At 38.3% G+C, this 230686-nt stretch carries 198 protein-coding genes, 5 tRNA genes and 3 pseudogenes (2 of these 206 only partly in view); 101 read left to right on the forward strand and 105 right to left on the reverse strand.

Going from position 1 to position 230686, the window contains the following annotated elements:
- Together MSG66_RS13770 and pheA are read right to left on the reverse strand one after the other, a co-directional pair.
- Positions 1-2126, reverse strand: the 5' portion of a protein-coding gene (locus tag MSG66_RS13770) for a bifunctional prephenate dehydrogenase/3-phosphoshikimate 1-carboxyvinyltransferase (RefSeq protein WP_197730993.1). The gene continues 121 nt to the left of window position 1, outside the view; the window shows 2126 of its 2247 coding nt (coding positions 1-2126); its start codon is at positions 2124-2126; the stop codon falls past the left edge of the window.
- A gap of 107 nt (positions 2127-2233) precedes the next feature.
- Complete coding sequence (gene pheA / locus MSG66_RS13775) at positions 2234-3343, reverse strand: prephenate dehydratase (RefSeq protein WP_003650703.1); 1110 nt, start codon at positions 3341-3343, stop codon at positions 2234-2236.
- 184 nt (positions 3344-3527) lie between these two features.
- Here pheA and MSG66_RS13780 point away from each other — a divergent pair, with 184 nt between their 5' ends.
- Positions 3528-4472 (forward strand): alpha/beta hydrolase, encoded by a 945-nt coding sequence (locus MSG66_RS13780; protein ID WP_324654404.1) that lies wholly within the window; start codon positions 3528-3530, stop codon positions 4470-4472.
- A gap of 106 nt (positions 4473-4578) precedes the next feature.
- The gene (locus MSG66_RS13785; RefSeq protein ID WP_202741579.1) at positions 4579-5205 is read left to right on the forward strand and encodes a hypothetical protein; all 627 of its coding nucleotides are present in this window, start codon (positions 4579-4581) and stop codon (positions 5203-5205) included.
- A 48-nt stretch (positions 5206-5253) separates the two neighbouring features.
- Here MSG66_RS13785 and MSG66_RS13790 read toward each other — a convergent pair whose 3' ends face one another.
- Together MSG66_RS13790 and MSG66_RS13795 are read right to left on the reverse strand one after the other, a co-directional pair.
- Positions 5254-6399, reverse strand: a complete 1146-nt coding sequence (locus MSG66_RS13790) for an acyl-CoA dehydrogenase family protein (RefSeq protein WP_324654405.1) — start codon at positions 6397-6399, stop codon at positions 5254-5256.
- Between the two features lie 163 nt (positions 6400-6562).
- The gene (locus tag MSG66_RS13795; protein WP_324654406.1) at positions 6563-7921 is read right to left on the reverse strand and encodes a dicarboxylate/amino acid:cation symporter; all 1359 of its coding nucleotides are present in this window, start codon (positions 7919-7921) and stop codon (positions 6563-6565) included.
- A gap of 503 nt (positions 7922-8424) precedes the next feature.
- Here MSG66_RS13795 and MSG66_RS13800 point away from each other — a divergent pair.
- Positions 8425-9420 carry a glycosyl transferase family protein gene (locus MSG66_RS13800; protein WP_324654407.1) on the forward strand — a complete coding sequence of 332 codons (996 nt, stop codon included), beginning with the start codon at positions 8425-8427 and terminating at the stop codon, positions 9418-9420.
- A 39-nt stretch (positions 9421-9459) separates the two neighbouring features.
- Here the strand turns inward: MSG66_RS13800 and MSG66_RS13805 are convergent, their stop codons facing one another.
- The 3 genes from MSG66_RS13805 to MSG66_RS13815 form a co-directional block, all read right to left on the reverse strand.
- Positions 9460-9867, reverse strand: coding sequence for a hypothetical protein (locus MSG66_RS13805; protein ID WP_003650692.1), 408 nt, complete (start codon positions 9865-9867; stop codon positions 9460-9462).
- 61 nt (positions 9868-9928) lie between these two features.
- The gene (locus MSG66_RS13810; RefSeq protein WP_202741576.1) at positions 9929-10201 is read right to left on the reverse strand and encodes a YeaC family protein; all 273 of its coding nucleotides are present in this window, start codon (positions 10199-10201) and stop codon (positions 9929-9931) included.
- A complete protein-coding gene (locus MSG66_RS13815) occupies positions 10198-11106 on the reverse strand; it encodes an NAD(+) kinase (RefSeq protein WP_003650688.1) in 909 nt (302 codons plus the stop codon). The genes MSG66_RS13810 and MSG66_RS13815 overlap by 4 nt, the downstream gene beginning before the upstream one ends.
- Positions 11107-11292: 186 nt before the next feature.
- Here MSG66_RS13815 and mrcB point away from each other — a divergent pair, with 186 nt between their 5' ends.
- Entirely contained in the window at positions 11293-13689 is a 2397-nt protein-coding gene (gene mrcB / locus MSG66_RS13820) for a penicillin-binding protein 1B (RefSeq protein ID WP_133972531.1), read from the forward strand.
- Positions 13690-13710: 21 nt separating this feature from the next.
- On the forward strand, positions 13711-14262 hold the full coding sequence (locus MSG66_RS13825; RefSeq protein WP_133972529.1) for a tetratricopeptide repeat protein: 552 nt from the start codon (positions 13711-13713) through the stop codon (positions 14260-14262).
- Positions 14263-14286: 24 nt separating this feature from the next.
- On the opposite strand, the gene MSG66_RS13830 is transcribed toward MSG66_RS13825, so the two are convergent.
- Positions 14287-15186, reverse strand: coding sequence for an NUDIX domain-containing protein (locus MSG66_RS13830; protein ID WP_324654409.1), 900 nt, complete (start codon positions 15184-15186; stop codon positions 14287-14289).
- Between the two features lie 136 nt (positions 15187-15322).
- Between MSG66_RS13830 and hemP the strand changes: the two genes are divergently transcribed.
- Complete coding sequence (hemP, locus tag MSG66_RS13835; protein WP_004643472.1) at positions 15323-15493, forward strand: hemin uptake protein HemP; 171 nt, start codon at positions 15323-15325, stop codon at positions 15491-15493.
- A gap of 73 nt (positions 15494-15566) precedes the next feature.
- Here the strand turns inward: hemP and MSG66_RS13840 are convergent, their stop codons facing one another.
- The 4 genes from MSG66_RS13840 to MSG66_RS13855 all read right to left on the reverse strand — a co-directional run bounded on the left by MSG66_RS13840 (position 15567) and on the right by MSG66_RS13855 (position 19869).
- On the reverse strand, positions 15567-16907 hold the full coding sequence (locus MSG66_RS13840; protein ID WP_324654410.1) for a sensor histidine kinase: 1341 nt from the start codon (positions 16905-16907) through the stop codon (positions 15567-15569).
- Complete coding sequence (locus MSG66_RS13845; RefSeq protein ID WP_209734034.1) at positions 16904-17566, reverse strand: response regulator transcription factor; 663 nt, start codon at positions 17564-17566, stop codon at positions 16904-16906. Before MSG66_RS13845 ends, MSG66_RS13840 begins: the two co-directional genes overlap by 4 nt.
- 105 nt (positions 17567-17671) lie before the next feature.
- Positions 17672-18031 carry a NirD/YgiW/YdeI family stress tolerance protein gene (locus MSG66_RS13850; protein ID WP_202741571.1) on the reverse strand — a complete coding sequence of 120 codons (360 nt, stop codon included), beginning with the start codon at positions 18029-18031 and terminating at the stop codon, positions 17672-17674.
- 80 nt (positions 18032-18111) lie between these two features.
- On the reverse strand, positions 18112-19869 hold the full coding sequence (locus MSG66_RS13855; RefSeq protein ID WP_202741570.1) for a GspE/PulE family protein: 1758 nt from the start codon (positions 19867-19869) through the stop codon (positions 18112-18114).
- 288 nt (positions 19870-20157) lie between these two features.
- Here MSG66_RS13855 and MSG66_RS13860 point away from each other — a divergent pair, with 288 nt between their 5' ends.
- Positions 20158-21429, forward strand: coding sequence for an MgtC/SapB family protein (locus MSG66_RS13860; protein WP_324654411.1), 1272 nt, complete (start codon positions 20158-20160; stop codon positions 21427-21429).
- Between the two features lie 9 nt (positions 21430-21438).
- Here the strand turns inward: MSG66_RS13860 and tsaA are convergent, their stop codons facing one another.
- Positions 21439-22173, reverse strand: coding sequence for a tRNA (N6-threonylcarbamoyladenosine(37)-N6)-methyltransferase TrmO (gene tsaA / locus MSG66_RS13865; protein WP_324654412.1), 735 nt, complete (start codon positions 22171-22173; stop codon positions 21439-21441).
- Positions 22174-22274: 101 nt separating this feature from the next.
- On the opposite strand from tsaA, the gene MSG66_RS13870 reads away from it, so the two are divergent.
- On the forward strand, positions 22275-23054 hold the full coding sequence (locus MSG66_RS13870; protein ID WP_005039353.1) for a ferredoxin--NADP reductase: 780 nt from the start codon (positions 22275-22277) through the stop codon (positions 23052-23054).
- A gap of 53 nt (positions 23055-23107) precedes the next feature.
- On the opposite strand, the gene MSG66_RS13875 is transcribed toward MSG66_RS13870, so the two are convergent.
- The gene (locus MSG66_RS13875; protein WP_324654413.1) at positions 23108-23977 is read right to left on the reverse strand and encodes a PhzF family phenazine biosynthesis protein; all 870 of its coding nucleotides are present in this window, start codon (positions 23975-23977) and stop codon (positions 23108-23110) included.
- Positions 23978-24207: 230 nt separating this feature from the next.
- Here MSG66_RS13875 and MSG66_RS13880 point away from each other — a divergent pair, with 230 nt between their 5' ends.
- Both MSG66_RS13880 and abeS read left to right on the forward strand, forming a co-directional pair.
- Positions 24208-25668 carry a PLP-dependent aminotransferase family protein gene (locus tag MSG66_RS13880; RefSeq protein ID WP_324654548.1) on the forward strand — a complete coding sequence of 487 codons (1461 nt, stop codon included), beginning with the start codon at positions 24208-24210 and terminating at the stop codon, positions 25666-25668.
- Between the two features lie 253 nt (positions 25669-25921).
- Complete coding sequence (gene abeS, locus MSG66_RS13885; RefSeq protein ID WP_004791191.1) at positions 25922-26251, forward strand: multidrug efflux SMR transporter AbeS; 330 nt, start codon at positions 25922-25924, stop codon at positions 26249-26251.
- 73 nt (positions 26252-26324) lie between these two features.
- On the opposite strand, the gene MSG66_RS13890 is transcribed toward abeS, so the two are convergent.
- The 5 genes from MSG66_RS13890 to MSG66_RS13910 all read right to left on the reverse strand — a co-directional run bounded on the left by MSG66_RS13890 (position 26325) and on the right by MSG66_RS13910 (position 30589).
- Positions 26325-27101 carry an ABC transporter ATP-binding protein gene (locus MSG66_RS13890; RefSeq protein ID WP_324654414.1) on the reverse strand — a complete coding sequence of 259 codons (777 nt, stop codon included), beginning with the start codon at positions 27099-27101 and terminating at the stop codon, positions 26325-26327.
- A gap of 9 nt (positions 27102-27110) precedes the next feature.
- Entirely contained in the window at positions 27111-27824 is a 714-nt protein-coding gene (locus MSG66_RS13895) for an ABC transporter permease (protein ID WP_324654415.1), read from the reverse strand.
- Positions 27821-28510, reverse strand: coding sequence for an ABC transporter permease (locus MSG66_RS13900; protein ID WP_080027501.1), 690 nt, complete (start codon positions 28508-28510; stop codon positions 27821-27823). The genes MSG66_RS13895 and MSG66_RS13900 overlap by 4 nt, the downstream gene beginning before the upstream one ends.
- A gap of 91 nt (positions 28511-28601) precedes the next feature.
- Positions 28602-29387 carry an ABC transporter substrate-binding protein gene (locus MSG66_RS13905; protein ID WP_324654416.1) on the reverse strand — a complete coding sequence of 262 codons (786 nt, stop codon included), beginning with the start codon at positions 29385-29387 and terminating at the stop codon, positions 28602-28604.
- A 173-nt stretch (positions 29388-29560) separates the two neighbouring features.
- Positions 29561-30589, reverse strand: coding sequence for a LysR family transcriptional regulator (locus MSG66_RS13910; RefSeq protein WP_324654417.1), 1029 nt, complete (start codon positions 30587-30589; stop codon positions 29561-29563).
- Positions 30590-30786: 197 nt separating this feature from the next.
- Between MSG66_RS13910 and MSG66_RS13915 the strand changes: the two genes are divergently transcribed.
- Genes MSG66_RS13915 through MSG66_RS13925 form a run of 3 tightly spaced genes read left to right on the forward strand, consistent with a single transcriptional unit; the run spans position 30787 to position 36678 of the window.
- Positions 30787-32007, forward strand: a complete 1221-nt coding sequence (locus MSG66_RS13915; protein ID WP_262474295.1) for an efflux RND transporter periplasmic adaptor subunit — start codon at positions 30787-30789, stop codon at positions 32005-32007.
- Between the two features lie 6 nt (positions 32008-32013).
- A complete protein-coding gene (gene adeG / locus MSG66_RS13920) occupies positions 32014-35190 on the forward strand; it encodes a multidrug efflux RND transporter permease subunit AdeG (RefSeq protein ID WP_324654418.1) in 3177 nt (1058 codons plus the stop codon).
- Between the two features lie 12 nt (positions 35191-35202).
- Positions 35203-36678, forward strand: a complete 1476-nt coding sequence (locus tag MSG66_RS13925; RefSeq protein WP_324654419.1) for an efflux transporter outer membrane subunit — start codon at positions 35203-35205, stop codon at positions 36676-36678.
- 62 nt (positions 36679-36740) lie between these two features.
- Here MSG66_RS13925 and glyA read toward each other — a convergent pair whose 3' ends face one another.
- Positions 36741-37994 (reverse strand): serine hydroxymethyltransferase, encoded by a 1254-nt coding sequence (glyA, locus tag MSG66_RS13930; RefSeq protein ID WP_324654420.1) that lies wholly within the window; start codon positions 37992-37994, stop codon positions 36741-36743.
- 59 nt (positions 37995-38053) lie between these two features.
- Between glyA and MSG66_RS13935 the strand changes: the two genes are divergently transcribed.
- Positions 38054-38215 carry a hypothetical protein gene (locus MSG66_RS13935; protein ID WP_133972494.1) on the forward strand — a complete coding sequence of 54 codons (162 nt, stop codon included), beginning with the start codon at positions 38054-38056 and terminating at the stop codon, positions 38213-38215.
- A 23-nt stretch (positions 38216-38238) separates the two neighbouring features.
- Here the strand turns inward: MSG66_RS13935 and MSG66_RS13940 are convergent, their stop codons facing one another.
- Positions 38239-39468, reverse strand: coding sequence for an alpha/beta hydrolase (locus tag MSG66_RS13940; RefSeq protein ID WP_133972492.1), 1230 nt, complete (start codon positions 39466-39468; stop codon positions 38239-38241).
- A 247-nt stretch (positions 39469-39715) separates the two neighbouring features.
- Between MSG66_RS13940 and MSG66_RS13945 the strand changes: the two genes are divergently transcribed.
- The 11 genes and pseudogenes from MSG66_RS13945 to MSG66_RS13995 all read left to right on the forward strand — a co-directional run bounded on the left by MSG66_RS13945 (position 39716) and on the right by MSG66_RS13995 (position 48875).
- Positions 39716-40402, forward strand: coding sequence for a 3'-5' exonuclease (locus MSG66_RS13945; protein ID WP_133972490.1), 687 nt, complete (start codon positions 39716-39718; stop codon positions 40400-40402).
- 148 nt (positions 40403-40550) lie between these two features.
- A pseudogene (locus MSG66_RS13950) lies at positions 40551-41182 on the forward strand (hypothetical protein).
- A gap of 99 nt (positions 41183-41281) precedes the next feature.
- Positions 41282-41358 (forward strand) — tRNA-Arg (locus tag MSG66_RS13955).
- Between the two features lie 116 nt (positions 41359-41474).
- On the forward strand, positions 41475-42410 hold the full coding sequence (locus tag MSG66_RS13960) for an ABC transporter ATP-binding protein (RefSeq protein ID WP_003650650.1): 936 nt from the start codon (positions 41475-41477) through the stop codon (positions 42408-42410).
- Positions 42407-43180, forward strand: coding sequence for an ABC transporter permease (locus MSG66_RS13965; RefSeq protein ID WP_262474307.1), 774 nt, complete (start codon positions 42407-42409; stop codon positions 43178-43180). Before MSG66_RS13960 ends, MSG66_RS13965 begins: the two co-directional genes overlap by 4 nt.
- On the forward strand, positions 43177-43989 hold the full coding sequence (gene queF / locus MSG66_RS13970) for an NADPH-dependent 7-cyano-7-deazaguanine reductase QueF (protein ID WP_324654421.1): 813 nt from the start codon (positions 43177-43179) through the stop codon (positions 43987-43989). The genes MSG66_RS13965 and queF overlap by 4 nt, the downstream gene beginning before the upstream one ends.
- A gap of 23 nt (positions 43990-44012) precedes the next feature.
- Positions 44013-44663, forward strand: coding sequence for a hypothetical protein (locus MSG66_RS13975; protein ID WP_003650645.1), 651 nt, complete (start codon positions 44013-44015; stop codon positions 44661-44663).
- Between the two features lie 127 nt (positions 44664-44790).
- Positions 44791-45933: a rod shape-determining protein RodA gene (gene rodA, locus MSG66_RS13980; RefSeq protein ID WP_042897214.1), complete on the forward strand. Its 1143-nt coding sequence runs from the start codon at positions 44791-44793 to the stop codon at positions 45931-45933.
- Positions 45934-45952: 19 nt separating this feature from the next.
- Positions 45953-46954 carry a lytic murein transglycosylase B gene (mltB, locus tag MSG66_RS13985; protein ID WP_262474313.1) on the forward strand — a complete coding sequence of 334 codons (1002 nt, stop codon included), beginning with the start codon at positions 45953-45955 and terminating at the stop codon, positions 46952-46954.
- Between the two features lie 289 nt (positions 46955-47243).
- Positions 47244-47855: a septal ring lytic transglycosylase RlpA family protein gene (locus tag MSG66_RS13990; RefSeq protein WP_003650639.1), complete on the forward strand. Its 612-nt coding sequence runs from the start codon at positions 47244-47246 to the stop codon at positions 47853-47855.
- Between the two features lie 570 nt (positions 47856-48425).
- A complete protein-coding gene (locus tag MSG66_RS13995) occupies positions 48426-48875 on the forward strand; it encodes a DUF962 domain-containing protein (protein WP_133972478.1) in 450 nt (149 codons plus the stop codon).
- 47 nt (positions 48876-48922) lie between these two features.
- Here the strand turns inward: MSG66_RS13995 and MSG66_RS14000 are convergent, their stop codons facing one another.
- The 6 genes from MSG66_RS14000 to rpsB form a co-directional block, all read right to left on the reverse strand.
- The gene (locus tag MSG66_RS14000; protein WP_133972476.1) at positions 48923-49237 is read right to left on the reverse strand and encodes an AzlD domain-containing protein; all 315 of its coding nucleotides are present in this window, start codon (positions 49235-49237) and stop codon (positions 48923-48925) included.
- Position 49238: 1 nt separating this feature from the next.
- The gene (locus MSG66_RS14005) at positions 49239-49955 is read right to left on the reverse strand and encodes an AzlC family ABC transporter permease (RefSeq protein WP_133972474.1); all 717 of its coding nucleotides are present in this window, start codon (positions 49953-49955) and stop codon (positions 49239-49241) included.
- Between the two features lie 93 nt (positions 49956-50048).
- The gene (locus MSG66_RS14010) at positions 50049-50873 is read right to left on the reverse strand and encodes an AraC family transcriptional regulator (RefSeq protein WP_324654422.1); all 825 of its coding nucleotides are present in this window, start codon (positions 50871-50873) and stop codon (positions 50049-50051) included.
- Between the two features lie 105 nt (positions 50874-50978).
- The gene (locus MSG66_RS14015; RefSeq protein WP_324654423.1) at positions 50979-51467 is read right to left on the reverse strand and encodes a DUF3465 domain-containing protein; all 489 of its coding nucleotides are present in this window, start codon (positions 51465-51467) and stop codon (positions 50979-50981) included.
- Positions 51468-51532: 65 nt separating this feature from the next.
- On the reverse strand, positions 51533-52408 hold the full coding sequence (gene tsf / locus MSG66_RS14020; RefSeq protein ID WP_324654424.1) for a translation elongation factor Ts: 876 nt from the start codon (positions 52406-52408) through the stop codon (positions 51533-51535).
- Positions 52409-52546: 138 nt separating this feature from the next.
- Positions 52547-53299, reverse strand: a complete 753-nt coding sequence (gene rpsB / locus MSG66_RS14025) for a 30S ribosomal protein S2 (RefSeq protein WP_003650626.1) — start codon at positions 53297-53299, stop codon at positions 52547-52549.
- Positions 53300-53508: 209 nt separating this feature from the next.
- On the opposite strand from rpsB, the gene map reads away from it, so the two are divergent.
- From map to MSG66_RS14045, 4 genes are all read left to right on the forward strand, one after another.
- Positions 53509-54333 (forward strand): type I methionyl aminopeptidase, encoded by an 825-nt coding sequence (map, locus tag MSG66_RS14030; protein WP_042897223.1) that lies wholly within the window; start codon positions 53509-53511, stop codon positions 54331-54333.
- 206 nt (positions 54334-54539) lie between these two features.
- Positions 54540-55613: an OmpW/AlkL family protein gene (locus MSG66_RS14035; protein WP_324654425.1), complete on the forward strand. Its 1074-nt coding sequence runs from the start codon at positions 54540-54542 to the stop codon at positions 55611-55613.
- Positions 55614-56027: 414 nt separating this feature from the next.
- The gene (locus MSG66_RS14040; protein ID WP_202741550.1) at positions 56028-57374 is read left to right on the forward strand and encodes an MFS transporter; all 1347 of its coding nucleotides are present in this window, start codon (positions 56028-56030) and stop codon (positions 57372-57374) included.
- A gap of 172 nt (positions 57375-57546) precedes the next feature.
- Complete coding sequence (locus tag MSG66_RS14045) at positions 57547-58761, forward strand: MFS transporter (RefSeq protein ID WP_324654426.1); 1215 nt, start codon at positions 57547-57549, stop codon at positions 58759-58761.
- 248 nt (positions 58762-59009) lie between these two features.
- On the opposite strand, the gene sthA is transcribed toward MSG66_RS14045, so the two are convergent.
- Complete coding sequence (gene sthA / locus MSG66_RS14050; protein ID WP_017387960.1) at positions 59010-60422, reverse strand: Si-specific NAD(P)(+) transhydrogenase; 1413 nt, start codon at positions 60420-60422, stop codon at positions 59010-59012.
- A gap of 196 nt (positions 60423-60618) precedes the next feature.
- On the opposite strand from sthA, the gene lipA reads away from it, so the two are divergent.
- The 3 genes from lipA (at position 60619) to MSG66_RS14065 (ending at position 64866) form a co-directional block, all read left to right on the forward strand.
- Positions 60619-61632, forward strand: coding sequence for a lipoyl synthase (gene lipA / locus MSG66_RS14055; protein WP_004790988.1), 1014 nt, complete (start codon positions 60619-60621; stop codon positions 61630-61632).
- A 281-nt stretch (positions 61633-61913) separates the two neighbouring features.
- The gene (locus tag MSG66_RS14060) at positions 61914-64376 is read left to right on the forward strand and encodes an acyl-CoA dehydrogenase (protein WP_324654427.1); all 2463 of its coding nucleotides are present in this window, start codon (positions 61914-61916) and stop codon (positions 64374-64376) included.
- 106 nt (positions 64377-64482) lie between these two features.
- Complete coding sequence (locus MSG66_RS14065) at positions 64483-64866, forward strand: carboxymuconolactone decarboxylase family protein (protein WP_042897233.1); 384 nt, start codon at positions 64483-64485, stop codon at positions 64864-64866.
- 38 nt (positions 64867-64904) lie between these two features.
- On the opposite strand, the gene MSG66_RS14070 is transcribed toward MSG66_RS14065, so the two are convergent.
- On the reverse strand, positions 64905-65441 hold the full coding sequence (locus MSG66_RS14070) for a cysteine peptidase family C39 domain-containing protein (protein WP_324654428.1): 537 nt from the start codon (positions 65439-65441) through the stop codon (positions 64905-64907).
- A 222-nt stretch (positions 65442-65663) separates the two neighbouring features.
- On the opposite strand from MSG66_RS14070, the gene ahcY reads away from it, so the two are divergent.
- The 6 genes from ahcY to MSG66_RS14100 all read left to right on the forward strand — a co-directional run bounded on the left by ahcY (position 65664) and on the right by MSG66_RS14100 (position 75523).
- Positions 65664-67046, forward strand: coding sequence for an adenosylhomocysteinase (gene ahcY / locus MSG66_RS14075; RefSeq protein ID WP_042897237.1), 1383 nt, complete (start codon positions 65664-65666; stop codon positions 67044-67046).
- Positions 67047-67120: 74 nt separating this feature from the next.
- Positions 67121-67957: a methylenetetrahydrofolate reductase [NAD(P)H] gene (metF, locus tag MSG66_RS14080; protein ID WP_202741545.1), complete on the forward strand. Its 837-nt coding sequence runs from the start codon at positions 67121-67123 to the stop codon at positions 67955-67957.
- An 18-nt stretch (positions 67958-67975) separates the two neighbouring features.
- Positions 67976-68698: a 16S rRNA (uracil(1498)-N(3))-methyltransferase gene (locus tag MSG66_RS14085; RefSeq protein ID WP_324654429.1), complete on the forward strand. Its 723-nt coding sequence runs from the start codon at positions 67976-67978 to the stop codon at positions 68696-68698.
- A 134-nt stretch (positions 68699-68832) separates the two neighbouring features.
- On the forward strand, positions 68833-71685 hold the full coding sequence (locus tag MSG66_RS14090; protein ID WP_133972456.1) for a putative bifunctional diguanylate cyclase/phosphodiesterase: 2853 nt from the start codon (positions 68833-68835) through the stop codon (positions 71683-71685).
- Between the two features lie 237 nt (positions 71686-71922).
- Entirely contained in the window at positions 71923-74193 is a 2271-nt protein-coding gene (locus MSG66_RS14095) for an NADP-dependent malic enzyme (RefSeq protein ID WP_324654431.1), read from the forward strand.
- 91 nt (positions 74194-74284) lie between these two features.
- The gene (locus MSG66_RS14100; protein ID WP_324654432.1) at positions 74285-75523 is read left to right on the forward strand and encodes a multifunctional CCA addition/repair protein; all 1239 of its coding nucleotides are present in this window, start codon (positions 74285-74287) and stop codon (positions 75521-75523) included.
- A gap of 42 nt (positions 75524-75565) precedes the next feature.
- Here the strand turns inward: MSG66_RS14100 and MSG66_RS14105 are convergent, their stop codons facing one another.
- Complete coding sequence (locus MSG66_RS14105; RefSeq protein ID WP_133972452.1) at positions 75566-76741, reverse strand: S1C family serine protease; 1176 nt, start codon at positions 76739-76741, stop codon at positions 75566-75568.
- A 194-nt stretch (positions 76742-76935) separates the two neighbouring features.
- On the opposite strand from MSG66_RS14105, the gene MSG66_RS14110 reads away from it, so the two are divergent.
- The 6 genes from MSG66_RS14110 (at position 76936) to MSG66_RS14135 (ending at position 79529) form a co-directional block, all read left to right on the forward strand.
- A complete protein-coding gene (locus MSG66_RS14110) occupies positions 76936-77694 on the forward strand; it encodes a Nif3-like dinuclear metal center hexameric protein (protein WP_262474335.1) in 759 nt (252 codons plus the stop codon).
- 145 nt (positions 77695-77839) lie between these two features.
- Positions 77840-78466 carry a superoxide dismutase gene (locus tag MSG66_RS14115; RefSeq protein WP_133972448.1) on the forward strand — a complete coding sequence of 209 codons (627 nt, stop codon included), beginning with the start codon at positions 77840-77842 and terminating at the stop codon, positions 78464-78466.
- A 146-nt stretch (positions 78467-78612) separates the two neighbouring features.
- Positions 78613-78688 (forward strand) — tRNA-Asn (locus tag MSG66_RS14120).
- Positions 78689-78696: 8 nt separating this feature from the next.
- A tRNA-Asn gene (locus MSG66_RS14125) sits at positions 78697-78772 on the forward strand.
- Between the two features lie 181 nt (positions 78773-78953).
- Positions 78954-79029: transfer RNA gene (locus MSG66_RS14130), tRNA-Asn, on the forward strand.
- 56 nt (positions 79030-79085) lie between these two features.
- Complete coding sequence (locus MSG66_RS14135) at positions 79086-79529, forward strand: DUF2726 domain-containing protein (RefSeq protein ID WP_042898000.1); 444 nt, start codon at positions 79086-79088, stop codon at positions 79527-79529.
- A gap of 10 nt (positions 79530-79539) precedes the next feature.
- Here the strand turns inward: MSG66_RS14135 and MSG66_RS14140 are convergent, their stop codons facing one another.
- From MSG66_RS14140 to glnA, 5 genes are all read right to left on the reverse strand, one after another.
- The gene (locus tag MSG66_RS14140) at positions 79540-79740 is read right to left on the reverse strand and encodes a hypothetical protein (RefSeq protein WP_004643520.1); all 201 of its coding nucleotides are present in this window, start codon (positions 79738-79740) and stop codon (positions 79540-79542) included.
- Between the two features lie 106 nt (positions 79741-79846).
- A complete protein-coding gene (locus tag MSG66_RS14145; protein ID WP_324654433.1) occupies positions 79847-81184 on the reverse strand; it encodes an alpha/beta hydrolase in 1338 nt (445 codons plus the stop codon).
- A 114-nt stretch (positions 81185-81298) separates the two neighbouring features.
- Entirely contained in the window at positions 81299-82177 is an 879-nt protein-coding gene (gene ubiA, locus MSG66_RS14150) for a 4-hydroxybenzoate octaprenyltransferase (RefSeq protein WP_133972442.1), read from the reverse strand.
- Complete coding sequence (locus tag MSG66_RS14155) at positions 82174-82683, reverse strand: chorismate--pyruvate lyase family protein (RefSeq protein WP_133972440.1); 510 nt, start codon at positions 82681-82683, stop codon at positions 82174-82176. The genes ubiA and MSG66_RS14155 overlap by 4 nt, the downstream gene beginning before the upstream one ends.
- A gap of 125 nt (positions 82684-82808) precedes the next feature.
- Positions 82809-84224, reverse strand: a complete 1416-nt coding sequence (gene glnA / locus MSG66_RS14160) for a type I glutamate--ammonia ligase (RefSeq protein ID WP_003650573.1) — start codon at positions 84222-84224, stop codon at positions 82809-82811.
- Between the two features lie 729 nt (positions 84225-84953).
- Between glnA and MSG66_RS14165 the strand changes: the two genes are divergently transcribed.
- The 9 genes from MSG66_RS14165 (at position 84954) to blaADC (ending at position 94487) form a co-directional block, all read left to right on the forward strand.
- Positions 84954-86513: a peptide MFS transporter gene (locus MSG66_RS14165; RefSeq protein WP_324654434.1), complete on the forward strand. Its 1560-nt coding sequence runs from the start codon at positions 84954-84956 to the stop codon at positions 86511-86513.
- Entirely contained in the window at positions 86510-88312 is a 1803-nt protein-coding gene (locus MSG66_RS14170; protein ID WP_324654435.1) for an aminopeptidase P family protein, read from the forward strand. Before MSG66_RS14165 ends, MSG66_RS14170 begins: the two co-directional genes overlap by 4 nt.
- 370 nt (positions 88313-88682) lie before the next feature.
- A complete protein-coding gene (locus tag MSG66_RS14175) occupies positions 88683-89144 on the forward strand; it encodes a GNAT family N-acetyltransferase (RefSeq protein ID WP_324654436.1) in 462 nt (153 codons plus the stop codon).
- A 243-nt stretch (positions 89145-89387) separates the two neighbouring features.
- Positions 89388-89972, forward strand: a complete 585-nt coding sequence (locus MSG66_RS14180) for an aminodeoxychorismate/anthranilate synthase component II (RefSeq protein WP_324654437.1) — start codon at positions 89388-89390, stop codon at positions 89970-89972.
- A 9-nt stretch (positions 89973-89981) separates the two neighbouring features.
- A complete protein-coding gene (gene trpD, locus MSG66_RS14185; protein WP_133972430.1) occupies positions 89982-91031 on the forward strand; it encodes an anthranilate phosphoribosyltransferase in 1050 nt (349 codons plus the stop codon).
- A gap of 9 nt (positions 91032-91040) precedes the next feature.
- On the forward strand, positions 91041-91847 hold the full coding sequence (gene trpC, locus MSG66_RS14190; protein WP_133972428.1) for an indole-3-glycerol phosphate synthase TrpC: 807 nt from the start codon (positions 91041-91043) through the stop codon (positions 91845-91847).
- A 9-nt stretch (positions 91848-91856) separates the two neighbouring features.
- Complete coding sequence (locus MSG66_RS14195) at positions 91857-92546, forward strand: Smr/MutS family protein (RefSeq protein WP_133972426.1); 690 nt, start codon at positions 91857-91859, stop codon at positions 92544-92546.
- Between the two features lie 90 nt (positions 92547-92636).
- On the forward strand, positions 92637-93185 hold the full coding sequence (gene folE, locus MSG66_RS14200) for a GTP cyclohydrolase I FolE (RefSeq protein WP_262472765.1): 549 nt from the start codon (positions 92637-92639) through the stop codon (positions 93183-93185).
- Positions 93186-93335: 150 nt separating this feature from the next.
- Entirely contained in the window at positions 93336-94487 is a 1152-nt protein-coding gene (gene blaADC, locus MSG66_RS14205; protein WP_324654438.1) for an ADC family extended-spectrum class C beta-lactamase, read from the forward strand.
- Positions 94488-94558: 71 nt separating this feature from the next.
- Here blaADC and MSG66_RS14210 read toward each other — a convergent pair whose 3' ends face one another.
- The 4 genes from MSG66_RS14210 to hemE form a co-directional block, all read right to left on the reverse strand.
- On the reverse strand, positions 94559-96451 hold the full coding sequence (locus tag MSG66_RS14210) for a DUF4105 domain-containing protein (RefSeq protein ID WP_324654439.1): 1893 nt from the start codon (positions 96449-96451) through the stop codon (positions 94559-94561).
- Between the two features lie 62 nt (positions 96452-96513).
- On the reverse strand, positions 96514-96984 hold the full coding sequence (locus tag MSG66_RS14215) for a DUF3015 family protein (RefSeq protein WP_324654440.1): 471 nt from the start codon (positions 96982-96984) through the stop codon (positions 96514-96516).
- Between the two features lie 150 nt (positions 96985-97134).
- Positions 97135-97929: a DUF817 domain-containing protein gene (locus tag MSG66_RS14220; protein WP_324654441.1), complete on the reverse strand. Its 795-nt coding sequence runs from the start codon at positions 97927-97929 to the stop codon at positions 97135-97137.
- A 5-nt stretch (positions 97930-97934) separates the two neighbouring features.
- A complete protein-coding gene (gene hemE, locus MSG66_RS14225; protein WP_262472759.1) occupies positions 97935-99008 on the reverse strand; it encodes a uroporphyrinogen decarboxylase in 1074 nt (357 codons plus the stop codon).
- A 301-nt stretch (positions 99009-99309) separates the two neighbouring features.
- Between hemE and MSG66_RS14230 the strand changes: the two genes are divergently transcribed.
- Entirely contained in the window at positions 99310-100551 is a 1242-nt protein-coding gene (locus tag MSG66_RS14230; protein ID WP_324654442.1) for a L,D-transpeptidase, read from the forward strand.
- 191 nt (positions 100552-100742) lie between these two features.
- Positions 100743-101429 carry a pirin family protein gene (locus tag MSG66_RS14235; RefSeq protein WP_202741528.1) on the forward strand — a complete coding sequence of 229 codons (687 nt, stop codon included), beginning with the start codon at positions 100743-100745 and terminating at the stop codon, positions 101427-101429.
- A gap of 34 nt (positions 101430-101463) precedes the next feature.
- Here the strand turns inward: MSG66_RS14235 and MSG66_RS14240 are convergent, their stop codons facing one another.
- Both MSG66_RS14240 and MSG66_RS14245 read right to left on the reverse strand, forming a co-directional pair.
- A complete protein-coding gene (locus tag MSG66_RS14240; protein ID WP_324654443.1) occupies positions 101464-101694 on the reverse strand; it encodes a hypothetical protein in 231 nt (76 codons plus the stop codon).
- 75 nt (positions 101695-101769) lie between these two features.
- Entirely contained in the window at positions 101770-102393 is a 624-nt protein-coding gene (locus MSG66_RS14245) for a helix-turn-helix transcriptional regulator (RefSeq protein ID WP_092706340.1), read from the reverse strand.
- 255 nt (positions 102394-102648) lie between these two features.
- Here MSG66_RS14245 and MSG66_RS14250 point away from each other — a divergent pair, with 255 nt between their 5' ends.
- On the forward strand, positions 102649-103617 hold the full coding sequence (locus tag MSG66_RS14250; RefSeq protein ID WP_133972408.1) for a threo-3-hydroxy-L-aspartate ammonia-lyase: 969 nt from the start codon (positions 102649-102651) through the stop codon (positions 103615-103617).
- A gap of 116 nt (positions 103618-103733) precedes the next feature.
- On the forward strand, positions 103734-104645 hold the full coding sequence (locus MSG66_RS14255; protein ID WP_324654444.1) for an ornithine cyclodeaminase family protein: 912 nt from the start codon (positions 103734-103736) through the stop codon (positions 104643-104645).
- Positions 104646-104713: 68 nt separating this feature from the next.
- On the opposite strand, the gene MSG66_RS14260 is transcribed toward MSG66_RS14255, so the two are convergent.
- The 4 genes from MSG66_RS14260 to MSG66_RS14275 all read right to left on the reverse strand — a co-directional run bounded on the left by MSG66_RS14260 (position 104714) and on the right by MSG66_RS14275 (position 106891).
- Positions 104714-105268, reverse strand: coding sequence for a helix-turn-helix domain-containing protein (locus MSG66_RS14260; protein WP_324654445.1), 555 nt, complete (start codon positions 105266-105268; stop codon positions 104714-104716).
- Between the two features lie 791 nt (positions 105269-106059).
- A complete protein-coding gene (locus tag MSG66_RS14265; protein WP_003650534.1) occupies positions 106060-106266 on the reverse strand; it encodes a hypothetical protein in 207 nt (68 codons plus the stop codon).
- A 70-nt stretch (positions 106267-106336) separates the two neighbouring features.
- Complete coding sequence (locus tag MSG66_RS14270; RefSeq protein WP_324654446.1) at positions 106337-106564, reverse strand: hypothetical protein; 228 nt, start codon at positions 106562-106564, stop codon at positions 106337-106339.
- Positions 106565-106675: 111 nt separating this feature from the next.
- Positions 106676-106891, reverse strand: coding sequence for a cold-shock protein (locus tag MSG66_RS14275; protein ID WP_003650532.1), 216 nt, complete (start codon positions 106889-106891; stop codon positions 106676-106678).
- A gap of 1006 nt (positions 106892-107897) precedes the next feature.
- Here MSG66_RS14275 and MSG66_RS14280 point away from each other — a divergent pair.
- The 3 genes from MSG66_RS14280 (at position 107898) to yddG (ending at position 110127) form a co-directional block, all read left to right on the forward strand.
- Positions 107898-108104 carry a type II toxin-antitoxin system Phd/YefM family antitoxin gene (locus MSG66_RS14280; protein ID WP_262472738.1) on the forward strand — a complete coding sequence of 69 codons (207 nt, stop codon included), beginning with the start codon at positions 107898-107900 and terminating at the stop codon, positions 108102-108104.
- Positions 108105-108145: 41 nt separating this feature from the next.
- Entirely contained in the window at positions 108146-109072 is a 927-nt protein-coding gene (locus MSG66_RS14285) for a DMT family transporter (RefSeq protein WP_324654447.1), read from the forward strand.
- A gap of 146 nt (positions 109073-109218) precedes the next feature.
- The gene (yddG, locus tag MSG66_RS14290; protein ID WP_262472735.1) at positions 109219-110127 is read left to right on the forward strand and encodes an aromatic amino acid DMT transporter YddG; all 909 of its coding nucleotides are present in this window, start codon (positions 109219-109221) and stop codon (positions 110125-110127) included.
- Positions 110128-110175: 48 nt separating this feature from the next.
- Here yddG and MSG66_RS14295 read toward each other — a convergent pair whose 3' ends face one another.
- The 8 genes and pseudogenes from MSG66_RS14295 to MSG66_RS14330 form a co-directional block, all read right to left on the reverse strand.
- Entirely contained in the window at positions 110176-110790 is a 615-nt protein-coding gene (locus MSG66_RS14295; RefSeq protein ID WP_003650503.1) for a MarC family protein, read from the reverse strand.
- 79 nt (positions 110791-110869) lie between these two features.
- Positions 110870-112042, reverse strand: coding sequence for a hypothetical protein (locus MSG66_RS14300; RefSeq protein WP_202742945.1), 1173 nt, complete (start codon positions 112040-112042; stop codon positions 110870-110872).
- A gap of 205 nt (positions 112043-112247) precedes the next feature.
- Complete coding sequence (locus MSG66_RS14305) at positions 112248-112601, reverse strand: ethanolamine utilization protein EutQ (RefSeq protein WP_202742946.1); 354 nt, start codon at positions 112599-112601, stop codon at positions 112248-112250.
- 13 nt (positions 112602-112614) lie between these two features.
- A complete protein-coding gene (locus MSG66_RS14310) occupies positions 112615-113931 on the reverse strand; it encodes an FAD-binding oxidoreductase (protein WP_324654449.1) in 1317 nt (438 codons plus the stop codon).
- Positions 113932-113948: 17 nt separating this feature from the next.
- On the reverse strand, positions 113949-115154 hold the full coding sequence (locus MSG66_RS14315; RefSeq protein ID WP_324654549.1) for an FAD-dependent oxidoreductase: 1206 nt from the start codon (positions 115152-115154) through the stop codon (positions 113949-113951).
- Positions 115143-115304, reverse strand: a pseudogene (locus MSG66_RS14320) (rubredoxin); the annotation flags it as partial. The gene MSG66_RS14315 and the pseudogene MSG66_RS14320, both read right to left, overlap by 12 nt.
- A 28-nt stretch (positions 115305-115332) precedes the next feature.
- Positions 115333-116763, reverse strand: a complete 1431-nt coding sequence (locus MSG66_RS14325) for an aldehyde dehydrogenase family protein (RefSeq protein WP_202742949.1) — start codon at positions 116761-116763, stop codon at positions 115333-115335.
- Position 116764: 1 nt separating this feature from the next.
- On the reverse strand, positions 116765-117955 hold the full coding sequence (locus MSG66_RS14330; protein WP_202742950.1) for an aromatic ring-hydroxylating oxygenase subunit alpha: 1191 nt from the start codon (positions 117953-117955) through the stop codon (positions 116765-116767).
- Between the two features lie 327 nt (positions 117956-118282).
- Between MSG66_RS14330 and MSG66_RS14335 the strand changes: the two genes are divergently transcribed.
- From MSG66_RS14335 to MSG66_RS14345, 3 genes and pseudogenes are all read left to right on the forward strand, one after another.
- Positions 118283-119986 (forward strand): BCCT family transporter, encoded by a 1704-nt coding sequence (locus tag MSG66_RS14335; RefSeq protein WP_202742951.1) that lies wholly within the window; start codon positions 118283-118285, stop codon positions 119984-119986.
- A gap of 247 nt (positions 119987-120233) precedes the next feature.
- Positions 120234-121955, forward strand: coding sequence for a BCCT family transporter (locus MSG66_RS14340; RefSeq protein ID WP_262472722.1), 1722 nt, complete (start codon positions 120234-120236; stop codon positions 121953-121955).
- A 193-nt stretch (positions 121956-122148) separates the two neighbouring features.
- Positions 122149-123521, forward strand: a pseudogene (locus MSG66_RS14345) (M24 family metallopeptidase).
- Between the two features lie 50 nt (positions 123522-123571).
- Here the strand turns inward: MSG66_RS14345 and MSG66_RS14350 are convergent.
- The 3 genes from MSG66_RS14350 to MSG66_RS14360 all read right to left on the reverse strand — a co-directional run bounded on the left by MSG66_RS14350 (position 123572) and on the right by MSG66_RS14360 (position 126710).
- Positions 123572-124498: a LysR substrate-binding domain-containing protein gene (locus MSG66_RS14350; protein WP_202742954.1), complete on the reverse strand. Its 927-nt coding sequence runs from the start codon at positions 124496-124498 to the stop codon at positions 123572-123574.
- Between the two features lie 1328 nt (positions 124499-125826).
- Positions 125827-126369 carry a cysteine hydrolase family protein gene (locus MSG66_RS14355; RefSeq protein WP_202742955.1) on the reverse strand — a complete coding sequence of 181 codons (543 nt, stop codon included), beginning with the start codon at positions 126367-126369 and terminating at the stop codon, positions 125827-125829.
- Positions 126370-126410: 41 nt separating this feature from the next.
- Positions 126411-126710 (reverse strand): carboxymuconolactone decarboxylase family protein, encoded by a 300-nt coding sequence (locus MSG66_RS14360; RefSeq protein ID WP_032063006.1) that lies wholly within the window; start codon positions 126708-126710, stop codon positions 126411-126413.
- A gap of 107 nt (positions 126711-126817) precedes the next feature.
- Here MSG66_RS14360 and MSG66_RS14365 point away from each other — a divergent pair, with 107 nt between their 5' ends.
- Complete coding sequence (locus MSG66_RS14365; RefSeq protein ID WP_262472687.1) at positions 126818-127765, forward strand: GlxA family transcriptional regulator; 948 nt, start codon at positions 126818-126820, stop codon at positions 127763-127765.
- A 415-nt stretch (positions 127766-128180) separates the two neighbouring features.
- On the opposite strand, the gene MSG66_RS14370 is transcribed toward MSG66_RS14365, so the two are convergent.
- The 4 genes from MSG66_RS14370 to efp form a co-directional block, all read right to left on the reverse strand.
- Positions 128181-128257, reverse strand: a tRNA-Val gene (locus MSG66_RS14370).
- 168 nt (positions 128258-128425) lie between these two features.
- Positions 128426-128731, reverse strand: coding sequence for a YbdD/YjiX family protein (locus MSG66_RS14375; protein WP_004643555.1), 306 nt, complete (start codon positions 128729-128731; stop codon positions 128426-128428).
- Positions 128731-130827 carry a carbon starvation CstA family protein gene (locus MSG66_RS14380; protein WP_202742957.1) on the reverse strand — a complete coding sequence of 699 codons (2097 nt, stop codon included), beginning with the start codon at positions 130825-130827 and terminating at the stop codon, positions 128731-128733. The genes MSG66_RS14375 and MSG66_RS14380 overlap by 1 nt, the downstream gene beginning before the upstream one ends.
- A 166-nt stretch (positions 130828-130993) precedes the next feature.
- Positions 130994-131563, reverse strand: a complete 570-nt coding sequence (gene efp, locus MSG66_RS14385; protein ID WP_004643557.1) for an elongation factor P — start codon at positions 131561-131563, stop codon at positions 130994-130996.
- Positions 131564-131636: 73 nt separating this feature from the next.
- Between efp and epmB the strand changes: the two genes are divergently transcribed.
- From epmB to MSG66_RS14400, 3 genes are read left to right on the forward strand one after another with little or no spacing between them, the layout of a single operon-like run.
- The gene (gene epmB / locus MSG66_RS14390) at positions 131637-132653 is read left to right on the forward strand and encodes an EF-P beta-lysylation protein EpmB (protein ID WP_324654451.1); all 1017 of its coding nucleotides are present in this window, start codon (positions 131637-131639) and stop codon (positions 132651-132653) included.
- A 15-nt stretch (positions 132654-132668) separates the two neighbouring features.
- Entirely contained in the window at positions 132669-134414 is a 1746-nt protein-coding gene (locus tag MSG66_RS14395) for a GTPase (protein ID WP_202742959.1), read from the forward strand.
- On the forward strand, positions 134411-136504 hold the full coding sequence (locus tag MSG66_RS14400; RefSeq protein ID WP_324654452.1) for an EAL domain-containing protein: 2094 nt from the start codon (positions 134411-134413) through the stop codon (positions 136502-136504). Before MSG66_RS14395 ends, MSG66_RS14400 begins: the two co-directional genes overlap by 4 nt.
- A 63-nt stretch (positions 136505-136567) precedes the next feature.
- Here MSG66_RS14400 and rpmE read toward each other — a convergent pair whose 3' ends face one another.
- From rpmE to MSG66_RS14420, 4 genes are all read right to left on the reverse strand, one after another.
- Positions 136568-136792 (reverse strand): 50S ribosomal protein L31, encoded by a 225-nt coding sequence (gene rpmE, locus MSG66_RS14405; RefSeq protein WP_003650476.1) that lies wholly within the window; start codon positions 136790-136792, stop codon positions 136568-136570.
- Positions 136793-136985: 193 nt separating this feature from the next.
- Positions 136986-137957 carry a bile acid:sodium symporter family protein gene (locus MSG66_RS14410; protein ID WP_202742961.1) on the reverse strand — a complete coding sequence of 324 codons (972 nt, stop codon included), beginning with the start codon at positions 137955-137957 and terminating at the stop codon, positions 136986-136988.
- A 133-nt stretch (positions 137958-138090) separates the two neighbouring features.
- A complete protein-coding gene (gloA, locus tag MSG66_RS14415) occupies positions 138091-138492 on the reverse strand; it encodes a lactoylglutathione lyase (protein WP_003650472.1) in 402 nt (133 codons plus the stop codon).
- A gap of 22 nt (positions 138493-138514) precedes the next feature.
- Positions 138515-140686 (reverse strand): AmpG family muropeptide MFS transporter, encoded by a 2172-nt coding sequence (locus tag MSG66_RS14420; protein WP_324654453.1) that lies wholly within the window; start codon positions 140684-140686, stop codon positions 138515-138517.
- Between the two features lie 165 nt (positions 140687-140851).
- On the opposite strand from MSG66_RS14420, the gene MSG66_RS14425 reads away from it, so the two are divergent.
- Entirely contained in the window at positions 140852-143470 is a 2619-nt protein-coding gene (locus MSG66_RS14425; protein WP_324654454.1) for an ATP-binding protein, read from the forward strand.
- Positions 143471-143521: 51 nt separating this feature from the next.
- Here MSG66_RS14425 and MSG66_RS14430 read toward each other — a convergent pair whose 3' ends face one another.
- The 3 genes from MSG66_RS14430 to surE form a co-directional block, all read right to left on the reverse strand.
- Complete coding sequence (locus MSG66_RS14430; RefSeq protein WP_042898042.1) at positions 143522-144451, reverse strand: LysR family transcriptional regulator; 930 nt, start codon at positions 144449-144451, stop codon at positions 143522-143524.
- A 101-nt stretch (positions 144452-144552) separates the two neighbouring features.
- Positions 144553-145380 (reverse strand): peptidoglycan DD-metalloendopeptidase family protein, encoded by an 828-nt coding sequence (locus MSG66_RS14435; RefSeq protein ID WP_133972380.1) that lies wholly within the window; start codon positions 145378-145380, stop codon positions 144553-144555.
- Between the two features lie 111 nt (positions 145381-145491).
- Complete coding sequence (surE, locus tag MSG66_RS14440) at positions 145492-146262, reverse strand: 5'/3'-nucleotidase SurE (protein WP_324654455.1); 771 nt, start codon at positions 146260-146262, stop codon at positions 145492-145494.
- A 101-nt stretch (positions 146263-146363) separates the two neighbouring features.
- Here surE and MSG66_RS14445 point away from each other — a divergent pair, with 101 nt between their 5' ends.
- The 9 genes from MSG66_RS14445 to MSG66_RS14485 all read left to right on the forward strand — a co-directional run bounded on the left by MSG66_RS14445 (position 146364) and on the right by MSG66_RS14485 (position 153906).
- Entirely contained in the window at positions 146364-146735 is a 372-nt protein-coding gene (locus tag MSG66_RS14445) for an MCR_0457 family protein (RefSeq protein WP_324654456.1), read from the forward strand.
- Positions 146736-146888: 153 nt separating this feature from the next.
- Positions 146889-147311, forward strand: a complete 423-nt coding sequence (locus tag MSG66_RS14450; protein WP_262472675.1) for an MCR_0457 family protein — start codon at positions 146889-146891, stop codon at positions 147309-147311.
- A 126-nt stretch (positions 147312-147437) separates the two neighbouring features.
- Positions 147438-148586, forward strand: coding sequence for a D-alanyl-D-alanine carboxypeptidase PBP5/6 (gene dacC, locus MSG66_RS14455; protein ID WP_042898045.1), 1149 nt, complete (start codon positions 147438-147440; stop codon positions 148584-148586).
- Positions 148587-148676: 90 nt separating this feature from the next.
- Positions 148677-149228, forward strand: a complete 552-nt coding sequence (locus tag MSG66_RS14460) for a gamma carbonic anhydrase family protein (RefSeq protein ID WP_324654457.1) — start codon at positions 148677-148679, stop codon at positions 149226-149228.
- Between the two features lie 144 nt (positions 149229-149372).
- On the forward strand, positions 149373-149861 hold the full coding sequence (locus MSG66_RS14465; RefSeq protein WP_324654459.1) for an NUDIX hydrolase: 489 nt from the start codon (positions 149373-149375) through the stop codon (positions 149859-149861).
- 4 nt (positions 149862-149865) lie between these two features.
- Positions 149866-150999, forward strand: coding sequence for a tRNA 2-thiouridine(34) synthase MnmA (gene mnmA, locus MSG66_RS14470; RefSeq protein WP_324654460.1), 1134 nt, complete (start codon positions 149866-149868; stop codon positions 150997-150999).
- A 13-nt stretch (positions 151000-151012) separates the two neighbouring features.
- The gene (gene hflD, locus MSG66_RS14475; RefSeq protein ID WP_004643577.1) at positions 151013-151744 is read left to right on the forward strand and encodes a high frequency lysogenization protein HflD; all 732 of its coding nucleotides are present in this window, start codon (positions 151013-151015) and stop codon (positions 151742-151744) included.
- Between the two features lie 55 nt (positions 151745-151799).
- A complete protein-coding gene (purB, locus tag MSG66_RS14480) occupies positions 151800-153188 on the forward strand; it encodes an adenylosuccinate lyase (RefSeq protein ID WP_042898047.1) in 1389 nt (462 codons plus the stop codon).
- Positions 153189-153267: 79 nt separating this feature from the next.
- Positions 153268-153906 carry a DUF2238 domain-containing protein gene (locus MSG66_RS14485; protein ID WP_324654461.1) on the forward strand — a complete coding sequence of 213 codons (639 nt, stop codon included), beginning with the start codon at positions 153268-153270 and terminating at the stop codon, positions 153904-153906.
- 39 nt (positions 153907-153945) lie between these two features.
- On the opposite strand, the gene blp2 is transcribed toward MSG66_RS14485, so the two are convergent.
- From blp2 to MSG66_RS14525, 8 genes are all read right to left on the reverse strand, one after another.
- A complete protein-coding gene (gene blp2 / locus MSG66_RS14490; protein WP_324654462.1) occupies positions 153946-156129 on the reverse strand; it encodes an Ig-like repeat protein Blp2 in 2184 nt (727 codons plus the stop codon).
- Positions 156130-156383: 254 nt separating this feature from the next.
- Positions 156384-157346 (reverse strand): protease SohB, encoded by a 963-nt coding sequence (gene sohB, locus MSG66_RS14495; RefSeq protein ID WP_075431488.1) that lies wholly within the window; start codon positions 157344-157346, stop codon positions 156384-156386.
- A 147-nt stretch (positions 157347-157493) separates the two neighbouring features.
- Positions 157494-158396, reverse strand: coding sequence for a phosphate ABC transporter ATP-binding protein PstB (gene pstB / locus MSG66_RS14500; protein ID WP_042898050.1), 903 nt, complete (start codon positions 158394-158396; stop codon positions 157494-157496).
- Between the two features lie 13 nt (positions 158397-158409).
- Complete coding sequence (gene pstA / locus MSG66_RS14505) at positions 158410-159807, reverse strand: phosphate ABC transporter permease PstA (protein ID WP_324654463.1); 1398 nt, start codon at positions 159805-159807, stop codon at positions 158410-158412.
- Positions 159804-161183 (reverse strand): phosphate ABC transporter permease subunit PstC, encoded by a 1380-nt coding sequence (gene pstC / locus MSG66_RS14510; RefSeq protein WP_133972360.1) that lies wholly within the window; start codon positions 161181-161183, stop codon positions 159804-159806. Before pstC ends, pstA begins: the two co-directional genes overlap by 4 nt.
- A gap of 99 nt (positions 161184-161282) precedes the next feature.
- The gene (locus MSG66_RS14515) at positions 161283-162314 is read right to left on the reverse strand and encodes a substrate-binding domain-containing protein (protein WP_133972358.1); all 1032 of its coding nucleotides are present in this window, start codon (positions 162312-162314) and stop codon (positions 161283-161285) included.
- Between the two features lie 476 nt (positions 162315-162790).
- Complete coding sequence (locus MSG66_RS14520; protein ID WP_262472667.1) at positions 162791-164170, reverse strand: amino acid permease; 1380 nt, start codon at positions 164168-164170, stop codon at positions 162791-162793.
- 140 nt (positions 164171-164310) lie between these two features.
- A complete protein-coding gene (locus MSG66_RS14525) occupies positions 164311-166032 on the reverse strand; it encodes an alpha-keto acid decarboxylase family protein (protein WP_324654464.1) in 1722 nt (573 codons plus the stop codon).
- Between the two features lie 134 nt (positions 166033-166166).
- Here MSG66_RS14525 and MSG66_RS14530 point away from each other — a divergent pair, with 134 nt between their 5' ends.
- Entirely contained in the window at positions 166167-166652 is a 486-nt protein-coding gene (locus MSG66_RS14530; protein ID WP_324654465.1) for an Lrp/AsnC family transcriptional regulator, read from the forward strand.
- Between the two features lie 70 nt (positions 166653-166722).
- Here the strand turns inward: MSG66_RS14530 and MSG66_RS14535 are convergent, their stop codons facing one another.
- From MSG66_RS14535 to MSG66_RS14545, 3 genes are all read right to left on the reverse strand, one after another.
- Complete coding sequence (locus MSG66_RS14535) at positions 166723-168153, reverse strand: aldehyde dehydrogenase family protein (protein ID WP_324654466.1); 1431 nt, start codon at positions 168151-168153, stop codon at positions 166723-166725.
- Between the two features lie 285 nt (positions 168154-168438).
- The gene (locus tag MSG66_RS14540) at positions 168439-169971 is read right to left on the reverse strand and encodes an aspartate aminotransferase family protein (protein WP_324654467.1); all 1533 of its coding nucleotides are present in this window, start codon (positions 169969-169971) and stop codon (positions 168439-168441) included.
- 2 nt (positions 169972-169973) lie between these two features.
- Positions 169974-171347: a diaminobutyrate--2-oxoglutarate transaminase gene (locus MSG66_RS14545; protein WP_133972349.1), complete on the reverse strand. Its 1374-nt coding sequence runs from the start codon at positions 171345-171347 to the stop codon at positions 169974-169976.
- A 464-nt stretch (positions 171348-171811) separates the two neighbouring features.
- Here MSG66_RS14545 and MSG66_RS14550 point away from each other — a divergent pair, with 464 nt between their 5' ends.
- Positions 171812-172516: an SIMPL domain-containing protein gene (locus MSG66_RS14550; RefSeq protein ID WP_324654468.1), complete on the forward strand. Its 705-nt coding sequence runs from the start codon at positions 171812-171814 to the stop codon at positions 172514-172516.
- A 65-nt stretch (positions 172517-172581) separates the two neighbouring features.
- Here MSG66_RS14550 and MSG66_RS14555 read toward each other — a convergent pair whose 3' ends face one another.
- The gene (locus tag MSG66_RS14555) at positions 172582-173205 is read right to left on the reverse strand and encodes a TetR/AcrR family transcriptional regulator (RefSeq protein WP_324654469.1); all 624 of its coding nucleotides are present in this window, start codon (positions 173203-173205) and stop codon (positions 172582-172584) included.
- 118 nt (positions 173206-173323) lie between these two features.
- Between MSG66_RS14555 and MSG66_RS14560 the strand changes: the two genes are divergently transcribed.
- Entirely contained in the window at positions 173324-173788 is a 465-nt protein-coding gene (locus MSG66_RS14560) for a hotdog fold domain-containing protein (RefSeq protein WP_324654470.1), read from the forward strand.
- Positions 173789-173822: 34 nt separating this feature from the next.
- Here MSG66_RS14560 and MSG66_RS14565 read toward each other — a convergent pair whose 3' ends face one another.
- Entirely contained in the window at positions 173823-174917 is a 1095-nt protein-coding gene (locus MSG66_RS14565) for a fatty acid desaturase family protein (protein ID WP_042898060.1), read from the reverse strand.
- A 12-nt stretch (positions 174918-174929) separates the two neighbouring features.
- On the reverse strand, positions 174930-175997 hold the full coding sequence (locus MSG66_RS14570; RefSeq protein ID WP_133972340.1) for a ferredoxin reductase: 1068 nt from the start codon (positions 175995-175997) through the stop codon (positions 174930-174932).
- Between the two features lie 139 nt (positions 175998-176136).
- On the opposite strand from MSG66_RS14570, the gene fabR reads away from it, so the two are divergent.
- Positions 176137-176832 (forward strand): HTH-type transcriptional repressor FabR, encoded by a 696-nt coding sequence (fabR, locus tag MSG66_RS14575; protein WP_003650423.1) that lies wholly within the window; start codon positions 176137-176139, stop codon positions 176830-176832.
- Positions 176833-176998: 166 nt separating this feature from the next.
- On the forward strand, positions 176999-178015 hold the full coding sequence (locus tag MSG66_RS14580; RefSeq protein ID WP_133972338.1) for an AI-2E family transporter: 1017 nt from the start codon (positions 176999-177001) through the stop codon (positions 178013-178015).
- Between the two features lie 57 nt (positions 178016-178072).
- On the opposite strand, the gene rapA is transcribed toward MSG66_RS14580, so the two are convergent.
- The 6 genes from rapA to MSG66_RS14610 form a co-directional block, all read right to left on the reverse strand.
- Positions 178073-180910 carry an RNA polymerase-associated protein RapA gene (rapA, locus tag MSG66_RS14585; protein ID WP_324654471.1) on the reverse strand — a complete coding sequence of 946 codons (2838 nt, stop codon included), beginning with the start codon at positions 180908-180910 and terminating at the stop codon, positions 178073-178075.
- 153 nt (positions 180911-181063) lie between these two features.
- On the reverse strand, positions 181064-181702 hold the full coding sequence (locus MSG66_RS14590) for an RluA family pseudouridine synthase (protein ID WP_133972334.1): 639 nt from the start codon (positions 181700-181702) through the stop codon (positions 181064-181066).
- A gap of 132 nt (positions 181703-181834) precedes the next feature.
- On the reverse strand, positions 181835-182539 hold the full coding sequence (locus MSG66_RS14595; RefSeq protein ID WP_324654472.1) for an acyl carrier protein: 705 nt from the start codon (positions 182537-182539) through the stop codon (positions 181835-181837).
- A gap of 63 nt (positions 182540-182602) precedes the next feature.
- Positions 182603-183901: a glutamate-1-semialdehyde 2,1-aminomutase gene (gene hemL, locus MSG66_RS14600; protein WP_202742983.1), complete on the reverse strand. Its 1299-nt coding sequence runs from the start codon at positions 183899-183901 to the stop codon at positions 182603-182605.
- A 42-nt stretch (positions 183902-183943) separates the two neighbouring features.
- Entirely contained in the window at positions 183944-184555 is a 612-nt protein-coding gene (gene thiE / locus MSG66_RS14605; RefSeq protein ID WP_133972330.1) for a thiamine phosphate synthase, read from the reverse strand.
- A 116-nt stretch (positions 184556-184671) separates the two neighbouring features.
- Positions 184672-185055, reverse strand: a complete 384-nt coding sequence (locus MSG66_RS14610) for a DUF962 domain-containing protein (protein ID WP_262472650.1) — start codon at positions 185053-185055, stop codon at positions 184672-184674.
- Positions 185056-185222: 167 nt separating this feature from the next.
- Here MSG66_RS14610 and MSG66_RS14615 point away from each other — a divergent pair, with 167 nt between their 5' ends.
- Positions 185223-186686, forward strand: coding sequence for a CYTH and CHAD domain-containing protein (locus tag MSG66_RS14615; protein ID WP_262472649.1), 1464 nt, complete (start codon positions 185223-185225; stop codon positions 186684-186686).
- Between the two features lie 34 nt (positions 186687-186720).
- On the opposite strand, the gene MSG66_RS14620 is transcribed toward MSG66_RS14615, so the two are convergent.
- Positions 186721-187353, reverse strand: coding sequence for a hypothetical protein (locus MSG66_RS14620; protein ID WP_324654473.1), 633 nt, complete (start codon positions 187351-187353; stop codon positions 186721-186723).
- A 107-nt stretch (positions 187354-187460) separates the two neighbouring features.
- On the opposite strand from MSG66_RS14620, the gene MSG66_RS14625 reads away from it, so the two are divergent.
- Entirely contained in the window at positions 187461-187844 is a 384-nt protein-coding gene (locus tag MSG66_RS14625) for a DUF3144 domain-containing protein (protein ID WP_017387905.1), read from the forward strand.
- Positions 187845-187905: 61 nt separating this feature from the next.
- Here MSG66_RS14625 and MSG66_RS14630 read toward each other — a convergent pair whose 3' ends face one another.
- The 4 genes from MSG66_RS14630 to MSG66_RS14645 all read right to left on the reverse strand — a co-directional run bounded on the left by MSG66_RS14630 (position 187906) and on the right by MSG66_RS14645 (position 194241).
- The gene (locus MSG66_RS14630; RefSeq protein WP_324654474.1) at positions 187906-190668 is read right to left on the reverse strand and encodes a pitrilysin family protein; all 2763 of its coding nucleotides are present in this window, start codon (positions 190666-190668) and stop codon (positions 187906-187908) included.
- A 128-nt stretch (positions 190669-190796) separates the two neighbouring features.
- Positions 190797-191612 carry a PhzF family phenazine biosynthesis protein gene (locus MSG66_RS14635; RefSeq protein WP_202742989.1) on the reverse strand — a complete coding sequence of 272 codons (816 nt, stop codon included), beginning with the start codon at positions 191610-191612 and terminating at the stop codon, positions 190797-190799.
- 147 nt (positions 191613-191759) lie between these two features.
- Positions 191760-193151, reverse strand: coding sequence for an L-cystine transporter (locus MSG66_RS14640; protein ID WP_324654475.1), 1392 nt, complete (start codon positions 193149-193151; stop codon positions 191760-191762).
- Between the two features lie 208 nt (positions 193152-193359).
- Entirely contained in the window at positions 193360-194241 is an 882-nt protein-coding gene (locus MSG66_RS14645) for a LysR family transcriptional regulator (RefSeq protein WP_324654476.1), read from the reverse strand.
- 48 nt (positions 194242-194289) lie between these two features.
- On the opposite strand from MSG66_RS14645, the gene MSG66_RS14650 reads away from it, so the two are divergent.
- Both MSG66_RS14650 and MSG66_RS14655 read left to right on the forward strand, forming a co-directional pair.
- Positions 194290-195516 carry a YbfB/YjiJ family MFS transporter gene (locus MSG66_RS14650; protein ID WP_324654477.1) on the forward strand — a complete coding sequence of 409 codons (1227 nt, stop codon included), beginning with the start codon at positions 194290-194292 and terminating at the stop codon, positions 195514-195516.
- The gene (locus MSG66_RS14655; RefSeq protein WP_227549229.1) at positions 195513-195638 is read left to right on the forward strand and encodes a hypothetical protein; all 126 of its coding nucleotides are present in this window, start codon (positions 195513-195515) and stop codon (positions 195636-195638) included. The genes MSG66_RS14650 and MSG66_RS14655 overlap by 4 nt, the downstream gene beginning before the upstream one ends.
- 40 nt (positions 195639-195678) lie before the next feature.
- Here the strand turns inward: MSG66_RS14655 and icd are convergent, their stop codons facing one another.
- The gene (gene icd / locus MSG66_RS14660) at positions 195679-196935 is read right to left on the reverse strand and encodes an NADP-dependent isocitrate dehydrogenase (protein WP_202742992.1); all 1257 of its coding nucleotides are present in this window, start codon (positions 196933-196935) and stop codon (positions 195679-195681) included.
- A gap of 196 nt (positions 196936-197131) precedes the next feature.
- Here icd and MSG66_RS14665 point away from each other — a divergent pair, with 196 nt between their 5' ends.
- Positions 197132-197920 carry an rRNA large subunit pseudouridine synthase E gene (locus tag MSG66_RS14665; RefSeq protein WP_075431495.1) on the forward strand — a complete coding sequence of 263 codons (789 nt, stop codon included), beginning with the start codon at positions 197132-197134 and terminating at the stop codon, positions 197918-197920.
- A gap of 117 nt (positions 197921-198037) precedes the next feature.
- On the opposite strand, the gene MSG66_RS14670 is transcribed toward MSG66_RS14665, so the two are convergent.
- On the reverse strand, positions 198038-200275 hold the full coding sequence (locus MSG66_RS14670) for an NADP-dependent isocitrate dehydrogenase (protein ID WP_324654478.1): 2238 nt from the start codon (positions 200273-200275) through the stop codon (positions 198038-198040).
- A gap of 398 nt (positions 200276-200673) precedes the next feature.
- A complete protein-coding gene (locus MSG66_RS14675; protein ID WP_324654479.1) occupies positions 200674-202377 on the reverse strand; it encodes a M61 family peptidase in 1704 nt (567 codons plus the stop codon).
- Positions 202378-202547: 170 nt separating this feature from the next.
- Between MSG66_RS14675 and MSG66_RS14680 the strand changes: the two genes are divergently transcribed.
- The 9 genes from MSG66_RS14680 to MSG66_RS14720 all read left to right on the forward strand — a co-directional run bounded on the left by MSG66_RS14680 (position 202548) and on the right by MSG66_RS14720 (position 213250).
- Positions 202548-203867, forward strand: coding sequence for a D-alanyl-D-alanine carboxypeptidase PBP6B (locus tag MSG66_RS14680; RefSeq protein WP_042898075.1), 1320 nt, complete (start codon positions 202548-202550; stop codon positions 203865-203867).
- 99 nt (positions 203868-203966) lie between these two features.
- Entirely contained in the window at positions 203967-205253 is a 1287-nt protein-coding gene (locus MSG66_RS14685) for an NAD(P)/FAD-dependent oxidoreductase (RefSeq protein ID WP_324654480.1), read from the forward strand.
- Between the two features lie 136 nt (positions 205254-205389).
- Entirely contained in the window at positions 205390-205872 is a 483-nt protein-coding gene (locus MSG66_RS14690; RefSeq protein ID WP_003650377.1) for an FKBP-type peptidyl-prolyl cis-trans isomerase, read from the forward strand.
- Positions 205873-205989: 117 nt separating this feature from the next.
- The gene (locus tag MSG66_RS14695) at positions 205990-207432 is read left to right on the forward strand and encodes a deoxyribodipyrimidine photo-lyase (RefSeq protein WP_324654481.1); all 1443 of its coding nucleotides are present in this window, start codon (positions 205990-205992) and stop codon (positions 207430-207432) included.
- 196 nt (positions 207433-207628) lie between these two features.
- Positions 207629-208372 carry a hypothetical protein gene (locus tag MSG66_RS14700; protein ID WP_324654482.1) on the forward strand — a complete coding sequence of 248 codons (744 nt, stop codon included), beginning with the start codon at positions 207629-207631 and terminating at the stop codon, positions 208370-208372.
- Entirely contained in the window at positions 208372-209268 is an 897-nt protein-coding gene (locus tag MSG66_RS14705) for a hypothetical protein (protein ID WP_324654483.1), read from the forward strand. Before MSG66_RS14700 ends, MSG66_RS14705 begins: the two co-directional genes overlap by 1 nt.
- Positions 209255-210508: a glycosyltransferase family 2 protein gene (locus MSG66_RS14710; RefSeq protein ID WP_133972297.1), complete on the forward strand. Its 1254-nt coding sequence runs from the start codon at positions 209255-209257 to the stop codon at positions 210506-210508. The genes MSG66_RS14705 and MSG66_RS14710 overlap by 14 nt, the downstream gene beginning before the upstream one ends.
- Entirely contained in the window at positions 210505-212349 is a 1845-nt protein-coding gene (locus tag MSG66_RS14715; protein ID WP_133972295.1) for a hypothetical protein, read from the forward strand. The genes MSG66_RS14710 and MSG66_RS14715 overlap by 4 nt, the downstream gene beginning before the upstream one ends.
- Entirely contained in the window at positions 212327-213250 is a 924-nt protein-coding gene (locus tag MSG66_RS14720) for a hypothetical protein (protein ID WP_262472627.1), read from the forward strand. Before MSG66_RS14715 ends, MSG66_RS14720 begins: the two co-directional genes overlap by 23 nt.
- On the opposite strand, the gene wecB is transcribed toward MSG66_RS14720, so the two are convergent.
- Entirely contained in the window at positions 213235-214377 is a 1143-nt protein-coding gene (wecB, locus tag MSG66_RS14725) for a non-hydrolyzing UDP-N-acetylglucosamine 2-epimerase (RefSeq protein ID WP_133972291.1), read from the reverse strand. The two genes, MSG66_RS14720 and wecB, sit on opposite strands and share 16 nt — an antisense overlap.
- 1 nt (position 214378) lies before the next feature.
- A complete protein-coding gene (locus MSG66_RS14730; RefSeq protein ID WP_324654484.1) occupies positions 214379-215599 on the reverse strand; it encodes a hypothetical protein in 1221 nt (406 codons plus the stop codon).
- 251 nt (positions 215600-215850) lie between these two features.
- Between MSG66_RS14730 and MSG66_RS14735 the strand changes: the two genes are divergently transcribed.
- Entirely contained in the window at positions 215851-216552 is a 702-nt protein-coding gene (locus tag MSG66_RS14735; protein ID WP_133972289.1) for a VIT1/CCC1 transporter family protein, read from the forward strand.
- 114 nt (positions 216553-216666) lie between these two features.
- Positions 216667-217713, forward strand: coding sequence for a nitronate monooxygenase (locus MSG66_RS14740; RefSeq protein ID WP_324654485.1), 1047 nt, complete (start codon positions 216667-216669; stop codon positions 217711-217713).
- A 36-nt stretch (positions 217714-217749) separates the two neighbouring features.
- Here MSG66_RS14740 and dusB read toward each other — a convergent pair whose 3' ends face one another.
- Positions 217750-218775 carry a tRNA dihydrouridine synthase DusB gene (dusB, locus tag MSG66_RS14745; RefSeq protein ID WP_133972285.1) on the reverse strand — a complete coding sequence of 342 codons (1026 nt, stop codon included), beginning with the start codon at positions 218773-218775 and terminating at the stop codon, positions 217750-217752.
- Positions 218776-218859: 84 nt separating this feature from the next.
- Here dusB and MSG66_RS14750 point away from each other — a divergent pair, with 84 nt between their 5' ends.
- A complete protein-coding gene (locus MSG66_RS14750) occupies positions 218860-220068 on the forward strand; it encodes a DUF1615 domain-containing protein (protein ID WP_202743006.1) in 1209 nt (402 codons plus the stop codon).
- Complete coding sequence (locus MSG66_RS14755; protein WP_324654486.1) at positions 220035-220691, forward strand: HAD-IB family hydrolase; 657 nt, start codon at positions 220035-220037, stop codon at positions 220689-220691. The genes MSG66_RS14750 and MSG66_RS14755 overlap by 34 nt, the downstream gene beginning before the upstream one ends.
- A gap of 45 nt (positions 220692-220736) precedes the next feature.
- Here the strand turns inward: MSG66_RS14755 and MSG66_RS14760 are convergent, their stop codons facing one another.
- A complete protein-coding gene (locus tag MSG66_RS14760; protein WP_324654487.1) occupies positions 220737-221108 on the reverse strand; it encodes a hypothetical protein in 372 nt (123 codons plus the stop codon).
- Between the two features lie 117 nt (positions 221109-221225).
- On the opposite strand from MSG66_RS14760, the gene MSG66_RS14765 reads away from it, so the two are divergent.
- Positions 221226-223940: a TrlF family AAA-like ATPase gene (locus MSG66_RS14765; RefSeq protein ID WP_324654488.1), complete on the forward strand. Its 2715-nt coding sequence runs from the start codon at positions 221226-221228 to the stop codon at positions 223938-223940.
- A gap of 121 nt (positions 223941-224061) precedes the next feature.
- On the opposite strand, the gene proB is transcribed toward MSG66_RS14765, so the two are convergent.
- The 6 genes from proB to rarD all read right to left on the reverse strand — a co-directional run.
- On the reverse strand, positions 224062-225195 hold the full coding sequence (proB, locus tag MSG66_RS14770) for a glutamate 5-kinase (protein ID WP_133972281.1): 1134 nt from the start codon (positions 225193-225195) through the stop codon (positions 224062-224064).
- Between the two features lie 15 nt (positions 225196-225210).
- Positions 225211-226431, reverse strand: a complete 1221-nt coding sequence (cgtA, locus tag MSG66_RS14775; protein WP_133972279.1) for an Obg family GTPase CgtA — start codon at positions 226429-226431, stop codon at positions 225211-225213.
- Positions 226432-226613: 182 nt separating this feature from the next.
- Positions 226614-227288, reverse strand: coding sequence for a hypothetical protein (locus MSG66_RS14780; protein WP_202743007.1), 675 nt, complete (start codon positions 227286-227288; stop codon positions 226614-226616).
- An 11-nt stretch (positions 227289-227299) separates the two neighbouring features.
- Positions 227300-228025 carry a hypothetical protein gene (locus MSG66_RS14785; protein ID WP_042898092.1) on the reverse strand — a complete coding sequence of 242 codons (726 nt, stop codon included), beginning with the start codon at positions 228023-228025 and terminating at the stop codon, positions 227300-227302.
- Positions 228026-228174: 149 nt separating this feature from the next.
- Positions 228175-229632 (reverse strand): glyceraldehyde-3-phosphate dehydrogenase, encoded by a 1458-nt coding sequence (locus MSG66_RS14790; protein WP_003650341.1) that lies wholly within the window; start codon positions 229630-229632, stop codon positions 228175-228177.
- Positions 229633-229848: 216 nt separating this feature from the next.
- Positions 229849-230686: the 3' portion of an EamA family transporter RarD gene (gene rarD, locus MSG66_RS14795; protein ID WP_127492705.1), read on the reverse strand. Its footprint extends 110 nt past the window's final position; only the last 838 of its 948 coding nucleotides appear in the window; its start codon lies beyond the right edge, outside the window; the stop codon is at positions 229849-229851.

Raw genomic sequence — 230686 nt, forward strand, 5'->3', positions numbered from 1 at the left:
ATACTAAAGCTCATGGCAATACGATGGTCATGGTGTGATTCAACTTCACCACCTGTAAAGATTGGTGACCAATCGCCAGACTTACCCTTGCCTTCGATAATAATGCCATCTTCAGTTGGTGTGCAGTCAATGCCCATGATTTTTAAGCCATCTGCCATCACTTGAATGCGGTCAGACTCTTTCACGCGAAGCTCTGCTGCGCCAGTTAATACGGTCTGTCCTTCTGCACAAGCTGCTGCAATAAATAAAGCTGGGAATTCATCAATTGCTAAAGGCACTTGGTCTTCTGGCATATGAATGCCTTTAAGTGTACGCGAGCCTTTAATATGAATATCAGCAATAGGTTCACCGCCTGCAATACGCTCATTTTCAACAGTTAGGTCAGCACCCATTTGTTTTAAAATTTCGATTACACCAGTACGCGTTGGGTTAATACCTACGGCCTCTAGAACAACATCGGCACCTTCAGTAATTGCAGCACCTACCATGAAGAAAGCAGCTGATGAAATATCTGATGGTACTTGAATATCAGTACCTACTAATTTGCCGCCACCAACTAGAGAAATTTTGTTGCCTTCAGTTTTAACATCATAACCAAATGCACGAAGCATACGTTCAGTATGGTCACGTGTTGGCTCTGGTTCTGTCACAGAAATTTCACCTTCAGCCCATAAGCCAGCCAGTAAAATACCAGACTTCACTTGAGCAGATGCCATTGGTAAATCGTATTGAATCGCTTTTAATTGTTGACCGCCAGTAATGCTGACAGGTGGTGTACCTTTTTCACCCGTAGTTCGAATTTGTGCGCCCATTAAACGCAATGGTTTAGCAATACGCTCCATTGGACGTTTAGAAAGTGAAGCATCACCTGTCATGACAGAATCAAACTTTTGAGCTGATAACATACCTGAAAGCAAACGCATGCTTGTTCCAGAGTTGCCCATATATAAAGCACTTACTGGTGCTTTTAAACCATGCATGCCTACACCATGAATAGTCACTTCACCATTGTTAGGACCTTCAATACTTACTCCCATATCACGGAAAGCTTGCAAAGTTGCTAATGCATCTTCACCTTCAAGGAAGCCAGTGACATGAGTAGTGCCTTCGGCAATAGCACCAAACATAATGGAGCGATGTGACACAGATTTGTCACCCGGTACGGTAAATTTACCTTTAAAAGTTTTATTTCCCGGTAAGATACTGAATTGCTGTGTCACCTTATTTTTCTCCATTAAAGGTTTTTTGGCTAACATATGATTGAAGTGCTGACGTGCTGCTTGAGCATGGCCGAGTAAACCCATTAATGCATGAGAATCTTCGTTTTCAATCAATTTTCTAAGTACTGTAAGCTGTTTTTCAAAACCATCTACAGCATTTAATATGGCTGTTTTATTGGCAAAGAAAATGTCATGCCACATTTGTGGATCACTGGCAGCAATCCGCGAAAAGTCACGAAAACCACCTGCTGCATAACGGAAAATATCGAGATTATCTTCACGATTCGCAAGTTGCTCGACCAGATTAAATGCCATTAAATGTGGTAGATGACTCGTATGTGCCAGCACTTCATCATGCTTGGCAACATCCATACAAATGACTTCAGCTTTTGCTGCCGACCAAAGTTGAATCAGTTTATTAACAGCCCATTCTGCACTTGTTGGTAACGGCGTTAAAATCACTTTATGATTTGCAAATAAGTCAACTTTACCCGCGTGAACACCTGTGTGTTCACTACCCGCAATAGGATGCCCCGGTACAAAACCTTCTGGTAAATCTTCACCAAATACAGCTTTCGCTGCATCAACGACATTACCTTTTGTGCTTCCTACATCGGTTAAAATTGTGGTTGCCGACAAATAAGGTTTAATTTGCTCAAGCACTTTTTGTGTAGCACGCACTGGCAAGGCTAAAACGACTAAATCTGCCCCTTTCACGGCTTCAACCGGATCAGAAAATCCTTCGTGTATTAAACCAAGTGATTTTGCATCTTCTAAAGTTTTATGTGAGCGTGTAGATGCCACAATAGTTGTCGCCAACTTTTCTGCAACAATAACACGAGCTAAACTCGACCCGATGAGTCCTAAACCAATAAATGCAACTTTTTTAAATAGGGGTTGTGACATAACTTCAACTTTGCTTTTGCTCAAAGATATTTAAACCATTGAGCAATTTGTTTTTAAGCATAATGACATGCTTATCTTCATGCATGTCATTATTCCAACATAAGTGATTACAGAACAGCGGCAGGATAAGAACCTAAAATACGGATCTCTTTCACCATTGGGCGAATATCATTAATCGCAGCAGCAACATTCTCTTGTTCGATATGCCCTTCTAAATCGATAAAGAATACATATGCCCATTTTTCAGGTAATGCTGGACGAGTCTCAATACTTGTTAAGCTAATATTATGTTTTGCAAATGGCGCTAAAATTTCTAATAAAGCACCCGCACGGTCATGCGCTGAAATCAATAACGATGTTTTATCATTGCCACTTTGTGGAATTTTTTCACGGCCAATGACTAAGAATCGTGTTGTGTTTTCCGGATTATCTTCAATATTGCTATGTAAGATTTCAAGGTTATACATGCCTGCTGCAATATCAGATGCAATCGCTGCCGAATGCCATTCATTACGAATACGACGTGCAGCTTCTGCATTTGAGTTTAAAGCAACGCGCTCAACACCCGGATAATGCGCATCTAACCATTGGCGACATTGAGCCAAAGTTTGTTGATGAGCATAAATCTGCTTAATACTGTCTTTACGTGTATTTTCAGAAACAAGAAATTGATGATGAATACGTAATTCAACTTCACCAATCACATTTAAATTCGATGTTTTGAAGCAATCTAAAGTATGGTTCACAACACCTTCAGATGAGTTCTCGACTGGAACCACACCGTAATGTGCACTGCCTGCTTCCACTTCACGGAAGACTTCATCAATGGTTGGAAGTGGACGTACAACCGCATCTTTACCAAAATGCTTAAGCACAGCAGACTGAGTAAAAGTCCCTTCTGGTCCTAAAAATGCAATACTTTGCGGCGCTTCTAAAGCAAGGCAAGCAGACATAATTTCACGGAACAAACGCGCCATGGTTACATCAGACAAAGGACCTTGGTTGCGCTCCATGACTTTACGTAATACCTGCGCTTCACGCTCAGGACGATAAAACAAAGGATTCTCTTCAGAAGCAAATTTAGCTTTTGCAACAGCTTCAGCAAGGCTTGCGCGTCGATTTAATAATTCTTGAATCTGTTGATCTACGCTATCAATATCTTCGCGAATTTGTTCTAAACTAAGAGAAGTCGTTTTGTTTTGATCATCGTTGATCATTAGAATGCAGCCTCAGTAAAATCATCTTTTAAACGAGAGTATAACAATAGTCTGCTTTGATTTGTTAGGCAATATGGCTGTAAGAGCTTTTTTCATTAACCTTTTTGCTCACATTTCTTTGATCACTTTATTTGATAATGATTTTCATTTATCATTTGTGTTATAAATTTTACTATTGTCCATTATGCATAACTCATTTTTCTTTTTACCTTGCTGTTTTCTTCTGAGCTCTTTAATAAGTTGTGCTGCTTTAGCTCAAAATCCTATACAAAATCAATCAAAAATCGTTTTTCAAAATAATCAGGCACAATTTCAAATTAAATCTAAAAATACAGGCCATGATTATTTAATTCAAATCTATAAACCACCCGTTGCCCCACCACAACATGGTTATCCGGTACTTTATATTTTAGATGGAAATGCAACCTTTCCAAGTGCAGTCAATATCGCTCAATCTATTGGCGCTGGTTCTACAAAATTAGGTTTAGGCCCGCTGATGATCGTCGCGGTCGGTTACCCTAAACAAAAAACTTTTGATGCACAAAAACGTGCTTATGATTACACGCCAAAACCTTCTGCTGAATTTCAGGCACAAGGTAAATATAAATATGGTGGTGCTGACCAGTTCATCGCATTTTTAAACGATGAGCTCAAACCAGAAATCGCCAAACAGTTTCCAATGAATAGCCAACAACAGAGCCTATATGGACATTCTTTTGGCGGCTTATTTGTGCTTTATCATTTTTTTCAAAAGCCTGCTGCGTTCCAGCGTTACTTTGCTGCAAGCCCATCTCTCTGGTTTGATCAAGGCATGCTATTTCAAAAGTTGAATCAATGGCAAACTCAAAAACCACTCACAGCGCCAATGCTCATGACCACAGTCGGTACACACGAACAAGGCGGGCCTCGCACTCAACTTACAAATAGATTTAACGAAACAGATTTCTTTAAAGCTCTTGAAAATAAACGTTCAGATCAGTTTACTTATTGGCATTTTTACAATCCTGCTGAACAGCATATTACTAATTTATATAGTAGCTTACCGAAAGCACTTATGTTTGCTTCGTGCCAAAACTTAGAAAGCTGTAAGTCTTTATTTGATGAGCCTACAAAGCAAGCTGCTAAATAAAACATACCTAAATGAAAGAGAAGCATGCCACCTCTCTTAAAGATAGATCTATCAAAGCATAGATTGGTTATACTGCTTAAAGATGTCATAACAACAGTAAAATAGAATGAATAAAATTATTGTTTTAGGTCTGCTAAGTTTTATGAGTATCAGCTTAACTGCCTGTGGGGGATGTTCAACACTTGCGGGTTGTAATGGTAGTGATCGTTCCCCGTACTATATCACTTCTGTGAGCAATCAAATCCGAGGTATTACTTTACCGCCTAAAACCAAACTCACTTATCAATCACAACATTTTAAGCAGGAATATGAACAAGCGCATGCATTAAAAGAGAAAAATTTAACTAGCATCACTTTGCCAGAACATACTGCAATCGTTTGGGGTGGTATGCCTGTAGACATGTTTGTGCAATTTGCCAATCCCGAGATGAAAGGATTTTCGGTTTATCCAGTACGAGGATTTAGAACAGAATTATCAAATGAGTTTTTACGTTTATGGAAAAGCTGTGAAAGCGATTTAAATATTAATTTAAAGAATCCAAATGACTGGACTTTTAATCCTGAAAATATGGAAATAATTGGTTGTAGTGTCAATATTCAAAAGCGTAGCACCTACACCGAAGATTCAGTTCGTCAAGATGAAGCCGATGAGTTTTTAAGAAAGATTAATCATGCATTACACCAACTACCGAAACAACAAAACTATCCTGTACTTCATCGACCTACAAAGTAACCCAAAAAAGCCTGCTCGAAGACAGGCTTTTTTTTTAAACCTATTTAATTAGGCTTTACCAATTAATCCACGTGCTACGATTTCTTTCATAATCTCGTTTGTACCACCGTAAATACGTTGAATACGAGCATCTACAAAGAAACGTGAAATTGGATATTCGGTCATATAGCCATAACCACCAAAAAGTTGGAGCAAATTATCTGCGACTTTCATTTGCATATCGCTACTGAAACTTTTCAATGCCGCAGCCGTTTCAACATCAAGTTTGCCTTCTTGATATAAAGCAACGTTTCTTTCATAAAAAGCCGCTGTAGCAAGTTCATCAATTTTTGCTTGTGCCAAAACAAAACGGGTATTTTGGAATTGTGAAATGGGTTGACCAAATGCTTGGCGTTCTTTTACATACGCTGTTGCCAAATCAATTGCACCGCGAATTGCCCCAATTGCAGTAGATGCAATGGCAGTACGTTCACGTGGTAATTCTTGCATTAAATAAGCAAAACCTTGCCCCGCTTGACCAAGCAACTGATCTTTCGGTACTTTCACATTATCAAAAAACAGCTCAGAGGTATCTTGAGAATGTAGGCCGATTTTGTCGAGGTTGGTTCCTTTTTTAAAGCCTTCTAAGTGAGTGTCAGCTAATAATAATGAAACACCTTTTGCACGCGCTTGAGGATCTGTTTTTACTGCAAGTACAACAAGATCAGCATGTTGTCCATTTGAAATAAATGTTTTTGAACCATTTAATAAATAATAATCGTCTTGCAAGATGGCACTGGTACGCATTGATTGTAAATCCGAACCTGCTCCAGGTTCAGTCATACCAATTGCACCAACGACTTCACCTGTTACCATTTTCGGTAGCCAGTATTGTTTTTGCTCTTCTGTCCCGATGTGTAAAATATAGGGTGCAGCAATTTCAGAGTGGCAAGAAATGGCTGTTGATAATGCACAAAAACCAGCACGTGCAGACTCTTCAACGAGCATTAACGAATAGTATGTTGGAACGCCATAACCACCATATTCTTCTGGAATATCCACGCATAAATAGCCATTTTCACCCAGTTGATTCCAAACTGAACGAGGCATGATTCCTTCGCGTTCCCATTGGTCGTAGTGAGGCGCAATATGCTCACTCATAAAACGTTTAAAATTATCACGGAATAATTCTAAATCTGCATCGTATGCCAACATAATATTTTCCTTCAGCTTTATTGTTTTATCAAATCTCGTTGTTGTGCATGCTAATCATTTTTTTAGCAACTGTCATGGCATAGCCGCTCATTAAAACTGTACTTTTCAGTCAGCCAATAAAAAAGGAAGCTTTAGCTTCCTTTTTTATATAGATTTATTTGAATTAATCTAGACCTTCAGCGACTTGAGGACTTTTTGGTTCCATCATTTTTCTGTCGACTTCATCCGGATTATTTAAGGCATCGTTGAGCTTATCTTTATCTAAAGCACCAACCCATTTAGCTACCACAATCGTTGCTAAAGAGTTACCAACAAGGTTAGTTAAAGCACGGGCTTCTGACATGAAGCGGTCAATACCTAAAATCAATGCCAAACCTGCAACTGGAATATGTCCTACTGCAGATAAAGTTGCTGCCATCACAATAAAACCAGAGCCAGTTACACCTGCCGCACCCTTAGATGAAATTAAGAGGACCAGCAATAAAGTGATCTGATGTTGAATATCAAGCTGGGTATTCGTTGCCTGAGCAATAAAGATTGCAGCCATAGTCAAATAAATTGACGTACCATCAAGGTTAAATGAATAACCTGTTGGAATGACTAAACCGACAACTGATTTTTCACAGCCTGCAATTTCGAGTTTACGCAACATGCGAGGCAGAACAGATTCAGAAGAAGATGTACCCAGTACAATTAATAGCTCTTCGCGAATCAGGCGAATCATTTTGAGGATACTGAATCCACTCATACGGCTGATTGTACCCAAAATCAAGAAGATAAAGAGTAGACACGTAATATAGAAGCAGAGAATTAATTGCCCTAATTGTACAAGTGAACCAACGCCATATTTACCGATGGTGAATGCCATCGCACCAAATGCACCAATTGGAGCCAGTTTCATGACCATATTCACAATGTTAAAGAACACATGTGCAACTTGATCAATAAATTTTAAAACTGGACGTCCAGCATCACCTAACTTATGTAAAGCAAACCCAAAAAGAATTGCAAAAAGAAGGACTTGTAAGATTTCACCATTTGCAAATGCGCCAACAACCGTATCAGGAATGATGTGCATTAAGAAATCAATGGTAGATTGTGACTCACCAGAACTGACGTATTTTTGAATGCCCGAGGTGTCTAGCGTTGTAGGATCGATATTCATTCCTACACCTGGTTTAGCAATGTTAATTACAACAAGGCCAATCAGAAGTGCAACTGTTGAAACGATCTCAAAGTATAATAATGCAACACCGCCCGTTTTCCCGACTGACTTCATGCTTTCCATGCCAGCAATACCGCTTACCACGGTACAGAAAATAACAGGGGCAATGATCATCTTGATCAAACGAATAAAGGCATCACCTAATGGCTTGAGTTGCTCACCTAAACCTGGGATATGTTGTTCGACACCATTGACAATTTGCGTTGTGCTTGGGGAAAAATGCCCCACCAAAACACCCGCAATAATTGCAACAATCACTTGAAAATAAAGTGATTTATAAATCGGTTTTTTAGCCATAACTTTACTTCAATCTATATTTCCAAGTCCGTTGGAAATACCAAAATGAAACGTCTATTCTTTACGAATACACAGCCCTAACCTTTTACAATAACACCGCAAAAGGGAAACGGTTCTTTGTAAACAAAAAACCTTCCTACTACCTCAATGAAAACAAAAAAGTTGTTTTCTAAAACAGGAGAATACCTGAAGTTTCTAACCACTTTGAGTAGTTAGAAATAACCTCTTACTCTTTCAATAAAAAGCTGAAGATATAGGAGAATCACAGAAAATTATGATATGAGTGCTCAAAAAAGCACAAGAAAGTTTACTCGAATTAAATAACAATTCGGTTAATTTTTTGGCTAATACGCATAAAAAACACTCAGGAAGCTCTAAGACTTTAGTATAAGAAACACTTTTGATATTTTTTCAGCGGTTTTTTATGTCATATTGATTAAACACTTGTGGACATTTCATTTTGAGCTGCCTACATCCCACATTTTTATTGCTTTTGAACTATGATGAATACTAAACGTAATATTTATAAAGATGCTGAACACCCCTTTGCTCAATATGTCCGTATTTTAGGGAAAGGAAAAAGTGGTTCACGCTCTTTAAGCTATGAAGAAGCTTATCAGGCATTTACCATGATTTTAAAAGGTGAAGTGCTTGATGTGCAGTTAGGTGCTTTTTTAATGCTGCTTCGGGTTAAAGAAGAATCTATTGATGAACTCGCGGGATTTGTTCAAGCGACTAGAGACCAGCTTAATTTTAAGCCTTTAGATGTCGATCTAGACTGGTCATCCTATGCAGGTAAACGTAAACATTACCCATGGTTTTTATTAGCAGCCCTTACCCTTGCACAGCACGGTTATAAAATTGTCATGCACGGCGCATCTGGTCACACACTGAATCGAGTTTATACCGAGCAGGTTTTAGAATATCTTGATTATCCAATTTGTCATTCAGAACAAGAAGTGTGTATTCAGTTAGCAGAGCAAAATTTCGCTTACTTACCTTTAGACGTGATTTCACCTGTTTTAAGTGAACTGATTTCTTTAAGAAATGTGATGGGATTACGTTCACCTATTCATACTTTAGCTCGTTTAATAAATCCTTTTAATGCGAAAGCCACCTTACAAGCGATATTCCATCCAGCTTACCGCACTTCGCATCAACATAGTGCACTGCGCCTAGGCTATCAAAATAGTGCAGTCATTAAGGGTGAAGGCGGTGAATTTGAGCGAAATCCGGATGCAAAAACACTCATTTGTGGCATTAAAAATGGTGAACTCTACGAGCATGAATTGCCAAAGCTCACGCCAGAACGTAGCCCAATTGAAGAAGAATTAGATTTAGCAACTTTTAAATCAGTATGGCTTGGTCAACAACATCACGAATATGGTGAAATGGCAGTAACAGAAACTATCGGAATTGCTTTATATACCATGGGAGTTGTTGCTAGTTTTGAAGAGGCAATGCTGAAAGCAAAAGCGTTATGGAATAGTCGTTTCTAATATATGAATGACCAAGGTTATATCGGATAGCCTTGGTTTTTAAGGTTCAATATAATAAAAATCTGGCCAAAATGGATATTCCTGGCCTGAAGAATGAATATTTCTTAGTTTCAAGTGATCACCTATTTTGATTGTAATCTTATTAGAATCGTAGGACCCCGAAAGATAAGCATCTCGTTGTTGACCAATAAGTGTCTTACAATATAAATGATGCGCTTTGATCTTTTGGGAGCTTCGTATTGTTTGCGACTCCAGCACCTGAATCCCAATCAATAACATGGGATAACCGTCGTTCTTTATACTTGTATATTTAGCTTGAGGTGAAGTGTATTTCCGACTCGCAACAACCTTCACGTTGAGTAAACATTCAATCGGCTGTTTGGCTAATGCAGCACCACTAAACAATATTAGAAATAATAGTACGTAAATAGGTTTTAAACGTTTCATAGGATTCTTTATTATATTTTGATAAACATAAAAAAGCCCAGTAATCACTGAGCTTCTTAAATTAAACAAAACGAATTGGCTTAAATTCTGGCTCATGCTTGTGATGATCATCTTCACAAACTTCACCTTCTTCTTTCTTACCGCGGTCAATATAACCAGTACGTTCTTCTTCCGGTAAGTTCTTTAATTCCCAAGCGATGACAGCTTGCATACAAGTTTCACGCTGCTCTTTTGTTAAAACAACGCCATTTGGCCATTTACCAATTTCTACTGCTGTTTTTAAACGCTCTACAATTTCAGGGTTTAAAACAGATAGCATTTGTGCAATATTCATGATTCATCTCTTTGAAAAGATTCAAAATCTTGGTTCCAACCAAGTTTGGTACGGCAGGCCATATAGAAATCATAACCTGGTGGATGCAATAAACTTAGTTTAAATGGATGTTTACGGATGTGTAAACTATCTCCGACATTCAGCGATATACTATGTTGTCCATCAGCACTCACCATCGGCAAAACTCGATTTTCGCGAATAACAATTTTAATTTCGCTTTGCCCGCCGACTACGATGGGACGTGATGACAATGTATGGGGATGCATAGGAACTAATGCAATCGCATCCATACTTGGATGTAAAATTGGTCCACCACCTGATAAAGCATAGGCAGTTGATCCTGTGGGAGTCGAAACAATTAAACCATCGCTATGCTGGCGATAAACATATTGACCATCAATGTTGAGTTCAAAGTCAATCATATGGACGGACTTACCCGAATGCAAAACAACATCATTTAAAGCGATTGCATCATAAATAACTTCGCCATTTGTTCGTACTTCCATTTCAAGTAAGAAACGGCGATCAAGTTGAAAATGCCCTTGAAGGACTTGATCAAGTTTAAAAATAGCTTCTGAAGGTTTGATATCTGTTAAAAAACCTAGTCGTCCACGGTTGATGCCTATTACAGGCGTATTGTAACGGACCAACGCTCTCGCCGCATGGAGTAGCGAACCATCGCCTCCAACCACAATAACTAAATCAGCAACTTCACCTAATAAATGGCGACTTACTATCTGTGCATGATCATAAGGCACTAATTCGGCTGTTTCCTGATCAAAAATGGGGTTCAAACCTAAGTTCAACAAATGATCATGAATTAAACATAGTGTTTCTACAACTGATGATTTATCTGGTCGACCGATTAACCCGACGTTTCTGAAGGACTTATGTGAAATTTGCACGAATGAGTAAGCTCCGCTGCGATACTCGCCTATAATAACATTAACCCGATTAATTTAAAAAAACATAACTACAAGATGCTGTAAAATTCAATCTAACTTTTCCAATTATTCACAGTTTTATCATTGCAAATTGATGACAAGCTATCGCATCATTACAGACATTGTTAGGGTTTTTATCTCATTTTTATGAAGTTTGAACGTGGTATCGGTTTCTTTGCACTAATCTTTTCGATTTTAATCATTGGTGCTTTTATTGCTCTTAGTATCTATCTGATTCGTCTAGATAATATTATCCGTGAAAAATTTGAAGGACAGCGTTGGGATATTCCTGCCAAAGTGTTTGCACGACCTTTGGAAATTTATAACAACGCACCTATTTCTCAAGCAAATTTCACTCAAGAATTAAAGCTATTGGGTTACAAAACTTCAAGTAATTATGACAAGTCTGGAAGTTATGTTGCTCAAGGCAGCAATATGTATATCCACACACGTGGTTTTGACTACGGTGATAGTGTTGAACCAGAGCAAGTACTAGAGTTAAGTTTTGCCAATGATCAAGTTGTTGAAGTTCGAAGTACCAAACCTTCTTCAACAGGCGTTGCGCGCTTAGAACCGCTACTCATTGGAGGAATTTATCCTCAACACAATGAAGACCGTGTACTCATTAAACTGAATAATGTCCCTAAACCACTCATTGAAGCGTTAATTTCTACAGAAGATCGCAATTTTTATCATCATCATGGTATTTCAATTCGCGGTACGGCTCGTGCATTGGTCAGTAATGTCACAGGTGGAAAACGTCAAGGTGGATCAACCCTGACTCAGCAATTAGTTAAAAATTTCTATCTCACTCCAGAACGCACATTAAAACGTAAAGTTAATGAGGCGTTAATGGCTTTACTCATCGAACTGCATTACAGCAAAGATGAAATTTTAGAAGCATATTTAAATGAAGTAAACCTTGGTCAAAATGGTAGCTATTCAATTAATGGCTATGGTTTGGCTTCACAATTTTATTTCGGTTTACCGCTACGTGAACTTAGTGTTGCACAACAAGCTTATTTAGTAGGTTTGGTTCAAGGTCCTTCTTTATATAACCCTTGGAAAAACCCTGAAGGTGCAAAAAAACGCCGCGATACCGTGTTAAATAATATGCGTGTGATGGGTTATTTAACTCAAGCCGAATATGAAGATGAAATTGCACGTCCTTTAAATGTGTTAAGTAAACCAAGTTTAGGCCCTGCAAAATTCCCAGACTTTTTAGATATTGTCCGTCGTCAATTACGTACAGAGTATCAAGAAAGTGATTTAACCAATCAGGGATTACGTATTTTTACGACCTTAGATCCAATTACTCAAACTCAAGTTCAAAACGCATTTAAAGCTTCAGTAGATCGTTTGGCTAACAGTAATCCAGCGCGTTTGAAAAACTTACAAGGCGCGGTACTGATTGCACACCCTGAAAATGGCGAGTTAGTTGCAGCGGTTGGTTCTACACAAGACTTCACTGGTTTTAACCGTGCTTTAGATGCGAAACGTCAAGTCGGTTCTTTATTGAAACCTGTGATTTATTTAAGTGCTATTGAATCTGGACGCTATAACTGGGCAAGCCAAATTGAAGATGCGCCGATTAGTGTTCCTGTAGATGGAGGAAAAAGCTGGACTCCTAAAAACTACAGTGGTGGTGGACATGGTGTAGTCAGCCTGAGTGAAGCATTAGCAAATTCATATAACCTATCTGCTGTACGCATGGGTCAAGAATTTGGTCTATCTACATTTAGCAATAATTTAAGAAAGTTTGGTGTTGAATCAACAATTCCTGCCTACCCTTCAATTTTCCTTGGGGCAGTCAATATGTCACCAATGGAAGTGCTCGGAATCTATGAGAACTTCGCTACAGGTGGTTTTAAATATCCAACTCGTGCAATTCGATCTGTCGTAGACGCGAATGGTCGTTTGCTTGACCGTTATGGCCTTAATGTTCAACAAACGATTGATCCTTCTGTCGGCTATATTATGAATTATGGCCTACAACAGGTGATGTCTTCGGGTACTGGTCGTGCAGCTTATAGCAGCTTATCTCCAGCGTTAAAATTGGCAGGTAAATCAGGTACGACTAACGACACACGTGATTCATGGTTTGCAGGTTACTCAGGTAATCACGTTGCTGTCGTATGGTTAGGTTTAGATGACAACAAAGTTACTGGCCTAACGGGCTCATCTGGTGCATTGCCCGTATGGATTAATGTGATGAAGCAATTACGTCAGACTCCTGTAAATATACGTCAGCCAGACACTGTACAGTGGCAGTGGATTGATCGTGCATCAGGTGATTTATCTGCGCAGGCTTGTGATGGTGCTATGTATATTCCGATGCTAACGCACACGGTTCCACATCGTGCTACGCCATGTGGAGCGCCGTATTATCAAGTTGATCCAACATATACGCCACAAAGTGATAACACAACGCTTGACTCTCAGGATGATAATACCGACAGTTATATTCGTGAAAGTGAAAGCCAGATGGAACAAGATCTGTCAAACAACTCACGAGTCATTTCAAGTGGTAGTTATAACAACTAAGCGTTAACAGGAAAGTAGGATATGTTGAAGAAAGGTGTTTTTTATATTGGTGCTGTTCTTATGGTTGGCTGTACAACTTTGCCTGATCATTCTGACTCCAAAGAGAAAACACCAACCCCGCCAGTGAAGAAAAATACGGAAACTCCATCGGGTGTAAAAATTACACCTTATGAGCATCCAGAAATTCACCGCAAGAACTTGCAGGTTATTGTTCCGCAGCAAAAGAAACTTCAACGCTTTAATGATGATGGAAGTCAGTTACCTGCATTTAAAGTGTTAATGCAAAAGACACAACAAGCTTACAAAAATCAGCAATGGTCAGAAGCTGAAAGCTATGCACTTCAAGCACAGCGTTTAGCACCACAAGCAGCTGAGACTTATTTATTTCTTGCCCTTACAGCAAATCATAAACAGCAATATTCTAATGCTGAGTCTTTAGCACGACGTGGTTTAAGTTTTGCCCAAAGTCAGGCCATGAAAAAGCAGCTTTGGTTGACCATTTTAAAAGCTGGGCAACAACGTAATAATCAAAAAACTGTTCAAGAAGCGCAAAAAGCATTAAAAGCTCTCTAGCTTTTAATGCTTTTTATTTTCTTATTAGAAATTACGAATGCCTGCTAGGCCATATGCACCATGCTGCTGTGCAGTGGCTAAATCATCAGGATGCGCTCCTCCCAATGCAAAAACTGGAATCTGGCTTTTTTGGGCTAGATCAGCAAAGCGTTCCCACCCTAATGCCACAGCTTCTGGATGAGTTGCTGTTGGTTGTATAGGACTAATAAAAACAGCATCACAACCAATCTGCTCAGCCTGCTTTAAAGAAACTGCATCATGACAAGCGGCAATATAACGTACGCCTACTGTTAAGTCGCCCTTATGCAAATTCATGAGCTGAGATTGTTTTAAATGAACAGTCTTAATCTGCTTTTTTAATTCAGGGCCCAACTGCTGCCAAATATCTGTATTAATAATTAAGTTTGATAACTGATTTTCATCTAAAGCACTTAATTGCTCTATATATTGCTGCTCAGATTCATCTTCTATACGCCAGTACAATAAAGTATTGCTACTCTCTACAGGTGTAAGCATATGGCTGATTTTGATGAGATGAGGCCAATAGAGTCGCTTTATGATGTCTTTATTGGCTTTTGGAAAGTTTAAGTGAAGTAGCTGTTCCCGTGTGTACCATGCCCATGGTTGATGAATAAGATTTAATAATTCATCAGGCACATAACTATGGAATAAATGTAAATTGACAATAATGTCGTCATATTCATGGTGAATATAATCAAATTGATGCCAATCTTTTAAACCGATACCGACTTCTTCATAGATTTCACGGCGACAGGCTTCTTCGGGTGTTTCCCCCTGCTCAACCTTTCCTCCAGGAAACTCATGCTTTCCACCTTGATGCTGCTGCTCCCCGCGCCATCCGACTAATATTTTTCCACGATGAATTAAGATGGCTATTGCAACATCAACGATCGGTTTAGGCATTTTTCTACTCTCTAAAACTTTTCTCAAGTGTAAGCAAATTTTATCATTTTATAAAATCTTTAAAATATCATTGACAGACCTATTCGATAATGATTATCATTTAAATCGTTCAAGAATATACCACGGAGCACAACAAATGAACGCACCTTTTAGCTTATTTACCCGTAACAATGAAACAGCTCATGCCTTACCAATGTTACATTCTAACAACCTCTTTGCATTAGGCCGTGAAATCCGCATTATGCATGCTGGTGAGGAATATCGTTTACGCCTCACTCGCAATAATCGTCTAATTTTAACTAAATAAAAATACACTCGCGTTTCAATAATATTCGTGGGAAAACAAAAAATGGATAGCATGGGTAACCATGCTATTTTTTTTATAATGGAAGATTAATCTCTACTCTCAATCCACCCTGTTCAGCATGCATAAAATGTAATTCACCATTATGCAATTCAATAATTTTTCGTGTAATTGAAATTCCCAACCCTGAACCTTGCTGCTGAGTGCCTAATACCCGGAAAAAACGCTGTCCTAAACGTTGCAATACTTCATCATCGACACCATTTCCAGTATCTTGTATAGAGATTTTAATTTGCTGTTCATCCTGACTAATCTCAACATATATAGAGCCTAAAGTCGGGCTATAACGTATGGCATTATCAAATAAATTTCTAAAAGCGATAAAGAGCAATTCTTCATTCGCAAACGTTTTAGTTTCTGTCGAGAAGGTATCTGTCTCTATCAGCATCTGTTTAGCTTGCGCATCCAAATTTACAGTTTCAATGACTCTGGCCAATAAGTAATTTAAATCGATAATCGTCTTGGGAAGTTCTGGCTGCTCTGCTTCATTGGGTTCCAAGCGAGCCAGGAGAAGTAAGTTTTCAAGTATTTTTGTACTTCTTGAAACGTCTTCCTGTATACGCTCAAAGTCCTGATGAAGTTCTGGAACATGTTGATATTTACGCTGCAAAACCTGAAGGCGCATTTGTATGGCAGATAATGGAGAACGCAGCTCATGAGAAGCATCTGCGGTAAAACGCTGTTCAGCGATTAATGCCCTTTGCAACCTTGCAAGTAATTGGTTTAGAGCATCAATCACAGGCTGAATTTCGGTAATGACATCTGGCTCTTGAATCGGCTCTAAATTTGATGCAGTTTTTTGAGCAATACGTTTAGAGAGTAGATTTAGTGCGGCTAATTGTTGCTTCGTACGCCAACTTACAATGACCCATTGTAATAGCCAGAACAACACCATAAGACCACTATACCCAGCAAGTGCCTTGAGTACTTCTTCAATACGCGTACTCATTGGCTGAAAAACTTCAACTTGTAACTTTGAGTCTTCTTGCTGTGCAGCTAAGCTACGCCATAATTGACCATCAAACCAAAAATATGAAAAACCTTCTGATAAATTACCTTGTTCAAAAAGCTCGTGCTGATAGCTATGAGAATGAGTAAGTAATTGGCCTGCGTCTAATAACTCATACTGAATATCAAACTCATCACTGAGCTCATCAAACTGTTTCATAGAGTGCCCAGAAATATCAGAAACTAGCAATGTGTCTGAAATTTCGTCCATGATTTCGTCTTGCACTGACATGTTGTGATAAATAGAAAATATAGTGAGTAAGCTTAAAGCCAGCAAGCCCACCACGACACTACTCCACATCGTGGTTTTAACCAGTTGCGACTGCAAGGATGAGCGATTTGATTTCATTTTAAATCTCCCATACGGTAGCCTAGCCCCCGTATGGTTTTAATGCAGCTACTCCCGATTTTTTTTCGAAGCTGATAAATAAATACTTCTATTGCGTTACTTTCAATTTCCTCACCCCATGCATAGAGCGCTTCTTCTAATTGATCACGTGTAATAATATGTTCAGGATGCACCATCAGCTTACGCAATATTTGGAACTCTTTCGCTGTTAAATCAATAGATTTTCCAGCACACGATACAACTTTTGCTTGTGTATCGAGTTGCAGATCGCCCCATGTTAAAACCGATTGCTGACTCAAAGTTTGTTTGCGTAATTGAGCGCGGATTCGGGCAGATAACTCTTCTAAACTAAAAGGCTTAACCAAATAATCATTTGCACCTAAATCTAGTCCTTCGACTCGGTCATGAATACTGTCACGCGCTGTAATAAAAATAACAGGAACATTTTTTTGTTTATGGCGGATCGTTGTTAAAACTTTTTCACCAGCCAGTTGAGGCAGCCCCCGATCAAGCAAAATACAGTCATAATCATGCTGCTCGATTGCCGTAAGCGCATAATCACCTCTTTCCACCCAATCGACCTGATAACCATCTAACTCTAACCATGATTGAATACTTTCAGCTTGAGAGCGATCATCTTCTGCAAGCAAAATTCTCATCTATTTTTCCTGTTATATCCTGATTTAATCTTGCCTAGCCTTTTTTAAAAAAGCAAAGCCGCATTATTAAAATGCGGCTAAAGGCAATACATCTAAGATTATTAATTAAAACTGAACTTGATCCACATCAATTTCGACGCGTTTTAAAGGTTTATAATCAATGTCTACTTCACCAATTAAAGTTACATTTGTATTTGGTGAAATAGGACGACCTTGCCAAAGCTCATCATCTACATCAACTGTAATGCTACCTGTCTTGTCACGAAATTGATATTTTTCATCACCTAAAGATTTTACAACCTGACCATGTAATTTTATTGGTGTACTATCTTTAGCCGTTAATGCCTGTTTTACCGTGGTGACAGTTGCCGGAGCAATTGCAGCCTGATTGACTGGTGTATTCGCTAGAACTACACCAGCGGCAGTCATACCAGCAGTCATCATCATTACTTTAAGCATATTCATATAATTACCCTCTGTTTTTGGTTTCCTCTTGGGATAAAGCAATTACATCATGCATAAATGAGGTGAATCTTAAGAAAAACTTAATTTAAGGGCACAACCCGCAATACCTCTTCTAGAGTCGTAAGACCATCAATGACTTTACGAGCACCCGCAATTCTTAAGGGTTCTATACCTTCTTTCTTAGTTTGTGTTCTCAAATCATTTAAAGTTATATGGCTACTCATAAGATGCTTAAGCTCAAGACTTACTGGCATAAATTCATAAATACCGATTCGCCCCTTATAACCTGTATGACGACATTGTTCACATCCAACAGCCTGATAGACTTTTTCTGGCATTTCTATAATGTAATCGAATGTTAGGTGCTGCCACTCGTCCTCATTAATTTGTGCTTGTTGTTTACAGTGTGGGCAAAGCTGTCGCACTAAACGTTGCGCGAGAACACCCAAAATTGTTGCGGCAGTAAGAAATGGCTGAACACCTAAATCGTGCAAGCGAGTTAAACTGGACGGCGCATCATTGGTGTGTAAAGTTGATAATACTAAATGACCGGTTAATGCCGCTTGAATTGCCATATTCGCCGTATCTTGATCACGAATTTCCCCAATCATAATAATGTCGGGGTCTTGACGCATGAGTGCCCGCACACCATCTGCAAAGCCTAATTCAATTGCATTGTTGACCTGCATCTGGTTAAAACTAGGCTCTAACATTTCAATTGGATCTTCAATAGTACATACATTAACCTGATCTGTTGCGAGCTGCTTTAACGAAGAATATAGCGTTGTCGTTTTACCTGAACCTGTAGGACCCGTGACTAAAATAATACCGTGGCTATTTTTTGTTAACTGCTGCCACTGTTGTAATAGGCTCTCTTCAAAACCCAGTTGATGAAAAGAACGTACCAACACATCTGGGTCGAAAATACGCATAACCAGTTTTTCACCAAATGCAGTTGGCAAGGTTGATAAACGTAGCTCTGTTTCTTGCCCTTTCGGTGTACGTGTTTTTAATCGCCCATCTTGCGGTTTACGCTTTTCCGCTACATTTAAACGCCCTAAAATTTTAATACGGGCAATCACTGCGGTCAGCGTATTTGATGGCATGTTATAAATGGTGTGCAAAACACCATCGATACGAAACCTGACTTTACCGTTATCTTTGCGCGGTTCCATATGAATGTCACTGGCGCTCTGCTCGAACGCAAACTGTAAAATCCAGTCAACCAATTTCACAATATGCTGATCATTGGCATCTGGGTTCTGACTATCTCCAAGTTGTAAAAGAGCTTCAACATTTTTATTTTCACGGTCATGAGCTGCATCTTTTTGAGCTGAGTTTACCGCCCGACTGACCTGATAATATTCTCGCAAATAACGTTGTAACTGTTCGGGATTGAGTAATACCCGCTCAATTTTTTTAGGAGCTAGACTTCGTTCAAGATTATTGAGCCAATCTGTTTGAAATGGCTGATCTGTTCCAATCACAATTCGATCGGCATGGATTTCGACAGCTAAAATATGATTGCGAATAGCAAATTCTTGTGACATGACTTGAGTTAAAGCACTCACATCTGCCTTTAAAGGATCAATCACAAATAGAGGAAGTTGAACCCGATCTGCAAACCATAAACACAAGCGGTTTAAACTTAAATGGGCCTGTGTGTGCTGCTGATCTTTTAAATTAAAATGTGCAATCCACTGTAAAGGATGCCATTTCAACTGGTCTTTTTGGCGCTGGCTTGACTGTACCAGTAATTTATCTCGTTCTGTAATACGGCCTTCTTGTAATAGTTGTTCTAGACACCAATACGTATCTACGTCTACATGTGCATTCATGCGTTATCCCCAATATATTTTTACAATATAGCAGAGATATTTTTGATTTAACTTACCCCAATTTATTTAAATTCAATTTTTAAATATCCTTCAACTTCAATTAATTAAACTAATTCTCAGCTTAATATTTTTTTGCGTCACAGGTCATGTTTATAAAAATATTTTGTACGTTGCTTTGTCTAAAAAAGACACTATGCTCACCATAATAAAAAGCATAAACTGAAGGCGAACATCTGATTTTAAAATGATTAAAATCTACATATAACAATAAACCAAAGAGGAAGTAATATGGAACTTCCAATGACAACGTCATTACAAACAACATCTTTTGAAGAATTCATTACAGTCATTGCTGCGGCTCTCGGTTGTGGCTTATTAATTGGTCTAGAACGTGAACGAAGTAAGCTCAAACATGAATATAAAACTTTCGCTGGTTTCAGATCTTTTGCAATTAGTGCGCTATTAGGAGCAATCTGTTTTTTATTCGGCACTTCAATTGGAATTGTTGGAGCTTTAATCATTGGGGCAATCAGTATTGTATCTCTCAAAAATCAGCCAAATGACCCTGGTGTGACCACTGAACTTGCTTTTATTATGACCTACTTCATTGGGGCACTTTGTATTTGGAATATCTCATTGGCTGCTGGACTAGCCGTCATCATGACAATTATTTTATTGGCTAAGCAATCTATGCATGGCATTGCTAGTCAGTGGATTACCGAATCAGAATTGCGTGATGGTATTTTCCTACTCGCCTTGCTCTTAATTGCGTTGCCTTTAGCTCCTAATAAGCCTTTCTGGGGACCTGTTTTAAATCCACATGTCATTTTAAAATTACTTACTTTAATTTTATTTGTGCAAGCACTCGCGCATATTGCGAAGCGGTTACTCTCCTCTAAAAATGCATTATTACTTTCTTCTTTAGCTTCAGGTTTTGTTTCCAGTACAGCAGCTATTGCCAGTCTGGGTTTAGAAGTACGCTCTGGTCGTGCGAATGCCACCACAAATGCAGGTGCTGCATTAATGTCTTGTGTTTCAACGCTCATTCAGACCTTAATTATTGTGATCGGTATTAGTTTTTCTTGGTTTAAGTTGATTATATTTCCTACACTTATTGCATTAGTTGTTTTAGCAATATGGGCCTTTATTTTATTACGTAAAGCAGAGCCTAGCACTAGTTCACCCGAACTCGACTCAAGAATGTTCAGCTTAAAAGAAGCCATTATTATTGCCGGAACACTCACCCTCATTCAGGCAGGTGTTTATGGTTTAAGTATATCTTTAGGCGATGCAGGATTAATCGCTGGAACCCTGCTCGCTTCTTTATTTGAAATACATGCAGCTATTGCGGCAGTCATTGTACAAGGTGAACCGGATAGCACACATATGACGCCTTTATTAATTGCCTTTTTAGGAGGCTTTGCAGTGCATGCACTTGCCAAAAGTGTGAACTCTGCAATTTCGGGCGGGCTGCCCTATGCACTGGCTTTCGTTCCCGCCCAGCTTATTCATATGGCTATATTCATTGCTTTACTTTGGCTCAATATCCATTGGTTTTAAAAAATATCTTTATTGAGTGACTGAAGAAGCCTTCACGACATCAACCACTGTAATTACAAATTGATCAACTTTAAAATGAATATCAAAGTCTGAGAATTTCATTTTATAAATTCGTTCAGGGTCTTCTTGATAAGCAGGTCGAGGGTCTAAAGCCAATACCTGCTCAAGCTCATCAAGATATTGAGAAGTCATTTCTTTATTTTGTAGAAAATATTTTTGAGCAATGAAAGCAGATTCAGACCAAATGACTGATTTACACTCTGGTTCTGCATGTGCATAACCACTTTGTGCTTCAGCAATCGCATCAGAATATTGAATATAGGGTTTGATGTCTAAAATAGGAGTGCCATTTAATAAATCACTTCCTGTGATATAGACACGAACTGACTTACCGACTTTTTCAACTTTATTTAGCTTTACCACTGACAGCCCAATTGGAGAGGGTCGATACATGCTACGTGTTGCAAATACGCCAATTTTTTCATTGCCCCCTAATCGTGGTGGACGAACCTGAGGACGGAATTTATCTGCACTACCCTGATTTTTATTGTCATGAAACTGCCAAACTAGCCAGAGATGACTAAATTGTTCAATTCCTTCAAAAGCCAACAAGTCATTATAAGGTTCTACCATGTCGATATATGACTCAATATTTACCAAATTAGGCTGGCGCGGGATACCAAATTTTTCTCGATATGGAGAACACATGTGGCCGATTATGGGGAAGGTGACAGAGTTGATCATCACTTTTTCTTATAAACACAATTAAATATATTCAGTTTATCGGGAATGAAATTAGATTAGAATAGCAATCTGTTTTCTTTTAATCGTGATCGAGACCTTTAATGGCTGCTTTTAACGTCGAACGCATTACTCATGTTCACCACTGGAATGACACCCTTTTCAGTTTTAAAACTACACGCGACACTAGCTTACGTTTTAAAAATGGTCAGTTCGTAATGATCGGACTTGAAGTGAATGGCAAACCGTTAATGCGTGCGTATTCGATTGCAAGTGCAAACTACGAAGAAGAGTTAGAATTCTTCTCAATTAAAGTACAAGATGGTCCTTTAACTTCGATTTTGCAAAAAGTACAAGTTGGTGATGAAATTTTAATTTCTAAAAAACCGACAGGTACTTTGGTTCATGATGACCTTTTACCGGGTAAAAACTTGTACCTTTTATCTTCTGGTACTGGTCTTGCTCCATTCTTGTCAATTATTCGTGACCCAGAAACTTACGAACGCTTTGAAAAAGTAATTGTTGTTCATGGCACACGTTATATTTCTGAATTAGCTTATCAAGACCTTATCTTGAATGAACTTCCAAACCATGAATTCTTTGAAGAATTAGGCATTAAAGACAAACTTGTTTACTACCCTACTGTAACTCGTGAACCTTTCCACACTCAAGGCCGTGTTACCACTGCAATTGAAACTGGTGCTTTATTCGAAAAAGTTGGTTTACCACGCTTTAACCGTGAAACTGACCGCGCAATGCTTTGCGGTAGCCCTGCTTTCTTAAAAGACGTTGCTGCGCTACTTGACGAACATGGTTTAGTCGAATCACCTCGCATGGGTGTAATGGGCGACTACGTAATTGAACGTGCTTTCGTAGAAAAATAAGATTTTCTAATTAAAAAAACCGAGGACTTTACCTCGGTTTTTTTATATCTGTTTTATAGGTTAATCGTACCATCGATACAGGTAACAGCAGTTCCACCTACTAAAATTTTATCTTGATATAAATTTAGTTGAAGCTGTCCGTCACGTCCTAAAACGCGACCTTGTGAAGAAAGAACTACATCGTTCTGTGCTGGCAAAATACCATGGTAACGAATAAAAGACGCTACGCTGCCATTACCACTACCACAAACTGGATCTTCATTTACTCCAATTGAAGGAGCAAATGAGCGAACTTCTATATATTTTTGCTCATCATTATTTTCATAAAAACCATAAACCGTCGCTCCCCCAACTTTCATTTCTAAATCATGTTCTTTTAGAGCAGCGAAGTCTGGTTGGCTATCTAAAACAGCTTGCGCGTTTACAGCTTGCAAGACAACCCAGCGTGCGCCTACATCAACTAATGTGGCATTCCATTGCGTATTAATTTCACATTTTAAAATCGCTGCTAGTTTTTCAGTCTGGGTTTGATCTAAAGGTGTAATTTTAGGTTCTGGTAGTTCAAAGGAAATATGATTTAATTCACTTACCGTAAGAGCAACTAAACCTGCACCACATTGCTGTACCAATTTCCCTTCTTTAGCCGAAATTAGACCAGCTTCAAGTAAAGCATGGGCTGTGCCGATTGTAGGATGGCCTGCAAATGGTAATTCACTTTGCGGAGTAAAAATTCGAACCTGATAATCGGCTTGCGAATCTGTAGCAGGCAATACAAATGTAGTTTCAGAGAGATTGGTCCAATTGGCAATCGCCTGCATTTGTTCAGATGTTAAGGTACTAGCGTCCATAATCACCGCGACAGGATTTCCTTTAAATACTTGTGAAGTAAAAACATCAACTTGTTTAAATGCTACAACGGACATAGACCACTCCTACTCATTTTGATATTAAAAAATTATGGTTTTAATTCCTTACCATTTTTTGATCTTACTGATTTATTTTTAATGGTTACAGTATCAGTTAATATGAAAAATAATAGACACAGTTTTTAAGTTCAGAACTCGATTAAACAGACCAATCTAAAGTAATCACAATATTTGAGATAAATAACAGATCACTATAAAGTGTACCCATTGCTTTGGCTTTTTAATGAATTGATATGTACAAATATAAAAAAGTAAGTGATGACTTAACCCTTCAAATTCAGAATGGGCGGCAACCTATTGGTTCGCGTCTACCTTCAATACGAGACTGTGCAAACCATTATCAGGTCAGCATTAATACCGTAAAAGAAGCGTATCGTCAGCTTGAAGATCAAGGTTTGATTTCCGTTCGACCTCAATCTGGCTACTATGTTTGTCATGCACCTTCAAATTTGCCAGAACTCGAAGAGCGTTATGTCAGTGAAGAAAAAGTGCCACTTTCAGGTATTAGCTGTTTTCTCGCACAAATCGTTAAAAAGCAAATGGACCCAACCTATATTAATTTGGCTTTAGCTTGCCCCTCAGGAGAAAATTTCTATCCTATTGAACGTTTAAAACGCTTAACTGCACAGGTTTTACGGACACAACCAGATATTTTTAAAAGCTATACCTTACCACCCGGGTCAACACGACTACGCACACAAATTGCTAGACGAAGCTTGCAACTGGGCATGTTTCTTTCAGCAGATGATATTGTGCTGACTCACGGCACGATGGAAGCTTTAAGCCTCGCAATTATGGCCACCACTCAAGCGGGTGACACCGTAGCTCTTGAGATTCCTACTTTTCATAATTTGTACCCGCTCCTTCATAATTTAGGCCGAAAAATTATAGAAGTACCGACTTCCCCGCATACAGGCATGTGTCTAGATACGCTTGAGGAGCTATTAAAATCACAAAGTGTACAAGCTATATTAACGATTCCAACAGGACATAATCCTCTCGGTTTTAGTATGCCTGAAAGTAGCCGCCGTCGCTTGGCAGAGCTAGCTAATCAGTTTCAAGTTCCTGTTATTGAAGATGCGATGTATGCCGAATTGCAACTATCAGAACCTCTCTTACCCAACATTAAGGCATTTGACCAAAATGGATGGGTACTCGTATGTAGTAGCTATACCAAGACTGTAGCACCTGACTATCGAATCGGTTGGTTAGAAGCTGGACGCTTCCGTAATATTGTGCAGCAACTAAAATTTACGACAACTGTTGCAGAACCAGTTTTACTCACCGAAACTTTAGGCCTCTTCTTAGAAAATGGCGGTTATGACCTACATTTGCGTCAGCTCAAAAAGCGCTATCAACAACAAATTGACACCATCAAGTCTTATATTTGTCGGTATTTTCCGCTCGGTACTCGAGTCAGTCGCCCACAAGCGGGATTTATTTTATGGTTAGAACTACCTGAATCTATCGACACATTAGAACTGTTTCATCAGGCAATGGATGAAAAAATCTTATGTATGCCGGGAATCTTATGTTCGGCTGATAAGCGTTTTAGTCATTGTTTACGTATTGCAGCGTGTTTTGAGCTGAACCCAAAAATGTTAAACGCTTTGATGCGCTTAGGAGAGCTAGCAAAAAATATGCTTGCCACCCAAAACAATATAGGAAAAATCGCTACTCATTCATAATTTACAGCATGCGAAGAGAGATATGAGAGCATCAATCCTAGCTTATGCTGTCGGTTAAACATGGCGCTTTAACCATTGGCGATTAGTTTTTTATTAATGGTTTATATCGCTTTGCTAGTGATAAAATCAAATTATCAGTTCAGTTTGATTTATTAATATTTTTGTACCAAAAAAATTAAATAATCGTTAAAACTGGTCTAACCATTTCAACATTTCATATAGATTGATTAAAACTCATTCTGGCGCAGCTCCCATGTCTTATCTTTATTTAGCAATTGCGATTGCTTGTGAAGTCATTGCAACTTCAGCCTTAAAAGCATCTCAAGGTTTTACTGTTCCGATTCCATCTATCATTACAGTTGTAGGCTATGCAATTGCTTTTTATTTATTGTCCCTTACGCTAAAAACGATTCCGATCGGAATTGCATATGCCATTTGGTCTGGTGCAGGTATTATCTTAATTTCAGCCATTGGCTGGATATTCTATAAACAGCATTTAGACTTAGCAGCCTGCATTGGTTTAACTCTAATGATCGCAGGTATCGTGATTATTAATGTATTTTCTAAGAATACTCATTTATAAAATATAATTAAAAAGCAACCGAGTACGGTGAGAATCCTTTGTAAAAAATTTCACCATACTCGGTATGGACAGCTTATTTTAAACTGCCCGTTAAAAATTGCTTTAAACGCTCGCTTTTCGGGTTATTAAGTACTTCATCAGGATGACCCTGTTCTTCAATTTTCCCTTGATGCAAAAAAATCACTTGATTAGATACATGACGTGCAAAGCCCATTTCATGTGTCACCACAATCATGGTACGTCCTTCTTCAGCCAAGCCCTGCATTACTTTCAATACTTCCCCCACCAACTCTGGGTCAAGCGCACTGGTGGGTTCATCAAATAACATGACTTCCGGTTCCATAGCCAAAGCACGAGCAATCGCTACACGCTGCTGCTGACCACCAGATAAAAATGCTGGATATTTACTTTCAACGCTTTCAGGTAAACCAACTTTGCGTAGATATTTTCGTGCTCGTTCTTCTGCCTCAGCACGTTTTACCCCAAGTACATGAATTGGCCCTTCAATGATATTTTCCAGCACCGTCATGTGCGACCATAAATTAAAATGCTGGAATACCATCATGAGCTGGGTACGCATTTTTTGTAGTTGCTTTGGGTCAACCACTTTTAAATTGCCTTTTTTATCAAAGACTGTGCGTAGTTTTTCACCATTAAGCTTAATGGTGCCATTGCTCGGTTGTTCTAAAAAATTGATACAGCGCAGTAAGGTACTTTTACCTGAACCAGATGAACCGATGATACTAATGACATCACCAGCATTTGCATCAAGTGATATTCCTTTAAGTACTTCATGATCACCAAATGTCTTATGTAAATCGCGAATCACTAGTTTTGCAACGTGTTCCATTTATGTCTCCTAATGATTCGATGGCTTTAAAAATGCCAACCAACGTTTTTCAAGCCGACGAAACAGCCAAATCAAAATAAATGCCAGCATCGCATACAACACTGCGGCAATTCCAAAAGCATTGAAGGTGTCATAGGTTGCCGCATTTACATCACGTGCAATTTTTAAAATGTCAGGAACAGTTGCTGTAAATGCAATGGTTGTCGCGTGCAACATCAAAATGACTTCATTGCCATAAAATGGTAAAGCACGGCGCAACATCGACGGAATGATAATGCGGGTATAGCGTTTCCATTTTGACATTCCAAAAGCTTGTGCAGCTTCAATCTCGCCATGTGGAATAGAACGAATCACCCCAGCGAAGATTTCAGTCGTATATGCACCAGTATTGAGCGCAAATGCCAAAATGGTGCAATTTATGCCCTCTCGAAAAAACGCATCGAGCGTCTGATGTTCATGGATGTAATCAAAGCTGTAAATGCCTGAGTAAATAATCAGCAATTGGATGTACAGTGGTGTGCCACGGAAAATATAGGTATACAACCAAACTGGGCCACGTAACCAAAGATTTTCTGATACTCGTGCAAGTGACAAAGGCACAGCAAGCACAAAACCAATACCAATAGAAAGTACCAACAACCAAGCAGTCATCGCCACTCCGGTTATTTGTAAACCATCTGTCCAAAGGTATGCCTGCCAATATTGTTGAAGGATTTCAATCATAATTGTCCCTTCCTCACACCGGCAGAATAACGACGTTCAAGCCACATTAAAATCAGGTTCGAGACGGTAGTAATTGCCAAATAAATCGCAGCAGCCACGATGCTGAAAAAGAACAGCTGCATGGTACCTCTACCTGCATCTTGCGTAATTTTTACAATGTCAGTCAGGCCAATAATTGAAACCAGTGCGGTTGCCTTAATCAAGACTTGCCAGTTGTTACCAATACCTGGCAACGCAAAACGCATCATTTGAGGGAATAATACACGGCGAAAAACCTGCCAAGGGGTCATACCATAGGCCATTGCTGCTTCAATTTGCCCTGTTGGAACCGATTGAAATGCACCACGAAAGGTCTCGGTAAAATATGCACCATAAATGAACGCTAAAGTAATCACCCCAGCCACAAATGGGTTGATATCAATTTGGTCCATTTGCAGTGATTCAGTAATTTGGTTTAGACCCAACTGCAAGCTATAAAATAACAGCAGCATAATCACCAAGTCAGGCACACTACGAATGAGTGTGGTATAGGCGGTCGCAATATAGCGTAAGGCTTTAAAACTAGAGAGTTTTGAGCTCGCACCAATTAAGCCAATAATGACAGAAAGCAAAAGTGACAACAGCGCAAGCTGGAGGGTCATCCATGTCCCGCTGAGAAGGAGTGGCCCATAGCCAGATAAAAACATGACTCATCTTCTCCTTAAAAACAATATCTAATATTGATGAGATGAGAATAGATTTAAAAATGTCGGCACTCAGCCGACATTTTTCACATCATTAGTAAATGTTAAAGGAGAAATATTTTTTCTCTAGTTTCTTGTATGTACCATCCGCAATGATTGCTGCGAGTGCTTTATCAATATTCGCTTTCAAATCTGCATCTTCTTTGCGTAAACCAATAGCCGCGCCTACACCCAGTGTTTTTGCATCAACTACATTGCCACCGACAAAAGCGAAGTTTTTGCCTTTTGGTTGTTTTAAGAAAGCGCCATCAACCATGATTGCATCTTGTAAAGTTGCATCTAAACGACCTGACATCATGTCTTGATAAATCAAATCTTGGACTGGATAAGGTACAACAGTTACACCTTTTGTTGCCCAATAGGTTTTAGCATAAGTTTCTTGAATTGTGCCCTGTTGTACACCTACACGCTTACCTTTTAATGATGCAGCTGTCGGCAATAACGGTGAGCCTTTTTTTGAAACCATACGCGTTGGCGTATTGTAGATTTTGCTACTAAACAAAATTTGTTTTGCACGTTCATCAGTCACCGTCATTGATGAAAGAATGCCATCAAATTTTTTCGCTTTAAGTGCTGGAATCATCCCATCAAAAGAGTTTTCAACCCAAACACATTTGGCTTTGAGTTTTGCACAAACGGCATTACCCAAATCAACATCAAAACCAGTTAACTTGCCATCCGGTGTTTTATATTCAAACGGCGCATAAGAGGACTCAGTACCAAAACGAATCACCTTCCAATCCTTTGCTTGCACATTCGACGCAACAGCAGCCAGAACTAAGGTTGTTGAAACGAACATTTTTTTCATAAAGCTTGCCATCTTGAAGCTTCTCCTTGAAATCCAATAAGGTGATAAAAACTTGAGTATTTCAAACTTACTCTTCTGCCGAAATAATTGCAATTTTTATACCATAAGTTAAAGAATCAGGAAGATGTCAAAACAGCAGATCTTATTAACCGATTAAATGTTGAAAAATTACTCAAACTGAGAAGTTAATTTTTGAGTGTATAAGCTTCTGCCATATTTTCATTTTCGACCAATGTCCGAATGGTATATTCATGGTTATGTTCTTTGGCACTGGCAAATTCACATTTCTGATCCCATATCATTGAGCAACCACTCAACAATGGACAACCTGCAAATAATTCGGCAACCCAATCAACAAACACACGAACTTTAGGCGATAAATGACGGTTTTGTAGATATACGACTGAAATTGGCATGGGTGCTGGCAACCATTCAGTCAGCACTTCCTTAAGTGTGCCATCCTCCAGATGTTTCGCCACCATATAATATGGGCACTGAATTAAGCCAAAACCCTGTACAGCCAAATCAACATATGAATCACCATCGTTGACAGAAACGCGCCCTTTCACGCCAACGCTATGAATCTCATCATCAACCATAAAATCCCAGTCGATATTACGTCCGGTACGACTATTAAAGTAATGCACGACCTGATGTTTTTGCAGATCATCAATGGTTTGCGGTTCGCCATGTTCCGCCAAGTAACGAGGTGCAGCAACGGTCACACACTGAATTGTTCCGATACGACGGGCAACTAAACTTGAATCTTTTAACTGACCAATACGAATAACACAGTCCACCGCATCTTGCACCAAATCGACTGGGCGATCACTCATTCCAATCACCAAATCAATATCGGGATACTTGGCATGAAAATCACAAAGCATCGGAATGAGAATCAGCCGCCCAATCGAGGCTTTAACATCAATGCGTAGTCGTCCTCGTGGCCCACGTTCCGAATCATGAAAATTCGATTCGACATCTTCAACATCGGCTAAAATTCGTGCAGAACGTTCATAATAAACCGCGCCATCGGGTGTCAAACTGAGTTTACGGGTGGTTCGGTTCAATAACCGAACTTGTAAATGTTTCTCTAAACCCTGAATGGTTGTCGTCACAGAAGCACGCGGTAGGCCTAAACTGTCAGCCGCTAAACTGAAACTATTTGTTTCGACAACTTTGTTAAATACTTTCATGGCATGAAATAGATCCACACGCACACTCCTATCAATGCATTTTTTAATTCAAACACATCAATTGTTATAAAAATACGAATAGTGTTATCGAATTTAATATATTTATTCGTGATTGACAAACTTTTATGCTCCGTTCATTCCATAAACCCTGTTTCTCCCATACGGACCATAACTAAAAGTCTGAAAACAGGTATCCAAATAAGTAGGAGCACCTCATGTCATTTTCTCGCAAACAGTTCGCGCTGTCTGCCATCTTTGTCGCCATTTTGGCAACGGGTGGCAGTTTTATGTTTTTACATAAAAATGCCGATGCAAAAGCTGCACCGACCACAGCCCAACAAGCTGCTACTGTTGATATTTCTAATGTCATCAGCAAAACCATTACCGATTGGCAAGAATATTCCGGTCGCTTAGAAGCTATTGATCAAGTTGATATTCGGCCTCAGGTTTCAGGAAAACTCATTGCCGTACACTTCAAAGATGGTAGTCTGGTTAGAAAAGGCGATTTACTTTTTACCATTGACCCACGTCCTTTCGAAGCAGAACTGAATCGTGCAAAAGCTCAACTTGCTTCAGCCGAAGCGCAAGTCACCTATACAGCAACCAATCTTTCCCGTATTCAGCGTCTAATCCAAAGTAATGCTGTATCACGCCAAGAGCTGGATCTGGCAGAAAATGATGCGCGTTCAGCCAGTGCTAACCTACAAGCAGCCAGAGCAGCCGTTCAATCTGCACGCTTAAATCTGGAATACACACGTATTACTGCACCAGTCAGCGGCCGAATTTCTCGTGCGGAAGTGACCGTGGGCAACGTGGTTTCTGCTGGTAACGGAGCACAAGTTTTAACAAGTTTAGTGTCTGTATCCCGACTCTATGCATCTTTCGATGTTGATGAACAAACCTACCTCAAATACATCAGCAATCAGCGCAATTCAACACAAGTACCAGTCTATATGGGACTTGCCAATGAAACTGGATTTTCTCGTGAGGGAACCATCAACTCAATCGACAATAACCTAGATACAACCTCAGGTACGATTCGTGTTCGTGCGACTTTCGATAATCCAAATGGGGTTTTACTTCCTGGCTTATATGCTCGAATTCGTCTTGGTGGTGGCCAACCTCGTTCAGCAATTCTGATTAGTCCAACAGCTATTGGGGTCGATCAAGATAAACGTTTTGTTGTGGTTGTCGATGCTAAAAATCAAACGGCTTATCGCGAAGTGAAGCTTGGTACACAGCAAGATGGCTTACAAATTATCAATAGCGGTTTACAAGCGGGTGACCGTGTAGTGGTGAATGGTCTACAACGTATTCGACCCGGTGACCCTGTTACGCCGCATCTCGTTCCAATGCCGAATGCACAAATTACTGTAAACACAAACACGCCTCAACCTCAGCCAACAGAAAAAACATCAACTCCGGCAAAAGGTTAATAAAATATGAATATTTCTAAATTTTTTATTGATCGGCCAATCTTTGCAGGTGTGCTATCAGTATTACTTCTACTTGCTGGTTTACTTTCAGTATTTCAGCTACCGATTTCAGAATACCCAGAAGTTGTTCCGCCTTCTGTGGTAGTCCGTGCTCAATATCCAGGTGCAAACCCAAAAGTCATTGCTGAAACTGTTGCCTCTCCACTTGAAGAATCGATCAATGGCGTAGAAGACATGCTGTATATGCAGTCACAGGCCAACAGTGACGGCAACTTAACCATTACGGTGAACTTCAAACTCGGTATCGACCCGGACAAAGCCCAACAACTGGTTCAAAACCGGGTGTCTCAGGCACTGCCACGTTTACCCGAAGACGTACAGCGCTTAGGGGTAACAACTCTAAAAAGCTCACCCACATTAACTATGGTTGTGCATCTGACTTCACCAGATAACCGCTATGATATGACTTATTTACGTAACTATGCCGTACTCAACGTAAAAGACCGTCTGGCACGTTTACAAGGCGTAGGTGAAGTTGGCTTATTTGGTTCGGGTGACTACGCTATGCGTGTGTGGCTCGACCCACAAAAAGTAGCACAACGTAACCTCACAGCCACTGAAATTGTGAATGCAATCCGTGAACAAAACATTCAGGTTGCAGCAGGTACGATTGGTGCCGCACCAACTAATTCACCTGTGCAACTTTCAGTCAATGCTCAAGGTCGTTTAACGACTGAGCAAGAGTTCGCAGATATCATCTTAAAAACTGCACCCGATGGCGCGGTCACCCGCTTGGGTGATGTTGCTCGTGTTGAACTTGCAGCCTCACAATATGGCTTGCGTTCATTGTTAGATAATAAACAAGCTGTTGCGATTCCAATTTTCCAAGCACCGGGTGCTAACGCTTTACAAGTTTCTGATCAAGTGCGCAGCACAATGAAGGAACTTTCAAAAGATTTTCCATCTTCCATTAAATACGACATTGTTTACGACCCAACTCAATTCGTTCGTGCAAGTATTAAAGCAGTTGTTCATACCCTGCTTGAAGCCATCGCACTTGTCGTTTTAGTTGTGATTTTATTCTTACAAACATGGCGTGCCTCTATCATTCCATTGCTTGCAGTACCAGTTTCTATTATTGGTACATTTGCACTTATGCTTGCCTTTGGTTATTCCATCAATGCACTGTCACTGTTTGGGATGGTACTTGCCATCGGAATTGTAGTCGATGACGCGATTGTGGTCGTTGAAAATGTCGAGAGGAATATTGAAGCTGGTTTAAGCCCAAGAGACGCGACCTATCGTGCTATGCGAGAAGTAAGTGGGCCAATTATTGCGATTGCTTTAACTCTTGTTGCTGTGTTTGTTCCACTTGCCTTTATGACAGGTTTAACAGGCCAGTTTTATAAACAATTTGCTATGACTATTGCTATTTCAACAGTCATTTCGGCATTTAACTCGCTTACACTTTCCCCAGCTTTGGCGGCTATGTTACTTAAAGGACATGATGCCAAACCTGATGCATTAACTCGCATTATGAACCGTGTGTTCGGACGTTTCTTTACACTGTTTAACCGCGTATTTTCGCGCACTTCTGATCGTTACAGTCAGGGCGTGAGCCGTGTGATAACTCATAAAGCATCGGCAATGGGTGTCTATGCTGCTCTTCTTGGGTTAACAATAGGCATTTCTTATATTGTCCCTGGTGGTTTCGTACCGGCACAAGATAAACAATATTTAATTAGCTTTGCCCAACTACCTAATGGTGCATCTTTAGACCGTACCGAAGCTGTTATTCGTAAAATGAGTGACGCTGCACTTAAACAACCTGGTGTAGAAAGTGCGGTTGCCTTCCCTGGCCTATCCATTAACGGTTTTACCAACAGTTCAAGCGCTGGTATTGTCTTTGTGACATTAAAACCATTTGATGAACGCAAGGCTAAAGACTTATCTGCAAATGCAATTGCAGGCGCTCTCAACCAGAAATATTCAGCAATTCAAGATGCTTATATTGCAGTTTTCCCACCGCCACCGGTAATGGGTTTAGGTACCATGGGCGGCTTTAAACTCCAACTTGAAGACAGAGGTGCCTTAGGCTATTCAGCCTTGAATGATGCTGCTCAAAACTTTATGAAAGCAGCACAATCAGCCCCTGAACTTGGTCCAATGTTCTCAAGTTATCAAATTAATGTGCCTCAACTTAATGTAGATTTAGATCGTGTTAAAGCTAAGCAGCAAGGTGTCGCTGTAACCGATGTCTTCAATACCATGCAGATTTATTTAGGTTCTCAGTACGTTAACGACTTTAACCGCTTTGGACGTGTTTATCAGGTTCGAGCACAAGCCGATGCACCTTTCCGTGCTAATCCTGAAGATATTTTGCAGCTTAAAACCCGCAACAGTGCCGGACAAATGGTACCGTTATCTTCATTGGTGAATGTAACTCAGACTTATGGTCCTGAAATGGTAGTTCGTTATAACGGCTACACATCAGCTGATATTAACGGCGGTCCTGCACCGGGCTATTCATCTAGCCAAGCCGAGGCTGCTGCTGAACGTATTGCCGCACAAACTTTGCCGCGTGGTATCAAGTTTGAATGGACTGATTTAACTTACCAAAAAATCTTGGCAGGTAATGCAGGACTTTGGGTCTTCCCGATTAGTGTATTACTCGTATTTTTGGTATTGGCAGCTCAATATGAAAGTCTAACTTTACCTTTAGCTGTGATTTTGATTGTACCAATGGGAATCTTGGCAGCTCTGACAGGTGTCTGGCTGACAGGTGGAGATAACAATATCTTTACTCAAATTGGTCTAATGGTACTGGTCGGGCTGGCCTGTAAAAATGCCATCTTAATTGTCGAGTTTGCACGGGAACTCGAAATGCAAGGCGCAACTGCGTTTAAAGCGGCGGTTGAAGCAAGTCGACTACGTTTACGTCCAATTTTAATGACTTCAATTGCCTTCATTATGGGTGTTGTACCGTTAGTCACTTCTACGGGTGCCGGTTCTGAAATGCGCCATGCCATGGGTGTTGCCGTGTTCTTCGGCATGATCGGCGTGACACTGTTTGGATTATTCCTGACCCCAGCATTTTATGTCCTGATTCGTACATTGAGTAAACATAAATTGCACTCGGCCGCTGTTCATGAAGCACCACTAGCCAACCCACATGATCACTAAGGAGGACATTTGATGACAGCATTGAAACAGAAATGGTTAGTGTCCTCAGTCATGGGAAGCCTGCTCCTTGCAGGCTGCTCATTGGCTCCGGAATATCAACCTGCAAAAGTCATAGTTCCTGTTAAATTTAAAGAATCTGACCAAAAACTTGAAGATAACAACTGGAAAATTGCTCAACCTGCCGATGCACAATCTCGTGGCGAATGGTGGCGTGTTTTTAATGATGCGCAGTTAAACGAACTAGAGCAACAAGCAATTGCTGGAAATCAGAGCCTTAAAGCCGCAGCAGCCAATATTCAGGCTTCACGCGCTTTAAGATCGGCTGCGCAAGCAGAACGCTTGCCTAGTATTGGTGCTGGCTTTGGACCAACACGACAAAAGCCTTCTCCTGCTTCATTAGGTTTAGATGAAAATGCTCATACTTCTGCACAAACCTTATGGCGTGCGCAAGCGAATATTTCATATGAACTTGATTTATTTGGTCGTATTGCCAGTAGCGTTAATGCAGCGACGGCCAATGTACAGCAACAAGAAGCTTTATATCAATCGGCTCTACTCGCGCTACAAGCAGATGTTGCTCAAGGTTATTTTCTGATACGCCAGTTAGACGCTGAACAAGCAATTTATAATCGTACAATTAAGCTGCTTGGCGAGACACGAGACTTAGTTCAAACACGTTTTCGTAATGGTTTAGTCAGCGAGCTAGATGTTTTCCGTGCACAAACTGAACTGGCTACAGCCCAAACTAATGCATTAAATATTGCTCGTAATCGAGCGAGTGCAGAACATGCGCTTGCAGTATTGCTAGGGAAAACACCAGCTGACTTCAGCTTAGCTGCTCAGCCATTAACTACAAACAGTATTCGCCTTCCAGCTGGTTTACCCTCTGCTTTACTTGAGCGGAGGCCAGATATTGCCGCCGCAGAACGCGCAATGGCAGCAGATAATGCCCGAATTGGCATTGCTCGCGCTGCTTTTTTCCCCAAGTTAGATCTGACAGGCGCTCTTGGCTATGAGTCATCAAGTTTAGGTGATTTAGGCAAATGGTCGAGTCGTACATTTTTGCTTGGTCCAGTCGCGGGTACAATCTTATCTTTACCGCTATTTGACGGGGGGCAGCGTAAAGCTGGAGTTGCTCAAGCGCGAGCAGCTTATGAAGAAAGCATCGCAAATTATAGACAAACAGTGCTGAATGCATTTCGTGAAGTTGAAAATGGTTTGTCCGATCAACGTATTCTTGATCAGCAAATTCAAGCTCAGAATCAAGCCCTCTCTTCTTCACGTCACGCAAATCAACTCTCACATTTACGTTATCGAGAAGGCGCTATCAGCTATCTAGATGTAATTGATTCTGACCGTACTATTTTGCAACAAGAGCAACTTTCTGCTCAACTTAATGGTAGTAGAGTCATTGCCAGTGTAGATTTAATCCGCGCATTAGGTGGTGGATGGCATAATACCGAGTCATCGGTAAAATCTAAAAGTTAATTCTCACATAATTAACTTGATATAAAAAAAGCGCCATATGGCGCTTTTTTTATATCTACAACTTATTGTGCATATACAGGGAATTTTGCACAAACAGTTTCAACTTTCGCTTTTACGTCAGCAATAACTTTTTCGTCACCTTTGCTGTCGATTACATCAGCAATCCAACCAGCAAGTTCACGAACTTCAGCTTCACCGAAACCACGAGTTGTTACCGCTGGAGTACCGATACGGATACCAGAAGTCACAAATGGAGAACGTGGGTCATTTGGAACTGAGTTTTTGTTAACAGTAATGTGAGCAGCACCTAACCAAGCATCAGCTTCTTTACCAGTTACGTCTTGTTTGATTAAAGATAACAAGAACAAGTGATTGTCAGTACCGCCAGAAACAACGTCATAACCACGAGCGATTAATACTTCAGCCATAGCTTGAGCATTTTTCACAACTTGTTGTTGGTAAGTTTTAAAGTCATCAGACATCGCTTCTTTGAAGCAGATTGCTTTAGCAGCAATCGCATGCATCAAAGGACCACCTTGGTTACCAGGGAATACAGCTGATTGAAGTTTTTTCTCGATTTCTTCATTCGCTTTCGCAAGGATTAAACCAGAACGCGGACCACGAAGTGTTTTGTGAGTCGTAGTTGTTGTTACGTCAGCAATTTGTACTGGGTTTGGATATACACCAGCAGCAACTAGACCAGCAACGTGAGCCATATCAACAAACAGGTAAGCGTCAACTTTGTCCGCGATGTCACGGAAACGTTGCCAATCCACAACACGGCTGTAAGCAGAGAAACCAGCAACGATCATACGTGGCTTGTGCTCTAATGCTAAACGTTCAACTTCTTCATAATCGATCTCACCTGTTTCAGAGTTTAGACCGTATTGAACTGCATTATAAGTTTTACCAGAGAAGCTTACTTTTGCACCGTGAGTCAAGTGACCACCGTGAGCCAAGCTCATACCTAAAACAGTATCGCCTGGGTTAAGAAGCGCTAGATAAACAGCAGAGTTAGCTTGTGAGCCAGCGTGTGGTTGAACGTTTGCGTAATCTGCACCAAAAAGTTCTTTAGCACGATCAATCGCCATTTGCTCAATGACATCCACATATTCGCAACCGCCATAATAGCGTTTACCTGGATAACCTTCTGCATATTTGTTCGTAAGTTTTGATCCTTGCGCTTCCATCACAGCAGGAGAGCAATAGTTTTCAGATGCAATTAACTCGATATGTGCTTCTTGACGCTCACCTTCAGAAGCAATTGCTTGAGCTAATTCTGGATCAAATTCAGAAATGGAAATATTGGCAAACATTAGCGGGGGTCCTATAAGTAGGGCTTTTAAGCCGTGCTAAGATTGCGACATATTGTAGCATGAAGTTTATAATTAAACAGAATCAAGTTAGCTCAGTTTTAAATAAAAATGGCTCAAGTTTTATAAAAAATGAGCCATTGTTTATAAATCAATTAAAAAGCTCGCTTAAAGCTTATATTTTTAAATTTCCCATCATTAACTTTATCTTACAACATTGTTAAAAATACTTTAAATATCAATAGCTCTATTGCGCTGTTAGTAAAATTTGAACATTGCCAACAATGTTGTCCACATTACTACTCATTGCTGTCCCATGGTCCCAGTTACCCGTCACATAACTATTAATTTTAGTACCTACGACAGTGGCATTAGATATCAAGATATCCGTTGCTACTTTAGGTACTGTGGTATCGCCCAACCCTTGATAAATAATGATTGGTGTAGTGACTTTGGCTTGTAGCGGCTGCGAATCTTTATCTAAAAAGGTTTTAACTAACGGTACGGCCATAAAATTAGGCTGTGTGCGTGTGTAGTCATCCAGTGTTCCATTATGTTTTGTAGCATAATCTGTCATGTCAGCTCCAAAGGCTTGCCCCAATGGTCCAGAACAAATCGTTTCTGCTTGTGCTGCAATACCTGAGATTTGCGAAGTAAATACTTGCCCATAATCAAAGCTCGGCTGTGTGTTACGCATCCCTGCTGTAACCAAAGCTGTATATGTATTAAGTTGTGCATACATTGGGATCTTTTTATCCAAGGTTGCATTCGCAACAGATTGCTCTCCAGCAATTAAAATAAAACCCAAATTAGAGGCTGGCGCTACCGCTACCGTACCTTTATAGTCTAGCTGCGCACGACTCGCATATTGCGCAGCACCCAGCGCAGCATGCCCACCTTGTGAATGCCCTACTGTCATCCATTTTTTTGACGTTAACAAATTACGTTGTGTTAAGTAGTTACGCGCTGCAACCACAGCATCTGTAATTGAAAAGGCCTCGCTTTTAACATTTAAAAATGGGTGGATTCCTGGTGTCCCCAAGCCTTCATAGTCAGGTGCTACAACAACATAACCTGCTGCAAGTAATTTACTAATTAAATCTTTTGTACTGTCTGCTAAAGCGGCTTTACTTGGCGCACAAGCATCTGCAACACCTGTGGTTCCATGTGCCCAAACCACAATTGGCCAACCACCTACTGGTGGCGGTGTATTTGGTGTGAATACTAGACTAGTTGCCTGCACTTCTTGTCCACTTTGGCCCAACATTTTATAAGTCAAAATACTACTTTCAGCAGCAACTGATCCTAAATTGGTACTTGTGTAAGCATCAACTTTAACAACTGGATTTTGAATATTATTGTTTGGAGTACCTGATGGATCAACAATTGGTGAGTCATCATCACTGCTCCCTCCTCCACAGGCGACTAAAAATAAACTCGTGCTAAGAACGCTCGTCATTAATAGTTTCATTTTCATTGCTATATCCCTTAAATTCCATTTTTGTTGTGCTTTAGTTTTTTAATCAACATTTTAAATGTCTTAAAAAGAATTACGCCTAATCTTTATTTTCCGCAAGTTATATTTGATGAAAATATACACTGAATATTCTAATTTTTTAATCTAAATTACCCTTGTAGACTGCTTTCTATATTACTTCAGGTTTTAAAGTGAATAGCCAGCTGTTACCATTCATAACTATTCGTAATTGTTTGAAGGGCCAAATATGCAAGCCATTATTTTAGATACAGAAACTCATACACTAAATGGTTTGCCTATTGAAATTGCGTACGCCCCGATTGAACTTAATGGAGGCAAGCTCACCTTAGATAAAAGCAAATTGTTTGATCAGCTCTATCAGGTCGGTGCCCCTATCTCTTATGCTGCGATGGCAGTACACCACATATTAGAAACAGATTTAGAAAACCAGCCACACTATAAAACCTTTAAATTGCCAGAAAGTACGACTTATATTATTGGTCATAATATTGATTACGATATTGCCGCGATTGCTCGTTGTGGCGTAGATGTATCGAATATTAAACCGATTTGTACTTTAGCTTTAGCGCGCAAAGTTTGGGCAGATGCAGAAGCTCATAATATCTCAGCACTGATCTATATGATTTCTCAAGGCAGCAGTAAAGCTCGGGAAATGCTTAAAGGTGCTCACCGTGCCGATGCCGATATTATTTTAACTGCTAATATTTTGATGCATATTGTCTATCATTTAAATATTCAAGATATTGAAGAGCTTTACCGAGTTTCTGAAGAAGCACGTATCCCTACTACGGTTAACTTTGGTAAACATAAAGGCACAGCAATTGCTGAACTTCCTAAAGACTATATTCAATGGTTATTACGCCAAGATGAGCTTGATGTCTATCTTCGCAAAGCATTAGAAAGTGCCTTTTAATAATTTAACCAAATGATATTTATAGATTATTCATCATATTGTCATTTTTAGGTTTTATTGTTAACCCCATTTATATTTTATTAAAAACAGTACTGTTCGACTCAGAAGATTGAACAGTCTGATTTATTTTTTATATTGGGGAAAAGTAATGGCTGGTTTTTATAGAACCAATTTGGGAAGAGTTGCGCTTCAACAACGCAATATTGTTTTAAATGCAAAACAAAGACGTTTATTACTATTAATAGACCATGAAGATTTTCAAAACTTAAATGGTGAATTTAAAAAGCGTATTGCATCTCCAGAACTGATTCAACAGCTTATTGAGTTACAACTTATTGCCCCAATTGCTTCTACCGAAACATCTACTGGTGAAGAAATTATTTTTAAAACATTAGTAATAAATAAAGTAGAAGAAAATCAAAAAGAATCTGTTGATAGCTCTATACCACATTCTCCGCATCTTGTTGAAGAAATCCAGCTTTCCGAGCAAAAACTTTAGATCAGTCCTCTACTACATATTTTCAACCAGCAACTCCTTCTCAGACTCTTTCTTTCGAAGAAATACAACAGTTAATGATAAAAACACTTGCCGAACATTGTGGGCTTATGACTAAACCGCTTATTTTAAAAATAGAGAAAATTACAACAATACAAGAGCTTAAAATATGCCAAATACAATGGATTACCAGTTTACAGGAATCACGTATTTCTCCTAATCAACTTGCCCACGCCTTGCATACAATTAACTATTCAATTCGGCTTATTCAACAAAGCATATAAATATTAAAGAAAATGCTGTTTAATTAAGCATTAAACTCATTTTGCATGTATTTCATGCTTTACCTGCAAGTGTTTTTTTCCTATGATGTGCCCCAGCATGCGCTCGTAGCTCAGTTGGATAGAGTACAGGTTTCCGAAACCTGGGGTCGTGGGTTCGATCCCCGCCGGGCGCACCAGCTTTTATATAATAATTTCTAAATTTATCTTAATTTTATAAAATTCCGACTATTTTACTTGGTTTATTAATCATTATCGCTCAAAATATACCCCTCTTTCATAATGTGAGAATTTCATGACTGATGCTTTGGTTTTAAGAGATTTGTCCAAAACATATCGTAATGGTTTTCAGGCGTTAAAAGGTATTAACCTCACTGTGCCTGAAGGTGAATTTTATGCGTTGTTAGGCCCAAATGGTGCCGGCAAATCAACAACCATTGGTATTATCAGCTCGCTCACGAAAAAAACCTCAGGAACAGTTGAGATTTTTGGGCATAATCTTGACACTCACCCATCCCTAGCAAAACAGCAGCTTGGCGTCGTTCCTCAAGAATTTAACTTTGGTCAGTTTGAAAAAACATTCGATATTTTAGTCACTCAAGCTGGCTATTACGGTATCCATAAAAAGATTGCAGAAAAACGTGCCGAACATTATTTAGAAAAACTCGGTCTGTGGGAAAAACGTAATATACAAGCGCGTATGCTGTCTGGTGGAATGAAGCGTCGTCTGATGATTGCCCGTGCCATGATGCATGAGCCTAAACTTCTTATTCTAGATGAACCTACTGCGGGTGTAGATATCGAATTACGCCGTTCTATGTGGGATTTTCTGACCGAAATGAACGAAAGCGGTACTTCTATTATTTTAACGACTCACTATTTAGAAGAAGCAGAAATGTTGTGTCGTCGCATTGCGATTATTGACCGCGGTGTAATTAAAGAAGACACCAGCATGAAGAGCTTCCTGAATCAGCTCAATGAAGAGTCATTTATCTTCGATTTAGCCGAACCGATTGGGCCGCTCCAGTTAAACATTATTGGTGTCAAGTTCAACTTAATTGATAGCAATACTTTAGAAGTAACGATGGATAGAGCACATACATTGAATGACCTATTCCAGCTATTAGAATCTCAAGGTATTCGTGTTCATAGTATGCGTAATAAATCGAACCGTTTAGAAGAATTATTTGTCAAAATGGTCGAGAAAAATCTTGAAGGAGAGGCAAAATGAATTTTAGCCAACTGCAAATTGCTCTCTGGACCATCGTTCGTAAAGAAGTACGCCGTTTTCTACGCATTTGGCCACAAACCTTATTACCACCGGCAATTACAATGAGTTTGTACTTCGTCATTTTTGGTAATTTGGTTGGTTCACGCATTGGACAAATGGGTGGCGTGAGCTATATGCAATTTATTGTGCCTGGCTTAATTATGATGGCTGTCATTACTAATAGTTATGCCAACGTGTCTTCCAGTTTCTTTAGCGTAAAATTCCAAAAAAGCATTGAAGAACTCATCATGAGTCCTGTGCCACTACATATTATTTTGTGGGGCTATGTGATTGGTGGTATTTGCCGTGGGGTATTGGTTGGTACAATTGTGACTGCAATGAGCATGTTCTTTACTGACCTTTTCATACATAACTGGTTCGTAACTATATATACAGTCTTAATTACTTCGGTTCTTTTCTCATTAGGTGGTTTTATTAATGCAGTCTATGCAAAATCATTTGATGATATTTCTATTATTCCAACCTTTGTTCTTACACCTTTAACCTATTTAGGTGGTGTGTTTTATGCCATTAGTGCACTTGGTCCTTTTTGGCAAAAACTTTCTTTAATTAATCCTATTGTTTATATGGTTAATGCTTTCCGTTTCGGCATTTTAGGTCATAGTGATGTGAATGTTTCATTCTCTTTAATCATTGTGACATCATGCTGTGTTCTACTTTACGGAATTGCTTACTATTTACTTGCTCGTGGTTCAGGAATGCGTGAATGAGTGTCGAACAATCCTTATTGGGGAAAGAAACCCAATATCCAACTAATTATCAACCTGATGTTTTATTTCCAATTGCCCGTGCTCAGTCTCGTGAAAGCTACTCGCATATTGAAGGCATTACCCAAGGTAAAGATTGGTGGCATGTTTTTGAAATCTCATGGTTAAATGCTCATGCTATTCCGCAAGTTGCAATTGGCAGAATTACACTGCCCGCTTCTTCGCCAAATTTAATTGAGTCAAAATCATTAAAACTTTACTTCAATAGTCTTAATTTCACTCAGTTTGATTCTAAACAAATCTTCATTGAAACTGTTGAAAAAGACCTATCGGCGGCAGCGGGTGCAAAAGTTGAGTTAACCCTATTTCAGGTTGATGATTTAGAGATTTCTAAACCTCAAGGCATTTGTATCGATGACCTTGCTCCAGAACGTTTAGAACAACATCCAGATGCGACCCTTTTAAAACGAGATGAGACTGGTGAAGAAGTTGAAATTGAATTGTATTCTCATCTTTTGAGAAGTAACTGCCCAGTCACGGGACAGCCTGATTGGGGTACAGTTTTTATCCGTTTTAAAGGCAAAAAACCTTGTTATCGTAGTGTTTTAGCTTATATTATCTCGTACCGTCAGCATAACGGCTTTCACGAACAGTGTGTCGAGCAGATATTTGCCGATATTTGGCAAAATCTAGAGCCTGAAAAGCTGATGGTTTATGCAACTTATACTCGTCGCGGCGGACTTGATATTAACCCCTGCCGAGTATCGGATCTTTCATGGATGCCAAAACCGATTCGATTGGCACGACAATAAAACGAATAATTTGAGGATACACCATGCCGTTTTTTGGTTTTACCCCTTCTGAAGGCTTATTAAACGATATGCAAACTGGAATTGCGAATAAAAATTCTAGTGAACCTTTATATCCACTTCGCGATAAGATTGCTTTACAACTGAATGAAGAAATTATTAATAATGTCTTAATTAAGTTAGTTCAGCATTTCCCTGCAAGTGAAAAACGTGATACTGCCGAAAAACTAGCAGGCTATGTCAAATCAACTGTTGCTGTTCTTTTAAAGCAATTATTAAGCAAAGCGCCAAATGATGTGGTTAAACAGTCAGTAGAATTTTCTGAAAAAAGCTTATTTAAAGACCCACAAGGCCAATATAAAGTAGGCGTAAATTTAGATGCAGGTTTAGTGACTAACCTTAAGCATAACTTTGCTGAGCTTGAAGCTGGCAATGATATTAATAAAGCCGCTTTAGCTGAATTATATAAACAATTCGGCGATGCCATGATCAAACACTTCATGTCTGATTTTAATAAAACATTAGACCTTGGCATGATCAAGCGTAAAGCAGCCGACATTGGTGCAGCAGCCGTAACAAAAGCTGTTCACATTGCAATCGATAAACTGATTCCAAGCTTAAATCGCACTGAACTGAAAGCGATGGCTGAATACCATGATGGCCTATTCTTTAACTAATAAAAAATAGACTATCGAAAACCTAGCGCGAGCTAGGTTTTTTTATTGCAAAATATTGATATACATTGCCATTAACCAAGTTTATGTTAGCATGCGCCAAGCACTGATTGACCTTAGTTAACGCCGCATGTCTCCTAGCCCACAATATAAATTTTTACGCCAAGCTCCTCGAGATGGTCTTAGCACCGCTATGCAACCATCAAAGTGGCAACAACTCCATGTTGACCCTTGGTTATGCCTATTTCTGCTCTTAAATGCTTTATTAGGTTTAACCGTACTATATAGTGCTTCTGCACAGGATGTGGGGTTAGTGAGTAAACAAGCCATGAGTTTTGGTATTGGCTTTTTAGTTATGTTTGGTCTAGCCCAAATTCCGCCCAAGGTCTATCAAGCTTTTTCACCATATTTTTATTTGTTTGGCTTATTTTCACTTGTGGCAGTCATGGTGTTTGGTGAAGTCCGAATGGGTGCTCAGCGCTGGATTGATATTCCCGGTGTCGGAAGTGTCCAACCCAGTGAGTTCATGAAAATCGGCATGCCCATGATGGTTGCATGGTTCTTAGCACGAAAACCCCTTCCCCCTAGCTTTTCACAAGTTGTTTTATCATTAATGTTAATTGGTATTCCTTTTTTATTAATTGCAGAACAACCAGATTTAGGGACCTCAGTGTTGGTGCTAGCAAGTGGCATATTTGTCTTATTTTTAAGTGGACTATCATGGCGTATGATCGGTGCCGCAGGAGCTTGTGCTGCGGTCATTATTCCGATTGCTTGGGAATTTCTTTTACACGACTATCAACGTCAAAGGGTTTTAACGTTGCTTGATCCAGAGGCAGATGCGCTCGGTACAGGTTGGAATATTATTCAATCTAAAACTGCAATTGGTTCTGGTGGTTTTTCAGGTAAAGGATTTCTTGAAGGAACTCAATCACATTTGCACTTTTTACCCGAAGGTCATACCGACTTTATTATTGCTGCGTATTCCGAAGAATTTGGGCTCATCGGTGTACTTATTTTAGTTATTCTTTATTTTGCTATTATTTTTAGAACATTCCAAATCGGTTTACAAAGCTTCCATAACTATGGACGTTTAGTTGCTGGCGCCTTTGGTTTGTCTTTTTTTGTTTATGTATTTGTAAATGCGGGAATGGTCAGTGGTATTTTACCTGTAGTAGGTGTTCCTTTACCTTTTATGAGTTATGGCGGAACAGCTATTATTACTTTAATGGCCACTTTTGGTTTAGTCATGTCCATTCATACACATCGATAATCTGGAATTTAAAAACGATATGTTGTCTCAACACTTAAATAAAACTTTAAAAATGCTCGCTTTGTGTACTGGTTTAATCAGTACAAGTCATTTCGCTCAGGCCAACGATTTTGCAACACATCCTGATTATGTAAATTTTAAACAAAAAACCATGAGCGCTTATGGGTTAAGTGGCGATCAGGTTGATGCGGCCATGAATGGTGCAAAAAATTTACCAAATATTCTAAATATTATGACTCGACCAGGTGAAAGTAAACCTTGGTATGACTATCGTTCTATGTTTTTGGTTGAAGGAACAATTCAACGTGGTGTCCGTTTCAAAAACCAATATACAGATGCTTTAAACCGTGCTGAACAACAATATGGTGTACCTCAGGCTGTCATTTTAGGTATTTTGGGTGTTGAGACAGGTTATGGCGCGAATAAAGGTTCTTTTATTACACGTGATGCCTTAGCCACACTTGCTTTTGGCTACCCTCGCCGCGCTGAATATTTTGGTGATGAGCTAGCTGCCCTTATTGCATGGACTTATAAAGAAGGCTACCCAACAAATAGTATTGTAGGTTCATACGCAGGTGCAATTGGCTATCCACAATTTATGCCGAGCAATATTAGTAAATATGGGGTCGATTATGACGGTAATGGGCATATCGACTTAAGAAACTCTGCGGAAGATGCAATTGGTTCAATCGCAAACTACTTAGCAAAACAAGGATGGCAACGCGATCAACCTATCGGCTTTATGGCACGTTACACGGGATCAAATCCGGAAAGTATTATTGCTAAAGATTTAACTCAGCCTTTTCCATATGGTGCATTAAAGACACTAGGGATTTCACCCTTAAATCCTTTAGTTAAAATTGATGATCTGGATATGGTGAATGTTATTCAATTACAAGACTATAACGGTCCAATTTACTATTTAACTTACCCGAATTTTCAAGTAATTACGACCTATAATAAAAGCCGTATGTATGCGACTGCTGTATGGTTATTAGGCACTGAAGTGGCTAGCCGATAGGCTAGCTTTTTTATAAGTTATGTAAAAGTCAATAAATATTTTTGTTAAATAGATCACAATATGCACAAATTTAATATTTTGTTACACTTTTGATTATTTTTTAACCTACAACTGTAAGTTTTTGCCCTTTTTGTAACGATTTCTCGTTAAAGACTAGACACTCTCCGTAAGCGATGAATATTATCCACCCCAATGTAGCAATTGCAAAAGTGAATAATCAGACATGTTCACTTTAAATTTCAGCCCATAGCTGAAAGAAAAAAGTACATGTTCTCAGGAGTTTATACAAATGCAGTTATCGCTGAAATACGTTCTTGCACTGACGGCTAGTTTAAGCATGGCCCCATTGCACGCTGAAATGGTGCAATCATCATCATTAAATAGTGATGTAGATGGCTCTAATTTAGCAGCTCGTGTATTGAGTAAAGATACTCAAAATTTTAATTCTCGTTTTTCTAACATTAACAGTCTTTCAATCACTGAACGTTCTGGCGATCAAATCCGTCGTCAAGCGATCGCAGCAAAAATTGAAATCCCTGAAGATGAGCCTTCAGTGATTGAAAAACTTAACACAGTAGCTTCAAACACTGTTCGTAAGTTTAGCCAAACTGGCATGGCTTCATGGTATGGTCGTCAATTCCATGGACGCAAAACAGCAAGTGGTGACACATTCGATATGAATGCTCTCACTGCTGCTCACCGTAGCCTACCATTGAACTGTTACATCCGTGTAACCAACAAAGACAATGGTAAAAGTGTGGTTGTAAAAGTAAATGACCGTGGTCCTTTCCATGGCAATCGTGTACTTGACCTATCATACGGTGCAGCTAAACGTCTTGGCATTACCAATGCTGGAACTGCAAAAGTAAATATTGAACGTGTTGATGGTCCAACTTCATAAGTTATAGCCTCTAGAGTTCATGTAAAAAGCCGCAATTTTTTTTGCGGCTTTTTTTATGTTTTAAACTATAAAAATAATTTCTAACTTAAGTTAAAAAATTTCTTTTTTTAGCCCTTCCCCAACCTTAAATTTGAATATTTTTTACACAAAAAAGTAGGTTTATTTTATCCAAGCTTATTTCGCTTCTAAATTGCGTTTAGATCAACTTTATTAAATTTAAGCTACCCCAGTACCATTTTCCTAAAATCAGGGCTATTTATGGCGTTTTTAGAGCAGATGAGCAGAGCTTTTTCATACAATTTTCCCACCTATCTCAAAATTACACTTTTTTTGATGATTTCATCATCTAGCAACCTATAAAAAATATTCTGAAATATTGCATCGTTCTCAAGGTTACATTGAGTACTTTTTCAACAACCAAAACATTACGTTTTTCTCATGCTTTTAAAAGCCCCTATTGCTAAGTTTCTATAGTTGAATAGTATCGGTTTCTTGTCCCCTACCTTAAGATCAGGATAAAATATACTCAGAAAAAATAAATCAAAGCTAAAAACAAGGAGTGTGCCATTAATGAAATCCATTACAGAGTGGTTTGATGAATATAGCGAAAGCCATCAAAACCCAACCAATAAACAAATTCACTGGCTCTGCGTTCCCGCCATTTTATTTTCTATTATTGGAATCATTGCCCATTTCAGCACTTTACTTACCGCTCTATTACTTGTACTCACTTTAGTATTTTATGCACGTTTAGATCTTGTACTTGCTGTTGCAATGGCTGCTTTACTGGTCGTTATGGCGTGGCTCATTTACACCCTACCTGTAGGAGTAGGATTTTATATCGCTATTTTTGTGGTTGCTTGGGTCGGACAGTTTTATGGACATAAAATCGAAGGCAAAAAACCATCTTTCTTTAAAGACTTACAATTTCTACTGATTGGACCGGTTTGGTGCATGGATGCCTATCTAGGAAAAGTCTTACCTAAATGGAAAAGCAGACAAAAACACGCTCTTTCCTAATCGTTAAATTAAAGCTGGATCATCTCGATTCAGCTTTTTACATTTTACTAATTTATTAGAAAATTTATAAAATAGAAAAAAACCAAACTAGCGATAACACTTAAAAGTACTCTTTTTAAATAAATGGAAATCACAAGACAAAAGATTGCTGCATAAATATAAGGATTATCTACAATTCCCTTTAAATTATCGCCATCAAAGAAAACAACTGGAATACAAATTGCTGTTAACAAACAAGGCGCAGAATAATTAAGCATTTTATTCATAACAAGGGGCAGTTTAACTTTAACATTCGGTTCTAAAAAATAGTAACGATTAAAAAAAACGATTGCTGCCAAGCCTAAAATCACAAACCAAGACATATTACTGCTCCTTACCTATTTTTTCAGTTAACACAGCAACCAACATCCCTATTAACCCTGAAAGTAAAATCGCCCCTTCAACTTGATAAAATTTAAAGAAAAACCCGCTTAAACAAGTCACTAAAATACCAGCGACTACTGGCAACCCCTTACATAACGGCACTATCATGGCAATAAAAATAGCCACAATTGAAAAATCTAAATGATAATTTAATAAATTAGGAATCACTGTTGCCAAAAGTATACCTACCAAGCTAAACACTACCCAGAATAAATAAAAAGATAGACCTGCACCCAACAAATATTCTGGCTGCCTTTTTTCACCAGATGCACACACCGCAAATAATTCATCTGTTAATAAAAAGCCCAAACTTAACCGTTTCGAAAGAGGCAAAATAGAAATGTCATTTCTTAAAGTTAATGCATAAATAAAATGCTGAGCCGTTAAAAAGAAAATAGTCACATAAATTGTAAAAGCGGATGCGCCTTCCATTACCATGCTTAAACTAACTAATTGAGCTGCTCCAGCAAAGATAATTCCTGACATCGCAAGTGCTTTATAAAAAGATAAACCTGCATGAATTGCCATAGAGCCTGCTAAAATTGCCCATGGAATGACAGAAATTGACAATGGTAAAATATCCATTGCGCCACGTAAAAAGAGATAAGATGGCTTATTTTTTGGAAACCCAACCGTCTGATTAAGCTGAATATTCATATATAAAATCCAATATAAGAAGCATCTCTACAACATGCTTGATGAAGGCCGACTTATATTGAATAAAATTGCTGTAAATAATTTTTTAATAATTTAGTTATTTAGACTAGCTACATATTGAGTTGGTGTCACCCCCATAGCTTTTTTAAAGTGCCGATTGAAATGGCTTTGATCAGAAAAGCCACATTGCTGTGCCACCATTGCAATTTGGTTACCCTGTTTTAATAATTGCCTTGCTTTTTGTAAGCGTGCTTGCACAAGCCATGCATGAGGTGGCAAGCCCACATATTTTTTAAATTGTCTTAAGAAATGCCATGCGCTCAATCCCACCATGTTAGCCAGATCTTGCAAAGAAAAATTCGTTTCAGGCATCTCTACTAGTAATTCTTTAACTTTTAATATTTTGGAATATGCCTCTGGTAACTCACAAAAAGTGTGATTTGATTTACCATGTCGTTTCATTAGACAGGCTAAAGTAGACAAATACATTGTTTCTTTTAACAAGAAATTATCTTTTTGTTCTAATAAATCAAAAAGTAAACAAAGTTGTTGGGCCAAACCTAAGTCACGAATCACAGCTTGAGGAAACCATGGTGCCCCACGTGAATTTTCAAAAAAATCTTGGCTGACTTCTGCCAACATTTCAGGTGTGGGGTAAATCGCCCGATATCGCCAACCCGACTCAACAGCAGATGAGCCCGTATGAATCTCATCCGCATTTACTAAAATAATATCGCCTTTGGGAGCTACATGTAGCTGGCCCGTCCTAAAAAAAGACTGTGCGCCCTCTTCAATCACACCGATACAATACCCTTCATGAGTATGCTTCGAAAATTGTGTTTGGTGATAATGTGCTTTTAGTAACTCTAAACCGCCCAGCTCCCGCACATGCAGATAATCGGCTTGCTCCCGCTGCATAAATACGTCTCATCTATTCAATAAAAAAACCATAGCATGTTTTAAGAAACTGAATAGAATAAAATTGCTCTATAAAGAACAATATTTTTATTCGTTTATTCGGCTTTATTGATAGATTTTCCCATCATGTTTAAGCCAACCGCTTTCATGACGATTTTGTGGATCACGATGCGTCCAGTGTAATACACCACCTTTAGGGTTATATTCATATTCGCCATAAAACTCTACCACGTCACCTTTTTTCAAATTAGGGATTTTAGTTGCTAAATCAATATTATGCGCGACTAAAATTGAAAGACCATTTTTTAAAACAAGAATAATTTTCTGGTGTCTCGACCCATCATTATCATCTCTTAAAATTGCTTTTACTCGACCACTTCCCTGCACTTGAACATTACTTTGTCTCTGCTCATAAGCAGCTTTTATTGTGTCGAACTTATCATTACTTGATAGTGTAGTTTCAGTATGCTGAGCTTCGGGTATGGTTGATAATGGCGATTGATTCTGCTTATGCCCAGATAAATCCAGACCAAAATATGCAGCGATCAATAAAATAATGACACCACCAATACTAAGATTTTTTTTATTTATCATTATATACCCTCATTTTAGTTGAGATAAAAAAAGCCCCAAAGGGGCTTTTTTTATCGTGATACGAATTACTTCGCAGCAGCTTGAGCAGCAGCAACTTCTTCAGCGAAGCTAAGTTCTACTTTCTTCTCGATACCTTCACCAACTTCGAAACGTACGAAGTTAACAACAGTAGTACCAGTTGCTTTTAATACATCAGCAACTTTTTTGTCGTTGTCGATTACGTACATTTGACGATCAAGAGCAACTTCGTTCAAATATTTATCAACAGAACCAGTTACCATTTTTTCAACTATATTAGCTGGTTTGCCAGATTCTAACGCTTTCGCTTCAGCAATTTCTTTTTCTTTAGCGATAAGGTCAGCAGGAACAGCTTCAGCATTTACAGCAACTGGGTTGAATGCAGCAACGTGCATTGCAATACCTTTACCAGTATCAGCATCACCTGTATAAGAAACTACAACACCGATTTTTAAACCGTGTTTGTAGATAGCCAAGCTTTCGCCTTCAACGATTTTCGCGCGACGAACTTGGATGTTTTCACCGATTTTTTGAACAAGAGCAATACGTGCTTCTTCAACAGTAGCACCATCTTCAAGTTTCAATTCAGCAATTTTAGCCGCATCAGTTTCATTTGCAGCAAGTGCAGCAGCAGCAACTTTAGCAGAGAAACCAGCAAAGTTTTCGTCTTTAGCAACGAAGTCAGTTTGACAGTTTACTTCTAAAAGAATCGCTTTATTGCCTTCTTGAACGATTGTGATTGCACCGTCAGCAGCAATGTTACCTGCTTTTTTAGCAGCTTTTGCTTGACCTGATTTACGAAGGTTATCAATCGCTAATTCAACATCACCATTAGATTCTGTTAATGCTTTTTTGCATTCCATCATTGCAAGACCAGTACGGTCACGTAATTCTTTTACCATGCTCGCAGTAACTGCAGTCATGTTGTTCTCCTAAATACGGTAGAAAAATAAATCTTTTCAACAAAAACGGCCCAAAGAAACTCTGGGCCGTTTGCACTCTCGACGCTTAATTTGCCACCATTACATGTCGCAAAAATGACAAGCCTGCGTCAAAACGCATTAAGCCTCTGGAGCTTCTTTAGCAGCTTCTTCGCCTTTAGCTTGTGCATTTGCTTGTGATTGAGCATATTCTTTACCAGCAAGAATCGCATCAGCCATAGCAGAAGCATAAAGTGTAACCGCACGGATTGCATCGTCATTACCAGGAATAACGTAGTCTACGTTGTCTGGGTTAGAGTTTGTATCAACGATACCGATTACTGGAATACCAAGGTTTTTAGCTTCTTTAATCGCAATTGATTCGTGATCCACGTCAATTACGAATAATGCGTCAGGTAAACCACCCATGTTTTTAACGCCGCCTAAAGCACGTTCAAGTTTTTCCATCTCACGAGTACGCTCTAAAGCTTCACGTTTAGTAAGCTTAGCAAAAGTACCATCTTGAGATTGAGTTTGAAGATCTTTTAAACGGTTGATAGATTGGCGAAGAGTTTTCCAGTTCGTCAACATACCACCTAACCAACGGTGATCAACATATGGTTGACCCGCACGTTGTGCTTGTTCACGGATGATGTTAGAAGCAGCACGTTTTGTACCAACGAACAAAACTTTGTTCTTTTTGCTTGCTAATTGGTTAGCGAAGTTCAAAGCATCATTTAACGCAGGAACAGTATGCTCAAGGTTGATGATGTGAATTTTGTTGCGCGCGCCAAAAATGTATTGACGCATTTTTGGGTTCCAGAAACGTGTTTGGTGACCAAAGTGCGCGCCAGCTTGAAGAAGGTCACGCATACTTACGTTGTAATCTGCCATTTTCTATACCTTAAAGTTTGGGTTAGGCCTCCATATATCCGCATTCTCCACCCTTTTACAGGCACCCAGAGTAATGTGACGATATATGTGCGGATTTTTACCCCATCTATCAAAATTGTTCGTAAAAGATATTCACGAAAAGCATTTGATAAAATGGGCGGCTATTTATACCATAGACACTTGTAAATTACCAAAAGTTTTTAGAGATCATGAACAGTACTTATACAGCTCCACGTCGATTAATTAAAACTCCAGATGAAATTGAAAAAATGCGCATTGCAGGACGACTGGCGGCTGAAGTTCTAGAGATGATCAAGCCCCATATTAAGGCAGGTGTAAGTACACTTGAACTTGATACTATTTGCCGTAATCACATTGAAAATGTGCAACATGCTATTCCTGCCTGTGTCGGCTATGGTGGAGCTCCTGGGCGCCCTGCTTTTCAGCACTCTATTTGTACTTCGGTTAACCATGTTGTCTGTCATGGTATTCCTTCTGAAAATAAAACTTTAAAAAATGGCGATATTCTTAATATTGACGTAACTGTTATTAAAGATGGCTATCACGGCGATACAAACATGATGTATGTCGTCGGTGGCGAAACTTCTATTTTGGCTAATCGTCTATGTAAAGTTGCTCAAGAAGCAATGTATCGGGGGATGGCAACAGTTAGAGATGGTTCATATTTAGGTGATATCGGCCACGCAATCCAAAAATATGTAGAGTCAGAACGTTTTAGTGTAGTGCGTGAATATTGTGGTCACGGTATTGGAACTGTTTTCCATGATGAGCCTCAAGTATTACATTATGGTCAAGCTGGTACAGGAATGCGTCTGGAAGCAGGTATGACTTTTACCATTGAACCTATGGTAAATGCGGGCGTATGGCAAACTAAACTATTAGGCGACAAATGGACTGTTGTAACGAAAGACCATAAACTTTCAGCTCAATATGAACATACTATTTTAGTGACTCAAACGGGCATTGAAGTTTTAACTGCGCGCCCTGAAGAAGACTTATCTCGCTTCAACTAATCATTTAATTACATTTAATAAAAGGCTACTTTATGTAGCCTTTTATTATTTATTATGTATTTTTAATTAACAAATATTGCCAAATATAAACAATTATTTCAAAAAAATTACAATTATTAATTTTTAATAAACAATCATTTTAATAAAACGCGGTATGGTTGGCTCAATAAAAATCAGTAAACAAATGCCGGACATGGAGTCCATTTATGATGAAAAAGTCATTATTTTGTATGACAGCTGCCTTTTTTGCTCTGCCAACAGTCACCTCCGCCGCCTCTCCATATTTTAGCTTAAAAGATGGTGATGGCTTCAAACGTTTTTCAGTCTCTGCTGGTCCCTTATATGTCAAGCCTACAGGAAAAGCTCAACCTTTCAGAATTAATACTTCTGTTAAAGAGAATGAGAAATCCAAGGTTGGAGATATTAAAATCAAAACTATTCAGGACAATATTTCAGATGATAATAGTAATATTGTGCTTGAAAAACTTATTGACACTCTTGGTGGATTAGGTGCCGATAAAATTCCATCTTGGTTAAGCGGAACAGCTGAAGTTCGAGGTTTGAGTCAATGGGAGGCCGAGAATACGGGCTTAGAGGCGGATGATGTTACGACTTTAGGACTCATGAGCAATTACTTTTTTACAGATAACTTTTCATTGGAGTTAAAAGCTGGTATTCCCCCTAAAGTTGATCTACAGGGTAAAGGTAAAATTTATGCTCCTTTTTCAGCTACCGCTAAACCAGCGGGAGGAATTGCTGGTTCTATGGAGCTTAATAATAATCTTTTCATTACAGACCTTGAAGGACATGGCAGTGCTGCTTCAGCACGCGCCTGGACACCAGCATTTGAATTTCAATACCATTTTGGCAAAACTGGCGTAAATAAATTTAGACCTTATGTAGGCCTAGGTGTGATGTATGCCTATTTTAGCGAATTAGAAATGAACCCAGCGATTGAGAAAGACTTAGTCAATGCTGGTCATATGATCGTAAATATTAAAGATGGTAAAGCTGGAGCTGCTTTAGAAAGAAAAACTAGCACTGGTGACCCTAAAGTAGAACTGGAAGCATCTGATGCAATTGCACCTGTTGCGACCGCAGGCTTTACTTACGACTTTAATGACAAATGGTATGCCGTTGGCTCTGTCTCTTATGCCCATTTGAAAACAGATACGACCATTACAGTCAACGACGCCAAGTATGGTGAATTAATCAATGCAAAAGCGGATATCGAAATTAACCCAATTCTAGGTTACGCCGGTATTGGTTACCGCTTCTAAACTCAGCTAGATATAAAGCTATAAAAACTTATGCACGTTTTTATAGCTTTCTTTCACTTTACTCCACCTAGAAATTGCTTCTTTTTAAATCAAAATGCTAAAAAAATGAGCATTTTTTATAAAAACTATAGATAAACCAACCTTCTTACTCTCTGATTACTACTCCTCCATTTTTCGTGATCTTTTTTTATTATTTTATATTCACAAACTAACTCAATAAAATTAGAAAGTAATTTTTCCTTTTTAGTAAAATTCATTTTTTGGCACGCCCTTTGCTTTATTCATTGCATGATGAATCAATGTTGATTCAATGAATACACCAAGACGGCCAACGATGTCCGCTCTGATCGGTCTGCAGATAGGCAATAAATTGCCATGCAAATTAAAATTTCGTTCAGTTCAGGGGGACGGCGTATGTCTTCAAATGTAAATCTAGATGCAAAAAAAGCAACTGAAATTAAATTATTCAGTTTTTCAACTCCAGCAATGCGTGCCTTCCACATGACATGGCTCGCTTTCTTTGTTTGTTTCTTCGCATGGTTTGCGTGTGCACCATTAATGCCCGTTATTAAAGGTGAGTTTGGATTAACAAAAGATCAAATTGCCAATATTAATATTGCTGCCGTTGCTATTACGATTTTAGTTCGGCTTATTGTCGGACCACTCTGCGACAAATATGGCCCACGTATTACATACACCACTCTCCTGTTAGTTGGCAGTATTCCCGTATTTGGTGTAGCTGCTGCCAATAGTTATGAATCTTTTCTGTTCTTTCGCTTACTTATCGGTGCTATTGGTGCAAGCTTCGTAATTACTCAATACCATACAAGTGTAATGTTTGCTCCTAATATAGTCGGTACAGCAAACGCAGCTTCAGCTGGTTGGGGAAATGCTGGCGGTGGTGCAACACAAGCCTTAATGCCTTTATTGCTCGGTGCAATTGTGATGTTTGGTGTTGAACAAACCATGGGATGGCGCGTGGCACTAATCGTACCTGGTGTAATGATGGTTATTGTTGGCATTCTTTACTGGAAATTAACTCAAGATTGCCCTCAAGGAAACTTTAAAGAAGTTCGTGCACAAGGTATTGAGGTTGGTAGTGGTAAAAAAGGCGGTACGGCCATTTTAATGCAAGCCGCTCGTAACTATCGTGTCTGGATTTTATTTCTGGCATATGGTGCAAGTTTCGGTATTGAGATTTTTATCCATAACGTTGCAGCAATGTACTATGTTGATCAGTTTAAAATGGATTTAAAAACGGCTGGGTTAACTGCAGGAATCTTTGGTCTACTGGCATTATTTGCTCGTGCTCTTGGCGGTATCATTTCCGATAAAGTTGCACTCAAGAAAGGATTAGATGGTCGCACGAAGGTACTTGTACTTATGATTGTAGGTGAGGGTTTATTCTTAATACTCTTCTCACAAATGAATGCCGTTGCACTCGCAATTATCTCGATGACTATTTTTGCACTCTTTACACATATGGCGTGTGGAGCAACTTACGCACTCGTACCATTTATTGATCGTAATGCATTAGGTGGTGTGGCAGGAATTATTGGTGCAGGTGGCAATGTTGGTGCCGTCGCAGCAGGTTTCCTACTTAAAGGCTTGCTTGATGTTCAAACTTGCTTGTTTATTTTAGGGGGGCTGGTTATGGTCGCAGGCTGTAGCGTAATTTTAATTCGCTTCACAACCGAACATAAAGAAAAGGAACAAGTTCTTTTTGAACAAGCATTACTTGAACGTAATTCCGCAGCTTAATTCTTATAAGAAGCAGAGATCAAAATGATTTCTGCTTCTTTAATTTTCTCATCATAAAATATAACCCTTACGAACTTTTTAATTCTTCTTAAATATTCTTTCCAGACATATCGATATTACTCGATATATCTTCTACAATAAATGCTCACATTATTATAATTTTCCATTAATCATGACTAAAACTGGCAATCACTTTTCCCAGCCCCTCATTTATATGTTGATTGGAAGTGCAATTATTTTGGCACTTTCTTTAGGCGTTAGGCATGGTTTTGGACTTTATCTCGTACCGATGAGCCACGAATTTGGCTGGGGCCAACATGTTTTTAGTCTCGCGATTGCCATGCAAAACCTGATCTGGGGAGTCGTTCAACCTTTTACAGGCGCAATTGCTGACAAATATGGCAGTAAAATTGTGGTCGCGGTTGGTGGACTCCTTTATACCCTTGGCCTACTCTTAATGGCCTTTAGTTCAAACGTATTAATCTTAAATTTAAGTCTAGGGCTAATTATTGGTTTAGCTTTATCAGCAACCTCTTTTACGGTTTTACTGAGTGCAGTAGGTCGAGCTGCTCCACCAGAAAAAAGAAGTATGGCAATGGGGATTGCAAGTGCAGCTGGGTCTTTTGGTCAGTTTATTATGCTGCCATCTACCCTTCTCTTACTCAAAAATGTCGGATGGTCAGCAGCCTTAATGGTGAGTGCGCTGTTAATTGCTCTTATTATTCCGCTAGCGTGGATGTTAAAAGGGCCCAGCAATCAAACGCCAAAAGCAATTGCACAGCCTCAGCTCACATTTAAACAAGTGCTTAACATTGCCAGAAAACATAAGCCCTTCTGGTGGTTAGCTTTAGGCTTTTTAGTGTGTGGATTCCAAGTCGTCTTCTTGGGCGTGCATTTACCCGGCTATTTAATTGATCATGGATTTGATGCAACTACTGGTACTGTATTCCTCGCTTTAATTGGCCTATTCAATATTGTGGGAACCTATGGCGCGGGTTGGTTAGGCGACCGCTTCTCAAAACCTAAATTATTAATGGCGCTTTACGGTAGCCGAGGCATCGCGATCATTGCTTTTTTATTATTACCGTTAAGCACTTATACGGTATATGCTTTTGGCGTCATTATGGGCCTTTTATGGCTCTCTACAGTTCCCCTTACAAACGGCATTGTGGCAAATATGTTTGGGGTAAAATATCTATCGATGCTGAGTGGTATTGTGTTTTTCACCCATCAAGTCGGTTCTTTCTTTGGTGGCTGGCTTGGTGGCGTTAACCATGACTTAACAGGTAATTACAATGCGATTTGGTTATGTTCTATAGCCTTAAGTATACTAGGGGTAATCGTACATTTCTTTGTGAATGAGGAGGCTGTTATCCATGACGCATAATGCCTTACTTTTGAAAACAATTATGATTGCACTAATAAGCAGTTTTTTGGTTCTCTCCATCATTTTATGGAAACAGACACCTGATTTATTTGAATATTTCAACCAAGCGTTTTGTGCTCACTAAGATATAAAGTATATAAATAAATCTTTAAAACTGTCATAAAAATATAAAAATCGTATGATCTAATGAAAAGAAAAAAGCCCGAAAATTTAGTCTTCGGGCTTTTTTCTTAAAAACTTATTTAAAATCAAAACAAGCGATTCATACCGTTGAGCGCAGCTACGCGATATGCTTCAGCCATTGTTGGATAGTTAAATGTCGTTTCAACAAAATATTTCAAGGTATTGTTTGGGCTGTGCATAACTGCTTGCCCAATGTGGATAATTTCAGCAGCGTTATTACCGAAACAGTGAATACCTAAAATTTCCATAGTGTCACGATGGAAAAGAATCTTTAACTCACCCACTGTATCACCCGTAATTTGTGCACGAGCTAAATGGCGGAAAGAAGCTTGACCCACTTCATACGGAATTTTCTCTTCCGTTAATTCCTGTTCATTTTTACCAATTGATGAGATTTCCGGAATGGTATAAATACCCGTTGGGATGTCTCGTACTGGTTTAGCATCTTCACCACTCATGTTTGCGCCAGCACAGCGCCCTTGGTCATAAGCAGCCGAAGCTAATGAAGGCCAACCAATAACGTCACCTGCGGCATAAATGTTTTCAACTTCAGTCTGGTATTGATCATTTACTGAAAGTTGACCACGGTTGTTTGGAACTAATCCAACGTTCTCAAGACCTAAGCCTTCTGTATTACCTGAACGACCATTACACCAAAGAATCGCATCGGCTTTAATCTTTTTACCACTTTGTAAATGTAGAACAACGTGATCATCAAATGTTTCAAGATGGTCCATTTGTTCATTGTGGCGAATCAATACACCTTGTTCGCGTAAGTGATAAGACAAAGCATCAGCAATTTCATCATCTAAATAGCTTAATAGTTTTTGCTGTGTGTTAATCAAGTCAACTTTATGATCTAAACCAATAAAGATTGAGGCATATTCACAGCCAATAACACCAGCGCCATAAATGATGATTTTTTGAATTGAGTAATCAAGATCAAGAATTTTATCTGAATCGAATACGCGAGGATGGTCAAAATCAAGACCTTGTGGATGATAAGGACGGCTACCTGTCGCAATCACAACCTGTTTACAGATAATCGTTTCTTTAATGCCTTCATGACTGAAAACTAAAACTGTATTTTTATCTTGAATATATGCACGCCCGTGGAAGACACCGATCTTGTTACGATCATAAAAGCGTGTATGTGTATCAACTTGTTGTTGAATCACTTTATGGGCATTACGCAAAACTTGTTTCATGGTGAACTGTTTCCATTCACCTACTTTTTGAAACATTGGATCGCGTTGATAGCGAATAATACTAGAAACTGTTTGACGTAATGCTTTACTTGGAATCGTCCCTACGTGGGCACAGTTACCACCAAGTTGATCACGCACATCTACAATTGCAACACGCTTACCCGCTTTTGCAAGCTTCATTGCCGCGCCTTCACCTGCAGGTCCAGAACCGAGAACTACCGCATCGTATTTAACGAAATTCCCACTAACGACCTCTTTTTTACGTGGCATTGAAAGCTCCTTCCTCTCTTGAATGACCATATTTTATAATAGATTATGACTAATATGCGGTGAATTTATGTATTTCTCAACCCTATATTTCTGAATAACCACATTTATTATATGAATAGTTATTTTCCGCTATTAACTAAAGAACTTCGCTATAATACAATGTCAATGTCTCTATAAACGAGTGGAAAAGTTAAATATGTCAGAACACCGTAAACCTGAACAGGGTGTAAAACTTCGTGGCGCAGAAAAAGTCGCGAGAATTCCTGTAAAAGTTGTACCTACGGTTGAAGTGCCGCGTAAACCTGACTGGATTCGTGTCAAGATGACGGCACCAGAAGAAGTTCAGCGTATTAAAACGACTTTACGTGCTCAAAAACTCCATACCGTTTGTGAAGAAGCAGCTTGCCCTAACCTCCCAGAATGTTTTGGTGGCGGTACGGCAACATTCATGATTATGGGCGATATTTGTACGCGCCGTTGTCCTTTCTGTGATGTTGCACATGGTCGTCCAAATGCCCTAGATGCTGACGAACCTCGTCACATGGCGGAAACCATTTCCAATCTGAAACTCAAGTACGCAGTAATTACTTCTGTTGACCGTGATGACTTGCTTGACGGCGGTGCACAACACTTTGTGGACTGTATTAAAGAAGCTCGTGCACTTAGCCCGACTACATTGCTTGAGATTTTAGTACCTGACTTCCGTGGACGTATGGATATTGCTTTACGCATTATGACCGAATGTCCGCCAGACGTATTTAACCACAACATTGAGACTGTACCTCGCTTATATAAAGCAATGCGTCCAGGTTCAGATTATCAACATTCTTTAACCTTGCTCAAAATGTTTAAAGAATATTGCCCTGACATCCCAACAAAATGTGGTTTGATGGTGGGTATTGGTGAAACTGAAGAAGAAGTCATTGCATTACTTGATGACTTACGCGCTCACGATGTTGACTATGTCACTATTGGTCAATATTTACAGCCTTCTAAACAACACGCACCAATTGACCGCTTTGTAACACCAGAAGAGTTTGAACGTTATGCAGAGCATGGCCGCAAACTTGGTTTTAGAAATATTTGGTCTGCACCAATGGTTCGTTCAAGTTACTTTGCTGATCGTCAATACCATGGTGAACCAGTACCAGAAGTTCGTCGTAAAGTAGATCCAGCTAAAAAAATTGCTGTTCAAACCGTCGAAGCTTAATAAATTAAATATCTATAAAAGCCCTCTAACACAGAGGGCTTTTTATTTGTATAAGAAAATCAATAACATTTCTTGACAAATCAATAAAATAACGCCTTACACTTTCACTCAAAAATATCTTATACCTAAAAGTACGATATATCCCTGCTCTAGCATATACATCAATATTTGCGACATAAAAACTCAAATTTAAACAGCAACTAAACAGCTAGTTAAGCCTTAAATATCTCCTCGCTTTTGTAACGTCATCCACCTGAGAGCTTAGCTAGTAAGGAGCAAGTATGATTTTCCTACTCTTTATATTAAGTATTATTATTCAGCTTATTGCAGTATGGGCAATTTTCTATTTTAACTTAAATAAAGTTCTTGGTAGCGGTGTGGCCATTATTGTTGCCCTACTTTCGGCATTCTTGCTAACACCGTGGTCTCTGCTTTTAGGTATTCCAATTATTGCGCTCAGCATCATTATTTTAGTTGAACCATTACGGTTTAACCTGATTACCAAGCCTGCTTATAAGGCTTTAGCGAATTCAATGCCGAGCATTAGTACCACAGAACAAGAGGCTTTAGAGGCTGGTACCAGTTGGTGGGAAAAAGAGTTATTTATGGGAGCACCTGATTGGTCTCAATTTGAAAAGTATCCCTACCCAACGTTGTCAGAAGATGAGCAAAGTTTCATTGATAATGAAGTTGAATTACTTTGTAGCATGCTAAATGAATGGGAAATTCATCATCACTTAAAAGATCTTCCTCCTGAAGTTTGGCAATTTATTAAAGATAAAGGTTTTTTAGGACTCATTATTCCAAAGTCTTTTGGTGGTAAAGAATTTAGCTCATTCGCACAAAGTCGCATTATGAGCAAAATTGCTTCACGCTCACTCACCACCGCGGTGAGTTGTATGGTTCCAAACTCGTTGGGGCCGGGTGAGCTGCTCATGCACTACGGTACCGATGCTCAAAAGCAGCAGTATCTGCCTGGCCTTGCCAAAGGTGAAGAGATTCCTTGCTTTGGTTTAACCAGCCCAGAAGCAGGTTCAGACGCTGGTGCCATTCCAGATTCAGGCGTTGTTTGTTACGGCGAATATGAAGGTGCTCAAGTTCTTGGGCTACGCATGAATTTTTCTAAACGCTGGATTACGCTTGCACCAATTGCCACAGTCATAGGTCTTGCATTTAAGCTTTATGACCCAGAAGGTCTACTCGGTGATAAAAATAAAACAGAATACGGTATTACCTGTGCACTCATTCCTGCAAGTCATGCAGGCGTAAAAATAGGAGCGCGTCATTTTCCAGGTTCTCCATTTATGAATGGAACCGTAGAAGGAGAAGATGTTTTCATTCCAATTGACTGGATTATTGGTGGTCAAGAAAATGCTGGTAAAGGCTGGCGAATGCTGATGGAGTGCTTAGGCGTTGGCCGTGGTATTTCCCTTCCAGCCCTAGCAACCGCCGCAGGTGAAATGAGCTATTTAACTGTGGGAGCTTTTGCGAAAATTCGCCAGCAATTTAATATCTCTGTTGGTAAATTTGAAGGCGTACAAGAGGCAACCAGTGAAATTGCCAGCGATGCCTACATGCTTGAAGCATTCCGTTATTTAGTCACTTGTGGATTAAATCAAGGTGGAACACCCGCCGTGATGACCGCCATGGCAAAATACTATGCCACTGAAACGATGCGCAAAGTGGTTAATCATGGAATGGACATTGCCGGAGGACGTGCGATTCAACTTGGACCACGTAACTTCCTTGCACTCACCTATCAAGCAATTCCAATTGCAATTACAGTGGAGGGCGCAAATATTTTAACTCGTTCATTGATGATTTTTGGTCAAGGTTCAATGCGTTGTCACCCTTACCTTTTTGAAGAGTTGCAACTACTTCAGTCTGAAGATAAAAGCACTTCAGTCAAAAAATTCGATAATTTGTTATTTAAACATTTAGCCTATACCTTTAACCGAGGCGCAAAATCATTTGCTTATGGTTGGACAGGTGGTTCAAGCGATGCTCCTCAGTCAGTAGATCAATTTACTGCCAGTTACTATAAGACAATTAACCGTTTTAGCGCCAACTTTGCTTTGGTTGCAGATATGGCGCTTGGCTTACTTGCCGGAGACTTAAAACGCAAAGAAATGTTGTCAGGTCGTTTGGCCGATATTCATGCCCACCTTTTTATTTCTACTGCGATTTTAAAATTTTATGAAGCTGGCCAAAAAACTGAGGCTGAACAACTTCACGCTAAATTAGCTCTGCAAAAAGCTTTCTTGAATATTCAGGAAGCATTTTGGGGATTATTTGAAAACTTCCCAGCTAAACTTCCCGCAGCATTTGTGAAATGGATCTGTTTCCCTTTTGGTCGTGTAATTTCAAAACCCGATGATGAGTTAAAACAACAAGTCGCTGAACTTATGATGCAAGAGCACCCTTTCAGAGAGCAACTTAAACATCATGTGTTTTATTCAACTAAAGCCGATGATGTGACTGGACGTTTAGAACATGCCTTCCAAATTTTACGGACTCTTGAACCACTTTGGGATAAGTTTAAGAAAGCTGAATCTAAAGGGAAATTTAAAGGACTTACTTTTGAAGAGAATATTGCACAAGCTACAAAAGAAGGTTTCATTTCTGAAAGCGAGGCTCAGCAATTATTGCAATACAACGCAATTCGATTCGACAGCATGCTTACAGATGTTTTTGATGAACATTTAGATAAAGATCTTCCTTTATCTAACCCTCATCAAATTTAGTGACTGACGCCTCCACTAATTCACTATTGCAATCACTTGTGATTCGCATTAATTAATAAACAGCCATAAAAGCGTCAATCGACGCTTTTATTTTTAGGAGAAATTAATGTCTAAGCAAGATTACGAAAATGGATTAAAAGTTCGCACCGAAGTGATGGGAGAAGCTTTTGTAAAACGTGCGCAAGACAATACTGTTCCGTTTACCCAGCCATTGCAAGACTGGATTAATGAGCATGCATGGGGTTCAACTTGGCAACGTGAAGGCGTATTACCGCGCAAATATCGTTCATTAATTACTTTGGCAATGTTAACTGCACTTAAGTCACCAACTGAACTCAAAGGCCATGTTCGCGGCGCGCTCAACAATGGTTGTACAGTTGAAGAAATTCAAGAAACGTTATTGCATAGTCTGCCATATTGCGGTGCCCCTGCTACTCAAGAAGCCTTTCGAGCGGCTTTAGAAGTGATTCAAGAATATCAACAAAAATAACTTTAATATGAGCCAGCACTCTACTGGCTCTTTTTTATCTAATTTAATTTGATTGAATGCATTTGAAAATTACGATCATCAATCACGATAGCCTGACGACAAATGCCTTCTACTTCACGTTGCTTTTTAAAGACTGCCGCTGACATCGGTTCAAAACTATCAAAAAAGCAGATTTCATTTTGATCTATAGAATAGATCAGTGACTGATTTCCGATACCCTCTAAAGTGTCGTAATAGACAATGACCATTTTTCCATTTTGAATTGCAGCTTGAATATCCTGATAGCTTAACGCTGGGCTCGTTGGTATTTTCAATACATTTGCTTCTTTATAACTTATGCGCTCGCTTGGGCTAATATTTGGATCTTTATCCGAATAAAATGACACATCAAACCCAAATTTCTTTAAAGCAACAGCCAAGGCAATTGTATAGGTGCCGTCTTCATCGTATCGACAAATTTGAATCAGCTCGGAAATATCAATTTGAACCCCATGATGCCGAAGTACCATCCAAACCGCAAAAACACCGCTATTCGCTTCGAGGTTTGCCAAAGATTCGGGAATATTTAAGGCCATAATTTAAATCTAAAGTCGTAATTAAGTAGATAATAAACAAAACTGGATTGGCACTAAAAGCTTTTCGAAGTACAATGTTGCGCTAGTCGAGGGATGCTGCGACAAATGATCGGCACTAAAGATCAATTTGCCAGGCTCGACAATCGGTTAAACACTCGTTTTAACCAACAACGGCATCCGCGAACAGAACGATCCATACTATTTTTTTCCTAGGAGATCCTGATGAACGCGGTTAATGCTTCATTTACAGATTATAAAGTTGCTGACATCTCACTTGCTGACTACGGTCGTAAAGAAATCAAACTTGCTGAAGCAGAAATGCCAGCTTTAATTGGTTTACGTAAACGTTATGCAGCGTCTAAACCACTCGCTGGTGCAAAAATCCTTGGTTGTATTCATATGACCATTCAAACAGCGGTTCTTATTGAAACGCTTATTGAATTAGGTGCTGAAGTTCGTTGGACTTCATGTAACATTTTCTCAACTCAAGACCATGCTGCTGCTGCAATTGCTGCTCGCGGTATTCCAGTTTTTGCTTGGAAAGGCGAAACTGAAGAAGAATATATGTGGTGCCTTGAACAACAAGTTAATGTTAATGGTCAACCTTGGGATGCCAACATGATCTTGGATGACGGCGGTGACTTAACTGCTCTTGTTCATGACAAATATCCAGCTCTTTTAGAACGCATTCACGGTATTACCGAAGAAACCACAACAGGTGTTCAACGTCTTATCGAAATGTGGAAAGACGGTTCTTTGAAAGTACCTGCAATCAACGTAAATGACTCAGTTACTAAGTCTAAAAACGACAACAAATATGGTTGCCGTCACTCATTAAATGATGCAATCAAACGCGCAACTGACATGCTTTTGTCTGGCCGCCGTGCGCTTGTGATCGGTTATGGTGATGTTGGTAAAGGTTCTGCTCAATCTTTACGTCAAGAAGGCATGATCGTTCGTGTAACTGAAGTTGACCCAATTTGTGCAATGCAAGCATGTATGGACGGCTATGAAGTTGTATCTCCATACAAAAACGGCGTACAAACAGGCAAAAAAGAAGATATTAACCAAGACTTACTTGGCAACACTGACCTTGTTGTAACTACTACTGGTAACTACCACGTATGTGATGCTGCAATGTTAGATAGCTTAAAAGCTGGTGCAGTTGTATGTAATATCGGTCACTTCGACACAGAAATTGATACTGCTTATTTACGTGGTTACAAGTGGGTTGAAGTTAAGCCACAAGTTCACCAAGTTTATCGTTCTGAAGATGAAAATAACTACCTCATTCTTCTTTCTGAAGGTCGCCTTGTAAACCTTGGTAATGCAACTGGTCACCCATCACGCGTGATGGACGGTTCTTTTGCTAACCAAGTGTTAGGTCAAATTCACTTATTCCAAGAGAAATTTGCTGACCTTCCTGCAAACGAAAAAACTGCAAAAATTCGTGTAGAAGTTCTTCCTAAGAAACTTGACGAAGAAGTTGCTGCGGCAATGGTTGCAGGTTTTGGTGGTGTACTTACTCAATTAACTCAAGAGCAAGCTGGCTATTTAGGTGTTGCTGTTGAGGGACCATTCAAGTCTGACGCTTACAAATACTAAGAACTTAAGGGCAGACGGTGAACCGACTGCCCTTTTTTCTAAAAATATTGTTTCGCTGTTTACAAGGATTTGACATGACTAAACGTATACCCATTTCTTTTGAGTTTTTCCCACCGAAAACTGATGCCGGTGCTGAAAAACTTCGTATTGTTCATCAAGAATTACAACCCTTAAATCCAGATTTCTTCTCGATTACCTATGGTGCTGGTGGTTCTACTCGTGAACGTACTCTTGCTGCTATTGACGATTTCAATGGCAAAGGTACACCAGTTGCTCCTCACCTTTCTTGTATTGGTGATGATAAAGCGCGTATTGCTGAGCTACTCGACCTCTATAAAGCGCAAGGCATTAACCGTATTGTCGCTTTACGTGGTGATTTACCTTCTGGTCAAGTCGGACTGGGCGAACTCCCGTATGCTCAAGATTTAGTACGTTTCATTCGTCAGCATTCAGGTGATCATTTTCATATTGAAGTTGCAGCTTATCCAGAAATGCATCCTCAAGCTGAGAATCTTGACTCTGATATCCAACGTTTTATTGAAAAAGTACAAGCTGGTGCTAATGCAGGAATTACTCAATTCTTCTTTAATCCAGATTCATATTTTTATTTTATGGAGCGCTTAGAAAAAGCTGGAGTTAATATTCCGGTGGCTCCTGGCATCATGCCTATTACCAATGCCAGCAACTTAATTCGTTTTGCTGATGGTACTGGTGCAGAAATTCCTCGCTGGATTCGTAAACAATTACAAGCCTATGGTGATGACAGTGAGAGTATTAAAGCTTTTGGTCATGAAGTTGTTGTTAAACTATGTGAACGCCTGATTACAGGTGGTGCACCAAGCTTACATTTCTATTCAATGAATCAAGTCGAACCAACTCGTCAACTTGTCGTTGATCTTGGTTTAAATTAATTTTGTAAGGCGTACCCAATGAATCGTTTTTTTATCGAAACTGAACTTACAGTTGGTTCAACAATTCAACTAACTGAATCAGTATTTCATCATTGGGTGCGCGTTTTACGTGCACAATTACAAGAACAAGCTATTCTCTTTAATGGTCAAGGTGGTGAATATCTCGTGACACTGACCGAAATTAATAAAAAAAATGCATTTATCACGATTGAGAATTTTAACCCCAATAACCGCAGCGCTCCATTTAAAGCTATTCTTGGTCAGGTCATGAGTAAAGGTGACCGAATGGATTATGCCATTCAGAAAGCAACTGAACTTGGGGTAAGTCAAATTCAATTGCTTACAAGCGACCGCTGTGAAATGCGCTTAAAGTATGACCGAGATCAAAAAAAATTAGATCATTGGCAAGCTGTAGCAATTGCAGCTTGTGAACAATGTGGTCTTAACATCGTTCCAGAAGTGTTAGCGCCCATTTCTCTAAGTGAATGGCTAAGCTCTACTCAACTGCCCGCTTCAAAATTTGTTTTAGCCCCAGAAAAAGAACAAAAAGATGTATTAGCTGGTATACAACCTGAACTTGCCTTATTGATTGGACCAGAAGGCGGTTTAAGCGAAAATGAAATTACTCAAGCGAATCAAGCTGGTTTTATGAACTGGTGTATTGGTGACCGTGTTTTACGTACAGAAACTGCGCCTGTCGTTGCTTTATCAATTTTAAATTATCGGTTTTTATCCACCTAAGTTCATTGAACATTGATTAAATCGCTATTTAAAGTTAATTTACTTTTGTTGTATGAATAAAATTTTAAATTCTTTATTACTGATAAATCAGATTCTTTCTGTATATATGTAAAAAAATAGGATAGAAAAATCTTATGTCTGGGCTTCAGGAAGAATATTTACAGCATCAAATAAAAATTGAGCAGCTAAAACTTTCAATTCAACATATACGCTGGTATTTAATTAGCTTAATACTACTCTGTCTAATTTCATATGCTATTTTTGCGTATTATTTTTCAACTGCAATAACAATATTTACTTGGTCTATCGGCGTTACCGTCTTAACTCTTATTTGTTTATTATTTACTCCAAACATCTTACCGCACTACCGTACGACTAATTTTATAAAAAAAACAGATCTTATCCTGCAAGGTACTTGTTTCATTTCAGGTATTTTACTTGGGATAAACATTATAATTATTCATTTTTATCTTCCGCCCGAGTTAGTTTCAGTACCAGATACGCATATTTTAATTGCGTTGTTTATCACGTCAGCTCATATCATTGGTCTTACTTTTCTTACTCAACAGCCTCGATATTTTTATTTTCTGTTTATCCCAAGTACATTGCCCTTATTAATGGCTCAATTCACACACACACCTATTACTCAACTACCTTTTTATTTCGCATACAACTTTGCTTTTGTAGCAACGGTCTTTTGTGCTTACGCAACTCAACGTAACTATCAAAAGATCTCTCAACTATTATTTAAAAATAAACAGCTTGTTCAAATTTCAGATCAGCACACTCAGTGGGCTGAAGAGTTATGTGTACAGCTTCAACAAGAAGTGAATAAATCTAAAGATATTGAAGCACAGCTTCAGTTTAATAACCATTTGCTTGAACAAAAGGTACGTGAACGCACTTACGATCTCACCAAAATGAATGAGCAACTCGAAAACCATCACTACAATTTAGCTTTTGCACATGAAACGGCAGGTATTCGGCCTTGGGACTGGGATATTGAAAATCAAAAATTAGAAATTACGTTTTTCGATCAACAAAAGCAAACACAGACGACCGTTATTCATCTCAATAGCATTTTAGACCGCGTACATCCAAGTGATAAAAAACTTTTTGAAGAACGTTTAAAGCAACATCTGGAAGGAACTACAGATCATTTTAATATTAATTTCAGAATTTTACGTCGAGACGGTTCATGGCGATGGATTCAGGATGTGGGTCGTGTCATTACGAGAGATTCCAAAACACAAAAAGCGCTTCGAATGGTTGGTATGACCCGAGACATACATCAAGAGAAAAAAGATCAAGAACACTTACGACTATCGGCAATTGTGCTTGAACAAGCGGCGGAAGGCATATTTATCTTAGATGAGCACCTGAACTATATTGATATTAACCCTTACTATGAAAAATTAACTGGATTTTCTAAAACAGAACTTCTAAATAAAGAATTGTTTAGTATTACAATTAATCAAAAAGAACTCCAACAACAATTTCATACCTCAATTACCCAGCAGCTCCTCGAAACCGGAGAATATATGGGCCAATTTGATGAAAAGTTTAGTTCTGGTAAAAGTGTATATTTGTGGTTGCACATCAATGTAGTCAAAGATGAGTTCAATCAAATTACTAATTATATTGGATTTGCACGTGATCTCACTGAGCAAAAACGTCAAGAACAGCATCTATCTTATTTGAAAAATTACGATAGTCTCACCCACTTGCCTAATCGCCTTTACTATTACAATCAACTACATCAATATCTTGTAAATCCTTCATATAACATTAAAAACTTAGCATTAATACGAGTAAACATTGACCGTTTTCGCGCCTTCAATGAGTTTTTAAATAATGATAGTGGTGATGAACTTCTTAAACAGTTTGCACAAAGATTACGCTTAATCAATATTAATGCAATTTTGGTTGCTTATTTAAATAGTGACGATTTCGCAATTATTTATGAAATTTCTCCAATTCATCCAAATATTGAGCAATATTGCCAAAATATCTTACAAGCACTTAACGCACCTTTTTATATTGATAATCACGAATATTTTATTACGGCATCTATCGGTGTTGCATGCTTTCCTGAGCATGGCCGACAAATTGATCATCTTAACAACCATGCAGAACAAGCACTTTCAGAAGCAAAACGCTTAGGAGGCAATACCATTTCTTACTATTGCAATAAAGCAGAACATCCCTATAAAACTGCTGACTTAGAACAAGAGTTACGTAAGGCCATTCAAAATAATGAATTTGTCATTTATTACCAGCCCAAAATTAGTCTACAAGATCAATTAATTATAGGTTTTGAAGCATTAATTCGTTGGCAGCATCCCGAAAAAGGATTAGTCATGCCAAATATGTTTATACCTTTTGCTGAGCGTAGTAGCCTGATTTCAGATATTGGCAAAGTCGTTTTAGATAAAGTTGGAAAACAATTACAAGAATGGAAAAATGCAGGCTACGCAAATATTCAAGTCTCTGTAAATATTGTTGCCCAGCAAATACATCGAGGCTTATTACTCAATGATATTGATGAAATTTTGCAGAAATATAATATACAAGGTGCAGATCTCGAACTTGAAATTACTGAGTCAGCCCTCTTGGATAATACTGATAACGTCAAAACGTTATTACATGCGATAAAACAACGAGATATTTCAATCGCCCTAGATGACTTTGGTACTGGTTATTCCTCTTTGGCGTATCTGACAGAATATCCAATTGATGTATTAAAAATTGACCGTGCATTTATTTCTAAAATCGGTGATCACAAACAAGAAGCCATTGTAAATGCCATGATTGCGATGGGTAAAAGTATGGGGCTTAAACTGGTTGCCGAAGGTGTAGAAACAGAGGAACAAGTTGCCTATCTACAAAAACAGCAATGTGATTTTTTACAAGGCTATTTCTTTAGTCGTCCTATCCCAGCTGAGCAGATTATTCCTTATCTACAAACAAATTCTCATATTTCTTAGTTGTTCAAACGGTCGATTTTTACATATGCTGCTTTTTCCAAAAATGAGCGTTTTTGACTGTGAGAAATAAAGAAGTAGTGTTATATTCTTTAGCATTTAGCTCACTACAGGGCTATTGGCAATTCGTCTACTATTCTCTTAATTGATAAAAATTAAAGCATAGTAAAAGAACCGAGTTGCCTTCCCCTGAATGAGTGATTTGACTAGTTTGCTTTTTTGTATCAAATAGAGACTCAGATGGACGATCAATCTTTAAAACAGGCCGCTTTAAATTACCATGAATATCCAAACCCAGGGAAAATCAGCGTCACCCCAAGTAAGCAACTTGTCAACCAACGAGATTTGGCTTTAGCCTACTCACCCGGAGTTGCTGCGCCATGTTTAGAGATTGAACGTGATCCTTCAACTGCTGCTAAATATACAGCACGCGGAAACTTGGTTGCTGTAGTCACTAACGGTACCGCTGTTCTTGGTTTAGGTAATATTGGCCCATTGGCTTCTAAACCTGTAATGGAAGGTAAAGGCGTTCTCTTCAAGAAGTTCGCTGGTGTTGACGTATTTGACATCGAAATTGCAGAAAACGATCCAGATAAAATCGTCGATATTGTTGCCTCTCTTGAGCCAACTTTCGGTGGTATCAACCTCGAAGACATTAAAGCGCCAGAATGTTTCTATATTGAAAAGAAACTTCGTGAACGTATGAAAATTCCTGTATTCCATGACGATCAACATGGTACAAGTATTATTGTAGGTTCAGCTTTGCTTAATGCATTGCAACTTGTAAATAAGAAAATTGATGAAATCAAAATCGTAGCTTCAGGTGCAGGTGCAGCAGCACTTTCATGTTTAGACTTGCTTTGTGCGCTTGGTGCTAAAAAAGAAAATATTATTGTTGCCGATTCTCGTGGTCTATTAACGACTTCTCGCGAAGGGCTTGATGAATCTAAAAAACGTTATGTTCAAGATATTACAGCATCCCAGCTTCATGAAGTAATGACTGGCGCTGATATGTTCTTGGGTCTTTCTGCTGCTGGTATTCTCACCAAAGAAATGGTGAAACAGATGGCTGAAAACCCTATTATTTTTGCTTTGGCAAACCCAGATCCAGAAATTTTACCTGAACATGCACATGAAGTACGCTCTGACGTGATTATGGCAACTGGCCGTTCTGACTATCCAAACCAAGTAAACAACGCATTATGTTTCCCATACATTTTCCGTGGTGCACTTGACGTTGGCGCAACTACTATTAATGAAGATATGAAAATTGCATGTGTACATGCAATTGCGCGTATGGCTCATATTGAAGCTGACGCAGCAACATATGGTGAAAAATCTGCTTCATTCGGTCGTGACTATTTAATTCCACGCCCACTTGATCAACGTTTAATTTTAGAAATTGCACCAGCTGTGGCTAAAGCTGCAATGGACTCAGGTGTAGCAACTCGTCCTATCGAAGATTTCGCTGTGTATCGTCAAAAATTGTCTGAGTTTGTGTATAACTCTGCATTCTTGATGAAACCAATTTTTGCTCAAGCAAAAGCTGATCCTAAACGCATTGCATATGCGGAAGGTGAAGACGAACGCGTATTACGTGCAGTACAAATTGCTGTTGATGAAGATTTAGCTAAACCAATTTTAGTAGGTCGTACGGCTGTAATTGAAGCAAATATCAAAAAATTAGGCCTACGTTTACAACATGGCGTAAATATTGAGATTGTAGATCAAGAACAAAACCCAATGTATGAAGAGTTTTGGAAAGACTACTATCAAACAATGCAACGCAAAGGCATCACTGTTGAATATGCTCAACGTGAAGCTCGTCGCCGTTCAACTTTAATTGCATCTCTACTGGTTAAATTCGGTAAAGCAGACGGTATGTTATGTGGTACTTACAGTAGCTATAACATTCACCTTGACTTTGTACGCAATGTTATCGGTCTTAAAGAAGGCATGAATAACTTCTTCACATTAAATGCATTAATGCTTGAAGATCGCAACTTGTTTATCGCAGATACCTACGTAAACACTAACCCGACTGCTGAACAACTTGCTGAAATGACTATTTTGGCAGCTGAAGAAGTACGTCGCTTTGGCATTACTCCACGTGTAGCTCTGCTTTCTCATTCAAGTTTTGGTAGCGATCAAACCGATTCAAGCGCTCAAAAAATGCGTGAAGTTTACCGTATTTTATCTGAGCAAGCTCCTGAGCTTGAAGTTGAAGGTGAAATGCATGGTGATGCAGCATTAGACGAAAATATTCGTCAATTTGCGTTCCCAGGTTCGCGTTTTAAAGGTTCTGCAAACTTGCTCATTATGCCAAATCTAGATGCAGCAAATATTTCATTTAACTTGTTAAAAGCAACTTCTGGTAACAACGTTACCATTGGTCCAATTTTGCTTGGCGCAGCAAAACCAGTTCATATTTTGACACCGACAGCAACCACTCGTCGTCTTATTAATATGACTGCTTTAACTGTTGCTGAAATCCAGCAATTAGAAAAATAATTTAGAAAGAGCTTTTTACGAAAAGCCTGTCTAATGACTTGAGAAAACCTCTATTCTGTAGCATGATTGCTTGAAGAATAGAGGTTTTTTCATGCAAGTGTATTTAGTAGGCGGTGCCGTCCGAGATTCTCTACTTGGGCATCCCTATCAAGAAAAAGATTATGTTGTGGTCGGAGCAACACCTGAACATATGCTCGCCCAAGGTTTTCAACCTGTAGGCAAAGATTTTCCTGTGTTTCTTCATCCTAAAACTAAAGAAGAATATGCACTTGCACGTACTGAACGAAAGTCCGGTAAGGGCTATCACGGTTTTCAGTTTTTTACCGATACCACAGTAAGTTTAGAAGAAGATTTAATTCGTCGTGATTTAACCATCAATGCCATAGCAATGGATCAAGATGGTAAATTATATGATCCCTATGGCGGTCAGACTGATTTAGAAAATAAAACCTTACGACATGTTTCAGAAGCTTTTGCTGAAGATCCTTTACGTGTTTTACGTGTCGCACGTTTTGCAGCTCGATATTCTTCATATGGCTTTCATATTGCACCTGAAACCTTACAACTCATGCAAACGATGGCGGAATCAGGTGAACTTGACGCCTTAACACCAGAACGTGTGTGGAAAGAAACGTCACGCGCTCTTTTAGAAGATCATGCAGATATTTATTTTCAGACATTACGGGATTGCTGTGCGTTAAAACACCTTTTCCCTGAAATTGATGCTTTGTTTGGTGTACCACAGCGTCCCGAATACCATCCCGAAGTAGACTGCGGCATACATACCCTCATGTCTTTACAGCAAGCGTGTAAGTCAAACTACTCGCTTGATGTTCGGTTTGCTGTTTTAGTACATGATTTGGGTAAAGCATTAACTCCAGCTAACGAACTTCCTCGCCATATCATGCATGAAGAACGCGGAGTGAAACCCGTTACCGAATTATGTGAACGTTTAAAGGTTCCAACTCAAACTCGACAGTTGGCTTTATCGGTGTGTAAAGAACACTTAAAATGTCATCAGATTATGTCGTTAAAACCAGGAACTGTATGGCGTTTATTACAACGTCTTGATGTATTACGTCGTCCTGAGAGAGTGGAAGCTTTTGTGCAGGCATGTGAGTGCGATGCTAAAGGAAGACTAGGCTTAGAAGATCGTCCCTATCCTCAAGCTCAATATATGTTAGATGCAATGCAAGTGGTTCGCTCTATTAAAGTTCAGGACTTACCAGAGAACATTAAGGGTGCTGAAATTGGTGAAATGTTAATTCAATATCGCATTGATGCTTTAACTGAGTTCAAACATCAACATCAACCCCCTACACATTCTTAATTTAAGCCAATAAAAAAGCCTCATTACGAGGCTTTTTTGTCTCTATTGTTTAGGTAACGGTATAAATTGAGATTGACTATTTTGGTTTTTTCTTTCACCAACTGTTACCACAAAGTTTTCTTGCTTCCCAGCTCGCTCAATCATTACATTAATTTCGCTATTAGGCGCTTGTAATGCAACATAATTAATCAAATGAGATGCCGAAGTGATTGGTTGATTATTTACCTGAACAATCTTATCACCGACTTTTATACCGGCTGAAGCTGCTGGCCCATTTTTCAAGACATCTGCAACCAAAACACCAATTTGTTGTTTCGGTGCTAATACATCTTCTTGTGTAGGTGGCACTAAACTAATGCCTAACCATCCACGTACAACACGACCATCTTTCAAAATCGAGTTTAATACTTGTTGGCAGATTTTAGCTGGAATTGCGAAACCAATGCCTAAAGAGCCACCTGACTGAGAGAAAATAGCGGTATTTACCCCAATTAAGTTACCAGCGACATCAATTAAAGCTCCGCCTGAGTTACCTGGGTTAATTGCAGCATCTGTTTGAATGAAATCTTCATAGGTATTGATGCCTAAATCGGAGCGTTCGGTAGCAGAAATAATACCTTGAGTTACCGTTTGCCCTACTCCAAATGGGTTACCAATCGCCAAGACAACATCACCCACTTCATTCCCACTCAACTTAAATGGCAATACAGGTAATTTATCTAAATCGATTTTAATTACAGCTAAATCCGTATCTGGATCTGTTCCAACAATAGTTGCTTCTGCACGGCGTCCATCACGTAATGCAACTACAATTTGGTCGGCCTGAGCAATTACATGATTATTGGTAAGAATATAACCATCAGCACGTACAATAACCCCAGAGCCTAGACTATTTTCATTTTGCTGTTGTTGTTCAGGAACCTGATTTCCAAAAAATTCGCGGAATACTGGATCACTTAACAATGGATGATTTTGTTTAACTTTCTGGGTCGTAAAAATATTGACGACTGCTGGAGCTGCAACTTTTACCGCTGCACTATAAGACACCACCCCACCCGTTCGTGAAGTATTAACCAGTGGTTCAACTTTCTCGGCAGGCATTTGCACCCCATCAACTGCAACAGTTGGTTTCGGCTGATGGTATTTTTGCCATGCAATAAAACTGGCAATTACAATAATAAGTAACACCCAAGGTAACCATGTAAAGGTGCGGCGCACGTTCATATCCTCTACGCAAAGAAGTTTTTAATTAAATTAATATATTGAACAAAAAGAGTTTTCAGTTAAGCATTTTAAATTAAATATGTCGATATACATAAAAAACTCAAAAAAGATTTGTCTAGCTTTAGTTACACAACAAAATATGTTTCTATAGCTTTAGCAATTATTTACTACTCAATTCAGGAAATATCATGGCGAATTTGCATGAAATTATTCAGTGGTGCGACCAAACCTTAAAAGCAGCAGAATTTAAAGATTACGCACCAAATGGCCTGCAAATTGAAGGTTCAACTGAAGTAAAACGTATCGTTTGTGCCGTTACTGCGTCAGAAGATGCAATTGATGCAGCGATTGCTCAAAATGCCGATCTATTACTCGTACATCATGGTTATTTTTGGAAAGGCGAACCGTACCCAATTACAGGAATGCGAGGCAACCGCATTAAAAAACTCATTCAAAATAATATTTCACTCGTGGCTTACCACCTGCCTTTAGATGCACATCCAAGTTTGGGTAACAATGTCGCCATTGCAGAAAAATTGGGCTTACACCATTTAGAGCCACTCGATTTAGCCGAAAAGCATCCAATTGGAAATATTGGATATTTAGAGCAAGCTGTTTCTATTGAAGAGTTTAAATCAAAATTACAAGATAGCTTTGATTTTAAAGTAATTCATTTACCAGCCGAGAAGCAAAGCATTCAAAAAGTAGGCTTTTGTACGGGTGGCGCGCAAGATTTTATTGCTAAAGCGGCTTTGCAAAATTGCGATGCTTATATTTCAGGTGAAGTCAGTGAACGGACTTTCTATGAAGCAAAAGAATTAGGCGTTCACTATTTTGCATGTGGTCACCATGCAACTGAACGCTACGGAGTTCAACGTTTAGCCCAAGCAATTTCAAAACAATTTTCAATTGAATCTGAATATTTTGAATTGAATAATCCGATTTAATTAAGTCTTTTTTTCAATCTGTGTTATGCGTATTAATTAGATCTTTATTGTGTATAGTTCTTTAAAACGATGCCCTATTGTGAACAGAATCATTTACAATAGAGCCACTTAATTGTATAACCCAGCAAATGCAAGGAATAGGAACATGACAACCATTACTTTACCTGCACTTCCATATGGCTATGATGATTTAGCGCCACATATTAGTAAAGAAACTTTAGAATACCATCACGATAAACACCACAATACCTATGTTGTTAACTTAAACAACTTAATCAAAGGAACTGACCTTGAAGGTAAAACTTTAGAAGAAATCATCCAAGCAACTGCTGGTGATACATCTAAAGCTGGTATTTTCAATAACGCTGCTCAAGTTTGGAACCATACATTCTATTGGAATTCTATGAAGCCAAATGGTGGTGGTAAGCCTACTGGCGCAATCGCTGCTAAAATTGACGAAGCTTTTGGTAGCTACGAAAAATTTGCAGAAGAATTTACTGCTGCTGCAACAACTCAATTCGGTTCAGGTTGGGCTTGGTTAGTTGCTGATGAAGTAAACGGTAAATTATCTATTACTAAAACTTCTAATGCAGACACTCCGCTTGCACATGGTCAAATTGCTGTATTAACAATTGACGTATGGGAACATGCTTACTACATCGATTTCCGTAACTTACGTCCTAAATACATCGCAACTTTCTTAGAAAGCCTTGTGAACTGGGACTATGCAAACGCGAAACTTGCAGGTCAACCAGCTGGTGTAGAGAAATAATTTTATTTCTTTATAAAAAACCACCCTATTTTGGGTGGTTTTTTTATTTTTAATACTAAAAAAGCATATTAATCAAGCAAACGATTCATTTTCTTTAATATTCTTATTGACGCTTTTAGATTTCATCCATAAAATGCGCATCAGATTCTCCAATAGCTCAGTCGGTAGAGCGACGGACTGTTAATCCGCAGGTCCCTGGTTCGAGCCCAGGTTGGAGAGCCATCTACTAATCTCCCATAGCTCAGTCGGTAGAGCGACGGACTGTTAATCCGCAGGTCCCTGGTTCGAGCCCAGGTGGGAGAGCCAAGATTCTAAAAGCCCGCATCTATTGCGGGCTTTTTCTTTTCTAATCATTTAAAGTTTTGCTATTATTTTTAATAAAATCAATGTTTCGAATATTTTTAAACCAAACGATTAGATATTCTCACTAATTCCATTATTAAGACTTGACCCAGCCCCCTTTCCTGCCTAAAATCCTTTTCCAGATTCTCCAATAGCTCAGTCGGTAGAGCGACGGACTGTTAATCCGCAGGTCCCTGGTTCGAGCCCAGGTTGGAGAGCCAAGATTCTTAAAAACCCACTCATCATGAGTGGGTTTTTATTTATATGATGCCTTCACATGTTCGAATCGAGTCACTTATTTTTTATTGTTTTAGGTTGCGTAAGCACCTGCATTTTTCTTGTTATTTGTTTACGTCCGTATTTATTTCCAAAACAAAAATTCTTTGCTCGTCCTGTCATTACCAACTTTGAAACTCAAATGTTTATCCGTTTAAAACAAAGTTTTCCAAGTTATCATGTTTTAGCACAAGTGGCTTTTAGCGCTTTAATTACCAGTAAGGACTATAAAATTCGTAGTCAGTTCAACCGTAAAGTTACTGACTTTGTTGTGCTTAATGACAAGATGGAAGTAATTGCCATTATTGAGTTAGATGACCCTTCTCACCTTGAAAAAGCGGAAGAAGATCGTATTCGTGATCAAATGCTCACAGAAGCAGGTTACCTTGTAAAACGCTACACAAGTATTCCGACTGTACGTCAGCTACAGAAGGATATTCATTAGAACGCTAGTGTTATTTCTTTTCAGAATTTGCTGCTTCTTTCTCAGCTATTCTTTTTGCCATTTCTAGACGTTGCTGTTCATATTGTTTTTTAGTTTTAGCATCACTTTTTGCAGCCAAGAAAAGAATTCCAATAATCAGAAAAGGAATAAGTAAACCTAATCCCATTAATAGCCAAGGAACAGATTTTTTTTCAACAGTTGGCTGGCTCATAAGTGCTTCAAACTCAAACGGTATCGATTTCAGAATGCGTAACAATATAACAAAAAAAGGGCCCTCTTTAGGACCCTTTTAACTTGAATATTTTAAATACAAAAAATTATTGTGCTACTCCAGTACATTCTTGTTTTCCACTTGCATCAATTATCGATGGGTCTACAACAGCATTTGTCTTAGCAGGCATATTCGTTTGTATAAATTGATAGATATCAGCATTTTTACAAACAATGGCTTGGGTATGTGTCGCATTTTCTACTAGATCTAGTTTAATGTTAGGTGAACCCAAACTTACCAGTCCAGCCACCATCATTTGAGTAATTGGATAAGGGACATTGGTATCAAGCTTACCTTGAGCAATATATACAGGTTTATCTAAACGTTTTGTACCAGGCTGACTTGCGAGTAGAAATTTCTGAACAGTCTCATTTGACTTAAAATTATTAGCATCAAGTCCGGGATAATCCATAACTTTTTTATCTGGGTTATCAATCATAAATCTAATAATATCTTCTTTAAATTTATTAATTAGACTAAGGCTCGGATCAGCACTATCTAAACACAGACCATTTTCTCCAGTACTTCCTTCTGCAAACTCAGCTAAAGGCTTTGTTCTTGTTTGAAATATATCTCTATATTCAAACCGTGGTTCATAGGCTTTAATACCAACACCAGTTAAAGCTGCATAAGCTAGCAGGGTCGCATAAGAGTCAACAGATACTCTTTTATCTAAAGCTACATTACCTGCAATTTCTTGCTGCTCAATTAATGCTAATGCATTTGGTGCCACATCAAGAATAATTATTCCCAAGCTCGATGCAGGCGCGCCTGCAACCGCACCTTTATATGTTATATCTGTATTTGCATATTCAGCAGTTCCTATAGATGCCTGACCTCCTTGTGACTGACCTATAGACATCCAATCACCATTTAACTGAGTACCATAATGATCTTTTGCTGCTTTAACAGCGGCTAATGCTGATTTAGCTTCACTATCTAAATTAAGATATGGATGGATTCCTTTTGTACCAAGACCTTCGTAATCTGGTGCCACAATCACATAACCAGCTGCCAATAATGTATCCGCTAGAATTTTGAAGCGTGGATTAATCGTATTGTTGCTTGGGGCACAACTATCCCCTACGCCTACTGTGCCGTGCTCCCATACCACTACGCGATACCCATCCTTAGGCTGAGTCGCTTTAGGAAACATCACTAGCGCCGTTGCTTCAGCAGTTTTCCCTTGTACATTGACCATGTTATAAGTCATGACTTTTATAGATGAAGCACCCTCTAAACTATCCTTAGAATAGGCTTTTTCAGAAATATATGTTTTATCAGGATTTACGCCAATAAAGTCATTATCATCGTCATTACATGCTGCAAGAAATAATGCTGAAACCGATAATGTTATAGCTAAAGCAATTTTTGACCGTTTCATAAAATATCCTTTTTATGTTATGTGTTATTTATTCCGCATATTTTTATGCACAAATATTAAGACATAAAAAAAGTGCTCTGCATAGAACACTTTTCAACCTTACGGTCATTTTTACTATATGAAATTTAAAACTATTCCCAGAAAAATGATTAATCCAACCCAGCGATTGTGACGGAATGCCCAAAAACAGACTTGAGGGTTGCGGTCTTTAGTTTTAATTGTTTGATATATAAAATCGAATGCAACAACAATCAAAGCAATGATCGCCCATGGAAATAAAATATTTTCTAAATACAGTGCCGAACCAATCAAAACAAGACTGGTTGCTTGTAAAAGCGCAATAATCTGGATGTCATATCGACCAAAAAGAATAGCTGTAGATTTCACACCAATCTTTAAATCATATTCACGGTCAGTAATGGCATATTGAGTGTCATAAGCGACTGTCCAAGCTAGATTACCAAAATAAAGAAGCCAGCACGTTATATCTAAAGGCTTACCCATCGCAGTAAATGACATCGGAATTCCCCAAGAAAACGCCATACCTAAAACAACTTGAGGTAAGTGCGTATACCTTTTCATAAAGGGATATATAAATGCCAAAACCAAACCACCTAGTGCACAATAGAATGTCGCTATAGGTAAAAAAAACAAAGTACAAGCACTAGCAAATACTAGAGCTAAAAATACATATATTGCTTCTCTCGGACGAATTACCCCAGTTGCTAATGGACGTGTTTTAGTGCGTTCAACATGTGCGTCTACTTTACGGTCCGCAAAGTCATTAATGGCACAACCAGCAGCACGCATAAAAATTGTACCTAAGACCATTGCCAAAAGAATATGCAATGGCGGCATTCCTTCTGCCGCAACCCAAAGTGCCCACATGGTTGGCCAAAAGACCAGTTCTGTTCCAATCGGCTTATCAAATCGACATAGATAATAGTATGCTTCTAAACGCTGACGCCATGTGGTATCTGTTGCAGTCGTCATAGTAGTTCCTTGTCGTTCTGCTGATTTAAAAAAGCTTCAAAAGCCGGTAAGAATGTTTCTTGAACAATAAATTTACACCCATGCCAAGTATAGCAACTTTGTCGCGTCCACCCTTCTGGCAAACGAATGACACGGCGGTCACAAAGTGGTGTCGTTCTTTGAAATAGGAAACGTCCAATCGGCTTAGAACCAATGTGCTGAAATATGCGGGCTTTTTTTTGTAGGCTTAGAATAGGAAAAATACTTTTTGCTTTCACCCATGGCTCTACCTCACTGCCATATAAATAAGTCTCGCGCACCCATGAGGTGTGAGTATGAGGTATATTCATCCATTGGCTATCTGCAAAAGTTAAACGCTGAAAGTGTTCTTTAAAAGGTTTTACACTGAACTGGCCATCACCAAGATCAGTCAATTGTTGAGTCAGAGAACCGGACGCATACAACCATGTTTTCAACTCAGGATTTAAAGTCTTTTCCTGTTTAAGTACTGGTTGCCGTTTACGCATAATCTGCTCACATGAAAACTCGCACTTAGTTTACCCCAATTTTTTGATAAAAAACGTAGAGAATTCAATCAACATTCTGAGCAATAAAAAAGCCTGCATAAGCAGGCTTTTTTACAAAATACGTATTACAAGCTGTAGTACATATCAAATTCAACTGGGTGAGTAGTCGTGTTAAGACGACGGACATCTTCAGTTTTAAGTTCGATGTATGCATCAAGCATTTCTTTAGTGAACACGCCGCCTTTTAACAAGAATTCGTGATCTGCTTGAAGTGCTTCAAGAGCCATATCTAAGCTATGAGCAACTGTTGGGATTTTTGCTTCTTCTTCAGGAGGAAGATCATACAAGTTCTTATCAGCAGCTTCGCCCGGATGGATCTTGTTTTGAATACCGTCGATACCAGCCATTAACAATGCAGCGAAACCTAAGTACGGGTTCATCATTGGGTCTGGGAAACGAGCTTCGATACGCTTACCTTTAGGGCTAGAAACGTATGGAATACGGATAGACGCAGAGCGGTTACGCGCTGAGTAAGCAAGCATGATTGGTGCTTCGAAGTGAGGAACCAAACGCTTGTATGAGTTTGTAGATGGGTTTGTGATTGCATTCAATGCACGAGCATGCTTGATAACACCACCGATAAAGTACAATGCCATTTCAGAAAGGCCTGCATATTCATCACCAGCAAACAAGTTCTTGCCATCTTTAGAGATAGACATATGAACGTGCATACCAGAACCGTTATCACCTACCATTGGTTTAGGCATAAAGGTTGCAGTTTTTGCATATTGGTGCGCAACGTTCCAAACAGCATATTTGAACTGTTGAACTTCGTCAGCTTTGCGTACAAGTGTATTGAAGCTCACACCAATTTCTAATTGGCAAGAAGCAACTTCGTGGTGATGCACTTCTACACGACCTGGGCCCATGATGTCTTCGATTTTCGCACACATTTCTGCACGCATATCTTGTGAAGAATCAACCGGAGGAACTGGGAAGTAACCGCCTTTAACACGTGGACGGTGACCAGAGTTACCTGACTCGTAATCTTTACCAGTAGACCAAGCAGCTTCTTCAGCGATTAATGTATGACGAGCGCCAGACATATCGATGTCCCACTTCACTTCGTCAAATACAAAAAATTCTGGTTCTGGACCAAAGAATGCAGTATCACCGATACCTGTAGATTTTAAGTATTCTTCTGCACGGCGAGCAATCGAACGTGGGTCACGCTCGTAACCTTGACCAGTTGAAGGTTCAATAACGTCACAAGTCACAACAACAGTTGGTTCAGCAAAGAACGGGTCAACAAAACCAGTTTCTGCATCTGGACGTAAAATCATGTCAGATGCTTCAATACCTTTCCAACCAGCGATTGAAGAACCATCAAACATTTTACCGTCTTCAAAAGTATCTTCATCAATAGAATCAGCTGGGTAAGTCACGTGCTGTTCTTTACCCTTAGTATCAGTAAAGCGAAAATCGACCCATTTTGCGCCACTTTCTTGTATGAGTTGAAGGACCTTGTTCGCCATGCTCATTTTGCTCCAATGAAATTTTGTTGCACTTGTTAAGTGCGTGTTAATTGCTGGTATTTATAAAGCAAATCTCATACCAACTTTATAAGACTTACCTAAAACATTGAATTGCTTATAACTATCCATGATTTAGGTCCCTTGTCCTGAACCCATTATACTGTTTGCATAGTTAAATGCACCATATTCAGACATTTTCAAATTATGGCATACAAGAACAGCGCGCAATCGCCCTAATTTAGTGCAAAATTGTTGCGCTAATATGACCCATCGCATCAATATCTAGCAATAATTCATGATCATAATACTTTCTTATATAGAAAGCTGGCATTCTTATTACAAAGAATGAAAATAATAAATGATGACTTATGAAATTTTAACCTTTAGCTGAGAACACCAATCTCCTCTGCCTTTGCAAAAAAGGTTTAAATATAAATATCGCCTTAAATAATAGTTCTCGAAAGCTTAAAAAGCCATCTATTGCGTCATATCCCCCTATTAAAATATGGAAGTTTTATAAAATTATTTTTCTTTCTCTTACGAAGCTCTCTACCGCAAGGCAAATTTTGATCAGCTTTGGTGCACCCAGAGACTGAAGGGAATTTTTTACCATTTGTTATATACCTTTTTTATACATGACAAACTTGCTTTTCAATTTAAAAAAATCTAAAAAATAAAACATAACTTTTTTTTATAATTAAACAAACTAAAAGTTTGGTTTATTTAACTACAAATATGTTCAAAGGATTTGAAATGAAGCATGAACTCAAACAATGCGACACAGCTTTTTTCGGCCATCCAAAACCCTTAAAAACTTTATTTTTTACTGAACTGTGGGAACGGTTTTCTTACTATGGAATTCGTCCTTTGTTGGTTCTTTACATGGTTGCGATGGTCAATGACGGTGGTTTAGGTCTTGACCGCCCTACCGCAGCAGCAATTGTTGGGTTATTTGCTGGCTCTATGTATTTAATGACCGTTTTAGGCGGTTGGATTGCCGACAACTGGTTAGGTCAGGCACGATCTGTCTGGTATGGCTCCCTCATTATTGCATTAGGTCATTTATCGATTGCACTTACTCCTATCTTTCATCAATTCTTTTTTTATTTCGGTTTAGTTCTTATTGTTATTGGTTCGGGGTTATTTAAAACCTGTATTTCAGTAATTGTCGGAACGTTATATAAAGCCCAAGATAATAGACGTGATGCCGGTTTCTCCATTTTTTATATGGGGATTAATATGGGGTCGTTTATTGCCCCGCTTATTACAGGTATATTGGCTCGCGATCATGGCTGGCATCTGGGTTTTGGGATTGGCGGTCTTGGAATGTTGGTTGCCTTACTCATTTTCCGTGCATTAGCAATTCCACAACTACAGTCTTTCAATCAATTGCGCCAACAAAATGACAACTGGAATAAGCCCGTTGTAGAAAATAAAAATGCCCCAAAAATTGCTTTCTCATTTTTATTCAGTGTTGCAGTCGTTATTGCTCTTACTTTCTTTGGCGTTATTCATATCAATCCAGTCGCAGTAGCCACTTATTTAACAGTTGGAATATGCATTGGAATTATCGCTTATTTTATCTATTTATTATTTTTCCTTGGCTTAGAACAACATGAAAAATTTAAAATTATTATTTGCTTTGTTTTATTAGCGACCTCTGCGCTATTTTGGTCTGCCTTTGAGCAAAAACCAACATCTTTTAACCTATTTGCTCAAGATTATACGGACCGTATTGTTTTCGGATTTGAAATTCCGGCAGTATGGTTCCAATCCATCAATGCACTTTTTATTATTATTTTTGCCCCAATTGCAGCATGGTTATGGGCGAAGCTAGGTAAATCGAATAAAGACCCAAGTTATATCAGTAAATTTATTATCGCGCTTTTACTAGCAGCGGGCGGCTTTCTACTTATGTCTTTTGCCAGTCGTTTCGCCATTGCTGGTGGCTTAGTTTCACCATTTTGGTTAGTCGGTACATTATTTTTACTTACCATAGGCGAACTTTGCTTAAGCCCCATTGGTTTATCTACCATGACTAAACTTGCCCCCGATGTCATACGCGGTCAAATTATGGGTCTGTGGTTTACTGGCTCAGCTTTAGGTAATCTCATAGCTGGTTTAATTGGCGGGCACGTATCGGCAGATGGTATTAATCATTTACCTACCCTCTTTATGAGATGTGTTTTGGCACTAGTAGTTGGCGCAATCGTGTTATTTTTATTAAAGAAACCTATTTATAGATTAATGAACAAAAGTACCAGTAAAGTTCAACCTGACTTGGAAACTATATGACCGATTTAACTGTTCCAGAAAAACTTGAGAAACTTCGTGAACTCATGCGCAATCAGCAGGTTCATGCTTTGGTTGTGATGAGCGCTGATCCACATATGTCAGAATATTTACCGGATTACTGGAAAGCAAGACAATGGCTCAGTGGTTTTAGTGGTTCTGTTGGTACGCTCGTAGTCACTCAAAACTTTGCAGGTCTATGGGCAGATGGTCGCTATTGGGTACAAGCTGAGCAACAACTTGTTGGAACTGGCTTTAATCTTCAAAAGCTGACCAGTGATGAGTCTTCAATGCATCTCGCTTGGATTGAAAAAAATCTACAACCAGAATCAGTCATTGCGGTAAATGGACATACCTTATCGATTCAGCAATTTAAGGCGCTCGAACATACTGCAAGACTTAATAATTATAAACTCAAGACCCAGCAAGATTTAATCGGAGAGATTTGGTTAGACCGTCCAGAACTACCATCTGAAAAAATCCATTTAATGCCTGAAGGGCTAAATGCGCTATCTCGTAAAGAAAAAATTCAGGCTATTCGTGAGACTTTACATAGCAAGAATATTTCGGGGCATTTCATTTCATCTTTAGATGATATTGCATGGGTCCTAAATGCACGTGGACAAGATGTGGAATATAACCCTGTATTCCTGTCTCATTTATATATTAGTAAAAATCAAGCTGTTCTTTTCATTGATGCGGACAAAGTTGATATAAGCATTCAGCAAGCTTTGGCAGCCGATGGTATTGAAATTGTTGATTACAAAGATACGGCTAAGTTTTTAGCAAATATTTCTGATCCATCTGTGCTTTTAGATCCGGCCAAAGTATCGATTTTTCATGAACAAGCCATCGCAAAAGATATTCAAGTTGTATACGACATCAACCCAAGTACACTTTTTAAATCGCGTAAGCATGAAAGCGAAATTGCTCATATCCGTCATGCAATGATTAAAGATGGGGTCGCGCTTTGCCACTTTTTCCATTGGTTGGAAAAAGCACTTCATCATGGTGAACGCATTTCAGAACTGACAATAGATGAGAAGATTACTGCCTACCGCGCTCAGCAAGACGGATTTATAGGACCAAGTTTTTCAACTATTTCCGGCTTTAATGCCAATGGCGCTCTACCTCACTACCGCGCAACTGAGGAGCACTATTCATTTATTGAAGGCGATGGGTTATTGCTGATTGACTCAGGTGGGCAATATGTTGATGGTACAACGGATATTACTCGTGTAGTTCCAGTGGGGGTGCCAACATCTCAACAAAAACGTGACTATACCTTGGTTTTAAAATGTCATATTACTTTGGCAAAAACTATTTATCCAGAAGGTTTAGCTGCACCGCTACTCGATTCAATTTGTCGACATACCTTATGGCAACATGGTCTAGATTATCGCCATGGAACAGGACACGGCGTAGGTTTTGCTCTTAATGTTCATGAAGGACCTCAAGTTCTCTCTTATTACGCACCTATACATGCCCACAGCAAATTACGTGAGGGAATGATTCTTTCCAATGAACCTGGTCTTTATCATGAAGGACAATATGGTATTCGCATTGGGAATCTGGTGGCAAACCGTCTTCACTCTGGGTTTGAAAAAACTTACGGTGAATTTTTAGAGTTTGAAACACTCACGCTTTGTCCAATTCATTTAGATTGTATCGTTGTTGATATGCTCAATAATGAAGAGAAAGACTGGCTAAATACCTATCACCAAATGGTTCAAGAAAGACTAGCTGAACATTTGTCTGGCGAGGTTTTAGACTGGCTGATTTACAACACTCGTGCGATTTAATCTTCTCTTTTGACTCAGGCAGAATAATTTTTATTTCTAATGAAAATCTTATTCTGCCTTAATTGTAGTGATCACTATTTTTAAACAGATTAAGGTGTATCAAAGCTGATTGGTTTCAGCAAATTTCTAACGAATAAATAGCTTCTTATTTTTTTCTAATTACGTAAAAATTGAATTTATCAAACTCATAAAGCTAATCGGACTTTTTCATCGATATTTCATCAACTATTAGCCATCAAAAAAAATTTAATTCTTATTAGTGATTAAGAAACATACTGGTAACTATAAAAAGGTAGCTTTGAAGAAAACCTTGTACGCACTATGCTATTTTTAACCGTATTCAATATTTTTTGAATTAAAGGGTTTCCCTATGCAGGTATCCAATTTCGTAGCCTCACGTGATGATCATTATACTGTTTCTACAGATCCCTCTAAACTCAACATAGAAGTTATTCATTCATTTCTACACCATTCAAAATGGGCAAAAGGGATTGATTTAGAAACAATACAAACTGCTATACAACATAGCTTATGCTTTGGTTTATATGATCCGAACAACCGACAAATTGGTCTTGCTCGGATCATTACAGACTATGCAACCTTTGCTTATGTAAAAGATGTTTTTGTGATCGATGAGTTTCAAAAAATGGGGTTAGGGCGATGGCTGATGGAATGTTGTTTAGAACACTTAGAATCTCTAAAACTTCGCAGAATTATGTTACTTACCAGTACAGCCTCAGGTCTCTATAAAAAAATAGGCTTTACTCCACTTAATCAAGAAAACTTTGTGTGGCAACTTTTGCCTACTAATACAGAGACCGTTTCAAATTAAATTACCGATTTTCTCTGCTATTTTTAGTTTAAGAAATACATCGACTTATAATTATTGATATGGTTTTGCTAGTAATAAAGCATGAAGTTATTACAAGTAAAGCAAATTCTGGTACATTAGCCGCTTAGATAGCGGCTTTTTATTTTTTAACCAAGAAGTTCTTTCTAAAAGTGAGTATTAATGTGAGTAACTACTCTAGTCACTTATTAAATATATATTAATTATTATGAGGTTAAGTTCATCATGCTTCTAATGATCGACAATTACGACTCTTTTACCTACAACATCGTCCAGTACTTTGGCGAGTTGGATCAGGAAGTAAAAGTTGTTCGCAATGATCAAGTCACATTAGAGGATATTGAACGATGGCAACCTAACTATCTGGTTATTGGTCCCGGCCCTTGCTCTCCAAGCGAAGCAGGTATTTCAATTCCTGCAATTAACCACTTTGCCGGAAAAATTCCTTTGCTTGGCGTGTGTTTAGGGCATCAAAGTATTGGGCAAGCTTTTGGCGGAAACATTGTAAGAGCCAAAACGGTGATGCACGGACGTTTATCTGATATGTACCATAGTGATAAAGGTATTTTCAGTAATCTCCCTAGCCCATTCTCGGCAACTCGTTATCACTCTTTGGTTATTGATCAGCAAACGCTGCCTGATTGCCTTGAAGTAACGTGTTGGACCAATGAAGCAGATGGCTCAATAGAAGAAATTATGGGTGTTAAACATAAGACATTGCCTATTGAAGGTGTGCAGTTCCATCCAGAATCAATCTTGAGCCAACATGGTCATCAAATCTTTAAAAACTTTTTAGATATTTATGCATAAGTGATATTTATGAACATTCAACAAGCACTTAACCATATTACAAAAAATATTCACCTGACTCAGCCGCAAATGGAAGACATTATGCGCAGCATCATGCAAGGTGAGGCAACCGAAGCACAAATTGGTGCTTTGATGATGGGCCTTCGAATGAAAGGTGAAAGTATTGACGAAATTACTGCTGCCGCACGTGTTATGCGTGAATTCGCTATTAAAATTGATGTCAGTGATATCAAATATTTAGTTGATATTGTCGGTACTGGCGGTGATGGGCAAAATTTATTTAACGTCTCTACTGCTTCAAGCTTTGTGATTGCAGCAGCGGGTGCAACCATTGCAAAACATGGTAACCGAGGTGTTTCAAGTAAATCTGGTTCATCTGACCTACTTGAACAAGCAGGTATTAACCTTGATTTAGATATGCAACAAACTGAGCGCTGCATTCGTGAGATGGGTGTAGGATTTTTATTTGCTCCAAATCATCACAAAGCAATGAAGTATGCTGTCGGCCCACGTCGTGAGCTTGGTGTTCGCAGCATTTTCAACTTACTCGGCCCGCTTACGAATCCGGCTGGTGTAAAACGTTTTGTTATTGGGGTATTTTCAGATGAACTTTGCCGTCCTATTGCCGAGGTTATGAAGCAACTTGGTGCTGAGCATGTCATGGTAGTTCATTCAAGAGATGGACTTGATGAAATCAGCCTTGCTGCCCCTACTGCTGTTGCAGAGCTTAAAGATGGCGAAATTACCGAATGGACGCTTAATCCAGAAGATGTCGGCATTGAATCACAAACCTTAAATGGTTTAGTGGTAGCAGATGCCGCAGCAAGCTTAAAGCTGATTAAAGATGCACTAGGTAAAAATAAATCTGACATTGGCGAAAAAGCAGCAAATATGATTGCTCTCAATGCAGGTGCAGGTATTTATGTCTCAGGCATTACCAAAACCTATGCTCAAGCTGTTACATTCGCTCAAGATATTATCTATGGCGGACAAGCATTAGAGAAAATGAGTGTTTTGGCAGAATTTACTAAAACATTAAAACAATGTCAGGCAGATTAAGGACTTCTCATGATTAATATTCAAAATACCATTTTAGGTAAAATTGTTGACCGTAAACATGAGGAACTTGCTGCGCGTTTAAAACAACGTAATTTGCAAGACGTTGAAGAACTTGCTAAAGCTGCGACTCCTGTACGAGGATTTGCAAAAGCTTTACAGCACAAACGCCCTGCCGTGATTGCTGAAATTAAAAAAGCATCTCCATCAAAAGGCATTATTCGTGCAGATTTTAATCCTGCTGAAATTGCCGAGCAGTACGAACAAGCTGGAGCAGCATGTTTATCTGTTTTGACTGATGTTGATTTTTTTCAGGGTGCGGATGAAAATATTGCCATTGCTCGAAGCCACTGTGCGTTACCAGCTTTGCGTAAAGACTTTCTGATCGATCCATATAATGTAGTTGAAGCGCGTGCTTTACATGCTGACTGTATTTTATTGATTGTTGCATCTTTGTCAGATCAACAACTTGAAGAAATGTCTAAAACTGCTTTTGAACATCAACTTGATGTATTGGTTGAAGTTCATGATGAAGAAGAACTGGAACGTGCTTTAAAGTTATCTGAGCAATGTTTATTAGGCGTGAATAACCGTAATTTAAAAACCTTTGATGTAGATTTAAAGACATCTATTCGTTTGAAAAACTTGCTTTCATCTTCACGTTTACTTGTGACTGAAAGTGGTATTGCCACTCCAGATGATGTTCGTATGATGCAAGAGCACGATATTCACACATTCTTGGTTGGCGAAAGTTTTATGAAACAGCCAAGACCAGATCAAGCCTTTACCGCCCTTTTTGGACAACCTCAAACGGTTTAATGAAGATATATGAGTAATAAAGATTCAACGCTTTCTAAAGAGCAACAAAAGTTATTGAAGCAATTTAAAAAGCAAATCTCCAATCCTCATTCAAGCAAAATCGCAAATCAGCCTGAGACTAAAAAATCTCAGGCTGTTTCTGAAGAATTGGAAGATACAAATCTGTTTCAACAAGCTGTTGCAGGTGTTAAGCCCATCAACAATAGTAATGTTGCTGATGTCAGACCACCTCGTGTCAAAAAAGTTGATGCTCAAACATTAGCTAAACGTGCAGCTGCCGAAGGTGCCCGTGACACTGAGCATGCCGAGTTATCAGACACTCAAGCCGCTCTAAACCCTGTCGCGAGTCAAGCAACCCTAAGCTATCGCATTGCCACACTTCAGCATAAAGTTTTCGAAGACTTAAAAGCTGGAAAAATGCGCTGGTTTGAAGCAGTAGATTTACACGGCTGTACGATTGAACAAGCACGTGACGCGGTTTTACAAGTTATCCAGATGGCAAAAGATGAAAATCAAAATGTCATCAAGATCGTACACGGCAAAGGTCCTGAAGCGGTCTTGAAAACCTATGTCAACGGATGGTTGCGCCAGCACCGCGATGTTTTAGCTTTTGTGAGTGCACCTGAAAATCAAGGCGGCACAGGTGCCGTTCTCGTACTGCTTAAACGCGCAGAAAAAAATCCCAAGTACCAACAATAAAGCGGCATTTTCTACAGAATTCAGACTTTTTATAGTTTTCTGATAGAATGCCGTTTTGTTCAACCAGTGTAAGTGAACATTCTTATGTCTATGCAGCAATCGTACGCAAATATTCTGACTGCCGTCGGTGAAGATCTTGATCGTCCCGGCCTTAAAGATACGCCTGTGCGTGCGGCTAAAGCTTTTTCATATTTAACTTCTGGCTATAGTAAAACTTTAGAAGAAGTCACCAATAATGCTGTTTTCCCATCAGATAACCATGAAATGGTATTGGTGAAGAATATTGAATTCTATTCGCTTTGCGAACATCATCTCCTCCCATTCTATGGCCGAGTTCATATTGCCTATCTACCAGAAGGTAAAGTGCTTGGCTTATCGAAATTTGCACGTATTACCGAAATGTTTGCACGTCGTTTGCAAATTCAGGAAAACCTGACTCAGCAAATCGCAGAAGCTGTGGCTGAAGTCACGGGCGCTCGCGGTGTCGCTGTAGTCATCGATTCAGCACATATGTGCATGATGATGCGTGGTGTAGGCAAACAAGAGTCAACCACTCGTACAGTTTCATTTATCGGAGACTTTAAAACCGATAAAGAATCACGACGTGAGTTCTTGAGTGCAGTACCAGAAAGTTACTAAATTCTCTTTAGTGATAAATTTAAAAGCCCAACTTAGTTGGGTTTTTTATATCTAAATACAGCGTTTATTCTATAAAACATAACAATTAAATTATGTGATTTTTGTTATAAAAGTACGCATCTTTAATTTTAAATGATGTATGAGTGAATAATGCGATTTAAAAAAATTTCCTGCTTACTTTTACCGTCTCTTTTTATTTTTAATACCTCAATTTATGCGGGCAATACACCAAAAGAGCAAGAAATTAAAAAACTGGTTGATCAAAACTTTAAACCTTTATTAGAAAAATATGATGTGCCCGGTATGGCTGTGGGCGTTATTCAAAATAATAAAAAGTATGAAATCTATTATGGTTTAAGATCCGTTCAAGATAAAAAAGTTGTAAATGGTAGTACTATTTTTGAGCTAGGTTCAGTCAGTAAATTATTTACTGCCACGGCAGGTGGATATGCCAAAACTCAAGGAAAAATCTCTTTTGACGACACCCCAGGAAAATACTGGAAAGAACTAAAAAATACACCTATTGATCAGGTCAACCTACTTCAACTGGCTACGTATACGAGTGGCAACCTTGCCTTACAGTTTCCAGATGAAGTACAAACAGACCAGCAAGTTTTAACTTTTTTCAAAGAATGGAAACCTAAAAATCAAATCGGTGAATATCGACAATATTCAAATCCAAGTATTGGCTTATTTGGAAAAGTTGTAGGCTTATCGATGAATCAGCCTTTTAGTCAGGTCTTAGAAAAGACAATTTTTCCGTCTCTTCATTTAAAAAATAGCTATGTAAATGTGCCTAAAACTCAGATGCAAAACTATGCATTTGGCTATAACCAAGAAAATCAGCCGATTCGAGTTACCCCAGGCCCACTCGATGCCCCTGCCTACGGAGTTAAATCTACATTACCAGACATGCTTAGCTTTATTGATGCCAATCTAAATCCACAAAAATATCCAGCAGATATTCGACAGGCTATTAGTGAGACACATAAAGGTTTTTATCAAGTCGGCACCATGTATCAAGCATTAGGTTGGGAAGAATTCTCCTATCCAGCCCCTTTACAAACTTTATTAGACAGTAATTCTGAACAAATCGTGATGAAACCTAATAAAGTTACTGCCATTTCCAAAGAACCTTCAGTTAAGATCTACCATAAAACGGGTTCAACTAACGGATTTGGAACTTATGTTGTGTTTATTCCTAAAGAAAATATTGGTTTAGTCATGTTAACCAATAAACGCATTCCAAATGAAGAACGCATTAAAGCGGCTTATGCAGTGTTGAATGCGATAAAGAAATAATCGTCTTTTCTAAAAACAAAAAAAGAGAAATGAATAACATCATTTCTCTTTTTTCTTATACTTAATACTATTTAAAAAAACCAAACGTAGCCTAAACTAGATTTCATCCAGTCTTGATGATTTTGTTGTTCATAATCCCAGTTTAATCGAACGGCATTATTGCTATTAATCACATATTGCCACTGGGTATTTACTCTCAAATTCCATTGATTTTGGTCTTCCCAATAAGGCAATTCAATCTGTACAACAGAGTTAAATCGATCAAACCATTGGTTCATACAACCTAAAGTCGGGCCCATTCCCACACGCCACCCTTTATCTAGATTAGAACCTGTTTGAACATAGGTTTGGAGTTGCCCATAGCAAATATGTTTACGCTCATAGTCTGCAAGACTGTAACCAACCTGAGCATTAAAATTCGCTACGCCGTGCTGTTTTTCTTCACTAAAGTTTCCATCATGAATTGCTTCCTGACGCCAACCCAAATTAAATCCCCAACTCAGAGGTGTTTTAAAAGGTTGAATCGGGTTATAGGAATTTACTTCTAACAGATCAAGACGTTCTAGCTTTAAATGATCATCTCGCCACTGCGCATTACCATTTAAAAACAGTAATTGAGTCCCCGCACGGTATCCCCCTTGAGGATCTATTAAGTCGTGATAGGCTTGCCGATGAACAATTTCGATAAACTTATCACCTTGAACCTCACCTGCTTTCACTGAAATATTACGTGCATTATGGCCTTGAGTTGGCTCTTTTTCTGGTCGTTTAGGTTCTTGGCGCTGTTTATCCAAATCAATCTGGCTTCTTAGCGCTAAAAGTTGACGCAACTGCAGCTGAGCAATGCTTTCTTCTATTTGACGGCTGGTAAATTGAAGATATAAATCATCGTAAGCCATCTCTAGAATTTTGGCCCGATCTTGCTCACTAAAAGTTTGTAAAACCTCTGTAGACTGCTTAATTGGCATCATCGTAATTTGATGTGCAACCTTCGCTAGTGAGGCACCATGTTGATGAGCTTGGGCCAATAGCTGAGTTTCTAGAGCAGGCCGATATACAGGAGCTTTGGTGAGCCCTTGCTGTTGCATCGATTTAATGGTTTCCATCGGAATAGATGCATAAGTAAACTTTTCTTGTAAGTTAGACTCAGGTTTTACTAAATCGACCAAGCCTAACAACCTATAGGCACAGTTATCACTGACAAAATAATAAGGAAAACTTACATGCTGCATTTCCCAAATATGGCTTACTAAAAACCGCGTTTCTTCAGGAGTTAAATTTAGCTCATATTCCCATAGGTCACGGCTTTCGAAATCACCGTACTCTTTTACCTTACGATAATAAGGCATAAGTGAATATTCACCCGGATATTGCCCTGTTAAACCTTTCCATGCATATGACCAGTTATCATTCCCTGCCACAGTTGCTGCATAATTTACAGCATAAGAAACTAGATTTAATTGTTGCTGATCTTTTGGGTCTAAACGCAATAACGTATGGCCAAACATTGAGCTAGGATTGCCCATAAAATCTGTAGCGTAAATTAATGTCGCTTTATGAGGCTTAATCTGTCCAATCCAGTTCTCAAATTCTGAACATTTTATTTGAGGCAATTCATTTTCTTGAATACCTACTTTTTGTATGAGCCATTGGCTTCGAGCTGGAAACTTACAACGAATCGACTGATTATCTTGAGCAGACATAAATAATGCCGAGATATCAGCTTTCAGTTCTTCTTTTAAATTATTTTTCCCATTTTCTGACATGAAATAACCAGAATAAGTGACGTCACTTTTATGGTCTTTATTTGCATACATGAGCCTTTGCCATGTAATGTCTTGATCTAGATTTTGTTGTTCTGCAATGGACCAATATTTTTGAATAGATGGATTTATTTCTGCTGAATACGCAATATTAACTGCCAAAGAGGCAAAAACTAAAACAACTGACTTCATTAAGTTCATCAATTTTTATCATTAAATATAAGAAAAAACCCTGCCATACGACAGGGTTTTCAATTTCAAACTTATACGTAAGCTTTTAAAACGTCGTCTTTAGCCATTACAGTTTGTAATGATGCTAAAACTTGAAGGGTATTTTGATTATTTGCTGAATAGATTTCACCAAAGTTTGCTTTTGAAACTTTAAAGAAGCGGTCTTTATCTTGAGGTTTAATTTGCATTAACTCAGCAAGTAGGTTCAGGCTTTCACCTTGGCCTACTGCCATATCACGTGCTAAAGCTTCTGCATTTTCATTTGTGAATGTTACAACTTGCGCTGTTACTGTTCCGCCTTGACGGCAGCCTAAAGTACCGAAAGTGATCCCTAATAATTGGTTAGTAAAAATACCGTTTGTTGTTGCAGCAAGAATTTTAGGCGCTACTCCTTTTTTGCCAGCCCATACTTGTGTACCCACACCACAACCCACATCGTTGTCAGCCATTGCAACACTTGAACCAGCTGCTAACAATGCAGCTAAAGCTATTTTTTTTAACATAGATGTATATCTCCAAAAATCATTATTGATTGTTTCTTATGTCTTGTATTGTTATGTGTAATTTTTATTACACGATATTAAAGATAGCGAGAAGGCTACGATTTAGCAATTAAAAAATAAACAATATGATGAAAAGTGCTAAAGAAAAATTTACCTTAAATTCCAATTACCTTGATTATCTCGATTACCTAATATTTTAAGAACCAATACTAAGCTTAAAAGTAATAATAAATACCACGACCCAAGCTTGCCCCACCCCACCATATGCCAAGCATCGACCTGACTTGGATAGAGCCAAATTTTATAAAATGTACTTATATTTTCAGCAATCCAGATGATAAATGCGAGCGTCAATAATATCGGTAGCATCGGGATTTTAAATTTATGTTTATTTATTTGAAAATAAAGTTTTGTTTTCCAGAAAATAAAAATACTAATCGCAAATAAAATATAGCGAATATCGGGAACAAAAAATTTACTCATAAAATTTATATATGAGAAAAATGCCAGTAATAGCATAGTTCCAAAATTTGGAAGCTTTTCAAAAGACACTTGAAACAGTCGTATTGAACGTGCGAAGAAGCTACCTACAGCCGAATACATGAAACCTGCAAATAACGGCACTGTTAAAATTTTAAATATGGCGGGCTGCGGATATTGCCATGAAGCAATTGCAGGATGAGTCAAAAATATTTCCATGACCATCGCCATGACGTGAAATAAAGCAATGACTTTGGCTTCTGCCCATGACTCCAGTTTTAAATAGAGTAAGCAGATCTGGATTAACACTGCATATATGAGTAAATAATCATAACGATAAAAACCCATATATTCATGGCTTCCCATCGGTGCTGTTAAAGCAAAAGCAATTAATAGCAAAATACCAAACAAGGCTGCCGAAACAGCCTTGCCGATAAATTGAAACGGTAAAGTTAGATATTGCACAAAAACTATCCTAGATATTTAGCGCTATACTCATGCACTGTATCTACAAAGATTTTTGGTTGTGCAGGGTCTACCCACTGAGTAATCCCATGGCCCAAGTTAGCAATGTAACCCGTCTTTTCACCATTTGCGTAGGCATCATCCAACATAGCTTTCACTGCTTTTTCAATTGAAGCTGCCGAACCATATAAAACAGCCGGATCAAGATTTCCTTGTAGAGCTACGCGTCCAGCCACCGTAGTTCGAGCTGTATCTAATCGCGTAGTCCAGTCCAATCCTAATGCATCGGCACCTGTGCTAATCATTGGTTCTAACCATTGCCCACCGCCTTTAGTGAACACAATAATCGGTATACGTCGACCGTCTTTTTCACGTTGCAAACCAGCAATGATTTTATTCATGTAGTTTAAAGAGAATTCAACATATTCACGATGTGCCAATGCCCCGCCCCAGCTATCAAAGATCTGGATCGCCTGAGCACCAGCATCAATCTGAGCATTTAAATAATCAATGACTGAATCTGCTAAATGATCAAGCAAAGCATGCAAAACTTCGGGTTGTGCATACATCATTTGCTTAGTAAAACGGAAGTCCTTACTTGAACCACCCTCAACCATATAAGTTGCTAAAGTCCAAGGGCTACCCGAAAAACCAATCAGTGGAACTTGACCACCTAAAGCAGAGCGAATGGTGCTCACCGCGTTCATGACATAATCAAGGTCTGATTTTGCATTTAGCTTTGGTAAATTCGCCACATCTTGTTCGGTACGCACTGTTTTATGGAACTTTGGTCCTTCACCTGTTTCAAAGTAAAGCCCTAAGCCCAATGCATCTGGAATTGTCAAAATATCTGAAAATAAAATTGCTGCATCTAAATCATAGCGACGCAAAGGTTGTAAAGTGACTTCACAGGCAAAATCTGTATTTTTACATAAGGATAGAAAGTCGCCTGCTTTTGAACGTGTTTCACGATATTCAGGCAAATAACGCCCTGCTTGACGCATCATCCATACCGGCGTGGTATCTACAGGTTCGCGTAACAAAGCACGGAGGAAACGATCATTTTTCAAAGTCGTCATTACCAATCTCTATCTTCTTTATGTGGCAGCATCATATCAAAAACAAAGGCATTTTTATAATTTCAATTTCACACAAAAAACTTGTCAATCTACTAAAAAATGCATATTTACACAAAAGTCTACTGCAAGCTGCGAGGTTTTCTGCAATACTTGCAACATGTTACATGGGGTTTATTACTATTCTTTTAATCATTAAATTACTAATCTTGGACTCATAGAGATGAGTTATTGGTAATTTTATGCACTTTAAGATTAGATCAATCCCCTATTGCTTATATGAAAATTCTTAAGGTTGAATTACATGTTTGTTCGCTCATTACTCGCTATGAGTTTAAGTTGTATTATTGCTAATGTTGCTTTTGCCGCTTCAACAACTGAGCAACCAATGGCCCCTAAAAAGGTATCAGCTCCTGTAGAAGATCCGATTGATCCTCTTGCGGTAGATGCAGCTTCAACTGTACAAGCTCAAGCTCCAACACAAATTACTGCTCAAGAACAAAATGACCTAAATCGAGCGTCAACAACATTACAAAACTTACAGAAAACTGAAGACCCAAATGCAGAGTCAGGTATTGCTGCGTCTACACCAGCTGTTGCTAAAAGTGCTGCTGCGTCTACGACTCCAGCGACGACTACCGCTGCATCATGGACTTTAGATAGCTTAAACTCGGCAGAATGGTCTGAGAATATTGGCAAAGGCCAACTTCCAGTCTATGCACGTGCACACGTAATGCTAAATAATGCGCATGCATCGCCAGGCGCTATTGATGGTATGAGTGGTAAAAACACATTAAAAGCAATTTCTTCATTCCAGCAAATGAATGGTTTATCAGCTACTGGTGAACTGACTAAAGAAACTTGGGATGCGTTAGTTGCTAAACAAACTAAGCCAGCATTTATTGAATACACGATCTCTGATGCTGACTTAAAAGGTCCTTATGCCCAATCAATCCCTTCTGATTATGCTTTACAAGCAAAAATGAAAGGTTTGTACTACACCCGTGTTAGCGAAATGTTGGGCGAGAAGTTTCATATTGATGAAGGTTTCTTAAAGAAATTAAACCCAACTGCGACATTCAAAAAAGCGGGTGAAAAAATCATTGTTCCAAACGTGCGCAATGATTTACCAGAAGATATTCATTTGATTATTGCCCATAAAGGCGCAAAACAATTGTATCTCTTCAATAGCCGGAACCAAATGATTGCCTCATTTCCTGCAACAATTGGCAGTACTGATACGCCTTCTCCGGCCGGTACTTACAAGGTAGTTGGTGTGGCTCGTAACCCATGGTATAGCTATTCACCTTCAAACTTTGTACAAGGTAAAAACTTAAAACCTCTTTCTTTACCACCTGGCCCAAATGCCCCTGTTGGTAATATCTGGATTGGTTTAAGTAAAAAATCTTTTGGTATTCACGGAACACCAAATCCATCTTTAATTTCTAAAACAGCATCACACGGTTGTATCCGTTTGACTAACTGGGATGCAAATGATTTAGGAAGTAAAGTACGCTCTGGCGTAACTGTTAAGTTCCTTGAGTAATCAAAATATTCTTTAAAAAAACCTGCCTTCATGGCAGGTTTTTTTAATCATCAAAAATGCAGAGATAAATAAAAAACACTACAATCATATCAATTATGCAACGACATGTTGCAGGTATCCTATTTTTCTGACCTTTATAGAACGTTAAGATATTTCTCAAGAGATAAATAAAAAATTTGGGAGATTAGATCATGAATGCTTACGTACATCGTGGTGAAGATCGTGGACATGTTAAAGCGGGATGGTTAGAGTCTTATCATAGCTTTTCATTTGGTAGCTGGTACAACCCTAAATATATGGGTGTGAGTACTTTACGAGTTATTAATGACGATAAGATTGATGCCCATAATGGTTTCGGTACACATTCACATGACAATATGGAAATCTTAACCTGTGTGTTAGATGGTGCAATTTCACACCGTGACACCATGGGAAATGAAGGCCAGATTAAAGCAGGTGAATGGCAACTCATGAGTGCTGGCACAGGGGTTGCCCACAGTGAAATTAATAACACTGATACACCTGTACATTTATTACAAATCTGGATTCATCCAGATGTAAGAGATGCAGAGCCCAATTACCAGCAAATTAGTCTCGACCCACGTAAAGCCCCGAACAAATGGCACTTAATTGCAGGTCCCGACGCAAATGCACCAATGCATATTCGTCAAAATGCAGAGATAAAGTCGGCTGTATTGGAAAAAGGACACGAGTTAAGTGTTGAGCCAGTTAAAAAAGTGAACTATGTTCATGTTATTTCAGGTGTAATTCATATCGGTGATCAAGAAGTCAAAGCGGGTGATGCCTTTGTATTTGAAGATAAAGCGACGATCCAAGCAACTGAAGAGAGTCAATTTATTTGGTTTGATTTACCTTAAATCATTAAAAGCCCTTTGAACAAAAGGGCTTTTTTTAATCTCCGCCGCCGCTATCACATCCTCCCGAATCTGAAGATAATGAACAATCATTTGAATGGCTAGAGCTATGATGATAACTATTATCTTGAAGATGATGTGTTGAAGAAGATGAGTAATCATGCTCGCGAGATGACGAAGAATTTTTTAAATTTCTAAGCAGTGCAATTAAACAAATCAGACCAATACTGGAAAAAATTGCAATAAATACAATAATAAATAACTTCAAATAACGCCCCCCTAGATCAAGCTAAACACACATTAAAATAAACTATTCGAATCTTATAAATTATAAAAAATCGTTTTAAGTTTCCTTCACATACAAATAAGCACTCGCTCTTGATATACCTAAATGTTGTGCAACCGTCTCCACAGCCTTTTTAATATCTAATAAACCATTATTCTTTAACTCGTGTATTAATTGTTTTCTCTCATTAAGTTTTAACATACGCGGCGTAGTAGCATGTTTTGAGGCAAATTGATCGATATATCTTCGAATTGCTTCAGTCCCATTCGGTTCCAAATTTTCAATAATGTTGTCAGTTTCAATTTTAGTAAACTGGTCTAAAGCGCTTTGCATGCCCCTAAATAGGGTTAAATCAATATTCATACATAAAGCGGCCACATATTCGCCCTCTTCATCTTTAATACCAATAGAAGTACTTTTTGCGGGGCGGCCATCTGCAAACTGGTTTGCATAGTTTGAAATAAGATTTGGAAATTCTGGAGACATAATTCTTGCCAGCCCTAACTCTGTTGCTGGATCTCCAATTTTTCGACCAGATAAATTATTGTGTATTGAGAGTATGGCATGTTCAGGATTTGTTAAGTCATGGACAACAACTTCGCAAAATGGAAATAGAGTTTCACTTAGCCCCTTTGCGATCGTATCTAGTTGAGTGAGTAAATGTTTATCACGATTTCCCAATGTATTTCCTCCAAATGACTTAATTACTATTTCAAACCCTAGCGTGAAGTATGTAATAGTAATTTAGACTTTTTATCTAATTTTAAACTTAATGTAAATCAAAATCTTATATCTCATTGTTATCACATCAGAAAATAATATTAGACATTTTATCTAAAAATATATATTTTATCTAAACAAGGTCAATATATTGTGCGTTGCTTGAGCAATACGAAATCTTGCATTCGAAAACATTGAATAGAATTAGGTTTAATTATGAAAAATTTAACCCTTCCAACTTATGAAGATGTCGCAGCCGCTGCTGAACGTATAAAAGGTTTTGCAAATAACACCCCTGTTTTAACTTCACGTACTGTTAACAATGAATTTGAAGCAGAAGTATTCTTTAAATGTGAGAATTTTCAGCGTGTTGGCGCTTTCAAATTTCGTGGCGCAATGAATGCGCTTGCACAGTTCGATGAAGTTCAAAAAAAAGCTGGTGTTGTTGCTTTTTCTTCGGGAAATCATGCACAAGCGATTGCACTGTCAGCGAAAATTCTTGGTATTCCTGCAACAATCATCATGCCCAAAGATGCTCCTGCTGCAAAAATGGCAGCGACGCGAGAATACGGCGGCACTATTGTTGAATTTGACCGGTATACGGAAGATCGGGAACAAATTGGAAAAGAGATTGCCGAAAAAAATGGTCTGACATTAATTCCATCTTATGATCATCCGCATGTAATTGCAGGTCAAGGAACGGCTGCAAAAGAGCTATTTGAAGAGGTTGGTGAGTTGGATTACCTCTTTGTATGTTTAGGTGGTGGAGGCTTATTAGCTGGGTCTTCCTTATCTGCCCGTCAACTCTCTCCTAATTGTAAAATATATGGTGTTGAACCTGCCCTAGGAAATGATGGGCAAATGTCCTTTAGAAAAGGAGAAATTGTTCATATTGATACGCCCCAAACGATTGCCGACGGTGCTCAAACTCAATACTTAGGCAAACTCACTTTCCCTATTATTCAAAAGAATGTAGATGACATTTTGACTGTAACAGACGAAGAACTCGTGACTTCTATGAAGTTTTTTGCTGAAAGAATGAAGATGGTGGTTGAACCGACAGGATGCCTTGGATTTGCGGCTGCACGCAATTTGAAACATGAATTAAAAGGCAAACGTATAGGCATCATTATTAGTGGTGGGAACGTCGATATTTCTAAATATGTAGAATTTTTATCAGCTTAATAAAAGTCTTAAGTCTATCTATGATTTCTTTTAAAGCATCATGGATAGGCATGAATGTGCACTGACCTCTCGAACTGTTCACGTCTTAATTTAAACATCAACTTTTGGAGATGGTTATGAGATTTATTTCCGAGTCCGAATCTTCCGCTCTCATCAATCATGAACTCGCTTATGATGCGATTTATCAAGCTTTAATTGCTGCAACTCAATTGGACACTCAAAGTTTTCCTGTGGTTCATGGTCAAGCGTCTGATACAAAAAATACGTTTAGTATTAAATCATCTGCTACCCAGCAATTAGCTGGTCTTAAAGTTGGTTCTTTTTGGGAAGATAACCCTAAAAATGGTTTACCACGCCATAACGCGCTCATTTTATTATTTAATCAAGCCAATGGAAAAATGGCAGCAGCCATCGAAGCTGGCAAAGTGAATGCATTCCGTACAGCAGCATCTAATGCTGTTGCAACCAATCTACTAGCAAGAAAAGATTCAAAAGTATTAGCCATATTTGGTACGGGAAATCAGGCCAAATATGAATGTGAGGCATTAGCGAGAATTAGAAACTTCGATCAGGTTTTGGTTGTAGGACGCGACGAAAATAAAGCTGAAACAATGGTAGAAGACCTAAAACCATTAGGGATTAAGCTTAAAATTGCTGGTGCAAAAGAAGCCTGTGAACAAGCAGATATTATTGTGACAGCAACTTCCTCACACGCTCCTCTTTTTAAAGCAGAATGGGTAAAAGCCGGTACTCATATTTCATCTATGGGGTCTGATAAGCAAGGCAAACAAGAACTTCCACCAGAGTTATTTCTACATAGTCGTTTATTTTGCGACCTTAATACCCAGTCTAAAATCATCGGTGAATTCCAACATGCCCCTGAATCTGCAATTTTAATGAATATAGGTGGTGTGCTTTTAGCAAACACTCAAGGAAGGCAATCTCAGGAACAAATCACAATTTATGACAGTTCAGGGTTATCTATACAAGATTTATATATCGCTCAAAAAATTTTAGAAATCTCTTAATATTTATCATTTAACTGCATCACTCAGGCGGATGCAGTTAAATTAAAAGATATTTCTTTTCATCTGCATTAAATATACTGCATTAAAAAATAATCCAACAACCGTTCCCTTTCCCCAGCCTTATTTGGGTCTAAAATTTGAACCATCGCCCCATCAATTACAAACAAGAACATGTGTGCATCTTGCTTTGAAGCATTTGCATTGGTTGTTAAAAGCAAATTATAAATTTCATTAATAAGCCAGTTTCGATAGTCAATCACCACCTGATACGCCTTTGGATGTGTTTTCGCAATTTCAAAAATGGCTTTAAAGAGCAAATGATAGAGTCCGTCTAAATCTGCATGTAAAAAGTAAATTTTGCGAAGCTTTTCAAGCAGAATTAAGTCTTTTTGAACATAAATAATTGAAATCACCTCTTGTTTCAGCCCATCTTTTTGAAAGGTTAAGCTCATTTCAATAAGACGTTCTTTTGAGTGGAAGTAATTATAAAAAGTTGCTTTTGGAGTTTTTGACGATTCAATAATGCGGTCCACCCCGACTTTATGAAAGCCATATTTATTAAAAAGATATCGAGAGGTATGAAGCACGCTTAAAGCACGAAATGGAAGATCTGAATGGGGCATAGTTTTACCGCTTTAAAATAAATTTTTGTTGTATATAAATGAGATACAAAAGCCTGTGCCCTTTCTGGGAGAAAAAAAGGCACAGCAAAGCCATAAAGACTGTGCTTGGCACATCTCAAGTTTTATTGTTGATGCAAATTTTTAGTCGTGACAATTTAAAGTCCAATAAGTCTAGTAGCTCATCAAACTGCTTTTAAAATTTAAGTTGTGTCGATATAGGCAAAGGCTGCCAAGAAATTATGAATGTGCAAAGCCAACTCCTTTTTATTGGGAGTTCTGCCAAGACATTAAAATTATGGTGGCAGAACGGAAGAAGGTTGACAGACTAGTAATAACTCAAACTAGCACACCCGAAAGTGTCCCTCTCCCGTCCTACCGCTACGGGAAAGAGACGAGTTTGCACACCACACAAGAGTATTCCTCAGAAGGAAAGCTCTGATGCGGGAGTTATTATTCAGCCTGTCAAAGCCGACTGGCAATGTGGCCAGCAGGCAAAGGATAAGCTTCACATTTGTTGCAGTCAAGCACACAAAATGACATTTGCTTTAAATTAGATCATTAAAAAGTAAGGTTAAATAATGAATAAGTTATTGTTAAATTAAAGTTTATAAAGTCGAGGGACATGTAGGTTTAGGAAACTAGAAATGCGCTAGTATGGCTTTCACCACCTGCGCTTTATTATTAAAGTTATTATTTAATTGAGTATTTGCAACATGCCGTAGAGCTATGAAGGTTTTCTATTTTTTTAAAAGAACCCTATCCAGTCACGTTAAATATACTGCGTTGATAGATTAATTTAATTTATCAATTTTAAAAATTTTACCGCTTAAAGTACTTTGAAAAAACATTTCAAAACCCGGTCGTATATCTTCGCCTTCAACTGTAATGTATTTTAAATTAGAAAAACATTGAGTATTAGCGAAATAATTATCTACTGTTGCCTGAATGACGTATTTAATCCCAAACTGGTCTTTAACACTGATATTTTGTTTAAGCATTACGATATCCTTATAAAATTATGGCAGAAATAATGGATCTACCTAAATATCCAATAACAAGTTGAGTTTTTTAACAAACTCTTTCATTTAATTTAAATAGTTGATTTATAGACGTGTAAAAGGTACGCCCATCTAAATTTAAATCGACTTCAATTCCAGAGGAAAGAAGAACTCTTTTACCAACTTCAACAGTTTTAAAACCTTCACGTGTATTTTGTATTCTATTTAGAGGAATTAAAGACACTAAAATTTCTGTACCATTTTTAGATTTTGCAATTAAATCATTTATTTTTAACAATTTATATCCTAAATTAAAATTTACTTATAATCTTAAAAAAACTTTAAAATTATTTTAAAACCAAAATAAAAGCACTCATTAGTGCTTTTATTTATTAGTGCTTATAATTATTTATAGAGCAACAATATTTACAGCATTTGGGCCTTTTTGGCCTTGTGCAACACTGAATTCAACACGTTGACCTTCAGCAAGCGTTCTGAAACCTGAGTTAGCGATTTCGCTAAAATGAGCAAAAACGTCTGGTCCTGATTCTGGTTGGATAAAACCGAAACCTTTAGCTTCGTTAAACCACTTAACAGTACCTTTCATGATATTTGAATTAGACATAATAAATCCTATTTTTTTAAATTTAAACCAGTTTATTGGTTATGAGTAACATCGAAATAATAAAGAATGGAGCTTAAAATCTAAAAAAAACGAAGGATTATGACTAATACTGCGGTACTTAGAGAAGATTTACCAAACATGACTTTTTCTAGTTATGTTCATTATATACGAAAAATAAAATTAATCAAGTTTTCTAATATATATATTTATTTTATTTATAAAATAGGGTGATCTTCGAGATTCTAAGTGTTTATAAGGGGGATTGTGCTCAGTGCAGGTAGGCAAAGGACAGTGCTCTACCCTTTTGCGGTCAAGCAAATGAGATTTGCTTTAAATTAGATCATTAAAAAGTAAGGATAAATAATAAATAAGTTATTGTTAAAGAGGAATTTATAAAGGGGGAGAGTTTTAGGGTTATATTGGTTTTGCGAAGTAGAAATGTATTAGTAAATTTATAGAATTCTATTTATCGCTATATTTCAAACTATTTTATACAAAGCAATAAAAAGCCCTAAACCATTATAGTTTAGGGCTTTTTAAGTCATGTAAAGCTATTTGAGTTTATATGACTTTAATATCTTGGTAGGTATATCCAATACCAAATATAATCACAAATTACTGATAAATAACTATTTAATAAATTAAATTATATTAATGATACAAGCCATGATACAAAAATACTTCTACTGTTTTTGCTGTAGCTTTATATCAACATCTATCTTCTCACTTTAATTTAAGAAACAGCTAAATTTTAGAGGTTACAAAGGTTACTGAGGTTACAGCCTTATGTGGCAAGGCTTTCAGGGCGTAACCTTTTGAAAAATTGAAAAGGTTACAGATTTTTGAGGTTACATATCAATTTCATAAAAAAAATCTATATCGAGAAACACTTCACAAAGCCACATCCACCCATGATAAAAATTCACTTATCCTTGAGAATAAATCCGTTGAAGCGAATCGTACATTTCACCTATCTTGATGTTGTATTAATCAGGGAGAACTACAAATGAATCAGTGGAATTATTCAAATGCCAGAGCACAACTTACCATGATTATGGATCAAGCTGTCGCTGGACATCCCGTAGAAATTACTCGCAGAGGTCGGCAATCTGCTGTTGTGATCAGCAAAGCTTCTTATGAGGCTTACCAGAAAGCCGTCTATGATGTTGCTTACTATAAAATTTTAGCATCAAAAGAAAATTCAGAAGCCTAAACCCTCTCCAAAAACTATCTTTATTAATGCAGCAAGGTTCCATGAAGCTCAATTTTTCTTTAATTCAACTTGGTTTCTTGTTTGCATTTATCTCTGCATTTCTATTTAGCAGTAAAGCCATTTTTATTAAACAAGCTTATGCTCTTAGCCCCTCATTAGATGCCATTACTCTAATGGCTATCCGTATGGGAATTGCTCTACCCTTCTTTTTACTTATCTGTTGGTTTTGCCGCCGTCAAAATCGCAATATCAAGCTAAGAGATATTCTATATTTACTTTCTGTTGGCTTATTAGGTTATTACATTTCTAGCTGGCTTGATTTCTATGGGCTCATGTTTATTACGGCGTCACTAGAGAGAATTATTTTATTTCTTTATCCAACCATGACCGTATTGGCGTCGAGTTTTATCCTCAAGCAAAAACTAAGTTCAAAAACAATATTTGCACTTATCTTAAGTTATGGTGGAACAGTCATTGTTATGCTTCAAGAGCAAAAAATGCTTCCAGACCAACATAACTTCTGGTTTGGAGCAAGCTTAGTGTTTACTAGTGCTGTCGCTTTTGCTTGCTACCTGTTACTTACCCCGCCGTTAATTAAAAAATTTGGTTCGTGGAACTTGACTGGCCTATCTCTATCAGCGGCTTGTATAGGAACCCTTATTCATTTTATAGCTACAACTACTCATCCTATACAACTGCTTACAACCTTGCCTCTACAAGTTATTTGGTACGGAATCTGTTTAGGTTTATTCGTTACGGTTCTACCTACGCTCTTATTAATATTGAGTATAGAGTACGTAGGAGCAACACAATCCGCTATTATTTCATCCATTAGTCCGATTGTTGCTATTCTTTTATCAGTATTTCTTTTAGGTGAGCATTTAAATACAATTCAGTGGCTAGGTTGTTTTCTTAATATTTTTGGTGTGATGCTTATTACACTTAAAAAAAATAAAACCAATAATTAAATTATAAAAAATATATTTTAAGTATTTTCATTATCTATTTTTAATAATGATAAAAAGTCATTAACTCATGATTATTTATCGTGCTCGACTAACTATTAAAGTGCCCATTTAAAAATTATGATTAATTTTTTAATCGGGTCTATCGTATGAGCCGCCAAATATCAACCTTAATCGGTGTTTCAGCTTTGTTACTTTGGTCCACTTTAGTTGGCTTACTCAGGCTTTCTACAGAAAGTTTTGGTCCTATCTATACAGTGACTTACGTATACACCTTCAGTGCTATTATTTTGTTCTTAACATATGGCCTACCCGATTTAAAAAAGGTTTCAAAGAAGTTTCTTATTCTATCTAGCTTGCTTTTCGTTGTTTTTGAATTATGTTTTGCCTTTTCAATTACTCTAGCAAATTCATCAGAAAAATCGATTGAGATGAATATTATTTTTAATATGTGGCCAACTCTAATTATTATTATGTTGGCAGTATTAAAAGAAGAAAAAGTAAACTTAATGACAATATTAGGAGTGGTTATAAGCTTTTCGGGCATAGTTATAATTAACTATCATCCTAATCTAAACTTTATTGATAATTTTTCAAAAAATCCGATTAGTTACTTTTTAATTTTCCTAGCATCTATTCTTTGGGCTATTTATTGTATCTATACTAAAAAGCAAAGTAATGGAACTAATGCTGTTTCGCTTTATTTTATCTTAACAGCTATAGCCTTATGGATACTTACTATCTCTACTCAAGGCTTTCACCTACCACAGGTTCAAGGAATTAACGGCTATCTATTTGTCTTTATCAATGCCGTTTTTTTCTCTATGGGTTATCTAGCGTGGAATATTGGTATTATCAAAGGTAATATGCCTATATTGATTATGCTTTCTTATTTTTCACCCATTTTCTCATCGGCATTTTCCGCTTTTGTATTGAATTCCGATTTAACAATCAATTTTTGGTATGGTGCATTAACTGTTACCTTCGGCTCATTGATCTGCTGGTTCTCAATTCGAAAAAATCATATCCCACAAAATCAGGCAAAATTAGCTTCTTAGATTTATTAGTCACAGCCAAAAATACTTTGGCTGTGACTTGTTATTTTTTTAAACTTTATCAATCAACCGTGTAACGCCATTTACGATCATATCAACTGCAATTGTTCCAATTAATAGTGCAGCTAACCGCCCCACAATATCGAAATAACGATCAATATATTTGGCATGTTTATAGCGTAAGTGATCATGAGAAAACTTCATTGCTATCAAAACACTACAAGTCAGAAATAGCACCAGAGCAATAACTATAGCCGCCTCTACAATAGACATACTCATTCCTGTAACTACAGCTGCACTAATTGTTCCTGGTCCAATCATAAATGGCATAGCTACAGTACCCGCTAAATGCTCTGGCGCTCCTCGCATTTCACCAATCGTATCAGCTCCTTGAAATACATATCGATAACCAATCACTAGAAAAATCAGACCACCGAAAATCAAAAATGATTCAAACCTAACATTTAAATACCGATTAAAAATTGCTTCTCCACCCCATGCGAATAAGAGGAATACCACATATGCAATGAGCCCCCCTTGAATCAAAGCTTTATTAAATACTTTAGTCTCTGTATGACGAATTAGGCCGATCATATAGATACTCATGAGAAATGGATTAAGCAGTGAGAAAAACAAAATGAATGTACTAATAAATGGTGATGACATATTTATTATCCCTAAACGACTTCAGGAAGCTTTTAAACTTCCTGAAAATATCGATAAATGAAAAAGGTTGTAGAAACTCTTAGAAGCTATAAATCAACATTAGATTTAAAAGTTTGTTCCATTTCCCGTCATCACCAGCTGCAAGCGAACTACCACTTCCACCAACAAACGGGTCGTTTTTACTCATCACATATTCGGTATATAAAGAAACATTTTTATAGTCCCAAGCCACACCAACAATGTTGCGCTGTGAATCATCAAATCCCTTTTCTTTCTTGTTAAAACCACTAAAAACCACATACGGCGTAACATTGAGCGAATCTCTCACGTTCTTAAATACATAGCTCGTATCAACTGTATAGAAATAGCCCTTGTTCGCAATATCATATTCCCCGTCAAAAGAACCAAAAGTTGAGCTCGCTGGACTCAATGCATCTTTATTACTAATCGACTGCCGCCCACCAGTAAGCACGACATTTAGATTTTTATAGTTAATGCGGTTAAATAGAGCCCATGTGTTTCGGTTTCCATCAGCAGAGGTTTTTTTATTTTCAATATCTGAATACCAATAACTTCCACCTACTGATACCTTGAGATCATCTGTACTTAAAAACTTAAGATCTTGATCTACACGGGCCATCCACATATTTTTTTCATTTAGGTCAGTTTTGAGTGGATCAGATGAGGTGACAACATTAGCCGTATAACGTGCTGAATCTTTGCTGGTCCCGTGATAATTACCACCATCAGTTGCGAAATAAGCCAAATCCACTTTAGTTGCAGACGGTAATTCAAAGTGATAGTTTGCCCCTAAATTGGAAGCATCCTGTAAACCCATAGTGTTGTTGATACCAGCATAAAAGCTGCTATCCCAAAAACGACCTGGACCAAAAGGAATGGGTTGTACACCTATAGTAATATGATCTGTTGAGTTTAAATGATAGCCAGCATAGCCATAAACCAAAGTAGAGAAATCACAGAACGTATCGTATTGATAACAACGATATTCGACTTTTCCAAACCAGTCAGGTGACTCATAACCTAGTCTTAAAATAGCTGCATCAAATTTTATTTTCTGGTCTGATGCAGATTCACCATAATCCTTATCTTGATAATTCCCTCGTAAAGCACCTGATATTGTTAAAGCACCCGTATCACTTTTAGGGTCACCGAAAGTGACTCCTGCAAAAGCAGGTAATGCCATTCCAACTGAAATCAACCCAAATCCAAGTGTTAAATAGACTTTGCTCATTTACAAATCCTTGTTTAAATGAAGATTTGCAGAGAACCTTTCCTGTTCTCTGCTTATTTTTTTCAGACAATACTTCCCTGTTCAGGAGAAGCTCCTGAAATTTAAAATTTTCGTTAATTCGTGTTAACCCTAATTCAGGGCTAGGTGCTCATAAGAATAAAGCGACCCACATCATTCTTTTCCTGAACGATATGGATCGCTTCTTTTATGCAATCCCGTGCAATTCTTTCCAGTTACCCGGATGTACTACATAACCAAATACTGCATGCCCACCATAAATCAGTTCGGTACCTTCAGGAATCCATAACATTTGACCTGGTCGAACTTCATATTTTTGGCCATTGGCAGTGAGTTCGAAACAGCCTTCAATTACAAAAATGACTTCGTCATAAAGTAATTTCCAACTCACTTCTGCACCTTCCCAACGTGCAAAACCGATACCCATGTTTGGAGAAACATCAGCACCTAATGCTCTAGCAACATAAGCTGTGCCGTTTGGTGTTTCACCACGTAAATTAAAATCAAGTTGAGCACTATCAACTAATTTTACTTCTTTCATCTATTTCTCCAGCTTACAATTCACTACGACTGCGCCATTTTTCAAATCTAATACGTGTTCTGACACCTAAACCTAAGAATGGTTCTGGTGGATTTAAACTAGGCATACCAGTTACATACTGGATATCTCTTAAAGCTTGAGAATCTGATCCAACGACTAAATCCGCTAATAGAGTTCCTGAAATTGTTCCCCATGCAGCCCCCACGCCATTGTCACAAGCACTCGCGAAAACGCCGTCTTCTAACTCACCAAAAAAGTTAGTGAAATTTCGGGAAATAGCGTAAGCACCGCCCCATGTATGGGTAAATGGAACATTTGCTAAATCTGGATAACGACCTAAAAATGCCTTCCGGTGATCTTCTTGTATCCAGCGACGATTATCATCATTTATGTTTGCACCATATTTAGGCACATGCTTATAAGTATTACGGATTAGGATACGGCGATCTGCAGTCATCCTTAAGGTTGTTCCTGCATGGTCGGCTGGAGTAAGTCCCCAATCTAAATCACCACGATAAACTTTCATTTCCTGATCAGTTAATGGACGTGTCCAGCTCGCAAAAGTCATGACAGGTAATAAACGGTTCTTCAAGTAACCAAATTCACGCGTAAAAATACTTGTCGCAAGTAGTACTTTAGGTGCTGTGATTGACCCGTTATCACCTTGTAAAAGCCACTGGTTATTACTTTTTTGCAAACTACGAATTGGAGATTGCTCTAATAACTCAACGCTATCTGGTAAATTGTCACCCATACCGCGTACTAAAGCTGCTGGTTGCATCAAATATGAACCAGGAGTAAAAATCGCACGGCTATAAAAATCTGTACCCAATACTTTTTGAAGCTCTGCTTTTTCGACCCAACGATATGGTTCACCTAAATCTTTCATTAGGTGCTCAAAATGATTGAGATGCGCTTCACCACGCTCACCTACAGCACCTTGATATTTACCAGCTGCAGACCATTGGCAATCAATGTTATGGCGCTCTACCAAACCTTGTAATTGGGCAATTGCCGATCGGTTCAGACTCAATAACTTTTGCTTATGTGAAGGGTCTGGATGTGATAATGCAAATTTATGCGGTAAATCAATTACAAAGCCTGAGTTACGTCCTGAAGCGCCTTCAGCTACACGCTGTGCATCCACTAAAATAATACGGGCATTCGGTTTGAGTTCAGCTAATCTTCGAGCTGCTGCTAACCCTGCAAAGCCTGCTCCGATAATGGCATAGTCAGCTTTTTGTGGACCGATTAACTTTTTAATAGGCTCCGCTGGAGGCAATGCCGCATACCAACCACACGTACTATCATCATTTGGTAAAGCAATCATTTTGTTATTCCCTTAACTTAAACTGTGGATGGGCACGAATTTAGTTTCTCAAGCCACTCACTACGATGGTGCTGTAATTGGCGACCAAGTAAAGCAAAGCCTGCTAGCTTGCCTTGTGCATTGTAGAAACCGGCAGCTAACTCGCCGTCATGTTGTTCCACTTTCCACTCACCCGTTCCCATTGCTGGCAAGACAGATAGTGGCAAAATTGGTGTTTTTACTAAAACTGGTGTCGATTTCAAATCCGCAGCAGTTGACTGACCTAAAAGATTATTAACTAACGCTGGTAATGCTTGAGTGATTGGGTTGATATAAGGTGCCCATTGACCATTCACTTCGGCACAATCACCTAAAGCAAAAATCGCAGGATCGCTACTACGGTGATCAAGTCCAGTACAAATACCGCGAGCTGTTTCTAGACCGGCTGCTTGAGCAAGTGCAATATTTGGTCTCAGACCAACTGCACTTAATACCAAGTCAGTTTCAAATGATTGACCATCTTGGAGTATTAACTGGTAACGACCATTTGCAGATTGAATAGAACGGATACTATTTTGTAGTCTCCACTCCACCCCTAACTGGCTTAGAGCATTTTGTAGAGCATGGCCTAAAGGTTCTGGAATAAGTCGTGCCATTGCCCATTTGCCAAGCCCAACAACTGTAACTTTGTTGCCATGTGCAGCTAAGTCATTGGCAAACTCACAACCAATAAGACCATCCCCAAGAATTGTGACATGCTGTTTATCTGATAATTGCTGACGGAAACGGCGGTAATCTGCTAGATCATTTACACTTAATGTCGCCGTCGAATCACCATCAATAGGAATTACAACTGGTGTTGCTCCAGTAGCCAGTACTAGTCTGCCGTAAGGATAATCACCAATAGTGGTTTGAAGCTTTTTATTGGCACGGTCAATATGAGTTACTTTCGTATGTGGATAAACGCGGATATTTAAACGTTGTTCCCAACTAAGAGCAGACTCACGAACCAAACTATCGCCGTCTTTCCCTAATGCTAAAGCATTAGATAAAGCTGGTTTACTATATAAGGCACCGTCATCAGCAGTAAATACGGTAATAGACAAGTCTGGAGATTGTGCACGTAAAGTTGAAGCCACTTGATAGCCAGCATGGCCACTACCAATAATAACGACAGGTTCAATCACTGGAGCTGCAGCTACTACCGGAACTTCCTCGATTTCAACATCAGTAATATCGAGCATTTCGAAGTCGGCTTTACCAACCTGACACTCTGGGCACATCCAGTCATCTGGAATATCTTCCCATTTTGTCCCTGGTGCTATCCCGTCATCAGGCCAGCCTTTAGCTTCATCATAGATCCAGCCACAGACAATACATAACCACTTTCTCATCTTGTCTATTTCCCTTATTTCTTACAAATTACACGTTATGTTTCAAACGGATACCAATATTGCGAGTTTGAACATAACTGTAGATGGCTTCCTGCCCTTTTTCGCGACCAAAACCAGATAAGCCCACACCACCAAATGGTGTTTCGATACCGCCAGCAAACCATTCGTTAATAAAGACTTGACCAGCAATAAGTCGGTTTGCTACGCGAAGTGTTTGATTCAGATTTTCACCAAATACACCTGCAACAAGTCCAAAGTCCGTACCATTTGCGATAGCAACAGCTTGGTCTTCGTCATCGAAAGGCATGATCACCATTACAGGACCAAAAACTTCTTCTTGAGCAATCGACATGTCATCTTTGGCTTCAATAATGGTTGGTAGGACGAAGTAACCTTCTAGATCGGCGGCTTTTCCGCCTGTTAAAACATTGGCACCTTCTTCACGTGCCTTATCAATCATGGCAAGAATTTGCTGTTGCTGATCTTTAGATACAACTGGAGTAAGATCGGCATTACTTTCGCCAATACCTACAGTTAGGCTCTCTGCAAGATTCACTACAGCTGCTTTAACTTCTTCATAGCGACTGCGGTGCACCAATAAGCGAGACATCGCTGAGCAAACTTGCCCAGAGTTATAAAAAATGCCGACTTTAACGCTACGTAGTAATTGCTCAAGATCAACATCCGCAAAAGCAATTGCAGCTGACTTACCACCCAACTCCATTACAGAAGGTGTTGCACGTTCAGCCGCATCTTTCAAAATGCGTTGGCCGGTTGGTACTGAGCCTGTGAAAACAATCTGGTTCGTATCTTGATGTTTAACCAGATGAGTACCAACTTCTGATCCTTTACCACACAATAAGTTCACTGCACCTTGTGGAAAGCCAGCTTTCTCAATAGCTTTGATGAGTAAAACCATTCCTAAAGGTGAAACTTCAGGTGACTTAATTACAACCGCATTACCAGCCGCTAAAGCAGGTGCTAATGAGCGTGCGCAGATCGAGACGGGAAAGTTCCAAGGTACGATTTGAACTGACACACCCATCGGAATATATGAAGTAAAATCAACGTAATCTTTACCTAAAGGTACTGATATCCCTTCAATTTTATCTGCCATACCCGCGTAGTATTCAAAATAGCGAGCTGCTTCATCAAATTCTTCACGTGCTGTATCAACATTTTTGCCATTTTCACGGCACAGGATTAATGCACCCTCTTCAGCAATTTCACGAATTGCTTCTGCTGCTTTTAACATCCACGCCGTACGTTTTGCAGGACGTACATCAGTTAAAGCACCGCTATTCGCACAACGTCGAGCTGCTGCCATCGCAGCATCTGCATCTTCAATGCTTGCACGAGCAACTGTTGCAAAAGCTTTATCGGTTGCCGGGTTGATAACTTCCAATTGGCGAGAAGCATCTCGCCATTGGCCATCAACATAGTTGAGGTAATGTTGCATATTATGCCTCCAATGCTGTTTTAGCTTGGGTTGCTAACCATTTCTGGAAGAAGTGTGTTGGCAAATCCATCTCAGGAGAGAAAACCCCTCCACCAAAGCCAGGTGAATGACGACCTTTTTGCATGGTTTCAACCGCAAATACATCTTCAGCAAATACAACTTTCCATGATTCTAAAGTTGCTTCACGGCATGCATCATATTTAGCGTCTAGTGATTCATCACCAACGTAATACAAGCGTAATTTTTCAATTGTTTGCTCTGGAGCAATTGGATCAATCATCATTGCAAATGCATGATCAGCTTGAATACCTAATAATACGTTCGGGAACACAGCTACATATTCAGCATGACGAAGTTGATCTTCTGGCCAGCTTGGGAATTTGGGTAAATGCGTACCCGCTGTAGCTGACAAGTTATATTTATAACTACCCTGACCAGCGAAGCGATCTTCAAACATAATGTTGTAGTGATCTTCAAGTTTTGAATATGTATTTAGTGCTGGGTGTACCCAAGGTAAGTGATAAGCTTCGCAATAGTTTTCAACTGTAAGTTTCCAGTTACTTTTTACAGGTAACTCGAAAGTTGAACCTACTTTGCTAGTGCGAATAAGTTCTAAGTCGTTTTCACCCAAGAAAGGCTTCCAACGTTCAACCAATGGTGCAATATGTTCTTCAAAAGTTGGTGCATCACCAGAGATATTTACGAATACCATATCCATCCAAATTGCTGAACGGAGAGCTTTTAAGCCATGTTTTTCACATTTAAAACGTTCATCTTTATGTTGGTTAATTCCGCCAACATGTGGAGTACCTTTTAAGTTACCGTTTAGGTCATAACTCCAAGAGTGGTATTGGCAACGAATTACACCTTCAATAGTGCCTTCTTGCTGCACCAAAATCATACCGCGATGGCTACAAACGTTATGGAAAACTTGGATTTCCCCTTCACGGTTGCGCATCATTACCAAAGGCATGCCCATAAAATTAACAGGCTTCACATAGCTCTTTTTAGGTAAATCAGAAGCAAACCCAACACACACCCAAGTTTTACTTAAAATATTGTCACGTTCAAAATTAAAATATTCGCTACTGGTATATGCTAAATTTGGCATACCATTTGATTCAGTAATAGGATTCAAAACATTATCGACTTGCTGAACCGTAATTAATTGCTGGCTAACTCGACTATTCATCTGATGATCTCCATATATTTAAAACTAACGCAGAACTCCCTGCGTTGAGATGATTTGCACACTCTGCTATTTCTTTAGAGATTGTGTTAAATATCGATTCTTCCGACAAACGACTTTTTAGCTAGGCATATATGAGTTTTTCTCATACGTAAAAAATGGATTTAAACACTACGATTTTTATAAAAATAATTGCTACCCATGACTAAAACTCACTAGTCGGTGAGAATAAATCAGTTGAGCAATCTTCTCCCACCTCACTACCCTGTATTATTAGTATTAAGCAGCTAATAGTTTTTTAGCTGTTGGAAACGCATCCAAGGAGTAGTTATGCGTACAACAACAGGAGTCATGAAAGGGCTTAATCCGACTGTTACTATTGTCTCAAAGTTATTACTCTTCATTTTTATTGCTTTCTGCATTTTTAAGGAAAAACAGGCAGGTGAATATTTTCAACTGATATCAAGTGCCTTATTACAAAATGCAAAATGGTACCTTCTACTTTTAGCAACTTTCTTATTAGGATTTATCATCTATTTATGTATGAGCCGTTATGGCCATATTCGTTTAGGAAAGGATGACGAAAAACCCGAGTATAGTAATATTGCTTGGATCTGCATGCTTTTTTCATGTGGGATGGGTATTGGCTTGATGTTTTGGTCGGTAGCAGAACCAATCAGCCACTATGCAAGTAATCCATTTACCAAAGGTCTTTCAGATGAATCTGCCCGGATGGCAATGCAATTGACATTCTTTCATTGGGGATTACATCCATGGGGATTATTCTGTTTAGTAGCGGTTGCTTTAGGGTATTTTGCTTACCGTAAAAACTTACCTTTTGCCATGCGCTCAGTTTTATACCCATTAATAGGTAATAAAATTTATGGGCCAATAGGTAATATCGTTGACATCATCACCATCGTAATTACTGCTTTCGGTATTTCACAGTCATTAAGTATGGGAATACTTGAACTAAATACCGGGCTCAACCACACCTTTGGCATTAGTGTAGATGTCAAAATTCAGCTCTTAATGGTAGTGATTCTTTGTGCTTTAGCTACTATTTCTTTGTTATCTGCAATCAGTAAAGGCTTCAAGATCATTGCTGAAGGCAACATGATCATTTCTTATTTATTAGTCTTTATTATTATTTTTATTGGCTCAACTCAATATATTTTGAATACCTTTTTTGAAGGAATAGGCGATTATTTACAAAATATTGTAGGTATGAGTTTATGGAGTGATGCGCAAAAAAATTCAGGTTGGCAAAACTGGTGGACTGCGTACTACTGGCCTTGGTGGATGACTTGGGCACCTTTTGTTGGTCTTTTCATTGCTCGTATTTCTAGAGGCCGCACGATTCGTGAAGTCATTCTAGGCTCACTTGCCGCACCCACACTTCTGACTTTCCTCTGGATTGCTGCATTTGGTGGCGCCGCACTCAAAATTGAAAAAGCCAATCATCAACCTGTTGCTCAAGAAGTTGTTGTGACCACTTCACAGGTAACCCTTCCTCCAGTAGCTCCCGTTCATGAAATGACTATTGCGGAAGCGACTAAAAAGGAACCGGCACGAGCTGTGTTTGTATTTTTTGATCATCTTGCTTCAGATCATAATACAAAAGTATTTTTAAGTGCTTTGCTCTGTCTATTACTAGCTATCCATATAATTACTCTAGTTAACTCAGGCACACTTGTTCTCTGCTTTTTAGATTCCAATGGTGCTACCAATCCATCTGTAGCTATCAGGCTAGTCTGGAGCATAATCATTCCATTGATAGGTGGAGGGCTACTATTAACTGGCGGACTATCAGCTATTCAAACGGCTTGTGTCATTGCTGGTTTCCCGATATCAATTCTTTTGGGAATCACCTGTATTTCACTGATAAAAAGCTTAAGGGAAGATCCATTAGCTTGGGTCATGATGCCAGAACATGTTCGTCCCGATTCTTGTAAAACGGAGCAAAAACTTGTTGAAAAACCTAAAGAGAAAAGTTTAACGGAAGCAGATAATCAATTTGTTACTGAAACTTAAGAACTAATTTAAAAAATAGGGATGATTACATCCCTATTTTCATTATTATATTTCTCTAAATTTTTATTAATTATTTGAGCTATTCAATAATTAATCCCAACTCATTAAAAATAAATCAACCTATGACAAAAACTCAGTCATTAGTGAGAATAAATCGGTTGAGCTAACTTTGTCCTCCTCATTACTCTGTATATACAAATTCAACAGCTAAAGGTTTAGCTGTACGTAACGCATCCAAGGAGGAGTTATGCGTACAACAGGGATCTCCGAATCCAACACAGCCGTATCTGTGATTTCGAAAATATTAGTAGTCATATTTGTTTTATTCTGTGCTGTATACGCAGATAAAGCAGCTGAAATTTTTTCTTATTTATCAAATATTTTATTGCACAACATGAAGTGGTTTATCCTATTGTCAGTGACTGGTATCTGCTTCTTTCTTATCTATGTCATGTTCAGTCGTTATGGCCTAATTAAATTAGGTAAAGACACAGACAAACCTGAATATAGCTACTTTGCATGGATCTCAATGCTATTCTCATGTGCAATGGGTGTAGGATTAGTTTTCTGGGGCGTTGCAGAACCCATGAATCACTATGCCAGCAATCCATTCACGAAGGGTTTAACTGATCAAGCTGCAAGTATGGCAATGCAAATCACCTTCTTCCATTGGGGCTTACATGCTTGGTCAGTTTACTGTATTACAGCTTTAGCAATTGGCTATTTCTCATATCGTAAGGGACTACCTTTTTCTTTACGCTCCATCTTACATCCACTTATTGGAAATCGCATCTATGGACCCATTGGAAATTTAGTCGATATTATTGTTATTGTTGTTACTACTTTTGGTATTTCTCAAACTCTTGCACTTGGCGTCCTACAGATTAATGCTGGCCTCAATAAGGTTTTTGGTTTAGGTATTAATGTCACGTCTCAATTTATTATTTTAGTATTGTTGTCTAGCCTTGCAACCATTTCTGTCGTCCGTGGTATTGGCACAGGCATGCGTCGTATCTCAGAATTAAACATTATTTTATCAATTATTTTAATCGTGATCTTAATGTGTGTCGGCCCTGCTCGTTATATTACCAATTCTTATATTGAAGGTTTAAGTAACTACTCTTCCAACTTTATCAGCATGAGCTTATGGAGTGATACACAAAAAGATTCTGAATGGCAAAACTGGTGGACAGCATTCTATTGGTTATGGTGGTCAACTTGGGCGCCTTTTGTAGGGATGTTCATTGCCAAGATTTCTAAAGGCCGAACCATTCGTCAACTTATTGCAGGTGTTTTAATTGTTCCAACTTTAGTGACATTTATCTGGATGAGTGTCTTTGGTGGTTCCGCACTTAAAGTTGAGCAAAATGCTCGTCATACATTCGAGCAACAACAAACGACACAGGTAATGCAGGCTCCAGCAACTGCAGACTTAAACATACAAACAGACGCATCTTCTAAAACGACGGATACAGCACAAGCATCATCTGAATTTACAGGTGGACCCATTGTTAAAGCTACCCAAAAAGACAATACCCTCGCCATCTTTGCTTTATACGATGCAATTGATGATGGTTTGTTTGGGATGATCCTTAGTATTACAACATGCTTGCTACTTATTACATATTTAGTCACGTCACAGGATGGTGGCACACATGTGTTATGTTTTCTTGACACTCGCTCAGAAAAAGATAGCCCTATTCGCACTCGACTCATTTGGTGCCTTTTTGTAACCTCAATTAGTTTGGGACTACTTTATGTTGGTGGGTTAAAAGCGATTCAAACTGCCGTTATTCTGTTTGGTTTCCCAATCTTGATTCTGTTAACTATTATGTGTGGGGCATTACTTAAAGCATTACATAAAGAAGTTTCAACGGGTCTTACAAGCTCACCAACAGAAGAAGCAAAAGAAGATTTTTCTACCACTACACTAACTTCAACCGAAATCCAAACAAAGGCTGAGGTTTAATCTCGACTTTGGTCAATGGGTAATATAAGGAGAGCAATTTTAAATTGCTCTCCTTTTCTTATATTCAAAAAAATAATTAAAAACATGATTTTAACTCATGAGCACCCACCCAAAAAATCGCTATTCAATTCGGAAGTTATGTATTAATAGTAATGACTGATGGACAATAACAAAGATTATGTAAGGATATAACATGAATAGTAAGCAACTCTTTCAAAATCGTATAGGTAATCGTCATCCTGAACATTTAAATATGCATCAAATTGGACCAGGCGACTTAGCAACATCGGAATGGAAACAAGCTGGTCTTACACTTCCTAATTTAGATCGTATGCACCAATACCGTTTAGATCGAATTTGTGCATTATTAAAACAACAAGGATTAGCCGGTATTTTGCTTTATGACCCTATTAATATTCGTTATGCAACAGGTACGACGAATATGCAGGTGTGGCTATTACATAATGCTGGACGCTATACCTATGTTTCCGCAGAAGGAAAAGTCGTGTTGTGGGAATTTGATCACTGTGATTTCTTAGCAGATCATTCTAAAGTGGTTAGTCAAATTCGCCCATGTATCTCATGGTTTTATTTCTGCGCAGGATCCCCTATTGAGGAACAAGTAAAAAAATGGGCACATGAAATTTATGAGGTCATTTTGGAACTAGGTCAAGGCAATAAAAAAATTGCTGTCGATAAATGTAATGATGAAGGGATTAGAGAATTACAACACCTTGGCCTCAGTATTGAAAATGGTGAAGTAATCATGGAACTTGCACGCGCCATTAAAGGTGAAGACGAAATTAATGCCATGCGTTGTGCAGTCCATGCCACAGATTCAGCCATAGCAGTCATGCATAGCCATCTTGAACCAGGTATTTCTGAACAACGCTTATGGTCATATTTACATGCTGAAAATATTGCTCGTGGAGGTGAGTGGATTGAAACTCGCCTATTATCTTCTGGTCCTCGCTGTAATCCGTGGTATCAAGAATGTAGTGGAAGGGTTATCCAAAATGGTGATTTAGTCGGTTTTGATACAGATATGATTGGCGCCTATGGCATTTGTGTTGATACTTCGCGGACATGGCTATGTGGCGATAAAGCCCCAACAGCCGAGCAAAAAAAGATTTACCAAATGGCATTTGTGTTGATACTTCGCGGACATGGCTATGTGGCGATAAAGCCCCAACAGCCGAGCAAAAAAAGATTTACCAAATGGCATATGAGCAGATTCAATTTAATACTGAATTATTAAAAGCTGGGGTAACTTATAAAGAACTGACTCATCAAGCTCTACAATACGATCCAACTGAATATAATCACTATTCCTTCCTCTATCATGGAGTGGGCTTATGTGATGAAGCGCCCGGTATCTATTTTAAAGAAGCATGGGATAATTACGGATACGATGGTGTTTTAGAACCTGGTATGGTTATATGTGTAGAGAGTTACGTGGGACATAAACACGGTGGTTCAGGTGTTAAGCTTGAAAATCAAATTCTTATTACTGAAAATGAACCTGAAGTTTTAACTTTGTATCCATTTGAATCGCGATTACTGTAAATAAAGGGATCTAATTGATCCCTTTTTAATTTTAATGAATTTATAAAAAGCTAATTTAAGCCTTTCTGCCCGACTTGTCCAGGCAACTGTTCTAATAACCAGCTGCGAAAATGTTTTACACTAGAGGGAACCAGTCCTCGATCCGAAGGTTCTAACATACTAAAATTCGCTTCTGTACGTAATACAGTTTCAACCGGGCGAACAAGAGAACCATTTTCTAAATAATCATCAATTAAAGAGCCCCATGCCAATGCTACTCCCTGACCATTAATTGCAGCTTGGAGCAACATTGGATAGTTATTAATATTGACTCTATTTTTAGGTTTCACCATAGGATAATTGACGGCTTCAAACCATTCAGCCCATGTAATCCAATCCTTTTGAGAGTCATCTAGATAAAGTAATGCTTTGCCAAATATTTCCTCTGGAGGAGTACCATCCTTAAATTGAGCAAGATAATTTGGACTACAAACAGGAAATACTTCCTCTGGGAATAACGTGGTGACTTTCATTCCTACGGGAGGAGTTCGGCAATAAAACAGAGCTAAATCAAAGTCCATTTTCTGTAAGTCTAAAATATTTTCTGTCGTTAATATTCTTAGATCCACCCCTTCGTTATTTTGCTGAAAAGTAGCCACTTTAGGTAATAACCAAAGAGCAGCCATTGCATTTGTAGTTGCAACGGTTATTTGATGTTCACCCTGCCATTTCTTAATTTCAGCCGTTGCTTGAGCAACATCCAATAAAGCACTATAAATCGTTTGGTAATATTGCAATCCCATAGGTGTTAAAGAAATATTTCGATTTGCACGAGTAAAAAGTTCTTTGCCCAGATACTCTTCTAACTGGCGGATTTGGCGGCTTATCGCTCCTTGAGTAACATTTAACTCATTTGCTGCTTGTGTAAAGCTAAGGTGGCGTGCGGCTGCCTCAAACACAATCAAGCTATTCATTGGTGGTAATGGCTTAATCTTCATGGACACTCCTAATTTGTCCCATTTCCGTAGAAACTCTTTTCCATTTCGAGTTCTTTTACCAAGCTATTTACTACGAAATTCAATTTTTGAACATGGCAATATGAAATAAACCATGACTTTTCCTCATGTAGAAGATCTACCTCTACAGTATTGACATATATGCCTGTAAAGCCCATAAAATCGCATAAATATATTTTAATAAAAAGTGAGTAAAAGTATTCAATCCATGAGTTTTTCTCATTTGAATTTTATTAATGAAGTAAAGCCTATTACAAGTTGCTCCTGAAGAATTAAAATTTTAATCAATAAAGAAAATAAATTTTTTGTTGGACGTAGTTTGACAAACACAAAGTTTTAAAATTCAGTCAAAGCCTTTCCATATGTAGTTTTTAGGTAAATTAAAGATAATCGCTGTCCAACAAAAATTAGTTTTTGCTTTACGTAGCTTTACGAAATGAAAATTCAGAAAAAGCTAAAACCTTTACTGCACATAGCTTACGGCGTATTTTTTATAAATCGCCGTAAAGCAAAATTTACTTGGACGTACTTGGACAGATTTAGATAAATATACTTTTTATAAATCTGCTGTATGCATTGATATACATAGCTTATAGAACATTTTAAATCATGATCCATAGCTAAGCCGTCCAAGTAATTACTTAGATGTACTTAGATGTACTTAGATAGAATTTAATAAAAATCATATTTTGCTTTACGTAGCTTTACGAGATGAACAATTGAAAAATACTAAAATCCTTATGGCTCATAGCTTACGGCGTATTTTATACAAATGGCCGTAAAGCAAATTTACTTAGACAGAATTGAATATAAATCATGTTTTTGTTGTACGTAGCTGTACGAAACAAAATTATAAAAGAGTCAAAACCATTGCATTGCTTAGTATAGAGACTCATCCATAAAAAATTACTGTACAGCTAAATGCTCTATTACTGCTGAAATAATTAAATCTTAAACTTGGTTATCCTAATTATACGAGTTTACCTTGACGCACCTTGACGAAACTCAACCTTTTAAAATCCACTAAAACCACATTTAATTATTGATATATAATGAATTAAAGAGAAATCTTCTCTATTTTTAGAGGCTAGTCTGTCAAGGTGAATTACAAACGCTTCGTATAAGTAAAAAGGAAAAGTTTCCTTGATGTCCCTTGATGAAATTTCAATTATCAAAAAGAGATGAGATATATTATTCATGGCTTTTGAAAGTAATTGATTAATCATTCTATAAGTTGGCCATCAAGGAAATGAAAAGTTATTTCGAGCTAAAGAGTTACTCTGTTTTTATACGAAGTAACTCTTTATAACTTAACTCAAGTATTCTGCTGTAGTCTTTATTTCAGCATAAGCAAAACCTAATGCTGCCATAAATGCTGAATGTACTTGTTGTGCAGAGACTTTAGTCTCACCAAATTCCAAGTCCATTCGACCACATGCATCTTCGATTACTGTACAGTTAAAGCCAAAATCTGAGGCAGCACGTGTAGTGGCATCTATGCAGATATGACTCATTGCTCCAATAATAGTTATTTCTTCGATACCGTTTTTCTTCAAGGTATCTAGTAACACAGTTTTTAAAAAAGAATTTGGATAATTCTTGGTAATGATAACTTCATTATCAAGTGGGGCGACTTCTTCAATAATTTTAACGCCATCCGTATTCGGTGCAAAAAAAGGTGATTCAGTCTCTAATGCTTCATGGCGAACATGAATAATAAAAGTATTCTTTTCACGAGCATCAACAAGAATTTTTTTGGCGTTTTCAACAGCCTGATTAATATTCACTAAAGGAAGTTGACCCGTTGCCAAATATTCATTTTGTAAATCAACAATTACTAGAGCATGACTCATTTTATTTCTCACTTTGAAATAGGATTAGAGAGGAAAGGTATTTAAAGTAAGTGGCTTGCATGAGCAATTGCACCACCAGCTCGCATTGCACCAGCTAACATTGCTGCTTCTGCAATTTCTTCATCAGTTGCGCCCGCTTGTTTTGCGCGTATTTTATGATCTTCAATGCAATATGGACATTGAGTTGTTAAGGCAAGGGCAATTGCCATCAGTTCTTTATATTTTGCAGGGATATGGCCGTCTTTAAAAACAGCTTCATTAAATGCTAAAAAGGTAGTAAATGCTTCAGGTGTTAGCTTACCTAATTGTTTAAGCTTTTCTAGGTTTTTCATGTCGTACATAATCTCTTCCTATTTTATATGTAGATCTCGATATAGCGCAGAGCTTGACAAATTTTGTTAATTTGATTAATAGTCATTAATGACAGATTTATGGTGAAAAGTGACATATGGGGAGTTTGGTTGAAATTGCTATATTGCTTTATCCAACTGCACATCTATCTTCAGTTGGCGGGCTTACAGATTTATTTAAATTTATAAATAATCAAGTTCCTTCTTCTCAAAGCCCTCAAGTCAAAGTAACTCACTGGCAAAGTGAAAATGACCAGATCATTAAAGTCTTTGATTCTCATGAAAATCATAAAAGCCAAATAAGTTTTGTTATTATTCCTCCTAGTTTTGAAGAGCCAGTTTCCCAGCAAGATGCTCAAGTCTATGTTTTATGGCTCAAAGAGCTTTATCAACGCGGAGTAATACTCTGTTCAATATGTTCAGGTATCTTTATTCTCTTAGAAACAGGAGTGCTACAAGGGCGTACTGTTACAACACATTGGTCAAATATTACGACGCTAAAAACAAGGTCAACTCATCTGAAAGTGGATTGTAATAAGATGGTGGTTGATGAAAACGATATCATTACCACGGCAGGTCCAATGTCATGGATTGATATGGGATTTACACTAACTGAGCGTATCTACGACACTTCTTTTATGGTCAAGATGGCTCAATATCTCTTGCTTGATCCACCCATACGAAAGCAATCATATTATAAAAATTTTGTTCCAAGCTTTGATCATGGAGACGAGGTAATTGTGAATGCACAACATTGGTTGCAAACACATTATAATGAGACGATTACAATCGATATGTTGGTTGAATTGACTCATTTAGAAAAGCGCACCTTATTAAGACGTTTTAAAAAAGCAACTAATTTAACTATTGTTGAATATTGCCAAAATTTGAGAATTCAAAAAGCACAAGATCTTTTAATAACTACCAATTTGAGTTTTGATTCGATATCTTGGCAAGCTGGATATAAGGACAGTTCTTCATTTAGTAAAATGTTTTGCAAAAATATAGGCTTATCTCCTATCGAATATCGAAAGCGCTTTAAATAATCAAGTATTTATGTTGTCGATAATTCTTATTTTCTTAGTGAATTGTGCCCTGCTAATATCTAAAGAATCCTATAGCTGATTGAACTTATAAATGCCTTCATCACAAGACCAAATAAGCTGAATAAAATATTTACTATCAAAAACCTCACAATCACTATTCATAGAATTGTAATCCATTTATATGGCTGTCTTAGATATCTGATAAGGGTCTTTTCTTAATTGCGGTTCTTTTCATTCAAATTATGGCAAACAAGCTTGTATCATGAGTTCAGTAATTGAATCATGATACACGTGATGATACAAGGATCAATCTGCTATATAAGTTTATACAAACCAATAAAAAAGCCCTAAACCATTATAGTTTAGGGCTTTTTAAATCATGTAAAGCTATTTGAGTTTATATGACTTAATGTCTTGGTAGGTATATCCAGACTCGAACTGGAGACCTCTACGATGTCAACGTAGCGCTCTAACCAACTGAGCTATACACCTAAGATGGAAAGCATAATATTCATTTTTCAAAAGCAAAACAAGTGATTTTCAATTGAAAAAAATACAAATGAGCAGACTTTAAGCAAACTCTTTTTCATTTTCCAAAAAAGAAAAACGGTACATGGTTTAACCACATACCGTTTTGTTTAGCTGAATATCAATCTCAACTTAACAAGGGCATTTCTTTAAAGTACCGCCAGCCGATGGATAACGCGCATCGACACAATAGCGATAGAAAGTTTTAGCATCCATTGGTGTTAAATCAGAATGATGAAGCTTCATGTGTTCCAGATAAGTTTGATAATCTGGCACTCCAACCATGAGTCGAAAGCTTTGCTGCAAACGCTGCCACAGTGTTGCAATACGCGACCAGTTCTTTGGAGAGAGCAATAGCTCTTTTTGTGAGAGCACCGTCATTTTAATGATTTTCGCAATAATGACAGTTCCATTTTTTGCAAATTTAAAATTCATCATTACTTTCCTCGCGTGGTGACCACTTCAGGATCAGCATATACAGCTGGGGATTCATTTACAGTCGGTGTTGGGCTTGCTAAAGCACGGCGGACAATACCAATTGAAGCAATAATCATGACAATCGATACAATCATAAAGAAGCCACAAAGCGCAGCATTAATCTGATTAGACATCACAATGTTTTGCATCTCAGCAATAGTTTTGGCTGGTTTAAGAATTTCACCACGAGCGATTGCATCTGAAAATCTATTTGCTTGCGCTAAGAAACCAATCTTTGGATTTTCGTGGAAAATCTTTTGCCAACCCGCAGTCATACAGGTAACAAACAAGAAAATTGTTGGGATGATGGTCACCCATACATATTTTTCTTTTTTCATTTTAAACAAAATGACTGTACCCAAAATGAGTGCCATTGAAGCCAGCATCTGGTTACCAACACCAAATAAAGGCCATAGTGAATTGACACCACCTAATGGATCAATCACACCTTGATAGACGAAGAATCCCCATCCACCTACTGCTACGGCTGTTCCAACCAAATTACCCAAGAATGAACTAGAAGATTTAATCTTAGGAATAACAATACCCACTGTGTCTTGCACCATGAAACGACAAGCACGAGTTCCGGCATCTACAGCAGTTAAGATGAAAAGTGCTTCAAACAAAATAGCAAAGTGATACCAGAATGCCATCATTGAACGGCTATTGAAAATTTCCGAAATGATATGTGCCATACCAATCGCAAACGTAGGTGCACCACCTGTACGCGATAAAATCGAAGTTTCTCCAACTTCCTGTGCTAACAGCGTTAACATTTCAGGAGTAACGACAAACCCTAGATTACGAACAGCTTCTGCGGCGGTTTCTACAGTTGTACCAAGTACAGCCGCAGGCGCATTAATTGCGAAGTAGATACCCGGATCTAATACGGTTGCACAGATCATCGCCATAATACCGACGAAAGACTCCATGAGCATGCCACCATAACCAATCACGCGAATATCCGCTTCGTTATTAATGAGCTTTGGCGTAGTACCACTTGATACAAGCGCATGGAAACCAGAAATAGCACCACAGGCAATAGTAATAAATAGGAATGGAAATAAACTACCTGAGAAAACAGGACCAGTACCATCAATAAAATGAGTCACTGCTGGCATTTTTAATTCAGGTAATGCAATGATAATACCGACTGCTAGACCGAGAATGACGCCAATTTTAAGGAAAGTTGATAGATAATCACGTGGCGCTAGCAATAACCAGACTGGTAATACTGAAGCAATAAATCCATAAATGATTAAGCACCAAGTGAGCTGTGTTCCAGTTAAGGTGAAAAACTCACCCCAGTAAGGATCTGCTGCAACATGTCCACCATAGACAATAGCAAGCATCATTAAGACGAAGCCAATAATAGAAACTTCAGCAATACGTCCTGGGCGAATAAATCGCATGTAAACGCCCATAAATAATGCAATTGGAATAGTCGCTGCAATAGTAAAAACACCCCATGGACTATGGGCAAGTGCTTTAACCACAACTAAAGCCAATACTGCAAGGATAATAATCATTACCCCAAGCGCACCGAGCATTACAACAATACCGGCAAAAGAACCTAGTTCTTGTTTTGCCATTTCACCAAGCGATCGACCGTCTCGACGCGTTGAAATAAATAAAACTAAAAAGTCTTGTACTGCACCCGCGACAACCACACCGACCAGTAGCCAGATTGTCCCTGGTAAAAAACCCATTTGTGCAGCCAAAATTGGCCCGACCAATGGCCCCGCTCCGGCAATTGCCGCAAAGTGGTGACCGAAAAGCACATATTTATTGGTGGGAACATAATCCAGACCATCGGCTAAACGATGTGCTGGGGTTAAACGTCTTGGGTTTAATTCAAATACTTTAGTTGCAATAAATAGACTATAAAATCGATATGCGATGCTATATACACATGCTGCAGCAAGTACAAGCCAAACCGCATTGACATGTTCACCACGACTGAGTGCCAGCATCCCAAAAGAAATTGCACCTATAATTGCCACTAGGCTCCAGACTAGCTTGGAGGGAAGCGTAGATTTCGCTTGCATTGTGTCCATTCTTAACCTCTCAATAAATAACTACAGCATTTTTATATTGTTATATACTGTTCTTTGCTCACTCCTTGTGACTCTACTCCTCCTTTAATTTTTTTCCTCTTATACTTTCGCATAAAAAAAGGGATGATTGACATCATCCCTTCGATAATAGTTTATTTTTTAACTATTATGCACGCTCTAAATAATCGCCAGTACGAGTATCTACACGAACGCTATCTTCTTGCTGAACAAATAACGGAACACGAACAACCGCACCTGTTTCAAGCTTAGCTGGTTTACCGCCACCGCCAGATGTATCACCGCGTACACCTGGATCAGTTTCAACAATTTTTAATACTACGAAGTTCGGTGCACTTACAGTTAAAGGCACGCCGTTGAACAACATAATCGTACATTTTTCATTTGAATCGTCTTTTAACCATTTAGCAGCATCGCCCATTGCAGTTTTATCTGCTGCGATTTGCTCAAAAGTTACAGGATCCATGAAGTTCCAAAGTTCGCCATCATTGTATAAGTAGTCCATTTCTACTTCTACGATGTCAGCCGCTTCTACAGTATCGCCAGACTTAAAAGTTTTTTCTAAAACTTTACCAGTTCTAAGGTTACGTAATTTTACGCGGTTGAACGCTTGACCTTTACCTGGTTTTACGTATTCATTTTCCATGATTGAACATGGGTTACTGTCAAGCATGACCTTAAGGCCCGGCTTGAAATCATTTGTAGAATAATTGGCCATGACTGGCACACTCCAAACTTAACAAGTCAACTATGCGATATAATGCGTTGTTGCATTATCTTAATCGTGTCAAATGATAAACTATTTATACCAAGAGCAAAACTGGCAATCGCAACTGAGTGACCTTATTACAGATCCTTTGGAGTTGCTAAACCTACTCGAGTTATCCACCGATCAGCTATTATCAGGTGCGATTCTGGCTTCTGAACAGTTTAAATTACGGGTTCCTCGCGCGTTCGTCGGAAAAATGAACGTTAAAGACCCTTTTGACCCGCTTTTGCTACAGGTTTTACCTCATCATTTAGAGCTTGAAGAACATCCTGAATTTGTAACTGATCCTTTAGGTGAAGAAGCAGCAAATCAATTACCCGGTGTATTACATAAATATAAATCACGTTTTTTACTGACTTTGACGGGTGCGTGTGCCGTACATTGCCGTTATTGTTTCCGTCGTCATTTCCCCTATCAAGAAAATTTACCGAAAAATGACGATTGGCTAAATATAAAAAATTATATTGAAGCGAATCCGCACATTAATGAAATCATTTTGAGTGGTGGCGACCCCCTTACACTTTCTAATCGTAAATTAGCACTTTGGCTAGAACGTTTATCATCTCTCAAACAAATTAAGATTCTGAGAATTCATTCACGGGTTCCAATTGTTATTCCAAACCGTATCGACGAAGAGCTGATTTCTTTATTAAAAAACAGTAGGCTGCGTATTATTCTGGTGGTACACTCAAACCACGCTTCTGAACTCGATGACTTTACCTGTTCAAAATTGTTGCAGTTATCTGCGGAGCACATTACTGTACTTAATCAGGCAGTTTTGCTTAAAGGTGTTAATGATTCTGCACAAACATTAATTGATTTAAGTTATCGTTTATTTGAAGCTCGCGTTATGCCTTATTACTTACATGTTTTAGATAAAGTAAAAGGTGCACAACATTTTGATTTAATACCATCTGAGATAGATGATATATATCGTGATGTGTTAGCGAACCTACCGGGGTATTTGGTTCCTAAACTCGTCAGGGAAATTGCGGGCGAAAAGAATAAAACACCGCTTTTTGGGGCTACAACATTTTGAGTTATATAATAAGTGATGATGAATAATGCACTATCGGACATTTTTCACAATCAAACCGAGCTCACTCGTGAACGGTTAAGCTTTTGTGAAGCCAATATTAAAGATCTTAATGAATGGGTCACTACCCTTTCTATTATGCAACTCGGCGATACGTCAAAAGCATTATTCACCGCTATTTTAGAACTCAATGAATTAAAATGTAGCGAAACCTTGCGTTTCGATCTCATCCAAACGCTTCATCCTACCATTAATAACGTTCTTGCGAGCCTAGAAAAAAACTTTTTTAACCAAGGTGTTATTAGCACAGACCGTAATGAACACATTATTGAATTAGCAATGTTGCTCCGTTGCTATTTTGCCAGTATTTATTTAAATATTGCTAAAAATAGCCATGAGCAATTACAACATCAAAACTTTTCACTGTTTGCCTATAAACAAAAAAAGAATTTGCAAACGGCACGTACTTTATCGACTTTCCATGCGCTGAAACAATTAACCAGTCTCTTATATCAACAGCATATGCTCTATAGTGAGCCGGTCAAAGGGCAATGGTTAATTGCACATCAGCTCTATGAAACCGCTGTTCAACATAAATATCATCTGGTAAATATTAACCATATTCAGGGTGTACATCATCCTCTAGCAAATATTACCCAAGCTTATGCTCAGCTGATTCTGCTCGATATTTTAAATACAAACCAAATTCGTCAGTCAGAAATTCAGGCATTATTTCAATGTAGCTTTGACTGGGCAAGAATGATTCATATTTTGCCGAAAGATACAGCATTAACGAAATATGTGGTCGACCCAAGTAAAGATCATCCACCAGTTTATAACACCAAACGCAGCTCTAACTTTAGCCCAAGCATTTTTATAGGCACACAGGCTTTACTTGAGCATGTCACTGCAACCATGCATAAAAATGCGCAATATATTTCCAAGAATGAAAAGTTTTATTTAAGCCCAGCTTTAAAGTTTCATGTTCAAACTATTTTAGGTACTACGGCTCAACGTCGTCATGAGCGGTATGAATATAATGCAGAGCTACAAATTTGTTTTGGTTTAAGTACGGCTCATTTCTATCTATCGAAAGCAAAAAATTTCGAAGAAACGCTACAACTGAACAATAACTACAACTTACAAAGTGAGTCTAAAGTTTTATCCAATTTAGAGAAAAAAGAACAACAAACGACATCCTATCAACGCTTAAGTCGTGAAACTAAAACCATTTATCAAACCACTGTTCTCGATATTAGTGTCAATGGATATCGTATTAAATGGTCTGGGGAAGCACCGAAAAATCTAAGAACCGGTGAATATATTTTAGTTAAAGAAACCTTGCATGGACAATGGCGTGGCGGGGTCATTCGCTGGATTAAACAGTCGACAGAAAAAAGCCTAGAGTTAGGTTTAGAGATTTTGTCACAGGCCATGTTCCCTTGCGCAGTGCATATTCAAGCTGAGCGTCATACGCGCAATTATCATCCTGCACTATTACTACAAACACAAAATTTAGAAGAAATACAAAACACATTAATTTTACCGGGCTCACAAATTTTTAGAGAGCAACAAACAATTCATTTACGATTGGGGACAGAAGAAATCAAAGTGTATCTACTCAAAGCACAACTCATTACTCAAAGTTTTATTCAATTTCATTTCGAACTTTTGAATGAGCAGCAACAAGGCCTGCTTGATCAGTTCATGATGAAAAAGGGTAATAACTCTAGCAGTCAAGATTTATGGGAAGCACTAAAGTGAGAAACTCTTTATTATCTAAAAAGTTAAAACGTACTGAAACACGTTTACTCATTATTGATGACAACCAGCTACGTTATAACCAGATTTTAAATTTATTATTGGGGAATGATTATCAAGTTCAGGCATTATTACTTGATGATTTAAAAAGTTTTGAAAAACAGCTAAATACGCCTTGGGATGCTATTATTTTTGGTCGTGCTTACGACCTAAAAATTGAACAAACCCTCTCCCTTATTCAAGCATCTGAGCAGCCACATTTACCTGTTTTGTTATTGCAACCTGAAGACTATCAACCTCAGCAATATCAGACCTATATTCATAAAGGTATTTATGATGTCGTTCCATTAGAACCATTAGATTATTTTTATATCACGCTTATTCGGACCTTGTCGTATAGCCACTTATTGCAAACCGAGCAACGCCTGACCAGCGAACTAGAGACTATTCACTCTCATACACAAACCTTGGTCAATAACAGCCATAAAGCTGTCGCCCTCTTTCAAGAAGGCATGCACGTTAAGGCAAATACAGAATACCTCAACCTTTTTGGCTTTAAGCAAGAAGAAGAGATTATTGGCCTGCCGATATTAGATGTTTTACAACCCAATGATTTAAATATTTTTAAACAAAGATTTAAGAAGATTTCATTAGGTCAATTTGATCAGGCGCGTTTTGAAATCCAGAGTCAACACGCAGCAATTTCAGGTAATAATGCTTTAAAACTTGAATTTATTCCCAGTCAGGAAGAAGACGCCGTACAGTTAACCATTGACTATCAACCGGATTTACAAACTCCTGCAAACACTGTTTTTTCTGAAAAGAGTTATGGGTTAATTACACCTTGGCAACAGATTAATCGACAGCTATCATCCCACCCTGCTCAAGCAAATGCATTGGTTTTATTTAGATTAAGTCAGTGCCCAGAACGTGTATTTCAACTCGATTGGCAAACTCCTGGCCAATATTTTAATCAGCTGCAAAGTTTCCTGAAAGAACAGGCACAAATGCCGATTTTCAATCTTGAACTTGGGGCATATATTGGCGTTTTGCAAGCCGAAAACAGTACAGTCCTTAATTCCCAATTGGCTAGTCTGCAAAGTTTGCAAAAAGAGTATTTATTACCGATTAATGAGCTTAACTATTCGATCCAGTTTAAGCTGAGTTATGCGCAAATTACTGAACCTTTAAATGAAGCTAGTTTTGCAAAGCTTCTTGATCAAACAAGTCAGCAAGAGTTACCTAAGGCGAAGTCAGAAATCGAGTTAGCGCCAACCATCAATTTTATCTCTTCTATATCGCTTGATCTAAGCCTTCAGAATGTTGATGCTCCTGTGCAATCCTCTTTATTGCAACAATTAAAGCAACAGTTAGCACTGGGTGAAATCCATTTAAAATATCAGCAGATTTATGATAAGCATGATCAAGAAACCCATAACTATGAAGTGACTAGCGGTTTTATTGCAGATGAACAGTGGCACGATTTAAACGATTTAGCTGCATTAAGAGATGATAGCGAACTTTCTATTCAATTAGACCGTTGGATCTTGGTTGAGGCTAGCAAGCAGCTACATAATTTTATTACGCAGTATCCGAAAGCTAAACTGATTATTAACTTAAATATTGATATCTTACTTAAAGATAAATCATTCCCTGAGCTGATTTCAAAATTACTCACCATTATTGGTAGTAAGCAAGAAAGCCCATTGGTTTTACAATTTCCAGAGCAAGCTATTCAGCCACATCTTGCAATTGTGCAGCAACAAATAGCTCGCCTACGTCAACACGGTGCAGAAATTTCAATTCGGGATTTCACATCTTCTATTTATAGCGAATCGATATTGCAACAACTTGATGTTCAATATTTAAAATTGCAATCGAAGAAGACCGAGCTATTAAACTCAGACGCTGGTTTAGCGCAATTACAAGAAAAGGTTTTGAACTATTTGACTGTAAAACCAGTAGGGATTTTGCTTGCCGATCTTAATGATATGAATTTATTTGCTAATGCTTGGAATGTGGAAGCACGTTTCTTACAAGGTCGCTATTTCCAGAATAAACTTGATCGCTTAACAGACGTACAAGATCAATAATGGTCTTGTCGCTTACAAACAAAAAACGGGCATAAAGCCCGTTTTTTGTTTCGTTTTGCAGTATTAACGCTTGATAGAGCGAGACATACCAGAAAAACGTTGTTTGAATTTGTCGATACGACCACCAGTGTCTACATTCTTTTGCTTACCAGTGTAGAAAGGGTGGCAAGCTGAACATACGTCAAGGTAGATAGTGTCTTTACCTAAAGCAGAACGAGTTTCGATTACGTTACCGCAAGAACAAGTTGCTACTAATGTTGCATATTTTGGGTGAATATCGGCGCGCATCGTCGATTACTCCTAATTTAGAAAGGCTTAAGCTGCCATCGCAATTGATCACTCTCAACTAAGTTGAGGACAGGCTCAAATGAGCAGATCAACACCACAACAGACCATTCTTTTGGCCCACCGAAACCTCTAGGGTTAGAGCTAAGCACAACAAGTGGACAAGATTATACGTCAAATAGTTTTTATTTGCGAATTAATCTTTAGATTTAGCCCAGTAATTTGCAATTACCCCACAAACCATTAATTGGATTTGGTGAAAGATCATAATAGGTAACACAATCATGCCTAAAGGCTGGCCAATAAATAAGATTTGCGCCATCGGCACACCACTTGCCAGCGTCTTTTTTGAGCTACAAAAGAAAACCGTGACTTGATCTGCTCGGTTGAATCCCAAAGCACGTGGTAGATAAAGTGCTAATAGCATAATGATGGTTAAAAGAACTGAACAGGCAACCGTTAGAATAAGTAAGGTTTTCCAACTTACCTGATGCCAAAGCCCTGCGACTACCGCCCCACTGAATGCACCATACACCACCATCAAAATTGAGCCTTGATCGAAAGCTTTAACAATACTTGGAACTTTTGCCATATAGGGAAAAATATAAGGACGTAATATTTGCCCTAAAATAAATGGTACTAATAGCAACAATGTAATTTGTATAATTGAAGCAGTCGGATCGAACCCATGTTGGCTTTGGCCTAAAATAAAAAAGCTCACCAACACTGGTGTAATAAACATACCAATTAAATTTGAAAAAGATGCACTACAGACCGCTCCAGCCACATTCCCTTTTGCAACTGATGTAAATGCAATAGAAGATTGAACCGTAGAGGGTAAAAAGCACATAAACAAAAAACCCCAGTACAGCTGTTGACCTAATAGAGGTAACAGAATCGGCTTAGCCAACAAACCAATCACTGGAAAAACAAAAAAAGTAAATGCGAATACAAGTAAATGCATTTTCCAATGCAAAATGCCTTCAATTACAGCCTCACGAGACAGCTTCGCACCATGCAAAAAAAATAATATTGCAATCGCGACTGTGGTGAGTGTATTGAAATATTGCGCTGCTTGACCATTGACTGGAAAAAATGTTGCTAGCAATACCATTCCAACCAACAAAATTGTAAATCGATCAAGTGCCAATAACTTCAACATAGCCACATCCTATGATTATTTTAGATAAATAAAAAACCCAGTTGATAAATTGACCATTCGGTCGGATATTCATCATACTGGGCTCTAAAAATAAAGCTAGACTTTTAAGACCTAAATCTTAATCATCCAAGTCATTTACTTAGTTATTTCTTGCATCAGCATCTTGTTGAATCAACTCGATTTTATAACCATCTGGATCTTCAACAAATGCAATAACCGTTACGCCGCCTTTCATTGGACCAGCTTCACGAACGACTTTACCACCACGTGCTTTAATTTCTTCACATGCTTTATAGGCATCATCAACGCCAATGGCAATATGGCCATATGCATTGCCTAAATCATAACTTGAAGTATCCCAGTTATGAGTGAGTTCAAGCACAGTATTGGTTTCTTCATCACCATAACCAACAAATGCCAGTGTAAAGCGCCCTTCTTCATAATCACGCTTACGAAGTAACTTCATTCCTAATACTTCGGTATAGAACTTTAAAGATTGTTCTAAATTGCCTACTCGCAACATTGTATGAAGCATTCGCATATATCTATCTCCTAGGAAACTTTTATTCTGATGATCGCTTACTTAACAATTTACCTACCCAAATCACGAGCAATAAAATTGGCAAACCCATCAAAAATGTAACCGTAAAAAAGCCTGAATAACCGATATGATTTACTATGGTACCTGAGTATCCACCAATTGTTTTAGGTAACAACAGCATTAAAGAGCTAAAAATAGCATATTGCATGGCGGTAAATGACACACTAGTTAAACTAGAAAGAAATGCGATGAAAACTGCACCAGCTAATCCGGAAGCCAAATTATCAAATATGATTCCCATAACTAGCCAGACTTTACTATAAGGTACAACTACTTTTCCTTTTAACTCGATATCAATATTTTTATCAACTGGAATCGCTGGAATATCAAATAAACTCATACGATAACGAGGTTGGTTCTCTGCTAACTGTTTTTTATAACTATGTATTAAGCTTAGGTTATGTAATTGCTTGTTAGCTTCGTAACTTGCCTCTACTCGAATTTGATCAAGTTTAGCGAGTTCATTTCCAGGAATAACGACATTCCAATCATTATCCTTAATCTTACCTTCTATTCTATTTTTTGAATTCAATAAAATACTAACTGATTTTATTTGACTATTTTTTGGTAAGTTCAATAAATTACCATGAAGAATTACATCTTTCTTTAACTCATCTTTATATAAGAGATTATCCCCACCAATTGCTTGAATATAAATATCTGGTTGAGATTCTGAGTTAAATAATTTTAATGGAACAGATATCTTTAAAGGCTCAGGATTTCCTATCGGCTGTGAAGTAATTGAGACTTCATTCTGAGTTGTTAAGTTATTGCTTGGGAATTGTAATGACCAATTTCCAACTTCATCAGGATTTACAGTATAAACCTGATCACCAATATTAACCTGAACGTTCTGCATAGTTGCGCCAGATTTAACTAAACCTACAAAAATCAAATTAGTCGTGCTTGCTAGAATTGCTCCTAATAGCATCATCTTCATAACATTATAACGTTGGGCTAACATCCCTCCCAGAAAACCACCCAATATAACAAAGAAAATTGCAAAAAATTTATTAAACCAAGCAATTTCTTCTTTATCAAAATTTAAATCTAAATAGAATAAATTAGCCATTACACCAGCAACGATATCGGAAATACGATAAAAACCAATTAATAATAAAATTGCTAGTGCAACTTTTACTCCATATCGTTTAAAAAAATCTAAGAGTGGTGATAGCCATGTTTCTACAACAATTGTCTTATTAATCAAGCCAAATTTAATTAAAGTTAAAATTGCAACAACAGCAATTAATATACTAGTTAAGAATTTTATAACTAAAACTATAAAGCTCAAAAAAGCATCTTGAATAGAAAATGAATCAAAAATTAAGCCAATTTGATAAAAACTGGTAGCAAAAACTATAGTTGAAATAACAAAAACTGAGAATAACTGGAAATAATCTTTAGTTTGATAATGATGTTGAATACGCTTAACTTGAGGTTCATGGATGAGTAACGTTGTAATAATCCCTATAGACATTAAACCAGCCATTAATAGATAAGTGGTTCGCCAAGCCTCATATATATAGTTACCCACAGCTGTACCTAAAGAGGCTGCGAATAATAGCGCACCCAATTGTGTAATAATTGTAGCAGTACGATATCCGGCATTATAAGTTGAAGCCAAAACAGTTTGTATATTGGGATCTTCTGTTAATTCAATTCGATAAGCATCCACAATAATATCTTGTGTAGCAGATGAGAAACCTAGAAAAATAGCAGCTCCTGCCATAATCGTTAGATTTGAAAATGAACCAAAATCAGAGGAATTCGGCAGTGGATTTGTAAATGCCATCATACAAATTGCACAAATTACCAAAAGCTGAGCCACTAACAGCCAACTTCGTCTTAGTCCCATTTTTTTTGTTAAATACGGAAGTGGCAATTTATCTATTAATGGAGCCCAAATAAACTTGAATGAATAAGCTAAAGCCGCCCAAGAAAACATCGTAATAGTACTTCTATTAATTCCAGCTTCAGTCAACCAAAAAGATAAGGTTGAAAAAATCAGGAATATTGGGATGCCCGATGAAAAGCCTAGAAACAACATAATAATTGCCCGGCGATCTAAGAAAGCCATAAAGGAACTTTTCCACCCTTTAGATTCAGCACTCATTCGTTTTTTATTTTCCATAAATTATAAATGTGCCTATTCAAACCCTTCTTACAATTGCTTTCAAGATTCTTTATGCAAACATTTTGGGTTTGGCGATAAAAACCGCAAGTTTGCTTGATATTTTATGCTAAACCTGTATACCTTTAGGCCTCAACCTTCGTTTTCTTTTGCTGGATATCAACAGTGACACAAAAACTTGATCAAGTGACTATTTCAACTTTATCACTCGCTAAAACAAACACCACAAACGTCACCGTAAATGCATTTCCTTCAGCTTTTGAGAAACCTGATATAAAAATGACCTTAGATAAGACCGTTTTAAAACCTGAACAACTGACACATATCCCAGATTTTGAAAAAATCCCAGCTTCGACAAAACGCATCAAACCTCTTAATAATTTTTTAGGTCAAGATCGTGCAAAAGCATCTGTAGAGGCAGGAATTTCTTTGCCATACTCAGGCTATAACATTTTCGCCGTAGGAACTGCTGGTTTAGGCAAACGTACCATGATCAAACGTTTGTTACAGCAGCACGCTAAAACAATGCCAACACCTGATGACTGGGTGTATGTCTATAATTTTAAACAAGCACGTCAACCTATTGCCCTACGTTTTCCAGCAGGTCAAGGGACTAAGTTTCAACAGGCACATGATCAAACTTGGCAAATTATTTTAAAACAACTTGAACGCCGTTTTAGTGCAGAGACTTATCATAACCGTATTGAGCGTATCCGTCAGGAAACAGGTGATGTACAACAGCAAGCGCTTGTTGAACTGACCAAAGAAGGTGAAGAACTTGACTTAAAACTCATTTCTCGTAATGAGAAACACGGTTTTGTACCCGTACAAATTAAAGATGATCAAGTTCAAGAACTTACCCAAACAGATATTGATGCGTTAAATAGTAAAGAACGCGCTGAAATTGCTGCCAATATCCGTTATATGGATAAAAAGCTAGATCGCCTCGGTCTACACTTAGGCGATTTAGAAGATGATGCACGTGACAAAGTGTCTGTGTTAAATCGGGATATTGCAACGCAAGTCGTTATACCAAGAATGGATCTTATTTTAAATAAATATGGTCAGGTTAAAGGACTCGAAGATTACTTAAAACAATATGCTCAAGATATTATTGATAATGTTGAACTGATTTTAGAACAAGAGGAAGATGATTTTACTCCATCTATGTTCAATCGTGTTCCTGCACGTTATCAAGCCAATGTGATTGTTGCAAATAAACCAAATAGTGGCGCTCCTGTTATTTTTGAAGACTTTCCAACACACTATAATTTACTTGGTCACGTTGAACAGCTCACCCATAACGGCACAATTATCACAGATTTCACCTTGATTCGTCCTGGTTCATTGCATCAAGCCAATGGTGGCTATTTAATGCTTGAAGCTGAGCAGCTACTAGAACAACCATATGCTTGGCAAGGTTTAAAACGCGCTCTTAAATCTGGGCAGCTTAGATTATCATCACTAGAACATATGCTGACTTTAACCGGTAGCATTTCGATTGAACCTGCTGCAATTCCGCTCGACATTAAAGTGATCTTAATGGCTGAGCCTGAAATTTATTATGAAATTTTAGAGGTTGAACCGGAACTTGGTAGTGTCTTTAAAATTCGTGCAGATTTTACCGATACTCTTCAACGTAATGAATCGAATGAACAAGCTTATATGCAGTTGATTGCTGACTATGTGCAAGCCGATAAATTATTACCATTTGATCGTAGCGCTTTAGCAGCTTTACTCACTGATTCTAGCCGCCAAGCAGAAGATCAAAGCTCATTATCATTACATGCATCTACTCTAGGTGACCTTATTCGGGAAGCGCACCACCACGCGTTTAAAGCCGAGGATAAGATCGTCACTGAACAGCATATCAATCTAGCTCTACAACATCGACAATATCGCTTAGGCTATTTAAGAGAGCTTTACTGGCAAGATCTGTCACGTGGTACACAATTAATCGAAACGTCAGGATACCGTTTAGGTCAGATCAATGCCCTCTCTGTTATTCATTATGCAGATGTTGAGTTCGGTTTGCCTTCACGTTTGACAGCGTCTGTTTATCAAGGTGGTGGTGATATTCTTGATATTGAACGTAGTGTAGAACTTGGTGGTTCACTTCATGCGAAAGGCGTGTTGCTCATGTCTAGCTTCTTGAAAGCTCACTTTGGCCGTGAACAGATTTTACATTTCTCCGCTGCGCTAGCATTTGAACAGAGCTATGGCCAAGTCGATGGCGACAGTGCCACTGTTGCTGAACTTTCAGCATTGATTTCTGCAATTAGCCAAATACCAATTGATCAATCATGGGCAATTACTGGTTCTATGAACCAATTAGGACAAGTCCAGCCAATTGGTGGTGTAAATGCAAAAATTGAAGGCTTTTATGATGCATGTAAGTTGCAAGGTTTCACAGGTAAGCAAGGTGTCATTATCCCTCGTCAAAACATGCAGCATTTAATGATACGTCAGGATGTTATTGATGCTGTTCGCAGCGGTCAATTCCATATTCATGCGATTGATACGATTGATCAGGCACTTGAAATTTTAATGGCTCGTCCAGTTGGTGCACTCGATAAAAAGGGTAAATACAGCAAACATTCAATTTATGCAGCAGTGATGGAACAACTTGAATATTGGCAAGCCATTGAAGATGGTGCTGAAATTGAAGAAGAGCCAAAAAAGAAAAAGAAAAATAAGAAAAAAATTAAGAAGCATGAAGAACTTACTGCTGACGATCTGCCACAAGAAAATGCAGAAGAAGTTGCCACATTAAAACAGAAGTAATAAAAAAGGGCCTGTAAAATGCAGGCCCTTTTTACTTGTAGACTTGCAAAATTAACGAACGATCTGCATCGCTCGTCCGCCAGCCAACTGGCTAAAATATTGTTTAAGTGCCTCAACACAACGTTGAATTTTCATCGGTTGTTGATCGTGCTTTGCGGTCTCTGCATATAAAGTAAAAGCGGGAAGTTTCCAATCAGGAAGAATCTCAATTAAAGTACCAGCCTTAAGCTCTTTTTGAGCATCTAAATATAAAATTCGGGCAATACCATGTCCTTGTTGACATAACGCTTTCGCAACTTGCAAATTATTACTTTGCAAACGGCTGATCATTTCAATATTTAATTTTTCACCAGTTTTGGCATGTTGAAAATTAAAACTACGTGATTCGCTCATTGCATTGATAGAAAGCAACTCATGATTGTTTAAATCATTTGGATGCAAAATCGGGCTTGATTGATTGAGATAGCTGGGAGAGGCCACCATAATCTGATCGACAAAAGCCATCGGAATGACAGAGCTACTCTCTTCTACCTGAGTAGAACTCATTCGTACTGCAATATCAATTCGCTCTTCAATTAAATCGATATAGCGATGCCCAACTTCGAAATGCACAGATAAACCGCGATGAGCTGACATCCAGTGAGATAATGCAGGAATGAGGTGTTGAACTGCTAAATCCGGAGTTGTTGCAATACGCAAATCCCCGATTAAGTCATCCCTCAATTCATTAATTCTGATTTTTCCCCTTTCAGCAGCCGCCAACATTTCTTGACAGCTTGAAAAAAAAGCCTGTCCGGCTTCTGTTAAACTAAGTTTACGAGTGGAGCGATGTAATAGAGTTACATCCATTTCATGCTCGAGGGAGCGAATTTGCTGGCTCACCGCACTTGTTGTAATTCCTAATTCACGTGCCGCACCACTAAATGAACTTTTTTCAACCACACAAGCAAAAACACCCATCGCACGAAGCTGATCTAACATAGGTTTCCTCAAATCTAATTTTAAATTTATAAAAAATGCTTATTGTTGTAATGAAAGCAACCAATTACATTATACGAGGAAACCTAGTTTTTTTGCATTAGCTATTTTGGTAAAAGATTTATAGGATTAATCGGTTTTCCATCCAAACGAATCTGGAACTCAAGCATGACCTGAGATGCTCCAGTAGACCCCATTTCGGCAATTTTTTGTCCAGCAGTTATATTATCACCACTTTTCACCAACATCTTGCTATTGTGAGCATACGCACTGATATAACCATCAATATGCTTAATTAAAACCAGATTTCCATATTCTTTTAAGCCATCAGCTGCATAGACAACTTGTCCATCGGCTGCGGCATAAATAGGGTCACCTTGATTTCCACCATAACGGATTCCCTTGACATTATTTGCCAAATTAAACCCTTGAATTACTGGCCCATTAGTCGGTTTTATCCAACGTAAGCTCGAATTTGGTGCAACCGAAGTCACCGTAGTATTCGTTGACGGAACGGTCGTTGAAGGCTGAGTTACTGGAGTAACAGGCTGTGTTGTTGGTAAAGCAATGGTTTGACGCTTAATTTGCTCAGGTTGCGCCATGACTTGCGTAGATACCGTTCTTGGTGAAGAGCCTTTCTTCAAACGCAAAGACTGATTGACATAAATACGATATGGCGCAGGAATATCATTCATTTCGGCAATACTGATATAGTCCAGACCATAACGCATTGCAATACCACTTAAAGTATCACCTGAACGAACCGTGTAATAGTTAGGAGCCATTGCATAGCGAGAACTATTATTAATTTGCGGTTTAGAAGCACATCCAGCCATAGCCACAGTAAAACCTACAGCTACAGACAACAGCATAATTTTCATTATTTTGTCTTTTTGGATATTCACTCTGCTTTGTTGCCCAATTAAATGCATTGATCTCCCTCACTAAATGCTACAAATCATTTCGGCTAAGAGTAACAAAAAAGTAAGAGGAAACACGTTCCTCTTTTTCTTTATTCACAAAGTTATAACATTCGAGGCAAATTATTGACTCAAACTTAGCTGTAGGTCTTCTAAAACAGCATAATTTGTTGCGTCCATCTGAATTGGGGTAACACTTACATACCCGTTTGCCACTGCAAAAAAGTCAGACTGAATCTGGCTTAAGTCAGGCTGTGGATCTGTAACTGCCTCGCCCGCTAACCCAATCCAGTAAACTTGACGCCCTCGTGGGTCGACATGACTGGTAATAGGTTTAGATTGAGCACGGCGTCCCTGATAGGTAATTTGTGCCCCTTTTAACTGTGGCACATCAGGAATATTAATATTAAAGATATGTCTTGGAGGCAGAGCTGGCAGTCCGCTTGCAATAAAATCATGAACCCACTGAGCAGCCTGAGCATAATCTTCTTTATTGTTATAAGCGCGCACATCTGGGCCAGCTAAAGAGACAGCAATGGCTGGTTGCTTCATTAAACGACCTTCAAATGCGGCACCTACTGTTCCCGAATATAAAACATCATCACCTAAGTTTGCGCCACTATTGATCCCACTTACGACCAAATCAAATTCGAAATCAAATAAACCATTCATGGATAAATAAACACAATCTGCTGGTGTACCATTCACTGCCCATACATCTTCGGCAATTTGAATTGGGCGCAATGGTCGATCTAATGTTAACGCACTTGAAAAACCGCTTCTTTCACTTTCTGGTGCAACCACAACCACACGGCCAAGTGGTTTTAATGCTTCAGCTAAAGCTTGTATACCGGGTGCAAAGACACCGTCATCATTCGCAATCAAAATATTCACTAAAATCTTTCTCTACAAATAAACCTAAAGGTTTTCACAATTGAATTATTCGTTGAATTATATATATTTATGCCTCCATAGCATTATAAAATTGTGAAAAAATGAAAACTTTCGCTCCTTTTTTTCAGGTATTGGGGATCAGCATCACATTGTGTACGCAAGCTGTTTTTGCAGATGAGAATATCTCAACACAAGAGGCTGATAGCTTAATTAAAGATGACATTGCCGCAACGCAAGTTTTGCAGGAAATCTGCCCAGCTTTCGTTGGAACAAATAAAAAATTTGAGTCAAATACTCAAAAAATTATTGCGATGTATCTAAACGGTTATTCAAATAAATCAATTACTCTCAGTACTCTACAACATGATGCAGAGTTTAAAACTTTGTTAAATGAAGCACGTCAAGCTTCAAAACAAATGGACTATCATGAGCAACATGAGCTTTGTGAAGAGATCGTCAATTATAAAGAATAGATCTTTTGCTCTTTTAGAGTAGAGGTTTATTTATTGAGGTTTTCTGCTTAGTATTAAGCAGAAAACCAACATAACAATACATTTTTTCCATTTTCTTAACCTACAAATTGGTTAAGCTATCGACATATTTAAATTTTTTATTTCGGGTTATCGATGTTTATGAAGAAAAGCTTAGTTCAATCGCTCTCTTTGGTTTTACTTATGAGCATGGCAACAGTGGGTTTTGCTGCTGACAAGAAAAAAACGGCTGAAAATAAAACCGAAAATGAAAATGTTGTTGAAGTAACTCCACAACAAAGCATAACCCCTGAAGAATTAGCTGCAATTCAAGTACTTTCTGAAATTTGCCCAGGTCTTATTGGCAAAAAAGATGCTGATTTTGCGCAAGGTTACGAACGTTTAGTTAAAGACTACCTACCCAATGAAACTGACGCTGTCTCTGCATTAGAAAAACGCAGCAAAGACAAAGGCTTCAAAAAATACTTAAAAGAAGCGCGTAAAGATGCTAAAGCAGCGGGTGATGAGCAAAACACATTAGTCTGCCAAGACGTGAAAGCATATCAATCGCAAAACTAAATTAGCAAAAAACTCTTGAGTTACAATACTGTTTGAAAAAGCCGACTTCCCCCATAGAAGTCGGCTTTGCTTTATCCTAAAATGCTAGGCTCTTCTGCTTCATACAAGATATTGGAATTACATAGAATGACTCGAAAAAGCGCTATTGCTGCACTACTCCTTTTGCCAAGCTTTTCTTATGCAGCAACTGTCTTATCAGCTCCGCCAGAATTAAATAATAAGTCTTATGTATTAATGGATTACGAGACAGGACAAATTCTTGCTTCTAAAAATGAAAATGAAAAGCTTGCTCCTGCTTCGATGACTAAAATGATGACCAGTTACATCATTGAACAAAAATTATTAAAAGGTGATCTGACTGAAAATGAACAGGTTCGTATGAACGAGTCTGCATGGTGTAAAGGAAGTAGCTCTGAATCATGTATGTATGTCCCTTTAAATGGTACAGCGACTGTTCTAGAAATGCTCCGTGGTATTATTATCCAGTCAGGTAATGATGCATCAAAAGCAATGGCTGAACATATTGCCGGAAATGAAGGCACTTTTGCTCACATGATGAATCAGGAAGCAAAACGTATCGGCATGGTAAATACTCAGTTTGTTAACTCGACTGGTATGCCAGCTGAAGGCCACTATTCAACTGCAAAAGATATGGCAGTTTTAGCACAACATATTATTAAAGACAGCTCAAAATATTATCCAATCTACTCTGAAAAAGAATTTACCTTTAATGGTATTAAACAAGGTAACCGTAATGCCTTGCTTTACACAGACCCAAGTGTAGATGGTTTAAAAACAGGCCATACAGATGAAGCTGGTTACTGCTTAACGACTTCAAGTAAACGCGGTCCAATGCGTTTAGTTTCAGTGATTTTTGGTACTCCAAGCATGGCTGAACGTGCAGATCAAACACGTACTTTATTGGCTTGGGGCTTTGCAAACTTTGAAACTGCAAATGTTCAACCAGCAAATCAGGTTCTTGCAAAAGCAAAAGTCTGGTTTGGTAAAGAAGATGAAGTTCAAGTGGGTTTAGCTGAAAACTTCAGTGTGACTATGCCTAAGGGTAAAGCTGACGGCATTAAAACTCAGTTAGTGGTTCAACCTAACTTAAATGCGCCACTTCAAAAGGGCCAAGTCGTGGGCAAACTTGTTGCTAGCCTTGACGGCAAAGTCATTGCTGAAAAGCCATTAGTTGCATTAAAGCCAGTTGAAGAAGCAGGTTTCTTTGCACGCTTAATCGACCATGTTAAACAATTCTTCAGTAACTTATTCTAATTTTTGAATAGTTGAATTAAGCACTCATGCTATTTAGTCTGAGTGCTTTTTTATTTTATAATTCATCTAAATTTTATGTTGATCCCTCTCATGGCAAAGAACATACGTCCTTATCTTGAACACCGCCCTCAAGTTGATACAACATGTTATATCGACGACATGGCTGTTGTAGTCGGTGAAGTCAGCTTAGCCGAAAATGTTTCTGTCTGGCCTTTTGCAGTCATTCGCGGTGACGTAAATAGCATTCAAATTGGTAAAAACAGTAATGTTCAAGACCATTGTATGTTGCATGTTAGTCATAAAAATGATGCCAAACCAAACGGTTCACCTCTCATTATTGGTGAAGACGTAACGGTTGGCCACCATGTGACTTTGCATGGCTGCACCATCGGCAACCGTGTTTTAATCGGAATCAATACCGTTGTTCTAGATGACGTGATTATTGAAGATGATGTAATGATTGGCGCGGGAAGTTTGGTTCCACCGCGTAAAGTCTTAAAAAGTGGTTATCTGTATGTAGGAAGCCCTGTACAGCAAGTGCGACCACTGACCGAAAAAGAATTAGCATTTCTTCCTTATTCGGCAAGACATTATGTAAAAGTACAAAATAATCATAAAGCGACTCAAGCAGATCAAGAGTAATTAGCTCTATAAATTGCCAGTAATAAAATTCTGATTTTTTAAACGATATGGTTTTGTAGTATTGCTCATATCGTTTAGCAGAACACCGTAGCCAAAAACCCCTAAATTTCGTATTATACGTCTTTTAAATCATGGTGCTTTTTTATGGCTGCATGGACTCCTCATGTCACTGTTGCTACAGTCGTCGAAAAAGACGGACGCTATCTTTTTGTAGAAGAACATAGTGAAGGTTTTGTACACACCGTATTTAACCAACCTGCTGGTCATGTGGAATGTGGTGAGTCATTAACACAAGCAGCCATTCGTGAAACACTTGAAGAAACGGGTCATCATGTTGAAATTGATGCCTTGCTCGGTATTTATACTTATACCCCACCCATGTTTCCGGATCGTACTTATTACCGCTTCTGTTTTCTAGCGCATGTGACTCAGGTTGAAAGTAATCCTCAACTCGATACAGATATTGTAGCTGCTGTGTGGATGACACCAGATGAGCTCAAAGAATCTGCTCGTGCCCGCAGTCCGCTCGTGCTAAAAGCAGTTGAAGATGCCATGAAAGGCCATCGTTATCCTCTATCGCTTATTTATGAGCACCCTTTCTCTCCCTCATTAACTTCTCATTTGGATGCCTAGTCCTATGCAACAACGTGTCATCGTCGGTATGTCTGGTGGTGTAGACTCTTCTGTTTCTGCAGCACTTTTACTTCAACAAGGATATCAAGTTGAAGGTCTTTTCATGAAGAACTGGGAGGAAGACGACGGCACGGAATACTGTACGGCAATGGAAGATTTAGCCGATGCTCAAGCAGTAGCTGATAAAATAGGCATTAAGCTCCACACAGCAAATTTTGCTATGGAATATTGGGATCGCGTATTTGAACTTTTCTTAGCTGAATATGCAGCTGGACGCACTCCAAACCCAGATATTTTATGTAATAAAGAAATTAAGTTCCGTGCATTTTTAGATCATGCCATAACTTTAGGTGCAGACTTTATCGCGACTGGTCATTATGCACGTCGTGGCGAAACTACATATAACTCGAAAGGCGAAGCATACGCACCGTTATTACGTGGTTTAGATAGTAATAAAGACCAAACCTATTTCTTACATGCAGTTCATGGCAAAGAAATTAATAAAACTCTATTTCCCGTAGGTGAGATCGAAAAGCCAGAAGTTCGCAGAATTGCTGAAGAACTGGATCTTGCTACAGCCAAGAAAAAAGACTCTACAGGGATCTGTTTTATTGGCGAACGTCGATTTAATGACTTCCTTAAACAATATTTACCCGCTCAACCTGGAAAAATTGTACTTGATACAGGTAAAGAAGTTGGTGAACATCACGGTCTGATGTACTATACGCTCGGTCAACGTGGCGGAATTGGTCTAGGTGGTTTGAAAGGTGCAGCGGAAGGTGCATGGTTCGTACTACATAAAGATATTGCCAATAACCGCCTCGTTATTGGTCAGGGACATGAACACCCACTCATGCAAAGCACACAGCTTTGGAGTGAGTCAATTGACTGGGTGGCCGGCGAACAGAATATTCCAGCTGAAGGTTTGCGTTGTACAGCTAAAACACGCTATCGCCAACCTGATCAGGCATGTACAGTTTTTAATGATGAAAATAGTGAACACGGTGTACGAGTTGAGTTTGATGAACCTCAGCGCGCTGTTACACCGGGTCAAAGCGTTGTATTTTATTCAGATGAAGTTTGCTTAGGCGGGGGTGTCATTCACCATACAAATGCCCCTACACCAAATTTTATTTAAGGGAATGAATGGCATGGTGGAGTTACCATTTCAACAATCACAAGCCTTGAATGTTCGCCAAAACCGTGCCCTTGCCTTGGCTGGGGTATTTCAGGCCACCCAACTCACGCATATGACAGCCCTAACGGGTCAGCAGAGTATTGGTGAAAGTGGTAACTTCTATTTTGAGCTGTTAATCAAAGCAAGTTTAAATATTCGTCCTACAGTCAACAATGGTGTTCAAACATTAGATTTTTTTAATCAGTTGGCAGATATTTCTTTAGGGCTTAAAACACTCGAAAATTGTATTACTCAACCTTTTACAAATATGCCTAAATCTCGCCTTCCCAAAATGGGCACAGCCAAGCTTCCAATGTCATACGCTATGTCACTTTTACAATTAGAAAAGAAGGTCTATAGCAACCCCGAATACGTCGCAATCATTGAAAAAGCTCAGCAAAAGATTTTAAAACAGCTTTCTTTTTTTGATAATAACTATTTACATCCAAGCATTTTAGCCAATTTGGCCCAAACCTATGTCGATACTGCTGGGCAGATAAATCCCCGCATTCTAGTTCGTGGTAATGCAGAAGCATTTAAAGATACCAACCACACTAACCGCATCCGTGCTTGTTTATTTACTGGCTTGCAGATGGCCCATTTATGGCGACAACTCGGTGGTAGTTCGTGGAACATGATTTTTAGCAAGCGTAAATTGCTACAAGATATTCAAGCACTTGCTCGTTTACAGTACCAAGTCATCTAAGACTGTAAAGAGATTATTTTTGGTTTTATGTTTATTCCAACATTAAGGAATCGTTATGAACGCTTTAACCGCACTATCACCATTAGATGGACGTTATGCCAGCAAATGTGATGCGCTACGCCCTTTTCTTTCTGAGTTTGGTTTAATTCATGCTCGTGTCACTGTAGAAGTGCGTTGGTTACAAGCGCTTTCTAACCGTCCAGAAATTGTTGAAGTTGCTCCTTTTTCAAATGAAACAAATGCAGCTTTAGATGCCATTGTTAGCAATTTTTCTGAAGAAGATGCAAACCGTATTAAAGAAATTGAACGTACAACGAACCATGATGTAAAAGCTGTTGAATATTTCTTAAAAGAGAAAATTGCAGGTATTACTGAATTACAAAACGCGGGTGAATTTATTCACTTTGCATGTACATCAGAAGACATCAACAACTTGTCTCATGCATTGATGCTTAAAAACGGCCGTGAGGTTTTAGTATCAAGCATGAAGCAAATTTTAAATGCGATCTCTGCTTTAGCAACGACTCATGCTGAACAACCAATGTTGTCACGTACGCACGGTCAAACGGCTAGCCCAACAACTTTGGGTAAAGAAATGGCGAACGTTGCATACCGTTTAGCTCGCCAAATCAAACAATTTGAAAATGTTGAGCTACTAGGCAAAATCAACGGCGCTGTAGGTAACTACAATGCTCACCTTTCTGCTTATCCAGATGTTGACTGGGCTGCGCATGCTCAAGCTTTTGTGGAATCTTTAGGTTTAGCATTCAACCCGTACACGACACAAATCGAGCCACATGACTACATGGCAGAGTTGTTTGATGCCCTACGTCGCTTCAACACGATTTTAATCGACTTTAACCGTGACGTATGGGGTTACATCTCTTTAGGTTACTTCAAACAAAGATTAAAAGATGGTGAAGTTGGTTCTTCAACTATGCCACACAAAGTTAACCCAATTGACTTTGAAAACTCTGAAGGTAACTTAGGTATTGCAAATGCCGTATTAGCTCACTTAGGCGAAAAATTACCAATTTCTCGCTGGCAGCGTGACTTAACTGACTCGACTGTACTTCGTAATATGGGTGTTGGTTTTGCGCAAAGTTTAATTGCTTTTGATGCTTGTCTAAAAGGTGTTGGTAAACTTGAGCTCAATGCAAACCGTTTACTTGAAGATCTTGACCAAGCTCAAGAAGTGTTAGCAGAGCCAATTCAAACTGTTATGCGTCGCTATAACGTTGAAAAGCCATATGAAAAGTTAAAAGCATTAACTCGTGGTCAAGCAATGACTCGCGACATGATGGTTAACTTCGTAAATGGTGATGAACTTTCTCAAGTACCAAGCGAAGAACGTGCGCGTTTAGCTGAACTTACTCCTGCAACTTATACAGGTAATGCAGCAGAACAAGCAAAACAAATTAACGATTTAATTAGCAAAATCTAATTAAAAAGTTTATAAAAAGCGGAGCTTAGGCTTCGCTTTTTTATTACACTAATATAAATCACAATAAAGCCTTTATAAAATGATCGAAAAACAATTCAAGCTTAAACACTATATTGCTCTTAGTCTTATTTTTATTGCCATTATACTGTCAGGCATTCAGCCCCTTGAATTTGAAGCTTACTTACTTCATCAGGTGGGAACTGTTTTTATGTTGGTTTTACTATTTATTATTTTTAAAAAGATTGGCCTCGATTTTTTAAGCTTTTCTCTCTACTTACTATTTTTACTGATTCACATTATCGGCGCACATTACCTGTATTCATACGTTCCTTACAATGACTGGATTCAACAGATATTCCATTTTAATCTAGATCAATACATGGGGTGGTCCCGCAATATGTATGATCGTTTAGTTCATCTTGCCTATGGTGTTTTGCTCTACCCTCTTATTTATCGAGTTTTTCAGGTTTGGTTGCCTACCGCACGACCTTTTACTTTGTTTTTACTGGTGATTCAATTTGTGATGGCATCGAGTGTTTTCTATGAGCTCATTGAATGGGCAATTGCGATTGGTTTATCTCCAGAAGAAGCCGAAAATTATAATGGGCAACAAGGCGATATGTGGGATGCCCATAAAGATATGCTGTTAGCAACTATTGGAGCAATAATCTATGGAGTTGCTGCTCTTATAAAAACACCTAAAATAAATCATTCATAAATAAAAAAGCGCTCAATGAGCGCTTTTTTTAAAGGATATTTAAACTACTGGATAAGTTTGATCTAAAAGATTTGATAAAACTGAAGAAGTCGCATTTGGTAGAAGTTGATCTAGATTGGTTGTGATATCACTAGCTGTGTTATTTACATCGCTCTGCTCATTCACCACAGGTTTAGACTCTGTTGCAGATAAAAGTTTTGCGATCGGGTCTGAATCATTAGATGCAGAATTTTTTAATAAATCATCTAATGACACAGATTTCTGCTGCTGGTTATGGGTTTCATTCGTTGTGCTTTGTACTAACTTTAATGTATTTAAGCCAACGCTATCAGCAACAGATACAGTTTCTACATGAGCAGTGTCAACTGCTGCATCACTTAAACTCGCAGTCTTTGGCGCGACTACATAAAAGGTAAATGGCGAACTGACTTCACTCGTAAGTCCTGCTGCATCTGTCTGAGTCAAAGTAATCGTATGCTTTCCAAGGGCTAAATCTTTATCAAGACTAAACGTCCACGATCTACCACTACTTACGGTCACAATTCCAATAGCAACGCCATTATCATAAATAGTGAGCGTGGCATTTGCCTCACCTGATCCCGTAAGTTTTGGTCTGGCATCATCTGTTTCAGAACCAGCTGTAATCGCCCCTTTTAAAGCTCCCACATCATCATCCACACTATTTAAGACAGGTTTGATAGGAGGCGTAGTATCTTTAGTGCCGATAATATCAAGAACATCAGATTTATTTCCGGCACTATCAATAGCTGATACAGAGGCATGCTTATTATCAGTTAAGGCTGGTGAAATAGAAATTGTAAATTTCCCATCTGCACCAGCGGTTCCACTACCAATAACCTTGCCGCTTAAATCTTTAACTTCAATTTTTGCATTAGCTTCTGCTGTGCCTGTTACTGTTGTACCATCAGCATTAATTTGAGCTACTGGTTTATCAGGTGCAATAGAGTCATAATTTGGAGAAATTTCTAAAGGTTTAGAAGTATTTCCTGCTGCATCTTCAACAACAATAGTAGCCTTCTGTGCATCTTTTAATGCAGGAGAAAGTGTAATTTGAAACTCACCTTGAGCATTTGCCGTACCAGTTCCGATCACTTTACCATCAGCATCTTTGATTTGAACCTTTGCATTGGCTTCAGTTTTGCCTTCAACTGTTGTGCCTTCTTTATTCACTTCTACTAAAGGCGCATCTGGAGCAAAGGTATCCTTTCCTGCAATTATTTTACTTGGCTCAGATTTATTGCCAGCCGCATCTTCTGCAACCACCTTACCACCTGTGTCACTCGTCAAGGGCGGAGTAAGTTTTAAAGAAAAGATCCCATCTTTATTCGCAGTTACAGTTCCTAATACTTTATCAGCGGCATCATATACAGTAATTTTTGCATTCGCTTCAGCTTTACCTGTTACTAATGAACCATCTTCACTAAGCTGAGCTTGTGGAGCATCTGGAGCAATTGTATCTTTTGCACCTGTAATAGCAGCACCACTAGACTCTTTACCGCCCCCATTTTGAGCAGAAACATTTAATTTATTTCCATCTGTCAAAGGCTTGTCTAACTTGATAGTAAAATTACCACTTGCATCTGCAACACCAGAGGCTACCGTATTTCCAGCAATATCTTTAATATAAATTTTTACATTAGCTTCTGCCTTACCAGTAACCGTAACAGCATCATCTGCAAGTTTTAAATCTGTTGGTTTCGCAGTGTTTGGGACATCAACAGGTGAATCATCTTTGTCATCGTTATCAAAAGCCCAAAGATATAAACCTTCAGCAGCTAAAACTGCTAAGCCTACTTTTAGCACGTTACCCATCGAAAAAGTTGGAGAATCATCAACTGCCATTGTTGAGGCTGGCTGGCTAGTGCTTGTGTAGGCTAAATCTGTGACATGGTTTAGACCTGTATAATCTATAACCTTACCTTGTGCATCAAATTGTGCTTCAACAAATTTTCCATGTTCAGTTGGAAAAACAAGTGAATGGTCTGTTGTATTCGTTGCTTCATTAAAGAAATTTTCTAAAACAAGGGTTTCTCCATTTTTTAAATGGATGACTAGACTGCCCCCCTGCTTTTCCATTGATGCTATATCTTTTTGACTAATACCAATTTGAATAATAGAAGGTTTACTTAACACAACTTTATTGAGCTGACCATCTTGCAGAACGTCCAAACCCTCTTTGGATGCCACAATTATTCTTGTCATTATTTCCTATCCTGAATTTCAGTTATATTTTTAAATGTCTAACTTTTTAAATGATTCATCTAAAAGCTATTTTATTGATGTTTAAAATATCAAAACCATTGGTTTATCACAATTCAAAAAGTATATTTATCAATAATTATTTTTGAATTTTTATTAAAAAGTTAGAGATATTTTAAAAACTGGATTTATTTATTAATTCAATAAAAAACCAGCCTATTAAGCTGGTTTTTTATCAAAATGTGAATCACAAAAACTTATAATTTTGGATCACGCACCTGCACAAGAGTTGTATTTGCTTTTGCAAGGCTTTCCATCACTTTGCTCATCACAGCTGGAATCAAGCTATCTGCCATTTGTGCCGCTTGCAAACCCAACTTTTCACCTAAGGTTGCTTTCTTACGAGTGTTAATCACATAGACATCATGCTGTGCTAATAACGCTAATAGATACTCATCAGATGTTTGTAATTTATCAACAAGGTTGAGATTAAGCGCATCTTCACCGTACCAATGTTCACCTGTAGCGACTTTATCAACATTAAGCTGTGGTCGATACTTTTCAACAAAGTGCTTAAATAACACATGAGTTTGTTGAAGCTCTTCTTCGAACTTCGCTTTACCTTCAGGGGTGTTTTCGCCAAACATAGTTACAGTACGCTTATACTGCCCTGCTGTGTAAAGCTCAAAATCAACATTATGTTGTTTTAAAAGACGATTAAAATTTGGAACCTGAGCAACTACACCAATTGAACCAACAATAGCAAATGGTGCTGTAATAATTTCATTTGCGATACATGCCATCATATAGCCGCCACTTGCTGCCACTTTGTCTACACAGATGGTCAGATGGAAGCCTGCATCGCGTAAGCGCACCAATTGAGCTGCTGCTAGACCATAGCCATGTACCATGCCTCCTGGGCTTTCAAGGCGAACAACAACGCGGTCACGCCCTGCTTTAGCAGTTGCTAAAATGAGAGTAATTTCTTCTCGTATATTTTCAACCGCTGAAGCTTGAATATCCCCCTTAAAATCTAAGACAAAGATTTTCTGATTATTTTTACGGCGAATTTTAGCTTCTTTAGCAAGTTGTTGAGCCAATTGTAAAAGTTCTAAACGGCTTGCAGTGGTTTGTGCAATTTTTTTTCTCTGTTCATTTACACGTGCATTTAAGTGACTAACACGTATTTCTGCAGGGAGTTTAGGCAAATGGAATAACATAAAATTCTAAGCTCATAAGTTATCTTTTATAGCCTTAAGATGTGGTCCTTTTGATTAAAATTCAATAGCGTTTTTGCAAAATAGAGTCATTTTCATTTATAAAATAAAAAAAAGAGCACATGGCTCTTTTTTTGTCTTAATTATTAATTAACCGAATCGTCCAGTAATATAAGCTTCTGTCAACTGATGATCAGGTTGAGTAAAGACTTTTTCAGTTGAGTTGACTTCAATCAAATCACCTAAATGGAAGTAAGCAGTACGATCCGAAACACGCGCCGCTTGTTGCATTGAGTGCGTCACAATTACAATTGTATATTGCTCTGATAAATCAGAAATCAATTCTTCAATTTTTGCTGTTGCGATTGGGTCGAGTGCAGAACACGGCTCATCCATCAAAATCACTTCAGGACTTACTGCAATAGTACGTGCAATACATAAACGTTGTTGCTGACCACCCGACAAACCAGTACCCGGTTGATTCAAACGATCTTTCACTTCTTCCCATAAACCCGCTTTACGCAAGCTATTTTCAACAATTTCTTCTAGATCATATTTATCACGTGCTAGACCATGAAGTTTAGGGCCATACGCCACGTTATCAAAAATAGTTTTAGGGAACGGATTCGGCTTCTGGAATACCATTCCCACTTGAGCACGTAATAATACGACATCAAGATTTGGATCATAAATATTGTGGTTATCGAGTGTAATCTTACCTGTTACACGACAACCATCAATGGTGTCATTCATGCGGTTTATCGTACGAAGAAAGGTAGATTTACCACAACCTGACGGTCCAATAAAGGCAATAACTTCGTTTTGGTAAATATCGAGATCAATGCCCTTAATCGCTTCAACATCACCATAATAAACATGGGCATCTTGTGCACTAATTTTGATTTCGGTTGAGTTCTGCTTTTTTGAAGTTTGTGGTTCAAAATGCGAAACATACGAAGTGCCATGATTTTGCGATTTATCTGTAAATTGAGATTGTTCAGTGTTCACTAACTTATCCTTTTCTAAGGAATTCGTAATATCAATAGTATTCATGATTTATCCTCTATTACCAACGCACTTCGAACTTTTTACGTAACCAAATTGCAAGACTGTTTAAACCAATCATTAATGCAAGGAGTACGATAATCGCAGCGGCAGTACGGCCTTCGAAGAAGTTACGCAACTCATTACCTTGCCATAAGTAAACTTGGACAGGTAAAGCGGTTGCTTGATCAAATGGAGTTGTAGGAATACTTGCAACGAATGCACTCATTCCAATTAAAAGTAAAGGTGCAGTTTCACCAAGTGCATGAGCAACGCCAATAATTGCGCCGGTCATAATGCCTGGCAAAGCTAATGGTAAAACGTGGTGGAAAATGGTCTGAAATTTAGAAGCACCCAAACCAAGTGCAGCTTGTCGAATAGAAGGTGGTACTGCTTTTAATGAAGCACGAGTGGTAATAATGACTGTCGGTAGCGTCATTAAACTCAACACTAAACCACCTACCAGTGGAGCAGATAGAGGCAAATGCATCCAACCAATAAAAATCGCCGCACCGAGTAAACCAAACACAATTGAAGGAACAGCAGCAAGGTTATTGATATTGACTTCAATAATGTCTGTAAGAATATTTTTTGGAGCAAATTCTTCAAGATAGATTGCGCTGGCAACACCAATCGGAATTGCAATAATGATCACAATTAGCATCATAAACAACGAGCCCATAAACGCACCCGCAAGACCACTAATTGCTGGTGAACTACGAGAGTCTGGGTTCTTAAATAAGTTCATATTAAATGTACTTTCAAGAACACCTTTTGCTTTTAGCTCGTCTGCAAGTTTACGCACTTCAGGTCCAAGTTGCTGTTGCTCATCTGGCAATGAACGGTCAATATTACCTTTTAACCAGACATCAACATTGGCATCGCCCAAGAAATTAAGATTTTCTTTCTTACCAATTAATGATGGGTCCGCAAAAACCATATCACGTAAACGATAAGCTTCTGAGCTCGCATAAAGACTGCTTAAGTAATCACGTTGGTCAGCAAGTGCAGGGTCTTTAGCAATCATTCCATTTACAATAATGCCGTCCCAATCCACCATACCCATTTTGGTTTGCCAATCGATATAGCGCTCTTGATAATGTGCAGGTGTTTCCCCCTGCCCACGAACAGGTACCGGACCTGCATCAATCACTTTCGGATCAAAGTAAATTGGAATATTCATGCTGGTTTGCCAAAAAGCAGGTAAACCTTTTGCCAAAATACTGCTAAACAATAGTGCAACGAATGCAAGTCCAATTACGACTGCCGAGAAACCAGCATAACGAAAAGCTTTTTCTTTACGATGACGCTTAGCCAAAGATTTTTCGATGACCTGTTTACGTCGTTCACGTGATTCAGCAGCAGCTTTTGGATCAAATACGTTCTGATCCATAGGAGATGATGTATTTGATGTACTCATTCGTATTGCTCACGGTATTTACGCACAATGTACAGTGCAACAATGTTTAAGCATAAGGTAATCACAAATAGTGTTAGACCTAACGCGAATGCAACCAAAGCTTGTGGGCTGGCAAAGTCAGTATCACCAGTTAACTGTTTTACGATCGTAACGGTCACTGTCGAAACAGCTTCAAATGGATTTGCATGTAAAAGTGGGCTGTTCCCTGCGGCCAAAACCACGATCATGGTTTCCCCTACGGCGCGAGAGACAGCTAGTAAAAATGCGCCCGTAATACCTGGTAATGCAGCAGGTAAAACGACTTGACGAATTGTTTCAGACTTAGTTGCTCCAAGTCCTAAAGAACCATCACGTAAAGCACGAGGTACTTGGGTAATAATGTCGTCTGATAAAGAAGAAACAAACGGAATAATCATAATCCCCATTACGAAACCAGCAGTCAAAGCACTGGTCGCGTTAATTTCAAGGCCAACGTAAGCACCAGCTGCCTTGAAAAATGGCCCAATAACCATCATGGCAAAAACACCATAAACGATTGTTGGAATACCGGCTAAAACTTCAATTGCTGGTTTTGCCCATGAGCGTAACCAAGGAGAAGCATATTCAGCTAAATAAATAGCAATCATTAATCCAATGGGTACGGCAACTAATAAAGCAATGCCGCTGACCATGAGCGTGCCCCAAAGTAATGGCAGTAAACCATAACTGCCTTCAACATTACCTGAAGTACTAAAGCCTGGGTTCCACTCTGTCCCGAAGAAGAAATCAAGCGGACTTACAAAACGGAAAAAGTGCATTGCTTCGCCAAACATCGACATCACAATACCGATGGTTGTCAAAATCGCAACACCAGAACATAAAATCAAAGCAACATTAATGGCACGTTCAACTTGGTTACGCGCACGATATTGTTGATTAATTTTTTTCTTCGCCCAAACCAAACCCAATAAAGCTGCACAAACGACAACAGCAAATTTGGCAAAAGAGCCAATGGTTTGAAATTTTGCGAACTGTTGAGCAGCAGCTAACTCATAGGCTGCCGGTTTATCACTCACCCCAAAACCAGAAGCAATCGCTTGAACACGATCAACTAATACACTTCTGCCAGCTTCATCAAGTGAAGCACTTACGGTCGCGGGAATATTATTAAAAATAATATGGTTTAAAACACTTGGTTCAACCAAGCTCCAAATGATCAAAATTAAAAAAGCAGGGATACCGCACCAAAGCCCAACCAGTGCACCATAATAACCAGGACGAGAATGTAACGTCGCCGAGTTGCTTCCCTTACCTGCTAGGCTACGGCTCTTTCTCAGCCCAAGTTGATATGCGATTGCCACAAGGGCTAACAACACACCGATAAGTAGCAGATTCATGTACTCTCCACTGTTTTCTCAATTGTCATAATTTGGAAAAACAAGTTAGACAAAAAGGCTGATGAACTCTCAAGATCACCAGCCCCTATTCAAACTAACTTATTTAACAGTTTTACCTGCTTTAAAGTCAGCCAATACTTTTGCACGTTCAGCATCAGACATTGCGATTAAGCCATCACGTTCAGCTTTAGAACCTTTACCTGTTGCTTTTTTGCTTACGAAATATTCTACATATTGCGGTAAGCCTTTAACTGATTTTAAATGCTCGCCTTTCACGTAGAAGAACAATGGACGAGACACAGGATATGTACCGTTCAAAACTGTTTTCTCAGAAGGAACAACATTGTTTACTGTTGCTACACGTAACTTGTCACGGTTCATATCATAGAAACTTAGACCAAACACGCCCACTGCACTTGGAGAGGTCTTTAAGCGGGCCAATGTTTCTGTGTAGTCACCAGCAATTTCAATTACGCGGCCATCTTTACGGAAAGTAGAACATGCTTTCTTCTGAGCATCTTTATCTAGGCTCTTGAAGTATTCATACGATTCGCAACCAGCTTCGACCATTTTCTCTTGGAAAACTTCACGTGTACCGTGGTTAGAAGCAGGAATAACAAGTGTAATTGGTTCATTTGGAAGTGATTTATCAATCTGGTTCCAATTTGTGTATGGGTTTGGAACCAACTTACCTTTTGAAGGTAGTTGTGCAGATAAAGCTGCAAATACATGGTAAGGTTTTAATTTATAAGCTGCTTTGTTTGAGCTAGACGCAAATACAATACCGTCATAACCAATTTTAATTTCTTGAATTTGTTTTACACCAGCTTTGTTACAAGCTTCAATTTCAGTGCTTTTAATTTTACGAGAAGAGTTAGCAACGTCGATAGTGTTGTCACCCACACCTTGACAGAATTGTTTTAAACCAGCAGAAGAACCGCCAGAACCAACTACAGGAGTTTTAAATTGAGGGAATGTATTACCGAACTCTTCAGCTACAACGCTGGCAAATGGTAGTACAGTTGAAGAACCAGCAATTTGAATCGTATCACGAGCTGCATTTGCAGTCGTTGTTACAGCTGCCCCAGTTACTGCTAACGCAATTGCGATTTGACGTGGATTTAAGCGCATTCTGTTCTCTCTCATTAATGCAATAGGTTGTACGTCACTTTTTGTTGAGTGCTTGTACGCTCTTCGATAGCTGCATTGTGAATAGAAAATATGACAATTAAGTTACAGTATGATGACGCTTTAATGATTTCGATATTGTTAATTATCTGATTACTATTTTTTATCTATTATCAAATATTTAATTCAACGCGAGCGGGTATTTTACCCTATATATTAGTCTGTATTATGACACTGATTAAAAATATAGAATTTAATAATTCATAAAATATAAAACCAAAATATATTATAAACATTTTAAAAATCTATTATTTAACTCTATTTTTACTTTTACGAATAATAATAATTTTATGACTAAAATTTTTATTAAATATGGTAAGAAATAATAATTTCTTTGTAACATGAAAATAATATGACAAAAGATAAACGGTTACCTACTTTAAGTCAGGTAACCGCAATATCATTGTAAATTTAGTGAATTAATTCGATTGTACTTCTGGCATCACTACCATTTTTTTACGATATTTTAAGAAATACATCAGTGCTAAAAAAGCGAGCCAAATTGGGCCTAAAATAACAGCCAATCTCATATCTGGCGTCATTGCCATAATGATAAGAATAAAGCATACAAAGCTAATGGTTAAATAATTACTCCATGGGCTAAGAATACTTTTAAATTTGGTTTGATGTTTTTGCAGTTTCATTGCTTTAGTAAATTTCAAATGAGTCACTGAAATCATAAGCCAGTTAATGACAAGTGCAGCCACAACGAGCATCATAAAGAGCTGAAAAGCTTGGCCAGGAATGAGGTAATTTACGACCACACATATTGCTGTGATTGATGCAGAAAGAACTGCGGCTGGAACTGGAATACCACGGCTGTTTACTTTTTTCAAAATTGCCGGAGCATTACCCTGCTCTGCTAAACCATGCAACATACGGCTATTACAATAAATGCAACTGTTATAAACCGAAATAGCAGCAATCAAAACCACAAAGTTTAAAACGTTCGCAACGCCATTACTATTTAATGACTGGAAAATCATTACAAATGGACTACCGCCTTCTGCAACCATATTCCAAGGGTAAAGGCACAGTAAGATTCCAATCGCACCGATATAGAAAATTAAAATACGATAAACAATCTGGTTCACTGCTTTTGGAATGGTTGTTTCAGGTTTTTTAGTTTCAGCCGCAGCAATACCAATTAACTCTAAACCACCAAATGCAAACATAATGACAGCCAAAGCCATGACAAAACCATGAATCCCGTGTGGGAAGAAACCACCGTGTTGCCATAAATTTGCAATACCTGCTTGTGGGCCAGCAGAGCCTGTAAATAAGAGATAAGTACCAAAACCAATCATGCTTAAAATTGCAACAATCTTAATGCAGGAAAATAAGAATTCGGATTCCCCAAAAAAGCGGACATTCACCAAGTTAATGCCGTTAATTAAAATAAAGAAAAATAAAGCAGTCAGCCAAGTGGGAATTTCAGGCCACCAAAACTGAATGAAGGTTCCAATTGCACTGAGTTCAGCCATGCTCACCAGTACATATAACACCCAATAGTTCCAGCCAGACATAAAACCAGCCATTTTGCCCCAGTACTTATTGGCAAAATAACTAAATGAACCACTTACAGGTTCTTCAACAACCATTTCACCTAAATGACGCATAATTAAAAAAGCGATAATTCCAGCAATTGCATATCCTAATAAAATTGAAGGACCTGCCAGTTTAATCGTTTGAGAAAGACCTAAAAACAACCCTGTTCCGATCGCGCCTCCGAGTGCGATGAGTTGAATATGCCGATTGGATAAGCCTTGTTTTAACTCGTGCTTATTATTTGCATCCATAACGTTATCTCCAATGTTGGTGTCACTTCCTGTACACCTTTATTCAGCACCATATCCGAAGGCCAGAAACGACCTTCGGACATAAGTTTGCTTTAATATGAGTCCATTTAATTTTTGAGAAGACTTGTCCTGTCTTCTATTTAAAACGAGCTTGCATCCTTACATTTAATAGGCTGGGAACGCTCCTTTAAAATTTCATAACCGCGATCACCGTAGTCAAAACGCGCAATGACTGAGGCAAATTTTTTCAAACTCACCGGTGCATCCATTGCTGGTAGTTTTAATTCAATAAAAGTTAATTGATCATTTTGATGAATATTATCTAAAACACTCCTAAGCTGTCCGGCAGTTTCAACCACATAGGTGGTATGACCTTTTTTACCGTTAAAGACAGCTGGAATATCAGTATATTTCCAGTTTTGTACATCATTATAGGCAGCGTTTTCGCCCATGATTAATCGCTCAATGGTGTAACCGCCATTGTTCAGCAAGAAAATAATGGGTTTTAAACCGTGACGAATAATTGTAGAGAGCTCTTGTACCGTAAGCTGGAATGAACCATCACCAATAAATAGAATTTGGCGGCGCTCAGGAGCTGCAAGCAAACTGCCAAGTAAAGCTGGCAAGGTATAACCAATTGAACCCCAAAGTGGCTGAGCAATATATTTAGCTGTGGCAGGAAGTTTTAAACCAGACAAAGCTGAGTTTGAAGTTCCCACTTCTCCAATAATTACATCGTCTTCTTTTAAGAAACCTGCAATATAGTTCCAAAGTACATCTTGGCTTAGCTTTTGTTGTGCTGGTGCCTCAAAGGCTTTTTGTGGCTGTTGTTCAAGAACAGGTTTGGTCGCTTTACGTGGCTCAACTTTTTTATTTAACTCAACAAGTAATTGCCCAATCTCTATGCCAGGGAAGTCCTGACCAAAAATGTTCAGACCATAAGATTTAATTTCAATATAGTTCTTAGTCGCAATTTGATGAGTAAATACAGCCGAACCTACATCTGTAAAACGTGCGCCAATACCAATTAGGCAGTCAGACTGCTCAATTATATTTTTAACATGCGGCTGACTTGCCCCACCCACATAAGTGCCAATGTAACGCGGCGAGCCTTCATCCATAATATTTTTTGCAGTATTCATACCAGCAAATGGAATAGAGCACTTTTGAGATAAATCATTAAGAAGAGAAGTTACACCAAAAACTGAAGCTTCATTATCAATCAGAAGTGCTGGGCTTTTTGCATTGTTCAAAATGTCGCAAAGTTTATTGACGACGCTGTTTAATAAATCTGGTTCAACAGCTGGATAGCTTAAATCGAGCGGACGCTCACTTACTTCAATTTTAACGTGAGTAATATCACCTGCTAATTGAATATGTACAGGACGACGTTCAAGGAAACACTGACGTAATACACGGTCAATTTCAAAGGCTGCATTTGCAGGAGTCAAACGTGTTTGAGCAACAGTGAACTCCTTCATGCAGTTCATAATATTGTCGTAGTTGCCATCAACCAACGTATGGTGGATCAAAGTGCCCTTTTGAACTGCATGTAAAGGCGGAATACCTGAAATATGAATAAGAGGTACATTTTCTGCATAGGCACCTGCAATGCCGTTAATCGCGCTTAAATCACCTACACCGTAAGTGGTTGCCAAGGCAGAAAAACCGTTAATTCGTGCATAACCATCTGCTGCATAGGCAGCATTTAATTCATTACAATTTCCAATAAATTCGAGTTCTGGATCTGCTTCAACTTGTTCTAGATATGAGAGGTTAAAATCACCAGGTACACCAAAGAGATGTTGGATACCCATTTGTTTTAGACGAAGATTTAAAAAGTCACCGATTTCTATGAACATTGCTCTATATCCTTTGAGACCAATTTTTATTCCATAGAAAAATAATATTTCATCTACCTTTTAGATTTCGTGCATAATGAAAACGCATTTTAATAAAAATACATGATTTGTGTATCATAAAAGGATTTTATGCAATGGATAAGTTCGACTGGCAAATCATTCAGGCATTACAAAAGAATGGACGACTCACCAATCAGGAAGTTGGAGATTTAATCGGTTTATCTGCTTCCCAATGTTCTCGAAGAAGACAGCTACTTGAGCAAAAAGGCATAATTTTAGGTTACTCTGCTCGTATTCAGCAACAAGCGCTAGGACTGGAAGTCACAGCGATGATTCATATTAATTTAAGAACACACGAAGCAAAATCGCAGCAGGCTTTCCAAGAGTTAATTGAAGCAGAAGACAATATTCAAGATGCATTTTCAATTAGTGGCGATGCAGATTTTATTTTAAAAGTCGTTGCAGAAAACTTAGAACAGCTTTCTCAATTTGTGACTGAAAGATTGCTTTCTTATAATTTTATTGGTCACATAAAGTCTTACATTGTTCTCAAAAAAATCAAAGAACAGAATCATTTTTTGATTAAACCTAAAAGTCACGGCTACCATCACACGACTTAAGCAAGTTAGGCTTTTAATAAAATAATTTAGAATAAAAAGGCGGATCTATTATCCGCCTTAAAATTAATATTTAGACTTTACTAATATGTAGCGTTTGACCAATCGTATTTTCAAGCAAACCTTCCAAACCAAACTCAGCACCTAAGCCTGACATTTTCCAGCCACCAAAAGGTGCATGAGGTAGAACTTCTGCATGCGTATTGACCCAAACCGTACCGCATTGAAGCTGAGTAGCATAAACTTGAGCAGCTTTAATGTCAGAAGACCAAATTGATCCGCCTAAACCAAACTCACTATCATTGGCACGTGCAATTGCATCGTTGATATCTGTATATTTTAAGACAGGTAACACTGGACCAAATTGCTCTTCTTGCACTACACGGCAAGATTCAGGAACTTCAGTCAAAATAGTTGGCGCAATAAAGTAGCCCTGCTCTGGTAATTGCTGTTGACCAGAAAGTGCTTTTGCACCCTGTTCAATCGCTTCTGCAATAAGAGCTTTCACCTTGTTATATTGCATTTGGTTTTGTAATGGGCCAAATGTTGTAGAAGACTCCATTCCATCACCCACAATTTGAGCATTGGCAATGTCAGCTAACTTCTGAGATAAAGCCTCATATTGGCTTTCATGCACATATAAACGTTTTAACGCAGCACACGTTTGACCCGCATTTAAGAACGCAGTATTGAAAATCTTAGCTGCAATTTCCTCTATATTTGCATCAGGTAATACAATACCCGCATCATTACCACCGAGCTCTAAAGTTAAATGTTTTAGCTGTTGAGCTGCACCCGTCATAATGTGCTGTCCAGTTCGAGTTGAACCGGTAAATACAACTTTTTGTACATCTGGGTGGGAAGATAATGCTTCGCCAATCTCACCAGCACCTACCACAATTGAAATAACACCAGCGGGAACTTCTTGCTGAATGATTTCACATAAACGCAAAGTTGATAGTGGTGTGTATTCAGAAGGTTTGCTAATGACAACGTTACCGGCACGTAATGCAGGCATGATATGCCAGACCGCAATCATGAGTGGCCAGTTCCATGGAGTAATTGAAGCGACTACCCCTAATGGCTGACGATGACGCTCAATACGCTTAGCTTCGCTGTCTTCGATAATTTCAACAGGTAAATCCATAGCAGCTGCATAACGAGTCCAGCCAATTGCGCCCTGCACTTCCATTTGCGCGAGTGCAAGTGGTTTACCTTGCTCAAGCACAACAAGTTCAGCGAGCATTTCGGCGTGCTTTTCAATACCATCCGCAATCTTGTTTAAAATTGATTTACGTTCATCGTGCGACACCATTTGCCATACTTTAGATGCCTGTTTAGCCGCACTCACTGCTTGATTCACTTGCTCAACCGATGCTTTTGAACAACGCGCAGCTGTTAAACCTGTAGCAGGGTTAATAATTTCTAGTTTACCTTGTTCACCTGAACAAAGTTGACCGCCAATAATAAGTTTAAATTCATTCAGCATATTCGCTTGTTGCATTTCTTCTTCCTTGTCTTAATTGTAATTACAGCCACTTACTTTTTTCAGTTAAACTGGGATTATTTAAAGTAAGTACGATATTGATATATCAATGCGACCAAAAATATCGGGAACATACCAATACAATAAGAAATTTGCTCCCCATAAATCATGCATAATTATTTTTGTTTTTTAAAAATATGCATGTTTTGTGCATACATCTCTCTCTTGATACACACTTTTAATAAAAATAATATGTAATAAAAAAGCCCGGTAATAAACCGGGCTTTTTTGGTATCAACTCAATTAGTCGATTGGTGGTACATAGTTACCAGAAGCAATCGCATCTTTAATGCGGTCAGCTTCAGCCAATACTTGACCTAAAAGGTTTTTAACATTTTCGAATGTCACAACAGGGCTTAATGTTGTCATTTTCAATGACTGTACATTACCAACTTTTGTTACACCGATATTTGCTTCACCACGAGCAAACAATTCGTCCGCTACGTTTTGGTTTAAGCTATCGATCAACTCAGCTGGATAGCCTTGTGGTACAACACGGAACAATACAGAAGCAAATTGTGGCTCAACTAAAAGCTCTAAGCCTGTCGTTGCCTTGATGTAATCTGCAACTTCACGAGTAAGTTTTACACCATGGTCAATCATTGAACCATATAGGTTTTCACCAAGTGATTCAATTGTCATCCACAATTTCAATGCATCAAAACGACGAGTCGTTTGTAATGACTTAGAAACAAGGTTTGGTACACCATGTTCTTCGTCATAAGCAGAGTTCAAATATTCAGCTTCGTAGTGCATAAAGCGATAGTTCGCTTCATCTTTCAACAAAAACGCACCACAGCTAATGCTTTGGAAGTAATGCTTATGGAAGTCGAGGGTAATCGAGTCAGACAATTCAATACCATCAAGCATTGCACGATAGTCATTTGACAGAATTAATGCACCGCCCCATGCCGCATCGATATGCATCCATGAACCATATTTATTGGTAATTTCACGGATTTTTTTCAATGGATCAATTGCACCAGCATCAGTTGTACCTGCTGTCGCAACGACACAAGCCACTACTTTACCTTCTGACTGCAAATGCGCCATCGTTTTTTCGAGAGCATCTACATCCATCTGTGCATTTTCATTCACAGGAACAGTAACAACTGACTGGAAGCCCATGCCCATCATTGCCATGTTCTTTTGTACAGAAAAATGCGCATTTTCAGAACAAATGACTTTGACGTTTTTCATTGCTTCAGCTGGAATACCATCGCGCTGTACAGACCACGGGTTACCGTTTTCGTCTTTCCAGTTTTTCGAAATGCACCAGTCACGAGCAAGCAATACACCCATTAGGTTAGATTGAGTACCGCCAGAGGTGAAAACACCCGCCTGACCAGAACCATAACCTACTTTTTGGCGTAACCAATCAATGAGCTGAACTTCCATTAATGAACCGGCTGGGCTTTGATCCCATGAGTCCATAGACTGGTTAGTCGCATTGATAAGTACTTCCGCAATCTGGCTCATTACCATTGTTGGACAATGTAAATGTGCCAATGAGTGCGGGTGATGTACTTTTAAGCTTTTATTTAAGAAAAGCTCAATCATACGTTGAAGTGATTCTTGTACACCCATACCTTCTTTTGAAGGCTGGAAAGAAATCGCTGAACGCAATTCTTTAATGCTACCGCCTGTGTACATCTTTTCATTTTGCAACCATGCTGAAACGGCTTTTACCGCTTCGCCCATTGCTGACTCATAGTCAGCAATGGATTGTGCATCATTGCAGAGTAACGCTTTACGATGTTCTGCAAAATCCACCATACTTATGCGCCTCGTACTGCAACCAATGCTTCTGCAATTGCTTTCTTAAAGCGAGCAACTACTTCAACACACTCTTCTTGAGTGATGATAAGCGGGCAAAGTAAACGAATTACAGTACCGTTACGACCACCTTTTTCAAGCAATAGTTTATTGTTGAAGCAAGCAGTTTGAATTGCAGCAGCTAATTGAGAGTCTGCAGGAAGTGAACCAATACGATCAGCTTGTTTACGCTCGTCAACAATCTCAATACCGATCATTAAACCGCGACCACGCACGTTACCGATACATGGGAATTCTTGAGCCAATTTTTTAAATTCAGCTTGTAGATAATCACCACGTTCTTGCGCATTTTGAGCAAGATTTTGTTCAGTAATCGTTTTTAATACGACAAGGCCTGTACCCATAGCAAGTTGATTACCACGGAAAGTACCGGTGTGACCTGCAGGCTGCCAAGCATCAAATTTACGTTTAATACCTAATACTGCAAGTGGTAAACCACCACCTACTGCTTTAGACATTACAACAACATCAGGTTCAATACCTGCATGTTCAAATGCAAACATTTTGCCTGAACGTGCAAAGCCAGCTTGAACTTCATCTAAAATTAAAACGATGTTGTGCTTTTCAGTCACTTCACGGATTTTTTGCAACCATTTTACTGGAGCTGTAACTACGCCGCCTTCACCTTGAATCGCTTCAAGAATAACAGCAGCCGGTTTTGTTACACCGCTTTCAACATCTTCGATAAAGTTTTCAAAGAAGTAAGTTAAAGCGTCAACACCAGCTTCACCACCTAAACCAAGTGGGCAGCGGTATTCATGCGGATATGGCATGAATTGTACGCCTGGCATTAAACCGTTAACTGCATTTTTTGCACTTAAATTACCAGTCATAGCAAGGGCACCATGGGTCATACCATGATAACCGCCAGAGAAACTGATCACTGAACTACGGCCAGTGTAAGTCTTAGCAAGTTTAATTGCTGCTTCAGTTGCGTCTGCACCAGCAGGACCACAGAACTGCAAGCAATATTCTTCTTTACCACCAGGTAAATATGCTAACAATGCTTCAGTGAATGCATCTTTTAAAGGTGTGGTTAAGTCTAAAGTATGCAATGGCAAACCACTTGCCAATGTATCTTGAATACTTTGAATCACCGCAGGATGATTATGACCTAAAGCCAATGTACCTGCCCCAGCTAAACAATCAAGGTACTGTGTACCTTCAACATCAGTAACCCAGCATCCTTGTGCTTTCGCTATCGCTAACGGTAATTTACGTGGATAGCTACGAACATTTGATTCCATTTGACTTTGGCGAGTCAAATAATATTCGTTAGTAGCATTAGTGGCAGGGTTAACGGAAGTAACGCTCATATCGGATTACCATCTCTGATAGGGGTAGAAAGAAATAAGTCTGGTGACGATGGGTCCTTTGACTCGGTGCTTTATAGAACTAGTAAAGACACTTATTTTATATCTTGTAACTAGGAGCGCGATGATACCTAATTTTACAAGAAAAAAAACGTCTTTTATGTACTTTACTCATCTAATCTTATTGAAAAAATGTATCATCCCAATAGTTAAGATGAATTATCATCATACTATGTGACAACCTAAAGAAAATATTCTTTTTTTATATTACTTTGATTTTTTAAGTTACATTGACACACTTTAATTTTAAGTCTTTATTTTTATAAGAATTTATATTTACCAAAATTTAAAAAAATGGTCTAAATATTACAAATACGCCACAAAATCTGCAAAAGTTATGCATAACTTATGTTTAACATTTCTTAATGAAAAAAATTAAATTTAATTAATTTTTAAAGGATAAATTTATGCGTACTTTAGCCATCTCAACTCTTCTTTTAGGTTCTCTCCTTAGCCCTTTGGTTTTTGCTCAGGATGATAATGCTTTGAACTATAATATTGTAAATGTACAAGCTGAAGCTTCTCGCCAAGTTTCTAATGATGAAATGCATGCAACTTTATATATTGAAAAAAGTAACAAACAACCAGCCGAACTTTCAAATCAAATTAATCAACTGATGAATCAAGCGCTTGCCGTTTCACGTAAATACCCACAAGTAAAAGTTGAAACTGGCACTCAAAGCACTTACCCAATTTACGATAACGATAGTAATAAGCTAAAAGAATGGCGTGGCCGCGCTGAAATTCGCCTTGAAAGTAAAGACTTTAAAGCTGCAAGTCAGTTAATTAGTGAGTTACAACAAAGCTTCCAAACCCAATCAATTAATTTTACAGTTTCAGATGAACAACGTAAAAAAGTTGAAAATGATTTAATGGTAGAAGCTTCTAAAAACTTTCAACAACGTGCTCAAATGTTGACTCAAGCATGGAATAAAAGCCAATACACGCTAGTTAGTTTAAATTTAAATACGAACAACTATTTCCCACAGCCTGTAATGCGTACCAGCATGGCGAAATTTGCTGCTGCTGCTGAAGCAGCTCCGGCTCAAGACATGGCGGCTGGTGAGTCAAAAATTATTGTGAATGCAAACGGTTCAATTCAATTTAAATAATTTATTTTCCAGCAAAAAAAGCCGCATGAAATATGCGGCTTTTTTGTAGGTACGTATTAAGATATTTAATTCAAATTTTGTAAAGAATCCCAAGCAGCTTTCGCCAAAATATCTTTATAAACTTTAGGGTTTGAATGAACTCGTTGTGATAACCATGCACGGCAGTAATTTTCTGTAGATCCAATCACTAATGAAAGTAATAGTTCATGAGGTATAGTTTTTAAGAACTCAGCCTCAGCATAATTTGAAATTTCATTAAATATCTTTTGATTTCTTAATTTATTTTTCTGAACAAGACGCTCTTGGTCTTCACTTTGCATCACACTAAAACGAGCAGATATTAAAAATTTAGCAAACTCTGGCTGTTCACTTACCCAATCAATGTAACTATGAATAAAAGCATATAAAACGTCTTGAAGGGACTCTGTGCCTTCCAGATAGTCATCTCTTCGTGCTGCTTGGTCATCTAAAGCTGCAAAGAATAAAGTCGCAACAATTCCTTCTTTATTTTTAAAGTGATGATAAATAGCCCCTACACTACTGTCAGATTTCGAACGAATCATCTCAATACTGGTAGTTTCAATTCCATTTTCCAAAAAACAAGACAAAGCATCTAACAAGATCTGTCTTTTTAAAGCAGCCCTTCTACCCGGATATAGCCGTTCTAATAGCTCTTGTGCAGATTGCATCGTTCACTCTCCAACCAGTTATCGGAGATATTCTGAATGACTTGACTCGCTTTTGTAAACAGAATTATATTCTTTAACAGAACAAAATTCTGTTTTTATTAATATGGAGCTTTAAACCATGGCAACTACTTTAGAACTTTGGAACAAAGTGTCTGCTTTTCCTAAAGGAAAATGGACTTTCTCACGCATGCTATGTTTAAAAGCACCTTATTTCGGCAGTATTTCACCGCTCTTTATCGATTTAAAACCGAATTACTGCGAAATAGCGATTAAGAAAAAGCGTTCTGTCCTCAACCATATTGGAACAGTTCATGCAATTGCGATGTGTAATATGGCTGAACTTGCAGGTGGCACAATGACAGAAGTTACTGTGCCTTCCACACATCGCTGGATTCCCAAAGGTATGACTGTTGAATATTTAAAAAAGGCAGAAACAGACTTAATTGCAGTTGCAACGCCTGTAGAAAAAAATTATGACTGGGATAAAGCTGGAGAATATTTAGTGGATGTAGAAGTCTATGATTCTCAGAAAGAGAAAGTATTCCACGCTACAATTACCATGTGGATTTCTAAAAAGAAGTAATAAAAAGCCCTGAATTAATCAGGGCTTTTTTCATTTATTTTTTAAATGGTAAGGCGTATTTCAAGATACGACCAACCACCTGACCAAATTGTTTGGTCAAACTCGCGTTGTTATAGTTCAGACCATATTTTTTACATACAGCTTCAACTTTTGGAGCCATTTGGCGATAACGGCGTGCTGGAACATCAGGATATAAATGATGTTCAATTTGATGACTCAAATGTCCGCTTAAGATATGTAATGCTTCTGAACCTTTTAAGTTTGAAGAACCACGGATCTGGCGCATATACCAGTGACCACGGCTTTCATCTTGTAAAACAGACTTTGGAAATACTTCTGCATCTTTAGTAAAGTGACCACAGAAGATAATCGTAAATGTCCAAATATTACGAAGACCATTTGCAACCAGATTTCCCGTAAATACAGGTAAAGCGGCTGGACCTGCAATTAATGGGAAAAAAACGTAATCTTTGAAGAGTTGGGTAGCAATCTTTTTATTTACTGGTTTTAACTCTTCTAAAAACTTTGCTTTGGTCTTACGTTTGTAGAGAACACGACCAATTTCAAGGTTCTGAATCGCTACGCCCCACTGGAACAATAAGCAAAATGGAATGCTATAAACGGGTTGAAGCAAGAAACCAGGCTTCCAACGTTGCTCTGGGAATAAGCGAAGCAAACCATAACCAATGTCATCATCTATACCTTTAATGTTGGTATAGGTGTGATGTTTATAGTTATGAGTCTGGCGCCAGTTATCAGAAGTACCGACAGTATCCCATTCATAAGTTTGACCATTAAATTTAGGATCGTTCATCCAGTCATATTGACCGTGCATAACGTTATGACCGAGTTCCATGTTTTCCATAATTTTAGAAAAGCCTAATAAGCCTGTTCCTAAAACCCAAGCTGGTGGGAACCAACCTGCAAATAAACATGCTCGGCCTAAAAAACTACTGTAGCGAACTGCTGCATAGACGCGGCGGATATATTTTGCATCTTTCTCACCTAAATCATCCAATACTTCTTGTTTGATCTGATCGAGTTCTTTTGCAAATGCGTCAAGTTCTGCTGGTGTCAAATCTCGATTTTTAGGATTTTTGAAATATTCGACTTTCACTGGCATATTCATAAAAGTTCTCTCTTAAAGATCAATAACTAGATCAGATTGTGCTGAGTTCACACAAATTTTGAGTAATTGGCTTGGTTCGGTATTTTCACTACCGTTGAGTAAGTTACGTGTAGAGCCTTGAGCTTTACTACAAACGCACTTATTACAAATCCCCATACGACAGCCATGTGTTGGCTTAAGGCCTTCATGTTCCAGACTCACCAAAATTGATTCGCCTTTTGGAATTGCAATGACCTTATTAGACTGGGTTAATGTGACATTTACATAACCAACTTCAGCCGTACTATCGCGAGTTAAGCTAAAAGCTTCTGTTAATACAGTCGGTGCTTTTTCAAAAAGCTGTTCCACTGTTGAAACGAAACCAGAAGGTCCACACGCATATATAGTGCTATTTTCCAAATCGTCTGCTAATGCTAAATGCTCTGCATTTAAACGTTCATCATTTGGTGTTTCTTGCGTATAGAAAACCTGATAACTAAAATTTGGGAATTGCTGTGCAACTTTTTCAAAGTATTCAATAAAAGCTGCATCTGAACGTTGCTTCACCCAATATAAAAGCTGCACTTGAACTTTATCTAACTGCTGGCTTTGCTTAATAGCAGTGATTAAGCTCAACATTGGGGTAATACCACTACCCGCAGCCAGCATAATTAATTTCGGTGTTTTAATATTTTGTTGCATGTCGCCATAAGGCTGACCAAGTTCAAAAACATCGCCAATTTGGCTTTCAGTCATAAACCAATTACTGACGATGCCATCAGCAACTTTTTTAATCGTTAAACGTAAATGTTGTTCGTCAATTTGCGTCAAGCTATAAGTACGTTCATAACGACGACCAGCAATTTCAACAATGACAGGATGATGCTGACCAGCAACACCTACTTTCACTAAACGGTTACATTTTAGTGTAAGACTTACCATATCATGAGCGACAAATTCTTTTTTTACAATTTGAACAAGCCCATGTTTTACAGACCATAAAGGATTAACTTTTTGTAGCCAGAAGTTAGCCGTATCTCTATCAAATATGGCTTGTGTCAATGAATTGAATAGAGAATTTCTCTTTTCGATTACTTGCATAGCTGGGGCTCTGTCGCTCTTTTTTAATTATTATACACATGTATATATATTTGTATATACACCTGTACTTTTAATTACAATTTCACAAGTTCAGCTTCTAAGGCTATAATCCTGAGAGTTTACAAATATATTGAACAGCATGACCCAATCTTCACTTTCTCAGAACCTGAATGACACACCTCGACAACAAGATGTCATTGAAATTAAAACAGCTACGCGTTCTGTGGGAAGAAAAGCGACTATTACTAAAGAAGAACTTTTTCAAGCTGCTTTAAATCTAATTGGCCCACAAAAAAGTATTGCCTCTTTAAGCTTACGTGAGGTAGCCAGAGAAGCTGGTATTGCGCCAAATAGTTTTTATCGACATTTTAAAGATATTGATGAGTTAGCAATTTCTTTAATTGACCGAGCTGGTATTGTCTTACGTAAAATTATTCGCCACGCTCGCCTACGCGCATCCTTACAAGAAAGTATTATCCGTAGTTCTGTCGATATTTTTCTTCAGCAGCTCGATGCCGATGAGGGTAACTTAAGTTTATTATTACGCGAAGGTTTTACAGGCTCTGCCTCTTATAAAGCCGCAGTTGAACGTCAATTAAACTTCTTTCAACAAGAGCTACAAGAAGATTTAATACGATTAGAGCGCCTAAATAACAATCATCTATACCATCCAGAACTTGTTGCAAAAGCAATTACACAACTTGTGTTTCACATGGGCGCAAAAGCGATTGACCTTCCTATTGAGCAAAGGTCAGAACTTGCTGAACAGACCATGATCATGATTCGAATGATTTTAGAAGGTGCTCGTCATTTGGATGAAGCAAAAATTCGTTAAAATGATTTACTGAATGGCTTGTTGATGAACAGGCCATTTTTGCACCTAACTCCTCTATTCTTCAGAAAAAATATAACTCATCGATTGAAGCTAATAGCTTGCGAGAGTATAAATAATTAGTCCATTTGCTCTTTCTCCTATATTCCCCACGATCTCAGGGATCAACATGCAAAATTTGAATAATCGTCCAAGTCTGATTGCAAGCTACATTCTTATGGGCATCTTTTTGCTTTCGGTTATCCCATTACATCTATTAGCAAGTTTTTTTGCAGGCTTTCTTATTTATGAAATTATTATTAGCTTAAGCTCGGTTGTAGAACGTTATATTGATGGTCAAAGAGCCCGCATCTTTATTAGTATTTTATTAAGTATTGTCACCATTTCACTTATTGGTTTTTTCATTACGAGTCTGATTAGTTTTGTCGTCCATGATTTAAAAGGCGTAGGCATCCATAATATCAACAGTAAAGTCGATCAAACGCTACTGCATTTACAAGCTGAAATTAGTAAATATCTTCCGGGTTATATTCCCGATAGCGTGACAGAATTAAAAGACGAAATTTTCGCGTTTATGAAAGATAACGTGACCATATTAAAAAATACAAGTTCTGATATCTTACATAACTTTGTAACAATGGTTATGGGCCTTATTATCGGTATTTTGGTCGCTATACACGGTTTTCACCGCCGTACTCCCCAGCCTGTTTTTAAGTCTCTTCTGATCCAACGTATTCAAAAATTATCAATTTCATTTAAAAACGTTGTTTTTGCACAAATAAAAATTTCAGCAATTAATACGCTACTCTTTATTTTATTCGCCTTTATTTTATTACCGCTTTGGGGAGTTCATCTTCCTTTTGCCAAAACTTTAACTATTTTGACATTCATGTTTGGACTGATTCCAATTTTAGGTAATCTTATTTCTAATACATTAACGTTCATTGCCGCTCTTACTGTTTCCCTCGGACTAGCAGGAACAGCATTACTTTATCTCGTTCTCGTTCACAAACTTGAATATTTTGTTAACGCTAAAATTATTGGACATAAAATCAATGCAAATGCATGGGAGATTTTATTAGCAATGCTGGTATTTGAATCAATTTTTGGCTTAGGCGGTTTAATCGCAGCTCCAATTTTCTATGCATATTTAAAATTAGAACTGAAAGATGCTGGTCTCATCTAATTCTAAATTGGTCTATAAAAAAAGCGCCCTCTAGGCGCTTTTTTTATTTTGAGTTAATTATGGCTTAACCACAACTAATACTTGAATTGCTTCTGGTGTAACAGTTAAACCATCCAGCAAGCTCAAACCTTCTTTTTGCAGCTTTTGCAAACGTTCAATTTCATCTTGACGAATACTTGGGTTGAACTGTTTTAGATAAGTTAAACGGTCAATTTCATATTGCCATTTATTGCCATAATGTTCTTTTGCTTGTTGCTGAAGCTGTGGCAAATCAACTTTCGCGATATCCAACGCTTGTTTATAACGTTGCTCAATAATATCACGGCGAGCTTTAACCACCTGACGACAGCTATTGCCATCTAAGTGATGTAAATATGGTTTTAGAATAGCTGGATCAATCTTTTCAGATAAGTCCTGACCATTTTCACTTAACAATACCCGAATTAACTGCTTAGGTAAGCTCGATGGTAAGTTCAATGCTTTAGGTGCAACTACATCGACTTTAAACCATACTTCGATTAGTACTGAACCTTGCTTTAACGCATTGGATTTGAGTACAGCAACATTGGTACTACCAAATGATTGCGTACGGATCATTTCCATTACACTTTCAATGAATGGATGCTCTAAAGTTAAATATTGAGCATCTTCACGAAGCTGAGCCTGATCACGATAGAACGTTGCTGTCATGCCTTCTTCGTCTAGCGCCAAACCTTGCACTTGCATTTGGTCTGTTGGACGAATAATTACAGTACCGTTACTTTGCTCATCAAAGTCGATATTGGTTGATGACATGAAACGCTTCACAAACATTGGTAGCGTTGTATTGTCATCATAATCTTCTAAGGCCTGAACAATCTCTTGCGCCACAATTGGACGACACGAGTTATATTCAAGTAAGCGGTCTCGGCCTGCCTGAAGCTCAGCTTCCAAAGCTTGACGTTGAACATTCACTTCTTCAAGCAAATCTTCAAAAGTTTGACCTTGGTCTGCAAGCAAACAGTCTTTTAATTCAACAATAAAGTTTTCTTGCAACGTTTGTGCTGTTGGCGAAATATTGCTGAAAATATTAAGTGCTTCATTGTACCAACGGAACATACGTTCTTGAGCTGTTCCTACAAGATATGGCACATGAATCTGAATACGGTTTTCTTGACCAATACGGTCTAGACGCCCGATACGTTGCTCTAAAACATCTGGGTTAGCGGGTAGATCAAATAAAATTAGATCACTGGCGAATTGGAAATTACGGCCTTCAGAACCAATTTCAGAACACAGTAGAATTTGTGCACCATAGCTTTCTTCAGCAAAATAAGCAGCCGCTTGGTCACGCTCAAGTAAGCTCATGCCTTCATGGAACATTGCAGTACGAATGCCTGCATGCAAACGCAATACATTTTCTAAAGCTTCAACAACGGGTCCACTACGCGCAATTAAAAGCACTTTTTTATGCTTGAGATCTTTGCGCAGAACTTCCATTACCCATAGTACACGTGGGTCATTTTGCATCCATGAACCATCAAGGTGTGCTTCTTCAGGCCACATCTGCTCACGCAGTTTTCCATCTTTTGACCAGTCTTCTGGTGCTGGTAATGGTGCTGGCTGACAATCACGCCCTGGGAAGCCTTGAATTGCTTCACGCGTATTGCGGAATAAAATACGACCCGTACCATGACGGTCTAATAATTCGTGAATTGCTCTAAAGCGTTGTTCAGGCTGGTCTTCAATACTATGCCCTAACAAGCCCTCTAAAGCAGATAAATGCTCAGGAGTTAAGGGTTGATCAGACATGAGCGCTTCAGCAATTTTTGCAGTCTGCTGGTACTGAGTTTCTTCATCTAAGAAGCGCTCTAAACTACTAAAACGCTGCGGATCAAGTAAACGTAAACGTGCGAAATGGCTTTCCACACCCAATTGTTCAGGCGTTGCAGTCAGCAACAATACCCCTGCCGTATTTTCAGCCAATTCTTCGATTAAATCGTAACGGTCATTACCGCCTTCTTCTTCGCTCCACATCAAATGATGTGCTTCATCGACCACGAGTAAATCAAAACCAGCTTCGATTGCTTGCTCGCGCAAATCATCATGGTCAACCATTAAATCAACGCTCGCAATAATGCATTGCTCGGTTAAGAATGGGTTGAGTTCTGGATCATGTTCTTTAATAGATGCGGTGCGTGTTAAATCGAAAAGAGAGAATTGCAAATTAAAACGGCGACGCATTTCAATCATCCACTGATACTGTAAAGAATCAGGGACTAAAATAAGAATTCGTTCTGAACGGCCAGTCTTAAGCTGTTGGTGGATAATTAAACCAGCTTCAATTGTTTTACCTAAGCCCACTTCATCGGCAAGTAAAACACGGGGTGCAAAACGTTTACCTACTTCATGTGCGATATAAAGCTGATGTGGAATTAAACCAACACGCGCACCAACCATACCGCGTAGAGGGCTGTTTTGCATTTGTGCTTGCATTAACATGGCTTCAATGCGCAGGTCATACCACTCTTTATAGTCAACCTGACTTGCAAGCAAACGATCTAAAGGCTTCGATAGCTGGATTTGTGCACCAATACGTGTCTCATTCAGCGCTTTACGTTCTTGTTCGCCATTTTCTAATGTACGAATCACGTTATAACGCAAAACACCATGACGGTCTTCAATAGACTCAACAATCCACTTCTTACCTTCCTGATCTTGAACTTCATCATTGGTGTTAAAGATGATACGAGAGAGCGGAGCATTATTACGTGCATATACACGTGTCTCATCACTTTTGGGGAATAAAATGCTGACAGATCTTTCATCTACCTCAATAAGAACACCTAAACCGAGCTCAGTTTCTGTGTCTGATAGCCAACGTTGACCAATAGCATACTGCTGCAATTTTTCCACCTTTCTCTTAAGTTCGCGCTACATACTACATATTGTACGATGCAAATTAGCTTATTTTTGCATCTTTTTATGTAGTCTTTAAAGGAAAATTTTGAAGCAAAAACCAATTAAATAGCTTTACTACAAAAAATTACTCATCAAAAGTTTTTTACATTAAAACGGTACAGGACAGTTAAAAGTTAATATTTCCGCTGTGACAGGATGATTAAAACTTAACTGTTTGGCATGCAAACACAAACGCGGAACAAGTTGCTGCTCCGCTGTTGCATACAGCGTGTCACCTACAATTGGATGTCCAAGATATTGCATGTGTACACGGAGTTGATGGGATCGGCCGGTAATTGGTGTTAATTTCACACGAGTTACCGGCTGTCCCTGAATCTGAAAATGTTCTAGAGCCTGCCAATGGGTTAAAGCAGGCTTATTATGAGAAGCATCTACAATATGTAGAGGGGGGCGGCTTGGGTCATAGATAACCGGAATGTCTACCGTACCCTCACCTTCTAGATGACCTGCGACTAGTGCTTCATATATTTTTGAAGTTTGACGGTCTTGGAATTGACGTGCAATTGCACTTTGACCGCGTTTAGATAAGCCAAACACTAAAATACCGGAAGTATCTCGATCTAGACGATGAATGAGCAAAGTTTTAGGTTCAATCGCAACCAACCTTGTCAAAACACTATCATGTAAATCACCCTTACCAGGAACACTCAAAATGTCCGAAGGTTTATGAATCACCATAAAATCATCATCTCGATAGATCAGATGTTCACTTAGAAAATCACTCAAAGTTATATTCCCAAGGTAAGATGAAAAACAAGCGGGCAATAATAAAAAGCTTACGTCCGAATTACAATGCCGTTCGGGTAAATTAACAGCATAATTTGCAAATATTATGGAGCACTACGGGTCTATGGTGAATCAATGCTTCAATAACTGCATAATATGTTGCAATGTAGGTGCTTGCATCACCTCTTCAGCGCTTAGGCTCGCACCATTTGCACGCCATAGGTCGACTAGGTAATCCACAGCAGATTGATTCAATCCATAGTTTCGTAAATCAATTTCAGGGTGAATTTCCATGGGATGCCGCCCAACCTGTTCAGCAATTGCCAATAAAATTCCTTTATCCGACAGAATATATTCAGACGGTACACTTAAAGACCACAACCGTATTAAGCTCTGCGTATTTAAATGTTTTATATGGTCAAAACTAATCTTTTCAACCCACTGGATATGCTGTTCTAAATTACCTGCCAAGATTGCATCATTTACCACACTGACCTGATCTGTAATCGATAAAACGAGTTGCATGACTTGCTTAAATAGAGGTGATAAATGCCCAGCCATCACAACTTGGGCTTTACTATTTGATGACAACTGTTGACCAAGCTGCAACATGGTTTGCTGAAGCTGAGATGCATCAATAAAAATGATTGGAATTTCGAGCGCCTGTGCTCTTTTACTTAGCAATTCTAAATGATCGGCTAATGGCTGCCCGGCCCAATCTGGTAAAACTTTAAGCTCATTTAGCCCAACTAATAGCAATATACTTTGCGCAGAATCAATTGACCAATTTGAAGTATTTGCTGCTAATTGGATTTTTCGAGGTAAGGGATAAAACATTGTTCTCTACAAATATAAAAATGGTCCAAATTAAAAAGCCCGTTTTAAACGGGCTTTTTTTACTTACTTCATTTCAGCGAATGTTTCTTTTGCAGCTTGAATCGTATATTCGATATCTTCATCAGAATGAGCAGATGAAATAAAGCCTGCTTCAAATGCTGACGGTGCCAAGTTCACACCACGTTTTAGCATGCCATGGAAGAACTTTTTGAAAGCTTCAATATCACACGCCAACATAGAGTCGAAACTTGTAATATCTTCTTGGTTTGTGAAGTAAAGACCGAACATTGCACCAGCTTGCTGAGTTTTAAATGGAATACCCGCTTCATCAGCTGCCGCTTGCAAACCTGTAAGTAACTTTTCAAGTTGAGCTGATAACTTGCTATAAAAATCTGGTTGGCGTAAATGTTTGAACATTTCGATACCAGCACGCATAGCGAGTGGGTTGCCAGATAATGTACCTGCTTGGTATACACCACCTAAAGGTGCGATGCATTCCATGATTTCACGTTTACCACCAAACGCTCCAACTGGTAAGCCTGCACCAATGATTTTACCCAAGGTCGTTAAGTCTGGCTTAACATTATAAACCGATTGAGCACCACCTAAAGCAACACGGAAACCTGTCATCACTTCATCAATAATAAAGACAGATTTATATTCATCACACACATCGCGAATGGCTTGTAAGAAACCGTCAATTGGTTTCACCATATTCATGTTACCCGCGACAGGTTCAATGATTACACCCGCAATTTCATGACCAAATTTAACAAAACATTCTTTTAACGCAGCAATATCGTTGTAAGGCAGCGTTAAAGTGTGTTTAGCAAAATCAACTGGAACGCCTTTTGAAGTCGGTTCACCTTCACCTAGAGTGAGTAAGCCTGAACCTGCTTTTACTAAAAGCGAGTCTGAGTGACCATGGTAACAACCTTCAAACTTCACAATTTTGTCACGGCCAGTGTAACCACGTGCTAAACGAATAGCTGTCATAGTCGCTTCTGTACCAGAGTTCGTCATACGTACCAATTCAATTGATGGCATGATTTCACAGATAATATCTGCCAACGTTGTTTCATGTACGGTCGGAGCACCAAAACTTAAACCGTCTTCGGCAGCAGTTTGCACAGCTTTAATAATCTCAGGATGAGCATGACCCAAAATCATTGGTCCCCATGAACCAACATAGTCAACATAGCGCTTACCATCAACATCCCATAAATATGCACCTTTCGCTTTCTCGATGAAAACAGGTGTTCCTCCAACGCCATTAAAGGCACGTACTGGAGAGTTCACACCACCAGGAATGTGTTTGCTGGCTTGTTTAAATAACTGTTCTTGCTTTGGAGATAAACTCATGGAAATGCTCGTCTTAAATATCTAAAAAATAATTTTGAAAGCTTAAGAAAATAATTGTGCCCACGCTTGTACACGGGCAGGAATTTCAGCAGTTGATCGGCCTAATATATCACTAATGACCGCACACAGGTCAGCCCCAGCCTCAATCACAGGTTTTGAGTTTTCAACGGTTAAACCGCCAATTGCACAAATCGGTAGATCATATTGAATCGCTGCCTGCTTAATCACTTCTATGCCCACATTACCTGCTTCAGGTTTTGTAGAGGTCGCATAGACCGCACCAAATGCAATATAAGTTGCACCATCTGCAATTGCTTTTTGGGCAAGCTCTAAAGAGTTCAAACAAGTACGACCAATGATGACATTTTGTGGTAACTGAGATTTGGCATCGGTAATTTCACCGTCACTTTGCCCTAAATGCACACCTAAACCAAACTGAGCAGCCAGTTCTAGGTCATCATTAATTACAAAAGGAACTTGGTATTTTTCACACAATAGTTTGATTTGCTCAACTTCAGCAGGTTGGTCAGTTTTTTCTATTTTTTTACGGCGGTACTGTAAAATTGCGACCTGTTTAGTTGCAAGCGCGACATCTAGTTTTTCTAATAATAATTGAATTGGGTCATCATTGGTAATCAGATATAAACCGCGCATACTCTACTCTTGCTTTAAAAAACTTCGCTAGTATAACGGATTTATAGGTCATCATAAGTACCGATTGATATGGGCTTACCAGTACCAATCGGTCTATTAAGAATAGAAATAAAAAATTAACTCGGAATCTTATCGTGTTTACGATCAATCAAACTCAAACGACCACGTGCAACATCAGATAACATTCGCCAATCTGAAATAAAGCTATAGAAAGGTTGTTTAAAACTCGCAGGTTTATTTTTTTCAAACACAAAATGTCCAACCCAAGCGTTTGCGTAACCCGCCATCAAACCATAGAGTACATATTTCGCCTGTTTCTTATGGATTGCTTTTGAAAAGAAATATAGCCCAATACTGCTACCCACCACATGCAAGCGTCTGCTCATGATGTTGCGGTGCTCAGTTAAATAAAAACGATAAAATTCTTGGTAGTTTTTAAGGGGTAATTCAAACTCTGGTTGAACTTCATGATTAAAATTTACGGGTACATTCACGATCATCTTCCTGATTTTTATTTGATCAAAATTTAGTTGATTGTACACCCAAAAGAAAGATTAGCGCGATATGCAGCTTTGTAACTTTCTCTATCAAATCCGTTATTTTTAGCGCTAAGCTATTATACTGATTCAAGATAGTTTAAATACCTGAGATTCGGGGAGAATATATTATGGTTGAAGTCGAGCTTAAGTTTCAGTTACCTGAATCGAAGAAAAAAACTGTTCAGCAATACTTAAAAAAGCATAAAGCACAGCAGATTCATCTTCAGGCAAAATATTACGACACACCCGAACGATTACTTGCAAAAAATGGCATGGCACTACGTTTGCGTAAAGAAAATGATCAATGGGTCCAAACATTTAAAGCCGCAGGTCAAAGCCACCTACACCGTGTTGAAGAAGAAATTCATTTGGGTCAATGCGAAAAAGAACCTGACTTAAACCTCGAACTATATCAAGATAATAAAACTGTTATAGGCTTACTTCATGAAGCACTAGGTACAGAAGTTGAAAAGCTAACTTTGCAATTTGAGACTGACGTACAGCGCACCTATCATGTGTTTGAAGCAGACAATACAGCGATTGAAGTTTGCCTTGATGACGGTGTAGTCAAAACCGCAACTGCTCAAAGCATAATTTGCGAAGTTGAATTTGAACTTAAACAAGGCGCAGTTAAAACACTTATTCAGTTTGCACAGCAATGGATTAATCGTTATACCCTTTGGCTCGATGTCAGAAGTAAAGCCGAGCGTGGTAATTTATTAGCACTAGGGCAAGCGGTCTCTCCCGCTGTTCATGCCAAAGCACTGACATTAAATAAAGATATTACTGCTGAAGAAGCTCTCAAAAAGATTGTAGATAATTGTTTAGGACAATTCTTACCAAATATGGCAGCAATTGCCGATGGTGTTGCCGAAGCTGAACATATTCATCAGGCACGTGTGAGTTTGCGCCGTTTACGTAGTGCACTTAAACATTTTTCTAGCTGGTCAAACGAAGTAAATCCGGTTTGGGAAGAACAAATTGCTGAGCTTTTCCGTAAGCTTGGAGACACTCGTGATGAAGATGCGATTCGAACTGAAGTTTTACCTATCATCCAGCAACATGGCTCACCTGAACTTTTATTGCCCGTTTCAGCCCAGCCATTAAAAGAACTCTCAATACTATTTACATCTTCGGACACGATTAAGCTATTACTAGATTTATTAGCATTCGCCTACTCGGAAGAAAATTCAAAGTCCAAAACAGGTGGGTTAAAAAAACATATTAAAAAGAGTTTAGATAAGCTACATCATAAAGTGATTAGCAATGCTGAACATTTCTCTGAACTTGAAGTCACTGAACAGCACAAAATCCGAAAGAAAGCTAAGCAGTTACGTTATTGTGTTGAGTTTATTTCGAGTCTTTACCCTGACAAAAAAGTACAGCAATATTTAAAACAGCTACAACCTGTACAAAATACCTTAGGTCACTATAACGATTTGTTTATTGCTGAAGGTATTTTCAATAAAGCTGTCGAAAATGACTCGTCTTTCTGGTTTGCATTAGGCTGGGTAAAAGCCAAACAGCCTCACTTACAAAAGCGGTCCGCCAAAGCTTTACAAACTTTTAGTCAGGCCGAAACGTTCTGGTAATTTATAAAAGTCGCTGTAAACGCGCAGCGACTTTTTATCGGTATTTACCAAATACTTTCCATACACCGTTATCTACTAACGGGTCATTATAGCTATCACTACGTTGCTTTCTTGGCTTATCTCGGGCATCGACCAGCTTAAAATGCGGCTCAACTCCTAACACAATTCCATTGGTATAAAAACGTGAACGGGTATATTCACTTTGTCCATGTTGGAATACATAGGTTCTTAAGTCGATGAACTCACGATGAGCCACCAGTGCAGCAGTATCATCGCTCTGCAACCATTCCTGCATCGTAAAAATTTGGTCTGCTTCGAACTGCCCACATTTTTCAATTAAGCTCGCGACCCCGCGAAAAGTCTTAGATTCCTTAGCTCGTGTTTTATTAATCCGAATTCGGTCTACATGAAAAAAGAACAAGGGTAAATTTAAATGACTGGGCAAATGAATCGCATCTGGTAATTCATCTTCCATAAACGGTTGAAAAAGTTCTTGTGCCCTTTCAATTAGTCCTTGCCATTGTTGGTAATAGATTTCGACTTCTTGTTGTAAACCATAATAAATCGGCAGCCCTTCCACATGTTCTAAATATTGAGGTGGAAAAACATGTTGGCGTAATAAAGCAATATCTGTTTTTAAACTTTGAATCGCAATTGCATCTTGCATATTAGGCTCTCCTACCGACACTTAGGCTATTTACAGACTAAGTCAAAGGTTTTGTTTCCGCAAGGCTTTGCCTATAATAAGCAGCTCTATTTTTGCGGGAATAAGTCATGTCTCAAAAGATTAATGCAACAGATGTTACTGAAGAAGAAGCTTTAAATGCGGTTTTCTTTGAGCGTGCGGATGAATTTATCAAACAAGCGAATGATTTTTGTCGCCCGCCAAAAGGTGAAAAAACAGATCCAGCCGAGCTGCGTGGTCAAGTGAGTGCGGCAATGTTATTTGCTAGCGCCCGTTTTAACACATGGGTAGCGGCAAATAATTTTAAAGATGGCGATGAAATGCGTGATGCTAAAGATCAAGTCATGTCTTATCTTGTGCAACAATTTCAAATGATGCTCGAAGATAACTTTGATGAGTACTGTGAACAGTTCGAAAATTATTTACGTTTCCGTAAAAATGAAGATTTTCACGCGCATAAACACGATCATTAATATGATTTAAATACCCAAATAAAAAGCCACGATTGAGTGGCTTTTTATTTTAAAGAAGGCTTTATTTTTTTGCTGCCTGACCATATTGATCAGCCATAACCTCGACTAAATGTTCAGGTTTAATATACTTTTTAATTACTGTGTTTACGTCCGCAACAGTCAGTTTAGTTAACTCTTGATCATGGCGGATTCGGTCTTGTAATGTTTTACCAGACTCAAGCTGGAGATTTAACATCCCATGAATATTACGTTCATCTTCTAAAGCCGTAACGCGTTTCTTCATGATATCTGCTTTAGCGGCTTCAAGCTCTTGCTCAGTCACACCATTTTTCAACAAGTCATTCAACACTTTATGTATTGATGCAGAAACCTGCGCTGAGCGACCCGAAGTGTAATTTGCACTAATGCTTAAAGCACCTACATTAGTATCACGATCAAGCTGTAACCCACTGCCAAAACCATACACCAATGCATTTTTCTCACGAAGCTCTTGGGCCAAACGTGATGAAATTTGAGACTCACCTAAAATATAGTTGAGTAAAATTAATGCTGGCGCATCAGGGTGATTTTTCCCGACTGGTAGAGCGAGCACACTTTGGTAACTACCAAATTCGCGCTGCTCAGATAAAACATGAACTTGCTGAGCTGGAAAATCAACGTGATCAATCAAGATCTTTTGATAAGGTTGTTTACCATTCCAACGACCAAATTCCTGATCAAGTAATTTCTGCATTTTTTTCGCATCAAACTTACCCGTAATGGCAATTTGAGCATGGTTCATTGCAAAGAAATGCTCGTACAATTCTTTCACTTGTTCCTGAGTAGCACTTTTCAATTGCTGTTTTGCCAGTTCCGGTTCAAAGTGATAACGCAAATCACCCGGTTGATATTCTTCAAGCAAACGTGAGAGTGTTAAGCCAGCAACTACATCTGGTTCAGTATAAGGACGATCAAGACCTGATAAACTCTGCGATTTAATCAAATCAAATTGGGATTGCTCAAATTTTGGATTTTTCATCACATCAAGTGCAAACTTGAAAAATTCATCAAATTTTTCTGTTTTAGACTGAATGTTAATGGTCATACCATTGCCGTCAGCACTTGCATAAGCCGCACCGCCCGCATCAATCGATTTATCGGCAATATCCTGCAAACTATATTTATCGGAACCACGGAGTAATAAATATGAGGTTAAATCGACAACTGTGCCTTTATTAAATAAAGATTTCTCTGTTCCGAAATCCATCGTAATTGTGGCATAAGTACGATCATCACGTGTTTCAACTGGGAATAAAGCGTACTTCATTCCATTTTTCAGTTTGCCACGGATAATCTTTTTCTCATTACTTTCTACATACTGTTTTGAAGTTTTTAAAAACTCTGTCACTTCTTGTTGATAGGCTTTCGGGTCTTTTAAAGGTTCTGCCTTTGCTGCCACCTGATCTAGAGTTTTAGGGGCCTCTTTTGAATTTTGCTGTTGAGCTTTTTTCTGATCTTCAGGTGTTGGCAAAATATCACCGTCAATACGATGCTCAGCAACAATGAACTGTTTTAAAGTTTGATTCACATCATCTAGCTTAACGTTTTTTACCGAATCTAAATCTTTAAAATATTGATCCCATTGCCCACCAGCGACCGTGTAATCACTTAAACGCGACCCAAGTGCTACCGCATCTTTGGTGATTAAGTCACCTTGAGTTTTCATTAAACTCTTAACACGATTTAATTCAACTTCAGTAAAAGGCTTCCCTTTCTCGATACCCGTAAGTAATGAGTTTTCAACTTTTTTAGGGTCATTACTTGGTGCATATATAGCGCCTAGGAATACCACATTAAAATCTTGGTCTAACCACGTACTCGCCTCAACATTTGTGGTAATACCTGTTTCAACCATGTTCTGATATAAATGACCACTTGGTTGCATGGTATATAACAAAGGAGCTAACGCTAGTGTCGGCTGAATTTTGGTATTTTTTCCATTCATATAGATATGGAACTTCGCCAGATCACTTCCCTTTTTTACTACAAACTGACGATTTTTTATTTTTGTAGAGTCGAGCACAGGAATCTGAACAGCTTTAGGAACCTCACGCGCTGCGATTGGACTAAAATATTGGTCAATTGTTTTTAAAACTTCTGTCTTATCGAATTTACCTGAAACAACCATGACTGCATTATTCGGTGCATACCAGCTACGATAAAAACGGTCTAGCTCAGACATTTTAATAGATTTAAGCTCAGGCAAATCACCAATCGGTAAACGCCCTAAATATTGGTTGCCATAGGCTGACTTCCACATTTGATCCATCAGGACAGCAAAAGGCTGATCCATGCGGACTTCACGTTCGCGTTTTACGATTTCAATTTCGGAAGGAACAAATTTTTCTTGTAGAACCAATTTATCCATACGTTCAGATTCAAGGTACAACACTTCATTGAGTGCAGTCTTTTCTGGGCGAACGATGTTGGTATATTTAGTCGAGTAATAATCTGTGCTTGCGTTCGTCATCAAAGTATATTGATCTAGACGACGCTGGAATTCTTCCCCTTTAACATTTTTTGTCCCCTTAAAAGCTAAGTGTTCAAGCAAATGAGCTAAACCACTTTTGCCTTGTGGGTCATTTAATGAACCCGTCAAATAAATGGTGTTAATAAAGATTTTATTTTCTTTGTCATTCGGTGCAAGTACAACCCGAAAACCATTATCTAATTTATATTCCTCAATATTTTGCTTGCTTTTTACTAGTGTGGTTTGTGCCCAAGTTGCAGCACTTAAACCAAGAATACATAGGGAGAGAGTCAGTTGTTTAAACTGCATAAACATATAAATTCCAATTAATTTGAATAATAAAAAATCAATATTTGGGAGTACTATAGTAGGAAATTTGAACTTTTTTTCATAGTAAAGTTTTGAAAAAAAAGCCGTTTACTTAAACGGCTTTTGCTTTTCTGCTAAAGGTAAATCTCGGCTTGCATATAAAGCTTCCCATATCCTGAAATTTCAATACGTTCTTCAGACAAAATCTTGCAATGTAAAACGCCACCTCGACTAGAAGCCTGATAAGCCACAATATTATTTTCCCCAAGTTTTTCTGCCCATAACGGCGCTATAGCAGTATGAATTGAACCTGTGACAGGGTCTTCATCAATACCAGCGATAGGTGCAAAATAACGAGATACACAACCGTATTGCGGGGCGGCTTTTGAGGTTATTGCAACATCCATATCACTTGCTGTAACAGCAGTTCGTTTACCTAATGTTTTGAGCAAGTTCATGTCAGGCTGCTCATCCAATACATCTTGCACTGACTCATATTCAACAATGTAGGCTTGAACATTTTGATAAACCGCTTTAAAAGGTTTAGTTAAAGCTTGATGTAAAATAGCAGGATAATCTTCAACTTGATGAGCTTTACGAATTGGAAAATCCATTCTGATTTTGCCATCATCATCTTGATGAATCACAAAAATACCTAAGTTTCGTACATGAAAATTAATGGTCTTTTTTTCGGTAAAATCTTTAAATATGACAAACGCACTGGCAAGGGTAGCATGTCCACAAAAATCGACTTCAACCGTTGGAGTAAACCAACGGATTTCATAATTTTCAGAGTCTATAATTTTTACAAAAGCAGTTTCAGACAAGTTATTTTCAAGTGCTATCTTCTGCATTAAATCTGCATCTAGCCATTCTTTTTCTACAATAACTGCCGCAGGATTTCCTCGAAATAACTCTTTTGTAAAAGCATCGACTTGATACATTTTCATGATATTCAACTCTTTTAAATTAACTCATTGTCTTCAATTTTTTTAAATATAAACAGACACAGATTTTAAAAAATTAGCATTACAGCTATTATTCACACATAAAAAAACGACCCAATCCAATGAGATTGAGTCGTCTCTTACAGATTATTAATGATGTGTTAGTTCAATTTCATCTTCACTGTTTAATATTTCTTTATCTGTCTGGCCCATCAATTGACTGGTAACAACACCAGCAGTCATTGAACCATTTACATTCAAGGCAGTACGTCCCATATCAATTAAAGGTTCAATTGAAATAAGAAGTGCAACCAAAGTTACAGGTAAACCCATTGCAGGAAGTACGATCAGTGCAGCAAAAGTCGCACCGCCACCTACTCCAGCCACACCAATTGAACTTAAAGTCACAATACCAACTAACGATGCAATCCACATGGGGTCTAGCGTGTTAATTCCCATCGTTGGCGCAACCATTACCGCTAGCATTGCTGGATATAAACCAGCACAACCATTTTGGCCAATTGTCGCACCAAATGAAGCAGAGAAACTTGCAATAGATTCAGGAATACCTAAACGACGAGTTTGTGCTTCGATACTCAGTGGAATGCTTGCAGCGCTTGAACGGCTGGTAAATGCAAACGTTAAAACAGGAGCAACTTTCTTAAAGAATTTAAGCGGAGAAACACCTGTAAGCGTCAAAATAATGGCATGCACGACAAACATGATGGCTAAACCTAAATAAGATGCCACCAAGAAACCGCCTAAGTTTAAGATATCTGCAACATTCGAACTTGCCACAACTTTGGTCATGAGTGCAAAAACACCATAAGGCGTAAGCGTCATTACCAAACGAACTAGCTTCATTACCCAAGACTGTAAAGTCTGGATAGCCGTTAAAATACGCTGACCTTTTTCTTCATCATCTTTCATTAAGTTTAGTGCTGCTATCCCTAAGAAGCCGGCAAAGATAACCACACTAATAATTGAAGTGGGGTTTGCACCAGTCAATTCAGCAAATGGATTACTTGGAATAAAGGAAAGAATAAATTGCGGTACACTTAAATCGGTAACTTTGTCCACATAGTCTGTATTAATGGCAGTTAAACGTGCAGTTTCGGCAGCACCTTGCACCAAACCTTTTGCTGTTAAGCCAAACAGGTTAGTAACAAACACCCCTACGAGTGCAGCAATGAGCGTTGTAAAGAGTAAAGTACCAATCGTATAAAAACTGATTTTGCCTAAAGATGAGGCTTGGTGTAATTTTGCAACCGCTCCCAAAATAGACACAAACACCAAAGGCATAACAACCATTTGTAAAAGTTTTACATAGCCGTTTCCAACGATATTAAACCAGCTAATAGATTCAGCAAGAATCGGATGGCCACCGCTATAAATCAAATGTAGTCCTAAGCCAAACACCACACCTAGAATTAAGCCAGCCAGAACTTTTTTTGATAAGCTCCAGTCTGTTTTACGTGTTTGGGCGAGTAAAAATATTAACCCGACAAAAACCACAATATTGATGATTAAGGGTATATTCATTCCCAAACTCCAAATTATTGCTTGTGTCATCTTTCAAGGGGGCATATTTGACCATAGCCGGCCTATATAAACTACCCTTTTCAACAATTTTATAGCATCAAGATGATTACAAACCTGCGTGAGAATATAAAATGACTTTTAAATACATATATATCACTTTTAATTTATAAATTACGTAAAATATTTATGTATAAAAATCAGCCTCTACCTAAGCAACCTTTAATTCAAATTGTTGCTCAATAAAATAAATAAATTGCTTTAAATTGGTTCCCCATGTTTCGGGTAACTGGGCAACTAAATATGTAGTGAAAAAAGCAGATTCCATATTTAGTTCAAAACAATTGACGGACACTTTATCCGCAACTTTTGCCAGATAAGACTTAGGTAATAAAGCAAAACCAACGCCCAACTCTACACAACTCACAATACCGTCCAGACTTCCCATTTCCATAATTTGTGAGGGTGGAATACTAAAGTCATTCAAGAAAAGCTCTATGGCATGTCTATATGAACAACCTTGCCGAAATGCTATAAACCTTGTTTTTGCAAGGGTTGCCATGTCTGGAAAGCTCTCTTGTTGCTTAGGACAAACCAGAACCAGTTCTTCATGCCACACAGGAAAACTATATAACTCAGGAATTGAATGTTTAGATGCCACAAAAGCACAGTCCAATTCCCCCTGATGTATAGCATTTAATAAATAGCGTGTCGGATGAGTTTGTAGTTCAATGGGTAAAGTAGGATATTGCTGCATACATTGATTGAGTAACTGTGGCAAACGTATCGCAGCGGTGGTCTCCATACTTCCAAGTCGGATTGATTCAGCAGGATCAATTCCACCCTCTTGAAAGATTCTTTTAGCTTTATGGTGTAGTGCAAGCATTTGAACAGCATAACTATGTAGCTGTTGTCCTGCATTGGTTAGCGTCACTGGGTTATGGCGATTTAATAAAATCACCCCCAACTCTTCTTCAAGTTTTTTTATATGGCTCGTGATATTCGATTGAACGGTATACATTTTTTGTGCAGCCAATGAAAAACTTCCACTCTCTGCGACCGCCAAGAAAAACTCTAGTGACTTTAATAACATTACACTATCTCAAAATAAGATAACTATCATCTTATTAAATCATTTTTAATGATCATAAAACTAGCTTTTAATAATAAAAAAATTGAGAGTCTTCTCATGTCTACGTTTTATCGAATGAGCTTACTTGTCTTTTTGGCAACTTGTTTGGGTATTGGAGTGTTCAGATTTTCATATACTGCGCTCATGCCGATCATGATTGAGCAATATCACTGGACCCATGATTTTGCCAGCTTCTTAGGGAGTGCAAATTTATTGGGATATCTCATTGGTGCCTTATTGGCATTATTGAGTATTAAAGAAAAGTACATCCCATCCATGATCGTACTCTCAACTATTGCCGGGAGCCTCAGCCTCCTAGGCTGCTCATTCATGGATATGCCTCTGGCATGGTTCATTTTCTGGCGTACGGTTTCTGGTATTGCTGGCGGCTTGCTTATGATTTTAGCCCCGAGCTTTGCCATGAAATACATTCCCACCACGCAAAGATTAAAAGTTAATTTTTTAGGATTTAGCGGGATTGGCATGGGTGTGTTATCTGCCACCATTATTATTCCTGTACTTAAAAATATGTCTGTTCAATATGTTTGGGATATTTTTGCAAGCATTTCTATATTAGGAAGCGTACTGCTTTATCAATTACTAAGAACTAATACAGCTCAGATGATTAAGCCGCATTCTACAAACCTGCAAGCCTCGCAAAAATCACGTTTAGGCCTAGTCATTATTATTGCCTACATGTGCAGTGCCTTTGCTTATATTCCTCACTCTCTATTCTGGATGGATTATTTATCTGGAACTTTGCATTTTTCATTAGAACAAAGGAATTTATTTTGGGTTCTCTATGGAGCAGGAAGCTGCATTGGTGCATTTGTCGCTTATTGCTTAAGCCGAATAATAGGATATTTACACACCATTAAATGGTTATATGCCATTTACTGTCTAGCTGTTGTTTTACCTTTCTTTTCCCAGACCACTTCTTTGCTCGCTTTATCCTCCTTTTTTACAGGATTACTAACCCCCGCTACGGTGTTTATTAGCTCTTATAGCCTCTTACAAATTTATGAGCAACGTTATCAAAAGCTATGGAGCCTTGCCACGATTGGGTTTGCTAGCACTCAGCTTTTAGGCGGTGTCGTCATTAGTACTTTGCATCATTTGCACTGGTCTTATGCACATCTCTTCCTTTTGGGTGGAATCGTTCTACTCTTTGCAGTTTGCCTTTTATTTCCTGTACGGCCTACTTACATCTCAACTCTCGGAGAAACCGAATTATGAAATCTCTGTTCTTGCCGCTATTTTTAATTGCCTTTGTTCTTATTATTCAGGCTCTAGACCAGAGTTATCAAAAGAAAGTCGGCATCACGAAGACCACTAAATACCCTGAATTTTTGCAATAAAAAAAGCCCTCAACTGAGGGCTTTTTAATAGAAGAGTTATTTAATCGTCCATGTGCTTAATAATCGCATCACCAAACTCAGAGCAACGTAACAAGGTTGCATCCGGCATTAACCGCTCAAAATCGTAAGTTACAGTTTTAGCGGCAATCGCTCCTGAAATTCCTTTAATGATCAGATCAGCAGCTTCTGTCCAGCCCATATCACGTAGCATCATTTCAGCAGAAAGAATGATTGAACCGGGGTTTACTTTATCTTGACCTGCATATTTAGGCGCAGTGCCATGAGTTGCTTCATAAACAGCAATTGCACCACCAATATTTGCACCCGGTGCAATACCAATGCCGCCTACTTCTGCGGCTAAAGCATCAGAAATATAATCACCATTTAAATTAAGCGTTGCAATAACAGAGTAATCAGCGGGACGCATTAAAATTTGCTGTAAGAATGCATCCGCAATCACATCTTTAATGATGATGTCTTTACCAGTCCTAGGGTTCTTAATTTTAACCCATGGACCACCATCAATGAGTTCCCCACCGAAACGATCGAGAGCGAGCTCATAGCCCCACTCTTTAAAGGCCCCTTCGGTATATTTCATGATATTACCCTTATGAACAAGGGTCACCGAAGGCTTATCATTTTCAATTGCAAACTGAATGGCTTTGCGTACTAAACGCTGTGAACCTTCTTTCGATACAGGTTTAATTCCGATACCACAGCCTTCTGGAAAACGGATCTTTGTCACACCCATTTCTTCTTGAAGGAATCTAATGACTTTTTTAGCTTCTTCAGAATCGGCTTTCCATTCAATGCCCGCATAAATATCTTCCGAATTTTCACGGAAAATGACCATGTCGGTTAATTCTGGGTGTTGAACAGGTGAAGGAACACCTTCAAACCAACGCACTGGACGTACGCAAACATATAAATCCAATTCTTGGCGTAAGGCAACGTTGAGTGAACGAATGCCACCACCGACTGGTGTCGTTAAAGGACCTTTAATTGAGACAACAAACTCACGAAGTGCTTCAAAAGTTTCTTCCGGCATATAGCTGCCATAAATTTTATTGGCTTTTTCGCCGCAATACACTTCCATCCATTCGATTGAGCGTTTGCCACCGTAAGCTTTTAAAATAGCAGCATCTACGACTGCTTTCATGGTTGGTGTAATATCCACACCAATACCATCACCCTCAATAAAAGGAATAATTGGATGATTTGGTACATTCAGTGACAGGTCTGCATTTACCTTAATTTTGTCGCCATCTGCAGGAACCACAATCTTCTGATAACCCATTGTGTGAATTCTCCCTTTTATAATACTTAATTAACTAAAAATAATTATCGATACACAATACTTTCAACTCTTCTTAACGCATAATAGCTTAATTGAAATTAATCATTTTTGGGATTTATATGAGAAATAATCAGATTTCTCACTTAAATAAACCTCAATGTTTTCTCTAGTTATTTGAAAGAAGAAGTCATTTTTTATGAAAATTGTCATTCTCAACAAACCATATGACGTTCTCTCCCAGTTTCGTAAAGACGAAGCGCATATGACCGTCTCTGACTTTGTTGATGACCCGACTTTGCGTTTGGCAGGCCGTCTTGATATGGACTCTGAGGGTTTAGTTTTTTTAACTGATCATGGTGGTTTGAATCAGTTCATTACTAACCCTGCGAATAAAAAATACAAAACGTATTTAGTTCAAGTTGATGGCGATGTAACTGAAGAAGCGCTTGAGCAGCTTCGTAAAGGTGTAGAACTTAATGATGGTATAACGCTTCCTGCCACCGCCATTAAGGTAAGCGAGCCAGAATGGTTATGGGAACGTAACCCACCTGTACGTTTTCGTGCAAATATTCCAACATCTTGGATCGAAATTTCAATTTGTGAAGGCCGTAACCGTCAAGTTCGTCGTATGACTTCTGCGGTAGGTTTTCCAACTTTACGTTTAATCCGTACTAAAATTGGTTCAATTGATTTAGTTCAACTCGGCTTAAAACCTGGGGATGTTAAAGAAATTGAGCCTTTGCTTTACCCTGATTTTAAAGATGTGCCTGCTGAAGAACCTTATCGTTCACGTTCATATGTGAAAAAACCAGGCGGCACTGGCGGCAAGCCAATGGTTCGTAAAAATAAAGACGGTTCTACGAAGAAGTCTGGTACAAAACGTATTTGGCAGATGGATGATGGTGAAAAACCACGTCGCAAAACCAATGGTACAACTCGTCCAAATGCTAAAGCACCCCGTGGTCGTGGCCGCAATGATCGATAAGATTTAGGCTTTCAAAGCTCACCTAGGTGGGCTTTTTTAATGACTTTTATTTTTATAAAAATAAAAAAACCGGTGTATAAACACCGGCTTTTAAGCTATTTACTAACGAGTTAGTAATTAAGCTTGAACAGTTGCAAGAGCTGTATTGAATGTAGCACTTGGACGCATTACAGCATCTACTTTTGCTTTATCAATTGCATAGTAACCACCGATGTCAGCTGGTTTACCTTGTACTTGAGCAAGTTCAGCAACAATCTTCGGTTCGTCTTGAGCTAAAGTTTTTGCAAGTGAAGCAAATTTAGCTTTTAACTCAGCATCTTCGTTCTGTGCAGCAAGTGCTTCAGCCCAGTAAAGTGACAAGTAGAAATGGCTACCACGGTTGTCAATCTCACCGGTACGGCGTGATGGAGACTTACCATTATCAAGCAATTTGTCAGTCGCTTCATCAAGAGTCTTAGCAAGTAACTTAGCACGAGCATTATTTTCTTTAATACCCATCTCTTCCAAAGAAGCAGCTAGGGCAAGGAACTCACCAAGCGAATCCCAGCGTAAATGGTTTTCTTCAACAAGTTGTTGTACGTGTTTCGGCGCTGAACCACCCGCACCAGTCTCGTACATACCACCACCCGCCATAAGCGGAACGATAGACAACATTTTCGCAGAAGTACCAAGTTCCATAATTGGGAACAAGTCTGTTAAGTAGTCACGTAAGATGTTACCAGTCACAGAAATAGTATCTAGACCACGTACTACACGTTCAAGTGTGTAACGCATTGCACGAACTTGCGACATGATCTCAATATCAAGGCCAGTCGTGTCATAATCTTTTAAATACGTTTGTACTTTCTTGATCAATTCATTTTCGTGTGGACGGTACGGGTCAAGCCAGAAAATCGCAGGCATGCCTGAGTTACGTGCACGAGTCACAGCAAGTTTAACCCAATCACGAATCGGTGCATCTTTAACCTGACACATACGCCAGATATCACCTTCCTCAACGTTTTGAGTTAATAAAACTTCACCAGTTTCAAGGTCGGTAATATTTGCAATACCAGCTTCTGGAATTTCAAAAGTTTTATCGTGAGAACCGTATTCTTCAGCTTTTTGTGCCATCAAGCCAACGTTAGGTACTGTACCCATAGTTTTTGGGTCAAAATTACCATGCCATTTACAGAAATTGATCATTTCTTGGTAAATACGGGCAAATGTTGATTCTGGCATAACAGCTTTAGCATCATATTGCTTACCATCAGCACCCCACATTTTACCACCCGCACGGATCATAGCTGGCATTGAAGCATCAACGATGATGTCGTTTGGTGAGTGGAAGTTTGTGATGCCTTTTGCTGAGTCAACCATTGCAAGCGCAGGACGGTGTTCTTGACAAGCATGTAAGTCTTCAATGATTTCTTCACGTAATGACGTTGGAAGAGTTTCGATTTTCTCGTACAACCCAGCCATACCGTTATTTACGTTAATGCCTAATTCGTCAAATAACTTACCGTGTTTTTCGAAAGCTTCTTTGTAATAGATTTTCACACAGTGACCAAAAACGATCGGGTGTGAAACTTTCATCATTGTCGCTTTTACGTGTAAAGAGAACAAAATCCCCGCTTCTTTACAATCATCAAGTTCTTTTTCATAGAAATCACAAAGTGCTTTCTTGCTCATGAACATTGAATCAATGATTTCGCCGTCTTGTAGCGCAACTTTTGGCTTAAGAACAATGCTCTTACCACTGTTCGTGATAAGTTCCATTTTCACATTACGTGCGCGATCAAGTGTCATTGATTTTTCGCCATGGTAGAAGTCACCTTCTTCCATATGTGAAACATGAGTTTGTGACCACTGTTTCCACTCGCTCATTGAATGAGGGTGTTTTTTTGCGTAATTTTTAACTGCTGCTGGAGCACGACGGTCAGAGTTACCTTCACGAAGGACAGGATTTACTGCTGAACCAAGGCACTTACCATAACGAGCTTTGATTGATTTTTCTTCTTCGTTTGCAGGATTTTCCGGATAATCAGGAATTGCATAACCTTTTGATTGAAGCTCTTTGATACATGCAGTTAATTGCGCAACAGACGCACTGATATTCGGGAGTTTGATAATATTAGTATCTGGATCTTGTGTAAGACGACCTAGCTCTGCAAGGTTGTCAGTTACCTTTTGCTCTTCACTTAGGTATTCAGCGAATTCTGCGAGCACACGTGCAGCTACAGAGATGTCACTTTTAATAATCTCGATGCCAGCTGGCTTAGTAAAGGTCTCAATGATCGGCAGTAGCGAATAGGTCGCCAATAGTGGCGCCTCGTCAGTCAGTGTGTAAATAATAGTTGACTTTTCACCAGCCATATATAGCCCCTTCCGTTTGATTGAGTGTTGAGGACCGAGCTTTTGGCCCAGTGCCTACGAACCGATATACTTAAATAAAACCCTGAGAGTATCGACTCTCATTGCCTTTCAGTCAACGAAATATCCAGTGATAACGACATTTCGTAGCGAAATAATACATAATTCAAATATATAGATAATTTTCTGATATCTAAGTCATTGTAATATACACATTTCGATCACTTTTCAGGCATTAAACATCATTAAATTACATGAGATATCTTTCAGTGTTCTGACAATTATTATACTTTTCATTCAAAATAAACTCAAAGGTAAAACGGATTTCACCATTTGAACGTACTTAAAAGTAAAAACCGATGTGCAAAACATCGGTTTTTTATAAACTATTTAGCTTTAATCTAAGCTTTTAACCATTTTTCAGTTTTAGCTTGATCTTCAACGACAAGTTCAACTTCGGTTAAATCAGATGTAGCACAATCGACTTCAAAAGATATTAACTCATCACGACGGAAAGCAAATACGGTATAAGGGCCACCCTGTTTTGCATACTTCTCGATAAGCTTAGTGGACGCTTTTAAACCATCAATTGCAACAATCACATCAAGAGCAGAAATACCTGCTTTTGCTCCAGCGCCCTCACGGCGAGCACTTTGCACAAGCACACCTTCTGGCTTATCAACAAGTTTCAAGCCCAATGGCAAAGTTTTGTCAGTTTTAACTCTGTAGCTTAAGCCAAACTCTGGCAGTAACTGATCAAGTGGCAATTCGTCGGTTGTGTTAATCAAGTGATTAATTTGTTCAATCCAATTATCACCCGTCAGCTCTTTACATAAGTCAAAAATGGTTCGCTCATTTACTTGAAGACCATTTTGAGTATTTTCATATAAACGGCGCATTAAAGCATCAAGGCTAGAACCACGTAAACGTAAACCTAAATCTAGACAAAGCGCAACCAATGAACCCTTGTTGTAGTAACTGGTACCCGCATTATTTGAGTTTTCATCTTGACGATAAAATTTAATCCAAGCATCAAAACTTGATTCAGAAACAGACTGGATAAAGCGGCCTGGATTTTGTAAATAGCGATCAATTTGTGCTTTGAGTAAATCCAAATAAGACTTTTGAGAAATCACACCGCTGCGCAATAAAATCAAGTCATCATAATATGAAGTAAAGCCTTCAAATATCCACAACAGCGAGGTATAGCCTTCTTGGTGCAAATTATAATTTGCAAAGTTTTCTGGACGTATAAACTTTACTAACCATGAATGAAAATATTCATGACTACATAAGCCTAAAAAGCGTTGATAATCTTTAGAAGGTTCACTTGGTTCATTCGATTTTGGCAAATCGTCGCGTGGTGTAATCAGACTTGTACTATTGCAATGTTCTAATCCACCATAACTATTCCCTGTTGCCATCGTCATAAAGATATAGTTTTTAAATGGCGCTGAACCAAACATATTTATTTCGGCTGTACAAATCTTTTCAATATCGGCTTTTAAGCGATCAATATTGGTATTGTGTGAACCAGAAATCACGAACTCATGTTCAATGCCATGTGTTTCGAAGTTAAAGCGCGTTTGATCAGCCAGTTCGAACGGACTATCAATGAGTTGATCATAATGATCAGCTTTTAAAGTGAAACGACCTTTAACCAAACTCTTAGAATTTAAACCTGTCGCCAACTGAAAATGCTTTAATTCATCTGGCAAGAAAATTTCCAACTCGCAAGCAGATTGTTCTTGTCCTTCCAAACCTAAACATACACACGCTGGATTAATATATAGACGAGTCTGGTCTACATATGCGCCACGTACAGACAAATCATATGCGTAGACATCATATTCAATCGTCATTAATTCATGATCTGTATTAAATAAACGCCAACGATTTTTGCTGGTTTTTTTAATATCCAACATACGTCCAGCTTCATCGTAAGCTTTAACGGATTCAATATGTTTTGAGAACTCTCGAATTAGATAACTACCCGGAATCCACGTTGGCAGCCAAAGCTCCTGATTCGGATTGGCTAAAAAACGAATTGTTACGTGAACAAGGTGCTGTTTGTAATCATCGAATTCAATTTGATAATGCAACATAAATTTTTCAATTTAAAATAAGAACGGTTTCACATTAGATTATCACTTTTTTGTATCGTCTTGCGTAGATGTATTTTTTGGCAACAATTCACACTAGCCTTCTATAAAAAAAAGGCATAGCATGCTGTGCATCTGTGTTCAGTATTTACCAGTAAACGTTAAGGTTATCCGTGAAATTTTTTCTATCTCTTTTTACCCTATTCAGTATTTTCTGCACCACGCTAGCGAATGCCTCGCTACTCAATATTGCACCTGAAAGTGTTGAAGCCGCTGCATGGACTATTGTGGATACTCAATCGGGTCAAATTATTGCCGAGCATAATAGCCATGTGCAACGCGCACCAGCATCTTTAACCAAAATGATGGTTGCTTATATTGCTTTAAAAGAGATTAAAGCTGGAAAGCTGAAAAAAGAAGAAATCATTACTGCAACGCCGGTGGTCGGTGTGGTGCAGTGGGATGAATCACAAATGTATCTTAAAGCTGGTGAACAAATTTCAGTTGATCAGTTATTGGCAGGTTTAATTGTGATGTCTGCGAATGATGCAGCCGTGACTTTAGCTGAAAAAATTTCGGGTGATGTTCCCCACTTTGTACAACGCATGAATCAGGAAGCTCAGGCTTTGGGTATGAAACATACGCATTTTAGTAATCCTGCTGGTATTACCATGTCTGATCATTACACCACCGCTCATGATTTAAGCTTATTAGGTCAGGCTGTCGTCAAACAAACACCTGAATATTTACATTATTCAAAAATGCCAAGCTTTAGCTATAACCAACGTTTTCATCATGCGACTAACCTTGCTTTGAAATATGACCCATCTGTTGATGGTTTAAAAACTGGTTATACGAAAGCAGCTGGTTATAATTTGGCATTAACAGCTTCACGTCCTTCATTTTCATCTGACTTAGCTCAAAGACGTTTATTGGTTATTGTTTTAGGTACCCCGAGTGCAGTAAAACGCGCTGAAATTGCAGATAAATTAATGAATCTTGCTTATACCTATACACGTGATGAAGTCATTATTCCTGAGCAAAAATTAATTGCCGAGCTGCCTGTTGTGAAGTCAACTTTAAAAATGTTTAAGGTCGCAACAAAGCAACCCACGATTGTGACTACTTCTTTATATGCGGACCCAGCACCAATTGACTTAAATAATTTTGATAATGTGACTCAGCGCGTTCAGGTACTTGATAATAACTTGCAACCTAAAGTGATTGCTCCACTCGAAACGACTCAAACACACGTAAATATTGAATTAAATGAAAAACAACTCACTGCGCCATTAATGAAAGTCATGAGTTTGGCAACAGTATCTATTTACCAAAACAATCAACTTATCCGTAGTCTTCAAATTGAAGATAACGTGCATATTGAAGAAGCCAATATTTTCCAAAAAATCATGATGTGGTTTTCTAGTCTCTTCTCTATTTTTTCATCAAGTGAACACAGTGCTGCAAAACTCTATCCACTAGATTCGCACTAAAAACATCAAATTGTGCACAGATGCACAATAAATTTTATAAAAAAAAGATGGCATAATTCAGCCATCTTTTTTTTACAGAAAAATAATTAGGTGATAAAAATGACCCAAAATTTACATCATATTGTAATTGTTGGTGGTGGTGCTGGAGGCTTAGAGCTTGCGACACAACTCGGTGAAACTTTTGGGAAAACTCATAAAGCGAAGATTACGTTAATTGACCAGAACCTGACGCATATCTGGAAACCATTGCTTCATGAAATTGCTGCCGGATCTTTAAATCCACACGAAGAACAAACTAACTATTTTGCCCATGCAGAAAAACATCACTATGAATTTGTGCTTGGAACATTAGTTGGGGTTAACAAAGATCAAAAAATAATTGAGTTAATTCCTCCTCAAGTCTCTAAAGAGCAGAACACCGATGTGCAGCAATTGAGTTATGACACGCTTATTTTAGCGCTTGGTTCTGTGTCAAATGACTTTAATACAGCAGGCGTGCGTGAAAACTGTCATTTCCTCGACAGCAGAAAGCAAGCTGATATTTTCCAGCAAGATTTATTACATCTTTATATTGAAGCTCAAAATCAACCAAATCAGCGGACTTTAAATATTGGGATTGTGGGTGCTGGTGCAACAGGTGTAGAACTTGCTGCCGAACTCATTGAAACGACTAAAAACTTTTATCGATATGGTTTAAAAAAGATTCACCCAAACCAAGTCAAAATTACATTGATTGAAGCATCCGAGCGTATCTTACCTGCTCTTAGTGAAAAAACAGCTGAGCATAGTGCAAAACAGCTCAAAAAAATGGGCATTGAAGTTTTAACCAAACATCGCGTTGAAAAAATTGATGAGCATTCCATCTATTTTAGTAATGGTGATCAATTAAAAAGTGATATTACCGTCTGGGCTGCTGGTGTAAAAGCACCTAAAGTTTTAGAAAGCTTTACTGATTTTGAACGCGATAATATTAACCGCCTGATGGTCTACGCAACATTACAAACCTATTCCGACCCAAATGTATTTGCTTTTGGTGATTGCGCCCGTTGTCAACTTGATGCAAGACATCCTCCACTTGGACCACGTGCTCAAGTTGCAAGCCAACAAGCGAGCTTTTTAGTCGATGCTATGGCTGCTCGACTTAATGGCCGATCACAACCCATGTTTACCTTTAACGACAAAGGTTCGCTTGTGTCTTTAAGCCGTAATAAAGCCGTTGGAGAATTACTTGGCGATGTAAGTGTGCAAGGTTATATTGCCAAAACAATGTATGTATCTTTATATCGTTTACATCAAGCAACGATTCACGGGTACACACAGGCTGGACTACTCACAATGAAAGATTTACTTACAAGACGTGTACGTCCAAAAATTAAACTATATTGAGTTGAATTTTTTAAGTTCATCCCTATTTAGATAAAAACGCATTATATAAAAGTGTTAAAGATTCAAATTTTGTAGTCTACAAAATTTATTTTTCACTTTATGATGTACGCTTTAATTGATTGAATGGATCAAAAACATGACTGCTATTGCAAATAACCACGTGGTTTCATTCCACTACAAATTAACAAACGCTGAGGGTGAAACACTTGATCAATCTCAAGGTGAACCACTTGCATATTTGCACGGCGCAGGCAATATCATTCCTGGTTTAGAAAATGCTCTAACAGGTAAAACTGTTGGTGAAAAATTTACTGTTAATGTACCAGCAGCTGAAGGTTATGGCGAATACAACCCAGACCTAGTTCAAGAAGTTCCAGCTCAAATGTTCCAAGGTGTTGAGAACATTCAACCTGGTATGCAATTCCAAGCTCAAACAGACGACGGCGTACAGATCGTTACTGTTAAAGCAGTTGAAGGTGACAACATTGTTGTTGATGCAAACTTCCCACTTGCTGGTCAAGATTTAACTTTTGAAGTTGAAATCGTAGAAATCCGTGAAGCTTCTGAAGAAGAATTAGATCACGGTCACGTACACGGTGCTGGTGGTCATCACCACTAATTCATCTGTAAAGATGATAAGAGCAAAGCTTCGGCTTTGCTTTTTTTATGTATTTATTTTTATATACTATCTGAACAACAAACCTCTAACTCACTCAACTTTATAAGGGTATCTCTCATGTCAAACGTAAATCAGCTTATTTGGTTTCGTCAGGATTTGAGAGTTCGGGATCATGCTGCGTTATGGCATGCCTGCCAACAAGGACCTTCGATTGGGTTAACTATATTGTCGCCTGAGCAATGGAAAATACATCATGATGCACCTATAAAAATTAATTTCTATTTACTTCAGCTTCAACAATTAAAAAAAGAATTAGAACAGCTTAATATTCCACTTATCATTCAAGTCATTCCCCACTGGAAAGATATTGCAGATTATATTTGTGAACTCACACATCAACTCCATATCGAAAATGTTTACTCGAATATAGAAGTAGGCGTGAATGAGTTGAAAAGAGATAAAACTGTACAACAAGCTTTAAATCAGCAGAATAAAGAACTTTTTTTATTTCATGACCGTACAATTTTCCCTTTACGTTCCATTCGTAATCAGTCGCAACAACCGTATCAAGTTTTCAGTGCATTCAAAAAAGCCTGTTATTCGAAACTGGATATAAGTGGTTTGCCTCAGTGCTATCCAATTCCTGAGAAACAAAATGCCTATCCAGAGTCTTTTTCAACTATAAAAAGCTTAGATTTAGAAGAAATTGAAGTATTATTTGACTCATCAATTTCTAAAGAGCAACAAGACTTATGGCCGACCGGAGAAGATTTTGCTCTGGAACAGCTCGATTTATTTATTGAAGATCATTTATCTCATTATAAATTAGAACGTGACTTTCCAAATGTAAAAGGCACTAGCCAACTTTCTCCTTATTTAAATCTTGGAATTTTATCTATTCGCCAATGTTTACAGGCTCTCTTTCGTGCTGAACATGGCAACTTTCATCTGACAAACGAAGGCCAGCAAACATGGTTAGATGAATTGCTTTGGCGCGAATTTTATCAACATATTTTATTTGATTTTCCACATGTCTCTAAACACTTTCCTTTTAAGCAAAATACTCAAAATATTAAGTGGGAAAATAATCAAGAGCATTTGGTGGCGTGGCAAATTGGTCAAACAGGTATACCGATTATTGATGCAGGCATGCGCCAGCTACAAAAAACAGGATGGATGCATAATCGAGTCCGCATGATTACCGCTATGTTTTTGTGTAAAAACCTACTCATCGATTGGCGAATAGGTGAAAAATGGTTTATGCAGCACTTAGTCGATGGCGATTTAACAGCCAATAATGGTGGCTGGCAATGGTGTGCATCGACTGGAACTGATGCTGTACCTTACTTTAGAATTTTTAACCCTATTGCTCAATCTAAGAAATTTGATCCAAACGGAGACTATATTCGTCAATGGGTGGAGGAATTAGCTCATCTAGACAATAAAATGATTCATGAACCCTACTCAACTAAAACTAATCTTCAATTAAATTATCCGAAACCAATTGTTGATTTAAAGGAAACCCGAATAAAGGCAATTGAAACATTTAAGAATATGTAGAAACCAATTCAGTTTTTATGTTTACTTTTAATTAAAAAAAACGAGAAATTTGACTATAGTGTGACTTTACTCTAAAAATAATACTAAAGGGATTTATAAAAGGACAAACACAACAATAAATTCAAAAAGCATCACAATCACAGTTCATTATAAAAGTATAAAAATTAACATTACAAAAAAGGTAGCCAGAGCTCGCATGCAACAAAAGAACCCAGGAAGAACACTCGTCTTATGGATTATCGCAGCTCACCTCTTTATGGGAATGGTGGCATATGAGTGGTTGCCTGTAAGCTTTAGAGGAAGCTGGATTTTTATTCTTATTCTTTTAATTTCTGGTGCTTTTTTAGAAGTCGGTGCATCTTTAATTGTTGGTTTAATCGCTTTCGTAGGCGTGGCAGTATATTTCCTACTCGACCTAGGAGCACAAACACATATTGAACGGCAGCTCCTTTTACTTTTTATTATTCCCCTTATTCCTCTTTTTCTTAGTGCTGTACGCCACAATATTGAAATTAATGTTCAAAAATATCGGGATATACAAAGTTATGATCGAAATTATCGCCGTGATATTTTCCCGCTTAGCGCCCTCAAATATTTCCAACGTAGTTTCTTTAAACTTCTTGATCATCACCACATACAAGACTATGAAGTCTTTGAAATTAGAATTCTCAACCGAATCTTAATTAAAGAAATGTTAGGCGATGATGTATGGAAAACCACTCAAAATGAAATGATTAAAATTTTGAGTCAACATCATCCACAAGAAATTGTTTTCCAGTTTGCTGATGATGATCTAGAAACGATATACAGTATTGTTATTCGTAAACAAAAAACGATTGAAGAACCAGATTTTATAAAAAAGCTAAAAGAAATTATGACGTTGCGGCTTGAAGTGGAATATCAAATTATTCAAATTCCGCCTGAAGAGGAGATTACTTAATGTCTAATCTTCTTAATATTTGTGGAATTATTATCGCCTCTAGTCAATATCCAGATGGCACTTTACAGCAGTTTTATCGTCAATATTATCACTGTGAAATTAAAGCTGAACAAACAAAAACCGAAATTCAGAATATTAATGACCTTTCTATGTTTTTCCCATCACAGGATACTTGGTGGCCTATTTTTACAGTTGACCAAATCAGCTCGGATAGTTTTCAAGGACTTATTCATAAAGGGATAAAGCCAGGCATCATATTACCAGATGAGGTTTTTAGCTTTTCTCACTATTTCTTATTAAAAGAAGCAGTGAGCCAAGGTGCTATTCCCATTGCAATTTTTAAATCGGAACAACCCCAATATTTTGCGGCCAAAGCTACATTTTCGACTGCAATTGGTTTACGGCCTATGGCTGCTTTTGTTTCAGCAGGTTGGGATGAAAATTTAATTTCACAAACCCCTGGCAGCTATATTGTTCAGTTTAATTCACAAGAACTCCCTCTGCCTTCTAGAGAAATTAGACAAAAGCAGCATTTATTCTATTCAGCTAAAAGTCTTGATGGTCATGTTTCGGGTTATGAAATTATTATTAACCCTCCTGCCGATCTACCGACCACAAATATTCGATATCCTCAACTCGGCATTTCATGGAAATTTAATAATATTAAATACATAAGCACTCCTGAACATATAAATACTAGTTTCCTTGGGTATATTTTTATTGGTTTAAGCACAGTCGTCGTTCCACTCGATCTTATTTTAACCACTACCTATCCAGACCTTCTCGGCACCTTCGGCAGCTATATTTCATGGATCTCCTTGGTGATCGGGGTGATTTTATTGTTATTGCTGATCTCGTCTATTATTAGGAGGGTTAAATCAAATGGCTCCCATTGATATTCTCTTCCTATTCGGTTTTTTAGGAATCTGGATTCCTCAAGCATTTTGGGCATGGTTAAGTTATCAGGCTTGGAAATACTCAAAAACAGCAGAAAAAGAGTTGCAGAATTTACCTGTGCCAGATAGATGGCCCGTTTTGAGTGTTCTGATTCCTGCCTATAATGAAGGTGTAGTAATTGAAGATACTTTACATGCAATCGCCCAACAGGATTATCCAGCCGAAGCATATGAAGTTTTGCTCATTAATGACGGCTCTAAAGATAACACCCTAGAAATTGCCGAAAATCTAGCGCAGATTTATCCTTGCATAAAAATTGTCAACGTTCCGAAAGGAATGGGAGGCAAAGGTAAATCTAGAACACTTAATAATGGCCTACCCCATGCCAAAGGTGAACTCATTGTTGTCTATGATGCGGACAGTACACCCGAACCCAATTGCGTACGGTTATTAGCTCAGACCCTCATTGCCGATAAAAAATTAGTGGCTGTAAATGGCAAAGTAAGAACCCGTAATTGGCAAGATAGTATTTTGACTCGCTTTATTGCCATTGAGTTCATCTTTTTTCAATGGATTTTTCAAGGCGGACGTTGGCAACGTTTCCAACTATCAACGCTCATGGGTACTAACTATGTTATTTGGCGTGATGCGTTAGAAACCTTGGGCGGTTTTGATGAGAAGTCATTGGTTGATGACACTGAAATGAGCTTCCGGATTTTTATCGGCCAGAAACGAATTAAATGGGTACCCTATGCAATTGGCTGGCAACAAGATCCACCCTCTTTAAGCGTATTTGTTAAACAACGCTCACGTTGGACTCAAGGTAATTTTTATGTGACCCGTAAATATCTACCTGTAGCGTTAAGAACACCTTTTCCCATCGGAATTGAAATTCTGAATAACATTATGTGCTACGTACTTTTCGTACCCGCGTTATTCTGGAGCCATATCACCTTAACTTTGGGCTTACTTGGTATCGCAGGTATTTCAGTTCCGGGGCCATTTACCACTTTGTGGGGTCTTTCATTTTGCTTATATGTAGCACAAATGTGGTTTACCCTTTCTTTAGAAAAAGTTAAAGCAGAACTCTATTTTTACTCTGTTTTGTCTTATGTAAGTTACTCACAAATTTTTCTATTTATTGTATTTAAAGCCGCATATGACATGCTTAAAAATAAAATACAGGGTAACTCCCTTCAATGGTACAAAACGGAACGTAGCAAGGAGAAAAACAAATGAAAAAGACTTTTGACCTTTACCAAACGGTACAAGTGCTCCTTGCCAGCACCAGTCTAATGTTAGCCATGTCTGCTCATGCATATACTTGGGAACTAGACGATATTAGTACCTCCACCAAATATACGGTCGAGCCTCATTTCTTCTATATTGGGAAAGGTGCAGAATGGGAAAATATTCAATTTTCAAGTAACTACTCTACTGAAAATGATACAACTTTATTGGTTAAATATGATGACAAACTCATCTATAACACTACCTTAAATGGTGATGGCCAATTAAAGTTTGATATTCCTAAAAGTCAAAGCGGTTTTCATCGATTAGATTTTATTATTCAACAATATGCTAAACCATCAACACTTAACAGAACAAAGGAATCTTTCTGTTCTGAAGATATTGATCACTTAACCTACTTCAATAATTCCCAAATCGACTTTGTACCCATTCGAAAGGACTATCAGCTAAAATACTTACCAGATGCTTTATTTAATCCGCAAGCTAGACGACCTACCTCTTTTGTTGGAATTTTAAAATATAACCGTAAAGAAATTATAGAAGCCTCCATGCTCGCTAGATTAGCTAGCTCATGGGGTTCTGTAACTCCAATTGAGTGGGTTGACTCTGGGCAAACCAACTTAAATCCTGAAACGAATTTTATTATTGAAGTTATTCATTCATCCACTCCACTTAAAGGTGGAGCTTTAGTACAGATTGCAAAACCAAATGAAGGAGTAGCAACCCTATCAATTACCTATCACAGTCAACAAGAACTCACTGCTGCCATAAATGGACTAATTAACCCATTGTATGTCCAACAATTAAATACTAGCAGTGCAATTTTCCCCACTACTATTTCAAACCCAACATGGGCCCAATTTAAAAAAATTGAAACACTTTCAGACTTAGGAATTGAAGATTTTAGATTAAACCATGCTGAAAAGAATCTATTTCTTGACTTCCCTGCGGTGTGGCAACCAACAGATATCTTACAAGGGCAAATTGCTCTTCGTATTCAAAGTGGGCTATTACAAGGTTCAAATATTACGGCATGGATTGATGGTGGACTAGCAGGAAGCATGAAAACGGCTGATCTTGCTTCAGATCCAGTAAATAGGCAATTTAATATTTTTGCTAAAAATATTTCAAATACAACAAATTTCAGCTTAAAACTTGAAAACTCAGTAATTGCCAACTCTCAGTGTCTACCCAATGCCCATGGTTCACTCTGGATTGATACAGCTAAATCTACTGTAAAACTTCCCCATAAACTCAAAAATGGAGTAGCGGCAATTTCCATGACTTTAGCAACGACCCCGACGATTGCAATTGATGATCAATCTGGGGCATTAAATATTGCTATTGTTCTAGGTCAAGTTGCAAAAAAGATGCTTTTAACACAAGCACCCATGCCTCTAAATCTAGTCCGTTATACCCCGAGCACGCCACAGTCAATAAATGTCCGGGTGAATAAAGACATCTACCAGCAACAAGTCTTAATGCATCAAGATATTATTTATTCACCTGCTGCTGTTAATGGTTTTATTGTGAGTTATGACAACAACCGTTTCGATGTTATTACCGATTCAGAAGGTGGCGCACAAACCTTTATGCATTTATGGGGGAAAATACAGCATAAAATTCCAAATAATGTCACCAAAATGTTGGTTTCAGAAAATGGAAATATTTATGTTCTACAAAAGCTCATTGTCGGAAATCAAAAAGCACCTTTAGTCCAACAATCATCTTTCTTCTTATTAGTTGTGATTATCTCTGCAATTATGATAATAATTATCTTCTTGTGGTACTGGTTAAGACGAAATAATGAGAAAACAGATACCAATTAAAATAGCTGCTTTTATTATTTTAATTATATGTAGTTTTATAGCTTATGCGGGGTTGTTCAAGCATCAAGGACAAGCCCCTCACATTGAAGGAATTTTCTGGCAGCCCGACAATAACACGACCCCACCAGAGGGAAACTGGCACTACTTGGGCGTTAATACATTTGTTCCCCAATGGTCTGTTGTTGAGTCTAAATCATGGTGGAAAGAGTCGAACTTTCCTCAATGGGAAAAAGCAATTAGTTTAGAGAAAATTAGACAAGAGCCATGGGCTAAAAATCTAATATTGGGCTTAGCCGGCGAATATAATGAACCCAAAGCTCGCGCAAATGTAACTGAGTTAGGTGAAAAATCTGCCGAAATTATAAAAGAGCAAAAAACGGCGCCTAAAGGTTATTATTTTCCAGTGGAAGCAGACCCAACGTGGTTAAGAGTAAGTGCTTTAGGTCAGGTTTTAAATAAACTTCCAGTACCAGTTTGGGTGAGTATTTATAGTGGTGAACGCGAACCTGAACATTATGATTTATGGGTTAAAAGCTGGCTACCAGAACATAACGGTGTTTTCTTCCAAGACGGAGTTGGCGTAGGTGTACGATCTCCTCAGCAAGCCAAACATATTTTAGACCAACTTGAACAAAAGCTTGGAAAAGATAAAGTAATTATAGTACTAGAAGCCTTTAGAGTTAAAAAGAATGGACAATTTAGAGCCGCATATCCTTGGGAAATTATTTCTCAACTAAAAGCATATGAAGGAAAAACTGTCTATATTTTTGATGGTCCTCACTATATGAATCGTTGGTCCGTCAATATTGTTAGCTTGTGGTATCGCCTCACTTATGGCGATACCAACAACACTTCCATAAGTGAGAATAAATCTTTAACTCATCATTATGCTAATTCATAAGATTGCGCAATTTGGTCAAGAATACGCTGAGCAGCTTGTCCGTCACCAAATGGATTTTCTACATGGGCCATTTTTTCATAATGCTGTTGGTTATTAATTAGCTTTTCAGCTTCTTCAATAATTTTTTGTTGGTTTGTACCGACTAAAACACCTGCCCCCACTTCAACAACTTCAGGTCGTTCTGTGGTGTCTCGCAGGATCAAAACTGGCTTATTAAATGATGGACTCTCTTCTTGCAGGCCACCCGAATCTGTCAAAATAAAAGTAGATCGGTCTATGACTGCCAATAGACTTGGGTAGTCTAATGGTTTAACAAGATGAATTTGGGAATGATCTTTAAACTTATTATGGACAACATCATGTACGGCAGGGTTTAAATGGACTGGCCAAATAAAATGTAAATTAGGATGTCCATTCGCTAAATGCTCAACTGCATTACAAATATTTTGAATTCCATCTCCAAAATTTTCACGGCGATGGGCCGTAATAAGCACAACTTTATCATCTTGCTTTAATTGAATTCCATAAGGTTCTAGCTGATTTTTCAAACCTGATTTTTCAGAAATTAATTTACGTCCTAAATACACAGCATCAACAACGGTATTGCCTGTAACAGTAATAAGCTCTGGTGAAATTTGTTCATTGAGTAGATTTCTTTTTGATTGTTCAGTCGGAGCAAAATGCCATTTAGTAATACGAGAAACCAACTGACGATTTCCTTCTTCTGGAAAAGGATGATCTAAATCATAAGAACGCAAACCTGCTTCGACATGCGCAACAGGAACTTTCATTGAAAACGCCACTAAACCTGCCGCTAAAACAGTCGTTGTATCACCCTGAATAACGATAGCATCTCTTTTTTGACCATCGGTATATACTTGTTCGATTTGACTTAAACCATGTATTAATAATTGATTTAGACTTTGTCCAGCATTCATGATTTTAAGGCGGTGGTCAATTTCAACCCCAAAGAAATCTATCGCATCCCTTACTAATTCATCATGTTGTCCAGTAAAAATGACTTCAACTTGAAAACGTGAATCCTGTTTTGCCAATAAAATAACAGGAGCAAGTTTGATTAATTCAGGACGGGTTCCAAATACAATAGATATAAAAATTTTCTTCATTTTAGAAATCCTTATAAAATACGAGTTCTATTCGCGTATTGTTGTAATGATCTTTCGTATCTATTGGCACATCTTTAAAGTAATTGCCGTAGAGTCGTTCAACGCGTAATTTTATAGGTTGATAATTAAAAGGCTGCCACGAAATGCCGGGGCCATATTCAAATAAATTATTATAATATTCATCCTTACTATCGGCTAAACCATGCAATTTCACATAAGCCTGCACAGTTCCATTCTCACCTTTATAGACATTTAAGCCTGTACGTAAGCGCAAATCCCCAATAACGTTATAATCTTCTCTAGAATAAGTCGCTGCATTGCCATATAAATCAGTGAAGTAATCATTAAAGCAAAGTAAATGATTACAATTATTTTGAGAATACCACTCTTGGTAACCCGTAACGCCACCCACTACACTTTCACGAAATTTATCTCTATTTCGATCAATCAAATCATAGCTTCCACCAACTTCTAGATATGCACGCACAGGGATTGAAGTCCAAGGTTGATAATTAGCCCCTATCCCTAAAGTTACCGCGTTTTCATCAATAATTTCTGGTCGTACACCGCCTTGAGATTGAGTGTCACGGTTTAGGTTTAAAAAGCCATATACTTGTGCTCGGCCATTATCAAAGTTCTTACCATAACGGACTTTGAGTGGAAAAATTACATCGTCGTAACGTGACTCATATGAAGGTGCAAAATAAACATCACGGAAATAAGTTTTGACCTCTCCACCACTTAAATTTTTAACTGCCTGATTGGCTTTATCAGCAATTGCAGGATCTGAAGATGACGTTAACTCTTTAAATAAAACTAATGCTTCGCGATTCTTTTTTTGCTGATTAAGCAAATAAGCTTCTTGTAGTTTTAAGGTATCATCTTGAGGAGCCAAATTTCTTGCTTGTTTTAAGCTTTGTAAAGCCTCTTCTCTCTTTTCAAGCCGAATTTGTAAATAAGTTAGGCTTTTCCAGACTTTAATATCTGTTGGTGTCAGCTTGCTTAGCTCGATTAATATTTTCTCAGCTTCTGCTGGTTGAGATTGTTCGATCTTATAAAATCTATCCCATTTATCATAAATGATATTGCCAGGCTTATATTCAGCATTTAGTTGATCTTGTGCAAAAGCCGAGCTAATGCTTAGTACGCCTACACTAGAAATCACTGCTCCCATAATTAATATTGAATGCGTTATAGAATTTATTGTTTTGCTATTTTTCATTTTCACCTCTACAGTAAATTAGAATTATTAGGGAAGGCAAATTCTTGAAATCACCAATAATATTATAATTAGAAAGAATAATTTACATCGTTAAGTTAGGTTAAGGGTATTTAAAATGAATTATTTAGTCTCCCTCTTTTGTTATTGATCTATTCTGTCTTATCCCTAAATTCCCTATAATAATGACATATTTTTTAATCAATAAATTGTAAAATTTCATAGCATATATAAAGAATTTATAAGGAAAAATTATGGCTTTTCCACATCATGTAGAACATCATGCTATTCACCGTTCAGGCTGGTTAAGGGCTTCCGTATTAGGGGCCAATGATGGAATTATTTCTGTGACTAGCTTAATTATGGGAATGGCTGCAAGTGGAGCTGCTTCTCATACTCTGTTAATTACATGTATTGCTGGTTTAATTTCTGGTGCAACATCAATGGCTGCCGGAGAATATATTTCCGTTAAATCTCAAGAAGATATTGAGAAATCAGATTTAGCAATTGAAGAAAAAGAATTAAAAAAATATCCTCAGAAAGAATTAGATGAGTTAACTCAAATTTATATCGCTAGAGGGCTTTCTAGTGAATTAGCAAAAGAGGTTGCGATACAGCTCACAACACATGATGCTTTAGGTGCGCATGCCCGTGATGAAATTGGTATTCATGAAAATACAGCTGCAAATCCAATTCAAGCCGCTCTTTCATCCGCTGCATCATTTACTTTTGGCGCTTTTTTTCCAATGCTCGCCATCTTATTCACTCCTGAACATTTAATTATGCAAAGTGTTCTCGTTACAGGAATTGTTGCTTTAGCTATCTTAGGTGCACTTGCAAGTTATTTTGCAGGCACATCTAAACTTAAAGGCAGTTTACGTATTACATTGTGGGGGATTCTGGCAATGGCTTTTTCAAGTTGGATTGGCTCATTGTTTAATGTTACTCCTTTATAAAACATATTTTTTAAAGATGACTTCCCCAAATATTTAAAAACTAAATAGCCAATATTATTTGCTCTTGATTCAGATTCCACGTTATGGTGAACATAAAGAAATGAGGTGAATAAAATGACCCTGTTACAACAACTTGAAATTAAACATCCAATTTTTCTTGCCCCCATGGCAGGTGTGTCTACTCCCGAACTTGCCGCGGAAGTTTCTAATCAAGGTGGACTAGGGTCACTAGGCCTAGGAGCAAATACGGCTCAAAGTGCCCGTGAGCAGATTTTAAAAACCCAAACACTTACAGAAAGTTCTTTTCAGGTTAATTTTTTCTGCCATCAACCTGAGCAACTTAATCCTCAAATTTCAGCACAATGGATTGAATATTTACGCCCACAATTTGAGAAGTTTGGTGAGCAACCTCCTCAAAATTTGGACTGCATTTATCCCAGTTTTCTTGATAATGATGACTTTTTAAAGGTTGTATTAGAAACCAAACCTAAAGCTGTCAGTTTCCATTTTGGTATTCCCCATCCACATCAAATTCAGGCATTAAAAGAAGCCGGAATTATAACCATGGTTTCTGCTACCAATTTAGTTGAAGCACAAGCCATTGAAGCTGCTGGTATTGATATTATTATTGCTCAAGGTATTGAAGCTGGTGGTCATCGAGGAATCTTTAATAAGACTTTTGATGCAGCGATTAAAACAAGCGATTTAGTACACCTTATTGTGAAACATTGCACACGACCTGTGGTGGCTGCTGGTGGGATTATGAATGGAGCACAAGCGCGACATATGTTGAGCTTAGGAGCTACGGCTGTTCAACTCGGGACCGCTTTTGTTCAGTGTCGATCATCCAATGCATCTACTGAATATCGTAAAGCTTTATTTAATGAACCAGTAACACAAATCAGTGCGAGTCTTTCTGGTCGTCCAGCCCGTGGTCTATTGAACCATTGGCACACACAAATTGATTTACCGAATCGACCGCCTCAACCTGCATATCCATATACTTATGATTTAGCTAAACAATTAAATACGATTGCAAGTAAGCATAAAGATTATGGCTTTGGTGCTTTTTGGGCAGGTAGCAATGTCTCACAAATACGAGAATTAAATGCTGCCGATTTAGTTAATCAGTTAGTCGTAGAAATGTTAGAAGATGAATAAATCTTAAAAAGCCAGTCATCATACTGGCTTTTTAATTTAATGGGTCTGCAATAAATTGACTTGCTCAACTTGTACATCACTCATCAAATTTCCTTCAGCCAATAACTGATTAAAATATTTTTCGACCACTAATGCTTGCTCAGCTGTACTTTCAACTTTATACATATTTTGGCGGAACTCATTACTTGAACGTAATCCTTTTGTGTACCAAGCAATGTGTTTTCGGGCAATACGGCATCCAGAATATTCACCATAAAATTGATAAAGTTCTGATAAATGTCCAAGTAGCACCTGCTTCACTTCTTCAATATTAGGTGCGGCTAAGTGCTCTCCAGTTTTTAAATAATGAGCAATTTCACGAAAAATCCATGGACGGCCTTGTGCGGCACGACCAATCATAATCGCATCAGCTCCTGTATAGTCGAGCACATATTTTGCTTTTTCAGGGCTATCAATATCACCGTTCGCAATAAGTGGAATATTGATTAATTCTTTGACATGTTTTATCAAGTCATAGCGCGCTGTATTTAAATACATGTCTTCACGGGTACGGCCATGTAAAGCTAACGCTGCAATACCAGCCTCTTCTGCCCTTTTCGCTACCCTTAAAATATTTTCTTGACCATTTAAAAATCCCAATCGGGTTTTCAATGTAACAGGAACATCAACAGCAGCGACCACCGTATCAAGAATTCTTGCCACCAAGTCTTCATCTTGTAATAAAGCTGAACCTGCGAGTTTATTACATACTTTTTTAGCAGGACATCCCATATTGATATCAACAATTTGAGCGCCATTCGCCACTTGATGACGTGCAGCCTCAGCTAACTGCTCAGGATCAGAACCGGCAATTTGTGCAGAGATTGGAGCAAGTTCCCCATCAAAATTTGCACGGTAGAGGCTTTTCTTGCTCATCTGCAAAGTCTTATCGGCAGTCATCATTTCACTGACTGCATGGCCTGCACCAAAATACTTACAGAGCGTTCTAAATGGGCGGTCAGTGACCCCAGCCATAGGAGCTACGATTAAATTATTTGACAGTTGATAGGGACCAATATACATATATATTCATACAATTGATGATCAACATAGTATACTTCAATCCGCTTGATCGGCTCATCTTTTTATGCAGGTGCTTTCCTCGCCATGAACAAACCGTTGTCTTCCCGTTTTTTATTAAAATCATTCGGTATGGTCACCGTGTGCATGAGTTTAGCTGCTTGTGGTGATAAAGCTTGGTGGTCAAATAGTGATGAGCCTGAACTAGAAAGCCAACAGATTAAACGTCTGATCCCATCACGTGTGCATGACCGTGAGTCTTGGGCAAAAGATATTGATGATATTATGCAAGAGCTAGATATAGCTAAAACTAAAACAAATACATGCAGTATTATTGCTGTGGTCGATCAGGAATCAAATTTTGTAGCTGACCCATCAGTTCCAGGACTAGGCACGAAAGCAGTTCAAGAAGTAAATACGCGCTTACAAGAAAAATTTGAAGCAAAACTGGGCCAAAAAATTGGTGGGACAGTTGCTGGTTACTTCGAAGAAGTTCTTAAAACACAACCTTCACCAGATGATAATTATATGAGTCGGATGCGTAAAGTTAAAACTGAACGTGAACTAGACTTACTCTATAGAGAAATTTTCGATTTCATGGCGAAGCATTATCATGTCAGTGCTTTAACAGGTGCAGCCAAACTGGTCGGACAAGATATTGGTGAAAAAATGAACCCAATTACCACTTTGGGTTCTATGCAAGTACACATTAACTACGCCAAAGCCAACAAACGCTCCAGCATGAATATCGCTGAGCTTCGTAATGACTTATATACAGAATACGGCGGTTTATATTACGGCATCCACCGTTTAATGGTTTATCCAGCAAATTATGATAAAGCTATTTATCGATTTGCAGACTATAACTCAGGTATGTATTCAAGCCGTAATGCTGCTTTCCAAAGTATGCTCAATGATCTGACCGACTCAGAAGTAAGTTTAGATGGTGATCTACTTCTTTACACAAAAGATGGTGATCCACGTCCGACTCAAAGCCAATCAGAAAAAGAACTCATTACTGTATTTGCAAAAAATAATATTTTAGTTACACCAAGACAAATTCGTGATGATCTTAAATTAGAAAAAGAGAAAAAGTTTGAAAGTACACAAACCTATATTGCTCTGACTAAACTTTATAAAGCAAAGACAGATAAAGAACCTATCTATGCGGTTATGCCGCAAGTTGTTATTTCTGGACCAAAATTAAGTCGTGATTATAATACCAACTGGTTTGCAACCCGAGTAAACGGACGATATGAAACATGTATGCAACGAGCGAAACGAATAAGACTATAAAAAGTCTCGCCCTGTTCGATTTTGATGGAACCTTGTGTAGCAAAGACAGTTTTACAGGGTTTATCTTTTATGCTTTGTCTAAGCGCCACATTGTTAAACAAAGCTTAAAAATCCTGCCATGGATTCAAGCCTACTATCTTAACTTTTATCCAGCCCATGCCATGCGCGCCAAGTTATTTCGCAGCATGTTCAAAGATACCTCTGCAATTGAATTGCAAAGATTAGGTGAAGAATATGCACAAGAGTTAGTCTCTGCACTTTCACCTGAACTTTTCGCACAGTTACAACACCACCAGTTACGTGGTGATCAGGTGGTACTGGTTTCTGCTTCAATTGATGTCTACCTTGCTCCACTTTGCAAGTTACTTGATATCGAATTAATTTGTACCGAAACACAAATTAAAAACGGCATGGTGACGGGTTACTACTCCACCCCAGATTGTAGTAGCGAACAAAAGAAGTTGCGTATTCATCAACAATATAAGCTACAGCATTACCATCAAATTTATGCTTATGGTAATAGCTCAGAAGACCTAGATATGTTGAGTCTCGCCACACATCCGTACATGGTGGGTGAAGATCGCGTTCTACCTCGTTTAACACCAGAAAAAAAGCTCGCATAAAGCGAGCTTTTACCATTTTTTGAATCCCATAGAATCCTATATATTCTAGTCGTCAAAATTAGCCCATACATCATAAATCATATATTTATTATCAAATTCAAATAATAAACATACCAGCAACCTATACTTATCAATTTTTAGAGCCTCATCAATAGCTTCTTCAACTGAATCAAAAATCTGAGCTAAGTCGGGAATTTTCACATAAACTCGATTAATAGCTACATCGTTTTCATCAATTTTGCCAACAAACTCATCTTGATCGTAAAGGTGAATTACATACCCCAAAAATTCAGCATTATCCTGAAGCTGTAGACGAATTCTAGCCTCTTGAATAGTAATACGTTCACCGTCGAGTTTTTGTTGCTTTGCTTGCGCTATACGAGACTCTAAAGAACCCCTTTGTTTTGCTTGCCCCATAATCCCCTCACTATCTCCTATTTAACTCGTTATTTTTCATGCTTTTTATTGATTTTTAAGTATACTTCAAACAATTACAAAATATGAATTAGATTATTAACAGAAAGGGGATTTTTTATGACCAATATTTTAGGTAGTCAATGGTATAAGTTTGACTTTCACACACATACACCCGCTTCACTCGATTACCGAGAGCCTAGTGATATTTCACCTCAAGATTGGCTTAAAGCCCTCATGGAAAAAGAAATCGACTGTGTTGCTATTACAGATCACAATAGTGGGCAATATGTTGATACTTTAAAAAGCGTTTACTCACAATGTGTAAATGAAGATTGGTTCAGACCTCTCACAATGTTCCCTGGTTTTGAATTAACTGTATCATTAGGAGCAAGTAGAATTCACTTGTTAGCTATTTTTGATCCAAGCGTTTCCAGTAATGATTTAACAAGAATTCTAGGAAGCTGTAGATTAAATGTAGATGGTCAAATGGGTGACCCAGAAAACTGCTATTCAACTCTTTCTATTTCAGATGTAGTTCACCAAATCAAATTATCAAATGGCATTGTAATGCCTGCTCATATTGAAGGTCCCAAAGGACTTTTACACAATGTAACTACAACTACCCCTGATTTAAAGACCAATTTAAAATTGTTTGATGGTGCGCAATTTATTGACCATCTGCTCTTACATAATTCCTCCATACATCAAGATCTAAAAAATGACTGTGATCATTTAGCAATAGTTAAAGGCTCTGATGCTCATACCCTAGCTCAATTAGGTGCAAGTTATAGTTGGGTTAAGATGGGTGCACCTGATATTGAGGGCCTTAAATACGCCTTAAGAGACAAGAACTATTGCATTCTTAACCAAATTGAAAACCCTAATCAACTTCCACAAGCTTACATAAAAAAACTAACAATAAAGAAAATGAAGCATTGTGGCAGAATAGAAAATAGCACTCCTGTATTCCAGCTTCATCCATTATTTAATGCAATTATTGGGGGACGTGGTACTGGAAAATCAACATTTATTGAATCATTAAGATTATCATTGGGTAAATCTCAAGATACTCACGAATTAGATAAAATACATAGTGAGATTCAAAATTTTATAAATGATGTCACTGATAACAATACTGAAATAGAAATTTCAGTAAAAAACCATGCTACTGAATATTGTACAAAATGGTCTAAGTCCACTCCATTACAATTCTATAAATATGACGAAGGAGCTTTAGTTCCAGATGAAGGTAATATTAAAGATCGCTTCCCTGTTCATTTATATAGCCAAAAACAAATTAATGCATTAGCTTCACATCCCAACATTTTGCTAGAAATAATCGATCGGTCACCAAATGTTAATGCCAATGCATATATAGACTTGATAGAGACTCAAACTAATCGGATTATGAGTCTTTTAGCAGAAGAAAGAGCTTTAAATCATTCAACATCTATGGAAGGGACACTTAGATCTGAATTGAGTGCTCTAAATACTAATATTTTAAGTTTTCAATCTGGCGGTCATAATCACATTCTCTCAGAACATGAAATATGCATGAATGTCCAAAGAGCTTTAACATCAAGCATGAATGTTAGTGAATTAAATGAAAAATTAAATCAAGTTTCTAGCACTCAACTACCTACACTTTTCTTACATAATATTAGTGGATTACAAGATCAATTAAAAACAGAATTGGTACAAATTAATGCTACATTTTCCGGTGAGCTATCAAGTATTCTTCAAGAATTAGGAAATTTAAAAACAAGATTACATACAGCCATTTCACAAGCTAACATTGCTTATGAAAATTCGAGCTGGTCTACGTTTAAAAATACAAATGAACAAGCCTATCAAGCGATGTTAGAAGATTACACAACTAGAGGAATACCTTTTGATAGTGAACAATATGAAGCCTGGAATAAGCGCAAGCAAGAAATCCTACACAATTTAGAGACAGTAGAATCTCAGAAATTAAGACTTATAGATAACCTACAAGAAAGACAAACATGTATTAATGAAATTATCAGACTGCGAGGAGTAATTCAGCAAAAAAGACAAGAATTTATTGATTCTATTTTAAATAATAACAACTATGTAAAAATGACTATTTTACCTTATGGCGAAACTGAAAATATCGAGCCTATGTTCAGAGATATTATAGGAACTTTTAATTTCATTAATACAATTTATAATAAAGAAGATAAAGAGCGCTCTCTTCTTAATGAATTGATAAATTGTCAAAACAATAGAAAGCTTACTGCTAAGACCAATCTTGTTAACAATATTAATAATTTAATAAATGGAAATACCCTACCTCAATTTAATATTGATAATAGATTTATTACTCATCTCCAATCACGCTATCAAAGTCAACCTGAATTCTATGGCAGGCTATTAACTTGGTTCCCAGAAGATTTACTTGAAGTTAAATATTCAAGAAAAGGTGATGGTAGAGAATTCGTAAATATTTCTAAAGGCTCTGCTGGTCAAAAAGCTGCTGCTATTTTGGCATTCTTGCTTAGTCATGGAAATGAACCAATAATTATCGACCAACCAGAAGATGACTTAGATAACGAGCTTATTTATGATCTGATAGTAAATCAGATACATACTAACAAAAATAAGCGTCAAATTATTATTGTCACTCATAATCCTAATATTGTAGTAAATGGAGATGCTGACTTAGTGAATGTCATGCATTTCCATAAGGGGCAAGTTGAAATTAAGAACTTTGGAAGTTTGGTTCATGAAACAATCCGAAATGATGTATGTCAAATTATGGAAGGTGGTAAAGATGCTTTCAGAAAACGTTATGAGCGGATAGGTTTATAAACTTACTGTTAATAAATTAAAGCCCACGTTAACACGTGGGCTTTTAAACCAAAGTAGCTAGATAAGTAGTTAAATAATCAAACCATCTAATTTAAGAAAATATTTTCAATATCTTACATTATTAGTAAATTGCCATATGATCACGATGAATCATTTCAAGTGAACGAGCTTCACCAAGTACTTGATAAACCTTATCAGAAGCTAAGCCTTTAATAATTTCAGCAGATCGCGAACTAAAATTCACTCGCCCCACTGCAATACGTTTACCTTGTTTATCGACACATTCAACCACATCGCCACGATCAAAATGTCCTTCAACAGTTTTAACTCCAACAGGGAGTAAACTGCGATGTTTCAATTTAATCGCTTCAACAGCACCATCATCAATTACAAGACGGCCTGCTGTTTGTAAATGAGCAGCGAGCCATTGTTGATGAGCAGTCATACGGTCTTTATCTGTAGTAAACAACGTACCTAGCATCTCACCCGCCATAGCACGTGACAAGACATTATCACTTTCGCCACTCGCAATGAGCGTTGGACAACCCGACTTAGCAGCTAAACGTGCGGCACGAACCTTAGTCACCATACCACCTCTGCCGAGCACACCGCCACCGCCCGCCATTTCGAATAAAACATCGTCCATGGCACGAACAGTAGAGAGTAGTTTTGCATCAGGGTTATGACGTGGATCTGAGTCAAACATACCCTGCTGATCTGTTAAAATGATCAGCAATTCTGCATGAACCTGACCTGCAACCATCGCAGCTAGAGTATCGTTATCACCAAAGCGGATCTCATCGGTAGATACCGTATCATTTTCATTAATGACTGGAATTACATGCCAATCAATCAAGTTTTGCAAAGCATCACATGAGTTTAAATAACGACGGCGGTCCGCCAGATCATCATGTGTCAGTAAAACCTGAGCAGTACGAATGCCATGTTCTTCAAGCACACTAGACCAAGTATGAATTAAACCCATCTGCCCAATTGCAGCACAGGCTTGTAGACTGGGTAAATCAGTGGGTCGACTCGCAAACTTCATACGAACCATACCTTCAGCCACGGCTCCAGAAGACACTAAAATAATTTCGTGTCCGGCATTGTGTAGATCTGCAATTTGTTTCGCCCAATGCGAAATAGCATCCAAATCTAAACCTTGCCCATTGGCTGTGAGTAAAGATGATCCGATTTTAACAACGATTCGTTTACACTCACTGAGCTGACGTTGCCCATCGACCACTTCTATCATGTTTTCCTCGGTTTTCTAGTCACGAACGTATATGACTTCTACATCATTGTCGTCTTCATCATCGTCAAAATCATCATCATCGCCCAACATGCCTTCAAGACGTTGTGCTCGACGCATAGCGCGATATGCTTCTTTTGCCGCAATGGTTTGTTCACGTGTTTCAACTTCTAGTTGTTCACGGAAAGCTCTTACTTCTGCTGCATATTCAGGATCTTCAACTTCGCGTTCACGTTGTTGTTCAAGCTGATCCATGAGGTAATACACAACCTCTTTCGTTCCTTCACTTAATAAGCCTGATGTCTTAAAGACAGGTCCAGTCCACTCTAGTTCATCTAGAATATGCTGACACCACTCTTCACGACTTTCTTCAGCAATCTGATCAAGTTTGTTCAGTACTAAAACAATTGGTAGTTTAGCCAAAGTCGGTGAAAACTTAGCTAACTCGTTCATAATTGCTTTTGCATTATGCGCCGGATCTGAACCATCAATTGGTTGCACATCAATAATGTGTAAAAGGATACGCGTACGGGCCAAATGTTTAAGGAAACGAATTCCCAAACCAGCGCCTTCAGCAGCACCTTCAATCAACCCAGGAATATCGGCCATTACAAATGAACGATGACGGTCAGCATCTACTACACCTAGGTTTGGAACCATGGTTGTAAATGGATAATCTGCCACTTTTGGTTTTGCAGCACTTACAGCACGAATAAATGTTGATTTACCAGCATTTGGCATGCCCAACAAACCAACATCTGCCAATACTTTTAATTCAAGGCGAATTTCACGAAATTCACCTTTAATGCCAGTCGTACATTTACGCGGAGCACGGTTAGTTGATGATTTAAAGTGGGTATTCCCCAAACCACCGTCACCACCACCTGCAACCAGAATTCTTTGGCCGTCTTCAACCAAATCGCCAATAATATCGCCTGAATCTGTATCAACAATTGTTGTACCCACGGGTACTTTTAAAACCACATCTTCACCACCACGTCCGGTACAGTTAGCGCCTGCACCATTCTTTCCGCGCTCAGCACGGAACTTACGTGTGTAACGGTAATCGACTAGCGTACTCGTATCATCATCAGCTTGAATATAGATACTTCCACCACGTCCGCCATCACCACCATCTGGGCCACCAAATGGGACAAATTTTTCACGGCGAAAACTGGCTACGCCATTGCCACCGTCGCCAGCCTCTACGGTAATGACTGCTTCATCAACAAAGCGCATCTGCCAATCCTCTAAAAACTCTAAAACCGCCTATTCTGCCATATTTTCATAAAATTCTCGAATAGAAAATGGGACAAATCCCATTTATAACGATCTGTTTTTATCTTTAAGTCATCAAAAGCATTTTAGATTCACAAATATGGGCTTTATCCAAAATAAAATGCAGGATTCCTATTTAATTTTTAAGGATGAACATTGCGTAAAGGCAAGGTCATTTGCATATCAAGATTGGCTTTTGTTTTTGGAACCGAATTATACATAATGGCATTAAATGAAGAGATATTCCCCATTTCCATAGGATCATTCACCTCTAAACTTGGTTTAAACTGATGTTTAACCGATAAATTTACTGGCTCATCAAATTCAAAATAAACAGGACCATCAAAAACAATTTTAATCGGAATGGTATAACTACGTTTTAACTGAAAAGGCACATCTAACTTTATGGGAATATCAAGTTTGAGTGGAAATTTAGGTAAAAACTTATTTTGATAAATTAGATCTGTAGTTGTTTCAAGCGGCATAACCTGATCAATTTTTAGAGTTGTTGTGTAGTCAACACTGACTGTAACAGGTGTTTCTACAGCAAAACTTATATCTGCTAAATATCTCCCTTTTAGCGGTAGAGTCAGTTGGCGATTTATATCTAAGGTTGTATCAAGTTTACCAATAGACTGAACTTGCAATGTATTACCAACTTGAATCTTTGTTTCTAAAGAGTCAGGTAAACTAATATCGGCATTATGAGCCGAAACAACTAAGTTTGCTTGAATATTGAGGTATACCCAAAACATAACCGCGGCAAGTATCATCATTAAAATAAAACTGATGAGCATACTCTTGAGTGAACGAAACATTACCATCCACCCTATTGATCAGCTGTCGTCTGCGATGTTTCTGAACCTACTACCCGATTTAATCGCATACTGGACAGAGGAATTTTTAACTCACCATTTGCAATCTTCACAGGCAATGTGTTCTTTACATCAACCGAAGCATTTAATGCTGTTTTAACAGGGACACTCAAATTACCCTCAATTGGAATATTAGTATCCAATCTCGCTTTTAGAGGAATATGTAAATTTTCTTTTAATACTGTCCGCACTGGTGCATCAAATTTCAAATGGACCTTTTGCTCAAGAGGAACATTAATATCAATTGGAACATCTAGCTTTAATGGAATTGTTCCTTTTAATGGCAGTGTAATATCACGCCCCAAAACTCTAACCTGAACCTTCGTATCAATTGGTAAATTTTGCTCAACCTTTAATACTTCTTTAACAGGAATTGTTGTACTAATAGGGACCATATTATCGAAATAGACACGCGGAGTTAAAGTTTGCGTTAAAGGAATATTCAATTGCTCATCAATTGGAATACTGGCATTTACCCGCCCTTTCACATCAACGTTTAAAGCATCTTGTACTTTAACCTTAACTTGTAGAGGTTCTTGCAAGTCAATAGCAACTGCTTGATTCTTCAATGGAATATAAATATTAAAATGCTTAAACACCCATATTGCAATGAGTACACCACATAAATTGGCAATAATGATGAATATAAAAACGACCAACAAACGTTTAAACTGCGACAATTCCTATCCCTTACTATTTTCTTTTTTTCCTTAATTCATATTCTCATTTATTTACAAAAAATAGTCAGCATATATTTTGTACGGTTGTAAAAAAACCCAGTCTAAACTGGGTCTTTTTGTGAAAATCTTTTATAGATCGTTAAATGATCTTAAGCATTCAATTCTGCTGGGATTTTCTTGTAGCTTACGCCGCACATTTGTTCAGCAATACGTAATACCTGGCAGCTATAACCTACTTCGTTATCGTACCAAACATAAGCAGTTAAACGGTTACCAGAAGTAATCGTTGCTTGAGCGTCATATACACCAGCAGTACGAGAACCGATAAAGTCACTCGATACAACTTCAGTCGAGTTGGTATAACCAATTTGACCTTGAAGGCTAGAGTTAATTGAAATTTGACGAATGTATTCGTTCACTTCTTCACGATCAATTTCTTTATCAAGCGTTAAGTTCAAGATAGCAAGAGATACGTTTGGAGTAGGAACACGTACAGAGTTACCAGTTAACTTACCTTTTAATGCAGGTAATGCTTTAGCAACCGCTTTAGCTGCACCAGTTTCTGTAATTACCATGTTTAAAGTAGCAGCACGACCACGACGATCTGCTTTATGGTAGTTGTCGATCAAGTTCTGGTCATTTGTAAATGAGTGAACAGTTTCAACATGACCATTAAGAACTTTATATTTGTCATCCAATACTTTAAGAATTGGAGTAATTGCATTTGTTGTACAACTTGCAGCAGAGATGATTTTGTCTTCATCTAAGATGTCTGTGTTGTTTACGCCAAATACAACGTTTTTCATTTCGCCTTTACTTGGTGCAGTCAATACAACACGTGCAACGCCTGGGCATTTTAAGTGTTGGCTTAGACCTTCAGCATCACGCCATTTACCAGTATTGTCGATTAAAAGTGCGTTTGAAATACCGTATTCAGTATAGTCAACTTCACTTGGACTAGACGCATAAATCACTTTAATGAAGTTACCATTCGCAATGATTGCTTCATTTTCTTCATCAACAGCGATTGTACCAGCGAAAGTACCGTGAATAGAGTCACGACGAAGTAAAGAAGCACGTTTTGCTAAATCGCCATCAGAAGATTTACGCACAACAATTGCTTTAAGGCTTAAACCACGACCTAAACCTGACTGGCTAATGATTAAACGAGCCAAGATACGGCCAATACGACCAAAACCATAAAGAACGACATCTTTAGGTTGTTCAGAAGTTGCGCTACCTTTGATTGACTCAACTGCTTGAGCAACAAAAGCATCAACATCACCGCCTTTTTCTTTATATTCAACAGCAAGTTTACCGATATCAACTTCTGCAGAGCCAATATTTTCAAGCTTAGCTAAAGCTTCTAAAATTGGGAATGTATTTACAACAGAAAGCTCAACGTCTACAACACGTGTACGGCGGTGAGTTTTCAAAATTTGGATAACAGAACGGTTAATTAAAGAGCGACCGTAAACAGATACGACAATATTTTTTTCACGGTATAATTGTCCGATTAATGCAATCATACGTTCCGCGATTTCTTCACGGTTTTTCCAACGGCCTTGGTGTTCAGCATGCAGGGCGATGATAGTGTCTTTGCTCACAGATACGTCCTCTAATTAATTATATCTAGGCGTGATTTTTTAAACCCCGTAATTGTAATGGAATTATTGGCAAGAATGAATCAAAAGCTGACGTTAGTGATTAGATTTTCCTGAAATTCATCATAAATTCATAAAATACCTATAATTATTTTTTATTATTTTATTGTTTAAAGCAGCTAAATTTTTGCTTTTTCTTACTTTTTAGATTCTGAGTCTCTAATCAAACTCATCATTTTTTAATCTTTTTTGATATTTCGCGATGTTGAGCTGCAAATTTTTGGCTTTTTGACGTTGCTGATAAAGGTGTACTGCACCTTCTAAAACCAACACAAATACCGCGCACCAGATCGGAATATAAGTGAACCATTCTTCTTGGCCAATACTCTCCCCTAAAACTAAAGAAGCTAGAGCAAGTAATACAGGTTCTAAATATCCTAAAAGTCCAAACACAACTAATGGTAAAAAGCGACTTGCCAGAATATAGCTTCCTAAACCAATGGCACTTAAAATTCCAAGCCCAACAATGACCAAAGCAAGACTCGGTTGGTCTATAAATTTGCTATAAGGAAGTAAACCTGTGTGGGTCAAATAAATTGCAATTGGTAGAATAATAACTAAGTCCCACCAAAAACCGCCTAAATTGTCTGTTTTAATGGTCTTACGTAATAAAAAATAGGCAGAATAGCCAACCGCAACCAATGCAGTTTCCCAAGCGATACTTCCTAAACGCCAGATCTCATGGCCTACGCCAATGACGGCAAGAATAATTGCGACCCATTGAAATTTTGATATTTTTTCGCCATACAGCACACTTCCAGCCAAGACAAGAACAAGTGGCAATAGAAAGTAGCCTAAAGATACTTGTAAGCCACGCCCGTGCATTGGCCCCCATAAAAAAAGCCAAAGCTGTACCGAAGTTAAAACGGAGGTTGTGATTAACAACAATAATAAAGATGGCTTAGCCAAAATACGCTGGTAGATATTTTTTATATAGCCTAAATCACCACTCCACCACATAAACAAAGTGAGAACTGGTAGTGTTGCAATAATCCGC

It is taken from the genome of Acinetobacter sp. IK31 (assembly GCF_035615195.1).
Classification (GTDB): Bacteria; Pseudomonadota; Gammaproteobacteria; order Pseudomonadales; family Moraxellaceae; genus Acinetobacter; species Acinetobacter calcoaceticus_C.

Coding starts and splice junctions, on each gene's coding strand:
- pheA (WP_003650703.1), bottom strand. CDS start 3,343: ATGATCAACGATGATCAAAACAAAACGACTTCTCTTAGTTTAGAACAA.
- MSG66_RS13780 (WP_324654404.1), top strand. CDS start 3,528: ATGCATAACTCATTTTTCTTTTTACCTTGCTGTTTTCTTCTGAGCTCT.
- MSG66_RS13785 (WP_202741579.1), top strand. CDS start 4,579: ATGAATAAAATTATTGTTTTAGGTCTGCTAAGTTTTATGAGTATCAGC.
- MSG66_RS13790 (WP_324654405.1), bottom strand. CDS start 6,399: ATGTTGGCATACGATGCAGATTTAGAATTATTCCGTGATAATTTTAAA.
- MSG66_RS13795 (WP_324654406.1), bottom strand. CDS start 7,921: ATGGCTAAAAAACCGATTTATAAATCACTTTATTTTCAAGTGATTGTT.
- MSG66_RS13800 (WP_324654407.1), top strand. CDS start 8,425: ATGAATACTAAACGTAATATTTATAAAGATGCTGAACACCCCTTTGCT.
- MSG66_RS13805 (WP_003650692.1), bottom strand. CDS start 9,867: ATGAAACGTTTAAAACCTATTTACGTACTATTATTTCTAATATTGTTT.
- MSG66_RS13810 (WP_202741576.1), bottom strand. CDS start 10,201: ATGAATATTGCACAAATGCTATCTGTTTTAAACCCTGAAATTGTAGAG.
- mrcB (WP_133972531.1), top strand. CDS start 11,293: ATGAAGTTTGAACGTGGTATCGGTTTCTTTGCACTAATCTTTTCGATT.
- MSG66_RS13825 (WP_133972529.1), top strand. CDS start 13,711: ATGTTGAAGAAAGGTGTTTTTTATATTGGTGCTGTTCTTATGGTTGGC.
- MSG66_RS13830 (WP_324654409.1), bottom strand. CDS start 15,186: ATGCCTAAACCGATCGTTGATGTTGCAATAGCCATCTTAATTCATCGT.
- hemP (WP_004643472.1), top strand. CDS start 15,323: ATGAACGCACCTTTTAGCTTATTTACCCGTAACAATGAAACAGCTCAT.
- MSG66_RS13840 (WP_324654410.1), bottom strand. CDS start 16,907: ATGAAATCAAATCGCTCATCCTTGCAGTCGCAACTGGTTAAAACCACG.
- MSG66_RS13845 (WP_209734034.1), bottom strand. CDS start 17,566: ATGAGAATTTTGCTTGCAGAAGATGATCGCTCTCAAGCTGAAAGTATT.
- MSG66_RS13850 (WP_202741571.1), bottom strand. CDS start 18,031: ATGAATATGCTTAAAGTAATGATGATGACTGCTGGTATGACTGCCGCT.
- MSG66_RS13855 (WP_202741570.1), bottom strand. CDS start 19,869: ATGAATGCACATGTAGACGTAGATACGTATTGGTGTCTAGAACAACTA.
- MSG66_RS13860 (WP_324654411.1), top strand. CDS start 20,158: ATGGAACTTCCAATGACAACGTCATTACAAACAACATCTTTTGAAGAA.
- tsaA (WP_324654412.1), bottom strand. CDS start 22,173: ATGATCAACTCTGTCACCTTCCCCATAATCGGCCACATGTGTTCTCCA.
- MSG66_RS13870 (WP_005039353.1), top strand. CDS start 22,275: ATGGCTGCTTTTAACGTCGAACGCATTACTCATGTTCACCACTGGAAT.
- MSG66_RS13875 (WP_324654413.1), bottom strand. CDS start 23,977: ATGTCCGTTGTAGCATTTAAACAAGTTGATGTTTTTACTTCACAAGTA.
- abeS (WP_004791191.1), top strand. CDS start 25,922: ATGTCTTATCTTTATTTAGCAATTGCGATTGCTTGTGAAGTCATTGCA.
- MSG66_RS13890 (WP_324654414.1), bottom strand. CDS start 27,101: ATGGAACACGTTGCAAAACTAGTGATTCGCGATTTACATAAGACATTT.
- MSG66_RS13895 (WP_324654415.1), bottom strand. CDS start 27,824: ATGATTGAAATCCTTCAACAATATTGGCAGGCATACCTTTGGACAGAT.
- MSG66_RS13900 (WP_080027501.1), bottom strand. CDS start 28,510: ATGTTTTTATCTGGCTATGGGCCACTCCTTCTCAGCGGGACATGGATG.
- MSG66_RS13905 (WP_324654416.1), bottom strand. CDS start 29,387: ATGGCAAGCTTTATGAAAAAAATGTTCGTTTCAACAACCTTAGTTCTG.
- MSG66_RS13915 (WP_262474295.1), top strand. CDS start 30,787: ATGTCATTTTCTCGCAAACAGTTCGCGCTGTCTGCCATCTTTGTCGCC.
- adeG (WP_324654418.1), top strand. CDS start 32,014: ATGAATATTTCTAAATTTTTTATTGATCGGCCAATCTTTGCAGGTGTG.
- MSG66_RS13925 (WP_324654419.1), top strand. CDS start 35,203: ATGACAGCATTGAAACAGAAATGGTTAGTGTCCTCAGTCATGGGAAGC.
- glyA (WP_324654420.1), bottom strand. CDS start 37,994: ATGTTTGCCAATATTTCCATTTCTGAATTTGATCCAGAATTAGCTCAA.
- MSG66_RS13935 (WP_133972494.1), top strand. CDS start 38,054: ATGAAGTTTATAATTAAACAGAATCAAGTTAGCTCAGTTTTAAATAAA.
- MSG66_RS13940 (WP_133972492.1), bottom strand. CDS start 39,468: ATGAAAATGAAACTATTAATGACGAGCGTTCTTAGCACGAGTTTATTT.
- MSG66_RS13945 (WP_133972490.1), top strand. CDS start 39,716: ATGCAAGCCATTATTTTAGATACAGAAACTCATACACTAAATGGTTTG.
- MSG66_RS13960 (WP_003650650.1), top strand. CDS start 41,475: ATGACTGATGCTTTGGTTTTAAGAGATTTGTCCAAAACATATCGTAAT.
- MSG66_RS13965 (WP_262474307.1), top strand. CDS start 42,407: ATGAATTTTAGCCAACTGCAAATTGCTCTCTGGACCATCGTTCGTAAA.
- queF (WP_324654421.1), top strand. CDS start 43,177: ATGAGTGTCGAACAATCCTTATTGGGGAAAGAAACCCAATATCCAACT.
- MSG66_RS13975 (WP_003650645.1), top strand. CDS start 44,013: ATGCCGTTTTTTGGTTTTACCCCTTCTGAAGGCTTATTAAACGATATG.
- rodA (WP_042897214.1), top strand. CDS start 44,791: ATGTCTCCTAGCCCACAATATAAATTTTTACGCCAAGCTCCTCGAGAT.
- mltB (WP_262474313.1), top strand. CDS start 45,953: ATGTTGTCTCAACACTTAAATAAAACTTTAAAAATGCTCGCTTTGTGT.
- MSG66_RS13990 (WP_003650639.1), top strand. CDS start 47,244: ATGCAGTTATCGCTGAAATACGTTCTTGCACTGACGGCTAGTTTAAGC.
- MSG66_RS13995 (WP_133972478.1), top strand. CDS start 48,426: ATGAAATCCATTACAGAGTGGTTTGATGAATATAGCGAAAGCCATCAA.
- MSG66_RS14000 (WP_133972476.1), bottom strand. CDS start 49,237: ATGTCTTGGTTTGTGATTTTAGGCTTGGCAGCAATCGTTTTTTTTAAT.
- MSG66_RS14005 (WP_133972474.1), bottom strand. CDS start 49,955: ATGAATATTCAGCTTAATCAGACGGTTGGGTTTCCAAAAAATAAGCCA.
- MSG66_RS14010 (WP_324654422.1), bottom strand. CDS start 50,873: ATGCAGCGGGAGCAAGCCGATTATCTGCATGTGCGGGAGCTGGGCGGT.
- MSG66_RS14015 (WP_324654423.1), bottom strand. CDS start 51,467: ATGATAAATAAAAAAAATCTTAGTATTGGTGGTGTCATTATTTTATTG.
- tsf (WP_324654424.1), bottom strand. CDS start 52,408: ATGACTGCAGTTACTGCGAGCATGGTAAAAGAATTACGTGACCGTACT.
- rpsB (WP_003650626.1), bottom strand. CDS start 53,299: ATGGCAGATTACAACGTAAGTATGCGTGACCTTCTTCAAGCTGGCGCG.
- map (WP_042897223.1), top strand. CDS start 53,509: ATGAACAGTACTTATACAGCTCCACGTCGATTAATTAAAACTCCAGAT.
- MSG66_RS14035 (WP_324654425.1), top strand. CDS start 54,540: ATGATGAAAAAGTCATTATTTTGTATGACAGCTGCCTTTTTTGCTCTG.
- MSG66_RS14040 (WP_202741550.1), top strand. CDS start 56,028: ATGTCTTCAAATGTAAATCTAGATGCAAAAAAAGCAACTGAAATTAAA.
- MSG66_RS14045 (WP_324654426.1), top strand. CDS start 57,547: ATGACTAAAACTGGCAATCACTTTTCCCAGCCCCTCATTTATATGTTG.
- sthA (WP_017387960.1), bottom strand. CDS start 60,422: ATGCCACGTAAAAAAGAGGTCGTTAGTGGGAATTTCGTTAAATACGAT.
- lipA (WP_004790988.1), top strand. CDS start 60,619: ATGTCAGAACACCGTAAACCTGAACAGGGTGTAAAACTTCGTGGCGCA.
- MSG66_RS14060 (WP_324654427.1), top strand. CDS start 61,914: ATGATTTTCCTACTCTTTATATTAAGTATTATTATTCAGCTTATTGCA.
- MSG66_RS14065 (WP_042897233.1), top strand. CDS start 64,483: ATGTCTAAGCAAGATTACGAAAATGGATTAAAAGTTCGCACCGAAGTG.
- MSG66_RS14070 (WP_324654428.1), bottom strand. CDS start 65,441: ATGGCCTTAAATATTCCCGAATCTTTGGCAAACCTCGAAGCGAATAGC.
- ahcY (WP_042897237.1), top strand. CDS start 65,664: ATGAACGCGGTTAATGCTTCATTTACAGATTATAAAGTTGCTGACATC.
- metF (WP_202741545.1), top strand. CDS start 67,121: ATGACTAAACGTATACCCATTTCTTTTGAGTTTTTCCCACCGAAAACT.
- MSG66_RS14085 (WP_324654429.1), top strand. CDS start 67,976: ATGAATCGTTTTTTTATCGAAACTGAACTTACAGTTGGTTCAACAATT.
- MSG66_RS14090 (WP_133972456.1), top strand. CDS start 68,833: ATGTCTGGGCTTCAGGAAGAATATTTACAGCATCAAATAAAAATTGAG.
- MSG66_RS14095 (WP_324654431.1), top strand. CDS start 71,923: ATGGACGATCAATCTTTAAAACAGGCCGCTTTAAATTACCATGAATAT.
- MSG66_RS14100 (WP_324654432.1), top strand. CDS start 74,285: ATGCAAGTGTATTTAGTAGGCGGTGCCGTCCGAGATTCTCTACTTGGG.
- MSG66_RS14110 (WP_262474335.1), top strand. CDS start 76,936: ATGGCGAATTTGCATGAAATTATTCAGTGGTGCGACCAAACCTTAAAA.
- MSG66_RS14115 (WP_133972448.1), top strand. CDS start 77,840: ATGACAACCATTACTTTACCTGCACTTCCATATGGCTATGATGATTTA.
- MSG66_RS14135 (WP_042898000.1), top strand. CDS start 79,086: ATGTTCGAATCGAGTCACTTATTTTTTATTGTTTTAGGTTGCGTAAGC.
- MSG66_RS14140 (WP_004643520.1), bottom strand. CDS start 79,740: ATGAGCCAGCCAACTGTTGAAAAAAAATCTGTTCCTTGGCTATTAATG.
- MSG66_RS14145 (WP_324654433.1), bottom strand. CDS start 81,184: ATGAAACGGTCAAAAATTGCTTTAGCTATAACATTATCGGTTTCAGCA.
- ubiA (WP_133972442.1), bottom strand. CDS start 82,177: ATGACGACTGCAACAGATACCACATGGCGTCAGCGTTTAGAAGCATAC.
- MSG66_RS14155 (WP_133972440.1), bottom strand. CDS start 82,683: ATGCGTAAACGGCAACCAGTACTTAAACAGGAAAAGACTTTAAATCCT.
- glnA (WP_003650573.1), bottom strand. CDS start 84,224: ATGAGCATGGCGAACAAGGTCCTTCAACTCATACAAGAAAGTGGCGCA.
- MSG66_RS14165 (WP_324654434.1), top strand. CDS start 84,954: ATGTTCAAAGGATTTGAAATGAAGCATGAACTCAAACAATGCGACACA.
- MSG66_RS14170 (WP_324654435.1), top strand. CDS start 86,510: ATGACCGATTTAACTGTTCCAGAAAAACTTGAGAAACTTCGTGAACTC.
- MSG66_RS14175 (WP_324654436.1), top strand. CDS start 88,683: ATGCAGGTATCCAATTTCGTAGCCTCACGTGATGATCATTATACTGTT.
- MSG66_RS14180 (WP_324654437.1), top strand. CDS start 89,388: ATGCTTCTAATGATCGACAATTACGACTCTTTTACCTACAACATCGTC.
- trpD (WP_133972430.1), top strand. CDS start 89,982: ATGAACATTCAACAAGCACTTAACCATATTACAAAAAATATTCACCTG.
- trpC (WP_133972428.1), top strand. CDS start 91,041: ATGATTAATATTCAAAATACCATTTTAGGTAAAATTGTTGACCGTAAA.
- MSG66_RS14195 (WP_133972426.1), top strand. CDS start 91,857: ATGAGTAATAAAGATTCAACGCTTTCTAAAGAGCAACAAAAGTTATTG.
- folE (WP_262472765.1), top strand. CDS start 92,637: ATGCAGCAATCGTACGCAAATATTCTGACTGCCGTCGGTGAAGATCTT.
- blaADC (WP_324654438.1), top strand. CDS start 93,336: ATGCGATTTAAAAAAATTTCCTGCTTACTTTTACCGTCTCTTTTTATT.
- MSG66_RS14210 (WP_324654439.1), bottom strand. CDS start 96,451: ATGAACTTAATGAAGTCAGTTGTTTTAGTTTTTGCCTCTTTGGCAGTT.
- MSG66_RS14215 (WP_324654440.1), bottom strand. CDS start 96,984: ATGTTAAAAAAAATAGCTTTAGCTGCATTGTTAGCAGCTGGTTCAAGT.
- hemE (WP_262472759.1), bottom strand. CDS start 99,008: ATGACGACTTTGAAAAATGATCGTTTCCTCCGTGCTTTGTTACGCGAA.
- MSG66_RS14230 (WP_324654442.1), top strand. CDS start 99,310: ATGTTTGTTCGCTCATTACTCGCTATGAGTTTAAGTTGTATTATTGCT.
- MSG66_RS14235 (WP_202741528.1), top strand. CDS start 100,743: ATGAATGCTTACGTACATCGTGGTGAAGATCGTGGACATGTTAAAGCG.
- MSG66_RS14250 (WP_133972408.1), top strand. CDS start 102,649: ATGAAAAATTTAACCCTTCCAACTTATGAAGATGTCGCAGCCGCTGCT.
- MSG66_RS14255 (WP_324654444.1), top strand. CDS start 103,734: ATGAGATTTATTTCCGAGTCCGAATCTTCCGCTCTCATCAATCATGAA.
- MSG66_RS14260 (WP_324654445.1), bottom strand. CDS start 105,268: ATGCCCCATTCAGATCTTCCATTTCGTGCTTTAAGCGTGCTTCATACC.
- MSG66_RS14265 (WP_003650534.1), bottom strand. CDS start 106,266: ATGCTTAAACAAAATATCAGTGTTAAAGACCAGTTTGGGATTAAATAC.
- MSG66_RS14275 (WP_003650532.1), bottom strand. CDS start 106,891: ATGTCTAATTCAAATATCATGAAAGGTACTGTTAAGTGGTTTAACGAA.
- MSG66_RS14280 (WP_262472738.1), top strand. CDS start 107,898: ATGAATCAGTGGAATTATTCAAATGCCAGAGCACAACTTACCATGATT.
- MSG66_RS14285 (WP_324654447.1), top strand. CDS start 108,146: ATGAAGCTCAATTTTTCTTTAATTCAACTTGGTTTCTTGTTTGCATTT.
- yddG (WP_262472735.1), top strand. CDS start 109,219: ATGAGCCGCCAAATATCAACCTTAATCGGTGTTTCAGCTTTGTTACTT.
- MSG66_RS14295 (WP_003650503.1), bottom strand. CDS start 110,790: ATGTCATCACCATTTATTAGTACATTCATTTTGTTTTTCTCACTGCTT.
- MSG66_RS14300 (WP_202742945.1), bottom strand. CDS start 112,042: ATGAGCAAAGTCTATTTAACACTTGGATTTGGGTTGATTTCAGTTGGA.
- MSG66_RS14305 (WP_202742946.1), bottom strand. CDS start 112,601: ATGAAAGAAGTAAAATTAGTTGATAGTGCTCAACTTGATTTTAATTTA.
- MSG66_RS14310 (WP_324654449.1), bottom strand. CDS start 113,931: ATGATTGCTTTACCAAATGATGATAGTACGTGTGGTTGGTATGCGGCA.
- MSG66_RS14315 (WP_324654549.1), bottom strand. CDS start 115,154: ATGCTCGATATTACTGATGTTGAAATCGAGGAAGTTCCGGTAGTAGCT.
- MSG66_RS14325 (WP_202742949.1), bottom strand. CDS start 116,763: ATGCAACATTACCTCAACTATGTTGATGGCCAATGGCGAGATGCTTCT.
- MSG66_RS14330 (WP_202742950.1), bottom strand. CDS start 117,955: ATGAATAGTCGAGTTAGCCAGCAATTAATTACGGTTCAGCAAGTCGAT.
- MSG66_RS14335 (WP_202742951.1), top strand. CDS start 118,283: ATGCGTACAACAACAGGAGTCATGAAAGGGCTTAATCCGACTGTTACT.
- MSG66_RS14340 (WP_262472722.1), top strand. CDS start 120,234: ATGCGTACAACAGGGATCTCCGAATCCAACACAGCCGTATCTGTGATT.
- MSG66_RS14350 (WP_202742954.1), bottom strand. CDS start 124,498: ATGAAGATTAAGCCATTACCACCAATGAATAGCTTGATTGTGTTTGAG.
- MSG66_RS14355 (WP_202742955.1), bottom strand. CDS start 126,369: ATGAGTCATGCTCTAGTAATTGTTGATTTACAAAATGAATATTTGGCA.
- MSG66_RS14360 (WP_032063006.1), bottom strand. CDS start 126,710: ATGTACGACATGAAAAACCTAGAAAAGCTTAAACAATTAGGTAAGCTA.
- MSG66_RS14365 (WP_262472687.1), top strand. CDS start 126,818: ATGGGGAGTTTGGTTGAAATTGCTATATTGCTTTATCCAACTGCACAT.
- MSG66_RS14375 (WP_004643555.1), bottom strand. CDS start 128,731: ATGATGAATTTTAAATTTGCAAAAAATGGAACTGTCATTATTGCGAAA.
- MSG66_RS14380 (WP_202742957.1), bottom strand. CDS start 130,827: ATGGACACAATGCAAGCGAAATCTACGCTTCCCTCCAAGCTAGTCTGG.
- efp (WP_004643557.1), bottom strand. CDS start 131,563: ATGGCCAATTATTCTACAAATGATTTCAAGCCGGGCCTTAAGGTCATG.
- epmB (WP_324654451.1), top strand. CDS start 131,637: ATGATAAACTATTTATACCAAGAGCAAAACTGGCAATCGCAACTGAGT.
- MSG66_RS14395 (WP_202742959.1), top strand. CDS start 132,669: ATGATGAATAATGCACTATCGGACATTTTTCACAATCAAACCGAGCTC.
- rpmE (WP_003650476.1), bottom strand. CDS start 136,792: ATGCGCGCCGATATTCACCCAAAATATGCAACATTAGTAGCAACTTGT.
- gloA (WP_003650472.1), bottom strand. CDS start 138,492: ATGCGAATGCTTCATACAATGTTGCGAGTAGGCAATTTAGAACAATCT.
- MSG66_RS14420 (WP_324654453.1), bottom strand. CDS start 140,686: ATGGAAAATAAAAAACGAATGAGTGCTGAATCTAAAGGGTGGAAAAGT.
- MSG66_RS14430 (WP_042898042.1), bottom strand. CDS start 144,451: ATGTTAGATCAGCTTCGTGCGATGGGTGTTTTTGCTTGTGTGGTTGAA.
- MSG66_RS14435 (WP_133972380.1), bottom strand. CDS start 145,380: ATGCATTTAATTGGGCAACAAAGCAGAGTGAATATCCAAAAAGACAAA.
- MSG66_RS14445 (WP_324654456.1), top strand. CDS start 146,364: ATGAAAACTTTCGCTCCTTTTTTTCAGGTATTGGGGATCAGCATCACA.
- MSG66_RS14450 (WP_262472675.1), top strand. CDS start 146,889: ATGTTTATGAAGAAAAGCTTAGTTCAATCGCTCTCTTTGGTTTTACTT.
- dacC (WP_042898045.1), top strand. CDS start 147,438: ATGACTCGAAAAAGCGCTATTGCTGCACTACTCCTTTTGCCAAGCTTT.
- MSG66_RS14460 (WP_324654457.1), top strand. CDS start 148,677: ATGGCAAAGAACATACGTCCTTATCTTGAACACCGCCCTCAAGTTGAT.
- MSG66_RS14465 (WP_324654459.1), top strand. CDS start 149,373: ATGGCTGCATGGACTCCTCATGTCACTGTTGCTACAGTCGTCGAAAAA.
- mnmA (WP_324654460.1), top strand. CDS start 149,866: ATGCAACAACGTGTCATCGTCGGTATGTCTGGTGGTGTAGACTCTTCT.
- hflD (WP_004643577.1), top strand. CDS start 151,013: ATGGTGGAGTTACCATTTCAACAATCACAAGCCTTGAATGTTCGCCAA.
- purB (WP_042898047.1), top strand. CDS start 151,800: ATGAACGCTTTAACCGCACTATCACCATTAGATGGACGTTATGCCAGC.
- MSG66_RS14485 (WP_324654461.1), top strand. CDS start 153,268: ATGATCGAAAAACAATTCAAGCTTAAACACTATATTGCTCTTAGTCTT.
- blp2 (WP_324654462.1), bottom strand. CDS start 156,129: ATGACAAGAATAATTGTGGCATCCAAAGAGGGTTTGGACGTTCTGCAA.
- sohB (WP_075431488.1), bottom strand. CDS start 157,346: ATGTTATTCCATTTGCCTAAACTCCCTGCAGAAATACGTGTTAGTCAC.
- pstB (WP_042898050.1), bottom strand. CDS start 158,396: ATGAATACTATTGATATTACGAATTCCTTAGAAAAGGATAAGTTAGTG.
- pstA (WP_324654463.1), bottom strand. CDS start 159,807: ATGAGTACATCAAATACATCATCTCCTATGGATCAGAACGTATTTGAT.
- pstC (WP_133972360.1), bottom strand. CDS start 161,183: ATGAATCTGCTACTTATCGGTGTGTTGTTAGCCCTTGTGGCAATCGCA.
- MSG66_RS14515 (WP_133972358.1), bottom strand. CDS start 162,314: ATGCGCTTAAATCCACGTCAAATCGCAATTGCGTTAGCAGTAACTGGG.
- MSG66_RS14520 (WP_262472667.1), bottom strand. CDS start 164,170: ATGGATGCAAATAATAAGCACGAGTTAAAACAAGGCTTATCCAATCGG.
- MSG66_RS14525 (WP_324654464.1), bottom strand. CDS start 166,032: ATGTTCATAGAAATCGGTGACTTTTTAAATCTTCGTCTAAAACAAATG.
- MSG66_RS14530 (WP_324654465.1), top strand. CDS start 166,167: ATGGATAAGTTCGACTGGCAAATCATTCAGGCATTACAAAAGAATGGA.
- MSG66_RS14535 (WP_324654466.1), bottom strand. CDS start 168,153: ATGCAACAAGCGAATATGCTGAATGAATTTAAACTTATTATTGGCGGT.
- MSG66_RS14540 (WP_324654467.1), bottom strand. CDS start 169,971: ATGGTGGATTTTGCAGAACATCGTAAAGCGTTACTCTGCAATGATGCA.
- MSG66_RS14545 (WP_133972349.1), bottom strand. CDS start 171,347: ATGAGCGTTACTTCCGTTAACCCTGCCACTAATGCTACTAACGAATAT.
- MSG66_RS14550 (WP_324654468.1), top strand. CDS start 171,812: ATGCGTACTTTAGCCATCTCAACTCTTCTTTTAGGTTCTCTCCTTAGC.
- MSG66_RS14555 (WP_324654469.1), bottom strand. CDS start 173,205: ATGCAATCTGCACAAGAGCTATTAGAACGGCTATATCCGGGTAGAAGG.
- MSG66_RS14560 (WP_324654470.1), top strand. CDS start 173,324: ATGGCAACTACTTTAGAACTTTGGAACAAAGTGTCTGCTTTTCCTAAA.
- MSG66_RS14565 (WP_042898060.1), bottom strand. CDS start 174,917: ATGAATATGCCAGTGAAAGTCGAATATTTCAAAAATCCTAAAAATCGA.
- MSG66_RS14570 (WP_133972340.1), bottom strand. CDS start 175,997: ATGCAAGTAATCGAAAAGAGAAATTCTCTATTCAATTCATTGACACAA.
- fabR (WP_003650423.1), top strand. CDS start 176,137: ATGACCCAATCTTCACTTTCTCAGAACCTGAATGACACACCTCGACAA.
- MSG66_RS14580 (WP_133972338.1), top strand. CDS start 176,999: ATGCAAAATTTGAATAATCGTCCAAGTCTGATTGCAAGCTACATTCTT.
- MSG66_RS14595 (WP_324654472.1), bottom strand. CDS start 182,539: ATGTTTTATCCCTTACCTCGAAAAATCCAATTAGCAGCAAATACTTCA.
- hemL (WP_202742983.1), bottom strand. CDS start 183,901: ATGAGTTTATCTCCAAAGCAAGAACAGTTATTTAAACAAGCCAGCAAA.
- thiE (WP_133972330.1), bottom strand. CDS start 184,555: ATGCGCGGTTTATATCTGATTACCAATGATGACCCAATTCAATTATTA.
- MSG66_RS14610 (WP_262472650.1), bottom strand. CDS start 185,055: ATGATCGTGAATGTACCCGTAAATTTTAATCATGAAGTTCAACCAGAG.
- MSG66_RS14615 (WP_262472649.1), top strand. CDS start 185,223: ATGGTTGAAGTCGAGCTTAAGTTTCAGTTACCTGAATCGAAGAAAAAA.
- MSG66_RS14620 (WP_324654473.1), bottom strand. CDS start 187,353: ATGCAAGATGCAATTGCGATTCAAAGTTTAAAAACAGATATTGCTTTA.
- MSG66_RS14625 (WP_017387905.1), top strand. CDS start 187,461: ATGTCTCAAAAGATTAATGCAACAGATGTTACTGAAGAAGAAGCTTTA.
- MSG66_RS14630 (WP_324654474.1), bottom strand. CDS start 190,668: ATGTTTATGCAGTTTAAACAACTGACTCTCTCCCTATGTATTCTTGGT.
- MSG66_RS14635 (WP_202742989.1), bottom strand. CDS start 191,612: ATGAAAATGTATCAAGTCGATGCTTTTACAAAAGAGTTATTTCGAGGA.
- MSG66_RS14640 (WP_324654475.1), bottom strand. CDS start 193,151: ATGAATATACCCTTAATCATCAATATTGTGGTTTTTGTCGGGTTAATA.
- MSG66_RS14645 (WP_324654476.1), bottom strand. CDS start 194,241: ATGTTATTAAAGTCACTAGAGTTTTTCTTGGCGGTCGCAGAGAGTGGA.
- MSG66_RS14650 (WP_324654477.1), top strand. CDS start 194,290: ATGATCATAAAACTAGCTTTTAATAATAAAAAAATTGAGAGTCTTCTC.
- MSG66_RS14655 (WP_227549229.1), top strand. CDS start 195,513: ATGAAATCTCTGTTCTTGCCGCTATTTTTAATTGCCTTTGTTCTTATT.
- icd (WP_202742992.1), bottom strand. CDS start 196,935: ATGGGTTATCAGAAGATTGTGGTTCCTGCAGATGGCGACAAAATTAAG.
- MSG66_RS14665 (WP_075431495.1), top strand. CDS start 197,132: ATGAAAATTGTCATTCTCAACAAACCATATGACGTTCTCTCCCAGTTT.
- MSG66_RS14670 (WP_324654478.1), bottom strand. CDS start 200,275: ATGGCTGGTGAAAAGTCAACTATTATTTACACACTGACTGACGAGGCG.
- MSG66_RS14675 (WP_324654479.1), bottom strand. CDS start 202,377: ATGTTGCATTATCAAATTGAATTCGATGATTACAAACAGCACCTTGTT.
- MSG66_RS14685 (WP_324654480.1), top strand. CDS start 203,967: ATGACCCAAAATTTACATCATATTGTAATTGTTGGTGGTGGTGCTGGA.
- MSG66_RS14690 (WP_003650377.1), top strand. CDS start 205,390: ATGACTGCTATTGCAAATAACCACGTGGTTTCATTCCACTACAAATTA.
- MSG66_RS14695 (WP_324654481.1), top strand. CDS start 205,990: ATGTCAAACGTAAATCAGCTTATTTGGTTTCGTCAGGATTTGAGAGTT.
- MSG66_RS14700 (WP_324654482.1), top strand. CDS start 207,629: ATGCAACAAAAGAACCCAGGAAGAACACTCGTCTTATGGATTATCGCA.
- MSG66_RS14705 (WP_324654483.1), top strand. CDS start 208,372: ATGTCTAATCTTCTTAATATTTGTGGAATTATTATCGCCTCTAGTCAA.
- MSG66_RS14710 (WP_133972297.1), top strand. CDS start 209,255: ATGGCTCCCATTGATATTCTCTTCCTATTCGGTTTTTTAGGAATCTGG.
- MSG66_RS14715 (WP_133972295.1), top strand. CDS start 210,505: ATGAAAAAGACTTTTGACCTTTACCAAACGGTACAAGTGCTCCTTGCC.
- MSG66_RS14720 (WP_262472627.1), top strand. CDS start 212,327: ATGAGAAAACAGATACCAATTAAAATAGCTGCTTTTATTATTTTAATT.
- wecB (WP_133972291.1), bottom strand. CDS start 214,377: ATGAAGAAAATTTTTATATCTATTGTATTTGGAACCCGTCCTGAATTA.
- MSG66_RS14730 (WP_324654484.1), bottom strand. CDS start 215,599: ATGAAAAATAGCAAAACAATAAATTCTATAACGCATTCAATATTAATT.
- MSG66_RS14735 (WP_133972289.1), top strand. CDS start 215,851: ATGGCTTTTCCACATCATGTAGAACATCATGCTATTCACCGTTCAGGC.
- MSG66_RS14740 (WP_324654485.1), top strand. CDS start 216,667: ATGACCCTGTTACAACAACTTGAAATTAAACATCCAATTTTTCTTGCC.
- dusB (WP_133972285.1), bottom strand. CDS start 218,775: ATGTATATTGGTCCCTATCAACTGTCAAATAATTTAATCGTAGCTCCT.
- MSG66_RS14750 (WP_202743006.1), top strand. CDS start 218,860: ATGAACAAACCGTTGTCTTCCCGTTTTTTATTAAAATCATTCGGTATG.
- MSG66_RS14755 (WP_324654486.1), top strand. CDS start 220,035: ATGTATGCAACGAGCGAAACGAATAAGACTATAAAAAGTCTCGCCCTG.
- MSG66_RS14760 (WP_324654487.1), bottom strand. CDS start 221,108: ATGGGGCAAGCAAAACAAAGGGGTTCTTTAGAGTCTCGTATAGCGCAA.
- MSG66_RS14765 (WP_324654488.1), top strand. CDS start 221,226: ATGACCAATATTTTAGGTAGTCAATGGTATAAGTTTGACTTTCACACA.
- proB (WP_133972281.1), bottom strand. CDS start 225,195: ATGATAGAAGTGGTCGATGGGCAACGTCAGCTCAGTGAGTGTAAACGA.
- cgtA (WP_133972279.1), bottom strand. CDS start 226,431: ATGCGCTTTGTTGATGAAGCAGTCATTACCGTAGAGGCTGGCGACGGT.
- MSG66_RS14780 (WP_202743007.1), bottom strand. CDS start 227,288: ATGTTTCGTTCACTCAAGAGTATGCTCATCAGTTTTATTTTAATGATG.